198 protein-coding genes, 3 pseudogenes and 1 other annotated feature (2 of these 202 only partly in view) are annotated in these 230,686 nt (G+C 59.9%); of the genes and pseudogenes, 98 read left to right on the plus strand and 103 right to left on the minus strand.

From position 1 onward, the window contains the following. The 14 genes from rfbD to FZ934_RS25885 form a co-directional block, all read right to left on the minus strand. On the minus strand, positions 1–273 hold the 5' end (the start) of the coding sequence (gene rfbD / locus FZ934_RS25820; protein ID WP_153273634.1) for a dTDP-4-dehydrorhamnose reductase. The gene continues 627 nt to the left of window position 1, outside the view; 273 of the gene's 900 nt are visible here — the first part of the coding sequence; its start codon is at positions 271–273; its stop codon lies beyond the left edge, outside the window. Further along, on the minus strand, positions 270–1,316 hold the full coding sequence (gene rfbB, locus FZ934_RS25825) for a dTDP-glucose 4,6-dehydratase (protein ID WP_153273635.1): 1,047 nt from the start codon (positions 1,314–1,316) through the stop codon (positions 270–272). Before rfbB ends, rfbD begins: the two co-directional genes overlap by 4 nt. Positions 1,317–1,366: 50 nt before the next feature. After that, entirely contained in the window at positions 1,367–2,809 is a 1,443-nt protein-coding gene (locus tag FZ934_RS25830) for an exopolysaccharide biosynthesis polyprenyl glycosylphosphotransferase (RefSeq protein WP_153273636.1), read from the minus strand. Positions 2,810–3,032: 223 nt separating this feature from the next. Continuing rightward, positions 3,033–3,395 (minus strand): hypothetical protein, encoded by a 363-nt coding sequence (locus tag FZ934_RS25835; protein ID WP_153273637.1) that lies wholly within the window; start codon positions 3,393–3,395, stop codon positions 3,033–3,035. 116 nt (positions 3,396–3,511) lie between these two features. Next, entirely contained in the window at positions 3,512–4,792 is a 1,281-nt protein-coding gene (locus tag FZ934_RS25840; RefSeq protein ID WP_246737948.1) for a tetratricopeptide repeat protein, read from the minus strand. A 20-nt stretch (positions 4,793–4,812) separates the two neighbouring features. Then, complete coding sequence (locus FZ934_RS25845; protein ID WP_194273834.1) at positions 4,813–7,689, minus strand: tetratricopeptide repeat protein; 2,877 nt, start codon at positions 7,687–7,689, stop codon at positions 4,813–4,815. Between the two features lie 10 nt (positions 7,690–7,699). Next, positions 7,700–7,936, minus strand: coding sequence for a hypothetical protein (locus tag FZ934_RS25850; protein WP_153273639.1), 237 nt, complete (start codon positions 7,934–7,936; stop codon positions 7,700–7,702). A 4-nt stretch (positions 7,937–7,940) separates the two neighbouring features. Next, on the minus strand, positions 7,941–10,901 hold the full coding sequence (locus tag FZ934_RS25855) for an SEL1-like repeat protein (RefSeq protein WP_153273640.1): 2,961 nt from the start codon (positions 10,899–10,901) through the stop codon (positions 7,941–7,943). Further along, complete coding sequence (locus FZ934_RS25860; protein ID WP_153273641.1) at positions 10,898–12,031, minus strand: alginate lyase family protein; 1,134 nt, start codon at positions 12,029–12,031, stop codon at positions 10,898–10,900. Before FZ934_RS25860 ends, FZ934_RS25855 begins: the two co-directional genes overlap by 4 nt. Continuing rightward, entirely contained in the window at positions 12,031–15,732 is a 3,702-nt protein-coding gene (locus FZ934_RS25865; protein WP_153273642.1) for a right-handed parallel beta-helix repeat-containing protein, read from the minus strand. The genes FZ934_RS25860 and FZ934_RS25865 overlap by 1 nt, the downstream gene beginning before the upstream one ends. 109 nt (positions 15,733–15,841) lie before the next feature. Then, a complete protein-coding gene (locus tag FZ934_RS25870; protein WP_246737949.1) occupies positions 15,842–16,978 on the minus strand; it encodes an alginate biosynthesis protein Alg44 in 1,137 nt (378 codons plus the stop codon). A gap of 9 nt (positions 16,979–16,987) precedes the next feature. After that, a complete protein-coding gene (locus tag FZ934_RS25875; protein ID WP_153273643.1) occupies positions 16,988–18,646 on the minus strand; it encodes a glycosyltransferase in 1,659 nt (552 codons plus the stop codon). Between the two features lie 103 nt (positions 18,647–18,749). Further along, positions 18,750–19,997: a nucleotide sugar dehydrogenase gene (locus FZ934_RS25880; protein WP_432443640.1), complete on the minus strand. Its 1,248-nt coding sequence runs from the start codon at positions 19,995–19,997 to the stop codon at positions 18,750–18,752. A 715-nt stretch (positions 19,998–20,712) separates the two neighbouring features. After that, positions 20,713–21,771 carry a glycosyltransferase gene (locus FZ934_RS25885; RefSeq protein WP_348649123.1) on the minus strand — a complete coding sequence of 353 codons (1,059 nt, stop codon included), beginning with the start codon at positions 21,769–21,771 and terminating at the stop codon, positions 20,713–20,715. Between the two features lie 245 nt (positions 21,772–22,016). Here FZ934_RS25885 and FZ934_RS25890 point away from each other — a divergent pair, with 245 nt between their 5' ends. Then, on the plus strand, positions 22,017–23,273 hold the full coding sequence (locus tag FZ934_RS25890; RefSeq protein WP_153273645.1) for a glycosyltransferase family 4 protein: 1,257 nt from the start codon (positions 22,017–22,019) through the stop codon (positions 23,271–23,273). A 7-nt stretch (positions 23,274–23,280) separates the two neighbouring features. Here FZ934_RS25890 and FZ934_RS25895 read toward each other — a convergent pair whose 3' ends face one another. The 5 genes from FZ934_RS25895 to FZ934_RS25915 form a co-directional block, all read right to left on the minus strand. Beyond that, positions 23,281–24,255: a glycosyltransferase family 2 protein gene (locus FZ934_RS25895; RefSeq protein WP_153273646.1), complete on the minus strand. Its 975-nt coding sequence runs from the start codon at positions 24,253–24,255 to the stop codon at positions 23,281–23,283. A gap of 11 nt (positions 24,256–24,266) precedes the next feature. Then, on the minus strand, positions 24,267–25,130 hold the full coding sequence (locus FZ934_RS25900; RefSeq protein WP_153273647.1) for an ExeA family protein: 864 nt from the start codon (positions 25,128–25,130) through the stop codon (positions 24,267–24,269). A gap of 77 nt (positions 25,131–25,207) precedes the next feature. Beyond that, a complete protein-coding gene (locus FZ934_RS25905) occupies positions 25,208–25,981 on the minus strand; it encodes a hypothetical protein (RefSeq protein ID WP_153273648.1) in 774 nt (257 codons plus the stop codon). A 30-nt stretch (positions 25,982–26,011) separates the two neighbouring features. Further along, complete coding sequence (locus FZ934_RS25910; protein WP_153273649.1) at positions 26,012–27,517, minus strand: GumC family protein; 1,506 nt, start codon at positions 27,515–27,517, stop codon at positions 26,012–26,014. Between the two features lie 58 nt (positions 27,518–27,575). Then, a complete protein-coding gene (locus tag FZ934_RS25915) occupies positions 27,576–28,838 on the minus strand; it encodes a polysaccharide biosynthesis/export family protein (protein ID WP_153273650.1) in 1,263 nt (420 codons plus the stop codon). Positions 28,839–29,697: 859 nt separating this feature from the next. On the opposite strand from FZ934_RS25915, the gene FZ934_RS25920 reads away from it, so the two are divergent. Next, entirely contained in the window at positions 29,698–30,705 is a 1,008-nt protein-coding gene (locus FZ934_RS25920) for a sterol desaturase family protein (RefSeq protein WP_153273651.1), read from the plus strand. Position 30,706: 1 nt separating this feature from the next. On the opposite strand, the gene FZ934_RS25925 is transcribed toward FZ934_RS25920, so the two are convergent. From FZ934_RS25925 to cbiE, 3 genes are all read right to left on the minus strand, one after another. Then, a complete protein-coding gene (locus FZ934_RS25925) occupies positions 30,707–31,426 on the minus strand; it encodes a LuxR C-terminal-related transcriptional regulator (RefSeq protein WP_432443673.1) in 720 nt (239 codons plus the stop codon). 528 nt (positions 31,427–31,954) lie between these two features. Beyond that, complete coding sequence (gene cobM / locus FZ934_RS25930; protein ID WP_153273652.1) at positions 31,955–32,713, minus strand: precorrin-4 C(11)-methyltransferase; 759 nt, start codon at positions 32,711–32,713, stop codon at positions 31,955–31,957. Positions 32,714–32,722: 9 nt separating this feature from the next. Continuing rightward, positions 32,723–33,952 carry a precorrin-6y C5,15-methyltransferase (decarboxylating) subunit CbiE gene (gene cbiE / locus FZ934_RS25935; RefSeq protein WP_153273653.1) on the minus strand — a complete coding sequence of 410 codons (1,230 nt, stop codon included), beginning with the start codon at positions 33,950–33,952 and terminating at the stop codon, positions 32,723–32,725. Here cbiE and FZ934_RS25940 point away from each other — a divergent pair. Next, a complete protein-coding gene (locus FZ934_RS25940) occupies positions 33,951–34,706 on the plus strand; it encodes a cobalt-precorrin-6A reductase (RefSeq protein ID WP_153273654.1) in 756 nt (251 codons plus the stop codon). The two genes, cbiE and FZ934_RS25940, sit on opposite strands and share 2 nt — an antisense overlap. Here FZ934_RS25940 and FZ934_RS25945 read toward each other — a convergent pair. The 5 genes from FZ934_RS25945 to cobF form a co-directional block, all read right to left on the minus strand. Further along, positions 34,693–35,448, minus strand: coding sequence for a precorrin-3B C(17)-methyltransferase (locus tag FZ934_RS25945; RefSeq protein ID WP_153273655.1), 756 nt, complete (start codon positions 35,446–35,448; stop codon positions 34,693–34,695). The two genes, FZ934_RS25940 and FZ934_RS25945, sit on opposite strands and share 14 nt — an antisense overlap. Further along, positions 35,445–36,176: a precorrin-2 C(20)-methyltransferase gene (locus tag FZ934_RS25950; RefSeq protein WP_153273656.1), complete on the minus strand. Its 732-nt coding sequence runs from the start codon at positions 36,174–36,176 to the stop codon at positions 35,445–35,447. The genes FZ934_RS25945 and FZ934_RS25950 overlap by 4 nt, the downstream gene beginning before the upstream one ends. Continuing rightward, entirely contained in the window at positions 36,173–36,805 is a 633-nt protein-coding gene (locus FZ934_RS25955) for a precorrin-8X methylmutase (RefSeq protein WP_153273657.1), read from the minus strand. The genes FZ934_RS25950 and FZ934_RS25955 overlap by 4 nt, the downstream gene beginning before the upstream one ends. Before the next feature lie 2 nt (positions 36,806–36,807). Then, positions 36,808–38,073 (minus strand): precorrin-3B synthase, encoded by a 1,266-nt coding sequence (locus tag FZ934_RS25960; protein WP_246737951.1) that lies wholly within the window; start codon positions 38,071–38,073, stop codon positions 36,808–36,810. A 116-nt stretch (positions 38,074–38,189) separates the two neighbouring features. Further along, the gene (cobF, locus tag FZ934_RS25965; protein WP_153273659.1) at positions 38,190–38,957 is read right to left on the minus strand and encodes a precorrin-6A synthase (deacetylating); all 768 of its coding nucleotides are present in this window, start codon (positions 38,955–38,957) and stop codon (positions 38,190–38,192) included. Between the two features lie 193 nt (positions 38,958–39,150). On the opposite strand from cobF, the gene FZ934_RS25970 reads away from it, so the two are divergent. From FZ934_RS25970 to FZ934_RS25995, 6 genes are read left to right on the plus strand one after another with little or no spacing between them, the layout of a single operon-like run. After that, positions 39,151–40,035 carry a dihydrodipicolinate synthase family protein gene (locus tag FZ934_RS25970; protein WP_153273660.1) on the plus strand — a complete coding sequence of 295 codons (885 nt, stop codon included), beginning with the start codon at positions 39,151–39,153 and terminating at the stop codon, positions 40,033–40,035. A 5-nt stretch (positions 40,036–40,040) separates the two neighbouring features. Next, positions 40,041–40,718 carry a GntR family transcriptional regulator gene (locus FZ934_RS25975; protein WP_246737952.1) on the plus strand — a complete coding sequence of 226 codons (678 nt, stop codon included), beginning with the start codon at positions 40,041–40,043 and terminating at the stop codon, positions 40,716–40,718. 52 nt (positions 40,719–40,770) lie between these two features. Then, positions 40,771–42,102 carry an ABC transporter substrate-binding protein gene (locus tag FZ934_RS25980; RefSeq protein ID WP_153273661.1) on the plus strand — a complete coding sequence of 444 codons (1,332 nt, stop codon included), beginning with the start codon at positions 40,771–40,773 and terminating at the stop codon, positions 42,100–42,102. Further along, a complete protein-coding gene (locus FZ934_RS25985; protein ID WP_153273662.1) occupies positions 42,102–43,043 on the plus strand; it encodes a carbohydrate ABC transporter permease in 942 nt (313 codons plus the stop codon). Before FZ934_RS25980 ends, FZ934_RS25985 begins: the two co-directional genes overlap by 1 nt. Further along, on the plus strand, positions 43,043–43,858 hold the full coding sequence (locus FZ934_RS25990) for a carbohydrate ABC transporter permease (protein WP_153273663.1): 816 nt from the start codon (positions 43,043–43,045) through the stop codon (positions 43,856–43,858). Before FZ934_RS25985 ends, FZ934_RS25990 begins: the two co-directional genes overlap by 1 nt. Beyond that, entirely contained in the window at positions 43,855–44,850 is a 996-nt protein-coding gene (locus tag FZ934_RS25995; RefSeq protein WP_153273664.1) for a sugar kinase, read from the plus strand. Before FZ934_RS25990 ends, FZ934_RS25995 begins: the two co-directional genes overlap by 4 nt. 61 nt (positions 44,851–44,911) lie before the next feature. Here FZ934_RS25995 and FZ934_RS26000 read toward each other — a convergent pair whose 3' ends face one another. Then, on the minus strand, positions 44,912–46,399 hold the full coding sequence (locus FZ934_RS26000) for a DegQ family serine endoprotease (protein WP_153273665.1): 1,488 nt from the start codon (positions 46,397–46,399) through the stop codon (positions 44,912–44,914). Between the two features lie 367 nt (positions 46,400–46,766). Between FZ934_RS26000 and FZ934_RS26005 the strand changes: the two genes are divergently transcribed. Then, complete coding sequence (locus FZ934_RS26005) at positions 46,767–46,973, plus strand: CsbD family protein (protein WP_153273666.1); 207 nt, start codon at positions 46,767–46,769, stop codon at positions 46,971–46,973. A 54-nt stretch (positions 46,974–47,027) separates the two neighbouring features. On the opposite strand, the gene FZ934_RS26010 is transcribed toward FZ934_RS26005, so the two are convergent. Then, a complete protein-coding gene (locus FZ934_RS26010) occupies positions 47,028–48,491 on the minus strand; it encodes a SulP family inorganic anion transporter (RefSeq protein WP_153273667.1) in 1,464 nt (487 codons plus the stop codon). A gap of 66 nt (positions 48,492–48,557) precedes the next feature. Beyond that, positions 48,558–48,613: a sequence feature (sul1 is cis-regulatory element that is thought to sense ions involved in sulfur or methionine metabolism; They are found in Alphaproteobacteria), on the minus strand. 235 nt (positions 48,614–48,848) lie between these two features. Between FZ934_RS26010 and ppk2 the strand changes: the two genes are divergently transcribed. After that, the gene (gene ppk2, locus FZ934_RS26015; RefSeq protein ID WP_432443641.1) at positions 48,849–49,748 is read left to right on the plus strand and encodes a polyphosphate kinase 2; all 900 of its coding nucleotides are present in this window, start codon (positions 48,849–48,851) and stop codon (positions 49,746–49,748) included. Between the two features lie 90 nt (positions 49,749–49,838). Here the strand turns inward: ppk2 and FZ934_RS26020 are convergent, their stop codons facing one another. The 14 genes from FZ934_RS26020 to FZ934_RS26085 all read right to left on the minus strand — a co-directional run bounded on the left by FZ934_RS26020 (position 49,839) and on the right by FZ934_RS26085 (position 67,069). Beyond that, positions 49,839–50,912 (minus strand): ABC transporter ATP-binding protein, encoded by a 1,074-nt coding sequence (locus tag FZ934_RS26020; RefSeq protein WP_153273668.1) that lies wholly within the window; start codon positions 50,910–50,912, stop codon positions 49,839–49,841. Positions 50,913–50,931: 19 nt separating this feature from the next. Continuing rightward, positions 50,932–52,854, minus strand: coding sequence for a glycoside hydrolase family 127 protein (locus tag FZ934_RS26025; RefSeq protein ID WP_153273669.1), 1,923 nt, complete (start codon positions 52,852–52,854; stop codon positions 50,932–50,934). Positions 52,855–52,879: 25 nt separating this feature from the next. After that, on the minus strand, positions 52,880–53,743 hold the full coding sequence (locus tag FZ934_RS26030) for a carbohydrate ABC transporter permease (RefSeq protein WP_153273670.1): 864 nt from the start codon (positions 53,741–53,743) through the stop codon (positions 52,880–52,882). Next, the gene (locus FZ934_RS26035) at positions 53,740–54,654 is read right to left on the minus strand and encodes a carbohydrate ABC transporter permease (protein WP_153273671.1); all 915 of its coding nucleotides are present in this window, start codon (positions 54,652–54,654) and stop codon (positions 53,740–53,742) included. Before FZ934_RS26035 ends, FZ934_RS26030 begins: the two co-directional genes overlap by 4 nt. 68 nt (positions 54,655–54,722) lie before the next feature. Then, complete coding sequence (locus tag FZ934_RS26040; protein WP_113362127.1) at positions 54,723–55,958, minus strand: ABC transporter substrate-binding protein; 1,236 nt, start codon at positions 55,956–55,958, stop codon at positions 54,723–54,725. Between the two features lie 54 nt (positions 55,959–56,012). Beyond that, positions 56,013–56,966 carry a LacI family DNA-binding transcriptional regulator gene (locus tag FZ934_RS26045; protein ID WP_432443674.1) on the minus strand — a complete coding sequence of 318 codons (954 nt, stop codon included), beginning with the start codon at positions 56,964–56,966 and terminating at the stop codon, positions 56,013–56,015. 923 nt (positions 56,967–57,889) lie between these two features. Further along, entirely contained in the window at positions 57,890–58,213 is a 324-nt protein-coding gene (locus FZ934_RS26050; RefSeq protein WP_194273835.1) for a hypothetical protein, read from the minus strand. A gap of 359 nt (positions 58,214–58,572) precedes the next feature. Continuing rightward, entirely contained in the window at positions 58,573–60,633 is a 2,061-nt protein-coding gene (locus FZ934_RS26055) for an SUMF1/EgtB/PvdO family nonheme iron enzyme (RefSeq protein WP_153273673.1), read from the minus strand. Continuing rightward, entirely contained in the window at positions 60,633–61,013 is a 381-nt protein-coding gene (locus tag FZ934_RS26060; RefSeq protein ID WP_153273674.1) for a VOC family protein, read from the minus strand. Before FZ934_RS26060 ends, FZ934_RS26055 begins: the two co-directional genes overlap by 1 nt. Before the next feature lie 14 nt (positions 61,014–61,027). After that, the gene (locus tag FZ934_RS26065; RefSeq protein WP_246737954.1) at positions 61,028–62,413 is read right to left on the minus strand and encodes an ABC transporter substrate-binding protein; all 1,386 of its coding nucleotides are present in this window, start codon (positions 62,411–62,413) and stop codon (positions 61,028–61,030) included. Positions 62,414–62,420: 7 nt separating this feature from the next. After that, positions 62,421–63,260 (minus strand): ABC transporter permease, encoded by an 840-nt coding sequence (locus FZ934_RS26070; protein ID WP_153273676.1) that lies wholly within the window; start codon positions 63,258–63,260, stop codon positions 62,421–62,423. A 5-nt stretch (positions 63,261–63,265) separates the two neighbouring features. Next, on the minus strand, positions 63,266–64,276 hold the full coding sequence (locus FZ934_RS26075; RefSeq protein WP_153273677.1) for an ABC transporter permease: 1,011 nt from the start codon (positions 64,274–64,276) through the stop codon (positions 63,266–63,268). A 122-nt stretch (positions 64,277–64,398) separates the two neighbouring features. Beyond that, on the minus strand, positions 64,399–65,961 hold the full coding sequence (locus FZ934_RS26080) for an ABC transporter substrate-binding protein (RefSeq protein WP_153273678.1): 1,563 nt from the start codon (positions 65,959–65,961) through the stop codon (positions 64,399–64,401). A gap of 250 nt (positions 65,962–66,211) precedes the next feature. After that, entirely contained in the window at positions 66,212–67,069 is an 858-nt protein-coding gene (locus FZ934_RS26085) for a sulfurtransferase (RefSeq protein WP_153273679.1), read from the minus strand. Between the two features lie 108 nt (positions 67,070–67,177). Between FZ934_RS26085 and FZ934_RS26090 the strand changes: the two genes are divergently transcribed. Beyond that, positions 67,178–69,010 (plus strand): ABC transporter ATP-binding protein, encoded by a 1,833-nt coding sequence (locus tag FZ934_RS26090; RefSeq protein WP_153273680.1) that lies wholly within the window; start codon positions 67,178–67,180, stop codon positions 69,008–69,010. A 15-nt stretch (positions 69,011–69,025) separates the two neighbouring features. On the opposite strand, the gene FZ934_RS26095 is transcribed toward FZ934_RS26090, so the two are convergent. Then, on the minus strand, positions 69,026–69,727 hold the full coding sequence (locus FZ934_RS26095; RefSeq protein ID WP_153273681.1) for a GntR family transcriptional regulator: 702 nt from the start codon (positions 69,725–69,727) through the stop codon (positions 69,026–69,028). 197 nt (positions 69,728–69,924) lie between these two features. Here FZ934_RS26095 and FZ934_RS26100 point away from each other — a divergent pair, with 197 nt between their 5' ends. Genes FZ934_RS26100 through FZ934_RS26120 form a run of 5 tightly spaced genes read left to right on the plus strand, consistent with a single transcriptional unit; the run spans position 69,925 to position 74,793 of the window. After that, positions 69,925–70,587, plus strand: coding sequence for an aspartate/glutamate racemase family protein (locus FZ934_RS26100; protein ID WP_153273682.1), 663 nt, complete (start codon positions 69,925–69,927; stop codon positions 70,585–70,587). Continuing rightward, positions 70,584–71,948 carry a dihydroorotase gene (locus FZ934_RS26105; protein ID WP_153273683.1) on the plus strand — a complete coding sequence of 455 codons (1,365 nt, stop codon included), beginning with the start codon at positions 70,584–70,586 and terminating at the stop codon, positions 71,946–71,948. The genes FZ934_RS26100 and FZ934_RS26105 overlap by 4 nt, the downstream gene beginning before the upstream one ends. A gap of 15 nt (positions 71,949–71,963) precedes the next feature. Further along, complete coding sequence (locus tag FZ934_RS26110) at positions 71,964–72,890, plus strand: dihydrodipicolinate synthase family protein (RefSeq protein ID WP_153273684.1); 927 nt, start codon at positions 71,964–71,966, stop codon at positions 72,888–72,890. Beyond that, on the plus strand, positions 72,890–73,648 hold the full coding sequence (locus FZ934_RS26115) for an SDR family oxidoreductase (protein WP_153273685.1): 759 nt from the start codon (positions 72,890–72,892) through the stop codon (positions 73,646–73,648). Before FZ934_RS26110 ends, FZ934_RS26115 begins: the two co-directional genes overlap by 1 nt. A 5-nt stretch (positions 73,649–73,653) precedes the next feature. Next, the gene (locus FZ934_RS26120; protein ID WP_153273686.1) at positions 73,654–74,793 is read left to right on the plus strand and encodes a MalY/PatB family protein; all 1,140 of its coding nucleotides are present in this window, start codon (positions 73,654–73,656) and stop codon (positions 74,791–74,793) included. A 54-nt stretch (positions 74,794–74,847) separates the two neighbouring features. Here FZ934_RS26120 and FZ934_RS26125 read toward each other — a convergent pair whose 3' ends face one another. Next, entirely contained in the window at positions 74,848–75,576 is a 729-nt protein-coding gene (locus FZ934_RS26125; protein WP_153273687.1) for a L,D-transpeptidase, read from the minus strand. Positions 75,577–75,915: 339 nt separating this feature from the next. Here FZ934_RS26125 and FZ934_RS26130 point away from each other — a divergent pair, with 339 nt between their 5' ends. The 6 genes from FZ934_RS26130 to FZ934_RS26155 all read left to right on the plus strand — a co-directional run bounded on the left by FZ934_RS26130 (position 75,916) and on the right by FZ934_RS26155 (position 82,761). Further along, positions 75,916–76,806, plus strand: a complete 891-nt coding sequence (locus FZ934_RS26130) for a substrate-binding domain-containing protein (RefSeq protein ID WP_113362217.1) — start codon at positions 75,916–75,918, stop codon at positions 76,804–76,806. 105 nt (positions 76,807–76,911) lie between these two features. Then, positions 76,912–78,426 carry a sugar ABC transporter ATP-binding protein gene (locus FZ934_RS26135; RefSeq protein ID WP_153273688.1) on the plus strand — a complete coding sequence of 505 codons (1,515 nt, stop codon included), beginning with the start codon at positions 76,912–76,914 and terminating at the stop codon, positions 78,424–78,426. After that, complete coding sequence (locus FZ934_RS26140; protein WP_153273689.1) at positions 78,423–79,385, plus strand: ABC transporter permease; 963 nt, start codon at positions 78,423–78,425, stop codon at positions 79,383–79,385. Before FZ934_RS26135 ends, FZ934_RS26140 begins: the two co-directional genes overlap by 4 nt. A 10-nt stretch (positions 79,386–79,395) precedes the next feature. Continuing rightward, entirely contained in the window at positions 79,396–80,328 is a 933-nt protein-coding gene (locus FZ934_RS26145) for a tagatose kinase (protein ID WP_153273690.1), read from the plus strand. Positions 80,329–80,340: 12 nt separating this feature from the next. After that, positions 80,341–81,624, plus strand: coding sequence for a D-tagatose-bisphosphate aldolase, class II, non-catalytic subunit (locus FZ934_RS26150; protein WP_153273691.1), 1,284 nt, complete (start codon positions 80,341–80,343; stop codon positions 81,622–81,624). A 120-nt stretch (positions 81,625–81,744) separates the two neighbouring features. After that, positions 81,745–82,761: a LacI family DNA-binding transcriptional regulator gene (locus FZ934_RS26155; RefSeq protein WP_153274051.1), complete on the plus strand. Its 1,017-nt coding sequence runs from the start codon at positions 81,745–81,747 to the stop codon at positions 82,759–82,761. A gap of 48 nt (positions 82,762–82,809) precedes the next feature. On the opposite strand, the gene FZ934_RS26160 is transcribed toward FZ934_RS26155, so the two are convergent. From FZ934_RS26160 to FZ934_RS26170, 3 genes are read right to left on the minus strand one after another with little or no spacing between them, the layout of a single operon-like run. Continuing rightward, on the minus strand, positions 82,810–83,565 hold the full coding sequence (locus FZ934_RS26160) for an ABC transporter ATP-binding protein (protein ID WP_153273692.1): 756 nt from the start codon (positions 83,563–83,565) through the stop codon (positions 82,810–82,812). Then, on the minus strand, positions 83,559–84,623 hold the full coding sequence (locus tag FZ934_RS26165) for a FecCD family ABC transporter permease (RefSeq protein WP_153273693.1): 1,065 nt from the start codon (positions 84,621–84,623) through the stop codon (positions 83,559–83,561). The genes FZ934_RS26160 and FZ934_RS26165 overlap by 7 nt, the downstream gene beginning before the upstream one ends. A gap of 2 nt (positions 84,624–84,625) precedes the next feature. Next, a complete protein-coding gene (locus tag FZ934_RS26170; RefSeq protein ID WP_153273694.1) occupies positions 84,626–85,756 on the minus strand; it encodes an ABC transporter substrate-binding protein in 1,131 nt (376 codons plus the stop codon). Positions 85,757–85,867: 111 nt separating this feature from the next. On the opposite strand from FZ934_RS26170, the gene FZ934_RS26175 reads away from it, so the two are divergent. Continuing rightward, a complete protein-coding gene (locus FZ934_RS26175; protein ID WP_153273695.1) occupies positions 85,868–86,662 on the plus strand; it encodes a class I SAM-dependent methyltransferase in 795 nt (264 codons plus the stop codon). Between the two features lie 27 nt (positions 86,663–86,689). Here the strand turns inward: FZ934_RS26175 and FZ934_RS26180 are convergent, their stop codons facing one another. From FZ934_RS26180 to FZ934_RS26190, 3 genes are read right to left on the minus strand one after another with little or no spacing between them, the layout of a single operon-like run. Next, positions 86,690–87,634, minus strand: coding sequence for an alpha/beta hydrolase (locus tag FZ934_RS26180; RefSeq protein WP_153273696.1), 945 nt, complete (start codon positions 87,632–87,634; stop codon positions 86,690–86,692). A gap of 9 nt (positions 87,635–87,643) precedes the next feature. After that, positions 87,644–88,765: an ABC transporter substrate-binding protein gene (locus tag FZ934_RS26185; protein WP_246737955.1), complete on the minus strand. Its 1,122-nt coding sequence runs from the start codon at positions 88,763–88,765 to the stop codon at positions 87,644–87,646. Positions 88,766–88,770: 5 nt separating this feature from the next. Next, complete coding sequence (locus FZ934_RS26190; protein WP_153273698.1) at positions 88,771–90,996, minus strand: TonB-dependent siderophore receptor; 2,226 nt, start codon at positions 90,994–90,996, stop codon at positions 88,771–88,773. A gap of 192 nt (positions 90,997–91,188) precedes the next feature. Here FZ934_RS26190 and FZ934_RS26195 point away from each other — a divergent pair, with 192 nt between their 5' ends. From FZ934_RS26195 to FZ934_RS26210, 4 genes are all read left to right on the plus strand, one after another. Next, the gene (locus FZ934_RS26195) at positions 91,189–92,175 is read left to right on the plus strand and encodes a helix-turn-helix transcriptional regulator (RefSeq protein ID WP_153273699.1); all 987 of its coding nucleotides are present in this window, start codon (positions 91,189–91,191) and stop codon (positions 92,173–92,175) included. A 123-nt stretch (positions 92,176–92,298) separates the two neighbouring features. Continuing rightward, positions 92,299–93,078 (plus strand): ABC transporter ATP-binding protein, encoded by a 780-nt coding sequence (locus FZ934_RS26200; RefSeq protein WP_153273700.1) that lies wholly within the window; start codon positions 92,299–92,301, stop codon positions 93,076–93,078. A gap of 339 nt (positions 93,079–93,417) precedes the next feature. Then, positions 93,418–94,398, plus strand: a complete 981-nt coding sequence (locus FZ934_RS26205) for a sugar-binding transcriptional regulator (protein WP_153273701.1) — start codon at positions 93,418–93,420, stop codon at positions 94,396–94,398. A 50-nt stretch (positions 94,399–94,448) separates the two neighbouring features. Next, on the plus strand, positions 94,449–96,503 hold the full coding sequence (locus FZ934_RS26210) for a bifunctional aldolase/short-chain dehydrogenase (protein ID WP_153273702.1): 2,055 nt from the start codon (positions 94,449–94,451) through the stop codon (positions 96,501–96,503). Between the two features lie 115 nt (positions 96,504–96,618). Here the strand turns inward: FZ934_RS26210 and FZ934_RS26215 are convergent, their stop codons facing one another. Genes FZ934_RS26215 through FZ934_RS26225 form a run of 3 tightly spaced genes read right to left on the minus strand, consistent with a single transcriptional unit; the run spans position 96,619 to position 100,278 of the window. Beyond that, positions 96,619–97,662 (minus strand): substrate-binding domain-containing protein, encoded by a 1,044-nt coding sequence (locus FZ934_RS26215; RefSeq protein ID WP_153273703.1) that lies wholly within the window; start codon positions 97,660–97,662, stop codon positions 96,619–96,621. 52 nt (positions 97,663–97,714) lie between these two features. After that, positions 97,715–98,764: an ABC transporter permease gene (locus FZ934_RS26220; protein WP_246737956.1), complete on the minus strand. Its 1,050-nt coding sequence runs from the start codon at positions 98,762–98,764 to the stop codon at positions 97,715–97,717. Beyond that, positions 98,761–100,278: a sugar ABC transporter ATP-binding protein gene (locus tag FZ934_RS26225; protein ID WP_153273704.1), complete on the minus strand. Its 1,518-nt coding sequence runs from the start codon at positions 100,276–100,278 to the stop codon at positions 98,761–98,763. The genes FZ934_RS26220 and FZ934_RS26225 overlap by 4 nt, the downstream gene beginning before the upstream one ends. Positions 100,279–100,422: 144 nt before the next feature. Here FZ934_RS26225 and mtnK point away from each other — a divergent pair, with 144 nt between their 5' ends. Genes mtnK through FZ934_RS26250 form a run of 5 tightly spaced genes read left to right on the plus strand, consistent with a single transcriptional unit; the run spans position 100,423 to position 105,845 of the window. Then, positions 100,423–101,694: an S-methyl-5-thioribose kinase gene (gene mtnK, locus FZ934_RS26230; RefSeq protein ID WP_153273705.1), complete on the plus strand. Its 1,272-nt coding sequence runs from the start codon at positions 100,423–100,425 to the stop codon at positions 101,692–101,694. Next, complete coding sequence (gene mtnA, locus FZ934_RS26235) at positions 101,691–102,785, plus strand: S-methyl-5-thioribose-1-phosphate isomerase (RefSeq protein WP_153273706.1); 1,095 nt, start codon at positions 101,691–101,693, stop codon at positions 102,783–102,785. The genes mtnK and mtnA overlap by 4 nt, the downstream gene beginning before the upstream one ends. A gap of 2 nt (positions 102,786–102,787) precedes the next feature. Beyond that, a complete protein-coding gene (locus tag FZ934_RS26240; RefSeq protein WP_153273707.1) occupies positions 102,788–103,723 on the plus strand; it encodes a transketolase in 936 nt (311 codons plus the stop codon). A 2-nt stretch (positions 103,724–103,725) separates the two neighbouring features. Beyond that, entirely contained in the window at positions 103,726–104,727 is a 1,002-nt protein-coding gene (locus FZ934_RS26245; protein ID WP_153273708.1) for a transketolase family protein, read from the plus strand. Then, positions 104,727–105,845 (plus strand): RuBisCO large subunit C-terminal-like domain-containing protein, encoded by a 1,119-nt coding sequence (locus tag FZ934_RS26250; protein ID WP_153273709.1) that lies wholly within the window; start codon positions 104,727–104,729, stop codon positions 105,843–105,845. The genes FZ934_RS26245 and FZ934_RS26250 overlap by 1 nt, the downstream gene beginning before the upstream one ends. Before the next feature lie 39 nt (positions 105,846–105,884). Here the strand turns inward: FZ934_RS26250 and FZ934_RS26255 are convergent, their stop codons facing one another. Beyond that, on the minus strand, positions 105,885–106,904 hold the full coding sequence (locus FZ934_RS26255; protein WP_153273710.1) for a LacI family DNA-binding transcriptional regulator: 1,020 nt from the start codon (positions 106,902–106,904) through the stop codon (positions 105,885–105,887). 143 nt (positions 106,905–107,047) lie between these two features. Between FZ934_RS26255 and FZ934_RS26260 the strand changes: the two genes are divergently transcribed. From FZ934_RS26260 to FZ934_RS26280, 5 genes are all read left to right on the plus strand, one after another. Beyond that, the gene (locus FZ934_RS26260; protein ID WP_153273711.1) at positions 107,048–109,381 is read left to right on the plus strand and encodes an alpha-L-rhamnosidase; all 2,334 of its coding nucleotides are present in this window, start codon (positions 107,048–107,050) and stop codon (positions 109,379–109,381) included. Between the two features lie 70 nt (positions 109,382–109,451). Continuing rightward, positions 109,452–110,726 carry an ABC transporter substrate-binding protein gene (locus tag FZ934_RS26265; protein WP_153273712.1) on the plus strand — a complete coding sequence of 425 codons (1,275 nt, stop codon included), beginning with the start codon at positions 109,452–109,454 and terminating at the stop codon, positions 110,724–110,726. A gap of 59 nt (positions 110,727–110,785) precedes the next feature. Continuing rightward, positions 110,786–111,646 carry a carbohydrate ABC transporter permease gene (locus tag FZ934_RS26270; protein ID WP_153273713.1) on the plus strand — a complete coding sequence of 287 codons (861 nt, stop codon included), beginning with the start codon at positions 110,786–110,788 and terminating at the stop codon, positions 111,644–111,646. Then, on the plus strand, positions 111,643–112,467 hold the full coding sequence (locus FZ934_RS26275; RefSeq protein WP_153273714.1) for a carbohydrate ABC transporter permease: 825 nt from the start codon (positions 111,643–111,645) through the stop codon (positions 112,465–112,467). Before FZ934_RS26270 ends, FZ934_RS26275 begins: the two co-directional genes overlap by 4 nt. Positions 112,468–112,470: 3 nt before the next feature. After that, positions 112,471–113,451, plus strand: coding sequence for an ABC transporter ATP-binding protein (locus FZ934_RS26280; RefSeq protein ID WP_153273715.1), 981 nt, complete (start codon positions 112,471–112,473; stop codon positions 113,449–113,451). A 669-nt stretch (positions 113,452–114,120) separates the two neighbouring features. On the opposite strand, the gene FZ934_RS26285 is transcribed toward FZ934_RS26280, so the two are convergent. Together FZ934_RS26285 and FZ934_RS26290 are read right to left on the minus strand one after the other, a co-directional pair. Beyond that, a complete protein-coding gene (locus FZ934_RS26285) occupies positions 114,121–114,345 on the minus strand; it encodes a hypothetical protein (protein ID WP_153273716.1) in 225 nt (74 codons plus the stop codon). Between the two features lie 4 nt (positions 114,346–114,349). Continuing rightward, positions 114,350–114,643, minus strand: coding sequence for a hypothetical protein (locus tag FZ934_RS26290; RefSeq protein ID WP_153273717.1), 294 nt, complete (start codon positions 114,641–114,643; stop codon positions 114,350–114,352). A 736-nt stretch (positions 114,644–115,379) separates the two neighbouring features. Between FZ934_RS26290 and FZ934_RS26295 the strand changes: the two genes are divergently transcribed. From FZ934_RS26295 to FZ934_RS26305, 3 genes are read left to right on the plus strand one after another with little or no spacing between them, the layout of a single operon-like run. After that, a complete protein-coding gene (locus FZ934_RS26295) occupies positions 115,380–117,086 on the plus strand; it encodes a type I secretion system permease/ATPase (RefSeq protein ID WP_153274053.1) in 1,707 nt (568 codons plus the stop codon). Beyond that, positions 117,086–118,384 (plus strand): HlyD family type I secretion periplasmic adaptor subunit, encoded by a 1,299-nt coding sequence (locus FZ934_RS26300; protein WP_153273718.1) that lies wholly within the window; start codon positions 117,086–117,088, stop codon positions 118,382–118,384. The genes FZ934_RS26295 and FZ934_RS26300 overlap by 1 nt, the downstream gene beginning before the upstream one ends. A 57-nt stretch (positions 118,385–118,441) precedes the next feature. Continuing rightward, complete coding sequence (locus tag FZ934_RS26305) at positions 118,442–119,875, plus strand: family 16 glycosylhydrolase (RefSeq protein ID WP_153273719.1); 1,434 nt, start codon at positions 118,442–118,444, stop codon at positions 119,873–119,875. A gap of 60 nt (positions 119,876–119,935) precedes the next feature. On the opposite strand, the gene FZ934_RS26310 is transcribed toward FZ934_RS26305, so the two are convergent. The 8 genes from FZ934_RS26310 to FZ934_RS26345 form a co-directional block, all read right to left on the minus strand. After that, positions 119,936–121,063 carry an S-(hydroxymethyl)glutathione dehydrogenase/class III alcohol dehydrogenase gene (locus FZ934_RS26310; protein ID WP_153273720.1) on the minus strand — a complete coding sequence of 376 codons (1,128 nt, stop codon included), beginning with the start codon at positions 121,061–121,063 and terminating at the stop codon, positions 119,936–119,938. A 27-nt stretch (positions 121,064–121,090) separates the two neighbouring features. Further along, positions 121,091–121,930, minus strand: a complete 840-nt coding sequence (locus tag FZ934_RS26315; RefSeq protein ID WP_153273721.1) for a sugar phosphate isomerase/epimerase family protein — start codon at positions 121,928–121,930, stop codon at positions 121,091–121,093. Between the two features lie 155 nt (positions 121,931–122,085). Beyond that, positions 122,086–123,300, minus strand: coding sequence for an NAD(P)/FAD-dependent oxidoreductase (locus tag FZ934_RS26320; protein WP_153273722.1), 1,215 nt, complete (start codon positions 123,298–123,300; stop codon positions 122,086–122,088). A gap of 57 nt (positions 123,301–123,357) precedes the next feature. After that, a complete protein-coding gene (locus FZ934_RS26325; RefSeq protein WP_153273723.1) occupies positions 123,358–124,302 on the minus strand; it encodes a substrate-binding domain-containing protein in 945 nt (314 codons plus the stop codon). A gap of 94 nt (positions 124,303–124,396) precedes the next feature. Continuing rightward, positions 124,397–124,708: a MocE family 2Fe-2S type ferredoxin gene (locus FZ934_RS26330; RefSeq protein WP_153273724.1), complete on the minus strand. Its 312-nt coding sequence runs from the start codon at positions 124,706–124,708 to the stop codon at positions 124,397–124,399. Then, complete coding sequence (locus FZ934_RS26335) at positions 124,705–125,739, minus strand: sterol desaturase family protein (RefSeq protein WP_153273725.1); 1,035 nt, start codon at positions 125,737–125,739, stop codon at positions 124,705–124,707. Before FZ934_RS26335 ends, FZ934_RS26330 begins: the two co-directional genes overlap by 4 nt. Before the next feature lie 183 nt (positions 125,740–125,922). Further along, positions 125,923–126,924 (minus strand): LacI family DNA-binding transcriptional regulator, encoded by a 1,002-nt coding sequence (locus tag FZ934_RS26340; protein WP_153273726.1) that lies wholly within the window; start codon positions 126,922–126,924, stop codon positions 125,923–125,925. A gap of 100 nt (positions 126,925–127,024) precedes the next feature. After that, on the minus strand, positions 127,025–128,095 hold the full coding sequence (locus FZ934_RS26345) for a LacI family DNA-binding transcriptional regulator (RefSeq protein WP_153273727.1): 1,071 nt from the start codon (positions 128,093–128,095) through the stop codon (positions 127,025–127,027). Between the two features lie 224 nt (positions 128,096–128,319). Here FZ934_RS26345 and FZ934_RS26350 point away from each other — a divergent pair, with 224 nt between their 5' ends. From FZ934_RS26350 to FZ934_RS26375, 6 genes are all read left to right on the plus strand, one after another. Then, the gene (locus FZ934_RS26350; RefSeq protein ID WP_153273728.1) at positions 128,320–129,270 is read left to right on the plus strand and encodes a sugar phosphate isomerase/epimerase family protein; all 951 of its coding nucleotides are present in this window, start codon (positions 128,320–128,322) and stop codon (positions 129,268–129,270) included. Between the two features lie 58 nt (positions 129,271–129,328). Then, positions 129,329–130,561: an ABC transporter substrate-binding protein gene (locus FZ934_RS26355; RefSeq protein ID WP_153273729.1), complete on the plus strand. Its 1,233-nt coding sequence runs from the start codon at positions 129,329–129,331 to the stop codon at positions 130,559–130,561. A 99-nt stretch (positions 130,562–130,660) separates the two neighbouring features. Next, positions 130,661–131,548, plus strand: a complete 888-nt coding sequence (locus tag FZ934_RS26360) for a carbohydrate ABC transporter permease (protein WP_153273730.1) — start codon at positions 130,661–130,663, stop codon at positions 131,546–131,548. Then, the gene (locus tag FZ934_RS26365; protein WP_153273731.1) at positions 131,548–132,432 is read left to right on the plus strand and encodes a carbohydrate ABC transporter permease; all 885 of its coding nucleotides are present in this window, start codon (positions 131,548–131,550) and stop codon (positions 132,430–132,432) included. The genes FZ934_RS26360 and FZ934_RS26365 overlap by 1 nt, the downstream gene beginning before the upstream one ends. A gap of 8 nt (positions 132,433–132,440) precedes the next feature. Continuing rightward, the gene (locus tag FZ934_RS26370) at positions 132,441–133,526 is read left to right on the plus strand and encodes an ABC transporter ATP-binding protein (RefSeq protein WP_153273732.1); all 1,086 of its coding nucleotides are present in this window, start codon (positions 132,441–132,443) and stop codon (positions 133,524–133,526) included. 70 nt (positions 133,527–133,596) lie between these two features. Beyond that, positions 133,597–135,255, plus strand: a complete 1,659-nt coding sequence (locus tag FZ934_RS26375) for a GMC oxidoreductase (RefSeq protein ID WP_153273733.1) — start codon at positions 133,597–133,599, stop codon at positions 135,253–135,255. 119 nt (positions 135,256–135,374) lie between these two features. Here FZ934_RS26375 and FZ934_RS26380 read toward each other — a convergent pair. The 4 genes and pseudogenes from FZ934_RS26380 to FZ934_RS26395 form a co-directional block, all read right to left on the minus strand. Continuing rightward, positions 135,375–136,288: pseudogene (locus FZ934_RS26380) on the minus strand (TIM barrel protein). A 61-nt stretch (positions 136,289–136,349) separates the two neighbouring features. Further along, positions 136,350–136,523 (minus strand): annotated as a pseudogene (locus FZ934_RS26385) (ABC transporter permease); the annotation flags it as partial. 82 nt (positions 136,524–136,605) lie between these two features. Continuing rightward, the gene (locus tag FZ934_RS26390; protein WP_194273836.1) at positions 136,606–137,463 is read right to left on the minus strand and encodes an HAD-IA family hydrolase; all 858 of its coding nucleotides are present in this window, start codon (positions 137,461–137,463) and stop codon (positions 136,606–136,608) included. A gap of 263 nt (positions 137,464–137,726) precedes the next feature. Continuing rightward, complete coding sequence (locus FZ934_RS26395) at positions 137,727–138,851, minus strand: histidinol-phosphate transaminase (RefSeq protein WP_153273735.1); 1,125 nt, start codon at positions 138,849–138,851, stop codon at positions 137,727–137,729. Between the two features lie 118 nt (positions 138,852–138,969). Here FZ934_RS26395 and FZ934_RS26400 point away from each other — a divergent pair, with 118 nt between their 5' ends. From FZ934_RS26400 to FZ934_RS26435, 8 genes are all read left to right on the plus strand, one after another. Then, positions 138,970–139,740, plus strand: coding sequence for an SDR family NAD(P)-dependent oxidoreductase (locus FZ934_RS26400; RefSeq protein WP_153273736.1), 771 nt, complete (start codon positions 138,970–138,972; stop codon positions 139,738–139,740). A gap of 291 nt (positions 139,741–140,031) precedes the next feature. Continuing rightward, a complete protein-coding gene (gene hisD, locus FZ934_RS26405) occupies positions 140,032–141,363 on the plus strand; it encodes a histidinol dehydrogenase (protein ID WP_153273737.1) in 1,332 nt (443 codons plus the stop codon). Between the two features lie 3 nt (positions 141,364–141,366). Further along, the gene (locus tag FZ934_RS26410) at positions 141,367–142,380 is read left to right on the plus strand and encodes a zinc-dependent alcohol dehydrogenase (RefSeq protein WP_153273738.1); all 1,014 of its coding nucleotides are present in this window, start codon (positions 141,367–141,369) and stop codon (positions 142,378–142,380) included. A gap of 34 nt (positions 142,381–142,414) precedes the next feature. Beyond that, positions 142,415–143,146, plus strand: coding sequence for a histidine utilization repressor (hutC, locus tag FZ934_RS26415; protein ID WP_153273739.1), 732 nt, complete (start codon positions 142,415–142,417; stop codon positions 143,144–143,146). Between the two features lie 40 nt (positions 143,147–143,186). Continuing rightward, positions 143,187–144,512 carry a hypothetical protein gene (locus FZ934_RS26420; protein WP_153273740.1) on the plus strand — a complete coding sequence of 442 codons (1,326 nt, stop codon included), beginning with the start codon at positions 143,187–143,189 and terminating at the stop codon, positions 144,510–144,512. A gap of 176 nt (positions 144,513–144,688) precedes the next feature. Next, a complete protein-coding gene (locus tag FZ934_RS26425; protein ID WP_153273741.1) occupies positions 144,689–145,702 on the plus strand; it encodes an ABC transporter substrate-binding protein in 1,014 nt (337 codons plus the stop codon). Between the two features lie 25 nt (positions 145,703–145,727). Further along, positions 145,728–146,588 carry an ABC transporter permease gene (locus tag FZ934_RS26430; protein ID WP_153273742.1) on the plus strand — a complete coding sequence of 287 codons (861 nt, stop codon included), beginning with the start codon at positions 145,728–145,730 and terminating at the stop codon, positions 146,586–146,588. Position 146,589: 1 nt separating this feature from the next. Continuing rightward, entirely contained in the window at positions 146,590–147,372 is a 783-nt protein-coding gene (locus FZ934_RS26435) for an ABC transporter ATP-binding protein (RefSeq protein WP_153273743.1), read from the plus strand. 49 nt (positions 147,373–147,421) lie between these two features. On the opposite strand, the gene FZ934_RS28335 is transcribed toward FZ934_RS26435, so the two are convergent. The 7 genes from FZ934_RS28335 to FZ934_RS26465 form a co-directional block, all read right to left on the minus strand. Then, positions 147,422–147,874 (minus strand): N,N-dimethylformamidase beta subunit family domain-containing protein, encoded by a 453-nt coding sequence (locus FZ934_RS28335; protein WP_246737957.1) that lies wholly within the window; start codon positions 147,872–147,874, stop codon positions 147,422–147,424. A gap of 17 nt (positions 147,875–147,891) precedes the next feature. After that, on the minus strand, positions 147,892–149,418 hold the full coding sequence (locus FZ934_RS26440) for a N,N-dimethylformamidase beta subunit family domain-containing protein (RefSeq protein ID WP_246737958.1): 1,527 nt from the start codon (positions 149,416–149,418) through the stop codon (positions 147,892–147,894). Positions 149,419–149,535: 117 nt separating this feature from the next. After that, positions 149,536–150,606, minus strand: coding sequence for a DUF2218 domain-containing protein (locus tag FZ934_RS26445; protein ID WP_153273744.1), 1,071 nt, complete (start codon positions 150,604–150,606; stop codon positions 149,536–149,538). After that, entirely contained in the window at positions 150,603–151,445 is an 843-nt protein-coding gene (locus FZ934_RS26450) for an ABC transporter ATP-binding protein (RefSeq protein WP_153273745.1), read from the minus strand. The genes FZ934_RS26445 and FZ934_RS26450 overlap by 4 nt, the downstream gene beginning before the upstream one ends. Further along, on the minus strand, positions 151,442–152,476 hold the full coding sequence (locus tag FZ934_RS26455) for a FecCD family ABC transporter permease (RefSeq protein ID WP_153273746.1): 1,035 nt from the start codon (positions 152,474–152,476) through the stop codon (positions 151,442–151,444). Before FZ934_RS26455 ends, FZ934_RS26450 begins: the two co-directional genes overlap by 4 nt. Then, a complete protein-coding gene (locus FZ934_RS26460) occupies positions 152,473–153,516 on the minus strand; it encodes a FecCD family ABC transporter permease (protein WP_194273837.1) in 1,044 nt (347 codons plus the stop codon). The genes FZ934_RS26455 and FZ934_RS26460 overlap by 4 nt, the downstream gene beginning before the upstream one ends. After that, complete coding sequence (locus FZ934_RS26465) at positions 153,513–154,520, minus strand: iron-siderophore ABC transporter substrate-binding protein (protein ID WP_153273748.1); 1,008 nt, start codon at positions 154,518–154,520, stop codon at positions 153,513–153,515. Before FZ934_RS26465 ends, FZ934_RS26460 begins: the two co-directional genes overlap by 4 nt. 318 nt (positions 154,521–154,838) lie before the next feature. Between FZ934_RS26465 and FZ934_RS26470 the strand changes: the two genes are divergently transcribed. Beyond that, positions 154,839–156,974: a TonB-dependent siderophore receptor gene (locus FZ934_RS26470; RefSeq protein WP_153273749.1), complete on the plus strand. Its 2,136-nt coding sequence runs from the start codon at positions 154,839–154,841 to the stop codon at positions 156,972–156,974. 48 nt (positions 156,975–157,022) lie between these two features. Here FZ934_RS26470 and FZ934_RS26475 read toward each other — a convergent pair whose 3' ends face one another. The 7 genes from FZ934_RS26475 to FZ934_RS26505 all read right to left on the minus strand — a co-directional run bounded on the left by FZ934_RS26475 (position 157,023) and on the right by FZ934_RS26505 (position 163,448). After that, positions 157,023–157,916, minus strand: a complete 894-nt coding sequence (locus FZ934_RS26475) for a helix-turn-helix domain-containing protein (protein ID WP_153273750.1) — start codon at positions 157,914–157,916, stop codon at positions 157,023–157,025. 206 nt (positions 157,917–158,122) lie between these two features. Next, positions 158,123–158,959 carry a TIM barrel protein gene (locus tag FZ934_RS26480; RefSeq protein ID WP_246737959.1) on the minus strand — a complete coding sequence of 279 codons (837 nt, stop codon included), beginning with the start codon at positions 158,957–158,959 and terminating at the stop codon, positions 158,123–158,125. 73 nt (positions 158,960–159,032) lie between these two features. After that, a complete protein-coding gene (purU, locus tag FZ934_RS26485) occupies positions 159,033–159,917 on the minus strand; it encodes a formyltetrahydrofolate deformylase (RefSeq protein WP_153273751.1) in 885 nt (294 codons plus the stop codon). Positions 159,918–159,942: 25 nt separating this feature from the next. Next, positions 159,943–160,761, minus strand: coding sequence for a 3-methyl-2-oxobutanoate hydroxymethyltransferase (locus tag FZ934_RS26490; protein ID WP_153273752.1), 819 nt, complete (start codon positions 160,759–160,761; stop codon positions 159,943–159,945). 26 nt (positions 160,762–160,787) lie between these two features. Then, on the minus strand, positions 160,788–162,014 hold the full coding sequence (locus tag FZ934_RS26495) for an NAD(P)/FAD-dependent oxidoreductase (protein WP_153273753.1): 1,227 nt from the start codon (positions 162,012–162,014) through the stop codon (positions 160,788–160,790). Positions 162,015–162,023: 9 nt separating this feature from the next. Next, positions 162,024–162,338, minus strand: a complete 315-nt coding sequence (locus FZ934_RS26500; RefSeq protein WP_153273754.1) for a MocE family 2Fe-2S type ferredoxin — start codon at positions 162,336–162,338, stop codon at positions 162,024–162,026. A 24-nt stretch (positions 162,339–162,362) separates the two neighbouring features. After that, positions 162,363–163,448: a fatty acid desaturase family protein gene (locus tag FZ934_RS26505; RefSeq protein WP_432443647.1), complete on the minus strand. Its 1,086-nt coding sequence runs from the start codon at positions 163,446–163,448 to the stop codon at positions 162,363–162,365. 142 nt (positions 163,449–163,590) lie between these two features. Between FZ934_RS26505 and FZ934_RS26510 the strand changes: the two are divergent. Further along, positions 163,591–164,624: pseudogene (locus FZ934_RS26510) on the plus strand (LacI family DNA-binding transcriptional regulator). Between the two features lie 252 nt (positions 164,625–164,876). Here the strand turns inward: FZ934_RS26510 and FZ934_RS26515 are convergent. After that, positions 164,877–166,655 carry an adenylate/guanylate cyclase domain-containing protein gene (locus FZ934_RS26515; protein WP_348649104.1) on the minus strand — a complete coding sequence of 593 codons (1,779 nt, stop codon included), beginning with the start codon at positions 166,653–166,655 and terminating at the stop codon, positions 164,877–164,879. A gap of 258 nt (positions 166,656–166,913) precedes the next feature. Between FZ934_RS26515 and FZ934_RS26520 the strand changes: the two genes are divergently transcribed. The 5 genes from FZ934_RS26520 (at position 166,914) to FZ934_RS28475 (ending at position 171,373) form a co-directional block, all read left to right on the plus strand. Further along, the gene (locus tag FZ934_RS26520; protein ID WP_153273757.1) at positions 166,914–167,057 is read left to right on the plus strand and encodes a DUF1127 domain-containing protein; all 144 of its coding nucleotides are present in this window, start codon (positions 166,914–166,916) and stop codon (positions 167,055–167,057) included. Positions 167,058–167,433: 376 nt separating this feature from the next. After that, positions 167,434–168,162, plus strand: coding sequence for a hypothetical protein (locus FZ934_RS26525; RefSeq protein ID WP_246737960.1), 729 nt, complete (start codon positions 167,434–167,436; stop codon positions 168,160–168,162). Positions 168,163–168,473: 311 nt separating this feature from the next. Next, positions 168,474–168,992 carry an RNA polymerase sigma factor gene (locus FZ934_RS26530; protein ID WP_153273758.1) on the plus strand — a complete coding sequence of 173 codons (519 nt, stop codon included), beginning with the start codon at positions 168,474–168,476 and terminating at the stop codon, positions 168,990–168,992. 2 nt (positions 168,993–168,994) lie between these two features. After that, complete coding sequence (locus tag FZ934_RS26535; RefSeq protein ID WP_432443648.1) at positions 168,995–171,013, plus strand: vWA domain-containing protein; 2,019 nt, start codon at positions 168,995–168,997, stop codon at positions 171,011–171,013. Positions 171,014–171,247: 234 nt separating this feature from the next. Further along, a complete protein-coding gene (locus FZ934_RS28475) occupies positions 171,248–171,373 on the plus strand; it encodes a hypothetical protein (RefSeq protein WP_281409935.1) in 126 nt (41 codons plus the stop codon). Between the two features lie 108 nt (positions 171,374–171,481). On the opposite strand, the gene FZ934_RS26540 is transcribed toward FZ934_RS28475, so the two are convergent. Beyond that, positions 171,482–172,381, minus strand: a complete 900-nt coding sequence (locus tag FZ934_RS26540; RefSeq protein WP_153273759.1) for an SDR family oxidoreductase — start codon at positions 172,379–172,381, stop codon at positions 171,482–171,484. A 98-nt stretch (positions 172,382–172,479) separates the two neighbouring features. Between FZ934_RS26540 and FZ934_RS26545 the strand changes: the two genes are divergently transcribed. Next, complete coding sequence (locus FZ934_RS26545) at positions 172,480–173,316, plus strand: helix-turn-helix transcriptional regulator (protein WP_153273760.1); 837 nt, start codon at positions 172,480–172,482, stop codon at positions 173,314–173,316. 228 nt (positions 173,317–173,544) lie between these two features. Beyond that, entirely contained in the window at positions 173,545–175,086 is a 1,542-nt protein-coding gene (locus FZ934_RS26550; protein WP_153273761.1) for a mechanosensitive ion channel family protein, read from the plus strand. A 55-nt stretch (positions 175,087–175,141) separates the two neighbouring features. On the opposite strand, the gene FZ934_RS26555 is transcribed toward FZ934_RS26550, so the two are convergent. The 3 genes from FZ934_RS26555 to FZ934_RS26565 all read right to left on the minus strand — a co-directional run bounded on the left by FZ934_RS26555 (position 175,142) and on the right by FZ934_RS26565 (position 177,760). Further along, positions 175,142–176,602 carry an FAD-dependent monooxygenase gene (locus FZ934_RS26555; protein WP_153273762.1) on the minus strand — a complete coding sequence of 487 codons (1,461 nt, stop codon included), beginning with the start codon at positions 176,600–176,602 and terminating at the stop codon, positions 175,142–175,144. A gap of 116 nt (positions 176,603–176,718) precedes the next feature. Continuing rightward, on the minus strand, positions 176,719–176,958 hold the full coding sequence (locus FZ934_RS28755) for a GCG_CRPN prefix-to-repeats domain-containing protein (protein WP_432443675.1): 240 nt from the start codon (positions 176,956–176,958) through the stop codon (positions 176,719–176,721). Positions 176,959–177,484: 526 nt separating this feature from the next. After that, positions 177,485–177,760, minus strand: coding sequence for a hypothetical protein (locus FZ934_RS26565; RefSeq protein ID WP_153273763.1), 276 nt, complete (start codon positions 177,758–177,760; stop codon positions 177,485–177,487). Between the two features lie 326 nt (positions 177,761–178,086). Between FZ934_RS26565 and FZ934_RS26570 the strand changes: the two genes are divergently transcribed. Next, positions 178,087–178,560, plus strand: coding sequence for an MliC family protein (locus tag FZ934_RS26570; RefSeq protein ID WP_194273838.1), 474 nt, complete (start codon positions 178,087–178,089; stop codon positions 178,558–178,560). A 23-nt stretch (positions 178,561–178,583) separates the two neighbouring features. Here the strand turns inward: FZ934_RS26570 and FZ934_RS26575 are convergent, their stop codons facing one another. Next, positions 178,584–178,805: a hypothetical protein gene (locus FZ934_RS26575; RefSeq protein WP_153273765.1), complete on the minus strand. Its 222-nt coding sequence runs from the start codon at positions 178,803–178,805 to the stop codon at positions 178,584–178,586. Between the two features lie 259 nt (positions 178,806–179,064). Between FZ934_RS26575 and FZ934_RS26580 the strand changes: the two genes are divergently transcribed. Then, on the plus strand, positions 179,065–180,255 hold the full coding sequence (locus FZ934_RS26580) for an adenylate/guanylate cyclase domain-containing protein (protein WP_153273766.1): 1,191 nt from the start codon (positions 179,065–179,067) through the stop codon (positions 180,253–180,255). Positions 180,256–180,668: 413 nt separating this feature from the next. On the opposite strand, the gene FZ934_RS26585 is transcribed toward FZ934_RS26580, so the two are convergent. Next, entirely contained in the window at positions 180,669–181,154 is a 486-nt protein-coding gene (locus FZ934_RS26585) for an Lrp/AsnC family transcriptional regulator (RefSeq protein ID WP_153273767.1), read from the minus strand. Between the two features lie 170 nt (positions 181,155–181,324). Between FZ934_RS26585 and FZ934_RS26590 the strand changes: the two genes are divergently transcribed. The 13 genes from FZ934_RS26590 (at position 181,325) to FZ934_RS26650 (ending at position 193,610) form a co-directional block, all read left to right on the plus strand. Then, positions 181,325–182,104 carry an ABC transporter ATP-binding protein gene (locus FZ934_RS26590; protein ID WP_153273768.1) on the plus strand — a complete coding sequence of 260 codons (780 nt, stop codon included), beginning with the start codon at positions 181,325–181,327 and terminating at the stop codon, positions 182,102–182,104. 43 nt (positions 182,105–182,147) lie between these two features. Further along, positions 182,148–182,921 (plus strand): transporter substrate-binding domain-containing protein, encoded by a 774-nt coding sequence (locus FZ934_RS26595; RefSeq protein WP_153273769.1) that lies wholly within the window; start codon positions 182,148–182,150, stop codon positions 182,919–182,921. 12 nt (positions 182,922–182,933) lie between these two features. Then, complete coding sequence (locus tag FZ934_RS26600) at positions 182,934–183,659, plus strand: ABC transporter permease (RefSeq protein WP_153273770.1); 726 nt, start codon at positions 182,934–182,936, stop codon at positions 183,657–183,659. Positions 183,660–183,668: 9 nt separating this feature from the next. After that, positions 183,669–184,358: an ABC transporter permease gene (locus FZ934_RS26605; protein ID WP_153273771.1), complete on the plus strand. Its 690-nt coding sequence runs from the start codon at positions 183,669–183,671 to the stop codon at positions 184,356–184,358. Between the two features lie 60 nt (positions 184,359–184,418). Continuing rightward, a complete protein-coding gene (locus FZ934_RS26610) occupies positions 184,419–185,339 on the plus strand; it encodes a homocysteine S-methyltransferase family protein (protein ID WP_153273772.1) in 921 nt (306 codons plus the stop codon). Positions 185,340–185,601: 262 nt separating this feature from the next. Further along, positions 185,602–186,276, plus strand: coding sequence for a L,D-transpeptidase (locus tag FZ934_RS26615; RefSeq protein ID WP_153273773.1), 675 nt, complete (start codon positions 185,602–185,604; stop codon positions 186,274–186,276). 14 nt (positions 186,277–186,290) lie between these two features. After that, positions 186,291–186,827 carry an OmpA family protein gene (locus FZ934_RS26620; RefSeq protein WP_153274057.1) on the plus strand — a complete coding sequence of 179 codons (537 nt, stop codon included), beginning with the start codon at positions 186,291–186,293 and terminating at the stop codon, positions 186,825–186,827. A 248-nt stretch (positions 186,828–187,075) separates the two neighbouring features. Beyond that, positions 187,076–188,263 carry a DUF3422 domain-containing protein gene (locus FZ934_RS26625; protein WP_153273774.1) on the plus strand — a complete coding sequence of 396 codons (1,188 nt, stop codon included), beginning with the start codon at positions 187,076–187,078 and terminating at the stop codon, positions 188,261–188,263. A 327-nt stretch (positions 188,264–188,590) separates the two neighbouring features. Continuing rightward, entirely contained in the window at positions 188,591–189,580 is a 990-nt protein-coding gene (gene bioB, locus FZ934_RS26630) for a biotin synthase BioB (protein ID WP_153274058.1), read from the plus strand. Beyond that, on the plus strand, positions 189,580–190,725 hold the full coding sequence (locus FZ934_RS26635) for an 8-amino-7-oxononanoate synthase (protein ID WP_153273775.1): 1,146 nt from the start codon (positions 189,580–189,582) through the stop codon (positions 190,723–190,725). The genes bioB and FZ934_RS26635 overlap by 1 nt, the downstream gene beginning before the upstream one ends. After that, positions 190,722–191,360 (plus strand): dethiobiotin synthase, encoded by a 639-nt coding sequence (bioD, locus tag FZ934_RS26640; RefSeq protein WP_153273776.1) that lies wholly within the window; start codon positions 190,722–190,724, stop codon positions 191,358–191,360. Before FZ934_RS26635 ends, bioD begins: the two co-directional genes overlap by 4 nt. A 49-nt stretch (positions 191,361–191,409) precedes the next feature. Continuing rightward, entirely contained in the window at positions 191,410–192,627 is a 1,218-nt protein-coding gene (locus FZ934_RS26645) for an adenosylmethionine--8-amino-7-oxononanoate transaminase (RefSeq protein ID WP_246737961.1), read from the plus strand. Continuing rightward, on the plus strand, positions 192,624–193,610 hold the full coding sequence (locus tag FZ934_RS26650; protein ID WP_153273777.1) for a beta-ketoacyl-ACP synthase III: 987 nt from the start codon (positions 192,624–192,626) through the stop codon (positions 193,608–193,610). Before FZ934_RS26645 ends, FZ934_RS26650 begins: the two co-directional genes overlap by 4 nt. Positions 193,611–194,766: 1,156 nt before the next feature. Here the strand turns inward: FZ934_RS26650 and FZ934_RS26655 are convergent. Continuing rightward, entirely contained in the window at positions 194,767–195,351 is a 585-nt protein-coding gene (locus FZ934_RS26655) for a DedA family protein (RefSeq protein WP_153273778.1), read from the minus strand. 590 nt (positions 195,352–195,941) lie between these two features. Between FZ934_RS26655 and repA the strand changes: the two genes are divergently transcribed. From repA to repC, 3 genes are all read left to right on the plus strand, one after another. Beyond that, on the plus strand, positions 195,942–197,138 hold the full coding sequence (gene repA / locus FZ934_RS26660; RefSeq protein WP_153273779.1) for a plasmid partitioning protein RepA: 1,197 nt from the start codon (positions 195,942–195,944) through the stop codon (positions 197,136–197,138). 75 nt (positions 197,139–197,213) lie between these two features. Continuing rightward, the gene (repB, locus tag FZ934_RS26665) at positions 197,214–198,191 is read left to right on the plus strand and encodes a plasmid partitioning protein RepB (protein WP_153273780.1); all 978 of its coding nucleotides are present in this window, start codon (positions 197,214–197,216) and stop codon (positions 198,189–198,191) included. 157 nt (positions 198,192–198,348) lie between these two features. Continuing rightward, complete coding sequence (gene repC, locus FZ934_RS26670) at positions 198,349–199,647, plus strand: plasmid replication protein RepC (RefSeq protein ID WP_153273781.1); 1,299 nt, start codon at positions 198,349–198,351, stop codon at positions 199,645–199,647. 333 nt (positions 199,648–199,980) lie between these two features. On the opposite strand, the gene FZ934_RS26675 is transcribed toward repC, so the two are convergent. From FZ934_RS26675 to FZ934_RS28350, 6 genes are all read right to left on the minus strand, one after another. After that, positions 199,981–200,310 carry a hypothetical protein gene (locus FZ934_RS26675; RefSeq protein WP_153273782.1) on the minus strand — a complete coding sequence of 110 codons (330 nt, stop codon included), beginning with the start codon at positions 200,308–200,310 and terminating at the stop codon, positions 199,981–199,983. A gap of 111 nt (positions 200,311–200,421) precedes the next feature. Then, on the minus strand, positions 200,422–200,607 hold the full coding sequence (locus FZ934_RS26680) for a hypothetical protein (RefSeq protein ID WP_153273783.1): 186 nt from the start codon (positions 200,605–200,607) through the stop codon (positions 200,422–200,424). A 199-nt stretch (positions 200,608–200,806) separates the two neighbouring features. Then, the gene (locus FZ934_RS26685; RefSeq protein ID WP_153273784.1) at positions 200,807–202,750 is read right to left on the minus strand and encodes a MacB family efflux pump subunit; all 1,944 of its coding nucleotides are present in this window, start codon (positions 202,748–202,750) and stop codon (positions 200,807–200,809) included. Positions 202,751–202,753: 3 nt separating this feature from the next. Then, positions 202,754–203,971: an efflux RND transporter periplasmic adaptor subunit gene (locus FZ934_RS26690; protein ID WP_153273785.1), complete on the minus strand. Its 1,218-nt coding sequence runs from the start codon at positions 203,969–203,971 to the stop codon at positions 202,754–202,756. A gap of 18 nt (positions 203,972–203,989) precedes the next feature. Next, positions 203,990–204,637 carry a TolC family protein gene (locus tag FZ934_RS28345; protein WP_348649125.1) on the minus strand — a complete coding sequence of 216 codons (648 nt, stop codon included), beginning with the start codon at positions 204,635–204,637 and terminating at the stop codon, positions 203,990–203,992. Next, positions 204,520–205,497 carry a TolC family protein gene (locus tag FZ934_RS28350; RefSeq protein ID WP_246737962.1) on the minus strand — a complete coding sequence of 326 codons (978 nt, stop codon included), beginning with the start codon at positions 205,495–205,497 and terminating at the stop codon, positions 204,520–204,522. Before FZ934_RS28350 ends, FZ934_RS28345 begins: the two co-directional genes overlap by 118 nt. A 297-nt stretch (positions 205,498–205,794) precedes the next feature. On the opposite strand from FZ934_RS28350, the gene FZ934_RS26700 reads away from it, so the two are divergent. The 3 genes from FZ934_RS26700 (at position 205,795) to FZ934_RS26710 (ending at position 211,557) form a co-directional block, all read left to right on the plus strand. Beyond that, complete coding sequence (locus FZ934_RS26700) at positions 205,795–206,520, plus strand: response regulator (RefSeq protein WP_153273786.1); 726 nt, start codon at positions 205,795–205,797, stop codon at positions 206,518–206,520. Beyond that, positions 206,517–207,773 (plus strand): ATP-binding protein, encoded by a 1,257-nt coding sequence (locus FZ934_RS26705; RefSeq protein ID WP_153273787.1) that lies wholly within the window; start codon positions 206,517–206,519, stop codon positions 207,771–207,773. The genes FZ934_RS26700 and FZ934_RS26705 overlap by 4 nt, the downstream gene beginning before the upstream one ends. A 307-nt stretch (positions 207,774–208,080) precedes the next feature. Further along, a complete protein-coding gene (locus FZ934_RS26710) occupies positions 208,081–211,557 on the plus strand; it encodes an autotransporter domain-containing protein (protein ID WP_194273840.1) in 3,477 nt (1,158 codons plus the stop codon). Positions 211,558–211,594: 37 nt separating this feature from the next. Here FZ934_RS26710 and FZ934_RS26715 read toward each other — a convergent pair whose 3' ends face one another. Next, entirely contained in the window at positions 211,595–211,816 is a 222-nt protein-coding gene (locus FZ934_RS26715) for a hypothetical protein (RefSeq protein ID WP_153273789.1), read from the minus strand. 533 nt (positions 211,817–212,349) lie between these two features. Here FZ934_RS26715 and FZ934_RS26720 point away from each other — a divergent pair. Beyond that, a complete protein-coding gene (locus FZ934_RS26720; RefSeq protein WP_194273841.1) occupies positions 212,350–214,776 on the plus strand; it encodes a glucose/quinate/shikimate family membrane-bound PQQ-dependent dehydrogenase in 2,427 nt (808 codons plus the stop codon). Between the two features lie 432 nt (positions 214,777–215,208). Here the strand turns inward: FZ934_RS26720 and FZ934_RS26725 are convergent, their stop codons facing one another. From FZ934_RS26725 to minC, 4 genes are all read right to left on the minus strand, one after another. Beyond that, positions 215,209–215,448: a hypothetical protein gene (locus FZ934_RS26725; RefSeq protein WP_153273790.1), complete on the minus strand. Its 240-nt coding sequence runs from the start codon at positions 215,446–215,448 to the stop codon at positions 215,209–215,211. Positions 215,449–215,766: 318 nt separating this feature from the next. After that, positions 215,767–216,027, minus strand: a complete 261-nt coding sequence (gene minE, locus FZ934_RS26730; protein WP_153273791.1) for a cell division topological specificity factor MinE — start codon at positions 216,025–216,027, stop codon at positions 215,767–215,769. Continuing rightward, positions 216,024–216,842 (minus strand): septum site-determining protein MinD, encoded by an 819-nt coding sequence (gene minD / locus FZ934_RS26735; RefSeq protein WP_113362436.1) that lies wholly within the window; start codon positions 216,840–216,842, stop codon positions 216,024–216,026. The genes minE and minD overlap by 4 nt, the downstream gene beginning before the upstream one ends. A gap of 32 nt (positions 216,843–216,874) precedes the next feature. Beyond that, positions 216,875–217,600, minus strand: a complete 726-nt coding sequence (gene minC, locus FZ934_RS26740; RefSeq protein ID WP_153273792.1) for a septum site-determining protein MinC — start codon at positions 217,598–217,600, stop codon at positions 216,875–216,877. A 186-nt stretch (positions 217,601–217,786) separates the two neighbouring features. Here minC and FZ934_RS26745 point away from each other — a divergent pair, with 186 nt between their 5' ends. Continuing rightward, the gene (locus tag FZ934_RS26745) at positions 217,787–218,107 is read left to right on the plus strand and encodes a hypothetical protein (protein WP_153273793.1); all 321 of its coding nucleotides are present in this window, start codon (positions 217,787–217,789) and stop codon (positions 218,105–218,107) included. 71 nt (positions 218,108–218,178) lie between these two features. Here FZ934_RS26745 and FZ934_RS26750 read toward each other — a convergent pair whose 3' ends face one another. Continuing rightward, positions 218,179–219,210 (minus strand): LacI family DNA-binding transcriptional regulator, encoded by a 1,032-nt coding sequence (locus tag FZ934_RS26750; protein ID WP_246737963.1) that lies wholly within the window; start codon positions 219,208–219,210, stop codon positions 218,179–218,181. 265 nt (positions 219,211–219,475) lie between these two features. Here FZ934_RS26750 and FZ934_RS26755 point away from each other — a divergent pair, with 265 nt between their 5' ends. The 11 genes from FZ934_RS26755 to FZ934_RS28355 all read left to right on the plus strand — a co-directional run. Continuing rightward, positions 219,476–220,552 carry an ABC transporter ATP-binding protein gene (locus tag FZ934_RS26755; RefSeq protein ID WP_153273794.1) on the plus strand — a complete coding sequence of 359 codons (1,077 nt, stop codon included), beginning with the start codon at positions 219,476–219,478 and terminating at the stop codon, positions 220,550–220,552. A 52-nt stretch (positions 220,553–220,604) separates the two neighbouring features. Beyond that, positions 220,605–221,840, plus strand: a complete 1,236-nt coding sequence (locus tag FZ934_RS26760; protein ID WP_153273795.1) for an ABC transporter substrate-binding protein — start codon at positions 220,605–220,607, stop codon at positions 221,838–221,840. A gap of 63 nt (positions 221,841–221,903) precedes the next feature. Further along, positions 221,904–222,839, plus strand: a complete 936-nt coding sequence (locus FZ934_RS26765) for a carbohydrate ABC transporter permease (protein WP_246737964.1) — start codon at positions 221,904–221,906, stop codon at positions 222,837–222,839. A 4-nt stretch (positions 222,840–222,843) separates the two neighbouring features. After that, positions 222,844–223,698 (plus strand): carbohydrate ABC transporter permease, encoded by an 855-nt coding sequence (locus FZ934_RS26770; RefSeq protein ID WP_153273796.1) that lies wholly within the window; start codon positions 222,844–222,846, stop codon positions 223,696–223,698. After that, a complete protein-coding gene (gene araD, locus FZ934_RS26775; protein ID WP_153273797.1) occupies positions 223,695–225,440 on the plus strand; it encodes an L-arabinonate dehydratase in 1,746 nt (581 codons plus the stop codon). The genes FZ934_RS26770 and araD overlap by 4 nt, the downstream gene beginning before the upstream one ends. A 10-nt stretch (positions 225,441–225,450) precedes the next feature. Further along, positions 225,451–226,251: an HpcH/HpaI aldolase family protein gene (locus FZ934_RS26780; RefSeq protein WP_153273798.1), complete on the plus strand. Its 801-nt coding sequence runs from the start codon at positions 225,451–225,453 to the stop codon at positions 226,249–226,251. Positions 226,252–226,261: 10 nt separating this feature from the next. Continuing rightward, the gene (locus FZ934_RS26785; RefSeq protein WP_153273799.1) at positions 226,262–227,146 is read left to right on the plus strand and encodes an SMP-30/gluconolactonase/LRE family protein; all 885 of its coding nucleotides are present in this window, start codon (positions 226,262–226,264) and stop codon (positions 227,144–227,146) included. A gap of 9 nt (positions 227,147–227,155) precedes the next feature. Then, complete coding sequence (locus tag FZ934_RS26790) at positions 227,156–227,920, plus strand: SDR family NAD(P)-dependent oxidoreductase (RefSeq protein ID WP_153273800.1); 765 nt, start codon at positions 227,156–227,158, stop codon at positions 227,918–227,920. An 11-nt stretch (positions 227,921–227,931) separates the two neighbouring features. Next, on the plus strand, positions 227,932–229,923 hold the full coding sequence (locus FZ934_RS26795; protein ID WP_153273801.1) for an alpha-glucosidase: 1,992 nt from the start codon (positions 227,932–227,934) through the stop codon (positions 229,921–229,923). A 2-nt stretch (positions 229,924–229,925) separates the two neighbouring features. Beyond that, on the plus strand, positions 229,926–230,462 hold the full coding sequence (locus FZ934_RS26800) for a TSUP family transporter (protein WP_246737965.1): 537 nt from the start codon (positions 229,926–229,928) through the stop codon (positions 230,460–230,462). After that, positions 230,459–230,686: the 5' portion of a hypothetical protein gene (locus FZ934_RS28355; RefSeq protein ID WP_246737966.1), read on the plus strand. The gene runs 9 nt beyond the window's last position; 228 of the gene's 237 nt are visible here — the first part of the coding sequence; it begins with the start codon at positions 230,459–230,461; the stop codon falls past the right edge of the window. Before FZ934_RS26800 ends, FZ934_RS28355 begins: the two co-directional genes overlap by 4 nt.

A 230,686-nucleotide genomic window follows, 5' to 3' on the forward strand; every position in this document is an offset into this window, starting at 1 on the left:
CTCGAGCGCCTGCCGCGCGAGGATGCCGACGGCGTCCTGGTTGACCGCGAAGGCAGCAGCAGAATTTGTTTCCGCCTGATCAACCTGCGTAAAGGCGGTGGCGTTTGCAATCATTATCGCATCGCCCGCGTCTCGCAGAACGCCTGGAATCGTCTCGGGTTTCTCAAGGTCGATACGATCCCGTCCGAAAACATCAAGGGAGCCGAAGGGCAACAGGGTGCGCTGCAGTTCGCGGGCAACCTGGCCATTTTTGCCGAGCAGCATCACGGTCATGCGTATTGCTTCTCAAGCCAGTTGCGATAGCTGCCGGATGTGACGTTGCGCACCCATTCGGCATTTTCGAGATACCAGCCGACGGTTTTTCGTATGCCGCTTTCGAATGTCTCGCTTGGGCGCCAACCAAGCTCACTCTCGATCCTGCGCGCGTCAATCGCATAGCGGCGATCGTGCCCCGGACGATCCGTAACGAACGTGATCTGCCGTCGATACGACTGACCATCATCTCTCGGTTTCAGTTCGTCGAGAAGATCGCAGATCGATTGCACGACAGCGAGATTGGTGCGTTCGTTCCAGCCGCCGACATTGTAGGTTCGCCCGGGCACACCTGATTGCAATACACGGCGCAGCGCGCTGCAATGGTCCTTGACGTAGAGCCAATCCCGGATCTGCTGGCCATCGCCGTAAAGCGGCAAAGGTCGCCCGAACAACGCATTGTTGATCACCAGCGGGATGAGCTTCTCCGGAAAGTGGAATGGCCCGTAGTTGTTCGAGCAATTGGTCGTGAGAACCGGGAGCCCATAGGTGTGGTGATATGCCCTTACGAGGTGATCACTGGCCGCCTTGCTTGCGGAATAGGGGCTGTTCGGTTGGTATTGCGTCTCCTCATGGAACGCTTCATCGTCAGCGCCGAGTGCGCCAAAGACTTCATCCGTCGAGATATGCAGGAAGCGAAACGAGTCGTCCTTGGAGCTGCTCCAGTATGCGCGCGCCGCCTCCAGCAGGCGGAAGGTACCGACGATATTCGTGTCGATGAAGTCGGCGGGGCCATGAATGGACCTGTCGACATGGCTTTCAGCCGCGAAATTGAGGATGGCCCTCGGCCGATAGTCTGCCAGCAGTCGCTCGACAAGCGGGCCGTCACCAATGCTGCCGTGGACGAAAACATGCCGCTTGTCGCCTTCGAGACTGCGAAGATTGCCGAGGTTTCCGGCGTAGGTCAGCGCGTCCAAATTAAGCACCGGCTCGTCGCTTTGCGACAGCCAGTCGAGGACGAAATTTGAGCCGATGAATCCGGCGCCACCCGTTACGAACAACACGTCTACGCACCCCTTTTTACAACGCAAACACCAAGGTGAGGGATCACCCGCTAATAGACATTCTTGCGGTCCTTGATCCCGAGCATCGTCTGCAAAACGATCCGTAGATCGAGCCAAAGAGACCAGTTATTGATGTACCAGATGTCATGGCGGACGCGCTCCGCCATGCGGTCGACCGTCGGGGTCTCGCCCCTGTAGCCGTTGATCTGCGCCCAACCGGTCAAGCCCGGCTTGACGTGGCGGCGCGAGGCATATTGTGCAATCAGCGTGCCGTAAAAGTCATCATGAGCCAGCGCATGTGGACGGGGACCGACCACGGACATCTCACCACGCAGTACGTTCCAGAACTGCGGCAACTCATCGAGGCTAGACGAACGAATGAACGCGCCTACCCGTGTTACACGCGGATCGTTCCGGGTAGCCTGACGAACATCGCTACCGTCCTCCATCACCGACATGCTACGGAACTTCAGAATGCGGAAGGATTTCCCGCTGTAGCCTTTGCGCGACTGCCAGAAGAATATCGGGCCGCGGCTGTCGAGCTTGATGGCAATCGCGATGACGATGCACATCGGCAGGGTGACGAGAAGCGCACCGATCGAAAAGGCGATATCGAAGGTCCGCTTGACGGCGCGTTCGAACAGATCGAGCGGCGGCCGATGCGTCTGGAATGCGCAGTTTTCCCCAAGGCCGTGTGCGAAGCCTTGCACGATCTCACCCACCAGGCCGGTGAACATGACACTGACCGGAAGGCAGAACTGGCGAAGCGTGACGAGGCACTCGTCGAGAACCTTGAGATTCCCGTAATCGCCCCAGACGATCAGCACTTCATCCACGTCGTCGATGCCGTGTTTGCTGCAAGCCTCAAGGAGGCTCGGTCCAGCGGCACTGCCGTCGCGTCCGATGCGCATCGTTTGCGTTATCACCAATCCGCTGCGGGTCGCTCGCTCTGAAAGAGGTTCGACCGCGGTTGCTTCCGGGCAAATCAACAGTACACGATGGGTTGGGAAGGCAGCGTGCGCTGCCGCGCGTTTCAGATAAGAACGCCACAACACCCGCAATCCCAGAAGTCCGGCAAGAGACAAAACCGTCGTCGAGGCGATCGCCCCGCGTGAGATGGCGGACCCCACTTTCATGAAGAAGGCAATTGTCAGCAGGAACACCACGACGGCAGGGAGAATGGTGCAGATCGCGGTGAGCTGACGACGAAACGAGACGAGCTCCGCCGCTCTGTAAGTATGCGCGCCGGCCATCGCCAGAACAAACATTGTCGCGACCAGAAGACCGATACCGATGTAGACCGACGGGTCGTCACTGAACCCGAACGTTATGTCCTGGTAGGCGATGTGGCCGGCGGCGCTGGCGAACAGCAACAGTGCGAAATCAGCCATTGCCGCCGCATAGGTCACGGCAACGCTGTTGAATCCCAACCACTTCCGATCGCTACGGACCGAAAAGCGCGCATTCCAATTCTGCTCTACTGGCATGGTCATAAGAGTTCACCTCAACCCACCAGCTTAGTTAACATGAGATAAATGCGCGCAACAATTGCCCCGAAATACTCCTTATTCAGTAAAACTGAAGTATGCGTCAAAGCCGCACCCAATACTGAGATAAGTATAAAGCAAGCGATGGAGTAGAGGAGGAGAGGCGAGGGGTGCTGCGGAAAGGTAGGCCGGCAGCACCCCGTCTGGGTGTTTCAAACGGCTTTACAGCTCAATCAAGCTTGAAACTCGAGAATTCATAGCGATTGCCGCTGCCCGTGCGGCTCACGACGTATTTCCGGGTTTTGGTTATGATGCGGGCGAAATTGCCATCGGTCGTGATGGTACGGGCTGTCGATATCTTGGCGTAGTCATTCCCAGGAAAACTTGGAGGGCAGGCCTTCCCGCCGATCGCATAGATCCGGGCGCCGCCCTTGTCGAACCGGCGTTGAATCGGCTGTCCGTGCGGATCGGCCAGGACCTTGCATTCAGGCGCATTCGGAACCGGCAACAACTGGTACCAGGGGCTATCCGCATGGGCAGAGATCGCCGACAGCGATAAGGACAACGAAAAGGCAAAAGCTGACTTCCACATGATACCAAGCCTCCCTAGCATTCACTTCTTCAGGTTACACCTTGCATGCCTGCTGTTTACTTACGAGTTCGGGCCATTTTTTCGGTCACACCATTCCAATTCTACGTCGCATAATACTAATTCGAGTTCATCTTCATGATTGCGGCTCGAGCCAATGTATATCCGCTGGATGCAGACCTTTCCAACCATTGCCGGCCGATCCCCGCCTCATCCGCGGTACCTGCATCCAAGATCATCATGCCGAGAAGGTATTGCGCCTCAGCGTCGTTCCGTTTGGCCGCCTGTTCGCGAAAGGCTCGGGCCTTGACCGCCGATTGCTGAACACCGGTGCCATAGTAGTAGGCATTGCCAAGTGCTCTCGCAGCGGAAGGCTGTCCCGCATCAGCCGCTTTCCTCAGAGTGTCGACGATGCGGTCCTTTTCCTGTTGAGCAACGTCCGACCGCCCCAGCGCCTGAGCGAGGTAGTCCGCAGCCGCGGCATCGCCGTTCGAGACAAGCTCTTCGAAAATCGGAATGGCTTCACCTGTAGAGCCCGCATTCCACAAACTCTGCGCAATCGTGAGAAGCGCGACAGGATCCGCCTTGTCGCCGGCGGCACGCAACGCTGAAATCGCCTTGCTTCGAACATCGGCAGGATATCCGGACGCCAAAAGCTGCTTGATCGGTCGACGTGCATCGGCGGGATTGAGCTTTATCGAGCGCACCAGCAGGTCGGCGCTTGTGGCAAGGTCCTCTGGAGTTCCGCTGCCCGCAACGCTCTTTGCAAGCTCCACGTAAAGCTTGGCGCGACGTGGTGCGTCCAGTCGGTCGGCCCAGTTCATCGCTTCCTTGAAATCTTTAGGTGTGCCTCGGCCTTCGGTAAGGGCGATCGCTGTTGCCTCGATACCCTTGCTGTTGCCGACGATCGCCGCCCAGCGGTACCATTTGAAAGCGACTTCGTCATTCTGCGGGATGCCGTCGCCGGAATACTGGATCTCGGCATAAGCGGCGACACAGCTCTTGCAGCCGCGCATGCTCTCAGCCGCGAGAAGACTGAGGACGGAGGGTGCCTTCGGACCGAACGTGTATTCGTTCATGAGGATCGCTTTGGCAAGCAGACGCGTCGTATCCTTGGAAGGCGTGCCGTTCAGTAGAAGCGCGAAGCCATAGTCAAGGTTGCGAACGTTGCGGTTGCGCGATGTCAGCGCCGCGGACGCGATCTCAAGCCTCTTCTGTGGCGGCAGTTTGGCGGCCACCTCGACGCTGGGCCAGCCCTTGGCTGTGCGCATCTCCTCCCAGCTTGAGAACGTCTCGATGACCGGTCTCGGCGTGGGCTTGGCAGGTTGCGAGGCGTTCCCGTCGGCGGCCATCGCGAGGAACGCCAGAACGGTGAAAGTGATTGATCGATGGCGCGTCATTTATTTCATCCTCCCGTCCGTCAGTTCGACAGCTTGGCCGACTTCTCCAGCCACTCCTGGGCGCGCGCTTCGTCGGGCGGCGTCCCAAAGCCGATCTGCAGCGCGATGGCGTATTTCTCGAAGGCTTTTCGGAATCCCGCGTCGGCGGCCTTGGCAACCCACTCGGTGCTTTTCTCGCTCGACTGTTCGAAGCCGTGCGTCCCCGTTGCATAGAAATCGGAGGCCATCAGCATGGCCTGACCGTTTCCGAGCGTCGCGGCTTTCAAAACCCACGTCTTGCCAAGATCCTTGAACGCCGGACTACTATCGGAAAGGCGCAGATAAAGCCTGGCCAGAAGCATGGCGACCTGCGGTGAATTCTCTGCAGTGAGCTTGTTGAGAACGCCTTCGATCTCCTGATCCCCAAGCGTTGGATGGTCGAGTGTTGTCTGCTGCGCCAAGATCATCTTGACGAGACTCTCCAGGGCACCGCCGTCGCCGAGGCGCGCGGCCTTGAAGAGCCACCCGTAGGCTTCTGCCTTGCTGAGGCCGACATCGGTGCCGGCCACATAGAGGCGCCCAAGCTCCCGCATCGCCTCACGCTTGCCGCCTTCGGCAGCCCGCTTCATGTATCCTACGGCTGCCGTCTGTTCGCTCGGCCGTTCATCGCGCAGAAACGCGGCTATCTGGTACTCGATCGCCGGATCGTCGGTGTTTTCGGCAATCAGCGCGTCGAATATCGCCAGGTATTTGTCACGAAACTGCGGAACGTCCTGCAGGGCGAGTGCAAGCTGCACCTTGTCCTTGTCCAGACAGGATGGGCGGTCAAGCACCCCGGAGAGGATGGTCGCCTTGCGGGAGTTATCGGCCTCCACCTCTGCTTGCTTCAACACAACGCGCAGATCGTCCGAGCGAGCCGCGCGATCGAGCCATTGCTGCCAATCCGTGCCGCCACCCTCTGCTGCGGTAACCTTGAGATCGACCAACCGAAGCATCGCGGAGATGCTACCCTTCTGTGCTGCCCGCACGAAAAGGCTCTTGGCCCGGATCGGGTCCGGATCGAGCGCCGGATCATTGTCGACGTAGAGCCGACCGAGCTCATAAAGCACGTCGGCATTCTCAGTCGAAAGCGATGCCTCCAGAAGCGCGCGTGCTGCCGGCGCGTCACGCTCGTCTGACCCGATCGGCACGAGAAGCGCTCTTGCTTCGACCAGTTTTGCGACTGTCGCATCTGCCGCGATTGCCCGCGCACGCCAGGATTGGCTGGCGGCATCGTCGCGGGGCGTCCCGGTTCCGCTGGCGTAGGCGAGACTGAGGCGCATCATGGCTTCAACGTCGCCCTGCTCGGCTGCCTTTTGCAGGTAGGCGACGCCATCGGTCTTGCTCTCGGAGGAGGCTGAAGCAAAGGCCTTGTCGGCAAGTTCCAGAAGGCTCTCGCTGTCACCCGCAGCAGCCGCCTTTTCCAGCCATTCGGCCGCTTTGGCACGGTCCTTTTCAACGCCCTGCCCGCAGGCATAGAGCGCCGACAGTTCTCGCATCGCGCCGGCGAAGCCGGCGTCCGACGATTGCTTGAGATAGTCGATCGGTCCACGGTCGAGTTGGACACCTTCAGGACCGGAGCCAAGCTTGTAGAGGTCAAACGCAGCCTGGGCCGAGCCCATCTCGAACGCGCGCATCTGCACTTTAACGGCACGCGCGCTGTCGGGCGCGCCGCCTAGACCTCGGGCATAAACGACACCCAGTCGCTCCAGCACCTCGGCGGAAACATCGGGCATTGAAGCCGCTTTTTCCAAAGCTTGTCGTTCCAGCGCTGGATCCGGATCTCCACCATAGCTTCCACGATAATAGGCAGCCCGCATCGCGAATGCAGCCACGTTGCCGCGGGAAACCTCTTGCCCGACCAAGGCAAGCCCTTCCTCACGCGCATGTGCGTCGGAAGGAGTGGACAGAAGCATGTCGGCGAGCGCCAGGCTGCTCGCCGCGTGGCCGAGACGCGATGCCGTTCGCAGTAGTTCTGCGGCCTTTTGTCGATCAGCATCGATCCCGTCGCCGCCATCTCGCAGACGCTTGGCGAGGAGCGAGATCGCCCGGACGTCGCCGAGCTTTGCAGCCGCCGCCAGCCATTGTACAGACGCCTTCACATCGCCCTCGCCAATATCAGGGTCGGCAAGAATCTCGGCAAAGCTGGTCAGCGCGCTGCAGTCACCCTTTCCAAGATTTTCGGAAAGCTTGCCGATGATCCGCTGTAACAGCATCCGACCGGCGTCCGGCGTGTCAGCTAGATCAGGGCTCGCGGCATAGAGACGACCAAGCTCAAGTGCCGCGCCGATATCACCGGCATCAGCGGCATTGCGAAGATAGGTCTTGGCGAGAGGGAGGTCTGGAGAAACGAGATCGCCTCTCCTGTAGATCTTTCCGAGAAATGTCCCAGCTTCGATGACGCCGCGCTCATAGGCGGTCTTCTCGGCCTTCACGATCTCCTCAGCATGTCCGGCAGCCACGTCGCTGTCGGCCAGAATACGGCCGTAGAGATAGAGGGCGCGACCGGCACTTGGAAACGATTGCTGACTGAGATAGCGCACGATGCGTTCGGCTGTGGCGGGGCTTCTCGGGTACCGGCTGTAAGGATTGTAGAGCGCCTGAGCATCCTTCAGCATCGCATCCGGGGAGACCTTGGGCGCACCTTTGCCATCCCAGCCGGACCAGTTGCGAGGAGGCGCCGGCACGGCAGGAGCCACGCATATCTGCGAATAGTCGAATTCGGGGCTGACAGGAATCGGGATGGCTTGATCCGCAAGCGCGCTTGCCGCGACAAGAGTTGAGGCGATCGTCGCCGTCACGACAAAGCAGAGTGGTATTCCGCCACGCCGGAATGCGGCCAATCGCTTCAGTGCTCGTTGCTCGTCGATCCTACCCATCTCGAACGCCTCACTCGTCTGAACTATCATCCCTGTTACGCATTGCCCGGGTCTGCGCCCGTACCATTTCGTCCAGCTTCATCAGCAGCAACCAGTTCTGAATGCTCTCCAGGTCCGTCTTTCGCCCCAGAGGCATGATGATTGCCATGCAGGCGAGGACGCGGGCATTCATGTCTCCGTCCCCCGGCAAGCGCCACCCGACCTGCGTTGGTCGCGGTTTGCGCTTGCGGAACGTGATGCTACGCATCCGTTCACTCTTCCACGCCATCATCCTCGACCTTCTCGTGAGACGCCGAGGACGGTAAGTCGGCGCCAAGTCCCATTTTTCCAAGCAGTTTTCTGGACTGAACGTGCCGCTGTGCGCTCGCGCTGCGCAGCCATTCGACAGCGGCTGCGTGACCTTCAGGCGTCGCCTCCGCCTGACGATCCAACGCCATATGAAACATCGCGCTTCCGCTGCCGGTCTGGGCCGCCTTCAATTGCCAGGCTTGCGCCTTCGCGATGTCCTTCGGCACGCCTGCGCCGTATCGATAGGTATCAGCAAGGCGCATCATCGCCACCGGCGCTTCCGGCCCCGTGGTGCCTGCGGCCCTCTCGAGCCACAGGATGCCGGCCGCGGCATCCCGAACGGTGCCGTATCCCGATAGCAAGGCGGTCCCGGTCGAGATCATCGCGGACACGTCGCCGCTGCGGGCTCCGCGCATGGCAAAACGGAAGCTCTTCGCGCTGTCGACATCAGGGCCGATTGCGGAGCTGTAAGCCTGAGACAGATCCTGCCAGGCGAAGACAAAACCACGTTCGCCAGCAGCACTCAGAAGCCGGATCGCACGATCATCGTCGCGCACAACACCACTGCCCTCGAGATAGGCAAGCCCCAGGTCCCGCGTCGCCATGCGGCTGCCGGCCTCGGCGGAGATGGTGAGATAGGCGGCTGACTTTGCAAGATCGCGATCGACACCCCTGCCCGTCCGGTACGCATCGGCCAACCGGACATTGGCTGCCCTGTTGTCCGGATCATCTGCGAGGGCCTGCCGATAATAGCTGACCGCCTTTTCCTGATCCTTCTCGACGAACTTGCCTTCCATGTAGACATCGCCCAGCTTCAGGCTGGCGTCGATATCGCCGCGCGCAGCTGCCTGCCGCAAGACTTCCACACCTGTCGCTACATCCGTGAGAGAGCCCTTGCCTTCGATGTAGGCGACCGACAAAGCGACGCTGGCGCCCGGAACGTCGATGTCGGCAAGCTCGCGCAGGATCGAGACGCCTCGAAGGTTGAGCTTCAGATCCGCGGTTTCCAGCATGGCGCTGGCGAGGTTTATCTTGTCCTGCGGGCGCTGCCCTGAATGGCTCAAAGTCTGCTCCAGCCACTCCTTGCCGACATTCGTGTCGCGCGCACGCTCGGCGAGAAACCGATAGAGTTCCACGGCTGCCTGACTATCATCCTTGCGGGCGGCCACGGTGAGGCAATCGATCGCCTCGTCCATCTTGCCGTTCGCCTTCAGGAAACGCGCCATTGCGAGAACGGCTTCCTTGTTGCCGGCAGCGACCGTATCGGCAAAGAGCTTGCGAGCATTGGCGAGACCGTTCTTCGGATCCTGCGAGACATAGAGGTTGGCCAGTTCCACCAGAGCGTCCGTCGCTCCGGCGGCCAGAGCCTGCCGATAGAGCGGGATTGCCTTCTGGACGTTAACCGCGACGAGATCGCCGTCTGCATAGGCCCGTGCCAATCGTAGCAGGGCATTCTTCGAACCAACCTCGGACGCGCGAAGGAGATAGGGAAAAGCCTGCTTCCTGCGATCAGTATCGGGAGATACGAGATAGAGACCTGCGATGCGCTCCAGCACTTCGGCGGACTGGTTTACAGACAGGGCATGCTTGTAGTAGCTCTCGGCCTTCTCTTCGTCGACAGCTCCGCCGACGCCTTTGGCGGCCAGATCACCGAGCAGCAAGTCGGCGGTAGCGCTTTGGTTTTGCGCCACAAGGCTAAGCTTTTCGGACGCAAGGGCATAGTTGTCTGGCGTACGGAGCGACGGCGAACTTATGAGTGCTTTCACAAAGCGCGTCAGCGCCGCGTTGGAGCCGCGCTCTATGCCCAGCCGGAAGATATCAAGCGCACGCCGGCGGTCGGTGAGAACACCACTGCCATCCTGAAAACTGTCACCGACCCTGATAAGATCATCGACGTCGACGATCGCGCCGCCGATTGCTGCTGCGTAGAGATCATCGGACGCCCGTTTCCTCTGTTCGAAACTCTCTCCGGCTCCCTCCAACCTGTAGAGAACAGCCGTTGCGTCCTTCGCCTCGAGGAGCCTGGCGATCCACTGCTCATAGATCGACGCCGGCACATCGAGAGATCCGGCGTCCGTATAATCGCGCACCATCTCCTGAGCTGCTTCCAGACTTCCGGCGTTCGCCGCGGCCGCGTACTGAACAAGTGCCGCTTGCCGGTCGAATGTGCTGCTTTGTGGCGCGGCCAAAAGTCTCGCAACCCAAACAGGCGCTCTGTCACTGCCGAGTTCCGCTGCTTTCCGGTACCAGTCCAAGGCGCTCTTCTGATCTTCAGGCCGCGGTGGCAGGCCGCGATAATACGCGCCCAACTCAAAGGCTGCATCCGCATCACCCTGAGCAGCGCGCTGAAGGAGGACGTTCAATCCGAACGTATTCATTGCCCGCGCCTGATCGGCGCCGGTGTCAGGCAACTTCGCAAGCGCGAAGGCAGCGGATGCATCCCCGAGGCGAAACGCAAGGTTCAGAGCCTCACGAGCCTCCTGCGCCTTTCCCGCGACCGCGGCCAGCTGCTGTCCCTTGAGATATGCCGCCGACGCATCCCCGACCTTCGTCGCCTCGTCGAGGAGAACGAGCGCTCGGCCGGTATCAATCGGCCCGCCCTCACCGACCAGCAGCATCTTGGCAAGCATCACCTTCGCTTCGACCGGAGTAGCGCCAGCCAGCGAAACGGCGCTCTCGAGAACCTGGCGCGCCGCGATGTAGTCCGGGATCCTCAATGGGTTTGCGACAGATACCGCCGAGCCCGACCGCAACTTCTTCGCCAGCTTGACGAGGCCTATTCCATCCCGGTCCTGAACAAGCTCGTTGATCTGCACCCCGATCGGCTGATCGCTCGGGGCGGCAATTCCGTTTGACCGGGAGGTCAGCAGAAGCGCCGTTGCCAACAGCAACGCCATCGGGAGATGTCGCCGCAGCCCTCTCATGATCGGCTCCAGAAACATGTGGCGTTGCCACCGATGAATTCGTCGATCAACGGCCGCTCGTCGCTTCCCTCACGCGCCAGCAAGGCAGCGGACCGGCGGAGCGCATAGCTGTCCGGCTGGCGGACGGCCAAGGCCTCGAGGAAGGCCAGATAGTGACGCCCATTGCCCCGGTTCTGCAGGAACCCGAAATCCGTCTTCATGAAGTCTTCCTCAGGTCCCGGAATGTAGTTTTCCGCTGCATAAGCGTTAACCATGATCGGGTTCGTCAGACCATTCATCCAAAAGGACAAGATCGTGGTAAAGGATCGCCGGTCGCCTGTGTCGCCGACGGTTTCGCGCAGCAGGTCGTCGCCGTGCCCAGCCGCGACTTCCCCCATGACAGTCATGCTACTCAGCGATTGACGCATGTACCAAAGGGACCGCGAGCCGCGCCGTGTCTCAAGCGGCAGACTTCCGTCGCCCCTGGAGTCGCTGAGGATTGTATGGAAGCGGTCCATCCCCTTCCGATACAGAGCCTCGTCGCCGATCATGCTGCCCCAGGTCATCAGAACGCTGTCGGCAAGATAGCGGTGGTTGTTGAGATCGACATCGCCGTCGAATGTCTGGTCGATGCGGCGCACCAGCGGATCGATCCACGCTTCTACGCGCTTGCTCTCGTCAGCTGTCAGGTCGTCGCGGATGATCGAAAAGGCGACGACAGTCGGCAGCAGCAAACGTTTGAGCGCATAGTAGGCGTCGTGCACCTGTTCGGTCTGCGCGAAGGCGCCGGCGTCGGCCCACTTCAGGAGGAGGGCTTTCAATGATGACTCGGCGTTCCGATCGCCGGCAAGGGCACGGCCCGACAACACCATCGTCGCCCAGGCATAGGCCGCGCCCGAGCGATCCGTGCCGTATCCCTGCGTGCTCGAAAGTCCCTTGATCACCTCGAGGTGCCCCCACGCGGGATCGGCTTCTATTGCGAGGCACGCCTTACGCGCATCCGAGGCGGAATCCTGCGCGAGAAAGGCCTTGCGCGCGGCCACATCGAACAGGCCGCGATAAGACTGGGGGGCCTGCGCCGCAGCCGACACGGCGCCGGCAAGCAAAAGGGAGAACCCTCCAACGACGGCAATCAGTTGATTCCGGGCCATCACGTATCGTCCTTCTTGCCGTGGAACGCACCGAACTGGACGGATCCCCGTTGTTCCGTGCATGTCCCAGGACCCTTGCTGTCGAAGAACAGCGGATCGTCGCGGCCGATCAGGCCGGCATCACGGAATGTGCAGATGTCGGCTGGCGGCCGCTGCGGGCGGCATGTGGACGAGATCGCAACGTCGGTTTGTCCGGCAAGCCGCAGCATGTGCCCTTCGAAGGGTCGAGCATCTCCGCCCAGAAGCCTGCCTTGCTGGTTGACGAACTGATTGCCCGCAAGGGTGATCCCCGATACGCCGGCGACCTTGATCCCGTTGCCGTTTGCAGAAATCACGTTATCGACCGCAGCAAATGTGGTCAGCGGCACATAGGGGTCGATCGCGAGATCGCGTTTGTGGTCCGTCTGCACAAGCGTGACATTGCTGATGTAGCCGCCGATCGCCTCCAGCTTGTTGTTGGTTATCCGGTTGTCATGGATGGCGACGTCCCAGCTGTTGCGGACGCGAATGCCGGATCGGCCATTGTCGAAGAAGGCGTTGTTGAAGGCCAGATTGCATGCGCTTTCGAAGAAGGTGAGACCGTCCTGTTTGTTCTCGAAGGCGGTGTTGCCATAGATCAGATTGCCGACGCTGGAGCGGTCGAGCATGAGGCCGGAGCCGTTGTTGTGAAATGCGACGTTGCCGACTTTCCAGCTGTCGTCGACGTTTCGCGAGATGATGATGCCGTGCTTTATGATCGTGTCATGCGCCGTATTCAGCGCGATCAGCAGGCGGCGGGATCGGTCGTGCGGGTCGATGGCATAGAGAACGTTGTCGTCATATTCGTTACCGACAAGCGAAATGTCATCGGCTTCGTAGGAGTAGAAGCCGTATTCGAAATTATGAAAATAGTTGTCGACCACGATGCCCGTCGGCCGGCGGGTGTCTTCCTTTGTCTCGCTTGCCCATTTCGGCCCGGCCGAAAACGACAACCCGAACGACTTCGGAGCCGCGTATCCAAGAGAGTCCAGGATCGAACCACCGATGTAGGTTTCGGAATTGCTCCAAGCGACGATGAAGGGGCGAAAAATGGTTCGCTTGTCCTTGTCGGAATGGCGAGGCTGCTGCAGTTGCTCGTCCCATGACGTGACTGTCGTGTCCTGAATGTATAGCTTCCCAGCAACGATCACGAACGCGCCTGCCGTGGCGGAGAGGCGATATGTCGAAGCTTCCTCGCCCGATAGGATGAGCGACGCGCCTTCACCTACAAGTATGGGTGCCCGAAGGGTGATGATGTCGCCTTGCCTTTCGACGAGGCGCATGCCGCTGACACTGTCCAGTTGATCGGCGAGACTGCCGAGCGTGTAGGTGCCGCTCTGAACCACGATGATGCGCGGGAAGAGCATGCCCTGCGCACGGGCGGCATATGAGAGGCTCGTCGAACCGTCCTGAATATCCTCGACGAATTTTCCAAGATATGGGCTCAGATTCCCGAGAGTCAGGGCGACATGCCCTGGCACCGGCAAGGGAAGCATCGCCCGAATTGTGTCCGCACCTTTGGACAGGTCGGGATAGCCGTATGTCGCAAAGTCACCTGCGCCGGGCGATCCCTTCCGAAGCTGCATCCGCCCGTCTGAAAGCAGGGCTGCGGAGGTTGCAGCGGGAGATCCTGAAGCAGCGGCGGACGCCTTTTGAACCCAGTGCTTGAAATCGGACGGCTGGCCCTTGCCGGAACCAAATCCAAGACGATCGAGCTGGCGCAACTGCGCTTCCGCAATCGCGCGGAAGGTGCGCACCCGCAGCATGGTGTCTTGTATTTTTGCCGCGCCGAGAACCGCCTGCTTCACATAATTCGGATCTGCCGAGGCCGCGATCATGACGTCAGCCGCCAGCCCTTCGTCCGTGGCCGCCTTGCTTGCTTGGAAATAGGCGACCGCACTTGAAGCGTCGCCTGAAAGCGCCGCCCGGCTGGCAATTCGCCCGACGGCCTTGGCCTTCAGTTTCTCGTCGGAAATCTTCTCCGCCATCTGCTTGGCGCGATCGATTTGTCCGGCCTTGGAGAAGTAATCAACGATATCAAGGAGCCGCTGATCCCGCTCATGGGAATCGTCTATCTTGCCGACATAGGCAACGACCTGATCGACAACTTTTCCTTCTCCACCAGCCTTGCCGGAGATTTCCTTCGCGACGCGCAACAGAGCCTCAACCTTGTATTGCGGTTCCGCGATTGACGACGCCAGGCCGAGCGCATCATCGACCTGCCCGTTGCGCGCCCAAGCCCGAGCGATCTCGGACTGGACACGCCCCTTGTCCTCGGCATCACCTATGCGCTCCGCGATCTTGACCGCATCGTCGACATCGCCGGATTTCGCCTTCGCCCGTCCGATCCCCGATAGCGCCTGCTCCTGATCCTTAACCAGAGCGATCCTCGGCAGGAGCGCCTCGGCTTCCTTGACATCCCCGGCATCCGCGAAGGCCTTTGCGAGATTACCCAATGCGTTGGAGGCATCGCGCTCACCGCCGAGTTCGTCGGCAAGGCCTTTCGCTTCGTCGAGCAGCTTGAGATCGGTCGAGCTACGCAAGGCCGAGACCAATGCGGCCTGCTTTTCATCACCATTCAAGCTCTTGGTCATCGCAAGCGCGCGCTGGTACTGCTCTTTCGCCATGGCCGACAGGCCGCGATCGTTCAGCTCCGACGCCAGGGTAAAATCGATCTCGACGAGCCCCGGTCCCGCTTCCATGTTCGCGGTCATCGCCGTGGCATCGACCAAGCGGTTGGCGTCGATACGGTCCTTCACGATCCGAATGATCAGGTCTTCCTGATCGCTGCGATCGGCAAGGCTGGTCGCGAAGATCGGCAGCAGATTGACTGCATTGGCTTTCAACGCCGCAGTCAGGACGTCATTGACCGCATCCGCCCGCTTTTCGGCCGCCTCCGGGTCGATCGCCAGCGCCCAGAGCAACGCGGCCTCCAGCTTGCCAGCCTTCAACGACGACTTGGCGGCCGCAAGGATGGCGCCAGCGTCGGCTTCCTTGACCTTCTTGCCTCCGATCGTCTCCTTGTCCAGAAGGCGCAGAGCGACATCGTAGCGAGCGTAGCCCCGCATCCGCGCCGGCCACATGCCAGCGATCGTCCGGTTGACGATCGTGGAGCCGATCTCCGGTTCCACGGATGCGGCGACTTGCGCAATGTTGTTGAGCGCAGCGTTCTTCTCGTCGAGATCCGAAATCTGCGTGCTTGCATCGATGGCCCGCTGGAGGAGACCCGCAGCGGCATCATGGTCACCGGCGAGCTGGCGTGCATAGCTGGACAGGGCGGAAACCTTGAGACTGGGAGTCGTCAGGCTTTCGGTCAGTTCCTCCACGCTCGTGCGCAATGCAACGCGCGCATCGGGATCGTCCATCTTGCTCTCGAGCTGCGACAGCGACGCGCTCAAGGCGCCAATCGTCAGAATATCGCCGTTGATTCCGTCATCCTGCAGCTCAGACAGCGCGGCCTTCGCTTCGGGTAAACCATCAGCTGCGAGCGCGGACAGAGACATCCAATGTTCGTGCCCGTCATTGTAAGCGGCCAGTCGCTCATCCATCGTCTTTGACCGGTCGGCCTGGAGAACTGACTGCCTGATGTCGTCCACCAGGGCCGGCACATCGGCCCCAGCGGCGAATGCCGACCTCTCCAGTGGGCTCATCGACAACAGCACCCCGGCCGCCCAAATGAGCATGGTTCTGCCAAGGCCCCATTGTTTGCAGATCTGACGCATTTACCTGCCCTCGCTATTCCCTGGATATCGGCCTCACTCCCAGTCCGCCCCGACAACGGGGCATTGCTTGCTATCCCTCCGAGCCAGGTCGCGACCGGTTCTCTGCCGGTACGGATGTCACGATACGCTTAGGATCGACCGATGGGCTCGCGCCGGTCCATGGTGCCTGAACGAACCGGACGGTTACCGGTGCTCCCACGATCGCGTTGAGATCCGCGCCATCGACGTCGATGTTGACCGGAAACTTTCGGCCGGACGCCAGGTCTGCACCGGAGATCTTCGGCAACTCTCTGATTTGTGCATCCGAGAGCCGGCCGCCTTGCGGCAGGTCGACGACCACGTCAGCACCTTTGTAAAGCCGCAGTGCCTGGCCGTAATCCACCATCGCCACCACATGAGGCTTGGCATCGTGCATGCTGAGAGACAACAACGGCTGACCGGCGCGAACCTGCGTATCGACATCGGCTTGCGCTTCCTGAACCACGCAGTCGCAACGCGAGAATACGGTTACGCTTCGGCCGTTCGCACTTGGCAGGATCGTCGCGACGGGATCGCCCGCTTTGACGGCACCGCTCTTGACGATGTTCGTCAGCATACCGTCCGTAGGTGCGACCACCGCCGACGCATCAATCGCAACCAGCGACTCCTCCGCGCGGAAAGTCCAGAGCTTCTGGTAAAGCGACGCGCCCAGGAACACGAGAAGTGCCACCCCTGCAGCTGCCGTCGCCACGATGCGCAGCGACTGGACGACTGTTGCTTTAACTTTTTCGGCGGGTGCTTTTGCCGGCGGCGCCGCGTCCTTCTTGCGCGCCTTGGTGTCGATCATGCGGCTGGAAAAATCGAGGACTTCGTTGGCGGCGACAAGGTCGCCCGTCAGATAGCAATCTCTGACGTATCGAAAGAAGCGAAGGTTGCTCTCGGTCGGAGAAACATATTGGAGACCCGTGCGCCCCTTGTTTGCATCGCTGTAGCGGATCTGCGCGTTGACCTTCATGGAAATGACAATGTCGCCGAACGGAAACTCCAGCTCGATCGGGAATGTCTCGAACTGAGGAAAAACAGTGCGCCCGGTGGCCACGCCAACGCCACCGACAGACCAATCGAGGCAGCTGTAGCGATAGCCATCAATGATGCATTTCAGCGGCAGCTTGTAGCGCTGATGCTGACGTTGGGTGTCCGCTTCGAAACTGACAACATTGATACTCATGGGAACCCCTCACTTTAACATGTTCGACTCGTAGACCAGGGAAAAAGTCCTTGCCTCCGGAATGGGCAGTTGGCCCAGGAGCAAGGCAACAAACGTGATGAAGCAGAGAAGCGAGCCGACATGCAGCGCGCTTGATGCAAACTCTCGCGAAAACATCTGAAGGCGGCTTCTGTTGTCTGCCAATGTCGTCTTCTGACGAGTCCATCTCTGCTTGTTGAGATGGAAGAAGATGTAGGTCTTCACCAGAGAGCCGTAGACCTGATTGAAATAGATGAAGAACGGATAGAAGGCCGAGACGCGCGGTCGAGAATTCAGGAGCAGAAGCGTCTGCAGATAGCGCGTGACCAAGATCCAAAGCAGGTAGACGAGGAACGCCGTCGGCGTTTCGAAGATGCCGATCAAGAGCACCATCGCGACGCCCGCCAGCGAGGTCCACATCGATATCCTCTGATCGAGAATCGTCCACCATGTAAACCAGCCGATCCTTGTAGGACCGAGTGCCAAGGCACGGCGGTTGGTACGCAACATGTTTCCGAACCAACGGACCATCAATTGCGTCGCGGCCGGCAGAAACCGGGTCGACGGTGGTTCCTCGACGGTCGCAACGACGACATCGGGAACGTAGAGCATGCGGTAGCCGTTGCGGAGCAGCCAGAACCAACTGGACTTGTCGTCGCCCGTCAGGAATTTCAGCCTGCCGAAACGCCAGTGATCGAGGTAGTCGGCTTCGACCTGCCGTACGAAATCCGGATCGCAGATGATCGAGGCGCGGAACATCGACATCCGTCCGGTCAACGTCAGCACCTTGCGAGACAGGCCATTCGACGACATCAGGATGTGGCGCTGCGCGAAGCGAAGGCTGTACCAGACGTGAAATTTCGCATCACCATGGACAAGCGACCGCTCATCGGTCGTCAACGCTCCGACTTTGGCATCAGTGCGAAAGAAGCCTGCGCACTTGCTGACGAGATCGACCGGAATGATGGAGTCGCCGTCGATGACCGCGACCATATCGTCGGGCTTCGGGTCCTGGTGCGAGATCGCACGGAATCCATAGGCGAGCGCATCGCGCTTGCCGCTGCCTTCGATACGCGTGATAACCAGACGAACACCCGATGCCTGGCCGCAAATCAATCGGTGCAATTGTCGGATCAATCGCTGGTCGGCCATTTCCACGATCGAGGCGACAACAGTCGCTCCACCTGAAGCCTGCTTCGCCGCCTCGAAGACCGCCCGATAGACCTGGGCTGTCGTGTCTCCATCGATACGAAAACTCGTCACCAGAAAGTAGACATGCGGGTCGCCGCCTATGCTACGGCGGGCACGAAGCGCCGCATCAGCGTTGGCCCGCATCCGCGGGAACACAATGAAGCGGTAAATATTGGAGCGGAGGAAATGGAGGAGGCCCCAGCCGTAGCGCCACACCGCGAGAAATCCGAGGCCGACAAGGGCGCCGGAGTGGCTCCTCCAGAGATCCTCTGCCGGGACGATCCACGCCACGAACACGACGAGTGCACCGTAGAGCAGATGAGCCTCAAGCGTCTCGCTCCAGGAAACGAGCGACGCGCCGGCAACCGAACGCCGATCACTGCCGTCGGTCGCGTCCTGGGCGACCGGGGTAGCTATAACGCCACCTCCTCCATCATCGTATTTCGCATGCTCAAGCATCTGCCCCTGCCATCACACATCACGGGTTCTGTGGGCCGCCGCAGCCCACTTTTTATGCTGTAAACCAGAGCTTACGGCCTCGTGCCGATGGCCCGGACCTGCGCTACCAGCACAGGCCGTGGTAGATTATGTTCCTGTTCTGCGGTGTTTCGATGCGCGTCAGATCGATGACCACCAGCGGTTTCTTTGCCGCCTCGATCGCCTCCTTGAGGCCCGGATACTTGTTGCCGATAACCACGACCGAAGACGCCGCCAGAACGTCCTCTATGCTGCCACGCAGCAAAGGCGCGACGTGCTTGAGGAAATTGCGGCCCTCGCTCGGAGTCCTTGCGACATTCGGGTCGTAGACCGCGATCTCCTTGCCCTTGCCGAGGAAGCTTTCGACCAGTTCCAGCAAGGGGCTTTCCCTGAGATCGTCGGTGTCGGACTTGAACGTGATGCCGACGAAACCGATCCTTTCCTGGTGGGCGGTATCGATGAGCGAACGCGCATGTTCGATCTGTCCGGCATTGGCGATGCGGGCCGCATCCAGCACCGGCGTCGGCACGTTCAATATCCGGCCGAGCGCCGTCAACGCACGAAGATCTTTGGGAAGGCAGGAACCACCATAGGCAAAACCCGGCTTCATGTAGGCGCGGGATATGTTGAGGCGGGTGTCTGAACAAAGCACATCCATGACGACATGGCTGTCGATGTTTTTTGCCTTGCAAAGGTTGCCGATCTCGTTCGAGAAGCTGATCTTCACGGCATGCCAGCAGTTGTTGGCATATTTCACGATTTCCGCGCAGCGCATTGCCACGACATGCGGTGTCACAGGAATGTGGCTGACTAGTGCTTTCAGCGCTTCGATCGACCGGCTGTCGCCATCATACTGCCCGAACACGATCGCACCGGGACGATAGTAATCCGCGATCGCCGTGCCTTCGCGAAGGAATTCGGGATAGTATGCGACACCGAAGTCGCGGCCTGCGGTCTTCCCCGACACGCGTTCCAGGGTCGGCACAACCAGCTCTTCCATGGTCCCCGGCAGGATCGTGGATCTCATCACCACGACATGAAACGCCGACTTGTGTTTCAGCGCCTTGCCGATGTCCTCGCAGACCTGACGCACATAGTCGGTATTCAACGTTCCGTCAGGAAGACTTGGCGTTCCAACACAGCATAGGGAGATGTCCGTATTGCTGATGGCGTCTGCCACCGACTGCGTCGCGGAAAGCAGATCGCTGTGATGACCGTGATCCAGAAGCTCTGCAAGGCCTGGTTCCACGATGGGCGCCTGGCCCTTGGCCAGACGTTCGACTTTAAACTGATCGGGATCGACTGCAACGACTTGGAATCCGTCATTGCTCAAGCAAGCAGCCGAAACACACCCCACATAACCGGCACCAAAAATGCTGATACGCGAATTGCTAACGTCAGGCGCTACTGCGGGATAAAAATTGTCCAGTACCGCAGCCTTCGAATTCTGCGAAAGACTGGCGGGATTCAACTCAATTTCCATAATAGACCTCGTCTGCGCACAGATTAACACTCCGGCGCACTACACGCGCCAGTTCAACTGCCTGCGGTCTAAGGAGTCCCCACTAGGTGATATTTTCGGACGTCTTTTTTGTTATGAATTGATGCTAAGCGCAAAAATTTATGTATGCAATAGTCAAAAATTAACCAATACTAATATGGACGGGCGGCGTTGCAATAGAGCGACAACTCTACGGAAAATCAAATACTTAAGACCATATTTCGGGGCGCCAGACGACTTTTGCACCGGGTTTCCTGCAATTAGACTCGCTCTGTTCATGCCACCAGTTGGCAGCTTTTGCCTGCCCTACGCTACGTTAGTCGCCGACTGATCGCCATATCCTTCACCAGCATGTACCTGAAATATAATCGCTTTTCGTTCCAACTCCGGGCCGCTTACTGACAGTGCCGGTCGCTCTTGACAACTGCTTTCAGGAGCTTTCGGGGCTAGCCCGCCCTTTGGAAGTAAAGGTGTTCATTAAAATGTATTAGAAGGGCGCCAGTACATCCTTCAATTTGCGGTAGAACGTTTTTTAGCGCGACTTTACTTACTTGTACTCAATGATGGTCTGCAACCTGCCAGCAAGGAGGTTAGCGTAGAACTTGAACACCCCTTGCATCTCGGCAAACTTTATAAGGCTGTCGAACAGCGCGTTGCGCCAGCTTTCCCGCCGGAACAGACCTTCCCGCCACGCTTGTCTGATGATCTGAAGCGGGTACAGGATCAACAGTGATGGATCCATCGTCGCCAACGCGGTCAGCGGGAGGCAGCAGGCCCAGAAGACGATCCGCACGACATCCTTTTTCCAGATGGCGCAGGCGGATTTGCGATGCAGATAGGAGACCTGCGCAAAGGCATGACCGCCACGAACCGACCGGCGCCACCATTGCTTGAAGCTGTGCATGTCGACGTCATGCCGCGACATCTCTCCATCCAGCCGCCATATACGCCAGCCCTTCTCCCGAAGCCGCACGCACATCTCGGATTCTTCGCCGGCGATCAGCCAGTCCCTGTATCCTCCGACGTCGCGAAGTGCTGATATGCGCATCATCACATCGCCGCCGCAGCCGTAGATCTCACCGGGACGTCCCTTCCAGTCGCGATCGACAAGCGCGTTGTAGAGCGTTCTTTCCGGAAATTTCTCGCGGCGGTTGCCATAGGCGGCGACAGCCGTGGAATTCGCAACGAGGAACGATCGCGCGCGCTCCAGCCATCCCTCCTGCAGTTGGCAATCGCCGTCGATGAACTGCACGAACTTGAGATCAGGCCATTGCTCGATCAGCGTTTCCAAACCCTTGTTGCGCCCGCGCGCGGCCGTGAAAGGAAGGCTGTCATCCAAGGCAACTGCAATTGCGCCAAGGTCGCGGGCGCGCTCGACGCTGCCATCCTTGGAGCCCGAGTCCACGTAGACGATACGCGACACCCGGCTTTTCAGCGAAACCAGACAATCGACCAGGCGCTGCCCTTCGTTTCGTCCGATTGCGACGATCCCGACATCGGAAAGCTCTCCGTCGCCATCCCTGATTTCTAAGGAGCTTTTTCCCTCTTCAAGGGAAGCGACCGGCGAACTGTCGTGCAGATCAAATTTGGCAATGCTCGTCATCATACTCAACGAAGCGCTCTACGCGAAGCCAACCCGGCAGCTGGGATGTCGCCTGAAAAGTTCACGCCTGTCATAACTCTGACTGCTAACGTAGCGACCATGAATTGACTATAGAGAGCGAAGGCCAACAGTGGGATACCGCCTTTCGGCTGGAACCGCGGCCCGATTTTCTCCTTTTGGATAAATTAAGCGACGAGCGTGATGTTGCTATAGATGATCCAGCAGTAACGAGTGTCGGCGGGTTGTCCATGAGGATCGCGTATCTAACGAACCAGTACCCCGCCCCGAGCCATACGTTTATCCGCCGCGAAATTGTCGCCTTGGAAAAGCGGGGACACTCTGTTTTCCGCTACGCGATACGCCCGTTTTCCGGCGTGCTGAGCGACCTTGAAGACATTGCGGAGCAAGGACGAACTTCCTACCTGCTCAAGCAAGGTACGGGCAAATCCTTTGCGGCTTTCGTGTCGACGCTTCTTTGTCATCCTGCAGGCATGGGCAGAGCGGCCAGGTTGGCTTTTCGTCTTGGTGCTCTGCCGGGCGGCAGTTTTCCGCGCCACATTATCTATCTTGCGGAAGCAATGATCCTTTCGAAGTGGTGCCAAGAGCAGGGCATAGATCATCTGCATGTCCACTTCGGCACAAACCCGGCAGCAGTCGCCGCATTGGCAAACGCAATTTCCGGCGTGCCATTCAGCTTTACCGTTCATGGCCCCGAGGAGTTCGATCGACCACGAACGATCGGGCTCGGCCTTAAGGCTCGCTCCGCGTCCTTCGTGATCGGTGTCAGCTCCTTCGGGCGCAGCCAACTGATGCGGTGGACCGGAACCGATGACTGGCACAAGTTGCATGTCGTTCGCTGCGGACTGGATGAGCGCTATCGTCAGGAGCCAACAGTTCCTGTCCCGGAAGAGCGCCGCCTCGTCTGCGTTGCACGTCTGGGCGAACAAAAGGGACACCTTGTCTTGTTGCAGGCTGCAGCACACGTCAGGCGCGACGGTATATCCTTCAAGCTTGTTCTTGCCGGAAACGGGCCTCTGCGCAGCGAAATCGAACGAGAGGTCAAAAGGCTGTTGCTGGAAGATGTGGTCGATCTGATTGGCACGGTCGACCAGGATCGGGTGCAGGCCGAGATCGCCGCATCAAGAGCGATGGTGCTCGCAAGCTTCGCCGAGGGGCTGCCGGTCGTGCTGATGGAGAGCATGGCGCTTGGGCGGCCGGTTATCTCGACCTATGTCGCCGGAATACCCGAACTGGTCCAGTCTGAGAATGGCTGGCTTGTCCCGGCCGGGGACGTCGACGCACTCGCTGACGCCATGAAAGCGGCACTTACGGCGGAGACCGCTACGCTTGCCACGATGGGTACGCTTGCCCGCAAGCATGTTCTTGCCCGGCACGATATCTCGCAGTCGGCCGCGCAGATCGAAGAGCTGATCGTCCGCGCAGCAGAGGCTCGCGCTTCTGGGCTGGTCGCAGCCGCCTCGCTGCAGCTTCAGACCGACAGCTAACTTACCTTCAGGATTGCTTCGCTTTTGAAGTCGCGTGATGGACGAAATCGCGCAACAGATGCGGAGGATGAGGGTAATGCTCGCGCTTGACGACCGATTTCACGCGACCGAGCAGATTTCCGGCAAGCCAGCAGGAATCGGCGATCGCTGTGTAGGTTCTGCCGTGGTTCTTGGTGAAGTAGCGCCGCCGAGACTCGAACCAATAGGCCGGCAGCCGTCTTGGCGCTACGTCGCGCTCCGTTACACCGGTCGATTGCCCCACCAGATGGATCACGCGGCTCTGCGGTACGTGCCAGCATTCCCAGCCTTCGCGGGCAGCGCGGAGGCAGAAGTCGACCTCTTCGTGGTAGAGAAAGTACTCTTCGTCGAGCTGACCGATCTTCTCGAGCAGGGTGCTTCGGATCAGGAAGCTCGCACCGGAGACCCAATCGACGCGGACGGCCTCCGTTGGGGTATCCAGAACTACGCGCCAGCGATCCAGCAATTTGCTCACGAGACCGAACCGAAACTCGCCCTCGAACTGGGCCACAGCCGTGGGAAATCGAAATGCGCACGCCTGCGGCGTGCCATCCGGATCCTCAAGCCGACTGCCCGCAATGCCGGCCGAGGGATGCTCATCCATAAACGCGACAAGCGTGCCGATGCTACCGGCGCGCGCCACGGTGTCCGGATTCAGCAGGTGCACGTATTCAGCGCTTCCGTATCGTTCTTTCAGGTGATCGATCCCTCGGTTATTGCCGTAGGAGAAGCCACCGTTCGTCTCCAGCGGCAGAAGATCGATCCTGTCCTGCCACTTGTTTTCGACGATTGCCGTCTCGAGTTTCTGCGCAGATCCATCGCCGGACGCGCCGTCGACGACAACGATGCGCGTTCGCTCCGGCACGCCTTCCGGCTGCATCAGCGAGTGCATGCAGTCGATGACGAGATCCGCGGTCCGATAGTTGACGATGACGACGAAAAGCTTGTGATCGTACTCAACCATGACAAATGCCTTCAAAACGCGCGTTGCACGGCCAGTTCGGGGCGCAGAGCTGATGCCTCGTCAGACGCAAAGATGCCATAACGGCTGCGGTCCTCAAGGACGCGGCGAACGGTGCTGGCGCTAACCTGCGTCCGCATCTTCGCATAGGCATAGACCAGGCAGCGGTCTGCAAGGACATTGATCTGGCGCGGAATACCCTTCGAAGCTTCGAAGAGAAGCGTCTTGGCGGACGAGGAGAACAGATGTTCGGGACCACCGGCAACACGAATGCGGTGATCGATGTATGCCCTAGCTTCAACCCTCCCCAGTTCCGGCAGCTGGAAGTCCGATGAAACGCGCTGGGCAAACTGCCGCAATTCGGGAAGCTGGAGTGTCGCGCGCAGTTCGGATTGCCCGACAAGGATGAGCTGCATCATCATCGACTTGGTGTTGATGTTGGAGAGCATCCGCAGCTCTTCGAGCCGATCCGGCTCGAGATTCTGGGCTTCGTCGATAATCAGAACCACGCGCCCGCGGCGTTTCACCTCGCCCTCCACGAACTCGCAAAACCGCTTGTAGAGACGTGGGTAAGAGGCATCTTCAAACCCCTGCCCGAAGGCCATGAGTATCCATTCCAGCAAGTTGCCGCCGGCCCTGGTTGTATGGGTGATCATGCCGATCCTGGTCGACTGATGCATATTGCTCAGGAAATGCTGGATCAGCGTTGTCTTGCCAGAACCGACGGTTCCGGTGATGACCGTAAAACCAGCTTGGTTGACCAGGCCGTATTCCAACATCGACAACGCCATGGAATGCGAGGAGCCGAAATATAGAAACTTCGGATCTGGCAGAATGGAGAAGGGCTTTTCCAACAGTCCGTAATGTTTTTCGTACATTCACTACTCCACTCAAACCTGCCCTACCGGGTAGAACTCTCCGCGCCTGGGCTATCGGCAGCAAGAGATGCCCTTTGCTACAAACCGTGCTTTCGGCACTTGTTCAGGACGACCTGCACGTTGCTCTTCGTCCCGAGATAAGTGCGGCAAGCCTCAAGCTCGGCGAGCCGAGTTTGGCCGACGGCAAGAAGCAGAACCACCGCCTGAGCCTCGGACGCAAGCGCAGCCGACTCGTCCGTGGTCAGCATCGGCGGCAGATCGAGTATGGTGATCGTTGGATTGAGCGCACGGCGGAGCGCATCAATGCGACGCATCAGCTGCATCGCGTCACTCTTGCCGGACGCTTTCTCATAGCTGTTGCCCGGGCAGAAGACATGCACCTGCATGCCGCCGATATCCGCCAGGATAAGCTCCGGTCGCTCCATCTTTCCGGGCGGCCCCTTCAGCGGAAACCCCATCATGGCCATAATGGACGAGGCCCCGGCGTTGGCATCGACCAACAGGACGTTGGCGGAAGGAGTACGGGCAAAGCTGAACGCGAGATTCGCTGCAACGGTTGTCGTTCCGCACCCCATTGTAGGCGCAGTCACGGCAATCAGGCCGCTCCGGTCATCCTGGATCAGCGATTGCAGCTGGTTGCGCAGAACATCATAGGGACGTGTTGCCATATGGTTTGTGTCGTAGGCCACGATGCGCGCGGCCATCATGGTCGAGGGAGACAACCTGACCGCGGCGTTCTCCTGTTCATCGCCCACCAATGCCACGCGCTCGGGCTGTACAGGCAAGCCACCGATCGCATTCATCTGCGGTGTGCTTCTGGCACGCTGTAAAGCTCTGGCGATGATTTCCATGACGTCACTTCCCGTTCGAAGTCGTGGTGTTCAGGTCCGCGATGCGCTCTGCACAGTCGGCGTGGAGAAAAACTTTCGGATGGAGCCCAGCCATCCTCGTCGCACGGACCCCGATGGGTCCGGCGGCGTCCACTCCGGCAACACGACCAGCGTTTGCCCGCCAAGCGCCTCAGCAAGATCGAACGTGCCGCGTATTGTCGGCGTCAGAAGGTCGGCAAGAAGGACCGTGCCCATTCCTGCAGCAAGCGACAGTACCAGGACAACAATCATGAACTTCATCCGCGACTGCGTCGGATAGAGAGGAACATCCGGCGTCTCGATGACTTCGATCTGCATCGCGGATTCACCGCTTTCCAGGCGTTCCCCGGTCCGGGCCGTTTCAAGCTTGCTCTTCATGTCATCGAGGCTGCGCTGCAGGCCGGTACGCTCCGTGTCGATCGCATTCATCTGCGCTTCGATATCGGGCGCACGGCTGATATCCATCTTGATGGCGGAGATCTTCGCCCGCACCTGATCTCGCTGCTGCAGCAACGCCGCCTGCCGCGCCTTGGCGATCGGAACACGTTGCGACACCAGTGCCAACTCCGGTGGCAGGTCGACCGGATCGGCATTGGCAGTTTCCGCGCCGGCTTCCGGTGGCGCCGCGGCTTGGCTCTTCAACAGGTCAATCTTCTGCTTCAATGCGCGGATCTGCGGGTGGGACTCAGAGTAGATCAGGAGCTTCTCGTTGATCTGGGTCTGCAATTGCGCCAACTGTGCCCGCCGACGCGTCGTATCGGCGGAATTTTCAATTCCGAGGCGCAACTGCGCTTGCAACAGGCTCACCTCCTCATTCTGCGAGGTAATCGCCGTCTCCAAGCCCGACAGATCGCGTTCTCTTTCCTGCAGTTCGATCAGAAGCTGAGGAACGCGGTTCGGCATCACGTCCTTGTTTTCCTCGACAAACTTGTCGCGATAGGCTTCCTTCTGCTTCAGCTTCGTTTCCAGATCTTCTGTTTCTCGCGTCAGGAATTGAGCCGTCTCCGTTGCGCGCGAGACGCGAATTCGCTTCGTCTCGTTCATCAACATATCGATCAGGTCGTTCGTTACCGCTGCAGCAACCTTCGGATCGCCATACTTGAAGCCAACATGGACGACGGAGCTGGCCGATGTCGGATCGGCGCCTTCCGGCGTCTCGCTCGTGATTGTGACGGCCAAACGAATAAGATCAGCGAACTTGCTTTTGGAAAGCGTCTGCGCCAGCGCAGGGAACAGATTCTGACGTTGGGCGAGATCAAGGAGACTGTCTCGAGCTAGTACGCGTTGCTCGATCAGCTGGAGACGCTCGTTCGTCACCGTAGCCGGCACCAGCGTGGAAGGTATCTGCTGCCCTTCAACGATCAGGACTGCCTGGGAATAGTAACTGCGCGGCAGTTGCAAGACGACCGCCATACCACACAGGAGAATTATCAAGAAAGGGATCAGGAAATAGGTCTTCTTCGCCAACAACAGGTCGAAGTAGTATTGGGCGTTTCGGATCAGGAAATCTTTGTTCATCGCGTCACTCGTCGGCCTGGCGCCTGCTCGGATTCTGGCGGGATGCTGTTGCGAATTGTCATTGAACTGCAGCCCCCTCGGCGGCGGCAGCCTTGCTTTCGAGCCGCGGCGGCACAGGGGCAGTTGGCAAGATCCCGCTCGTCAGGCTATCGAGGGTGCCATAAAGAACGCGCACGAGATCGCCTGGCAGAAGCGGTGTCATCTCATCGGCATCGAACTCCTGTGGTGAGCCTCCGACCGCCCGTACAATGCGATAGCGAACCGTCCGGACGTTACTTCCAGGATTGTCACTTGCACTGCGTTCATAAACATCGAGCACTTTTCGAGCATCGGTGAGACTGTTCTTTGCCTCCTCCTCCTGACGCTCGACATCAACGATTTCCGACAATGTTCTTTCTCTCTGCTGGCGCAGGGCCGTGTCGATTTGCGTCAGCTCCTGCTGAACCGCGCGCTGAGCGGTGGTGAAGTCCGCGACGAGCCGGCCTTTGGCAATTTCGAGATCGGCGATTTCGTTCTCACGATCAAATTTCTGGGTGGCTTGCAGAGCACCCCTCTCGACCAATGCAACGACAGAGTCGCGGCGTTGCTTTGCGACTTCGATCCGGCGATCAAGCGTTTCCGACTGCTCGTTGATGGCCGCGATATTTCGCGCGCCGAGCGTCTCTGTATCCTTGCGGGCCTTTGCCTGGGCCTCTATCCCCTGGCGATAGGCGTCGAGGAGCGTCTGCTCCTGCTCTACGATCGCCCTGCTTTCGGCATCCTGACTGTCCACTTCGAGAATGGTCTTGTCTTCCAGCTCCGCCTGCAGACGGCCATGGCGGGCCGTCAATTGCTTCAAGCGCGTTTCAGTCTCGGCAATTGTCCGCCGCACAACGATGGTGCGGTCTTCATCGCTGGGCAGCAGCGGGCTGCGACGCAGCCCTCCCGCAACGCTGACACCATGCAGAACGGTCATACCCTTGCGAAAGGGATAGGATCCCGGCGTCGTGACTTCGCCGCCAAGAAATATGCTCGGCTGATGCAAAGGGTCGGGACGCAGCATGATCGTCAGGTTCGGGTTCTCCTTGAAGAATGGCCGAAGCTTCTCGTTGAAGGCTGCCTCGACCTCCGTGACTGTCATGCCGGCGGCCTTCAGATGTCCGGCCAGAGGGAAAGACACCCAGCCATCGGGCTCGACAACCACATTGCGACGAAGGTCTTCCTCCTGCGCAACCCAAACCTCGAGAGTATCGCCGGGCTGGAGAAGATATTTTTCCTGCCCTTGGGCCGTACCCAACAGCGCCAAGTAAAGCAGACCCGCACAGGCATATTTCATACGCATACTTTGCCTCAACAGGAGTATTATTTCCCAAATCTTGGCCCGACTTGGACCGTCACTGGCTGCATAGTAATGGCTTCGCCTGTGGGTGAGAACAACGCACAATGGAGTACATTCCAGAGCGCCAGGGCCCCATGAAGACTACGGCGTTCGAAACGTGATTCCCCATTTTAGGAACGGAGCTGTGAGCAAGGGTCGATGAACATGTTGCGGTGCCGTCCTCCCGAGTGAAACGACATACCGTAATCGACCGTATATTTTCGGCACAGCTGAATTTATACTCAGTAAATGAAGCGTCACACCTAATATATTGATCGATTTATATTATAGCCCAAAGAGGTCGCGTCCGTTTCTCTCTATACTGCGTATAAATTCAACTTGCTCACTATCGGGAAAGTATTAAATTCGATTAAAATCGAAACTACCGCGAACAAACATCCGATCGCCTGTCGGGAGCGACGCGCTATGCAAGCGAAAGTCAATATCCGCCGGAAGAGATAGGCCATCATCCATTTGGATGGTGTAGCTCACAGCCGATGACCAGATGAAATTGCCCGGCGTTTCGGAGAAAGGCGCATGCTTCGGCAGGGCGCGCAACGTCCTTCAGCCCAGTGCACAACCATAAATTGACTGCGCCCTATCGCGGATGCGCCAGAAGCAGCAACCACGCCACGGCGTCCTGGATGAGCCGTTTTGGACTCACTTTATATAAAGAGCGACAGTCTTGAGCGCGCGCTTACGATCCGCGGGCGAATTGCCTTAGCGCGGCAATGAGGCGCCGCTCTGCGGCGGATGTTCGTCTTGCGTCTCAACACAAGTCGCTGTCTATTACGCGTCACTCAGACAGCAGCGAGAATGGCGCGTGCAAACCAAAGCAAAATCTCAGTTCTATCGTCTGGCCTCATGGCTTCTTTGGCCGGGGCTATTTGCGGCTGGCCTCGTCGGGGCGGGCTTCGCCTTCCATACGGCAATGCCGCTATTGTGGTTCAATGTTGTCTATCTCTCGATCGTCGCTGCTATTGCCATATGCGAGCGGCTGATGCCTTACGAACAGCAATGGCTGCAGCGGGACGGGGAAACGTTCAACGATGTCGCTCACACCCTGTTGAGCAAGGGCGGCGTTCAACTGGCAGCCGCGCTCGGCGCGTCCGCGCCTATTGCAGTTGCGACGATCGCTCAGCCGGCCATTAATGCGCCGGCCTGGCTGTGGCCGGTGGGATGGCCGCTTGCGGCGCAGGTCGTGATTGGACTGATCATTGCCGAACTTGGGCTCTACATCGCCCATCGCGCCGCTCATGAGAAGCTGGCTCTCTGGCGGTTTCACGCGCTCCATCACAGCGTAGAACGGCTGTGGGTGGTGAACACGGGCCGCTTCCACCTCGTCGATTCACTTTTCAAGATCGCGCTCAGCCAGATTCCGCTCTATCTGCTCGGGGCGCCGCTCGAAGTCTTCCTATGGGTCGGCGCGGTAACGGCCTTCATCGGCCTGCTCACCCACTGCAACATCGATGTTCGCACAGGGGCCCTGGATTTCGTTTTCAGCACCCCGCAGCTTCATCGCTGGCATCATTCGCGGGTTCTGGCTGAAGGCAACACCAACTACGGAGAGAACCTGGTCCTATGGGACCAGGTATTTGGGACATACTTCAACCCTGACCGCCGCCCGCCGGTTGACATCGGCATAAGCGGACGCGTTGCCGACAGTTTTGTCGGCCAGTTCCTGCAGCCCTTTTCGAAGCGCGGGTTCCGGCAGATTCTAGGACGAAAGGCCGGCCATCCCAACCTGGGGATCGCCGGCCTCGAAGGATCTGAATCTAGGTCTGACGATCACACATCAGGATCAATCGTCGAAATGCAAAACATCCAATAGGCTATTCTGCAGATGCGCTCCAGCGGGACTCGCCCTGGAACATGTCGTTGAGCTTGTAGGCGACTTCGGTGCGATTGGTCGCTTTCAGCTTCTTCATGATGTTGCGGATATGAACCTTGACGGTGCTTTCGCGCAGGTTGAGTTCATACGCAATAATCTTGTTTGCCTTGCCCTTTCGAAGAGCTTGGACCACTTCCGCCTGTCGCAGGGTGAACATGCGGCTGAGTTCTTTCTGCCGGGGCGCGTTGTCGACAACGGTCGACGAGGAGAACGTGTTTCCGGCAATGATGAAGGTGCCACCCGCAACGGCGAGCGCAATCGCTTCCACACATACCTCGACCCCAACGGAGGTCGGAATAAAACCACGTGCACCGCGCTCCAATACTTTGAGCGTCTGGTTCAGATCGTCGCCGTCGGCAAGAATAACGACAGGCGCCGGCGCAAGCTCGGCAGCGATACTTGCAATTTCATCGCAAAGATTGCCATCGCTTGCCTTGCGACCAGCAATGTTAAACAAAACTGCTGTCAGATTCTGGAACGAATCCTTCTTGCGGCGCCATTCGGATACCGATCCGACGGCGAGCGCCTTCATCCCCAATCCGTTTCTTGTCAGGGTCGTCGCCAGGCATTCGCGCTCAAGCGTCCTGGAATCGATGATCAGAAGGCAGCGATCATCATCGACGCCGGCGAGATCGTTAAGTGCTCGCGCCGACGTTGTCATCGTCTGTATTTTGCCGATAGGTGTGCGTCCACTTTCAAATTCCGAAGGTACGTAATTCATACTTGCCTCATACTCAATAGTTATCGAGGTGACCATTCGTAACGAAATGCAATACTCTGGGACTTCTTCCTGCTTTATTGTATTCAAGTAGTTTCCGGCGCTGACTTCGGTGAAGAGAGAAGGTTTCTACTTTGTTAAGAACCTACATACAGGACCCCTAATAATCAACCTCAAATATTTATCGGCCAAAGCATAACTAGAGCGCAGTATATAAAATTCTACCTCCATTGGCCCAAAGTAGGAATTTAATTTTCCCAGTATGATCGAAAGGCGATCTTGCGACACCCTTCCTTTACTGATTGGAAATAACGTTTCTTAATAATAATAGAAAAATATAGTTCTTGCCGCCATTGCTCGGCCGAACATTGCATATGTCGATAAAGTTTCGTTTAAGTTGTATTAAAATCTACATCTTCGCAAGTTAAGAAAAGCATTGAGGAATATCGGGAAGTAACTAAATGGCGACTTTCATCGCCGGTCACGGAACCGCCTTTGATAGGCTGGATCGTAAAGCGAACTTTCCCGGAAATCGTCCGCCGCAAGCGATGGTCCGACAAATATGATCGCCGTTCGCTCGATCGGGTTCTGTGCCAGTTTTGCCTCGATGTCGCCAAGTGTGCCACGAATGATCCGCTCATCCGACCAGCTGGCCTTCGCCACGATCGCGACCGGGCAATCCACACCATAAAGCGGCGTCAGTTCCTCAACGACTTGCGCCAGGGCATGGATCGCGAGATGAATGGCGAGCGTGGAACCGGTCGCCCCGAACTTCGACAGTGTCTCGTCGTTGGGCATCGGCGAGGCACGCCCCGAGACGCGCGTCAGGACGAGGCTTTGCGCAACCGCCGGGATCGTGAGTTCCCGCCCAAGTGCCGCAGCCGCAGCAGCGAATGAAGGCACCCCAGGCGTCAGCGTATAATCTATGCCAAGCCTCTCCAGTCGACGGATCTGTTCCGCGACGGCGCTCCAGACGGAAAGGTCGCCGGAATGAAGGCGCGCAACATCGTGGCCGGCGTCGGCTGCTTTCACATACTCCGCTTCAATCTCATCGAGCGACAATGGCGCTGTATCGATGATCAGTGCATTCGGCGGGCAATACTGCAGCAGTTCAGGCGACACGATGGATCCGGCGTAAAGGCATACAGGGCATCTGCCGATCAGATCGCGACCGCGCACGGTAATAAGGTCTGCGGCGCCTGGTCCGGCTCCAATGAAATGCACGGTCATGTCTCGTCTCTACTCCTTGGTCCAGCACCACTGCGTCACGGGCATGGCCGGCCGCCAGCCCGTCATTTGACCAATGGCCGTCACGCGGCTGATTTCAATCCGCGTCATCGAGCCACCCACGGCCGCATGCAGCGCCATTATCTTTGCTTCCATCTCAAGCGTCACGCCATTGGCGACGATGCGGCCGCCGGGCTTGAGCGCGGCAAGTGCCGCGTCTATGACGCCGTCTTCGCTTCCCCCGCCGCCGACGAAGATGACGTCGGGGCACGGCAGGCCCTCCAGAGCCTCGGGCGCCCTGCCCTCGACCACTGCAAGAGTTGGCACTCCGAGATTGGTCGCATTGCGCGCAATACGCTGCGCGCGTTCTACCGATTGCTCGATGGCGATAGCTTTGAGAGAGTGGTGCTGCAGCATCCACTCTATCGCGATGGAGCCGGACCCGGAACCGATGTCCCACAACAGCTCGCCATAACGCGGCGAAAGCGCCGAAAGCGTGATAGCCCGATGCTCCCGCTTGGTAAGCTGGCCGTCGTGGTCGAAGAAGCGATCGTCGAGGCCACTTGCGAAGCCGATTACTCTGGCATCGGCGGCGCCCGCGATTTCAAGCGCGCAAACATTCAGCGGGTCGATATCGTCAAGATTGAAGTATTCGGCTTGCTGCTGCCGGATACGCTCACCCGACCCTCCGAGCGCCTCCAGGACATGAATCTTCGACTCTGCGAAGCCTTGCTTGCAAAGCAGCGCCACGAGTTGTGCGGGCGTCGCGGCATCGGAGGTCAGAGCGATTATCCGCCGACCCGGATGCAGATGCGGATATAGTAGCTCGATCGGCCGGCCATGAAGCGATATCGATGCCACATCCTGCAGCGCCCAGCCAAGCCGCGAGGCGGCAAGACTGAAGGATGACGGCGCCGGAATGGTGAGGATTTCATCCGCCGAAACGTGCCGCGAGAGAGTGGCGCCCACGCCGTAGAGAAATGGATCGCCGGAGGCCAGCACCACGACGGGCGTTCCCCTTCGCGCAACGATCTCTTCCACCGAGCGCTCGAACGGGCTCGCCCAATCCAGCTGTTGACCTTTAACCAGCGGGGCCATTAACGCGTGATGTCGCGCGCCGCCATAGACCACAGGAGCCGCTGAAATCAGGTGTTTCGCCTGCTCTCCAAGGCCCGCTAGACCGTCTTCACCAATCCCGATAATAGTCAGCCAGCGGCCAGGAGCGATCGAGGTTTCAGACATGGACAAAATCCGCATCCTGATGCTTGGAGGGACGAGTGAGGCGAGCGCGCTCGCCGGGGCGCTCGCGGGCAATCCGCGCTTCGACGTGCTTCTTTCGCTCGCCGGGCGCACGATAAAGCCGTCCGCGCAACCCGTGCCGGTCCGTGTTGGCGGCTTCGGCGGTGCGCAGGGACTGGCGACCTTCCTGCAGGACGGCTGTTTCGACCTGCTGATCGACGCGACGCACCCCTACGCGGTCAATATTTCCAACAATGCGGCCGAGGCGGTCCTGCGATCGAATACGCGTGCCTTCGCACTGCGCCGCGAGCCCTGGACGCCGGAAGCGGCTGACGACTGGCAAACCGTTGCCGATGTGCCGCACGCGATTGCCGCGCTCGGAGCTGCGGCCCGACGCGTCTTTCTGGCCATCGGCCGGCAGGAGGCCCACTATGCGGAAGCGGCACCGCAGCATTTCTACCTTGTGCGCAGCGTCGATCCAATCGATCCGCCGCTGGGATTGCCTTTTGTCGAGACTATTCTGGACCGCGGCCCCTTCGAGGTCGAACGCGAGATCGAGCTTTTGAGTGCGCGGCGCATCGACGCAATCATTGCCAAGAACAGCGGCGGCAGTGCCACCTATGCGAAGATCGAAGCGGCTCGCCGTCTGGCTCTGCCTGTCATCATGATTGAACGCGCGTCCGCCTCCGCGCTGCCGACGGTCAGCAATGTCAATGAGGCGTTGGCAGCGATCGACCACCTTTTTACCCTGCGATGAAGCGCGGCGTATAAACGATATCCTGCATCCCGGGCCGCGCGACGATCTTTGTCGCCGGCGAGCCAATGATGACACAGGTCGCCATGTCGGCAAGGCCGGCATCGGCATTCTGCAGCTCCTGCACAACAATGCGCTCGTCTGGCCGACCCGCGGCCCGGCCGAATATAACGGGTGTTGTCGCAGGCAGGTGTGTCTGCAGGAGTTCGAAGGCCTTGGCGAGCTGCCACGGCCGCGCCTTGCTGGTGGGATTATAAAGAGCGATGACGAAGCCGCCACGGGCAGCAGCTTCCAGCCGGCGCTCGACGATCTCCCAGGGCTTCAAATTGTCCGACAGCGATATGGTGCAGAAATCATGGCCGAGCGGAGCACCGACGCGGGCTGCAACCGCAAGCATCGCCGTGATGCCCGGAAGAATGACCAGCTCGACTTCGCGCCATTGCACCGGTCCTGTGTCGATCGCCTCGCAAACCGCGGCTGCCATTGCAAACACACCGGGGTCGCCGCCTGATACGACGCAGACCACCGCGCCCGCCGAGGCGGCCTGCAGGGCCGCGGCGGCGCGGCTCAATTCCTCGCGATTGTCGGAGGCGTGGCAATGTTGATCCGGCCGGAGTTCAAGCCGGTCGACATAGGGACCATACCCGAAGAATTCGGTCGCATCGGAGACTGCCCGGCACGTTTCCGGCGTCATTTGTTCCGGGTTGCCCGGCCCGGTGCCGATGACGTAAAGCCGACCGCTCATCGCTTGGCCTCCCAGCCAGGAACGAGCACCAGCGAAAAATACGGAGCTTCGTCTTCAGCCCGATCGACAAGCCGCTGCATCGCGCCATTGACCATCGTCCCACGCTCGACGTAGACGGCCTCGTCAAGACGGCCCGAGCGCTGAAGCGCCCGCCGGATCTTCGGCAGATTGCGCCCGACCTTCATGATGACCGCCGCCTGGGTATCGATAAGCCTGCGCTCCAGCTCGTCTTCCGCCATCGTGCCCGGGAGGACGCAGAGGACGTCATCACCCTGCACGATCGGTATGCCGGCCAGCGACCAGCATCCCGACATTGCGCTGATCCCCGGCACCACCTGCGTTGGGTAGCGGTTCGCCAGTCGCACGTGCAGATGCATGTAGGAGCCGTAAAAAAGCGGATCGCCTTCGCTCAGGATGACGACCGTCTTGCCGTCGTCGAGATGACCGGCAATCGTTTCTGCCGATTGCTCATAAAATGCGGTGATCTGATCGACATAAGCCGTCTCTGACTTATCGATCTCGGTCGTGACCGGATAATAGAGTGGAACAAGCGTCGTGTCGGCTCGCAGCAGATGCTCGACCACGGCCCTCCCGTTGCCCGACCTGCCCTGCTTGGCAAAGTAAGCAACGACATCGGCACTCTCAATCGCCTTGACGGCCTTGACCGTCAACAGCTCCGGATCGCCGGGGCCGGTGCCGACGCCGATGAGACAACCCTGACCGGTCATAGTCCGGGCCTCGCCAGAGCGTTAAGCGCTGCGGCCGTCATGGCGCTCCCGCCCAGCCGCCCTCGGACGATGGCAAAGGGCACACCGTAGGAATTCTCGGCAAGAGCATCTTTCGATTCTGCGGCACCGACGAAGCCGACCGGCATCCCGATGATTGCAGCTGGCTTGGGTGCTCCGTCGCGAAGAAGCTCCAGCAAATGGAAGAGGGCCGTCGGCGCATTGCCGATCGCAACCACGCTTCCGGCGAGCCTGTCCAGCCAAAGATGAATGGCCGCGGCCGACCGCGTGTTTCCCGTCAGCTTTGCCAACTCGGCCGTGCGCGGGTCGTGCAGCGTGCACACGACGTCATTGTTAGCGGGCAAGCGAGCGCGCGTCACGCCATGAGCGACCATCTCGGCGTCGCAAAGGATCGGCGCACCGGCCTTCAAGGCATTGCGCGCATCGCCGACAAAGGTCGGAGAGAACAGGAAACGCTCGCTGGCTTCGACGAGGCCGCAGGCATGGATCATGCGGACGGCAACATCTGCTTCCTGCTCCGAAAACCGGGCAAGATCCGCCTCTGCTCTGATGATCGCAAAAGATCGCTCGTATATTGCGTCGCCGCTATGGATATAATCGTACTCTGGCATTCCTATTCCTGTCGCAGCGCGCCCACGATGCGCTTCTTGCCGAGGCGCGCGAGGCACGAGGCGGTCGTTTCGCCGCCCTGTTTCTCCGCCTCTATGAGGCGCGCCAGCCTCTCTATAGCGGATTCGACGTCACCGCCAGCGATCAGTGCATCGGGCGGATCGGAAGCGCGACCGGAAAGCACGACATGATAGCCGCCGTCAACACCGGCAAACGTCAGCGCGGCACGACGCTCGGCGCAGCCCTTGACGCATCCGGACATGTGAACCGCGAGCGAGCCATCGAGAATGCCCGGCCAGCGGTCGATCATGGCTTCGCCCAGCACACGCGTGTGATAATAGCCGGATGCACACGCTCCGGCTCCGGCGCAAGCCGCCATTTTGATCGACGGGTCATTCGCGTCAGTCGACAGACCATGACGCCGTGCTGCGTCTGCGACGGTATCGATATCGGACTTCGCCAGACCAGCAAGGAACAGGCACCGACCGGGTCCCGGACGCAGGCTCTGAATGTTGAGGTGGCTGATATCGTCAACGAAGCCAATCAGATCGGCTGCCCGCATCTGGCCAAACCGGGCTCGCAGACCATAGGCAATTGCGGCGCTATCGATCTGCACGGGGCCGAGCGGAGCGTCCGGTGCAGCCAATATAACGGTCTCACTGCTTTCCTGTAACGCCGGGAATGTCGCGTGCAATCGATCAGGCGGAATGTCGCGCCACCGCGCGCCGCCATTCTCGGCGAGGAACCGCAGCAGCTTTTCAAGACAGTCAACCGCCTCTCCGGCGTTTCCGAGGGCAACAGGGAGGGGCTTAGGTCCATCCGTATTGATCAAAACCAACCAGCGTTCCGGCCCAATCGCTTCCAGGCGAATGTCGGCGGGCACGGCGGAGAGTCCGAACGGACCACCGCCATCGATGACGATGGAGAGTTTTGCTGCAAGCTTTTTCGAATCCAGCAGGGCAGTCAGTCGCTGTCTCACCAAGTCTTCGAGCGCGGCGGCGTTGGCGTTTTCATGAAAGAGCCCATGGAGCGGTGGCAGTTCGATCGCCGGTCCTTTCGGAATCTCGATCGCCGCCTCGTGCAGTGCCGCCGCCAGCGGTCCGATCCTCTCAGGGGTCAGGCCGCGAATTTGAATGCTGCCGCGCGCTGTGATTTCAAGAAGCCCGTTGCCGAACCGGAGCGCGGCTTCTCCCAATGCCCGACACTGTTGAAGCGTGAGAACGCCATGCCGAGAGCGCAGACGCACCAGCAGCCCATCACCCGTCTGCATTGGCTCGGCCAAGCTGGGACACGCCCCCCTTCGCGATGCGGCGACAACACCAGCGTCTGTATGATGGCTCTGCGCGCTCGCCATGTCAGCAAGCTCCGGACGGAGGGCAGCGCGGGTCAGAGTTCTTCAAGATCCCGCCCCTTCCGCAGCAGGTAGATATCCATGATCCAGCCGTGGCGCTGTCTGGCCTCGGCGCGCGCCTTCAGGATTTCCTCGGCGACATCACCCAACCGTCCGGAGACGATGATTTCGTCCTCCGTTCCGAGGTAGGCGCCCCAGAAGATCTCCGCATCAGGCTCGTCGATCTTGCGAAAGGACTGGTCGCCATCGAGCATCACGACCGTCGATTCCGATTGCAGGCCAAGCTCCGAAAGACGCCGTCCCGTCGTGATCTCCACAGGCTTGCCGACATGGTTGAGGGGTATGCGATGGCTTGCCGTCAGCGCCTGGACGCTCGTTATGCCGGGAACGACGCTATAGTCGAATTCGATCACCATTCGCTCCCTGGCCCGTTCGATGATGCGGATCGTGCTGTCGTAGAGGCTCGGATCGCCCCAAACCAGAAAGGCGCCGGCACCGTTCGGCGGAAGGCTGAGAATCAGCTCGACATAGCTATCGGCGAGCGAGGCATGCCATTCGGCTACGCCCTGGACGTAGCTTCGCCCTTCCGTCTGACGTTTTGGAACCTCGTAGTCGATGATCGAGCATCGAGGGTTGGAAATGTAGCGCTCGCAGATCTCTCTGCGCACGGACACCAGCCCTTCTTTACCCTCGCCCTTCGTCGGGAGAAACACAGCATCGGCCGCATTCATCGCGTTGATCGCCTGAATGGTAACGTGTTCCGGATTTCCGGTCCCGATGCCGATGATGTGAATATGCCGCAAATGTCCGGTCCTTGGTCGATCTGTCCCCGTATCTGAAACAGCCGAGCCAACTTCGCAAGAGAGGACCCGTGATTTGGCCGGATATTGGGCCCTTCCCGTCGCCTGAACCCGTCCACATCATCGTGGCAGTTTAGATATTTACAACTAACATGTCAGTCTGTTACATCTAACCCGTCAATTGGGAGGAATGAAGTTGACTGAGAAATTCGGGCTGTCCGTTGCGCTTGCCACGCCGTTTGACGCCAATGGTGACATCGACGTCGACGCGATGATCGCACAGGCGAAACGAAGCCTTGCAGCCGGATGTGCAAGCGTCACCCTGTTCGGCACGACGGGCGAGGGCTGCTCCGTCGGCACCCAGGAACGGGAACGCATTCTTGCAGCCCTCATCGGTTCCGGCATCCAGCCTCGAAACATTGTCATGGGCGTGCTGGTCGACGCTGCCGAAGACGCTGCCGCACAAACCGGCCATGCGCTGTCGCAAGGCGTACGCAACATCCTGCTCGCCCCGCCATCCTACTTCAAGAATGTCAGCGATGACGGACTGTTCAATTGGTTCTCCGCGGTGTTCGCGATCCTCGGCGACAAGGCGCGCGACATCATCGTCTACAACATCCCTTCCGTAACCATGGTGCCGTTGACAGTCTCGCTGATTGGCCGCCTTCGCAACGCCTTTCCGGCCGTGGTTACCGGCGTCAAGGATTCGTCAGGCGACTGGCCGTTCACCGAAACGCTTCTCAAGGCGCATGGAGACCTCATCATCCTGATCGGCGATGAGCGGCATCTTGCGAAAGGTGTGAGGCTCGGCGGCCAAGGCGCCATATCCGGGATGGCGAACTTCCTTCCCCACGAAGTCAGGGCGATGGCCGAAGAGGGCACGGACGACGCCCGGATCGAGGACTTCGTTCTGGAGCTTCTGAAATACCCCGTCACGGCAGCGGTCAAGGTCATGGTGGCCCAGCTTACCGGCGATGACGTCTGGCTTACGGTTCGCCCGCCGCTCGTTTCAATATCCGAAGGGGGACAAGAACAGCTTGCTCTTGCCTTCGATTCACTTTTCCGCTCCAAAGCAGCATAGGCGCCATGTACGAGGGTGAGCCGATGGACGGAACGGACGAACAGCCGACACTGCGGGAAAAGGCGTATGAGAGCTTCACACGCCACCTGCTCGCGCGCGACGTCCGTCCCGGTCAGTTCGTCTCCCAGCGCCGGCTTGTCGAGCTGACGGGCCTGACACTTGCGGCGATCCGCGAACTCATTCCCCGTCTCGAGGCGGAAGGGTTGATCAAGACGGTCCCGCAGCGCGGTCTGCAGATTGCCCACATCGACCTGAACCTCATTCGCGAGGCCTTTCAGTTGCGTCTTTTCCTGGAGAAGGAGGCGGTGGCGCTGTTCACACGCTCCGCGTCCGACGAGGCGATCGCGAAGCTCGTGAAGCAGCATCGCGACATCGCTGATGCGATCGCCAATGGCGACGCGTCGCACGAACTGGAAGTCCGCGCCCAGGTCGTCGACTGGGGCATGCACGACGCCTTCATCGACGCACTGGGAAACACGATCATTTCCAATGCCTATCGGGTCAACTCGATCAAGATGCGCCTGATCAGCCAAGAGCGCTTCCGCATCGACGGTCGCGTTGGTCCTGTCATGGGAGAGCACTTGAAGGTTCTGGAAGCAATCGAGCGGCGATCGGCAGAGGACGCCGTCAGCAATCTCGCCGCGCACATCAACCACGCGAGGGATCGCGCACTGAGGATCTAGTTCATAACAAGCCGGAGATGAGGAGATCGACGGCAACAAGAGGAGGAGTTACATGCCATCATCATTTTTGAACCCGACCCGGCGCGGCTTTCTCGCCGGCAGCGCGGCACTCGGCGCCAGCACCCTCGCCGGCCTCCGCCCGGCTGCCGCCGCTGTTGACTGGAAGCGCTTTTCCGGCACGACGCTGGAAGTCAACCTGGTCAAGAGCCCGCGCAGCGAAACGCTGATCAAGTATCTCTCCGAATTCGAAGAACTGACCGGCATCAAGGTCAACGCCGAGGCAACACCCGAGCAGCAGCAGCGCCAGAAGACCACGATTGAATTGAGCTCCGGCAAGCCGAGCTTCGACGTCGTGCATATGAGCTACCACGTCCAGAAGCGCCAATTCGAAAAGGGCGGCTGGCTTGCGGATATCAGCGGTTTCCTGAAGGATCCGTCGCTCACCGATCCGTCTCTCGTCGAAGGCGACTTCGCGGAGGCCGGCATGACCTTCGCAAAGGACAGCGATGGCGTGCTGCGCTCCCTGCCCTTCTCGGTCGACTACTGGATCATCTACTGGAACAAGGCGCTCTTCGAAAAGAAAGGGCTTTCCTATCCGACCACCTTCGATGAACTGGCAAGCGCCGCCGAGGCACTGACCGATCCATCGGCGGGCACCTACGGTTTCGTTGCACGCGGGCTGAAGAACGCCAACACGCCCGTCTGGACGACCCTGCTTCTCGGCCATGGATCGAGCCCGCTCGGGCCGGATGGCAAGCTGCGCACCAACTCCGAAGAGGCGATCGAAGCCGCCAAGCTCTACCAGCGCTTGATGACCAAGGCAGCACCTCCCGGCGTATCAGGCTTCAACTGGGCTGAAGCCCAATCCGCCTTCCTGCAGGGCAAGATCGGCATGTGGCTTGATGGCGTCGGCTTCGCACCGCCGATCGAAAACCCAGAGAAGTCCCGTGTCGTCGGCCAGGTCGGCTACGGCGTCATGCCAAAGGGCCCGAAGGCTCAGGCCGCCGCGACGACAGGAGACGGCCTCGGCGTGGTCGCCGCCAGCCAGAAGAAGGAAGCAGCCTATCTCTTCTGCCAGTGGGCCATTTCCCACGAGATGGGTGCGCGTCTGTTGCAGGCCGGCGCCGGCGTTCCGTTCCGGCAGTCCGTTCTTGATGATGCGAAGGTACGCGAAGGCGTCAAGATGCCGTCGGCCTGGCTCGATGCCGTTGCAGGCTCGGCCAAGGTGTCGCAGCTGGCACTGCCCGTTATCATCCCGGTCACGGAGTTCCGCGACATCTATGGCGTCGGCCTGACCAACATGATCGGCGGCGCCGACCCTGCGGCGGAGCTGAAGAATGCCACGGCTCAGTTCGAGCCAGTTCTGGCACGAAGCGAGGGATAATGGCTTCGGTGAGCATGGAAACCACAGCCGCGGTCAAGGCCGCGGCGAAACAGCGGAGCAAACCGGGCCGGTTTGTTCCCAACTATTGGCCTTTTGTCATTCCCGCTCTGGTCGTTGTGGCGGCTGTGATCGTCTTCCCCTGGGTCTTCACGCTCTGGATGAGTGTCAACAGCTGGACACTGGGCCAGGCTCAGGTCTTCGCCGGGTTGGACAACTATCTCCGCCTGGCGGTTGACCTGCGTTTCTGGGAATCGCTGTGGCATACCGTGCTCTATACGACCCTGTCGGTTGTCGCTCCCCTATTTTTGGGGACACTGGCAGCACTCATCTTCGACGCGCAGTTTCCGTTCCGCGGTCTTCTGCGTGGCGTATTCGTAATGCCGATGATGGCGACTCCGGTCGCTATCGCCCTCGTCTGGACGATGATGTTTCATCCGCAACTCGGCGTCCTGAATTACCTGCTATCCTTCATAGGCATCGGGCCGCAGGAGTGGATCTACAACCAGAAGAGCGTCATTCCCTCGCTGGTGCTGGTTGAGACCTGGCAATGGACGCCGCTTGTGATGCTGATCGTGCTCGGCGGACTCGCTGCCGTGCCGCGCGAGCCCTATGAAAGCGCTGAGATCGACGGCGCAAATGTCTGGCAGAAATTCCGCTACCTGACATTGCCGATGATCGCGCCGTTCCTGATGATCGCGGTCATCATCCGCAGCATCGATGCGGTCAAGAGCTTCGACATCATCTATGCGATGACACAAGGCGGCCCGGGCACTGCCTCGGAGACCATCAATATCTATCTCTACAACACGGCCTTTTCCTACTACGACATCGGATATGGCTCGGCCATGGCCGTCATCTTCTTCGTGCTGATCGTCATGCTCTCCTTCATTCTGCTGAAGGTCAAGCAGCGCGCCAACTGGTCCGACGGGGAGACACGCTAATGAAGCGCAAGGCACTCGATCGGCTTGGACTTTTGTTCGTGGCACTGGTGATGGTCTCGCCGGTGATCCTGTTCTTCCTCTGGATGATCTCGCTGTCTTTGAAGTACGAGATCGACAACGGCGCCTATCCGCCGATCTTCATCCCAGAACGCTTCGCATGGTCGAACTACATCAAGGTGTTCGAGGAGAACAACTTCTTCCTCTATCTCTGGAATTCGGTGCTGGTGACGGGGGCGGCAACACTGCTCGCACTTCTGATCGGCGTTCCGGCCGGCTACGGCATAGCCCGCCTGAAGGCCGAGAAATCGGCGGTCGTCATCATGATCGCCCGCATGACACCCGGCCTCTCTTTCTTGATCCCGCTCTTCCTGCTCTTCCAATGGCTAAACCTGCTTGGCACGCTTTGGCCCCAGATCATTATCCACCTGGTCGTGACCGTCCCGATCGTCGTCTGGATCATGATCGGCTACTTCGAAACGACGCCGATGGAGCTCGAAGAGGCCGCGAGCATCGACGGGGCGACGCCCTGGCAGGTCTTCCGGCTGGTCGCGCTGCCGATCGCGCGGCCGGGCATCGTGGTCGCCTTCATCCTGTCGGTCATTTTTTCCTGGAACAACTTCGTCTTCGGCATCGTGCTTGCGAGCCGGGAAACGCGCACCTTGCCGGTCGCGGTCTACAACATGCTTTCGTTCGAGCAGGTCAGCTGGGGACCGCTGGCCGCAGCGGCCCTTATCGTGACGCTGCCTGTGTTGATCCTGACGGTCTTCGCGCAGCGGCAGATCGTTGCCGGTCTTACCGCAGGTGCCGTGAAGTGACGAACACTGCCGACGATCAGCCGGGGCGGGTACGGCATGTCCTGTGCGTCGGCGCGGCCGTCCTAGACACCCTCTTCAGGGTCCGCACCATGCCCACCGGCCAAGGCAAAGTCCTGCCGTATGAGATGCTGCAGATTGCCGAGGGAATGGCCTCCAGCGCTGCTTTCGCCGTCACAAGGCTTGGCGGCAAGGCCAGCCTTTGGGGTGCGGTCGGAAACGATGATACCGGCGCGCGGATCGTCAGCGATCTGCAGGCCAGCGGTGTTAACACCAACCAGATGCGGCGTGTCGATGGCGCCCGCTCGGCTTTGTCCACAATCCTGATCGATGACGACGGCGAGCGCCTGATCGTGCCCTTCTATGATCGGCGCCTGCATGACGTCGTCCCTTTCGTCAGCGCCGAGGATCTTGCGGATTTCGATGCGGTTCTCGTAGACGTTCGTTGGCCCCAGCTGGCGCAACAGACCTTGCGCGCCGCGCAGCAAGCCGGAATTCCCGCCATTCTCGATGGCGATGTCGCGCCTGACGGCATCATCGAGATGTTGGCGCCCTCGGCAACCCACATCGTCTTTTCCCAGCCCGCCGCCGAGCGAGTTTCGGGATTAAACGATCCGCTGGCGATCGTCATCGCTCTCAAGGAACGGTTCAGCCAGGCCTTCATCAGCGTCACGATGGGCGAGAAGGGCTGCTACTGGTTTGATGGAAAAAGAGGGCTCGTCCGCCACCTGCAGGCGCCACGGATCAAGGCTGTCGATACGCTGGCTGCCGGAGACATTTTTCACGGAACCTTCGCGCTGACCTTGGCGGAACAAATGCCGATGGAAGAGATCATGCGTCTGTCTTCCATGGCGGCGGCCATCAAATGCCAGAGATTTGGAGGTCGGATAGGAGCGCCGACGCGCCCGGAGCTGCACGCCGCGCTCGCGGATTGGCAGCCGGCTGTAGTCGACATGTCCTCGCGAAATTCGCCCGACACCGAGATCAGCTCCTGACGCTCAAAAGCGATCAGGCCGGAGCTGGATGAAACTCCGGCCTGCGATGCGGTCCTGCCTCTCAGGCGGACTTGAAAGGCACAGCCACGAAGGTCTGGGCCCCGCTGCGTTCGATCAGCAGAAGAACCGACTTGCGACCGGCTTTGGCGGCTTCCGCGACCGCATGCTTGACGTCGCTGGCGCCAGCGACCGGCTTGTCGTTGACGGCGACGATAACGTCACCCGCCTGGACACCTGCCGCCGCGGCAGGCTTGTCGGGATTGACGCTCGCGACGAGGGCTCCGGCCGAACCTTTCGGCAGATTAAGTTCCTGCCGGGCGTCCGGTGTCAGGTTCGCAAGACCGATACCGATCGTCGGGCCTGCGTTGGCCTCCGGCTTGGTATCGGCTGCGGCCTGCTGTTCGCCGTCATCGTTGCCGGCAATCGTCACGTTCACATCCGTCGTCTTGCCATCGCGCCAGACGCTCAGTGTTCTTTGGTCACCGGGCGCAAGATCAGCGACCAGACGCGACAGATCCTTCGGCGTCCTGACTTCGCTACGGCCGACGGCGGTGACGATATCGCCCGGCTTTACGCCGGCCTGCGCGGCCGGGGTGTCATCGCTGACGGCAGACACGAGCGCTCCCTGCGCCTTCGACAAGCCGACTGCATCGGCAACGTCCTGGGTGACGGGCTGGATCTGGACACCGAGATAGCCGTGCTCGATGGAGCCACTCGTCTGCAGCTTCGCAACGATCGCCTTGGCCTCGTCGGAAGGAATTGCGAAGCCGACACCGACACTGCCACCGTTCGGCGAATAGATCGCCGTATTGATGCCAACGACATTGCCGGTGCTATCGACGAGCGGCCCGCCCGAGTTGCCGTGATTGATCGGCGCATCGATCTGGATGAAGTCGTCATAGGGTCCACTGTGAAGATCACGCCCGCGGGCCGAGACGATACCGGCCGTTACGGTCGTGCCGATGCCGAACGGATTGCCGATTGCGAGGATCTGATCTCCAAGCTTGAGCTTGTTGGAATCGCCCCAGGCGATCGTGGCAAGCGGCTTCGGTGCATCGATCTTCAGCACGGCCAAGTCAGACTTGGCGTCACTGCCAAGCAGCTTTGCCGGTAACTCCGTGCCATCGTCGAGGGTAACCTTGATGGTCATGGCATGATCGATGACGTGGTTGTTGGTGACGATCACGCCATCAGGGCTGATGATGAAGCCTGAGCCGAGCGCCATGGCATGCTGGCCCTCATTGTGAGGCGCCGGCTTTGGCATCGGAATGCCCTGCTGCCCGAAGAACTGTTGGAACTCGTCGTCGGGTGCGGCCTGCTGCTGGTTATCGCTGACATCGGCTTTCATTGTGGTGGTCACGGTCACGACCGCGGGCTTGTCGGCATCGACCACCGAAGCGAAGGAGCCGCCATTGGCAACAGGGGCGGTGACAGCCGCCGGAGCGGCATTCGCGCTGATATCGAAGGCGTACGGCAAGGCGGCAGCACCGGCTACGATGGCGGCACCGACCAGGGCTGCGGTGCGGTGCTTCAGGAGAATTCTGGGCATGGCAAAGTATCCCTTCAAACGTTGGGTTACGGCGTCTTCTTCCAGCTTCGGAATGGGCGTCGGGGCTCTTGGACGCTAATTTGAACAGAACCGCTTGAGGTAATTCCTGGAATTACTCTTGCCGGCTCAAAGCATCAGCGTTGAAATTTATATGCGCCCGGCAACGTTCGTTTACAAATTAAATGTTGATTACCGTTTCATTGCAAAACCGTAAGTATTACAGGAATTTAATCATTCCTACCCGAGGCCATAGGGCCATACGCCGGACAAGCCGTGGTTACCTCCGCCCGCCCAAATCCGGGCGAAAATGAAACCTTATCCCGCCTGCATCGTTGCCATTTTATCCAAAGCAGAAGGAGGAATATCCATGGATTGGAATCGCGTCGAAGGAAACTGGAAGCAGATGAAGGGCAAGGTCAAGGAACAGTGGGGAAAGCTCACCGACGACGACCTTGATCAGATCGCCGGCAAGCGAGAGCAGCTGGAAGGAAAACTGCAGGAACGCTACGGCCTCGCGAAGGATCGTGCGAAGACCGACATCGACAGCTGGTACGATAACCAGACTTGGCACTAGGGTCCCTGGCCGCCAAACGTTTTAAAGCCCGTCGGGTAGCCGGCGGGCTTCTTTCTATACTTCTCTCAGCGGCGTCGATCCAAGGCTCCCGATCAAGGTCGCACTCGCATCATTCAAGCCGACAACAACGACAGAAGCGTGGTGCTTCCGGAAACGCTCGACGACCTTTTCCAGGGCGGCGACAGCCGTGATATCCCAGAAATGAGCCTCGGATACATCGATTATGACGGCGTCTTCGGCCGCCCCCTGTATGTCGAAGGAATCGACGAACATGTCAGCGGATGCAAAGAACACCTGGCCAGACACGCGATAGGTCAGCTTGCCAGTTGCGGGGTCGGCTTCGGATTTGACCTGAAGCAGCCGCGCAACCTTGAAGGTGAAGAAGACGCCGCTGAGGAGAACGCCCACCGTCACGCCAAGCGCAAGGTTGGCGCTCAATACGGTCACGATGACAGTCGAGAACATCACGATGCTCGATGTCTTCGGATGAACGATCAGCGTCCTCAGGGAGGCCCAGTCGAAGGTGTCGATAGACACCGTCACCATGATTGCCACGAGCGCGGCGACCGGCACCTGGGAAACCCACGGCTTCAACAGGACCATCAGGATCAACAGGAAGGCACCGGCAAAGAGCGTGGATAGCCGCCCGCGACCGCCGTATTTCACATTGCTGACGGTCTGTCCGATCATTCCGCAGCCGGCGATCCCGCCGAAGAGGCTGGCCGCAGCATTTGCCATTCCAAGACCCACGCATTCCCGGTTCTTGGAGCTCGGCGTGCCCGTCAGATCATCGACGACACTCGCCGTCATCAGCGATTCCAGCAGCCCCACCATTGCGATCGCCAGGGCGGGTGGCGCGATGATCGACAACGTTTCCCAGGTCAACGGCACCGTCGGCCATGCGAAGGACGGAAGCGAGTCGGGCAGCTTGCCGAGGTCGGCAACAGTCGGGATCGGCAACTTCAAAGAGACGGATGCCAGCGTCAAAACGAGAATACAGATCAGCGGCGAAGGGATTGCCGTCGAAAGTCGCGGAACCAGGTAGATGATCGCGAGCCCGACCGCCAGCATGGCATAAGCAGTCCAGCCGCCGCCAAGAATATGCGGCAGCTGCGCCGAGAAGATCAGGATCGCCAGCGCGTTTACGAAACCCGTGCGGACCGATTTGGAGACAAACCGCATGAGAGCGCCGAGACGAAGCAGACCGAAGGCGATCTGGAACGCGCCCGCGAGCAGTCCGGCCGCTAGCAGATAGGGCAGCCCATGAGCATGGACGAGCGGAGCGGCCACGAGCGCGACCGATCCTGCGGCAGCCGACACCATGGCCGGCCTGCCGCCGGTGAAGGCGATGACAATGCCGATAACAAAGGAGGCAAAAAGCCCGACCTCCGGATCGACACCGGCGACGAAGGAAAAGGCGATGACCTCGGGGATCAACGCGAAGGTCGCGACCGCCCCGGCTAGAATTTCGCGCGACGGATTGGCGCCCCAATCTCGACGAATGGCTGATAATGGCATGTGAATTGATCTCGCAAAGCTGGCTGATACCGCTATCCAGCGGTTTTGGAAGGCCTGCAGGCTGTGCGTTGTCTGGCGGATCGGCGGCCAGAAGAGCCACCCGGAGTTTCACCGGGTCCAGGGTGAGTTCAAGCGTTATAGTCGAATGCGATTTCGCATGGCAACATCAAAGCCGCGATCACTTCGGAAACGGTCACTCGCAGGCGAAATCGTCGCATGTTGACCTCCTTCGGCGAGATGTCATGCTGCGTTCATGCTTACAAGCTAGATGCCCTTAGGCATCTGGTGTCGAGGCATCGTTAGCCGACAACCGTATCGTGCGGGCACAGCGAGGGGTAAAGGATGAAACCGTCTGACATGAATCAACAGGACTGGCTTGAAGCCGAGTTGGCCGACACGATCGACGAAGACTATGAGCTGGAACTATCCGAGCCGGCCCTGTCCGACGCGATCCGCAAGATCTATCGCGAGGCTCACCCGGCATCGATCCCTCGGCTTGACTATTTCCGTGCGCTCCTTGCGCTTCAGTCCGAGCTGATCAAGCTTCAGGACTGGGTGGTCTACAACAAGGAAAAAGTGGTCGTCATTTTCGAAGGCCGCGACTCTGCAGGAAAAGGCGGTGTCATCAAGCGCATCACCCAGCGCCTCAACCCCCGTGTCGTTCGCGTGGTCGCATTGCCTGCGCCATCAGACCGTGAAAAGACCCAGTGGTATTTCCAGCGCTACGTCCCGCACCTGCCGGCCGGCGGCGAGATCGTCCTCTTTGATCGCTCCTGGTACAATCGCTCCGGCGTCGAACGCGTGATGGGCTTTGCCGACGAGGACCAGGTCGAACAGTTCTTCAATGACGTTCCCGAATTCGAACGCATGCTGGTTCGCTCCGGAATCAGGCTCGTCAAATATTGGTTCTCCATTACCGACGAGGAGCAGCAGATGCGCTTTCTCGTGCGCATCCACGATCCACTGAAGCAGTGGAAATTGTCGCCGATGGATCTGCAGTCCCGCGTTCGCTGGGAATCCTATACCAAGGCGAAGGAAGAGACCTTTGCGCGCACGAATATACCCGAAGCGCCCTGGCATATCGTCGAAGGCAACGACAAGAAGCGCGCGCGCCTGAACTGCATCGACCACCTGCTGCAGCTTATTCCCTACACGGATGTTCCGCACGAGGAAATCACGCTTCCGGACCGCGTCTTCAATCCGGACTACGAACGCAAGGTGCTGCCGCCGGAGCTCTATGTTCCGAGCAAATACTGAGCGAATTTGGACAAACGGATGATATCTGCCTGACATCAGGCGGATATCAGACCCTCGGTGAAGTCTGCGGGCGTCAGCAAAAGACAGAGGTTAGCGCATGCGAATTCCCGCTTCATCGAAGTAACGGCATTTGTCTGATGGCGCCGAAAGCGCAATTTCCTGCCCTTCTTCAATGTCAGGACCATCGCGCTGCTCGACAACCAGGCTTTGTCCATCCGCAAGCGTGCAGTAGACGTAGCGCAGCCCGCCAAGATACTCCGTGAATTCGACCGTCGCGCGGATCGCGCCGCTACCTTCGGTGACCTGAAAGTGCTCAGGTCTGATCCCGAAAATCAGCTTGTCTCCGATATCAGGTTGCTGGCCGCCGAAACCCTCGGCTGGAAGATTTTGTCCGCCGACGGTCAGCTGGCCGTCCCCGCGCCAGACGGCATTGAGCAGGTTCATTCGGGGTGAGCCGATAAAGCCCGCAACAAAGACATTGGCGGGGTTTTCGTAGACCTCCCTCGGCGTGCCGGTCTGCTCGATCCGGCCATCTCTCAGCACGACGATCTTGTCCGCAAGCGTCATCGCTTCCGTCTGGTCATGGGTGACATAAATCATCGTATTCGCAAGCTTGCGATGCAGCTTGGCGATCTCGATGCGCATCGAAACACGCAGTTCGGCGTCCAGATTGGACAGAGGTTCATCGAAAAGGAAGACATCAGGCTCGCGCACGATCGCACGGCCGATCGCCACGCGTTGCCGTTGGCCGCCGGAAAGCTGTCCCGGGCGGCGGTCGAGCAGGTGGTCGATCTTGAGCACACCCGACGCATGTCCGACGCGGCGGGCGATTTCCGCCGCGTCGGTGTTTGCCATCTTCAATCCAAAACCAAGATTATCGCGGACGCTCATATGCGGATAAAGCGCATAGGACTGGAAGACCATGGCGATACCGCGCTCGGATGGATCGAGATCCGTGACGTCACGGCCCTTGATCACGATCTCTCCCGACGTCACGTCCTCAAGACCCGCGATCATTCGCAGGAGAGTCGACTTGCCGCATCCGGAGGGACCGACGAAGACGACAAACTCGCCTTCGTCGATGGCAAGATCGATCCCGTGAACGACTTGCAGGCTGCCGTAGCTCTTGCGGACGTCACGCAATTCGACACTTGTCTGTTTCATGTGTCGTGCCCCTGACCGCCTACTTGTCCGCCTGAACCCAGACGAGCATCTCGCCCGGCTCGCGATTATCCCACAGATGGTAAGGCACGAACCGTGCCTTGGCGGACGCGCGCTTGGCGGGTTCGCTGCGATAAAGCGGCGTCCCCCAATCCGACGCATCCTCGCGCATGACCTCGACGTCGACGGCAACGGCCCCGTTCAGGTCTCCAAGGACGCTTGTCTGCGCGGCTGGCAGCTGTCGCGGCAGCACGATCGCGTTCAGATCCTTGCCGTTGTCGACTTCCTCGGCGCAATAAACGAGCGGTCCGCGCATCAGTGCCACGCGTCCGACGTCCTGTCTCACCTTGGGGTTTGCATATTGCGGGCGAAGCGCCAGCGGCAGATCAAGCGCCAGGCGATCGCCGTCAGTCCACTCCCGTTCGAGGCGGACATATCCGTCGACCAGATGGGAGCCAACGTCGACCTTTTCACCGTTAATGGTGAGCGTTGCCCCGATAGCCCACTCCGGCACGCGGAGCGACAAGGCGAAATTAGAGCGCGCCTTGAGCCCGACCTTGAACTCAACCGAGCCCTCCCACGGGTAGTTGGTGTTCTGCGTCAGCTCAACCTCGCTGCCATTTGCAAGGCTGAAGCTTGCCTTGCTTTCACCGTACAAATGAACCGCGATTTCATCGTCGGCTGCAGCATACATGTACGAACCGATTGACGTCACGAGGCGCGCGATGTTCGGAGGGCAGCAGGGGCAATGGTGCCAGACCCAGCGGTGATGCTTGCCGCTGCTTTCGAGTGGGTTGTCGTAGAAGAACGTCTTGCCGTCGATGGACAGGCCCGGCAGCGCGCCGTTGTAGAGCGCTTGCTCCATGATGTCGCCGTAGCGGCGGTCGGGGCCTCGGCCCAGCATGCGGCTCGCCCAGAATACGAGGCCAACCGATGCGCAGGTCTCGGCGTAAGCCGTGTCGTTCGGAAGGTCGAAGTAGTCTGTGAAGCCTTCGTTGCTGGCCGCAGGACCGATCCCGCCGGTGACGTACATCTGCTTCGTCGTCAGATCGTCCCAGAGCGCTTCCAGTGCCTCGGTCAGGGTATCGTCATTATATTCGGTGGCGATGTCTGCCATGCCGGAATAGAGATACATCGCGCGGACGGCGTGACCCACCACCTTGCGCTGATCGCGCACCGGCTGATGCGCCTGACCGTATTCGTAGGTCTTCTGAATGAAGCTTGCCGGATCGCGGCCATCGCGGATTGCTTCGTCGGTGAAGAAGTGCGGCTCACGACCGCGCTCGTCGACAAAGAATTTTGCGAGGTCCAGGTACTTCTTTTCACCCGTCACGCGGGCAAGCTTGACCAGCGCAAGTTCTACTTCCTCGTGGCCGCAATAACCGGGAAGCTGGCCTTCGCCATGTCCGAACACCTTAATCATGTAGTCCGCAAAACGGATCATCACGTCGAGAAGCTTCCGCTTTCCGGTCGCCTGATAATAGGCAACCGCCGCTTCCATCAGATGGCCGGCACAATAGAGTTCGTGATGATCGCGCAGATTGGTCCAGCGCCGCTCCGGCTGGACACGCTGGAACCACGCATTCACATAGCCATCTTCATCCTGCAGCTTCTCATAAAGGTCGATGATGGCGTCCGCACGGGCTTCGAGCTTGGGATTGGGCTGCCTGTAGAGCGAATAGGCGATCGTCTCGATGGATTTGCCGAGATCGGAGTCCCAGAACATCTGCGTCGTGCCGCCCCACGGCTGGATGGGAATGACGATACCGGGGCTCGGCTGATCGACATCGATGGCGCGCAGCATGCCTGCCTCGACGCACCGGTCGAGCAAGGTTTCGGCTGTGGAATTGCATACCGCATCCTGCCACTTGCCCCAGAAGCCGGACAGTGAAACGTCGGGAACGCCGACGGGGCGAAACTGGCGGTTTGTCTTTGATTTTGTCATCGGATCATCTTCACTTTCGGTTGGATCATTTCACCGCGCCGGCCATCAGCCCGCGCATGTAGTAGCGTTGCAGAAGCAGAAATACGAAGAGGCAGGGCACCACCATGACGGCCACACCGGCCTGGACGGCACCCCAATTGATGGCGCCGAGACGCCCCGCCCGCACAGCCGTCATCAGGACCGGCAGCGTGTAATTGTCGTTGGAAGAGAGAAGGACGAGGGCCGCGAAGAATTCGTTCCAGGCGTTCAGGAACGCGAAGATCGCGACCGTCGCCACCCCCGGCATGACCAGCGGCAGCAGGACCCGGACAAGAAGCTTCAGGTCACGCGCCCCATCGATACGCGCCGCCTCCTCAATCTCCTTCGGCACGGCATCAAAGGCGTTTCGCATCATGAAGACGGAGAACGGCAGCTGAAGCGTCACGTAGACGAGCGTCAGGCCGAACAACGAATTGTTGAGCCCGAGACGCGCCAGGATGATAAAGAGCGGTGTCAGGATGGATTGGAACGGGATCATCAGCGTCGCGATGATCAGAACGAACATCACGTTCTTCAGGGGAAAGCGATACCGCGAGAAGCCGTATCCGGCGAGAAGGCTGACGACAACGGTCAGGAAAACCGTGCCGGTCGAGACGACGAAGGAGTTCAGCATGTGGCGCCAGATACCGGAGCCAAACGTGTCGAGTGCCCGGTAGGCATCAAAGCTTACGCCCGTGGTCGGCCAGGGCGGCAGCGGCGGCAATCCCGCCTCCGCATTCGGCCGGAACGAGGAGAGAAACGTGATGACGAACGGTGCGAGGAAGAAGAACGCAGCCCCCAAACCGATGCCGTGATAGCGCACGGCGGCCCATCGCTGGCGTCGAAGACGCATGTCGGCTTTCGTTGTCATGGCCGCTCGTCCCCTACCCTCAGCAGCCACAGCTGAACGACGCTGATGGCGACAAGAATGGCGAGCAATGCAATCGAGAGGGCTGCGCCGTATCCCAGATTGAACGAGACGAACGACTGGTTGAATATGTAGTAAACCACGGAAATCATGCGATTTTGCGGACCGCCGCTGGTCATGATGTAGAATTGGTCGAATGCCAGGATCGAGCCGGTGACAGACAAGATGAGCGCCAACGCGATCGTTCTGCGCATGAGCGGCAGCGTCAGATACCGGAACCGCTGCCAGCGGCCGGCTCCGTCGATCCGTGCCGCTTCCGTCAACTCTGTCGGGATCGCCTGCAATCCGGTCACCAGAATGATCATCGTGAAGCCGGCGATCTTCCAGACCACCATGGCTATGACAGTCAGGAAGGCGGCATCGAACGTGGCCAGCAGGTTGACCTTGCCTGATGTCAGTCCGAGGCGTTGCAGAAGAGGACCGAACAGACCGCTATCGACATTGGCGAGCCACACCCAGAGCAGGGAGGCCGACGCAAGCCCAACGACGACGGGAAGGAAGATGGCGGTACGATAGAACGAAATGAAAGGACGATGCCGCTCGACGAAGAGAGCCAGCGGAAACGCGACGGCGAAGATCGCGATCGTCACGAAGAACGTATATTTCGCCGTGAAAGTCAGAGCCTGCAGGAACCGGATGTCGGAGAACATGCGTGTATAGTTCTGCAGGCCGCTCCAGGTCGGCTGGCCGAGCAGCGGCCACTTGTGCAGGCTCATCCAGACCGTGAACAGGACTGGCAGCACGAAGAAGACCAGAACGAGGGCCATTGCCGGCGCGATATAAAGCAATCCGCGATAGCCGCTTTTCCTTCGGACCGGGCGGCGATGGGGTCCTGCCGTCTGAGTTGACGTCATCCTGAATTCTTCCGCTATGTGCTTTGAAAAACCGGGAGGGAGATCCCTCCCGGCGCATGAGGACAGGCTCAGTTTGCCGCATCGATGATCGACTGCATCTCCGCTTGCGCGTTGGAGAATGCACCGTCGACATCGCTGCCGTAGATCGAGGCGTTGATGAAGGTCGCCCACGGGCCGTTCGACGAGTTGATCAGGTCATTGAACTGAAGCGTGTAGGGCGTCTTGGCGACTGCGATAGCCTCGATGCCGACCTTGAGGCGCGGATCGAGTCCGTCGAGCACTTCGTTGGCGATATCACCGCGGGTCGGCAGGCTGCCGAACTTCGCCATGATCTTCTGACCTTCGACGGAATAGGTGTATTCCAGGAACTTCTTGACGGCATCGAGCTTCGGCGTTCCCTTCGTCACCACGAAGTTATCACCACCCGCGAAGGATGAAGGCTTGCCATCGACGCCCGGAATCAGCGTCACACCGAAGTTGATCTCCGGGTGCTGCGTGACCAGGGTACCGATCGCAAACGCGCCCAGACTTTGCTGGCCGATCTTGCCGTTGGTGAAGCTCAGGAAGTTCACGCCATTGTCGCTTGCAGAGCCGGCGGGAACCGTATCCTTGGCTACCAGGTTGCGATAGATATCGACAGCCTTTCGCATTTGCGGCGTGTCGAGCGTGGCCTTCTTTCCATCGGCTGACAGAATGTCGGCGCCGGCGCCCCACACCAGCGGTGTGAACGTGAAGATCATGCAGCCGCCGCAGCCACCACCCGAGAAGTAGAAGCCATAGGTGTCGCCGCCGAGAGCACGAATCTTCTCAGCGTTCGCCGTGATCTCCTCCCAGGTCTTCGGCGCCTTCTCCGGATCGAGGCCCGCCTTCTTGTAGAGGTCCTTGTTCCAGGCAAAGATCGAGGTCTCGACCGAAAGCGGCATGCCGTAGATCTTGCCGTCGTAGGTTCCGAGCTTTACGTGCGAAGGCGACAGCGAATTGAAGTAGGGCAGCGCCTTAGCCCAGTCCGACAGATCCTCAAGCTGACCTGCCGCTGCGAAAGCCGGCGTATAAATCAGATCGAGCGACAGGGCATCCGGCGCCTGGCCGCCCGCAACCGCGGTTGCGTATTTCTGGACCAGTTCCGAGAACGGCACTTCGGTCATTTCGACCTTGTCGCCGCCCTTGTCGTTGAAGGCCTTGACGACTTCCTTGAAGGAATCGCCGATCCCTGAGCGTACCCACATCGAGATGGTCTCGGCAGACGCCGTCGAGGCCATGTAAAGAGACATCAGAGCTGCGATTGCAAACTGTCTTTTCAGCATTTCCACTCCTCCCATTGGCGGATCGCTCCCGACGATCCGATTTCAGATCACTCTTTAGTCTTGCGCGCCTCCGCACGATTTCCGGACGACGAGCTTGCAGGGCAGCTTCCTCACCCCACCCTCGACCGTCTTTCCTTCCGAAAGCGCAAGCACCATGAGACCGGCCTGACGGCCGAGCTCCCTCAAGTTCATATCGATCGTCGTCAGCGGCGGCCGCGTTTGGGCCGCGACGATCTCCCAATTGTCAAAGCCGATGACCGAGACCTGTTCGGGCACAGCCACATTGCGTTCGCGCAGCGCATCGACCACGCCGCGGGCGATCTGGTCGTTGCCGCAAACGATTCCGTCCGGCCGTTCCCGACCACTTTGCCAAATGTTTGCGATAGCCCGGTGACCCCAAAGCTCGGACCACTCGCCATGCATGACCACAGCGTCGGGCCCGGCCGCCTCGCGAAACGCATCGGCACGCTCGCATGCGGACTGAAAGCTGTCCGGACCGGTGATATGAACCAGACGCGATCGACCGAGACCGCGCAGCCATTCGGTCGCGAGCTGCGCACCCTGTTCGTCATCGGAGGTCAGCGTCACGCTTCCAGTCGCGCCTTGCGTGAAGGCGTAGACGACCGGCACCGGCAACCCCTCCAGATCGACAGGAAGCGAGCGATCAATCCGCTTGCCTGTCGCGATGATCCCATCGACCTGCTTGTCGAGCATTGCATCGACGTGCACCTTTGCGAGCGTCGGATCATCCTCGATCGCGCAGAGGAAAACCGAGACGCCGTGATCGACAAGAGCCTCGGAAATGCCGGCCATGACAGGCAACGTGAAGCGCCCGTAGGTATCGTTCGTCAGAAGTCCGACGGTAAAGCTGCGGCTCGACAGAAGTCCGCGCGCCAACGCATTGGGGCGAAATCCTGTTTCTCTCGCAAGGCGCTGGATCCGCTCGCGCGTCTCGGCTGCCATCCGGCCATTGCCGTTCAGCGCCTTCGACACCGTCGAGACACTCACACCGGCAGCTTTTGCCAGGTCGTGAATGGTCACACGCGCACTTTTGCTTTGAACCGCAGCCAGAATTGCCTCCTCCCAGAAACACGATGAGAAAACCTTTTCTCATTCGATCCGTCAATAAGAGAAAACGTTTTCTCAGAAATTTCTCATGGAATGGTTCGGAATACCAACCAAGGTTCCAGCTCCGGTTGACCCGGATAGCCGCCATCTCGTTTTGAAGTCGATCTCAATAGAGCGTGGGACGCAGCTCCGCCGGAGCAGGCCTGAGACTTGCACGTCCGGAAGCCCCCTTGCCGAACGGGAAGGTCTACGTTTCGCGCCGCCTTCACGACGAATATTGCAACATGCCGGATGGAAAGCTGACAGGTATTGAGCGATGCTATAGCCGCTTAGTGGTCTTCAATGTCCACAATCACCAGTGGGAAGGTTCCGGCCGCTTCACCGAGCAGGAACAGGCTCCGGATATCAACATCGGACACCTTCTCCATGGATCGACCGCGTCAGGCCTTCGTCGTGGAACCAGTGCTCGCACACTCCCGTCCTTCGCAATCGGCGGGAGGTCGTCGGACGTGTGTTAGAACATCGCCTTCAAGGGAAGGGTGAATACACCCGGTTCACGAGCACGCCGATGCGAACGATATGCCCGGTGGCGGACGCCTGTATGTCGGCTGTCCGTGCCATCCCTATTCGCAGATATCGAAAAGACCGGCGCGACCGCAGCGTCGCGCGAGTTGGTACGCACGCAAATGCTGCGTCCGGCGGCGGCTACCGTGGCGTCCATTCCAAAAGCAACCGCGGCCACCCAGCGAAAAAAGAGCAACAAGCCCAGCACGACTGACAGTCAGCTTCGTCCAACTCCCGTGGATGTTGGGGTGCCTGCGCCGATCTGCGGCTAACGCTCTTTTACCGCCCGGCTTGCACTGTCACTTGTGCTTGAGGAGCCAAAGTTTGCCGGCCATCGTGATTTTCTGCGGAGCCGTCGCACCGGGCGAGCCGTCGACGCTCTCAAGAAGGCCAAGCTCTTGCAGCCGCTCGACGGTAGCGGTGGTTGCTGTTTTCACCTTGATCGGGCGCTCCTTGAATCGGTCCGAGCGTGCATACGTGACCGTCGCATCCAGGTGCGTCCAGGTCTTTGCATTCTGCGGATGGAGATCGCCCAGCTTCGCAAGTTTCAAGGCTGAGGTCTGACCCGGCGTCAAAGCGACTAGGAGCGCCTCCGAGGTGGCAGAGTTGGGAGCTTGGTTCATTTTGTTCTATTCGCTTCTAAGCAGCCCTCACGGGCAGTCAAGGATGTGCATGAAAGTCTCCGCGCCACAAACGCAGAGCGTCTAATGATTTCGAAAGAGGATGTTCGCAGTTACGGCGAATGCGCAGACCAAAGGTCGGCAACTCAAACTATCGATTGTTCCTAGTACGGCAGTCTAGATTTCGCGTCAAGTTGACGGCTGGCCCAGGTGTACTGCGAGCGTCCTACTCTTTCCAACTTTTGTTCGCGGGAGCGACACCGATCGCCTCAAAGGCGGCGCCACCCCTCCCTCTGTGGCTACGCCTCTAGAGCCAAACCATGGAAGCAATTCTTGGCGGATCACTCGCCAAGAGATGCGGATCATGACACGACAACGCGAAACCCGTTGCCGCGCCAGAAGCCATCAGGCTCGAGGCTGCCGCGATAGGTGCAACACGCTTTCATCTTGTTGCTTGAAAAGCAACCGCCGCGCAGGACGCGGCGAACCGCTGGTCCCGCATCATCTGCCTCACGCCCATCGTCGCCATAGGGGTATCGGAAACTTGGCGTCGCCATGTCCTCGCCCCACAGTGTCGTACACCATTCCCACACCTGTCCGGTCATGTCGTAACAGCCAAAGGCGGAACGCCCCTTGGGAAACAGGCCGACGGTACAGGTGTTGTTCAGTCCCGCCTCTTCGGAATTAGCCGCATCCGCGATCCACTGGCGCCCCCAGGGATAGACGATCGTTTCCGCGCCTAAGTCGGGCTGGTCGCCACGCGCTGCCCGCTCCCATTCCGGTTCGGTCGGAAGCCGGACGATGTCGTCGGGGCCGATTTTTCCCTGCGCGCGCCAGCGATCGGTCAGCCAGTCGCAATAGGCTCGCGCATCGCGCCAGGTCAGATCGGTCGCCGGGGCGTTTCGGCGGTCCTCGGCGAGACCATCAGGGCTGCGCCAGAGCCGACCGGTATCGCGCGAGAAGGCGGCGTAGGCGGAATTGGTGACGGGATAGAGGCCGATGCGGAACGCCCCGACCTCGACCGCTTGCGGGGGCGCGGAATTCGGATGCGTATCGGAGCCGAGGACACACACACCCGCTGGCACTTGCGCGAGGGCCTCGAGGTCGCGCGGATCACCCCAGGCCGACAGTATTCGGCCGGCGCTTTCGCGCTCGGGGATCGACAGCGCACCATAGCCGACAATATCCAGAAGATGGACGGCGATACGATCCCTCGATGGTCCCGCCTGTGTTCCGAGGCCCGCCGCGAGCAATGCGCCACGGCGCGCGTCATCACCATCGCCCGCGATGAGCGCTTCGATGAGCGTATCCGCGGCTTCCGAACCCTTAAGGCGCCTGGCGAGACTTTGCAGGACCGGCATCCAAAGGGTGGGTCGCGAGCGGAACGCCTGAACGGCAGTCGCAGCAGGCAACGTGGACAAATGGCGCGCCGCCAACAATTGACGCACACGTGTCACCGGAAATAGCCCCGCTTCATCGAGTGTGCCCGAGAGCGCATCGAAGGCGAGCCCGCAAAGGAAATTGGCGGTTTGCGTGTCCCCGGCAAGCTTGGCCAGCCAACGATCCGTTATGGCCTCCGCGGTGTCACCCTCGTCGTGGCCATGAAGAGCCATCACGAACTGCGCCGGATTTCCGGCCGCCGCGCCAAGCGCTGCTCTCTCCTGTTCCAGATCAAGGCCGGCGAGTCTCTTGCCGGCTTCAAGCCGTTGAACCCGGGACAGCGGTAGCAAATCATAGCGCGCAAGAGCAGGCGGCAACGCCCAACTCTTCACGGCAGCCTGCTCCCCCAGCGCAAGCAGCCGAACGCGTGGGAAACGCGCCTGAAAAGCCAGTGCCTGCTCTAGCAGAACCGGCCCTTGATCACCGGCGGCCTCGATTCCGTCCAGCATCACAAGAAGGGTTGCATCCGACGCCACCCAAGCTTCACTCGACAGCAGGGTATCAAGGCCGGGTAGCACTTCGTCGAGCAATTCCCGGACGTCAACTCCGGGCTTGATTGCCACGTACAGCGGAAGAACGTGGTCGAGATCCCAATGCTCCTCATGCACGGCGCCGAATTCGTTGCGCGCCACTGGCAGCGGCACCAGACGTTCGCCAGCAAGCGCCAACGCCAGGTGCTGCGCGAAGCTGGTTTTGCCACCGCCGGTTTCCGCGGTCAGAACAAGGGACGCATGATCACGCACCATCTCCAGCGCGGAGAAATACACCGCAGGTTCCGGCTCCGACTGGTCTTTGAGCTTTCGCAGGCCCTTGGCAGCCTTGTCCTCGAAGCTGAAGTTGACGAGCAGTGGAATATAGCCGGTCCGCAAGTCCGCAACGGATCCGTCTGGCAAGGTCAGCAGTGCGCGCTGCCCATACGCGCGCGCCCTGGAGAAGAGCGCATCGCGCAGACTGGCGGGGGTGGTCGTCCCAACTGACGTCATCAGAACAGCTTTGCTACATCAGGATTATGAAAGCGCTGGATTTCGATCGCGTAGCCTGCCGGGTCCTCGAAGAAGAAGTGCTCGCAGTAATTGCCCCGCAATATTTCCGACAGGCCGGTCACGCCGGCATCCGACACGCGCTTATGCCAACCTTCCACATCCTGCGCGACGATCGTCAGCAGGACCGCACTCTTTTGCTGATGCTTGAGGTGCCCGCGGTTGCCGTCGACGATACCAAAATAGCACTTTCCAGCTATGCGATAGATGCGCGCGAGCCCCTGATCCAATACCAGCTCGAGACCCAATACATTCTCGTAGAACGGTGCGACGGCGTGGATATCTTCGTAATAGAAGAAGGTGATCGAGTAGTCCTTTTCCATTTTCGCGTCCTGCATTATTCGATGTTTAGAGTGCCCTTGTGGTCGATCGTAAGACCGGCGATACCCTTGCGCATCGCAAAGACGTCGATCGGATGGACCAGATACAGCCACGGCGGGTTCTGGTGGAGACGAGTGAGGCAGCGAGCGTAGGCGAGCTCCCTGGCATCGTCGTCGACGGCACGGTTTGCAGCCGAAATCAGCCCCTCGGTCTCCAGATCGTCGAAACCTTGCCACCAGACCGCCTTTGTCGCGCTGGAGATCTTGTCGTTCAGGATGCGGAATGTGCTATGCGGCGACGAGTCGAAGATCGCCATGTCTCCCATTTCCTTGCGGCCGATCTGCCGGGCGTATTCGGGTCGATCGAGTTCGGTTTCGACCTCGACCTTGAGGCCGACCGCTTCGAGCGCAGCGCCGACGAAACGGCTGACTTCCGGCGCCCTCTCCGGCATGAACGTCGGGGTGCGCAAGGTCAAGGTAGCACCGGCATCGACGCCATCAAGCAGCCGCCGAGCCTTTTCTGGATCATAGGCGATCGGCCGCAGGTCGGCGCGCTTCGCACCAAGGTGGAATGGGCTGACGATTGTGGAGGATGGGACTGCCAGCCCGTGGAAGATCTCGTCGGCGATCAGTGCCGTATCGACCGCATGATTGACCGCCAAGCGCGCTTCGGGTGAGCGGAACATGCCCTGCTGGCAATTCAGGTAGTACATGACCGACAGCGTGTTGACGGCCTTTCCCCAAGCAAAATTCTCATCGAAATCAAAGCGCTTCTCGATCCGTTCCAGGTTGAGCGCTGCGTCGATGTCGCCGCATAGCAGGGAGTCGTAGCGCGCTTCAGCGTGTCGGTCGGCCAACGCGACGATCCGCTGTGGGCCGCTGCCCGAGCCGGCTTTCGCCAGCACCGCGCGCCTGCCCGCCTCGAACTCCTCGACGCGATAGCGGCCGGTGCCGAGGACGGGCAAGCCAACCTCGTCCAACCGGCAGATGTAAAACTCCGAGAAAATGTCGAGAATGTCGGCGATCGGCTCAGGGTTCTCTACCCGAACCACGCCCCCGCTCTCAGCGGTAATCCGGGCGTCGGCGAGATAACGCGCATAGGACCACTTCATCCCGAAGGTATCGACTGCCTGCAGAATACCATCGATAAAGCCGATGATATCCTCGGCCACGCACGGCTTCCCGTCATGGAACGTCGCGCCATCTCGAATGAAGAACCGCCAGATGCGACCGTCATCGGAATGAGACCAACGCGAGAACAGCGCCGGGCGTACAAACCCGTTATCCCATTTCAGAAGCGGTTCGAAAACGAGGTTCTTCAAGGTCAGAACACTGGTGTCGTCGGTGACACGCGTGGGCGGAAGAAAGTCGACTTTCTCGAGGCTGATCGTCAGTGTGTCCAAGATGACCTCAATCGAGTTCGCTGCGGCGACGCGGGTTGAACCAGTCCGCCAGGGAGTCGCCCACCAGGTTGAAGGACAGGACGGCGAAAAGGATCGCCATACCGGGCGCCAGCGCTACCCAGGGAGCGCTGCGCACATATTGAAGGTTCGCCGACACATCCGCACCCCACTCGGCCATCGGCGGCTGGGCGCCAAGACCCAGGAAGCCCAGGCTGGCGGTCTGCAGGATGGCACTGCCCAAAGCCAATGTCGATTGCACCAGAAGCGGCCCAAGGCCATTCACAAAGATGTAGCGAAAGAGGATGCGGCTATTCGGCAGCCCAAGCGAGACGGCGGCTTCGACATAGGGCTTGACCGAAACGCTGAGCGCCTGGCTGCGCGCGACACGCGCAAACTGAGGAGCAAGCGTGATCGCAACGGCAAGCATCGCATTTTGCAGGCTTGGACCGAATGCGGCCGCCAAGGCGATGGCGAGCACCAGTGCCGGAAAAGCCAGAATCGCGTCGACGATGCGCATGATGATGCTGTCCGTCCAGCCCCCCGCGAAACCGGCGATGGTGCCGAAGAACACACCGACGAGAAATGCGATGGCGACGACGCCCACGCCGATCGTCAAGGTAGCCCGCCCGCCATACATGATGCGCGTCAACACATCGCGGCCGAAGGCATCCGTGCCCAGCCAATGACTGACGCTTGGAGCGGCAAGCTTATGGAGGACATCGAGCTTGGTCGGCGAATACACGGTGATCATCGGCCCGATTGTGATGAGCACGATCAGCGCGACGAGAATGCCAAGCCCGACAACTGCGAGCGTATTGCGTCTGAGAAACGTTACGAATTCGCGCATGACGTTCACTTCATCTTCTTGCGGACGCGCGGGTCAAGGACGCCATAGAGCACGTCCACGATGATCGAGGTGATGACGAAAAGCAGCGCGAAGACCAGTGTCGTGCCCTGAATGACAGGATAGTCGCGGTTCTTGATCGCCTCGAACATGTAGCGGCCGATTCCGGGCCACGCGAAGATCGTTTCCGTCAGGATGGCGCCGCCGAGCATCTCGGCGAATTTCAGCCCGATGACCGTTATCGCCGGCAGGAGCGAATTACGCAGGCCGTGATTGAGCACGACATCAGCGCGCCGCAGACCTTTTGCCCTGGCGGTACGAATGAAATCCTCACCCATGACATCGAGCATCGTGTTGCGCACGAAGCGTCCGAGCGTGGCGGCGAGGAAGGCGGCTAACACGGCGGTCGGGAGGATGAGATGCTGCACTGCGCTCCAGGTCGCGGCGAGATCACCGGAGAGCAGGCCATCCAGAATGGCGAAGCCCGTTATGTGTTCCGCCGTGATGAAGGAGCTCATCCGCCCTGAAACCGGCAGCCAGCCGAGATAGGTCCCGAAGACCAGCTGCAGGATAAGTGCAAGCAGGAAGGCAGGCATCGAAACCCCGACCAGGGAAACAACGCGCGTGATATGATCGAACAGCGAATTGGGCCTGATGGCGGAAAGAACGCCGATCGGAATGCCGAAAATCACGGCCACCATGACGGCGAACACCGACAACTCGATCGTCGCCGGCAATCGCAGGACGATCTCCTGGGCAACGGGCAGGCCAGTCTTCAGCGACAATCCGAAATCGCCCTGCAGGAGCCCGCCGACATAGTGGAGGAACTGAAATACGACAGGCTGATCGAGATCGAGCTGAGCGCGCAGCGCATCGATCTGTGCTTGCGTCGCGCCGGGACCGAGCAGCGTGACAGCCGGATCGCCCGGGATCAGCCGAACCAGGGAAAAAACGATGACAAGAACGATGCACATGACGGGTATCAGCGCGATCAGTCGTCGTATGATGAAACTCGCCATGCCTTTCCACTCATCACTGGGAGCCGCCCGCCTCAGCGGGTGGCCACTGTTCGATTGCAGGTGCCGAGGCGCGGTGCCACGAGCGAGACATCAGGGATCGCTCGTGTTCTAGCGCGGCTTCGTCACTTCTTGTAGACGGACCAGTACTCGTTGAGCGGCGGTGCGCTGTTGACGACGAGTCCTTCGACATTGGCGCGCGTGAAGACGATCAGCTTGGGGCTGAAAAGATAGGCGCCCGGCACACGCTTGGCGATTTCTTCCTGAACCTCGAAATAGAGCTTCTTGCGAGCTTCCATATCCGACGTCTGCTGCGCCTTGACGATCAGGTCATCGAGGTCCTTGTCTCCGGGCATGCGGAAGGTCATGGCTGTATCGGCTAGAGACGAGAGGTAGCCGATGGTGATGTGCGCATCCGGATCGTTGTACCAGGGCTGGCGACCATCGAGCGCGACATCGAATTGGCCCGATGTCTGCAACGCCCGCAACGCGGGGAACTCGGTCTGCTCGATCGTGGCGTTGATGCCGATGTCGGCGAGGTTCGCCTGGACGAAGGTGGCAACAGCACCCCAGAGCGGCCCCTGGAAGCTATAGAGTTTCAGGTTGATGCTGGACGGATCGACGCCGGCTTCCACCAGAAGCTTCTTGGCCAGTTCCGGATCATAGGCCGGTGCAAGTTCCTTCATCTTCGGATTGAACGCCCAGCTGTTGCTGGTCAGAGGACCGTAAACCCGCTCGGCAGTGCCACCGAAGACGCCCTGCAAAAGGCCGTCATAGTCGATCGCATGCGCGATCGCTTCGCGTGCCTTGACGTTGGCGAAAGGCCCATCCTTCTTGTTGTTGTTGAACTCGAGCTGGCGGATGATCTGGCTCGATGTTTCGAGTACCTTCACATCCTTGTTGCCCTTCAGCGCTTCGATATCTTCGGCGGCGATCGCCGACAGCTGGCCCTGCTGCTGAACGATGTCCACACCGCCGCTCTCAAGCTCGAGCCGGCGCGTCGAGGCGTCTGGAATGACGCGGTAGATGATCTTGGAAAGCTTGGGCGCACCTCGGAAATAATCCGGGTTGGCCTCGAGAACGACGTTCGTGTCGGCCTGGGCGCTCTTGAACACAAAAGGACCAGTACCGACGGGATTGGCGGCAAACTTGTCGCCATACTTTTCGACCGCGGTCGGGCTGACGATTGCCGACTGTGGCTGCGCCAGGATCGACAGGAATGCCGGATAGGCCGCCGTGAGGGTGATTTTCACCTCGCTCGGCGACACCACGGAGATATCCTTGATGAGGTCGAAGGTCGCCTTGACGTAGGAATTCGTTGCCTTGGTGCGTTCGAGCGAGAACTTCACGGCAGCCGCATCAAAAGGCGTACCGTCCTGGAATTTCACGCCATCACGGAGCTTGAAGTCGAACTGCTTGCCATCCGCGGAAACAGTCCAGCCCGTAGCAAGGCGCCCCTCAAGATCCTTGAAGTCAGGCGCCGTCCACGCAACCAGCGTGTCAAAGACGTTCAGAATGATCTCGCTGCCGACAGGCTCGGCCTTGTTGGTGCCGGGCTCGAGGCTGACGGGATCCGAGGGAACGGCAACGACCAGCGTCTTCAACTGTTCCGCACTCTGCGCCATCGCGTTACCCGCAACGAGCGGCAAGGCCACCATCGCTGCCAAAAATCCCTTCCAGACTTTCATTCTACGCCCCTTTCGTAGTCGTGGCTCTCGCTCAAAAGCCGGTTTCATCAATACCGGCACTTCTTAGCCAATCCGTGATATACTACGAAATATATCATCAGGAATGAGACTGTAAAGCATGCTTGGCGACTGTTTAGACAATCGCCAAAATCGCACATTCTTTATGCAATATAAGAAAAAATATGCCGATTATTCGCGCATTATGAGAACAGAAACAGAGGATCGTGTGCGGAACGGGCCAAGCGCCGATTCAAAGCGGATCCGCGCCTGTTATCACCGGACGTGTCGGATCGCTGATCCAGGCAGACCAGGAACCGGGGTACATGGCTGCCTCGACGCCGATCGAGGCAAGCGCCAGAACAGTATGTGCGGCCGACATGCCGGCCCCGCAATAAACACCGACCGGGCACGATCCATCCGCGCCGAGCGCACGATACATTTCCGCCAGCGTGGCTGCATCTGTGAAATTGCCATAGTCGGTGAGGTTGTCAGGCGCCGGCGCGCTGATTGCATAAGGAATATGCCCTCGTGCCGGCTGCCCTGGCGCGACCGCGCCGCCGATGTAATTGGGCCTGATGCGTGCATCGAGCAACACCGCTTCCTTGCCGAGGCGCAAGGCAGTATCCGCATCGAGCTCTGGCATATTGCCGATGGATAGTGTGATTTCGCTTCGCTGCGGCGTCGCAACCTTGTCCGTCACAGGAAGTCCGGCAGCCCGCCACGCCGGCATGCCACCGTCAAGCACACGAACATCCGGCAGACCTGCCCATCGCAGCACCCACCACGCCCGCGCCGCCGTCATGCTTCGATCACCGTCATAAACGACGACGGTGCTCTCCTTGCGCAGCCCCCAGCGGCGAGTTTTCTCCTGCAGAACAAGAATATCGGGCAAGGGTCGCTGCCCACCCTCGAAGGAGGCAGGCGCCTGAAAGTCAGTATAGGCTTCCGTGTCAATTGCCCCATCGATACGCGACCCGTTAAAGGACGGGGCACCCGTATAGGGATTGATCGAATGAACAGCGAGCAAGGTGATATCCGCACCGGATCTGCGGAGCTCATCCAATTCGACGGGTGTCAGAAGAACTTTTTTTCGGACGTCGTCGACCATGGCGCCAACTTCTTTACAAGCTGAGGAATTTGACCATCCTCCTTCATCCAATGCAGCTTGGCAAGCTGAAATATCTTACGTAGTATATCACGACCTTTCATATCCTGTATGAACGTCGACAGCCCTACCGCCACAGGAGCGTCCCGCGTGACCATCTTATCCGTCGAGCATCTGACAACCTCCTTTCGTCGAGGCGGAGAATGGACGCCCGTCGTCAACGATGTCAGCCTGACGGTGGCAGCCGGCGAGACGGTGGCGATCGTTGGCGAGTCCGGCTCCGGAAAGAGCGTGACGGCAATGTCGATCATGCGCCTGCTGCCGGAAAAGACCTCTCGGATCGAAGGTAGCGTCAAGCTCGGCGGCAGGGAGCTTTTGACGGTACCCGAGCGCGAGATGCAGGACATCCGGGGCAACGAGGTCGCGATGATCTTTCAGGAGCCGATGACCTCCCTCAATCCGGTCCTCACTGTCGGTCGTCAGATCGCGGAGGCAATCCGGCGCCATCGCGGGGTTAGCGCCGGTGAAGCCCGCGCGCAGACAATCGCCTTGCTGGACCGCGTACGCATTCCGGCGGCTACAAAGCGTTTCGATGAATATCCACACGAGCTTTCCGGCGGCACGCTGCAACGTGTGATGATCGCCATGGCGCTGGCCTGCAGACCTAAGCTTCTGATCGCCGACGAACCGACCACCGCGCTTGACGTAACCGTTCAGGCCGAAATCCTTGGGCTCATCAAGAGTCTCCAGGATGAAGAACAGATGGGCGTGCTCTTCATTACCCACGACATGGGCGTTGTCGCCGAGATCGCCGACCGGACTGTGGTGATGTTCCGCTCGCGCGCGCTGGAAAGCGGTCCCACAGATTCGATCTTTGCCGAGCCCGAGAACGCCTATACGAAGGCCCTGCTCTCAGCCGTACCGAAACTCGGCACGATGACTGGCCGCACGAATCCCGCGACCTTTCCGCTGGTCGACGTCCAAAGCGGCCTTGCGCTTGGAGAGCGCGAAGTCGCTCGGGCCGGCGAGCGCAACGTTCTTGAGGTCAGCAACCTCGTCGCACGGTTCGACATCAAGAGCGGCGTACTCGGTCGCGTAACCGGTCGCGTGCACGCGGTTGAGGACGTCTCGTTCGACCTGAAGGAGGGCGAAACCCTTTCGCTGGTCGGAGAATCCGGTTGCGGCAAGTCAACGACCGGCCGCGCGGTGCTCCGGCTCATCGAACCCGTCAGCGGCAGGATCCACATCAATGGCGAGGACATCGGCGCGATGACGCCGGCAATGCTGACGCGCCAGCGCCGCCAGATGCAGATGATCTTTCAGGATCCCTATTCCAGCCTCAACCCACGCATGCGCGTCGGCGATGCCATTGCGGAGCCCTTGATCGCTCATGGATTGGCCTCAAAGATGGAAGCCAGAGCAAAAGCCGTGGACCTCCTCGAGCGGGTTGGCCTAAAGGCAGATATGGCGCGACGCTTTCCGCATGAATTCTCCGGCGGCCAGCGCCAGCGCATCAGCATCGCGCGCGCCTTGACCCTGAACCCGAACCTGATTGTCGCTGACGAGGCCGTCTCCGCGCTTGACGTATCGATCAAGGCTCAGGTGGTGAACCTGATGTTGGAACTCCAGGAAAGCCTGAAGATCGCCTATCTCTTCATCAGCCACGACATGGCTGTCGTCGAGCGCGTGAGCCACCGCGTCGCGGTCATGTATCTCGGCGAGATCGTAGAAATCGGGTCGCGCGAGCAGATTTTCGCGAGCCCGCAGCATGCCTACACGAAGCGACTACTGGATGCCGTTCCGATTGCTGACCCGAGCCGCCGACACGTCCGCACGCGCCAGCCCGGCATCGAACTCGGAAGCGCCATAAGGCCGGCGAACTACGCCCCGCTGAAGGCGACCTATCGCGAGGCGGCACCGGGCCACCTCGTTAAGCAAGGCTAGCGAACCAGTTTCTCGTCAAAGAGTGAAACCGCCCTGCGCGTTTGAAATCAGCGCGTTGAGCAAACCCTTACGTGTATTTTCATTGTGATCGACCATTGCCGCGCGCGCCTTGTCACTGTCGCGCTGGCGCAGGACGGTGACGATCCGATGATGGTCGTTGGCCGTCTCGGGATTAATGTCCCGAATTCTCGTCCCCATGTAGAAGAGGCGTGCGCACTCCTCGAGATGGCTCATCACCAGGGAGTGCAGGCGCGGGTTACGCGATCCGCGCGCGATCGCCGAGTGAAATTCCTCATTGGAATCGACGAAGGTCTTCGTGCTGACATTCTCGCCCACGACATAGCTGGCGTTGGCCAGTTGATCGAGCGCATCCAGTTCTGCCTCGGTCAGGTTCCTCGCGGCAAGTGCGGCAGCCGTTCCCTCGAGCATGCCGCGAACCGCAAAGAGGTCGTTCATATCGTTGACGGTAACCGGCTTGACGCGATAGCCGCGCCGCGGGAACGCTTCCATGAACCCTTCGACACACAGACGCGCCAGCGCCTCGCGAACAGGGGTCTTGCTCATTTCAAGCTTCTCGGCGAGTTCGGGTTCGGAGACCGCCATGCCCGGCGCCAACTGGCCGACGATGATCCGCTCCCGCAAGATTACATAGGCTTGCTCCGTCAGCGATTTCGCCCGTCTTTCCGACGTCGGCCCCGACCTGTCAGTCCTGTTCAAAACCCGTCTCCCATCCGACCACAACAGGGCCACGCTGCTTTCTCGCCATACATCGCCGGCAAGTCAAAGGCTTTTGATATTACGAACATTCGCGTCCCTGGCAAACTGGACTTTGACACCATCTTAGCGGTAATATATTACGTGGTATATCTTGATTGCGCAATCACTATGGCTGCGCACGAACCCAAGGGTGCGTCGTGTCCGACATTCTTGTCATCAACCCCAACAGCTCTACTTCGGTCACCCTTTCCATGGAGGCATGTCTGAGCCCCATCCGGGCCGTGACAGCGCATAGGATCCAATGTGTCGAGCTTGCGAAATCGCCCCCTGGGATCGAGACGGACGCACACGTCAACGAGGTCATCCCAAACATCGTCGAAGCAATTTCGGCGTCATCGGCCGATGCCTTCGTACTTGCCTGTTTCTCTGACCCCGGCATAAAGCATGTGCGGAAGCTGTCGGACCGTCCGGTTCTCGGTATTGCCGAATCCGCCTACCTAGCCGCCATCGGCCTTGGAGCACGATTTGGGATCATCTCGCTCGGCCCCTCCTCGATCGCCCGCCACCTGCGTTACCTCAAGGAACTGCAACTCGAGCGCCGCCTCGCCGGCGATCGCTCGATCGACATGACGGTCGTTGAGCTGATGTCGGGCAACGTCGTCGAGACAGTATCGCGGACCGGCCGCCTTTTGCGCGACGAGGATGGCGCCGATGTTGTCATTCTCGGGTGCGCCGGCCTCGGCGCTTATAGAACTGCCCTGCAGGACAGCCTGGGCATTCCCGTCGTCGATCCGGTTCAGGCCGGCGTCGCGCTTGCCTGCACCAATCTGGACCTCGCTTACGGAAAGACGAAGCAATGACGTTTGATCTTGTAGTACGCGGCACCGTTGTCCTTCCGGACGGGCCGGCTGAAGATAGCTGGGTCGCCGTCAGCGACGGCAAGATCGCAGCCATCGGAACCAGAAACGCACCCGCGGCGAGGGAAATCTTCGACGCCGGCGACGATCTGATCATACCCGGCGTCGTCGATGGCCAGACGCATGCCTGCAGCTATGGCGGCCTTCCCGGCATCCGGTCAACGACGCGCTCGGCGATCGCCGGCGGCGTGACGACGATCGTCGACATGCCCTATGACAACCCGGCTCCACTGAACACGCTGGAGCGCCTTGTCGACAAGATCGCCGCCATCAACGAGCACGCCCATGCCGACGTCGCGCTCTACGGCACAATAATGCCCGGCCAGACGACTGACGACATCGAACCGCTGATCGAAGGCGGTGTGGTTGCGTTCAAGATTTCCACCTTCGAAAGCAGCCCGACGCGCTTTCCCCGCATTGCCTCCGACCAGGTCCTCGCAACGTTTCTCGCACTTCGCGACACGAGCGTTCCGCTCGGCGTGCATAATGAAGACCAGGAGATCGTCAGGGCTTATATCGCCGCTGCGAAAGCCTCAAACCGCAATGGCATCGAGGCGCACTCCGGGAGCCGACCGCCGGCGGCCGAACTGGCCGCAACAGCCCAGTTCCTTGAGCTTGGGGCGGCTTCTGGCGCCCATGCGCATATCGTCCACCTGACGACGCCGCGCGGCTTTCAACTCGTCGACAATTACCTTGCCGACGGTTTCAGGGCCACCGGCGAACTCTGCGTTCATTACCTCTGGTTCGACCCGGATCGTGACGGCGCCGAGCTCGGCGCCCGCATGAAGGTCAACCCGCCGATCCGCCCCGGCCAGATCGACGCCCTGTGGGATGAGATTCTCTCTGGCCGTGTCGCCTTTGTCAGCTCCGACCATTCGAGTTGGCCCGTCGATAACAAGTTCACGCCGTCGATCTTCGACGCGGGTGCCGGCGTGCCGGGGCTGGAAACACTGCTTCCCGCTTTCTACACGGCGGCAGACAACCGCGGCCTCGATGCGGCAGCGATCACCGTCGAGCAGCTTTGCGAGCGCCCCGCGAAATTCTTTGGCCTCTGGCCGAAAAAGGGTGCGATCCGGCTGGGCGCGGATGCCGACCTGGCAGTTCTCTCACGCAGGCCGCAGGTATGGGATTCGTCCCGGGCCCATGACGAGCTCTGCTGGAGCCCCTTTGATGGCCGCGCATTCTGCGTGACCGTCACCCGCACCTATCTTGGTGGGCAACTCGCCTGGGACGGCGTCGCCGTCGTCAACAACCCCGGAGCCGGGCGCTTTGTTCGCCGTGGCAGCTCTCACTGGTTTGAATAGGATCGGATAGCCATCATGCCGCTCATCACATCAGACAGCCAAGGCGTCTTCGTCATTGCCGTCACGCCGTTCAATGAAAACGGATCGCTCGACACCAACAGCATCGATCGCATGGTCGATTTCTACTACGAGAAAGGCGCCGATGGCCTGACCATTCTCGGCATGATGGGCGAGGCGCCAAAGCTTACGCAGGCGGAGTCCATCGAGGTCGCGCGCCAGACGCTGAAGCGCTCGGGCAGCCGTCCCGTTGTCGTCGGCGTTTCCGCGCCGGGACTTGCCGCGATCGGAGAACTAACCAAAGCCGTGATGGATATCGGAGCGGCCGGCGTCATGGTGGCTCCTCCCTCGTTGCTGCGCACCGACGACCAGATCATCGGCTATTATCGCAATGTTGTCGAAACCGTCGGCAGTGATGTCCCTGTCGTGCTGCAGGACTTCCCGCTTTCGACCGGAGTCCAGATTAGCTCGAAGACGCTCGGAGCGATCATCGAAGCGCACCCGAGTATCGTCATGGTGAAGCACGAGGACTGGCCGGGCCTTCAGAAGATAACAGATCTGCGCGAAGCCGAAGCCAAGGGCCGTCGGCGCGTTTCGATCCTGTGCGGCAATGCTGGCATCTTTCTGCCGGAAGAAATGCAACGCGGTGCCGATGGCGCAATGACGGGCTTCCCCTACCCGGAGATGATGGTGGACGTTTGCCGTCTCAGCCGCGACGGCAGGTATGAAGAGGCACAGGATGTCTTCGACGCCTACCTGCCGCTAATGCGATACGAACAGCAGCCGGGTCTTGGCCTCGCGGTGCGCAAATATGTGCTTGCCAAGCGAGGCGCGATCGCGAGCGCAGCGCAGCGGCGTCCGGGAATGGCGCTGAGCGCCCAGGCGGTTGCGGAAGTCGAAAAACTCATCGAACGACAGGAACGCAAGTTGGAGGCGTTGACATAATGGATCTGCAGATTTCAGGAAAGAAGGCGCTCGTTCTCGGCGCAAGTCGTGGCCTCGGCGCAGCAATTGCGAAGGGTCTGGCCGATGAGGGCGTGCAGGTATTCGCGGCCGCCCGCAGCGCCGGCAAGATCCCGCCTCACGCCAACGTCACGCCCGTCGCCGTTGATCTCGCCGACCAGGCTTCCGTCGCCGCTCTCATCGCAACGCTTTCTGAGCAGGGCGGCGTCGACATTCTCGTCAACAACTCCGGTGGTCCCAAGGCAGGCCCGGCGCTCGGCCAGGCGCGCGACAGCTGGCGCTCGACGTTCGACGCGATGGCTACATCGATCTTCGATATCTCCAACGCGATGCTTCCAGGCATGATCGAGCGCAAGTGGGGCCGCATCATTACGATCGGCAGCTCCGGCATTGAACAGCCGATCCCAAATCTTGCCCTGTCCAACGGCGTACGCGCCGCGATCGCCGGCTGGTCGAAGACCTTGGCGAGCGAGGTCGCGCAGCATGGCGTCACCGTCAACATGATCTTGCCCGGACGGATCGACACGGACCGCGTGCGCGAGCTCGACGGCATCAAGGCCCAGCACACCGGCGCAAGCGTCGAAGCCGTGCAGGAAGCATCGCGCAATGACATTCCCGCGCGCCGCTATGGCAAGCCCGAGGAATTTGCTGCCGTTGCCGTCTTTTTGGCGAGCGCCCAGGCAAGTTATGTGACAGGCTCTGCCATCCGCGTCGACGGCGGTATGATCAAGGGGTTATGACAGGAATGACCGATTTCGATATCGTTCACGAGCGCCGCGGCACCGGCAGCTCCAAATGGAGCAAATACCCCGGTGACGTTCTGCCCATGTGGGTTGCCGACATGGATTTCCCGGCGGCTCCGGAGATCGTGGACGCGATCCGAAATCGCCTTGAGCATCCGCTTCTCGGCTACGGCGTGGCGCGGGATGAGCTGCGCGCGCAAATCGTCGCTGACATGCAAAGCAAATACGGCTGGACAGTTTCACCTGATGAGATTGTCTTCTTGCCGGGCGTTGAGCCTGGCTTCAACATGGCGCTGAAGGCGATGCTTCGTCCCGGCGACGGCGTGCTGGTCCAGCCACCCGTCTACCGCCCGATCCTCAACGCGCCCGCCCATTGGGGCCTGCAGCGCATCGATGCGCCCCTGATCGCGACCGAGGGCGGGTATGCGATGGACATTGAGGCCTTCGCCGGCAGGATCGCTGAAGCACAGGCGTTCCTGTTCTGCAATCCCCAGAACCCGACCGGCAAGGTGTTCACGCGCGAAGAGCTCGAGAGCATTGCTGCGCTTTGCCGCAAGAACGATACGCTCATCATATCCGACGAGATCCACTGTGATCTTCTCTTCGATGGCCGCCGCCACATTCCGATCGCCAGCCTCTCGGAAGATGCCGCCGAGCGGACAATCACGCTGATGGCGGCCAGCAAGACCTACAACATCGCCGGCCTGAAGACCGCATTCGCAATTATCCGCAACAAGGCCACGCGCGACGCTTTCATGCAGTCGCGGCTTGGAATGGTCGACAGCGTCAACATCCTCGGCCTGGAAGCAACGCTTGCGGCGTTCTCGAAAGCCGATCGCTGGAAGTCGGATATGCTCGCATATCTCGCAGGCAACCGTGATTATCTCAGTGCCGAGGTCGCCAGGCGTTTTCCCGCGATCCGCCTGATCCCCGCCGAGGCTACCTTCCTTGCTTGGCTGGACTGCTCGGCAATGAAGCTTCGTCCGGACCCGCAAACGCACTTCCTGCAGCATGGAAAAGTCGGCTTCAGTGCCGGGTCGGAATTTGGCCAGGACTACGGCCAGTTCATCCGCTTCAACTTCGGATGCCCTCGCGTTCTTTTGGACGACGCGCTCGACCGCATGGAGCGATCGCTGGCGTGAACTTAAATGGGCCGCCCGAGGCGGCCCGTTTCGCGCAAACCGGTCAGAGCCCGCTTATTGGACGATAAGCTGCGACTTCCCGCGGACGCGATCATAGAGATCGATGACATCCTGATTGAACATCCGCACACAGCCGGACGATGCATTCTTTCCGATCGACTGCCATTCGGGCGAGCCGTGGATGCGGTAAAGCGTATCCACACCATCCTGGTAGATATAGAGCGCGCGGGCACCAAGCGGGTTCGTCAGGCCCGGCGGCATGCCCTGTTTCCAGGTTTCAAGCTTCGGATTGCGCGCGATCATGGCCGGCGTCGGTGTCCAGGATGGCCATTTCCTCTTCCACTGGATCACAGCTCGCCCTTTCCAGCCGCGCCCCTGAGCCCCGAGGCTGACGCCGTAGCGCATCGCGCGACCGTCGCCGAGCACGAAGTAGAGGAACTTATGGCTGGTATCGACGATGATCGTACCCGCCGGCTCGTCGGTCGCGTAGTCCACTTCCTGGCGCAGATAGGTTGGATCAACTCGAGCATGGTCGATTCCGGGCAGGCGATACTCGCCGTCCTCAAGCGCACCATAGGTCTGCGCATAGTCTGGCCTCTTCGGTTCTCGCTCCGGCGCTTGCGCAAGTTCGGCTCGCACGACCTCAGACGAGGTTGGTGGCTTCGCCGTTGGACGCGGGATGGCGTTTGCGTCGATGGGTATCGATCCGGATTGGGTACAGGCGGCAAGAAGAGCCGTCACGACCGCTACTGCGAACGCGCGGATCAAGGTGGTGGGATGCAATTTCAGATTTTCCGATTCGGTTGGGCGGGATTGATACCTGCCAGCCCCTAGTCCGATCCGTGGCCGAATTGTGATGAATACGCCTGAAGCGCGCCAGACGTATGCAGCATCCGTGGCTCGTGTTGGGCAAATGCAACAGGCTGCCACCTATGGCTACACATTTCGAATGGAAACAACGATACGTTATGTGCGCACAGATTTTTCTTTCATTGCGTTTCTTTATAATTTGACATGCGTAAATTTTAGTGATGTATGAAGCGGCGATCGGGTTTCGGGAGGGCCTACTCGATCGCGCTAAGACAGATGAAGGCCCAAGCCGAGTCCTACTCGGGAGGAAACATGACAATCAAAACATTCATGGCGTCGCTCGCACTGGGCACTGCACTCACCCTGTCGGCAGTCGCTGCACATGCGGATGGCATTGGTGCGTCGCTGCTTACGCAGCAGCACCCTTTCTACATCGAGCTCGCTAACGCGATGACGACGGAAGCCAAGGCAAAGAACGTGCCTTTGGAAATCTCCATCGCAAACCAGGACCTGAACAAGCAGCTCGCCGATGTTGAAGACTTCATCGTCAAGGGCGTAAGCGTCATCGTCATCTCGCCGGTCGACAGCCAGGGCGTCGTCGCTGCGATCGCCAAGGCAGAGAAGGCCGGAATCAAGGTCATCACGGTTGACGTCCCCGCAGCGGGCGCGAAGGTCACCTCCCACATCGGAACCGACAACTTCACCGGTGGCGTCAAGGCTGGCGATCTCATGGCAAAGGAAATCGGCGACAAGGGCAACGTTGCCATCATCGACTACCCGACGGTCCAGTCGGTTGTGAACCGTATCGACGGTTTCAAGAAGTCGATCTCCGGTCACCCGGATATCAAGATCGTTGCACAGCAGACCGGCATCACCCGTGCCGAAGCTCTTGCCGCTGCACAGAACATGCTGCAGGCAAATCCAGACATCACCGGCATCTTCGGCTTCGGCGACGACGCCGCTCTCGCTGCAGCCGTGGCTGTGAAGGCTGCAGGCCTGGAAAATCAGGTCAAGGTTATCGGCTTTGACGGCATGGAAGAAGCACGCAAGGCAGTCGACACCAACCCTGTCATGGTCGGCGTGATCCAGCAGTTCCCTGATCAGATGGGCAAGACCGCCGTCGACACGGCCGTGAAGGTCATCGCCGGCGAAGAAGTCCCGGCCGAGCAGCCGATCGTGCCCGGCGTCTACGTCAAGAAGTGATCTGCTCCAGGACGGTCCTTCTCCCAGGACGGGGCCGCTCCGTGCCAGATGGCTCCGCGCAAACACAGCGCGGAGCCGTCTGCAAAGATTGACAAGGAGGCCGCCATGAATGCGCCCACCGCAGATACCATTCTCAAAATCAATAACATCTCCAAGACGTTCGGGCCCGTTGCAGCGCTGAAGTCGATGCAGCTGGACGTCAGACGTGGTCGCGTCCACACGCTTCTCGGCGAAAACGGCGCCGGCAAGTCGACGCTGATGAAGATCCTCGCCGGCGTCTACCAGCCGTCATCGGGCGACATTACGCTGGATGGGCAGCCTTATCACCCGACGGATCCGCAGCAGGCAGCCGCACTTGGCCTGACGATCGTGTTTCAGGAGCTCAGCCTCTGCAACAACATGACGGTCGCCGAGAATATCCTTGCGACACGCGAGCCAGCGACTGCCGGCTTCATCAACGATCGCAAGCTCGCCAGGGATGCCGCGCGGATTGTCGCAGAATTGGGCTTGCCGATCGCCGTTGACGAAAAGGTCGGCAATCTGTCGATCGCCCAGCGTCAGTTGGTCGAGATCGCCAAAGGGCTCAGCATCGACGCGAAGGTCGTCATTCTCGACGAACCGACGTCATCACTCAGCGACAGCGAAGCCGAGATCCTGTTCCAGATTATCGAACGTCTCAAGGCGCGCGGCGCAGCCGTGATCTACATCTCGCATCGCATGGAAGAAATCATGCGGCTCAGCGATGATATCACTGTCATCCGCGACGGCGAGTACATCACCACGCGTCAGCGCGAGACCGTGACCATTGAAGAGCTGATCGCGCTCATGGTCGGGCGACGCATGGAAGAGATCTATCCGCCGCGCGAAGAGGCGGCCCCAGAGCTCTCCGTACCACCCGTGCTGGCCGTCGAAAGCCTCACCCGCGAGGGTGAATTCGACAACGTCTCATTTGCAGTTCGCCCGGGCGAGATCCTCGGTTTCTTCGGACTGATCGGCTCCGGTCGCTCGGAAATCATGAACGCCTTGTTCGGCATGAAACGCGCGGGCGGCACCGTGCGTCTCAACGGCGCGGTCATCGATCTCGATTCTCCTGTCCGCGCGATCGAGAACGGACTCGGTTTCGTCACCGAGAACCGGAAGGAGGAAGGTCTCGTTCTCAGCCAGAGCGTCGAGACGAATATTTCGATGGTGGCGCTGAAGCACTTCGCCAACAAGCTCGGTTTCCTGCGTCGTCGTTCGGAGCGAGACTCTGCCGTCGCCCAGGTTTCCCGCCTGTCGATCAAGACGGGATCGTTGGACACGCCGGCCGGCGCGTTGTCGGGCGGCAACCAACAGAAGATCGTGCTCGCCAAGTGGCTTCTGATGAAGCCCAAGGTTCTGATCCTCGACGAGCCCACGCGCGGCGTCGACGTCGGTGCGAAGTTCGAGATCTACAAGATCATACGCCAGCTTGCTGCTGATGGAACGGCGATCCTGCTTATTTCGTCGGAGCTACCCGAAGTGCTCGGCATGAGCGACCGGGTAGCGGTCATGCACGAAGGCAAGCTCAGCGGCATCGCCACCGACGGCGATCTGACACCCGAAAAGATTATGGCTTTTGCGACAGGGATGACATCATGAGCCAGACCCAGACCTCCAATGCAGCGCTCTTGAAGATCTTCAAGCAGTACGGCGGCATTTTCCTCTCTCTCATCATTCTCTGCGCCATCTTTTCGGTCATGAACCCGCGGTTCATGTCGGTGGCCAACTTCATGAACGTGCTTCAGCAGGTCGCCGTTATCGCCATCGCTGCCTTCGGCATGACGTGGGTCATTCTCCTCGGCGAAATCGACCTGTCGATCGGTTCGATCATCGCCGTGGCCGGCATGGTCGGCGCGCAGTGTTTTGCCTACGGCATGGGGTTTGCCCCGGCGCTGGTCCTGACATTGCTTGCAGGCGCCTTGATGGGCCTCATCAACGGTGTGCTGACAGCCAAGCTGCTGCTGCCGTCTTTCATCGTAACCGTCGCGACGATGGGCATCTATCGCGGCCTTGTCAGCCTGCCGACCAATGGCGCGCCGGCTATGATCATGAACGAGACGTGGACGGCGATCGGGACGGAAAGCTTCCTCGGCCTGCCGATCATCATCTGGATCGTCCTCGTGCTGTTCGTCTTCAACCAGGTTCTGCTTGGAAAGACGACCTTTGGCCGCCGCGCCTATCTGACCGGCGGCAACCGTGAAGCGGCACTGTACTCCGGTATCAAGGTCGATCGCCTGAAGATCATCATCTTCGTCATCTCAGGCGTGATGGCGGCAATCAGCGGCATTCTCCTCTCTTCGCGCCTGTTCTCTGCCCAGACGAATGCCGGCGTGAGCTACGAACTCGATGCCATTGCGGCGGCTGTCTTGGGAGGCACGAGCCTCGCAGGCGGTGTCGGCACCATGGTCGGTACGTTGATCGGTGCACTGATCATCGGCGTCATGAACAACGGCATGAACATGCTGTCGGTCCCGTACTTCTACCAGCTGATCGTGAAGGGCCTCGTCATTCTCATCGCAGTCTGGCTCGACGTTCGCGCGAAACGCGCCAAGCAATAGGCAGAACACCATGAAAAAAATTCTGACGATCGGTGAAGTTCTCGTCGAGATCATCGCAACTGACCGGGGCAATGGATTTCGCTCCGCCGTGCCATTGGTCGGCCCATTCCCCTCAGGCGCGCCCGCGATTTTCATCGATCAGGTGGGAAAGCTCGGCCATCCCTGCGCCATCATCTCCGCGGTCGGCGATGATGATTTCGGATGGGTCAACACCGAACGCTTGAAGACCGACGGCGTCGACATTTCCGGCATCAACGTTATTGCCGGCGGAACGACCGGAAGCGCATTCGTTCGCTATCGTGAAGACGGAAGCAGAGCGTTTGTCTTCAACATTCGCCACAGCGCCTGCGGCACGATCGAGCTCACCGACGCTGCCAAGCAGCTCGTTGCCGAAGCATCGCATCTTCATGTGATGGGAACATCGCTCTACGCGCCGAGCGTGATCGAGACCGTCCTTTCGTCAATGCACGCAATCAAGGCAAGAGGCGGCACGGTGTCGTTCGACCCGAACCTTCGACCCGAGATCCTCAACAGTCCCGGCATGCGCGAAGCCCTGCAGTCGGTCATCGCGGAAACGGACCTCTTTCTTCCGAGCGGCGACGAGCTCTACCTCTTCGCGTCGGCCCGGACCGAGGAAGCCGCCGTCCAGGAACTGCTCGCAAAGGGCGTCAAGGCAATCGTGCTCAAGCAAGGTGCCGCCGGCGCGACCTATTACGATGCCAAAGGGAGCCTCACTCGGCCGAGCATGAAGGTCGAGGAAGTTGATCCGACCGGTGCGGGCGACTGCTTCGGCGCGACCTTCGTAACCTTGTGGCTTGAGGGCGAAACTCCGCAGACCGCGCTTCGATATGCCAACGCAGCAGGTGCCCTCGCCGTCACCAAGACCGGCCCCATGGAAGGCGCCTCCAGCCGCACTGAAATCGACACCTTTCTTGCCGCATAGAAAGACAATCGCATGACGCAGAACTACCTTCTCGATATCGCAACCTGGCACGAGCGCACGACCGGCTTCACGGGCATTCCATCGGTCTGCTCGGCGCATCCCTTCGTGATCGAAGCCGCGATGTTACATGCGTTGCGGGCGCAGTCACCGCTTCTTATCGAAGCGACCTGCAACCAGGTCAACCAGGACGGCGGCTACACCGGAATGACGCCCGCGAACTTCCGCGCTTTCGTCGAACAGATCGCCGCCAAGACCGGCTTCCCGATGGCTGACGTCATCCTCGGCGGCGACCATCTGGGGCCGAATCCTTGGAAGGCAATGAGCGCCGAAGCGGCAATGGATAAGGCCGAGACCATGATCCGCGCCTATGCAAAGGCCGGTTTCACCAAGCTGCATCTCGATACCAGCATGGGCTGCGCCGGCGAGCCGGTGGCCCTCAGTGACGAAGTAACGGCAGCGCGGGCAGCGCGGCTTGCCAGAGCGGCCGAAGAGGCAATTGCCGGCACCGCCGGCCCGCTACCGGTCTACATCATCGGAACCGAAGTCCCGATCCCGGGCGGCGCGATGGAGGAGATCGAAGGACTGGAGCCGACGAAGCCCGAGGCAGCGGCGGAAACCGTTCGGATCCACGCACGCGCCTTCGAAGAGGCTGGCGCGAAGGATGCTTTCCGGAGAGCCGTCGGTGTCGTTGTTCAACCGGGTGTCGAATTCGGCAATCACAACGTCATTGCTTACGACCGGCAGAAGGCGAAAGCGCTGAGCGAAAGCCTGGCGGGCCTTCCGGGGCTTGTTTTCGAAGCACATTCGACCGACTACCAGACGCGCGCCGCGCTGCGCGAGCTGGTCGCTGACGGCTTTGCGATCCTGAAGGTCGGCCCGGGCCTGACCTTCGCTTTGCGGGAGGCGCTCTACGGTCTTGACCAGATTGCAGCGTTCCTCTTCTCCGGCAGTCGAACGGCAACGCTTATGCAAGTGGCCGAGGACGTCATGGTTTCTGATCCTGACAACTGGAACAAGTACTATCACGGCTCCGGCGAGGAGCAGCATCTCCAGCGCCATTTCTCCTACAGCGATCGTATCCGCTATTATTGGCCACAGCCGAAGATCGCGGCAGCCGTGTCGAGCCTGCTGGAGCTTTTCGGCGACACCACCATTCCCGAGACGATGATCAGCCAGTACCTGCAGCGGCTCTACCCGCTGGTACGCGACGGCAAGGTCGCGCCGACAGCCACGGGGCTGATCATCGGAGCGATCGATCTGGTGCTCGAAGACTACTTCGAAGCCTGCAAGGCATAACCGTATCGACTTCCTCGCCGTTGGGGATGGCGTCGCCTTTTCGGTTGACAGGCGACGCTCTTTCCAACGGATATGACGATCGAGCTGCGGGAGAGAAAATTGGATAAACCAATCAAGACGATGGAAGACTTCGCGGAATTCGTTGGCCTGTCCAGGCCGACGGTCTCGAAGTATTTCAACGATCCCAAGTCGGTTCGCGGCAAGACACGTGATCTGATTGAAATCGCCATCAAACAATCAGGCTTCAGACCGAATATCTTCGCCGTGAATCTCAACCGGCGCCGCACGAACATCCTCGGGGTCATCATCCCGAATTCCACCGATCCCTTCTATATGGCTCTGACGCGGCGGATCGAACTGATCGCCAACGAGGCTGGATTTCTTGCCTTCGTTCTGTCCTCCGACGGAAACCCCGAAATGGAAGATCGCGCCATCGAGACGTTCAAGTCGATGAACGTGGCCGGCGCCATCATCGCGCCGCTTGGCGTCGACTCCCATCATGACACGCTCGCAGCCCTTGGCGACAGCATACCACTCGTCTACGTGGATTCTCCGCTCGACGAGAGCTCGTCCTTCGTTGGCACCGATAACGAGCAGAGCTTCCAGCTGATCGTCGACTATCTGTCGCGCTCAGGCGAGCAGCCCTGCTACTTTCCGATGCCTTCGGTTAACAACAATGCCCGAACGCGTGAGCATGCCTTCCGTCGCTCCATGGCGCTCCTGAAGCTCGAGCCTATCGTCCTTGAACTCGAACCTCAGCGCTCCTGGGACTTCGAACGCTTCGGCTTCGAACAGACGCAGCGGATCCTTCGCGAAGGCGGCTTTCCGACGCGGACGGTGTTGTGCGCAAACGACCGAATGGCATTCGGCGTTATTTCCGCCGCCTATCAGGCAGGCCTGAAGGTCGGGCACGCACCCGGCTGCGATCTCAGGGTCGCCGGCCACGACGACCATCCGCTTTCCCGTTACGCCTGTCCGCCGATCACGACGGTTGCGCAGAATTATAACGATATCGGTCGATTGGCGATCGAGCTGCTGCTGCACAAGCTCGGAGAGCCGACAGGACCGCGAAGCGACTTCCCATCGGATGGCCGCATTCTTCTCAAGGCCGAGCTTCAACTGAGAGAATCTGCGTAAGCGCAGGGACGCGACGTCGTCGCATCCCCGCTGTATTCCAAGGCAGCTCTACGGTGCAATACCGTCGACGAGAAGGAATTTCTGGCCCTGCGAGCAGGTCTCGATCCGTGCCTGAACCTTGTAGATCTCTCGCAGCATATCCGAGTTGATGACCTCTTCCGTCTCGCCGCTTACCACCATGTTGCCTCCAGCAATCACAATGGTCTGCTCGCAATAGCGCAGCGCGTGGTTCAGATCGTGCAGGGCGACGAGGACGATCATGCCGGTCTTGCCGGCCAGGTCACGCACGAAGCCCAGGACCTCGATCTGGCGGTGCAGGTCGAGCGCCGAGGTCGGCTCGTCCATCAGCAGGACTTCGGGCTTCCGCACTAGCGCCTGCGCAAGCGATACGAGCTGACGCTGCCCGCCGGAGAGTTCACCGAGTCCGCGGAAAGCCAGATCCTCGATCCGCAATGCCCGCAGAATGGCGTCGATCTCGAAAAGCTCGCCGTCGTGGACCCGCCAGCTCCCCCCCTGCTTCGCTGCCAGAAGAACCGACTCGTAGACAGTCAGCACCGCGTTCGCCCCGGTATCCTGCGGCATGTAGCAGATGGCGCGGTCGTTGTTCGCCGAGCCCGACAGTTCGACCAGCCCCGGACCGGAGATGAGGCCGGCGATCCGCTTGAACAACGTTGATTTGCCGGCCGCATTCGGCCCGACAACGGCCGTCAGGCTTCCCGCTTTCAGCGTCTCGATGCCGACGTTCGAAAGGACCGTCACACGGCCATACGAGGCGCCGACCTGCTTCAGGCCAAGAGCTACCAAGCCCGCCTCCTGTTGCTGAAAATGAGAACGAAGAAGAATGGAACGCCAACCACCGCCGTTATGACGCCGATCGGCAGGATCGCACCGGGAATGAGGATCTTGCTGACAACCGAGGTCACCGACAGTAGCAATGCGCCTGCAATGACCGCTCCGGGAAGGAAGAACCGCTGATCCTCTCCGACGAGCATGCGCGCGATATGAGGACCAACCAGGCCGACGAAGCCGATCGTTCCAACGAAGGAAACCGGGATGGCCGCCAGCAGGCTAACTGTCAGCATGGTCCGCAGCCGAAGCCCGCGAACGTTCACGCCCATGCTTGCGGCCTTGTCATCGCCCAACCGAAGTGCCGTGAGCGCCCAGGCGTTGCGTATGAAGAGCGGCAGCGTCACCACCAGCACCGCGGCCGTGACATAGACCTTGCTCCACGTCGCCTTCGTCAGGCTGCCCATGGTCCAGAAGACGACAGCGGCCAGCGCCTGCTCGGACGCCAGATATTCCAGCAGGGAAAGTGCCGCATTGAAGGTGAAGACGAGGGCGATGCCGAGAAGGACGATCGTTTCGACGGTCACACCGCGCATCGTGGAAGCGAAATGGATGAAAAGTGCTGCGACCATCGCCATCAGGAAGGCATTGATCGGCACCATGTATTCGACCGCGCCGGGGAAGATCGCCACGCCGGCCACCAGTGCAAGTGCCGCGCCGAAACCGGCTGCTGCCGAGATGCCCAATGTGAACGGGCTCGCCAGCGGATTGGAGAGGATCGTCTGCATCTGAGCACCCGCGACGGACAGCGAGGCCCCGACCGTGACCGCCATCAAGGCGATGGGCATGCGAATGTCCCAGATGACGACGCGCAGCTGGTCGCCGGCGGTCGCCGGATCGAATAGCGCTGCAAGTACCTCCTTGAGGCTGTAGTTCGCAGGACCGAGCGCCATGTCCGCGGCGATGCTGAATGCAAGTGCAGCTGTCAGGAGACAGAGGATCACAATACGCCGCAAGGCGAGAGCGCGATAGCGCTCCCGCCCCGTTGAGATCGGCTGAAGCGCCGCGTTCGCCATTGTCAGTTATCCTTCAGCGAAACGAAGTAGCCAGGCTTGTAGTCCAGGGGCAGGAAGCGGGCATGCAGCTCCTTGAACGTCGCTTCCGGGTCGAGATCCTGGAAGAGGTCCGGGTGCAGCCACTTGGCGATCTCCTGGATGGCCACGAACTGATAGGGATTGTTGTAGAACTGGTGCCAAATGGCGTGGACGTTGCCATCCTTCACCGCCTTGACACCGGTGAAGGCCGGGCGCTCGGTCAGGCCTTCCAGCTTGCGCCGTGCCTCTTTCAGATCGGCGCCATAGCCAACGCCGACCCACTTTCCGCCCGGAACATATGCATCCCACATGCCGCCGGTCACGATGATCTGGTCCGGGTTCGATGCGATGATCTGTTCCGGGTTCACCGTTCCGAACGTGCCGGGGATGATGCCCTTGGCCATGTTATTGCCGCCGGCGATCTCGACCATTTTGCCGAAATTCTCGTTGCCGAAGGACATGCAGCAATCATCGGAATAGCCGCCGGCCCGTTCCACGAAAACAACAGGCTTCGGCGGATTGTCTTTCGCCAAGACGTCGGTGACGCGCTTGATGCTGTCAGCCCGGAAGCTGATGAAGTCCTCGGCTACCTGCTCCTTGGCCATCAACTTGCCCATGACCCGCATGCTGGGCTCGGTGTTCTCCATCGGCTTCTCGCGGAAGTCGACATACACAAGCGGAATCCCGACCTTGCCGAGCTTTTCGATGTAACCCGCCTCTTCGGTCGCCGTCTTGGCGTCGACGTTCATGAGGATGACATCCGGCTTCAGCGCGACGGCCTGTTCGATATCGAAGGTCCCGTCCTTCATGCCGCCAAATGTCGGAAGCTTGGCGATTTCGGGATACTTTGCGAGATAGGCGCCGTAGGTTTCGGGATCTGCCTTCGGCAGGTCGTCACGCCAGCCGACCACGTGCTCGAAGGGATTTGTCTTGTCGAGCGCGGCGAGGAAGTAGATCTGCCGGCCCTCTCCGAGAATGATGTGCTTGACAGGAACATCTACCTTGACGTCGCGGCCGGTGACGTCTTTCAACGTGATCGTATCGGCAAGCGCCGGCCAAGCGGCGGACATCAGCATGCCGACGGAAACGGCTGCGATTCTGAGGGTCATTCGCATCGAGAGAACTCCGGTGGAAATTGCGCCCTGTATTTATTTTATGATTGGAAGCGTCAAGTTTTATCTTTTAGAAGAGTTCGAAACGGCGCCGGCTTGAAAGGGACGCAGGAAATGCAAGGGCACAATCATGGATTGCGTGACGAGATCAAGGACTATTGGTCACGACGTGCCGAGACCTTTGACCAATCTCCCGGCCATGAAATCTTCTCTGAGGATGAGCGGCAGGCCTGGCATGCGTTGTTACTCAAGCATCTCGGCCATGGTGACGAGCGCAGAGCGCTGGATCTCGCCAGCGGCACCGGCGTTATCTCTCATCTGATGGACGATCTCGGCTACCGGGTAACGGGGATCGACTGGTCCGAAGCGATGCTCGAGCGGGCGCGCGCCAAGGCGAAGGCTCGCGGGCGCGCCATCAGCTTCTTTGTCGGCGATGCCGAGCGCACGATGGAAGCATCAGACACATACGACGTCGTCGTCAATCGACACCTTGTCTGGACGCTTGTGGATCCGGAGGCCTGCTTTCGCGAATGGTTTCGGGTCTTGAAGCCAGGTGGCCGGCTGCTTGTCGTGGATGGTGACTTCGTCAACGTCGGGCGCGCCGAGCGCGCGGCCAGGCAGTTGGCGACATGGCTGGAACGCGCCGGCATTCTGAAGACCGATCCCATGCATGCGCCGCCAGAACTCGCGCAACAGCACAAAAGCATCCTCGCACGTGTCCATTTTTCCAAAGGTGCGCGAGCCGACGCGGTCGCGGATCTCCTCAAGAAGGCAGGGTTTGATCCCGTAGCCATCGATAGCAATCTCCGCGGGATTCACAGAAGCCAGGCGAAAAACTGGAACTACTTCAAGGCGCTGGCGCGCGGACTGCAGCACCGATACGCGATCGTGGCGGTGAAGCCGGAGTAGAGCGGAAGCGTACTGCTACCCCCAAACTCAGTCCGACCAGCCCGTCGCAACGAACCGTAGCGCGCGGGTCAGCAAGGTCGTCATGATAGTGGCGTGGTCTTCGTCCTCGCCGATCTCAAAACGGACATTTGCGTTTGCGCCGAACGACGCCTCGACCTTCTGCGCGAAGTCGCGGGCGTTGTCGACCATACGACGCTGCTTGCGCAGAGCATGATATGACGCGCTGAGCGTTGTCTGGCTTTGCCATGGCGCAAGTTCCTGTTCCCAGCGTCCGGACGCGACATAGAGCCGAAGATTATCCGTAGTCTTGCTGTCGCTGAGGCTGTCCACCAAGCGCTGCTGGTCCCACCAGATGGAGGGGCTGAAGGCGACATAGCCATCGAAGAGCGACGGCTGTTGTGCCAGAACCTCCAAAACAAAATGACCGGCGAGCGAGTGGCCAAGCAAAGCACGGCGCGTCTGGTGGACCGGGAATCGCGCGGCAATCATCGGCATCAGCTGCCGGCTTATGAACCTGACGTAGGCAGCCTGACCACCAAACCCGTCTGCGGGAACATCTGTCGAGGCGTTCGCTGCCGGTCCTCGCGTGAAATCGAAGTAGCGACGGTCGGCTGCATAGCTTGTCGTGTTGGGATAACCGATGCCGACCACGATCGCGGGACAGATTCCGGTCGCGGACGATCGTCGCGAAACGCGACGGATAGTTTCGGCGACCGTGACGAAGTCCGCGTTGGCGTCAAGCACGTAGAAGACCGGAAAGCCGGCGGGTGGCGCCGGCAGGTCAGGTACATAGATGAATATCTCGTACTCAAGGCCGGTCTCATCGGCACGGATAGCAAAGCGGCGACAATCCGGAAGGAGCAACGGCAGAGCCTCCAGCGACGGCTCGCTTTTGGCATCCGCTCGATCACAAGCGCCATCGCTATGCCGGCCATTCCAGGTTCCGTCTGCAGCGGATTTATGTCTGCGCATCGTCGGCACCTATTCCGTCCAGTAGAGGCCGCTGAGTGGCACAGCCGACAGAGCATTCAATGATCGTCTGGTCGCCTCGGTATCGAGGTCGGCGAGGCGCTTCGGATGCGACCACTTGGCAATGAGTTCGAGGGCAAGGATATCGAGCGGCGAATTGAACAGCTGTTGAGAAAAGCCATGAACGGCATGATGCTGTGCTGCCGGGAGAGCGGAGAAACCGGGACGCTCCAACAGTTGCTGCAAGGATAGGTTCGTCGTTTGGGCGTCAAAGCGCGGACCGACCAGAAGCCCGCCACGGCTCTTCATATATTCGCCGCCGGTCGCGATGTAGACGTCCGGTTTCGATGCCAGAATGTATTCCGTGCCGAGCTGACCAGACGGCTTTCCTTTCAGGATGTCGCCGATATTGCGCGCTCCGGCAAAATCGATGAAGGTTCCAATGCCCGCACCACCTGGAGAATTGCAGCACGCCTCCTGTGTCGACGCGTGTGGTTCCAGGAACACGGAGGGCTTGTCTGAAACCGCGACATCCTGCACACGCTGCGCGATCAGCGCTCTGTGTTGCTGACGTAGCGCGACGACGCGTTGCGCCTGCTGTTCGCGGCCGGTAATCGCCCCCAAAATCTGAAGACTGATATCCGTGTTCTTCAGCGGGCTGGTTACGAAATCCACGAAGATAACCGGAATGCCAGCCTTCTCCAGCTGCTTGAGTTGTTCCTCTGCCGGATGCGAGAAGACCGACAGCACCACGGCATCGGGGTGACCGGCCAGAACCTGCTCGACGGCCATGTCCTGCGCATTGCTAGTCGATTTCGGCAAGGTGTCGATCTGCGGAAACCGCTTCTGATAGTCGGCGTAAAGCTCGCGCCCGAAGCGATCGATATCATGGGGCCAGGCGGCAATCATCGAAACCGGATCGTCCGTCAGAAACCCCAGTGCGATAATCATCCGACCGTCGTCGATGACAAGGCGTTGAGCCGGCTTTGGCAGGGAAACCTGCCGGCCCTTCATATCCGTGACGGTGATCGCCGCCGAAGCACCGGAGGCGAAGGTCAACAGAAGCAGCGCAGACGCAACGAGAGCGAAAAGCCTTCCGGACTGATGATACTTGCGGACGAAAATCGATCTCATGCTCATTACCATTTGTAGGTGGCGGTGGCCATGACGACCCGGCCGGTACCATAGAAGCACTGATACATCGATGCACAGGATGCGACATACTCTTTGTTGAAGAGGTTGGTCGCGTTGACCGCCAGCTGGAAGCCCTTCATCTTCGGGTCGTAGTTGCCGAAGTCATAGCTGACCGCCGCATCGAACAGGGTGTAGGCGGGAACCTTCATGGCAGCGGTATTCGCAGCGTCGCCGTTTGTCGACCCCATGTAGCGAACGCCCGCGCCGAAGTTCAGGCCTTCCAGTGCGCCTTGGCCGATGGTGTAGTCCGCCCAAAGGCTTGCCATATGTGCCGGAGCACCAACCGGGGTCTTGCCCAGCGTCGATGCGACGTTGCTCTTGGTGACTTCAACATCGGCGTAAGTGTAGGCGGCACTGAGGTTCAGCCCGTCCATGATCGCAAACTTCGCGCCCAGTTCGACCCCGCGCGAGCGCACCTCACCCGTCTGCGTCTGGCAGGTCGTGGAACTGCAGCCGGTAATCGTCGTGTTGGTACTCGTATGCACCGTGTCCGTCGTCAGGACGTTCTGTTGTGTGAGGTCATAAAGTGCGACGGTGAAGAGGCCGTCGAAATTGGTTGGCTGGTACTTTACCCCGACTTCATATTGCTGCCCGGTCGTCGGCTTGAAAGGCGTGCCGCCGTAGCCGGTGCCCATCGTCGGATCGAACGAAGTGGCATAGCTCGCGTAAGGCGCGATTCCATTGTCGAACTCGTATAGGAGGCCAGCTTTCCAGGTAAACGCGCTGTCGGTCGTATCGACCTCTTTCACCGCACCGCTTGAGAGCGTCGTGGTCGCGCTGTTGATGGACGACCAGTCGTTGCGGCCGGCGAGCACGAACGCCCAGTTGTCGACTTTTACCTGATCCTGGATGTAGATGCCGGTCTGGCGACGGGTCTGGTCCTGCTGACCCGTGAAAGCCACGTTCGGCGCGGCCTCGTAAACAGGATTGAGGTAATTGATGTAAGTCGTGGCGCCGTTTCCATAGGTCGAGCGGGCGTCGACGAGCTGATAATCGAGGCCAAAGAGAACCTTGTGCTCGAGCGCTCCGGTGTCGAAATCGGCCTCAAGCTGATTGTCGATCGCAAGCGCATTGAACTGTTCGACGTAGTGCGTCGATTGCCGCCCGATGCAAAGATAGGCGACGCCGCCGCAACTGGCGGCCGCGGCCCAGGCATTCGCGTTCGGAACGACGGAATAGGCCTTGAACTCGCTTTCGCTGTGCATCATTCGCAAGTTCTGCCTGGCCGTCCAGACGTCGTTGAAATGATGCTCCAGTTCGTAGCCGATGGTCGCCTGGGTCCGCTCGAACGAATTGTAGTTGGGGTTGCCGCTGAAGAAGTCGTACGGAATCTGGCCGTTCGGATTGGTCTGCAGGGTTCCGAGAGCCGGCATCCAGTTTGTCAGGGCCGCATTCGGGTCACGGGTATAGCTCGCCTTGATCGTCAAGGTCGTGTCTGCGTCCGGCGACCATGTCACCGATGGCGCGATGGCGATCCGCTTGCTGTCGGAATAATCGAAGCCGAGATCATAAAGGCGCCCGACACCGGTTAGCCGATACAGCAGGTCGCCGCTTTCATCGACCGGCCCGGTAAAGTCGAAGCCAGCCTCAGCACGACCATCGTTGCCGAAGCGCGTGAACACCTCGTTGGCACTTGCCGATTGAGGCTCCTTGCTGACGAGATTGACGATGCCGCCGGGATTTCCCGAGCCGTAGAGCACGGATGCCGGCCCGCGCGTGATTTCGATGCCATCGAGCAGATAGGGGTCGATCGACGGCACATCGTAGTTGATGCCCGTCGGCAGTCGCAATCCATCCCAATAATGAACGTAGTTGGCGTTGCCGCCGAAGCCACCGAAGCCGCGAATAAAGACGCTGTCGAAACGATCGCCGGGACGTGAACCCGTGGTCACGCCGGGTTCGTATCGAAGCGCCGACGATACACTGGTCGCGCCCTGCTTCTTGAACTGCTCGCTTGTAACGACCGATATCGACTGCGGAGTCTCGATGATGGCGGTGTCCGTCTTCGTGCCGGCGCGCGAACGCTTGGCGACAGGGTCCTTACCTTTCTCTGCCGCGATCGTGATCTTCTGCAGGTCCGTTGCAGATTGATCCTCCGCCATGGCTGTCGTCACCGCAAAGAGGCTCGCCGATCCGGCCAGCAGCCCTGCAACGATCTGTCGGTAAGTCATCTATCCCTCGCGAATACATCTCTAGCGGTTCGCATCCATCACGATTAAAAAGATGATGGAAGTTGTCATGTTTTGGCGTTATAGCCGTTTGCGACGGCATGGCCATGATGAAGTTGTTTGAGAAAACGACAGTTTTGTTTGAGTTCGAAAGGTTGGGAACCGCCCGGTTCCGAAAATGGATAAAGTTGCCCGATGAGCTCTCTTCTAAAAGCGCATGAATTCTTTGGGCAGATGCAGGCGGGAAACCGTTCCTTCCGGCTGCTGAACTCCAATATCGAGTCCGACAAGGCTCTTCTGAAGGGCAGCTTCAGCAAGACCGCGATCCGGTCCGGCCTCAGCGTGCATTATTCCGACGTCACGAACCTTTGCGATCTGCACACCGAAACGGAGGCGCCGGCTCACCTCGGCATCAAGCTGTTTTTCCGGGGCGGTGTTTCGGCGAGCATCGGAAACCAGGACATTCCGATGCCCCGCAGGCACGATCGCGATCGCTGGACGCCCTCGGCCACGCTCTTTCATCAGAAAGGCCCAGAGGTTTTTCGGCGTCGGGCGGCGATCGGTGACCGGGTGCGCAAACTGACGATCAAGATATTTCCGGAATGGCTGGAGTCCGGAGACATGTTCTCTGATGCAAGCGCCAACGGGATCAGGCGCTTTACGGCTCAAACGCTGGCGGCGCGCTCGTGGACACCGAGTGCTGCCCTGCTGGCGCTGGCCGAACAGGTGATCCGCCCTCCGGCGATAGAATCTTGCCTCAGCCGCCTTTATATCGAGAGCCGGGTGCTCGGCATCATCGGAGAGGCTTTCGGAATGCTCTCCGAGCATCATCAGCCGTCCGATGGGCGAGGCGACCTCACGGTCGCCGAAAGACGCCGCCTCATACTGGCCGAAGAGCTGATTGCCAGCACGACCGATCCGCTTTCGCTTGAGGAAATCGCGGCAACCGCTGGGGTCGGCGTCAACACGCTGCAGCGTCTTTTCCATGCCGCCCATGACACGACCGTCTTTCATTACGTCCGCGCCAGAAGACTTGAGCAGGCTCGGCTCGCGCTCGAGAACGAGGAACTGTCGATCGCACAGGCGGCATACATGGCCGGCTATACCAGCGCCGCGAACTTCTCCACCGCCTTCAAGCGTCGCTTTGGTTTTACGCCCAAGGACGCGCGGCGCCCCAAATAGACGCCACAAACGCTCGGATTCCAAGGAAGCACATTGCCGCGCTTCTAAGTTGACATATGCAGTAAGGTTTTGCAGAAGCATTGACGCATTGAAAGTGCTTTTGCCGAATTCGGAGATGCTCGTATGGCAACCACGTTCCTGTCCATGTCTCAGGTGCACTACGAAGCCGAGAAGAAACAAATCCTCTCCGGTATCGATCTTTCGCTCGAGAAAGGTCGCGTCTACGGTCTGGTCGGCCAGAACGGCAGCGGCAAGAGCACCCTTCTGAAAATCATGGCACGGCAGATCTCTCCCACCTCTGGCGATGTCCACCTGCTGGGCGAGACCGCAGCGAACTGGAAGGCCCGGGCCTTCGCTCGCGAAGTCGCCTACATGCCGCAATTCACGCCGGCAACCGATGGCATGACGGTGCGCGAACTCGTCGCTCTTGGTCGCTTCCCTTGGCATGGAACGCTTGGCCGCTTTACGAAGAGCGACCAGCAGCTTGTCGATGATGCCATCGAGAGAACCGATCTCGAGCGCTTTCGGGATAGTCTGGTTGCGAACATGTCGGGCGGCGAACGCCAACGTGCCTGGATCGCAATGATGCTTGCGCAGAACGCCAGCTGCCTGCTTCTCGACGAACCCACTTCAGCGCTCGACCTGCTGCATCAGGATGGTGTCCTCGCTCTTTTGCGCGAACTCAGCCACGAACGTGGCCTGACCATCGTCGTGGTTCTCCACGACATCAACCTCGCGGCACGCTACTGCGACGAGATCGTTGCGCTGAACAACGGCCGGATTTCCGCGCAGGGACGCCCTGGCGAGATCGTTCAGTCCGACGTGCTGAAATCGGTCTTTGGTGTCGAGATGGGCGTGTTCCCGCACCCCGTCAGCCACGCTCCGATCAGCTATATCCTCTAAGGCACACTAAAACTAAAGTCGGCAGCGCGCTCGCATCTGCGATTGCAGGAGCGTGTCGGCGCAGGCTTGCTCGGTTATCGCGACGTCCGCTGTTTCACGCTGATATACCTCCCAGCCCGATCCATCCCGGCACCATACTCGCCTTGAAATCGCTTCTATTCTGCAGGAGCGACGAGCGTTGTCGACGACGCACGGCCTTTGTGTTGACGCGCTGAGTTCTCGACGAATGACAGGTGTCGGACCGTGATCGCGAGACGCGGTCGCTACGGCCTCACTTCATGTTATTGACTTTTGTCAGCATCAGTGAATTATGTCAGAACAGATTCTTGAAAGGCCCCCATGCCGATACGCGCCACCGACCAGATCATCCACAAGGCCGCCTGGCTCTATTATAATCACGGCCTTCGCCAGGACGAAGTTGCACAGAAACTGGAGATCTCCCGCGCTTCGATCGCGGCATATCTGCGCCGCGCACGTGAAATGGGCATCGTCACGATCACCACCTCTTCCGAGCTGTTTTCAGACGACGTTCTAGCCCGCGAGCTTGAGGATGCAACGGGTCTGACGACAGCCTGGATTGTCCCCGAGGACCGGCAGGCTATGGATCCTGCTGCGGAAATGCCCGTCGTGGCAGCCTCTGTTTTCCTCGAACTGATCGAGAAAGGCGACCGGATCGGCGTGGCGTGGGGCCGTACGGTCTATCATATCGCCGACGTGATGCCGTTCGCGGATCTGCGAGGGGTGACCGTCGTGCAGCTTTGCGGAAACCTAGGCGCGCCTTACTCCTACCGTCCGGATCAGTGCACGACAGAAATTGCCCGCCGCCTGAATGCCGAAGGCATCAATTTCTACGCACCGCTCGTGCTTTCAACCGAGCGTCTGGCCGAGGAACTGCGCGGCGAGCCTGTCATCAAGGAGCAGCTTGCGACGATCTCCGATTGCCAGCTGGCTCTCTATTCGGTCGGCGGCATCGAGGATGACAGTCACCTCGTCAAATGTGGCGCGCTATCCGCTGAAGATATGCATGCGCTTGGAAAGAACGGGGCCGCCGGCGTCATCGCAGGACAGCTGATCGATCGTGATGGACAATGGATGGATTGTGCCCATAACCGGCGCTGCATATCCGCCGATCTGAGTTCGATTCGCGCCATCAAGAAGCGCATGCTTGTCGTGCAGGAAGACAACAAGTTCGAGCCGCTGATGGCTGCCCTCAGGGGCGGCTTCGCGTCGCATCTCATCGTCACCACCTCGATGGCGCGCAGGGTCATGGAGCGCTGGAACCGGGAAGGACTTGGCAAAGGCGCTCCAGGCGCCGCCTAGGTTTCATCAGGCAGCCCTTAGTGCAGCCGATTTATCGGGAGGAACATATAATGGAAAGTCTGTGGCGCGACGACACGGCGGAGAAGGTCGTCGCCGATTACGCAGCGAAGGGGATCGGTCGTGACCTTGCGCTGCGAACCTATACGACCCGGCTTCTGGGAGGTGAACCTCGTCTCGTCCTCCATGGCGGCGGAAACACGTCCGTCAAGACTGAAGCCACCGATATGGTCGGCGATACGCACATGGTGTTGTGCGTAAAGGGAAGCGGATGGGACATGGGCACGATCGAGCCCCCTGGCCTGCCTGCCGTGAAGATGGGTCCACTTCTGAAAAGCCGCAAGTTTGAGAAATTATCGGATGAGGACATGGTCACGCTGTTGCGTGCCAATCTCATGGATCCGGCTGCTCCAAATCCGTCGGTTGAGGCGCTGCTGCACGCCTTCCTGCCGCACAAGTTCGTCGATCATACCCATTCTACGGCGATCCTTGCGATCGCCGACCAGGCGGAAAGCCGGGCCATGTCGCTTGCGCTGTTCGGCAGGAAGATGGGCTTCGTGCCTTACATCATGCCCGGCTTTGCCTTGGCCAAGGCCGCCGCAGAGGTCTTCGAGCAGGACCCGACGGTCGAAGGGCTGATCCTCGACAAGCACGGAATATTCACATTCGGCGAAACGGCGAAGGAAGCCTATGACCGAATGATCCACTACGTCACGCTTGCCGAGGACCACGTGAAGCGAAACGGGCGCAATCCCTTTACGCCCGCCCGCCTCCCGGCCGCGATTGCGGACGCGAACGATATTGCGCCAATGCTGCGTGGCGCGGTCGCCGTGAACAAGGGTAACGGCCGCTTCGACCGCATGGTGAGCGTCTTCCGGAGTTCCCCTGCTATCCTCGATTTCGTCAACGCGGCGGAGGTCGAGGATATGGCTGCGCGCGGCGTCTCGACCCCCGACCTCTCGATCCGCATCAAGACGGGCCCGGTCGTACTGCCGGCGCCGGCGCGAGAAGCGCTGGCCGGCTATCGCGCCGTCATCGATGAGTGCGTTGCATCCTTTGTCGCCGACTACACCGAGTATTTCCGCAGCAATGACGCCCGAGACGAAGTGAAGCGCGTCATGCTCGATCCGAAGCCGCGGCTGACCCTGGTGCCCGGCGTCGGCATGTTTGGCCATGGACGCACCTACAAGGATGCCGCGATCGCCTCCGATGTCGGCGAAATGTGGATCGAGGCGGCACGCGATGCTGAATCGGTGGGACGTTTCGAACCGGTAAGCCGTTCGGATCTCTTCGATCTCGAATATTGGTCGCTGGAGCAGGCAAAACTCAGCGGCGCCAAGCCGAAGCCGTTTACGGGCCAGGTTGTTCTTGTGACGGGTGGTGCCGGCGCCATCGGCGCTGCGATCGTGAGAGCCTTTGCCGCCGAGGGTGCCCATGCTTTCATTGTCGACCTGGATGGCGAAAAGGCAGCCGCGATCGCGAAGGCCGTTGGCAACAGCGCAATCGGCGTAGGATGCGACATAACGGATCCCGCATCTGTCCGTGCCGCTTTTGATGCGGCCGTGTCGAGGTTCGGCGGGGTCGATATCGTCGTGTCCAACGCCGGCGCTGCTTGGGAAAGCCCGATCGCAACGATGGACGACGCACTTCTGCGAAAGAGCTTCGAGCTCAACTTCTTCGCTCACCAGAGCGTGGCACAGAATGCCGTGCGCATCATGAAGGCCCAGGCAACCGGCGGCGTCCTGCTGTTCAACGCGTCGAAGCAGGCGGTCAATCCGGGCGCGAAATTCGGCGCCTATGGTTTGCCGAAGGCGGCAACACTCTTCTTGTCCCGTCAGTACGCGCTCGAGCACGGCGCGGACAACATCCGCGTCAACGCCGTGAACGCCGACCGGATCCGCTCCGGTCTGCTGAACGACGAGATGATTGCGAACCGATCGGCCGCACGCGGTGTGTCAACGGACGAGTATATGGCTGGAAACCTTCTCGGCCTCGAGGTGACGGCGGATGACGTGGCGAGAGCCTTCGTCCATCACGCGCTGGCGGAACGCACGACAGCAGACGTTACGACAGTCGACGGCGGAAACATCGCAGCGGCAATGCGTTAGGCAAGGCATGGCCTCTGTGGGGAGGAGGCCAGCTTCCACCTGCAGCAGCTGGAACAAAGAATAAAAAAGGGACGACCGACCGGTCGTCCCTTTCTCTTTTGTCAATGCGATCTGCTTAGGGCTTCGGCATCCAAGCGGGCATGGCAACGTCGGCGTGCGCGAATTGCGGCAGCTTCACGCCGAGTTCTTCCATGTTCTTGATATCCTGATCATTCAGATCTTTTTGAGTGATCAGCGTTGGCGGCACGATGACCTGGTGGCCCGGGTCTTCGCCGGCAAGAAGCATTGCCAGCGAACGCACCGAAACCTGGCCAACGACGGCCGGATTCGTTGCAGCCGTCGCAGCCCAGGCAGAGCCAGATTCACGCATCGCCGCGATGTCAGGCGTGGAAATGTCGGCGGAGTAGATCTTCACGTTCGACGACAGACCGGCCTCATCAACGGCAATCTTCACGCCCTTGGCAAATTCGTCGTAGGGCGCAAACATCACGGTGATATCGGGGTTGGCAGTGATTACCGAGCGGGCCTGGTTCGCGACGGAGTTGGCAATCGGATTGTCCATCGTGCCGAACTGGGCGGCTTCATTGATGCCGTTGTACTTTGCCTTGAACTGCTTCCAGGTCTCGTCACGACGATCGAGCGGCGCAATCCCCGCTACGTACACGTAGCCAGCCTTGAAGCTTTCGCCGTTGTCCTTCACCGCCTGCTCCAGAGCCAGGCGAGCAAGGTCGCGGTCCGACTGCTCGACTTGCGGAATCTTGTCGTTCTCGACATTGACGTCAAAGGCGACAACCTTGATGCCGGCATCGATCGCGCGCTGCGCGGCTTCCTTCATCGATTCCGTCAGGCCGTGCTGGATGATGATGCCCTGGACCTTGAGCGCGATCGCCTGATCGACCATGTCAGCCTGGAGCGCCGCATCCTGTCGGCTGTCGAAAACCTGCAGCTGTACGCCGAGCGCCTTTGCCTGTGCCTCCACACCGGCAAGGTACGACTGGAAGAAGTCGCCGGTCGACAGATAGCGCACAAGCGCGATCTTCACGTCGCCCGGTTTGTCGAATGGCTTTGGCATGTCTGCTGCTGCCAATGGGCCGACAAATGCCGTTGCGCCCATCAGCCCGAGCGTTAACTTGCCCAGGGTTCTGCGTGTTATGTTCATTTCAGTCTCCTCCACTGGTGAACCTTGTCTATCCGCCTGCGGGCTGCGCCCGTCAGGGTTTGCCTCTTTTCGAGAGGGCAAAGGTGAAGATCAGGGCGATCACGAGGACTGCGCCCTTCACGAAATCCTGGGTGTAATAGGGCGCGTTCATCATCGTCAGACCCTGAAGAAGAATGCCGACGAAGAGTGCGCCAACCGCGGTGCCGAATGCATTGGGCTTGGCGGCTCCCATGACCGCAAAGCCAATGAGCGCCGCAGCAACGGCATCGAGCAGAAGATTGTTGCCCGACGCAATATCCCCGCGGCCGAGACGCGCCGCGAGAAGGATCCCGCCGATCGACGCGAAGACACCGGATATGATGTAAGCCGAGATCTTGTAGGCATTGACCGGAGCGCCTGCGAGGCTTGCGGCGCGCTCGTTGGAGCCAACCGCATACATCATGCGACCGAAGCGGGTATATTCGAGGAAGAACCAGATCACGATCGCCAGCACGATCAGCACTACGACCGATACAGGCACGAGATTCGGCAGAATGAGATCGAAGCGGTGGCGCCCAAGCGCAAGGAATGCCGGGCTGAAGGTGCCGCTTACCACGGATCCGTCCGGCAGGGTCATCCCGGTCGCGATCGATCGCCCCTCCGTCGGGATGCGCTGCAGGCCGAGCAGTAGGAACATCATCCCCAGCGTCGCAAGAAGATCCGGCACCCGCATGTAGACGATGATGACACCGTTGATCAGGCCGACAAGCACACCGATCGCCAGACATACGAGCGTTGCGGTCACGGCATCACCACCCATGACCACCATCACATAGGACGAAGCCATCATCGCCGTCGTCGCGACCGAGCCGATCGAGAGATCGAACCCGCCAACGACCAGCGTCGCGGTCACGCCGAGCGCGAGGATGCCTGTTATCGATACGGACTGGAAGATGAAGACGGCGCTCTGCGGTGAGGCAAAACCACCGGTGACGAGCGAGAAGTAGACGACCATACCGGCAAGAAGCACGAGAAACCCGTACTTGATCACGATCTCCCGTAAGCCCGGTGCGGTCGGGACGACGGACGTCATAGGTGTGGCATTGCTCTGTTCACTGCTCATATTGCGTTGACCTGCTGATAGAATTGACCCGCTATCTCCGACAGCAGGCGCTCGACGTCGATGTCGGCGTTGCGATGCTCGCCAACGATAGTGTGCTCCGACATGACAAGAATGCGGTCGGCGACCTCCAGGGCTTCGTCGAGCTCCGTGAGGAAAACGATGGTGGCGCGACCGGCGGCGGTAGCGCGAAGCTTCGCGCCAATGTCACGCCGCGCGGCGATGTCCACACCCTGAAATGGCTCATCGAGGATGAGAAGACGTGATGGCTCCGAAAGCCACCGCCCGACCATGACCTTCTGCTGATTGCCGCCCGACAATGTCTGCATGTCGTTGCGTTCGCTGCGGCACACGATGCTGAGCGACGTGATCTGTCCCCGCGCCTTGGATCGCTCTGCGCGACGGTTCGAAATGCCGAGGCGCGACAGACGGCGTAGGAACGGAAGGCTCATGTTTTCGTAGATATTGAAGTCAGGAACAATTCCACTCTCGGAACGATCCTTGGCCACGAGAAACACGCCGCTTGCTATGGCTTGCGCGGTGTTTCTCGGCGCATATCGCTCGCCATGAAGCATCATCTCGCCGGCGATTGGCGCCCTGGCGCCGAAGAGTGTTTCAGCAAGCGCGGTCTTGCCGACACCCACGAGACCGGTGACCGCAACGACCTCGCCTTCCCCTAGCTCGATGTCGATCGGACGCGAGCGCTCCGTAAGCTTGAGATTACGAACTTTTAGAATAGGGGCACTGGCATCCCGCAACGCGATGGCGCCGGCAGCGATTGTCCGACCCAGCATCGCATTGACCGCACCTTCATAATCGATATCCGGTCCTTCGAAGCGACCGGTAATGCGCCCGTCGCGGAGCGAGACAATGCTGTCAGCCAGTCGGCGGATGTCCGACATGCGGTGCGAGATATAGAGGATCGCCACACCCCGCGCCTTCAGACGGTCGACAAGCTCGAACAGGCGTTCGGCTTCCGCGCTTGAAAGCGAGGACGTCGGCTCGTCGAGAACCAGGACCTTGGGTTCATGCGCCATGGCACGGGCAATCGCCACCATCTGACGGTCGGCAAGGGTAAGGTCGCTGACATCAGCGGCGAGATCGATATCCAGCCCCATGCGGGCAGCAACGGCCGCGGCCTCGCGACGCACACGACGCGGGTTGAAAAATGTACGCGCGCCACGCCCGTTCAGACGGTCCAGCGTCAGGTTGGTCGCAACATCGAGGTCGGCAACCACGCCGTCATTGATATTCTGGTGAACCGTCACAACGCCCGAACGGATGGCCTGCGCAGGCGTTGATGGCTCGAAAGCCTCGCCGGCAAGTTTCATCGAACCGGTGTCAAGCGAGTAGACGCCGCTCAGGATACGCACGAGCGTCGACTTTCCCGCACCATTCGCGCCCATCAGAACCGTAACAGCTCCGGCATTGAGATCGAGATCGACCCCCTGGAGCACCTGCACGGCTCCAAAGGATTTGCGCACGCCCTCGATGCGAAACACAGCTCGTTCGCTCATGATCTCCTCCCAATTTCGTCAGGTTAAGATAGGCAATCATCAAATGTCAAGGCCATTGACATTTGACAGAATGACGCCTTAGCTAGCGTCAGGGACATGGCGATGTGCGGTTGGAGGCCGCGCCATGTGCAGGAGGAGAACTACATGGACAAGCAAGTCTTCGAGGCGCTGAGCGCCGAGACCTTGCCGAGCCGGCTTGGCAGCAATGATGTGCTCAAGGACAAGATCGGTGCGGATCACACCCACTGGAATGTTCGGGAAGTTGGCGACGGCAATCTCAACCTCGTCTTTATCGTCACCGGCGACAAGGGCGCCGCCATTGTGAAGCAGGCGCTGCCTTATGTCAGACTGGTTGGCGAAAGCTGGCCTCTGCCGCTGAAGCGCTCCTTTTTCGAGTATCACGCACTCGTGCGCCAATCGGCGCGTGATCCCGGCATGATCCCGGAAATCTACGTCTTCGACATGGCCCAGGCGATCATCGTGATGGAATACCTGACGCCGCATGTGATCCTGCGCCGGGCACTCATTGAGGGCCGCCAGCTTTCGCGGATCGGCAGGGATCTTGGCCTGTTCGTTGCCCGCACTCTGTTCCGCGGCTCCGATCTCTCCTTGCCAACCCAGGAGAAGAAGGCCGACATGGCCCTCTTCGCCGACAATGTGGAGCTCTGCGACATCACCGAAAACCTGGTGTTCTCGGATCCATACTTCGAAGCTGCGATGAACCGCCACACGTCGCCCCAGCTTGATCCGCTGGTCGCGGAGCTTCGAGCCGATCGGGACCTCAAGGTCGAGGCGCAGAGGTTGAAGCATCTCTTCTCCGCGAAGGCCGAGACCCTTTGCCACGGCGACCTGCACACCGGTTCGGTGATGGTGACGGACATCGAAACCAAGGTGATCGACCCCGAGTTTGCCTTCTACGGGCCGATCAGCTTCGATATCGGCATGCTGCTCGCCAATTTCTGGATGAGCTACTTTTCCCAGAGCGGTCACGAAACGACGTCCGGCGAACGCGATGAGATGCGCGACTATCTGCTGGAGACCGTCGACACGATCTGGCACACCTTCCGCGCCGAATTCGCCACGCTTTGGCGCACAGAGCGCAAGGGCATCCTTTATCAGGCACGCCTGTTTGAGGAACGCGGCGACCCACTTGCCGCCGAACAGGCCCTAAACATCGTTCTCGACGAAATCTATCGGGAGATGCTGGGCTTCGCGGGCATCGAGATTCATCGCCGTATCCTCGGTCTTGCCCACAACGCCGATTTCGAAACGATCGCCGACCCCGACCGTCGTGCTTCCTGTGAGGCAAAGGCGCTGAAGCTCGGGCGTCATCTCGCCGTCAACCGACACCGTATCCACTGCCTGAGCGACATTCGCGAAACAGTGGAACGGCTGCAGAAGGAGACACTCGCGTGAAAGTCGGAGAACGACACTACCACACGATCTGGCTTAACGAAGATGGTCGCTCCGTCGACATCATCGACCAGCGCTGGCTCCCGCATGAATTTCGTGTCGTGACACTGAAGACAGTCGCGGACATCGCAGTCGCAATTCGCGATATGTGGGTGCGCGGTGCACCGCTGATTGGCGTCACGGCGGCGTACGGCATCGCGATCGCCATGGCGAACGATCCATCCGATGCGCATTTGAATGCCGTGTGGGACGAGCTGAACGAAACGCGGCCGACGGCGATCAATCTGCGTTGGGCGTTGAACGCGATGCGCGATCATCTGCTGCCGCTCTCGCCCGAGGCCCGCGCAGAGGCTGCGTACAGACGGGCAGCGGAAATCGCGGACGAGGACGTCCAGCTCAACCGCGCGATCGGAGCCAACGGTCTCGAAATCATCCGTGGCATCGCTGCGAAGAAGAAGCCCGGCGAGCCGGTTCGTATTCTCACCCATTGCAATGCCGGCTGGCTGGCAACGGTCGACTACGGCACGGCGACGGCACCGATCTACATGGCGGTCGAAGAGGGTATTCCGGTTCACGTTTATGTCGACGAAACGCGTCCACGCAATCAGGGGGCCTACCTCACTGCTTGGGAGATGAACGGCCACGGCGTGTCGCATACGCTGATTGTCGACAATGCCGGCGGCCACCTGATGCAGCATGGCGACGTCGACATGGTGATCGTCGGCACCGATCGCACGACTGCCAATGGCGACGTCTGCAACAAGATCGGGACATATCTCAAGGCGCTGGCTGCGCGTGACAATGGCGTTCCCTTCTACGTCGCCCTTCCGTCACCAACGATCGACTGGACGGTTCACGACGGCATCGCGGAGATCCCGATCGAGGAGCGGGCAAGCGAGGAAGTAAGCTTCGTGCAGGGGCGCGCACCGGATGGGTCGATTTCGACAGTGCGCATCTCTCCCGAAGGCAGCCCCGCAGCCAATCCGGCCTTCGATGTAACGCCGGCAAGGCTGATCACCGGCCTCATTACCGAACGCGGCGTTGCGACACCGTCGCCCGAAGGCCTCAAGGCACTCTTCCCCGAACGGAGCTGACAATGGCCCTGACCAACCAGAAGACCACCGAGGAATTCGCGCTCGGCATCCGCCGGCGCGTCTTCTTCCATACGATGAAGAACAACGGCGGTTATCTCAGCCAGGCCTGTTCGGCGGCGGAGAGCCTGGCGATCCTCTACAACGAGCTTCTCCAGCTTGGCGAGCCGACACTGCCGAAGGTTCCGCTGCCGTTCGGCGGCGTTCCCTCGGCCCATAACACGGATGCCTTTACGGGCGCGGGCTACAATGGACCTGTCGGGCCAAGCTTCGACCGTTTCTTCATCTCGCCCGCCCACTACGCTCTCGTCGTCTACTCGGCCCTGATTGAAGCCGGACGTATGGACGAGCACGCGCTTGACCATTTCAACAAGGATGGCAGCTCCGTCGAGATGATCGGTGCCGAGCACAGCCCCGGCATGGAAGTGACGACCGGCTCTCTGGCGCAGGGCCTGTCGATGGCCTCGGGCGTTGCCTGGGCCCGTCAACGAAAAGGCGAACCCGGCAAGGTCTGGGTGTACATGTCGGACGGGGAATTCCAGGAAGGACAAACCTGGGAATGCCTGGCCGCCATGGCTCATCATCGCATCGACAACATCAGGGTCATCGTCGACGTAAACAGCCAGCAATGCGACGGCGCGATGTCGTCCGTGCTCGACCTTGGCGACCTCGCCTCGCGCGTAGCCGCGTTCGGCGTCACCTGTCGCTCGGTCGACGGGCACAGTCTGGATGCGCTGCGCACGGCCGCCGAAAGTGCGGAGCCCGGAAAACCCCTGGTGATCCTCGCCCAGACCTCGCCGTTCCAGGGCATGACCTATCTGAAAAAGCGCTTTCCGCGCCTTCATTACGTGCGCTTCAAGAGCGCCGAAGAGCGGTTGGAAATGCAGGCGGCGCTCGCCGACGAACTTGGAATTGATACGCGCGCGATGGAAGGTGCCTGACCATGGTCGAAATCGTCAATCGTCCCTATGCCCGCGCCTTCGAGGCCTTCGCCAGCGCGCGCGCCGATGTACTCTGCTTGTCGGCCGACCTTACCTCGTCCTGCGAGGTCGACGGTTTCAGGGACCGCTACCCGGACCAGTTTCTTTCGCTCGGCATGGCCGAACAGAATATGCTTTCCTTCGCGGGCGGTCTGGCCATGCAGGGTTATCGGCCGTTCATTCATACGTTCTCGGTCTTTCTCTATCGCCGCCCCTATGACCAGCTGATCAACTCCATCGCCTATTCGAACCGGAGAGTGCGTTTGATGGGCTTTCTGCCCGGGATAACGACTCCAGGCGGCATCACCCACCAGGCGATCGAGGATATCGCGGTCATGCGGGCGATTCCCAACATGACGATCCTTGAAACCGGCGACGCGACGGAAGTCGAAACGGTGCTCGAAGTCGCCGACAGGATCGACGGCCCGGTCTATGTACGCGTCCTTCGTGGTGAAGTGCCGCGCCTCTTTTCAACACCGTTCGAATTCAACCGGCTTCGCACCCTGTCAAGCGGAGACGATATTCTTGTTGTCAGTTCGGGCGTGTGCACAGAGGAGGCGCTTCGCGCCAGCCGACCATTGAGCGCTCGTGGCATTGGCGTCCATCACCTGCATGCCTCCACGCTCAAACCCTTCGATCGCGAGACACTTCTTGACGCAGCGCGCGGCAAGAAAGGCATCGTTACGCTCGAAAACCACACGGTCGTCGGTGGTCTGGGCTCCCTGGTCGCAGAGCTGCTGGCAGAGGAAGGAATGGGCATACGCCTCAAGCGCCTCGGACTGAATGATACCTTCGCGCACGGGGCTTCAAAGCCGTATCTCATGAAGAAGTATGGTCTCGACGCCGGCGCCCTTGTAGCCGCGATCGAGCAGCTGCTTGGCACATCGCTCGACATCGGGGAGGAGGAACTGGCCGAGGTGCGGCTTGACCACGTCCATTCCGCGCAGAAGGCCGAGGCGCTCTGATGGCCGCCCGCTTCACGGTGACGTATTTCGTCGCGGCTGATGACGCAGCCGAAGCGAAGATGCGTGCCCTCGACATCGCCCTAGAGCAGACGGTGGAGATTCCGCGAAACGCCGTTCCGACCGGGTATGTCGAAGACGAAATCCTCGGCAGGCTGGAGGCGCTTGAGGAGGATCCCGCGGGGCGGCGTGGTCATCTCGCGACCATTTCCTATTCGGAGGATGACGTCGGCGGCGATTTTCCGCAGTTCCTCAACATCGTGTTCGGCAACAGCTCGATTAAACCGGGCCTGCGCGTGGAAGCGATCTCGCCCTCGTCTGGAATTATCGAGATGTGCCCGGGGCCGCGCCACGGGATTGCCGGACTGCGGGCACGAGCTGGAATCGATGCCGGTCCGCTGGTGATGTCCGCCATCAAGCCGGCCGGCCTGTCGACCGCAGCCCTTGCACGCCTCGCACATGACTTTGCCCTTGGCGGCATGCACTACGTCAAGGACGACCACGGCCTCGTCAATCAGCGGACCGCGCCTTTCGATGAGAGATTGAAAGCCTGCATCGAAGCGGTCGGCGAGGCCAGTGCAAAGAGCGGGCGGAACACCAGCTTCGTGCCGAATGTCACGGGGCCGGCTACCGCTGTGATCGAACGCGCAAAACAGGCCGAAGAGGCCGGCGCGGGCGCGGTGATGATCGCCCCCGCTTTGACTGGCTATGATGCCGTACGAACGCTCGCGGCCGATCGAAGCTTTACTCTCCCCATTGTCTCGCACCCCGCATTCAGCGGCGCGAATGTCATCTCGTCAGGGGCAGGCTTTGCGCACGGGGTGTTCTTCGGAACGCTGCATCGGCTGATGGGCGCCGACGCGGTCATTTATCCGAACTTCGGCGGTCGTTTTGGCTTCACGCGGGATGAATGCCTCTCGATCGCCAATGCGTGTAGCGTTGAACTCTCGGGACTGAAAGCGATCGCCGTCGCCCCGGGCGGCGGGATGACGTTGAACCGCGTACCGGAGATGCGTGAGGTTTACGGCAATGACGTCATGTATCTTGTCGGCGGCGCGCTGCTTCAGGAGCCGAATCTTGTTGACGCCTGCCAGAGGCTCGTCGCTTCGATCCACGAGTGATATCGGCGAGTGAAAGCCATCAGCAGATATACCGACCCTTCAGGTGCTGCCGCGAAGTTCGACGTGCGGCTCGATCAGCAGATGCCGCGCCTCCTGGCGTCCGTCGATGCGACCCATTAGAACTTCGGATGCCGTTCGGCCAAGCTGAACCGCATTCTGATCCACGCTGGTGAGGCCCACGAGCGGAATGGCAGCCATCGGCGAGTTGTCGTAACCGATGATCGCGAGGTCCTCCGGAACCCGAATCCCGCTGGTTCTGGCAGCGTTGATCAATGGCACGGCGTCGAGGTCCGACCAGACGAAAACCGCTCTCGGGCGATCCGTCGTCACAAGAAAATCCCTGATCGCTGCCTCGCGGTTTTCGGCAACGGGCGGCAATCGGATGATACGGCTTTCCAGCCCCGCCTGTTTCATAGCCGCGACGTATCCCATCTCGCGTTGAAGCGCGACGACCGTCGACGGGGAATCGAGAAAGTCGTAACCGAGCATCGCTATGTCCCGGTAGCCTTGCTTCACTGCGACCTCGACCGCGAGAGCGGCCCCCTTGCGATCGTCGGAATTCACGGTGTCGTAGGTTTGGGCGTGTGGTTCGTGATGGGCGATGACGGCGATTGGAATTTGGCGGGCATAGCGCTCCAATACCTTGCCGGAGATGCGTGGCGCGATGATCAACACGCCATCCATCCGGTTGTCGATCATCGACTCGATCATCGATGCCTCGATCGGGCTTGCCGAACGACCGATACCGATCAGCGACTTGTATCCATTGTCAGACAGCATGGTATTGGCACTCTCGATTACACCCGCAAGGAACGGGTTCGATAGCTCGATGACGAGAATGCCAACCGTGTAGGTGCGCCCGCGCATACCGCGCGCGGCGACCGAAGGCCGGTAGTTCAGCTTTTCGATCGAGGCTTCCACCTTGCTCCGAAGAACCTCGCTGACACCGTAGGCGTTACGGAGAACTTTGGACACTGCCGCGACGGAAACACCGGCGTCCTGTGCCACATGGCGGATCGTGATCCGCTCCTGTGTCGCGGTAACAATTTGATTTTTCATTCTTAAATGTCTCTATCCCCGGCTCCGAAAAATTATACGCACAAAATGCTTGCGCGGCAATCTGGAATGTAGAATGATATACATAGAACGATACACAAAAGGATAGATCTGCTGGTTGACCGGCGATCGAGGGAGGTTTCGTGATGAAGATCGTGACTGGCCACAGCGATGCTGCGGACAACGGCGCTGGCGGCTCGCTATTTCAGTTTTCGGCATCGATGATTGCGCCGCAGTGCGATGCGGGCCAAGGCACCGCCGGCACCTTCGTTGCCCGCGAATTCGAACTCGATGCCGTGCCGTCCTCGGCGACCCTGCGCATTTCCGCACTTGGCCTCTACCGTGCCTACATCAACGGACAGCGCATCGGAGATGATCTGCTGACCCCCGGCTGGACCTGCTACGACGACCGGATCGCCTACCAGACTTATGACATTGCCAACGCGCTGCGCCCCGGCGGCAACCGGATCGAAATCTGGCTCGGTGACGGGTGGTATCGCAGCCAGCTGATGTGGGCATTGAACCCCGTATTCAACTGCTGGGGCGACCGCACGGCGGCGATCGCGGAAATCAGCGCCGATGGGAAGGCACTGCTCAAGACCGACGAACGCTGGACCAGCGGATTTACGCCGGTCACCCGAAACGGCATTTATTTTGGAGAAGACTTCGATGCCCGGATTCGCCCGCAGGATACGAGCGGCGTTGAGATCCTCGCCTTTGACAAGCAGTTGCTCGTTCCCCACGAGACGAAAGCCGTCAAGGAACTTACCGAACGCGCGCCTGTTGATCAGTGGGTCGAGGCCGATGGCCGGACCGTGTACGACTTCGGGCAGAATGCCGGGGCTTACGTTCGGCTCCGCCTGAAGGGCGAGGCCGGTGCCACCGTTCGGGTCGAGCATTCCGAGGTACTTGGGCCCGATCGCTTCTTCGACAACCGCAACTATCGCAGTGCCCGCGCCGAACTCAGCTACACGCTGGCCGGCGAAGGCGAGGAAGTCTACGCTCCGATCTTCACCTTCATGGGCTTCCGCTACGCACGCCTGACCATCACGGGACAGGCCGAGTTGGTCGGCATCGCCATGGTGCCGATCTCCTCCGTGCCGGTGGCCGCAGGCGGGTTCACGTCGGGGGTCGACGCCGTTAACAAGCTCGTCGAGAACACCATCTGGTCGCAACGCTCGAACTTCATCGAAATCCCGACGGACTGCCCGCAACGCGACGAGCGGCTCGGCTGGACGGGCGACGCGCAGGTCTTCGCCGGAACGGCTTGCTGGCTGGCCGACAGCGGTTCGTTCCTGAAGAAATTCCTTCGTGACGTGATGCACGACCAGCGCCCGGACGGTGCGGTCCCGCATTTCTCGCCTGACCCGACCCGGCTTCATCCGATCGATGGACGGGGCGACTGGGCAGGTTCAACAGGCTGGGGCGACGCGATCGTCATCATCCCGTGGCAGCTCTACCTGCACTACGGCGACGTGTCTGTTTTGGAAGAATGCTTCCCGGCCATGCTGCGGTGGCTGGATTATCTTTGGGGCATCTCCGACGGTCCGATCATCCGCCCGCCTGCGGTATGGGGCGATCACGGCTTTACCTTTGGTGACTGGCTGCAGCCCGTTGGCGACAACCGCAAGCCGCGCCCGACCGTTGCCGACGATTGCGCCGCAACGCTCTATCACTTCATTTCTACCGAACTGACGGCGAAGATTGCCGGCATTCTCGGCAAGAAATCCGACGCCTCTCGTCTCGACGGTCGCGCCCAGGAAATCAGGTCGGCGTTCAAGAACGAGTTCTTCTCGCCGTCGGGCCGTATCGCCCACAACGACCAGACCTCGTGGGCTCTCGCGTTCCTCTACGGTCTGGTTCCGGCTGAATACGAAGAGGCAGGACGTGCCTATTTCCGTAGAGTCTCCGAGGAGACCGACGGCGTCATCGGGACGGGCTTCATCGGCACTCCTGCCCTGCTCCCGGCCCTGACCCGGCTTGGCATGCTGGACCTGGCGGAGAAGATGTTCCTCAACCGCAAGGTTCCGGGCTGGCTCTATCAGGTCGAGCGCGGCGCGACCTCCATCTGGGAACGATGGGACGCGCTTGCCGAGGACGGCACGATCTACGATCCCGACATGAACAGCTACAACCACTATGCCTACGGCGCAGTCTGCCAGTGGCTGTTCGAGGATGTCGCTGGCATCAAGCCGCTGGAAGACAAGCCGGGCTTCGAAGAAATCGCCTTCGATCCGGCAATCCTGCCGACGCTCTCGCCGGTCTCGGCATGGCACGATACGCGCTTCGGGCGCATCGAGGCGGGATGGTCGTTGGAAGGCAGCAACGTCACCTGCCGCCTTTCCTTGCCCGAAGGCGTCACCGCGCGCTTGAAGGGCAGCGATGACCGCAAGCAGTTGACAGCAGACGGTAAGGTGGTCGAACCAGCACAAGAGCTTAAGCTCGGCCAGGGAGAGCATACGATCACGTTCACCATTTGACAGGTAGCCTGCGGACACGTCCGCAGTCGCGCAGCCCAATCATTCCGGTCTTCAAGAGGAGGAAACGACTATGAGAATGACGAAGTGCAGCATCCTTGCCGCAACCATGATGTCGCTTGCAGCCAGCGTCGCTCATGCCGACGTGACGCTCAGCGTCCTGATTGACACCAATCCCGAGACGATCGCCTCGTTCGACGCCGTCTCGAAGGCCTACATGGAAAAGCATCCCGACGTAAGTTTCGATGTGGAACAAAGAGCAGGCGGTTCGGAAGGCGACAACATCATCAAGACCCGACTCGCCACGGGCGAAATGGCCGATGTCTTCCTTTACAATGGCGGGTCACTGTTCCAGGCACTGAAGCCGCAGGAAACGATCGCCGACCTCTCCGATCTCCCGTCCGAAGCGGGAATTCTGGATAGCTTCAAGAAGGTTGTCACCAGTCCCGATGGTCATGTGCGAGGGATGCCGTTCGGCCCTGCGATGGGGGGCGGCATCTTTTACAACCGCAAGATCTACGCGGATCTCGGCCTCACGCCGCCGAAGACCTGGGCCGAATTCATGGCCAACAACGAGAAGGTAAAGGCAGCCGGCAAGGTTGCCGTGGCACAGACCTACGGCGACACCTGGACATCGCAGATCTTCGTTTTGGCGGACTACTACAATGTCCAGGCAGAAGTTCCGAGTTTCGCCGACGACTATACCGCCAACAAGGTGAAGTACGCCACCACGCCGGCCGCAATGCGCGGCTTTGAGCACCTTGAGGAGGTCGCGAAGGCCGGTTTCCTCAACGCCGACTTCGGCGCCGCCAAATTCGACGACGGCATGCGAATGGTGGCCACGGGTGAAGCAGCACACTATCCGAATCTGACCTTCGGCATCGGAAACGTCCAACAGAATGTTCCGGACAGCTTGAAGGACCTGGGCTTCTTCGCTCAGCCCGGCACGGATGCATCAAAGAACGGCCTGACAGTCTGGATGCCATCCGCGCTCTACGCGTCGGCCAAGTCCGAGAATGTTGCCGAAGCCAAGAAATTCCTCGACTTTGTCGGTAGCAAGGAAGCATGCGACCTGATGGCCAAGGCGGTTCCTTCCGGCCCTTATCTGGTCAAGGGCTGTGAGCTTCCGAAGGATATCCCCGCGGTAGTTTCCGACATGCTGCCTTACTTCGAAACCGAAGGGCGCACGGCGCCGGCGTTGGAGTTCGTGTCACCCGTAAAAGGCCCCGCGCTTGAACAGATCACCGTAGAAGTCGGAACGGGCATTCGCTCGGCGAAAGACGCCGCCGCCCTTTACGACCAGGATGTTGAGAAGCAGGCCAAGCAGCTCGGCCTGCCGAACTGGTAACCTCCCAGCCGGTCCCCCGCCTGGCCTCGGCCGGGTGGGGGAAGCTTCAAGGTATCCCCATGACATGTAAATCGCCTTATCCCTACTGGTTCGTGCTGCCGGCCGCGGTCGTGTTCACGGTCCTGTTTCTCGCCCCGACGATCGCCTCGTTCTGGTTCAGCCTGACACGCTGGGACCTTTTCAGCACGCAGTTCATCGGGTTTGAGAACTACCGACAGTTCTTTCGCGAACCCTTCCTGATCCAGGGCCTGATAAACACGGTGATCTACGCGATCCTGACCTCGGGCACGAAGACGGTGCTCGGCCTGCTCCTGGCCGTGCTGCTGACATCAGGCATATGGGCGCAAGGTCTGCTTCGAACGGTGATCTTCTTCCCCGTTCTCGTCTCGACCATCGGCGTCGGGATCACCTTTTCCGTGCTCATGCATCCGACCCGCGGGATCATCAACGTCGCGCTGGCCGCGATCGGGATCCATGGTCCGGGCTGGCTCACCGATCCAGCGCTTGCGCTCTACTCGATCGTATTCGTCGACCTCTGGAAAGGGATCGGACTGGCCACGGTCATCTTTATCGCCGGACTTGCCTCGATCAGCCCCGATTACTACGAGGCCGCAAGGATCGACGGCGCGACCCGCCGGCAGATGTTCTTCCGGGTTACCGTGCCGCTTGTAAAGCCGGCCACCGTGACCGTCGTCACATTGTCGCTTATCGGCGGCCTGCGCAGCTTCGATTTGATATGGGCTATGACCCGCGGCGGTCCGGGCTTTTCATCGGACGTGCTGGCGAGCGTTATCTACAAGCAATACCAGGCTGGCTTCTACGGCCTTTCGACCGCCGGCAACGTCATCCTGTTTCTCCTGATTGCCTTGATCGTGCTGCCGATGACGGCATGGTTCAATCGCAAGGAGGTAGACCTATGAACCGCCGTCAGTTTTACACCGGCATCACGGCGCTGCTGGCCTCCGGCGTGATCTTCGTGCTGCCGTTCCTCTTCATCTTCATCACGGCCGCCAAGACAAAACAGGATGCCGCGACGCTGACCTTCAGCCTGCCCCGCGAATGGCATCTCTGGCAGAACTTCATGGAGGTTGTGCAAACCCGCAACTACATGCTTCTGCTCGCCTACTTCAATTCAACAGTCATCACGGTGGTTGCGGTTACGCTGCTGGTGCTGTTCGGCGCCATGGTTGGCTACGTCCTGCAGCGCCGTCCTTCGCGCTGGAATACCGTGATCTATGGGGCCGTTCTTGCTGGCCTCATGATCCCTCCGGCCGTTGTCCCGACCATCTGGGTGCTGCAATCGCTCGGACTGTTCAAGACGATCTCGGGGATGATCCTCATTCAGGTCGCCTATGGCCTTGCTTTTACCGTGCTGCTGTTCCGCAGCTTCATCGCCACCATTCCGCGCGATCTCGACGAAGCCGCGATCATCGACGGCGCAAAGCCCCTGCAGATCTTCTTCCGTGTCGTCCTGCCGTTGCTCAAGCCCGTCACGGTAACCGTCATCGTCGTGCAGTCCATCGCGATCTTCAACGACTTCACGAACCCGCTCTACTACCTGCCGGGTCGCGAGAACGTGACGGTGCAGTTGACCCTCTATAACTTCCAGGGGCAGTTTCAGACCCAGTTCAATCTCCTCTTCATGAACATTCTGCTGGTCACCATTCCGCCCCTCATCGTTTTCATATTTTTCAACCGGCAGATCGTGGCAGGCATGACTGCCGGCGCCGTGAAGGGATAAGTCATGACATCAGTCGTTCTTGAAGATGTCCGCAAAAGCTTTGGCAGCCTCGATGTAATAAAGGGCGTCGATCTGACGATCGAGGCTGGCGAATTCTGCGTGTTTGTCGGCCCTTCCGGCTGCGGAAAATCAACGCTGTTGCGCATCATCTCCGGCCTCGAAACGTCCACCTCGGGCAAGATCCTGATTGGTGGCAAGGATGTCACGGAAGCCGAGCCTTCCCAGCGCGGCATCGCCATGGTCTTTCAGTCCTATGCACTCTATCCGCATCTGACCGTTGCCGAGAATATCGGTTTCGGCCTGTCGCTCGCACGCCGCCCGAAGGCCGAAATCTCAGAGAAGGTCAAACAGACGGCCGACGTTCTCCAGCTCTCGCATCTGCTCGATCGCAAGCCGAAGGCTCTCTCCGGCGGCCAGCGCCAGCGCGTGGCGATCGGCCGTGCCATCATCCGCAATCCGCAGGTGTTCCTGTTCGATGAACCTCTCTCGAACCTGGACGCCTCGCTGCGTTCGCAGATGCGCCTCGAACTCACGGAACTGCACGCGAAACTCGGCGCGACGATGATCTACGTCACGCACGACCAGGTCGAGGCGATGACGATGGCTGACAAGATCGTTGTCCTGAACGGCGGCAAGATCGAGCAGGTCGGCAGCCCGATGACGCTTTACAACAACCCGGCAACACCCTTCGTCGCCGGCTTCATCGGCTCACCGAAGATGAACCTCTTCGACGGGGACATCGCGGAGAAGGAAGGCTGCAAAACCTATGGCATAAGGCCTGAGCACCTTACGCTTTCGGAAAACGAGGGCAAATGGCGCGGAAAGGTCAGGCATATCGAAAGGCTCGGCGCCGACACAGTGGTTTTTCTTGACTCCGATCAGCTGCCGTCTCTCGTTGCTAGGACCGACGGCGATCGACCGCTGTCGATTGGCCAGACGCTCTTTGCCTCGCCGGTTCAAGGAAAAGAACACAGGTTCTCTTGATAGCACCCACTCCTCGCGCCAAGGACCATCATAAAAGGCTCCCAAACCTTGTTTGGGAGTTTTGATACGGCCCGCATTGAAGGTCGTCAGATAACGGCAGTTCCCAGAATCTCGAGCCGGATGCCGGACGGGTGAATCGGTAACTGAACCTTACGCGGAACACCGCGACAGCGTCGTGAACGCGCTCAGAACCTCATCATTTCCAGTGGTTGACGCCTATGGATTTTCGCGAAGACGAGGTGAGCATGAAACCGTGACCTTGTGGACGATCGCTCGGGCCTAAGAAAGCAATCTAGCGCTCCTCACATCCTCCCCGGAGCAAGAGATTCTATTCCTGGCACGAATATTGGGATGGCACGCGTTGTTTAGTCTATTATTTTTATAGACTACTGAGCCAAAGCTAAGCTTGAGGTTCAGATGAGAATTTTCCGCACCACCACATTCCGTCTTGTCGCGGCAAGCGCAATCCCTCTCGTCGCTGGTGCGGCGATGTGCGTCTGCCCGCTCCAGACTCCCAACTGGATCTGGGCGTCGCCGATCGCGCTTGGTGTGGTTCTTCTGATATTTGCGCTCGGCCGCGTTGAACGACACTCGTCGCATTGGGGAAGAGCACCGTGGAATCCAAACTCCAAGTGAATGCCGGCCCGAGCTTTCTATCGGCCTCGGCGATCAACGCTCCATCGCTGTCCGTGCCCTTGCCACGATCGCATCGATGGTCACGCGCGGACGCGGCAGAACGATCGGGCTGGATTTCCAGATGACGTGAACCGGCAAATGGACTGCGATCGCATCATCCGGCACCGTAACGATGCGCCCTTCGTCGATCTCCCGCTGAACGGCCCAGCGACGGCGGTCACGGGAACCGCCGTGAATTGGCGGCCCCTGCAATCTCATCAGGTCAATCACAAACGCGCACGCTTTCGACATGCCATCCGCCGTCATAGGCGTCACGCACCTGACGGTCCTCGTACCAGCAGCGCGGGCGTGGTGCCGAGTAGTAGTACCTGGGCTCGCTATTGTTGGCGATAGCACCGCCGACCAGACCGCCGATCACGCCCGCAGCCAGTCCGCCGGCGACAGCGGCGCCGTCATTATGGTGATGGTGAGACCGCGCAAACGCCGCGTCCACCTGACCTAACCCAGCGCTCGCAGCGACTGTGGCGATGACTGCTGACAGAACAATGTTTTTCATTGTTTCTCTCCATGCCTGAGGCTGTCTTCCCACATCGGGAATCGACCGCCTGTTGAACTTTGCCCATGGCTCCCCCACACCGGGCGGGGTGCCAAATCACTGAGCGTTGCTAATGACAAACGCCGCGAGCCCCCCAAATTGTTCCATGCAGGATCTCGGCGAGGGTTTTGAACACGGAAGGAACAAATGAATGGTCGAGGCGCGAGCTTCTACTTTCACCCCACGGTTGGCATCTTCAGAACTCACGTTTAACGCGAGTAATTTGACAGTGACTTGGATCTCGCTTCTTCCACTTTGCGTCTTGGCTACTCCGACTTGGAGTTGTCCAAAACCCTTTGGTCGAGGCTGATCTCGCATGTAACTCTTGCCGAAACTAACGGCGAGATGAAGCTGCAGGTAAAGCGTGTGCCAATCGCCGCCGTGCGATCTGATCAACTCGGTCCGCTCTGAAAATGCGCTGCATATCGATAAGCACCTTCGAACTTGCTTGATAGGCATTGGCGCCGCTCGATCGCGCACAGTGTTCGAGGCTTCGACGCAGCGCTTCACCATCGGTTTAACGCGTGGTTTGGCAACCTATTTCGAAGCCGGTTGCAGCCTGCGCTTTGCGGTCGTCAGGGCGATCATTTTCGCTCACTCTTGGAACTGTTGGTTGCGTCGATCGCAACTCTAGCAACAAGCGGAGAACACATTGCTGAGAACGAGCCTTCGCTCGCCCACGCGACCATTCCACGGCATGTTCAATCTATTGGAAGCAGGTTTTCTTGGCATCGGGGTGACTAGCTGCATCCTCAATGTGCTGGCGCTCACCGGCTCTTTCTTCATGCTGCAGGTGTATGACCGCGTCATCCCAAGCCACAGCCTTCCGACGCTGGTAGGGCTGGCCGTCATCGTCGTCGTGCTCTTCGCCTTCTATTGGCTTCTCGATCTCATTCGGTCCTTGCTGCTGGCTGAGATCGGGCGGACGGCGGATGAGCGCTATAGCGCTTCTGCCTTAGCCTCGCTTTCCCAGACAGCATGCCGCAAACCATCGGCGGGAGATGGCGTACAGTCCATCCGTGATATCGATACACTGCGCGGATTTCTGTCTGGCCCCGGCCCCGGCGCATTGTTCGACATGCCGTGGATGCCGTTCTATCTCGGGCTCTGCTTTCTGTTTCATCCCTGGATTGGGGTAACGGCGGCGATCGGCGCCGCGATCATTGTCGGCCTTGCCTTTCTGGCAGAGATCAAGTCGCGCCAACCGACAAGGGAATCCGTCGAACTGCTCGCCCAGAGGATGGCATTCGCCCAGGCGACGCGGCGCAATTCCGAAGTGATTTCCGCAATGGGCTTCGCACCGGAACTGTCCGCGCGATGGGCTGAGATCAGCCGGCGCTATCTCGACAGCCATTCTCGCGCGGGAACGGTGTCTGCCGCGCTCTCGACGTTGTCGCGGTCCGCGCGAATGCTTCTCCAGTCCGGTGTGCTCGCAGTTGGCGCCATGCTCGTCGTCCGCCAGGAAGCCACCGGCGGCATCATGATTGCAAGCTCGATCCTGGTCAGCCGTTCGCTTGCTCCTGTAGAGCTTGCCATCGCGCACTGGAAAGGATTTGCAGCTGCCCGCCTCGCCTATCTCAGGCTGGAGCAAGAGGCGCATTCCAATGAGGAGGCGATACACGCCGTTGCACTGCCGGCGCCCGAACAGCTTTTGGAAGTCAACAACCTCCATCTCGGAGCTCCGGGTTCGGCCTCACCGATCATTCGAGGGCTATCCTTCGAAGCCAAAGCCGGCGAGGTGATCGGTGTCGTTGGTGCAAGCGCTTCGGGCAAGACGTCACTGGCGCGGGCAATGGTCGGCCTGTGGCCCGTATTCGCGGGCGATATCAGACTGGACGGCGCCTCGCTCAAGCAATGGTCGCGTCAAGCCCTCGGCCGCCATGTCGGCTACCTCCCTCAGGATGCCTCACTATTCGATGGAACAATCGCCGAAAACATTTCCCGGTTCGACCCGGAGGCGCCGCCGGAACGTGTCATCACAGCTGTCAAGGCGGCCGGCGTCTACGAGATGATTACCCGGTTCGCCGATGGGTTCGACACCCGGATTGGCGAGCAAGGAATGATGCTGTCAGCAGGCCAGAGACAGCGCATTGGGCTTGCGAGGGCGCTCTATGGCAATCCCTTCCTCGTGGTGCTCGACGAGCCGAACTCCAATCTGGACCGTGAAGGCGAGCAAGCCTTGAGGCAGGCGATCGAACATATCCGAACGCGCCGAGGCATCGTACTTGTCATGACCCACCGCACCAGCGTCCTCTCCGTCTGCGACAAGGTCTTGCTTCTCGAGGCCGGTCGCGCCAAGGCCTTCGGCCCCACCGCGCAGGTTCTCGGAACAGGAGCGAAGCGTACCGCCGCGACCGGATCGTTCGTTCAGCTAATGCGGGCAGGCGGGAGGACATCGCGTTGATGCAACTGGCCACAACGGAAAAGAAGATCCGGCACCTCACGACGCTCGCACTTGCCGTCGTGTTCGTGTTCGTTTTCGTCCTTGGAGGGCTGGCAGCAACGGTCCGCATCAACAGCGCGGTGATCGCGCAGGGGGCACTGGTTGTCGACAGTTACGTCAAGCCCGTGCAACATCAGAAGGGCGGCATAGTCGCGCGGATATCGGTTCGCAACGGCGATCGGGTCAGCGCCGGTCAAGTCCTCGTCCACCTCGACGACACCCAGACAAAGATCAATCTCGCGATTGTATCGCGGCGTTTGGAAGAACTGGCAGCCCGATCAGCACGCCTCATGGCCGAACGCGATGGTGGCCAAACGATCTCGTTTCGATCTTCTCCCGGCAGGCTCGACGTCAATGAAACCAGATCCATAGAAAACGGCGAACAGAGATTATTCGATGATCGTCGCGCGTCCATGCAGGGGAAAATCGCGCAGTTGCGAGAACGGATCCATCAGCTCGACCAGCAGGCGACGGGCCTGATGGCGGAGCAGGATGGAAAGCGACGGGCGATCGCCGTGATCGGGAAGGAACTCACCAGTCTTGAACCGCTCCTGTCGCAGGGCGTCATCCCGGCGACCCGCGTCTACGCGCTTCAACGCGACCAGGCCGACCTCAACGGAGAGCTCGGCAGCCTTCTCGCCTCCGTTGCAGAGGTCAAAGGCAAGATCGCGGAAACGGAACTTCAGATCATCCAGCTCGGTGACGATCAACGTAGCGACGTGTCCGAGCAGCTCAAGCAGGCAGAGAGCGAAAGCGGCCAGTATCTCGAGCGGCGTGCCGCCATCGAGGACGATCTTCGACATGCCGACATAACGGCGCCGCAAGACGGCATCGTCCATCAGCTTGCCGTGCACGCGCCGGGGACTGTCATTCCGGCCGGTGACGCGATCATGCAGATCGTGCCTGACCACGATGCCCTCGTACCGGAGTTGAAGCTGTCGCCGCGGGACGTCGACCAGGTGGCGGTCGGGAAAGCCGTCGAACTGCGCTTCCCCGCCTTCAACTATCGCACGACGCTTGAGATCACGGGAAATGTCGCATCGCTCTCCGCCGAACTGACGACCGACAAGGCTTCGGGCCAGTCCTATTACACGGTCCGGGTCGCGGTATCGGCAACGGAGTGGCAGCGGCTTGGCGCCCTCACGCCGATTGCCGGCATGCCTGTCGAGGCGTTTATCGCGACTGGCGAGCAAACCGGGCTCAGCTATGTCGCCAAGCCATTCACAGACCAGCTTGCACGTGCGTTTCGGGAGGACTGACGCAGCCCTGGGAGGAACAACCCATCCTCAACGGATCCGAAATCGAAGGAGTTGAAAATGGCAAAATCAATCGAGAATGCCGTCGGCCAGGCGCTCTACTACAGCGGCGGGTCGACAGCCTGGTTTTCCGCGAGTGGCGGAGGTGCGGTTCTGAACGGCACGGCCGGCAACGACTCGATCTGGGGTGACAGTTCGGTCAACGTGACCATGCACGGAGGAACCGGAGATGACATCTACTACCTTTATTCCGGCATAAACCGCGCGGTGGAGGAGCCGGGCGGGGGAATAGACACCATCAATACCTGGATGAATTTCTCGCTTCCCGACAACTTCGAAAACCTGACGGTAACCGGCAACGGACGCTACGCCTTTGGCAATTCCCTGGACAACATCATCTCCGGGGCATCGGGCAGCCAGACGATCGACGGCGGCGCAGGGAACGATGTCCTGATCGGTGGCGGCGGGGCTGACACCTTCATCGTCACCCACGGCAATGGCAGCGATCTCATCGTCGATTTCTCAAGCGACGATACCTTGCGACTGAACGGCTATGGCCTGTCGTCCTTCGAGCAGCTGCTTGCTCATTCCACGCAGGAGGGAGCCAACCTGCGGTTCGATCTGGGTGGCGGCGAAAGCCTTGTCATGGCGAACACTCAGGCTTCGAGCCTGCAGGCGAGCCAGTTCCAATTACCGCTTGATCGTTCGCATCTGAGCCTCACCTTCGACGACGAATTCAACAGCCTGTCGCTGCGGCACGGAGACCAGGGGACGTGGGACGCGAAGTTCTGGTGGGCGCCGGAAAAGGGGAGCACGCTGACAGGGAACGGCGAGCTGCAGTGGTACATAAACCCGGACCATGCTCCGACCGCAGCCGCGAATCCGTTTTCGGTCAGCAATGGCGTCCTAACCATCTCGGCGGATCCAGCCTCGGAAGCGATCCAGTCGCAGATCAATGGTTACGACTACACCTCGGGCCTGCTGAACACACACTCGTCCTTCGCTCAGACCTACGGCTACTTCGAGATAAGAGCGGATATGCCGACGGATCAGGGTGTGTGGCCGGCATTCTGGTTGCTTCCCGAAGATGGCTCGTGGCCGCCAGAGCTCGACGTGGTTGAAATGCGCGGGCAGGATCCGAACACGGTCAACGTGACCGCGCACACGAATGAGAACGGCACGCACACGATGGAGTCAATTCCGGTCAAGGTGCCGAGCACGGATGGTTTCCACAACTACGGCGTTCTCTGGGATGAGGACCACATCACCTGGTATTTCGATGATGTCGCGATCGCGCAGACCGACACGCCTGCCGATATGCATGACCCAATGTACATGCTGGTCAACCTGGCGGTTGGCGGCTCTGCGGGAGCGCCTTCGAACGGTCTGGCCAATGGCTCGGAGATGCACATCGACTATATCAGAGCCTATTCGCTCACCGACAGCCCTGTGGTCGCATCGGAAACCAGCCACACGACCGACTGGCATATCTAGCCGCAGCGACAAGCGAAGCGAAAAAGGGCGACGGCATTCCGTCGCCCGAAGAAAGTGACCTCAATAGACCACCACGCCGCGAATGCTCTCACCCTTGTGCATGAGGTCGAAGCCCTTGTTGATGTCTTCGAGCGGCATGGTGTGGGTGATCATCGGATCGATCTGGATCTTGCCTTCCATGTACCAGTCGACGATCTTCGGCACGTCGGTACGGCCACGCGCGCCACCGAAGGCGGTGCCCAGCCAGTTGCGGCCGGTGACCAGCTGGAACGGACGCGTCGAGATTTCCTGGCCAGCGCCGGCAACGCCGATGATGACGGATTTGCCCCAGCCGCGATGCGAGGATTCCAGCGCCTGGCGCATCACCTTGGTATTGCCGGTGCAGTCGAAGGTGTAGTCTGCGCCGCCGATCAGGTCGCCATGGCGCTTGGTCATGTTGACGAGATAAGGCACGATGTCGTCGCCGACTTCCTTGGGGTTGACGAAGTGGGTCATGCCGAACTTCTCGCCCCAGGCCTTGCGGTCAGGGTTGATGTCGACGCCAATGATCATGTCTGCGCCGGCAAGGCGCAGGCCCTGCAGGACGTTCAAGCCGATGCCGCCGAGGCCGAAGACGATGGCCGTCGAGCCGATCTCGACCTTGGCGGTGTTGATGACCGCACCGATGCCGGTCGTCACGCCGCAGCCGATGTAGCAGACCTTGTCGAAGGGAGCGTCGGGGTTGATCTTGGCAAGCGCGATCTCCGGCAGGACGGTGAAGTTCGCGAAGGTCGAGCAGCCCATGTAGTGGTGGATCTTGTCCTTGCCGATCGAGAAGCGCGAGGTACCGTCCGGCATGACGCCTTGGCCCTGCGTCGAGCGGATCGAGGTGCAGAGGTTGGTCTTGCGCGAAGTGCAGGAGTAGCATTCGCGGCATTCCGGCGTGTAGAGCGGAATGACGTGATCGCCCTTTTTCAGCGAGGTCACACCTGGACCGACGTCAACGACGATACCCGCACCTTCATGGCCGAGGATCGCCGGAAACAGGCCTTCCGGGTCGGCGCCCGACAGCGTGAAGTCGTCGGTGTGGCAGATGCCGGTCGCCTTCACCTCGATCAGCACCTCGCCGGCCTTGGGGCCGTCGAGCTGTACGGTCATGACCTCGAGCGGTTTTCCTGCCTGAACGGCAACGGCGGCGCGAACGTCCATCTTCGAATTCTCCTCAATCGATTGGTTTTACTCTTCGGCAGCAATTCGTTTCCAGAGTGCTCGTACTTCGTCTTTCAAGCGAAGTGCCTCCTGCCAGCGATTCGTCGTGTCTTCTCCATCCGGCCCCGTGATGGCATAGGGTTTCGGTCCGAGCTCGCAGACGAACGCGACAGTATCGTCCGTTCCGGCGCGGCGGCACCAGCTTCTCAGCCCGTATTCCCACCACCCCATGAAGAGGTCCAGCCACGGCTTGTGGTGTGCAAAGGCGATTTCGATCTGCACCTGCTCTCGAGAGGCCACGCGGCCGTGGAACGCCCAGGCGCTATCGAGGATGCGATGTATCGAGGCATGGTTCTCGTCCGAGACAGGGACCGCGAATTCCCGTCCGACAAGGAAATGCGAGAGGTCGGCCAGCAGCTTGAGGTCCGGCATCCGATCCATTAGGTCGAGTGTAAAGAAGAGGTCGGTGGTCATGCGATCGCGATGCGTCTCGATATAGACGGGCACCTTCGCCTCCTCGCCTAGGCGCTGCCATCCTTCCAGTAGCGGAAGACAGTCCTCGACGCGGCGGAGCCGCACATCCGGTTGCAGACAAAGATGCGAGACGCCGAATTCGACGGCGTTTTCGAGGGCCGGCTTCAGATCATCGACAGTTTTTGGAAAGCATTGCCCCTCGGCCTTCAAGCCGTGTTCGGCAAGAAGGACGCTTAGCCGCCTGACATAGGCGCGGTCGTACCAATGGGCACTGACGCCATCGAAGCCCGCCGCCGCGATGCGTCCAATATTTTCCTCGAGCGCTGGCTCGGGTCGAACCGCGCTTCGCAACTCCATTGCCCACAGCGACTGGAGAACGTTCAAGCTTTGCATTCGAGCCTCGGGAAGGTGATTGGAGTGCAGGACGTTTTATACATTACAGAACGCTCGTCGGGCCAGAAATTGGGGAGGGAGGAGCCGTAAAGCTGCCTCCCTCCCGGACAGGCAACTTGAGGATGAGCTGCCGTCCATATGACATTGTGCGGCAGTCAAGCCGCCGCTTCGGCGCGGGCGCTCTTGAGAACAGCCTTGAGATTTACGCCTGGATCAGCCAGCGCTTCGGGATCGGGAACCAATTCAGCGGCAACCAGCATCTCGGCGAGCTTGATGTCCTTGGCGAGACTGTTGCCGCGTCCAAGCCCCGCCGCCGCAACGAGACGCCCTCCATCAAGATAAAACTCCAACTCTCCATCAGGCAAGCCACGGACAATCGCCTGATGCTCGGGCCGTGGTAAGCCGACGACCTGCAAGCTGAGGTCATACTGATCGGACCAGAACCACGGGATGGCATCGAAAGGCCTGGCCTCCCCGAGCATGTTTCTCGCCGCCGTCTCGCCCTGCGTCCGCGCGTTCCGCCAGCTTTCAAACCTGATGTGGCCACCGCCCGGCTGTGCCACGGCGGCACAGTCGCCGGCTGCAAAAATATCGTGATCGCTGGTACGCAAGAAAGTATCGGTATGGATGCCGTTGCCCGTTGCAAGCCCTGCTGCTTCCGCAAGCGCACAATCCGCCGTCACGCCGATGGCTGAAACGACAACATCGGCAGGCACCTCCGTTCCATCAGCCAGCAGAACGGCGCTGGGGGTGATCTCGGCAACACCGACGCCAAGGCGGAACTCCACGCCTTCGGCGATGTGCCTTGCATGCAGGCTCTGCGCAAACCGCGTCGGCACTGCTCTTCCAAGCGGCTTTGCAGCGGCCTCGATGATGGTGACGTTTACGCCCTTGGCCCGAAGAACCGCCGCAAGCTCCATGCCGATAAGGCCGCCGCCAATGATCGCGACGCTCTTCGCGGAGGCCGCGCGAAAGAAAATCTCGCTCGCATCACCACAGGTCCTGAAATCAAGCGCATGTTCGGCGCCCACGCATGTCAGCCGCCTGGGGCGTGCGCCGGTCGCAAGGAGAAGCTTTTGATAGCGAAGCGTACGACCGTCGTTGAGCGAGACGGTTCGCAAGGATGGGTCGAGGCTAGTAGCCGCAGCCCCCTGCAGATAATCTATCGCGGCGCTCGCAATCGTGTCAGATCCGCAAATTGCCTTCATCTGCACGGCACCGTCCATCGGCTTGGACAAGGGCGGTCGTTCGTAAGGCAGATGAGACTCGGCCCCGACCAGAGTGATGGCTCCGGTATAGCCGGTCTCGCGCAATGCGAAAGCCGCCCGCGTACCGCACTCGCCTGCCCCGACAATAACGATATCGTCCATCTTCGTTCCACCCGAGAGTTGGGCCGGCGCATCACCTTGCGATGCGCCAGCGAGCCATCAGTTTCGGCTTGCGTACTGGGTCATGTTCTTCGGCGTAACGAGCTCGAAGGGCACCATGACCTGTTTCTCGACCTTTTGCCCCCGGGCAAGCGCCACGGCGGCATCGAGTGCACTTGCGGACTGAGCCTTGGCGTTCTGGAACACCGTCGCGTCAAGATCACCAGCCGCCATCGCGGCCAAGGCGTCCTGCGTCGCGTCGATGCCGACGACGATGACGTCGTCCATCGACGTTCCGGCAGCTTTCATTGCCTGGATTGCGCCGAGCGCCATCTCGTCATTGTTGGCGAAGACGACATCGATCGGCCGACCGCTCGTGATCCAGTTCGTCGTCAGATCCATGGCGTTGGTTCGCTGCCATGCCGCGGACTGCTCGTCGGCAATCACCGCGCCCTTGCAGGCACCGCCGGCCAGCGTTTCCTTGAACGACGAGGTCCGATCCCGTGATGCCTGATGAGCGAGGTCTCCCATCAGGATATAGACCTGGGCGTTCCCTTCCTTCTTCTTCGCCGTCAAGAGATCGCAGGTTGCCTCGGCTGCGAGCTTGCCGGAATCGGTCTCTTTCGATCCGACATAGGCTTGCTTCTCGGGAAGCTGCGCGAAATTGCCGGGTTCGAGGTTGAGGTAGATCAAGGGAATGTTTGCCTTCTGGGCCGCAGCACTGATACCCGGAGCTGCGGAAGCGTCGGCCAATGTCACGACGATCGCATCGACGCCGGCGGCGATGAAGTTGTTCACCTGGTTGATCTGCTTGGAGATATCGGTCTGGGCGTCCTCGACCTGTATCTTGACGCCGTCCACCTCGGCGGCTCTGGACTGCAGCCCTTCGCGCAGCAATGTCTGGAAATTGTTGTCGAAGCTCTGCATCGAGACACCGATCGTCTCAGCCGATGCCGTGCCAGCCATCAGAAGCGCCGCCAAAGCGCCTAGGTAAACCGATTTCATGTCATCCTCCCAATGAGCGCCGGACCGCCCACGTTGCATCCGGAGGCCCCGGCAGGGGCCCGGTTCATATCAATCGCAGTGTCTTTCGGTGGGTTTAGGCGAGGGCCACGCGGACTTCTCCGTCGATCACTTCGACCGGATAAGTCTTCAGGTTTTCGCAAGCAGGAAGTCTGAGCGCCTCACCCGTTCGGTAGTCGAACGCGCCGGAATGCTTGGGACATTCGACCTCGAAATCCATCACGAGGCCATCCGCCAGGTGGATCGCTTCGTGGGTGCAGAGACCCGCCGTGCAATAGACACTGTCATCTGACGCGCGGTAGATCGCGTAGGTGCGGCCACCGTGGTCGAAGCGGATTGCACCTTCCTGTTCGATGTCGTCGAGGCTGCAGGCTGGAATCCAGTTCATCGTGCTGCCTCCTGTGTTTCGGAGCTGGCTTTCTTGGCAGCAAGCTTTTCCTTCCGCCTCTTGTAGCGTTCCTGCATCCGGGCATCGCCTTCGGGGGAACCGTCGTGCCATGTACCGAACCAGCGATCGAGAGGGATCAGGGCATCGCCGTAGTTCACTTCGAAATACTTGTGATGCAGGTAGTGAGCGTAGGCGTGGCTATCGACCAGCTTGTCGTCGCCAACCTCGACCTTGTCGAAGCCAACGTGGCCGGGGATCGCACCAAATCCCGCATAGTGGAGCTGGTAGAGCATGATGATCGGGTTGGACGGCAGGACCAGATGGTAGAAGACCGTGCCGAAGTACAGCAGGTGCTCGACGGGATGCATCGACAGCGACGACCACGGCGAAGGGTTGACCGAATTGTGGTGAACCGAGTGGACCCATTTATAAAGAAACGGCGTATGGATGAGCCGGTGAACGCAGAAGAAATGGAACTCGTGGATGACAGGCACGACGAGGGCGACAAGAGCGAGCGTCCACGGGTTTTCGGCGAAACTCAGCCAGGGCGCATAACCGTTGGCGTAAGCCCACAGCATCCCAACCTCGAGCGCGGTCCAGATCGTCACGCCTGAGAGGAACGTCCTGAGGATATTGTCGAGGTTCTGGCTTTCGAACCAGAATGCCTTGCTTTTCTGATCAGCCGGAAATTTGCCATTGTATTTGAAGCGGTTTTCCTGGCGCTTCAAAACGTAAAGATGGAGCTCGAACGCTCCGTAGAACAAAAAGACGCAGACCGCATTCACGCCATACAGCCATGCGACCCAGCCGACACTGATCGTCTGCATCGTCTCGACCGACGGAATGACCCATGCCCAATAGGCAACAGCGGAAATCGCGAAGATCACGTTCCATGGGAGGAAGTAGTGCGGCAGCCACTTCAGGATCGCCATGAAACGGGTCGGAAACTGAAAAAGCGGCGCATATTCGACCGGCTTGTTCGGTGTCCAATCTCCGCGCTTGTTGCGCACTCCAAATTTCAGATCGTCCATTGCGCTCTCCTCCGGGCGCGCTTCGTCAGCCTGCGCCCACACAAGGTTTTCGACGTGGAGGAGAGAGCGCGTAGCGCGCTGGGTTCCGGCCCGGTCCCATCGGCACCTGCCGGCATCTCCTCCCTGCATTCAAAGTAGCAGGAGGATGGCCAAAACACCGAAGCCTTACTTGATCAAATTAGATCAAAGCCCTTCTGCGGTGATCGTGATGAACCGGATGTGGCCGGGATCGGGCTTTATCTTCGTGAGACCGATGCGATGCAGGATCAGATCGAGCGCGCGCTGGGCCTGCGCTTCCGGTGCCTGGTCGAGCACGACATCCATGATGCCGTCCTGCAAAGCGGAGCGCGTGTAGTCGGTCAACTCGTGGCCGATATACAAGAGATCGCGAAATCCAGACTGGCGACGAAGCACATTGATCAGCGCCGAATTCCCGCCGCCAGCGTTGTAGAGGCCAACGAGATCCGGATATTTAGTGAGTGCCTCTGACAGAGACTCCGCGCTGTAGTGCTCCTCGTCGCGCGTGAAGGCCAGCCATTGGAACTGCACCTCGCCCGGATGCTCCAGAAAATAATCGGAGAAGCCGCGCACACGGTCGCGATGGACCTGGTAGATCGGATGGCAGAGCGCCACGACGGGGCCGCTTCGGCGGGCCATGCGCGCAATGAAATGGGCGGCTGTCCGACCTGCAGCGTAATTGTCGATACCGACAAAATCCCCTGTCGTCTCCGATGCGCGCGTGACCACATGAACCACCGGAAGGCCCTGCTTAGCGACGGCCTCCACAGCCGCATTGATCGCGGGGCTATTGGGAACCGCGAGTATCAGGGCTGAGCGGGACGATCTCGACTTGAGGATGCGCTCGGCGATCTCAGCCGCATTCCGCTCATCGGCAAAACTGCGGTGAACGATCACCAACGGGTCGAGCGTCGCAGAGATTGCCTCGAAGGCGTTGGCAAGCCGCCGGTAAAAAGTCGTCTCCGGCCGCACCATCAGGACTTCGATCCGAACAAGACCTCGATGCGTTTCGGGCAGGACGCGAGGATAGTTCAGCACGCGCGCGGCAACGGCGACTTTCTCGATCAGTTCGGCTCGAACCCCGCCGCGCCCGTTCAATACACGCTCGACCGTCGCAGTGCCGACACCCGCGAGTCGGGCGATATCCTGGTAGCTTGGTTTCGTCATCGTTCGAACCATCGTGGGACTCACGACTATCTTTGCCACGACTTCGGCAGCGATTTCTACTCGCTGCTCGTCGCCACCTGCTTCAACGACGATCGTCAGGTCAGGCCTTCGGCGTGGCCATGCTTGCACGCACGATCAGCCGGCTACGGATCACGTTTCGAAGCTGCCGGGGTTTGTCACTGCGATCGATCGCCGACAGCAGCAGCGCAACGGCAGTCTGCCCCATCTCTTCCATTGGCTGTTCGATCGTGGAGAGTGGCGGCGAGCAGAAGGCGCAGACTGGAGAACCGTCAAAGGACACGATCGAGAGATCTTCAGGAATTTTCAGTCCCATGGACTGAATGCGGCTCATGAAGGAAATGGCCATGTCGTCGCTGGTTGCGATGACGGCGGTGGGCTTATCGCCAAGCGCCCCGAAATCATCCGCTGCCTCCAGGCCGATGTTGAAACCTTGCTGATAGTCCAGCCGGCCACCGGATCGAACCACCGCACTTTCAGGCAGGCCGGCACCTCGAAGTGCCTCGATGACGCCTGCGAAACGCTCGACGTCGTGGTAGTTCTCCTGTGGTCCGGCGAGGTAGAGAAACCGGCGATGACCAAGGCCGAGCAGATCGTTCGTTGCCTCCCGGATCGCTTCGCGATCATTCGTCACAACGCTCGGCAAGCCGACCTCGCTCATGTCGAGAAGCATGGAAACGATCGGCAGACCGGCAGAGGCAAGCGACCTTCCATCGACCTCCGGCAGTTTCGACGACAGGATGATCGCGCCGCGCACCGTCCCACCGAACGCAAGGTCGAGAATGTGCCGCTCCGACGCCTCGTCACGGTCGAGGTTGGCGATCATCAGGTTGTAGCCGCCCTGTATCAGCGACTTGTTGATGCTCTGCAGAACCTGCGGGATCACTTGCGAGGCACCATAATAGAGCGAGCCCGGCAGAACGATCATGATGATGTTCGATTTGCCGACCCGCAAACCGCGGGCCATAGCGTTCGGCGTGTAGCCCAGTTGCTTCGCGGCGGCGTCAATCTTTTGACGCGTCTTTTCATTCACACGACCGGGATTTGCCAGCGCGCGGCTGACTGTGGAAATCGCAACGCCCGCAAGTCTTGCCACATCGGCCATGAGGGGCCCCGACTGCTCCTCGCCGAGCACATCCTTGTTTTTGCTCACGTCTCTTCATTCCCTCCCCGGCGTCATTTGCCTGCAACTCTAGGGCAAGCCGCGATTCATAGCAAACGTTTGCCAAAAACCGCTTGCGTAAAAAAACAGCTTGGCTATTATCTAGTCATGGCAAACGTTTGCCACAACGTAACGCATTGAAAAAGTATGACTTATTTATTGCGGAACAATCCGTCCGCAAGACGATAAGTCATGCCCGGAGGATTGGATTGGCTATGACGAATGAAAGGCTCCGCTTCGGCGTCGACCTCGTGACTTTCTTTCACCCCGGTTTCTGGGGCGTCGATAGCCATGACGCCATCATCGAGCACGCCAAGACCCAGCCTCGCGCATTCTGGGACAAGATCCTCGACAGCGTCCAAGCGTCAGGCGTCACGGGCGTCGAGCTGACCTTCTCCCCTTTCAACTGGCAGGACGCGATCAAGACCTACGGTTCCGTCGAGGCCTTTGCCGGCGAGTTGTCGAAGCGCGGCCTCACGCTCTGCAGCGGCTTTTTCGCCGAGCTTGAAGCTGCCGGCGATTTCACCCAGCGCGAAGCTCAGGACGCACTTATCTCCAAGGCAGAGAAATATGCCGACTTCCTGAAGGCCTGCGGCAGCGACATCATGGTGATCGGCGCGCCGCTTCGCCAGACGCTCGGCGCTCAGCCCGTACAGTTCTTCGACTTCGATCGGGCAAAAGTGATCGCAGACTTCCTGAACCGGCTCGGCGCCATTCTTTATGCGCGCGGCGTGCGGCTTGCCCTGCACACGGAAGCGCATTCGATCTTTGCCGCCGCGCGCGACGTCGATCTGATGATGATGCTCACGGATCCGCCTTATGTGCACATGTGCCCGGATACAGCCCATATCATCGTAGCCGGATCGGATCCGGTTCAGCTGGTTGATCGGCATCATGAGCGCGTCATCATCGCCCACTGGAAGGATGCGCTCGGCCCGATGCCGGTCGACACGCCGATCGACGAGCATATCCATGACAGCCACCGGCCGTACTTCTGCGGCTTCGGCCTGGGGCGGGTCGATTGGCCGGCCTGGGCAAGACTGCTTCGCGACCGCGGCTATCAGGGCTGGGCAATTCTCGAGCTCGACGCTGCAGCCGATCCGGTTGGCGACATCGCCAATGGCCTGACGCTCGTGCGGCAGTCACTCCTGCCGATCTATCGCTGACAACTACTCCCAAGACGACCAGCGCCCCGCCAAGAGGGCATATTCAAGAGGTGGAACCATGAAGACAATGATGAAACTCCTTCTGGCCGGCGTGGCACTCGCCGGTTTCTCGATCCAGGCGCATGCCGAAGACAAGCCGACGATCGAAATTCTTTCATCCTGGACCTCTGGTGGCGAGGCGGCAGCGCTCAACGTCATCAAGACCGAGTTTGAAAAGCGCGGCGGTGTCTGGAAGGACTCCTCGATTGCAGGCTTCGGCGCCGCCGATGCCGCGTTCCAGAACCGCGTCGTGGCCGGGGACCCTCCGGGCGCCAAGCAGGGTGTCATCGGTCTCGCCGCCGCCGATTTCGTCAGCCAGGGACTGTTCAATCCGATCGACGACGTGGCTGCGACCGGAAAATGGGCCGACGTCCTGCCGAAATCGATCCAGGATCTCATTTCATACGACGGCAAGGCCTATCTCGTGCCGACCGGCGCACACGGCGAAAGCTGGGTCTTCTACTCCAAGGATGCCTTCGCAAAGGCAGGCATTACCGAAGAGCCGAAGACCTGGGATGCCTTCTTTGCCGATCTCGACAAGCTGAAGGCGGCAGGCATCGTGCCCGTCGCCTGGGGCGGCCAGCCGTGGCAGCAATCCAAGGTCTTCAACATGGTCCTTCTTTCCCAGGTCGGGATCGACGGTTTCCAGAAGATCTATGTCGAAAAAGACAAGAGCGAGGCCTCGGTCGCAGGGGTCAAGAAGACCCTTGAGATCCTTGCCAAGCTGCACACCTATATCGATGACGGCGCCGCCGGCCGAAACTGGAACGACGCAACCGCCATGCTGATTACGGCCAAGGCCGGCGTACAGTTCATGGGCGACTGGGCCAAGGGCGAGTTCACCGTTGCCGGCAAGGAACCAGGCAAGGACTACGGCTGCATGATCGTCCCGGAATCGCCGGGCATGGTTTACATCGCGGACTCCTTCTACTTCCCCAAGACCGGCAAGGCTGAAACCGACAAGGCACAGAAACTCCTTGCCGAAGTCGTGATGGATCCGGCTGTTCAGGTCGAGTTTTCGCTGAAGAAGGGGTCTGTCCCCGCCCGTTCGGACGTCGACAAAACGAAGCTCGATGTCTGCGCACAGAAGGGCCTCGAACTGATGAGCGCAGGCTCTATCGTACCCGACCAGGCCATCGTGCTGACGCCACAGCAGGTTGGCCAGCTTGACGACTTTGTCGATGAATATTGGAGCGGCGGCACCTATGACGCGGCCGCGGCTGCCGAAAACTTCTTCGCCATCTTCGAGTAAGATCCCAGCAGATGGCGCCGGACGTGACCCGGCGCCATTGCCGTCGCCGGAGCTTGTCGGCGACGCGACGCTCGTTTTTCTTTCCGTCAAGAACGCACGATGCCTATGAAACGTAAGTCCAATCTCTCTGCGACCCTTGCGCTCCTGCCGACATGGCTGGTCGCGGTGGTGGTCTTTATTGGCACCATGGCCTGGTCGATACGACTGTCGTTCACCAATTCGACGATCTTTCCGTCATCGACCTATGTCGGCCTTGCCCAGTATGCGAAGCTGTTTGCCTCCGCCAAATGGCTCGCTTCGCTGCATAACGTCCTGATCTTCGGCATCCTTTACGTCGGCGGCTGCCTGTTCCTGGGTTTCCTGCTCGCGGCAGCACTTGACCGAAAGATCCGCTTCGAAAGCGCTCTCCGCACCATCTTCCTTTATCCCTACGCCATGTCCTTTGTCGTAACCGGGCTGATCTGGCAGTGGATGCTCAATCCGACACTCGGCATTCAGGCTAGCGTGCGTGCGCTCGGATGGGAAAGCTTCGTGCTCGACTGGGTGGTCAACCGGGACATGGCGATCTACGCCTTGGTGCTGGCAGGCGTCTGGCAGGGGGCGGGCCTCGTGATGGTCATCGCTCTGGCCGGCATGCGCGGCATCGAGGCCGAGCAATGGAAGGCCGCGCGGATCGACGGCATCCCCGTCTGGCGTATCTACGTTTCGATCATCCTGCCGCAGCTCGGGCCGGCGCTCGCCGCCGCCGGCATGCTTCTCGCAATGGGCGTCATCAAGACCTACGACATCGTCGTCGCCATGACGAATGGCGGGCCGGGCAGCGCAACGGAAGTTCCGGCCAAGTTCATCATGGACAATCTTTTCGGCCGTCAGAACCTCGGTCTCGCCACGGCGGGCGCAACGGTCCTCGTCCTCGGCGTGATCATGGCGGTCGCTCCGTTCCGCTACGCAATGTATGTGCGCAGCAAGGCAAAGGGAGCATCCTGATGGCACGTGCTCATCCAAACGGCCCGAAGCCGACCCAGATCACCGCCGGTCGCATCGGACTCTACTCTTTCCTTTTCGTCGCGGCGCTCTTCTTCATGCTGCCGCTCTACACCATGATCGTCACCTCGCTGAAGACCATGGATGAAATCCGGCTCGGGCAGATATTCGCCTTGCCTGCAAAGCTCGATTTCTCTGCCTGGGTGACCGCCTGGTCCGGCGCCTGCATGGGATCGGTCTGCGTCGGCATCCGCAGCGGCTTCTGGAACTCGGTCGCGATAACCGTTCCATCGGTCGCTCTCTCGGTCCTGATCGGCGCCATCAACGGCTATGCGCTGTCGCTCTGGCGCCCCCGCGGCGCCAACGTTCTGTTTGCTCTGCTGATGGCCGGCGGCCTCATTCCCTATCAGATTTTTCTCTATCCGATGGTTCGCACGATGGCGACGGTCGGGCTCTACAACTCGCTGGCCGGCATCATCATTGTCCACGTCATCTTCGGCCTGCCTTTGGTGACGCTGCTGTTCCGCAATTACTTCGTCAGCGTTCCCGAGGAGCTCTGCAAGGCGGCGCGTGTCGATGGAGCCGGCTTCTGGCGGATCTTCTTCGAGATCATGCTGCCGCTCGCCGTGCCGATGGTGGTGGTCGTTTCCATGCTGCAGTTTACCGGGATCTGGAACGACTTCCTTCTCGGGCTGGTCTTTGCCGGCCGCGACAACCTGCCGATGACCGTCCAGCTCAACAACATCGTCAACACGACGATGGGCGAGCGCAACTACAATGTGAACATGGCAGCGACCATTCTCACCGCAGTGGTTCCGCTCGCGATCTATTTCCTGTCCGGCCGCTGGTTTGTCCGCGGTATCGCCGCCGGCGCAGTCAAGGGATGACGTCTTCTATGCAATCAACCGTTTCCATCAAGGACCTGCAGATCGCTTACGGCGACCATACCGTGATCGAGAAGATGTCGATCGACATCGCGCCGCAGGAATTTCTGGTCCTGCTCGGCCCTTCGGGCTGCGGTAAGTCCACTCTCCTCAACGCGATCGCCGGCCTCCAGGACATCACCTCCGGCGAGATCTGGATCTCCGGCAAGAACGTGACCTGGGACGAACCGAAGGATCGCGGCATCGGGATGGTGTTCCAGTCCTACGCGCTATATCCGCGCATGTCGGTGCGCAAGAACCTTTCCTTCGGCCTGCGCGTCGCCGGATTGCCGAAGGCCGAAGTCGAGGCGCGCGTTGCCCGCACGGCGGCGCTGCTTCATCTCGACAAGCTGCTGGACCGCCGTCCGGCGGAGCTTTCCGGCGGCCAGCGGCAGCGTGTTGCGATCGGTCGCGCACTCGTGCGTGAGGTCGATGTCTTCCTCTTCGATGAGCCGCTCTCCAATCTCGACGCCAAGCTGCGCAACGAACTGCGCGTCGAGATCAAGAAGCTGCATCAAAGCCTGGGCAATACGATGATCTACGTGACGCATGACCAGGTCGAGGCGCTGACCCTTGCCGACCGGATTGCCATCATGCGCGATGGCGTGATTCAGCAACTGGCTTCGCCGGCCGAGATCTACCATCGACCCGCAAATCTCTTCGTCGCGGGCTTCATCGGCGCTCCGGCGATGAACTTCATCGAAGGGAAGATCGGCACGATCAATGGCGAGGCCCGGTTCGTCAGCAACGGGCTATCCATCAGTCTAGCGGGCTATAACTTCCAGTCCACCGCTCCGGCCGCGGGCCCGGCGACGCTCGGCTTCCGACCCGAACATCTGGTGCTGGACGGCGCGGCAAGCGGTTTGCCCACCATTCCCGGCGAGGTCTCGGTCGTCGAGCCCATGGGCTCCGACGCCGTCATCTGGTTCGACTGGAACAACCAGAGCCTTTCGCTTCGTTTGATGGGCGACGTTTCGCTTCAACCAGGTGATGCGATGGCGCCCGGCCTTGATGTCACCAAGGCGTCGTTCTTCGGCGCCGACGGTTCGCGCCTCTAGGCGCCCGTTTTGTTCATGATCCCCGGCGCTGGAGCGCCGAGGAATTGCTTCAAGCAGGATTTGATAAGACATGTCTCAGACAGTTTATGATGCGCTGGTGATCGGCTCCGGCGCGGCGGGATCGTTCGCAGTCAAGGAACTCACCGCGCAAGGCCTCTCCGTGCTGCTCCTCGAGGCGGGACCTGCGGTTGGACCCAAGGATTTCGATCCTTCGCGCAAGAAGCCGCCGGCGAGCGCCATCAACATCTGGGAGCGGGCACGCGCAACCATCAAGGGTCAACCGATCCAGGCACGCGCCGCGTTCTTCACCGAGCGCTTCAGCCACTTCTTCGTCAACGACCGCAAGAATCCTTACACGACCCCGAAGAACGAGCCCTTCCTCTGGATCCGTGGCCGCCAGGGCGGCGGCCGCCTTCATAGCTTCGGGCGTGTGCTGCTGCGCTGGACGGATGAAGACTTCAAGATCCGCTCGCGCACCGGCAAGGGTGTCGACTGGCCGATCTCGTACGAGGAAATGACGCCGTTCTATGATGAGGTAGAGACCTATCTCGGCCTTTATGGGAACAAGGACAACGCCCCAACGCTGCCCGACGGCGTCTATGCCAAGCCCGCCAGTCTGACGCCTGCCGAGGAGACCTTCAAGGGTGCGGTCGAGAGCCGCTGGCCCGAACGGCGCGTCGTTTCATGGCGCTATATCGCTCCTGATGCCGAACGCGTCCCACGGCCGTTGAGAGAAGCCCTTGCGAGCAGGCACCTGACCGTTCAATACGATGCTGTCGTCCGTCGTATCGTTACCGACGAAAAGACCGGTCATGCCACCGGCGCCGAGTACATCGACCGCAACACGGGCGAAGTATCAACCGTGCGCGCAGCGACCGTCGTGGTCGCTGCCTCTCCCATTGAAAGCGTGCGGCTTCTTCTCAACTCCGCTTCTGCCAAGCATCCGAACGGCCTCGGAAACAGCGCTGATATGCTCGGGCGGTACTTCATGGACCAACTTCCATGCTTGGCCTTCGGCTCCTTCGCCGGCGCGAAAGGCTGGGCTATGGACGAATCCGCACCGACCGACCCATTCTACAATCCATCCGGCGGGATCTTCATTCCGCGCTTCGGTGAAGGTGATCGCGGCCGCGGAGATTTCGACTATCAGGGCAGTGTCGGGCGCGCCCCCACTCCGAGCGACGAAGATTCCCGCCTTGCCTTCTTCGGCTTCGGGCGGATGCTGCCTTATGCTGACAATCGCATTACCCTCGACCGGCGCCGAAAGGATGCATGGAACATTCCCGTTCCGCATATCCGCTGCCTAATGCAGGCGGACGAACATGCACTCCTGCGGCAACAGGAGGAAACTCTGATCACGATGATCAAGGAAGTCGGTGGCGATCTCGAGTTTATCGGTTCCCCCACCGGTTTGAAGGAGATGGGCCGCGGTGCATTTCCGGACGCGTCGCGATTCAGCCGTTTCATGTTCCGCAAGTGGTTCCGCAAAACGATGTGCATGGGCGCGGCCATCCACGAAACCGGCGGCGCTCGTATGGGCAAGGTCCGCGGCGATTCGGTTCTCAACCCGTACAACCAGGTGTGGGATGCGCCGAATGTCATCGTTACCGACGCCAGCTCCTTCCCGGGAAGCGGTGTCGCCGGCACGACGCTGACGGTCATGGGCCTGACGTTGCGCGCATGCAGGAATTTGGTCGCGCAGTACAAGGCCGGCCACTTCGAGGCCTAAGCTTCGCTGATCAACGTCAGCCTCGGGGCTGACAAGAAGCCATCGCAGGCAAGGTCCAGCCTTGCGATGGCACCATTCAAGGCAGTGACGCGAAAGGCGAGCCGAATATCCGGCTCGCCTTACTCGGCAGCCACGGCAGCGCGCTTGCCGTTCAGCGCGATCAGCCGCTTCGCACGCTCGAGCGACGCGCTCTGCTCGTTGCGATAGCGGGCACCGATTTCCATCATCAGCACGGTGCCCGGCAGGAACTCGAGTTCGCTGAAGATATCTTCCCAGTCGATATCGCCCCAGCCAAGCGGCATGTGCAGGTCGCCGATGCCGAGCGCCGTCGATTCCTGCAGGTGATACGGCTTGTAGAAAGCCTGCGGACGGCCGAAGGAGTCGTGCACATGCAGGTGGCCGGCGACCGGCGCCATGGCGCGGATCTGCTCACGAAAATTCAGGCCGCGGTAGGTGGACTCGATGTAGGCGTGGCTGAAGTCGATGAGTGCCACGAGATTCGGGTGACCGACCGCCTTGACGGTCTCCGCGACCTCGGCCGGTGTCTGGCGATACTGCCCGCGCTCCGTCGTGAAGATGTTCTCGAACGCGATGCGCACGTCATAGCGCTTGGCGAACTCGGCCAGCTCGAAGAGCGCTTCGCGTTCGCGCTGGTCGGCGCCGGCACGTTCGAAGAGCTGGTCCGCACGAGGGTTTCCGCCGTGCTGAACGATCACACGGGCGCCGATCTTGTCACAGACCTCCACCAGCGCTTTTGCGGCATCGATCTGATAGCGTGCGGTCGCCGGATCCATGAAGTTCGACGAGACGAGCCCGTGAACCGTGTAGCGGAACGGAAGTTGACCCTGATCGCCGCGAGCCGCTCGGCGCGCTCCTTGACGACGCGACCGCCCGCGATCAGGTCTACGCTGGTCAGGCCAAGCTCCACGGTCTCGACGCCAAGCTCGGCCAAGCGGCGCAGATCGGCCTCGAGGCTGTCGAGTTCACCATCGGTGGAACCGGAATTGAAGCCGGTCGATATGATATTGCTCATGGTTATGTTCCTTTTATGAGAAGGGCCGGGCGAGCGCACGGATTTGGGAAAGCGAAATTCTTCAGCTGACGGTCGGGTCCAGCTTGTCCCGCAGCCAGTCGCCTGCGAGCGAGATGGAGAGCGTTGTCAGCATGATCCACGGAGGCCGCGCCAGTTACTCACGCCCGAAGCCGACCATGTTGCCGAGGCTCGTTTCCGGCGGCTGAACGCCAAGGCCGAGAAACGACAGACCTGAAGATGACGCCCGGAGGGCCTTCTCGACAACATTCGCAGAGCCCGTCGCTCGGCCGACGTCCAAAAAGAGGTGCCGACCGTTCTCAAGCCTCGACCTCCATTGGTCGCTCCGCCCGCGCCTGGTAAGCGCCGAGCCGTTGAAGGATCAGCCTCAGCTCATCAGCGCCGAACGCGACGTCTTCAGCGCCCGCCGCCAGCAGGACCTCCCGCCGCCCCGAGCGCGGATCGTTCGGATCCACGAAACCGATTGCCCTCACGCCGGCCGCAACAGCGGCCTCTATCCCCGCCGCGCTGTCATCGATCATGACGCTGCGCTCGCGGCTCGCATTCATTTTCGACAAGCAGAACTCGACAAGATCCGGCGACGGCTTGGGCGCCGCCACCATCTCGGCACTGAATACGTTCGGAGCGAAATCCGACCAGAGCGGGAGAAGGCCGAGGCTGTTACCGAGGCGCTCGACAGTGCTGTTGGAAGCCACGCATTTTGCAACGTCGAGCTCGGCAACGATGTCGCCGATGCCCTCCATCGGTCGAAGCTCGCGGCCGAAGGCCGCATATATGTCCTTATGCCATGCAGTAAGAACTGCATCGACATCGGCTAAACCGCGCTCGATCAGCGCTTGCCGCAATTCGCCTTCCGACTTGCCGGTAAATTCGATCAGTATCTGGCGTGGCGTCATGTCCACGCCTGCCTGGGTTACGGCGTGCGCAAGTGTACGAGCGGAAATTGACTCGCTATCGATCAGCACGCCATCGCAATCAAAAATCAGCAGATCCAAATCGAGCGTGGCATCATGAATGACGACCAGTTCGCCCGCATCTGTCAGATGCACGTCGAATTCGATGGCATCGACCGCAAGCTCGAGCGCTTCTCTGAAACCCTCAAGCGAGTTCTCCGGCCACAGGTTCGGCGCACCGCGATGCCCGACAATCTTCGCCATGGGAAATACCTTCATCAAAAAACAACCGATCAGATCGATCGCCGCGCCATCTCGGCGAGCATCGATCGTCGGCTTCATCACACGGGCCCGGGGATGACGCTGGCAGGGTGGTATAAGGACCGCAGATAACCGTTGCGTGACATCTGCCTCCACGAGCGGGCAAATGCTCATGGGCTGTGGAACAGCATGCGCTGGGCGCGTGGACGCACTTCGGTAAAGGCAAAGGAAGGGATCGAATGGGCTCGCACCGAGCCCATTCAGTTTTATCGAGCGGCTGAAAGTCTATCCAGCGAGTGCTTCATCGCGCGCAGAAAATGGTCGTTCTCATCAACGCTGCCGATACTGACGCGAATGAACGTTTCATAGCCTGGTTGTTTCCACGGCTTGACGATGACGCCTTCTTTCAAGAGCTCTTCAGCAAGCAGCGCGGCATTACCGCCGCAGTCGAAGAAGACGAAATTGCCCTTGGAGGGAGCGGGCCTCATACCAAGCTGCTTGAGACCATCGGCGATGCGCGCCCGTTCTGTCAGGGCCAGTTCGATTGTCCGACGCAGATGCGCTTCATCCCCAAGGGCAGCCATCGCCGCATATTGCGCAAAGGCGTTTGTGTTGAATGGCGTGCGCACGCGATTGAAGAAATCGCAAAGCTGCGGGCTGGAGGTGACGCCGAAGCCAATCCGCAATCCCGCGAGACCGTAGGCTTTCGAGAAGGTTCGCAGCACGACCCAGCTGCGGTCACAGTCCTTCAACAGGTCGATCGTCGACGGATAGTCGTCGCCAGCAGCATACTCCGCATAGGCCTCATCGATGACAAGCAGCGTATCCTTGTCGACGGCTCGCAGAAACGCGGCAAAATCATCGCTTCCGATCCAGGAGCCCACCGGGTTCATCGGGTTGGCAAAGAGTATCATTCGCGGTCGGCGTTTCGCCGCCTCGATCAGCGCCGGCACATCGATCGTGAGATCCGCTCTGACCTCGATGCGCTCGACGCGGCCACCCATCAGGACGGCGTAGTCTTCATGAAGCGGAAAGGACGGATAGAGCGTGGTGACGATATCATCAGGCCTGACGACCGCGCGGCAGATGATCGCGATCAGATCCTCGGAGCCGTTCCCCAGGATGACCTGATCGGTATCGACATCGAGTTTTCCGGCAATTGCTGCACAGAGTTCATGGCCTCTCGGATCGGGATACAGACGAACCAGTTCCGCTGCCCTGTTCTGGAAATCGAAGGCGCTGGCGGACGCCCCGAAGGGGCTCTCGTTCGAACCGAGTTTCGAAATGACCGGAGGATTATAGCGCTCGCGAACCTCCTCCAAAGTCAGCCCGGAATTGTAGCGAGGAATACCGATCACTTCATCGCGGATATGTCTAGTCGTGTCTGACATCTGTACCTCACTGTCTGTAAACCGAAGGAAGCATAAGAAGGCATCCGCGAGTTGTCGATATATGTATAGACATTATTTGCGATCGGTGCTTGGATTGGGAAAACGAGAGGAATAGACGATGGCAGACACGCTTTTCAGCCTCGAAGGAAAGGTGGCCGTGGTCACCGGCGCCAGCCGCGGCATCGGGCAATGGATCGCAATCGCGATTGCCCGGGCAGGAGCCGATCTCTGTGTGACGGCACGCAGTGAAGTGTCGCTGGCGGAGACCCGCGCGGAAATCGAAAAGCTCGGCAGACGGTGCGTCACCGGTGCTCAAGACGTGACGGACATCAAGTCGATCGATGAGACTCTGGAGCGTTTCAAAGCTTCGTTCGGCGCGATCGACATTCTCGTCAACAATGCCGGCTACGAACAGGTCTCGCCTTCGCTGGAAGTCGATGAAGAGATCTGGGATGCAATCATCGGCACCAATCTCAAAGGTGCGTTCTTCTGGTCGCAAGCAGCGGCGCGCCAGATGGCCAAGCAGCCGGAAGGCGGCAGCATCGTCAATCTTTGCTCGCTCACATCTTACGTCGGCATTCCAACCGCAGTACCATACGGATCGTCGAAGTCGGGATTGCTCGGCATGACGCGGGCATTGTCCGCCGAATGGGCTCCTCTTGGAATCCGTGTCAACGCCGTGGCGCCCGGCTACTTCAGAACCGCGATGACAGAGGGCTTTTATCAGGACGAAGGCTGGGCCTCGCGGATGCTGGACAAGATTCCGCAGAAGCGCTTCGGCGACGCGGCTGATATCGGCGGCGTTGTTGTTTTTCTGGCCGGCAAAGCCTCGGCCTATGTGACCGGCCAGTGCATTCCGGTCGACGGCGGCTTCCTCGCCTCCATTTGATTGCGGGGATCAAATCGGCTGCTTGACAGGCTTTCGAGGTTGATGTCTAAGGATGTATAGACATATAAAGACAATTATAAAAGTGGAACACTGAGGTCTCAGACCTCAACAACGCTGCCGGTCCGCGAAGGTCGGTGCCTTGCTAATTTGATATTGGCGGTTGCTGCCATGCAATCCGGCGGATATGCCGTGCTTGCAATAGGCGAACTGCGCGAATTTTGATGTCCGGCACAGCTGCGCTGGCTGGATTTCGGCTGCCCGTCGTTCGCGGCGTTAACAAGGATCTTACGCATGGTTGAAGTCTCATTCCACGAATACTCGAAGCTCAGCGCCACCGAGAAAGCTCAGCTTCTGCGACGATCCGAAACGGACATTTCGAGCTTCATCGAAAAAGTGCAGCCGATCCTCGAGGCTGTCCGGACCGAGGGCGACCGCGCTGTTGCACGCTTTGGCCGCGAACTCGACAAGGCCGACGTTTCAGAGGCAACGATCAAGGTGACGGATGCCGAGTTCGACGCCGCATTCAAGGGCGTTGCCGAAGACGTAATCGAAGCCATCAAGTTCGGCATCGAGAATATCCGGCACTTCCATGAAGAGCAGAAGCCCGAGGCAATGTGGCTGAAGGAAATTCGGCCGGGCGCCTTCGCCGGCGACCGCTTCACGCCGATCCAGTCTGTTGCTCTCTACGTACCGCGCGGCAAGGGGTCGTTCCCGTCGGTCACGATGATGACCTCGGTTCCCGCCGCCGTTGCCGGCGTTCCCAATCTCGCGATCGTCACACCCCCTGCACCTGACGGAAGCGTCGATGCCGCGACGCTTGTTGCTGCGCGCCTCGCTGGTGTCGACACGGTCTACAAGGTCGGCGGTGCGCAGGCCGTTGCGGCGATTGCCTACGGCACGGAAACGATCAAGCCGGCACTGAAGATTGTCGGACCCGGCAGCCCGTGGGTCGTCGCCGCAAAGCGGTGCCTGGCTGGCGTCATCGATACGGGACTGCCCGCCGGTCCTTCCGAGGCGATGATTTTCGCCGACGATACCGTCCATGGCGGCCTCGCCGCGCTCGATCTGTTGATCGAGGCCGAACACGGACCCGATTCCTCGGCCTATCTTGTCACGCACAGCCGCCGCGTAGCGGAAGAAGCCTTGGCTGCGCTGCCCGAGCATTTGGCGCGGATGACGGAGCAGAGAGTACAGTTCTCCAGCACCGTTCTTTCCGGCAAGTGCGGCGGCATCGTCCTGACCTCGTCAGTCGAGGAGAGCTATGAGTTCGTCAACGCCTATGCGCCCGAACATCTGGAAATTCTGTCGCAGGATCCGTTCGCACATCTCAGCCACATCACCGAAGCGGCCGAGGTCCTGATGGGTCCTTACACACCTGTCAGCATCGGAAACTTCTGCCTTGGCCCGAATGCGGTGCTGCCGACCAGTCGCTGGGCCCGCACATACGGTCCGTTGTCAGTGACTGACTTCGTCAAGCGCAGCTCGATCGGCTACGTCACCGCGCCGGCATATCCAGAGTTCGCAAAGCGCGCCCACAAGCTTGCCGAGTACGAAGGGTTTTCCTCTCACGCTCACGCCGTTTCCTCGGTTCGCGACGCCTATCTCAACAAGGCAAAGGGTTGATCGATGAAAGCCGTGCGCCTCTATGACGCCGGGGACCTCAGGGTGGAGGAGGTCGAGGCACTTCCGCACCCGCCGGCAGGCTATGTCACCATCGATGTGCGCGCGGCGGGAATTTGCGGATCTGACCTTCACAATTTCCGGACAGGCCAATGGATCAGCCGGCGGCCTTCCGTCGCCGGCCATGAATTCTGCGGGCGCGTCTCGGCGGTCGGAGACGAGGTTGCCGGCCTGACGGTCGGCGATCTTGTTGCGGTCGATTCCCGTTTCTATTGTGGCCGATGTGAAGCCTGCAGATCGGGCCATAGCAATATCTGCGAAAACCTGGGCTTCGTCGGTGAGATATGCGACGGCGGCTTTGCCGAGCAAGCGCAACTGCCCGCACGGCTGGTTCTGAAGCACGAGCCATCACTCAACCCGACCGTCGCCGCGATGGCCGAGCCGCTCGCCGTTGCACTGCATGCGGTCAGGCGTCTGAACGTACCGAAGGGCGACGCTGTGATCCTGATTGGATGCGGCACGATCGGCGGTCTCTGCGGCTTGCTGCTGTCACACCTTCATGACGGCAAGTTGCTGTTTGCAGACCGAAACGCGAACCGCGCCGAACTGGTCGCACGTATCTGCGGAGGCTCGAGGGTCACGTTGGACAAAACCGCGGTACGGGATGCGTTGAGCGGGACCCGACTTCGCTACGCTGTGGATGCAACGGGCAACACTACTGCGATCGAGCAGGGCCTGGATCTGCTTGACGGCGGTGGTGCACTGGCGCTCGTCGGAATCAGTCACGGCCGGCTGAACCTGGACCCCAATATTCTGGTCGAGCGCGAGATCGCTCTTATCGGTTGCCATGCCTACGAAGCCGAGCTTCCCGACGCCATCGACCTGCTGCCCCGGCTACAGCTTGCCCTTCTCGAGTTCGGTGAGGTTTTGGCCTCTCTGGACGAGATACCCGACGCCTACCGACGGCTGATCGAAGGGCGAAGCGACAAGCTGAAGACCGTCATTCGTATCGCTGATTGAAACCACGCATGCTGCAACAGAGATGGAGACACGTTTGACTGGCCTCTCAAACACGGCATCACCGCTATACGAGAAGGTGAAGGATTTCGTGCTCGATAATATCGGGAACGGTAACTGGCCGCAGGATGCCAAGCTGCCGTCCGAGCACGATCTGGTATCCTCGCTTGGCGTCTCGCGAATGACGGTTCATCGCGCGCTTCGCGAGTTGACCGCGCAGGGGCTGCTTCGCCGCGTGCAAGGCGTCGGTACCTTCGTTGCGCCTCCCAAGGCGCAATCGACCTTGATCGAGATCAGCAACATCATCAGCGAGATCAAGGCGCGCGGAAGCCGGCATCGGGCGGAGGTTGTGTTGCTCGAGCGTATCGAGCATCCGGACCCGACGCTGCTGCGCGCCTTCGAATTCAAGACGCGTCAGCCAGTCGATCATTCGCTGGTCGTGCATTTCGAGAACAATGTGCCGGTGCAATTGGAGGAGCGCTACGTAAATCCCGAGCTGGTGAAGAGCTATCTCGACCAGGATTTCACGTCGATTGCCACCTACGACTATCTCCAACACAGCACGCCGCTCACCGAAGTCGAGCATCTGATCAGCGCCATCCCGGCGAGCGAGACGCACGCAAAGCTTCTTCACATCCGCGAAAACGACAGCTGCCTGGTCCTCTACCGAAAGACCTGGACAGGCCAGACCGTCGCCACCGTCAACACATTCACCTATGTCGGAAGCCGCTACGCGCTTGGCAGCAGATATCTGCCGCCCGCCAGATAACCGTTTTTGACGCCTAGAATACCGAGAACACGAGAGCATCATGAGCCAGAGTTCCAGCCGAACCGCCGTCATTCGAGATCATGCAAAACAGCGCGACGGCATCGCGGAAACGCTTTTGGTCGAGTTGCTCCATGACCTGTTTCAGATCGACGTCCGCAATCTCGTGATCAATCACGATCAGTACAGCCTGAATTCGCTGAACGGCTTCTTCGAAGTCGGTGACGCGCCCTACTTCTTCAAGTTCCATCAGGAAGAGAATGAGGAAGAAATGAGCGGCGAGTATTATCGCGCCGATATCCTGGCTCGGGCCGGTCTCCCGGTGGACCAGCCTGCCATGATGTCGACCCTCCCGGGTGAACAGATCCTTGTCTACAAGCGCCGGACGAACCCGCGTTTCTCAGACGTGTTACGAACGATCGACGACCGGCACGACGATGACGAGGCAAAGCGGGCCGTGGATGCCGAGCGCAAGCTGAATGAAGAGGTCCTTGCCGTCTATCTCAAGACACTGCATCCGGTAACGACTGATCAGGTCGTGAAGGAGCCGATCAACCGGCTCTTCTATGATCGGCTGGTGACAGGTCCGGCCGAGACCTATCCCGGCGGCCGCTTAGCGAGTTTTTATGTTGGTAAGGAGTTTTCGTTTCCTGGCGTCACGCTCTCCTGGGAGGAGTTCTCAAAGGCGCGCTTTGTCGTCAACGGAATGGAATACAGAAATACGATCGCCGAGCTTTTTGACCTTGCCCACGAAAGGGTCGATCCGGCCCGCCTGGCGGATGCCGGTGGTGTGACGGCGCACGGCGACGCCCACAACGCAAATGTCTGGTACGAGCGCGACGGAACGGACGCCACACTCTCCTTTTTCGATCCGGCGTTTGCGGGTGAACATATTCCCACACTGCTGGCCGAGGTGAAGGCCACGTTTCACAATATTCTCGCGCATCCCTACTGGCTCTATGAGCCGGCTGTCCTGCAGGAAAAGGCAAGCGCCAGCGCCCGCTATGAGAACGGAACGCTGTTCGCCGACTTCGACTGGCGCCTGAGCCCGGTGCGTCAATCGCTTCTTCAAGCGAAGGCGGAGACAATGTGGAAGCCGTTGCTGGCAGCGCTGAAACAGCGTGGTCTGCTTCCGGCCGATTGGAGGCAGGTGATCCGGCTCGGACTATTCCTGTGCCCGACGCTCGTGATGAACTTGCGCGCGGGCGCCGCAACCCATAACCCGACCTCATCGCTGATCGGCTTCTCGGTTGCGGTCATGACCGGCTCGGATCCAATTAAGGGCGAGGACGCCATAACGCATTTCCTCGCGAGCATTGATCCGAAAGCTAAGAGATCATTTTCTTCCGCGCGGCATCTGCAGCCGTGAATGTACGAAAGGCGATGAAAGGAACGGCCGAGCAAAGTTTTCCAGACCGAGGAACGCATGACATGCACAAACGTCCCGGTTATCGACCTTGATGTTTGTGCAAGGAAAAAGAATAGATGCCAACGAACACGGCGCAAGCCGTACAACCAAATGACGTTGTCGAAAGAGGGGTTCCAATGAAGTACACATCTATCAGCAAGCAGCTTTCCCGCGCAGCGATCGCCTTCGCGGTCGTCGGCGTTCTCGCAGGCACCGCGGCGAAAGCCGCAGAGATTCCGGCCAAGCCGGAGCCGGGCACGTTCAAGATCGGGATCGAACCCTGGCTCGGTTACGGCCAGTGGCACGTTGCCGCCAGCAAGGACCTTTTCAAGAAGGCCAATCTTGATGATGTCGAGATTGTGAACTTTGCCGAAGACAAGGATATCAACGCAGCTCTTGCCAGCGGCCAGCTTGATGGCGCCAACATCGCGACGCACACCGCAATGGCCATGGTTGCCGCGGGCCTCCCGGTCAAGATTGTCTCCCTGCTGGACTTCAGTCTGAAGGCCGATGCAATCCTCGCCGGCAGCGACATCAAGAGCATTGCCGACCTGAAGGGCAAGAACGTCGCCTTCGAGGAAGGCACGACAAGCGATATCCTGCTCAACTACGCACTCTCGAGCAACGGCATGACGATCGACGACATCGTTCGCGTTCCGATGCCGGCAGCTGATGCGGGAACGGCACTGATCGCCGGACGCGTTCCTGTTGCCGTAACCTACGAGCCTTACATTTCGACCGCGCAGGCGCAGGACAAGACCATCCAGCTTCTCTTCGAAGCAGGAAAGGATCCGGGTCTCGTTTCGGATGTATTCGTCGTTCGCGAGGAAGTCCTGAAGTCGAAGCCGGGCCAGGTTGTCGCGATGATCAAGGCATGGGACGCGGCACTGGCTGATTACAAGGCGAACACCAAGGAAGACCGCGAGATCATTTCCAAGGCTGTCGGCGCCTCGCCGGCCGATCTGGAAACCGCCTTCGACGGCGTCCAATACTACACCTCCGCAGAAGCCGCGAAGGCATTCGCCGGCGACTTCAAGACAAAGACTTTCGCCGACGTGCTGAAGGCCGCAAAGCAGGCCGGCCTGGTCACTGTCGACGTTTCCGCAGACGCCATAATCGATGCATCGTTCGTCGATGCGGCAAACAAGTAGTCCCGGCGAGATCAACGGAAGCGCAATGTCCAGCTCTTCACCATCCTCGTCAACGCGTGAACGACCCCGCGCGCCGGAGCGCGCGGGAGTCGGCAGGCCTCCGAGCGCCTTTCGCATCGGCGATCCCATCGGTGGTCGCTCGTTCCTGCTGATCTCGATAGCCGTCTTCGCGCTATTGTTCGCCATCTGGTGGGCGGCGACCGTGACCGGCTGGGTAAAGCCTATCTTTCTCCCAAGCCCCGGAGCGGTCTGGAGCAAGATGGTCGAGCTCGCGCTTGATGGAACGCTCTGGAACGACGCCGGCATAAGCATTTACCGCATGCTCGTCGGATTTCTGCTTGCATCCGCCATGGCGATCCCGATCGGCATCATGATCGGCTGCTTCAAGACTTGGGAAGCGGCTGTCGAGCCCCTCGTCGATTTCGTTCGCTACATGCCGGTCGTGGCCTTTGTGCCTCTCAGCATTCTGTGGGCCGGAACAAGCGACCTGCAAAAATTCGTCATCATCTGGATCGGAACATTCTTCCAGCAGGTGCTGATGGTCATGGACAGCGTCAAGCGCGTCCCGACCGACTTCGTGGGGCTCGGGCGAACGCTCGGCATGTCCGAAACCAAGATCCTCCGTCGTATCGTCCTGCCGTCCGCATTGCCCGGAATATGGGATACGCTGCGGATCAGCCTGGGTTGGGCATGGACCTGGCTGGTTCTCGCCGAACTCGTCGCCGCCACGTCTGGCCTCGGATACCGTATCGTCGTCTCCCAGCGATACTTCCAGACGCAGACGATCATCGGTTACATCCTGCTCCTCGGACTACTCGGCCTGATTACCGACCAGACCATGAAGGCCCTCGAGCGTGTTTTCTTCCGTTATGCTTCGAGACATTGAGATGAGCCAACCCAAGCTGAAGATCGAGTCGCTCAACAAGTGGTACGGCTCCAGGAAAGGCCCGGTCCATGCGCTGAGTGACGTCAGCCTTGAACTTGCCGACAACGAGTTCGTTTCTCTCGTCGGGGCCTCGGGCTGCGGAAAGAGCACACTCCTGTCGATCGTCGCAGGCCTGCAGGGGTTCGACAACGGGGTCTTGCTGACCGACGGCGCACCGATCGTCGGCCCCGGGCTCGACCGCGGCGTGGTCTTCCAGTCCTACACCCTTCTTCCGTGGCTGACGGCGCAGCAGAACGTCGAGTTCGCCCTGCAGGCGGCCGGGTTGTCCGCTGCGGAATGTAGGGACGTCGCCCGTCACCATATCAATCTGGTCAAGCTCGATCGCTTTGCCGACAGCTTCCCGTCGCAGCTTTCGGGCGGCATGAAGCAGCGCGTCGCGATCGCCCGCGCCTTGTCGTATCGGCCTAAGATGCTGCTCATGGATGAACCGTTCGGCGCGCTCGACGCCTTGACGCGACACCAGATGCAGGAACTGCTGACGCAAATCTGGGAAGAGCATCGACTGACGGTTCTCTTCGTGACGCACGACGTCGAGGAGGCCGTTTATCTCTCGGATCGTATCATCGCGATGAGCATCAATCCCGGCCGCATCAATTCGACATTCCATGTCGGGCTCGCACGACCGCGCAATCAGGACATGATCTCGACGCCGGAATTCCTGGCGTTGCAGAAAGAGGTGCTGAACGCCATCAGGGCGGGCTCGCAGGGAGAGAACGAGCATTGAGTTTGCCATCGGCGCCACTGGCGCCGATGGCTATTGAGTTTCCGTGCAGTCACGACCGGCTCTGAAATCGTCCTATGAGATTGCGCATGATGCGTCCGACATCATTGTCATGTCCGGCGCCCGGCAGCGCGCCGATCCATGCAACCGAACTCATCGACACGACAATGCCGCCGCCTTCGTGGCGATAGGCTGTCATGTCAGCCCTGCGCAGCGCCGCTCTCTCGCTATCGCCTTCGACGATCCACAAATCTGGCCTCACCTGGAAGCCATCGTCAAAGCCGTTGGCCACCGCAAGTCGGACCAGGTTTTTCGGCGTAATCTGCGACTTGATGACGGCGTCGATTTCATATCCCGCAGCACCACCGAGCACCGTGCCCTCGCCGCCGAACTGATCCGATGTCACACCATCGAACAGCCAGGCATACTCTCCGCCGTAGCTGCCGCTCAGCCGTCGATAGGGTCGAGACTGGCCGAAACCCATGATGACATAGGTGACACCCACCAGGGCTTGCGGGTGATTTAGGCCGCGATCTTCCCAGTTCCCGCCGGCTCGCCCGTCATCGCCAGATGAGTTTCGCCCGGCCGACCTGTCCAGATGTCGTTCTTGCCGCGGCGCAACTCCATCCTGTGCCCCTGGATCGCGACGACCCAGTAGAAGCCGTTGCCGCCGAGGTAGGAGAAATTCCCGCCGCCGCGAAGGTAATCCTTCAAACCGGCCATCATCGGGGCCGACCAGTATTCGGGATGGCTGCCCGTCAGGATCAGATCATAGGATGCAAGACTGGCGGCACCCTCCTCGTGCAGATCATGGTCCGTCAGCACGCCAACGGCAATTTCGTGCCTGTGGCAGAACTTCAGAAACTGTAGATCCACCGAGAGAAGGTGTGGCGAGTTCGACAACGGGTAATGATAATCGTCCCGGAGCGTGGTGCGCGGGCGACGGCTGCTTGTCAGGCTGACACCGCTCAGGTCGGCATGGACGTCGTAGAGGCTCAGGAAGTTGTTATCAGTCGCGAACCGGTGCGACCGGTCAGTGCCGTGCCAGGGATACTTCTCTGGAGGCAACTGCTCGTCTGCGTAGGCGAGATAGGTGGCGGTCGGCAGCAGGAAGGCGACGGAAGAGGCAGGCCGGCTGGAGCGCACGAAGAAGGGAAGCTTCTCGACGCCGTCGATCGTCTCGATCACAAGCGCATATACTCCTGACCTCGCATCCTCGGGTACCGAGATCGCCAGATCCGCTTCCCAATCGAACCCGCCAAAGTCGTCATCATGGAGATGAATTGCATCGAAGTGATCCGGTGCCAATCTTGGGTCGTGGACCTCGCCGGTGAACCGTGGCGATGCCACTGCGAATGTCGGAGCGTTTCGAATTGTAAGCCGGTCGTCGCCGCCGTCGATTGGCATCAATCTTTCAGATGGGGCATGCGCCTGAAACCGCCACTCGGATTTCCGGGTATCCCTATCGAGCACGATTCTGCCGATCCGGGCATTGAGGGTCTGATCCCGCTGGCTGGGCTCGGCACCAAGATAGATCGTCTCGGACGGCCCGCCCGCCGGGATCACGGTCTCAGCGACTGGAATTCCGTCGCAGCGCGTAAGGCGGCATAAGACGCGGCTGGCCCGAGCGGCGAGGTGCAGCCGGTACCAACACTCGTTATCGGCCTGAGCCAGCAATTCGCCGTTGGCCCGCAAGTCTCCGCTAGCGTCGAGCGTAAGCGCGAAACCGTTCCAGCAAACAACCGGCTTGGTCACGCTGTTCAGCGTAAAGAGAATTTCGACGTCGAGACGGATTTCAACCGCCGCTTCGGAAACAGGAATCTCGACCCATGATCCGATATCGAAATCTCTCACGCCGAAGCGGTCGTTCGCTCTCGAAACGGACCATTCGGCGATCTCGGCGTCATCGAGGTCAAGCGTTTGAATGGAGACACGCGCCTCGGGATCGGAGCACGAAACGAAAGCGCGGGTGGCCTCGCCGGCGCGGACGCTCCAGGGCTCGATAAAGCCCACCGCCGGCATCGCCGTATGGTTCAATGTCCGACGCACTCAGTCTCTCCCGCGCTCGATCGCCTCGCTTGTTCCAGGTTAGCGTGCCTGCTGCCGAATGACAACGGAAGCGCAATTCGATTGGCGGAAAGACGGACCCGTTTCCGAAAAGCGCCGTCACGCCTGGCTGGCGCCACGCTCCCAATACCACGCTACGTACATGTTTTTCCTGTCATGGCCGCGTCCCTTCAGGAAGGCTCGGGTCGCTCGGACGTCGTCCTTCTCCGCGGCAAACCAGACAAAGGTGCCATCTTCAATCGATGCGATCGCTTCCTTGGTCGTCTCGAGGAGCGTTGACCTTGCGCTGTCGGAATAGTCGCAGCGGTGCAGCCAATGGACGTCGAGCGAAGCAGCAGAGACAAGCGGCTGCTCTTCCGCTGCATCGGAGACTTCGATAATCGCCTGCAGCCTTGTGCCCGCTGGCGCTTCCTCCGCAATTCGCGCGATGGCCGGGAGCGCGCTTTCGTCGCCGGCAAGCAGGATGGACCGTGCCACGGGGAATCCGCCGCCGCCCGGTCCAAGCAGGGCAACTTTTTGCCCCACCCGCGCGTCGCGCGCGAAGTCCGCTCCGGGTGTCTTCACGCCCGCGAGCGGGTGCTGCAGGAAATCGATCCAGAGCTCCCGCTTCTCGGCGTCAACGGCACGGATTGTGTAGACGCGTACCAGAAGCTCGTCGTCGCCCTGCGGCCACGCCACACGACCGTCGGCGCGAAGTCCGGGCCAGATGGGTTGCCTGCCGTTCGGCGGCACGAGCACGCGCACATGCATGTCGCCGCCGAGAAACGGGCGGATGTCGCTGCAGGCGAATTTCACACGACGCATGTGCAGCGTCACGTCTTCCGCGCCGACGACCACTGCCTCGTGAAGGTTCGGCAACACTTTCAAGGCTGCGGACTTCGCCCAGCTGAGCTCGAGAGGCTCTTCGCCCGCAAAGTAGAAGAGATGCTCCGCGAGCATGGTCTGGCTCATCTGCAGCGCCTGTTCCGTGGGGCAACTGAGATCGATCAGCAGCTTGCCATCATCAACGCGGATCGTGGCGTTGCCGATCTTGCTCTTCAGGAAGGCCAGGTGTTCGCTTCGCTCTACCTCGGCATGCTCCACGAAGTGCTCGCAGATCTCGTCAAGCAGACTATGCGGGTCCACGGGAACTGCTACGCCGGACAGATTGTAGTCATGAGCAGTGGTCACGGGTTTTCCTCCTGGGTGGCGAGCTGCAAGTCAGTCTTAGGTTCCACCATCCGGTGACGGCCGATCGGAAGCATGATCGGTCTGCCCGAGGTCGGATCGATGATGATGCGGCTCTCAAGGCCGAAAACGTCGCGTACGTTCTCGACTGTCAGAACCTGTTGCGGAGCGCCGGATACATGCACGCGACCTCCCGCCATCGCCACAAGGTGATCGCAGTAGCGCGCCGCAAGATTGAGGTCGTGCAGCACCATGACGATGGTTGTGCCGCGCGAATGATTGAGATCGGTCAGCAGATCCAGCACTTCGACCTGATGGCTGATATCGAGGAAGGTCGTTGGCTCATCCAGCAGCAGAAGCTCCGTCTGCTGCGCAAGGGCCATGGCGATCCACACGCGCTGGCGTTGCCCGCCGGAGAGCTCGTCGACAGGCCTCTCCGCCAACTCGGACGTCTTGGTCGCCGTCAGCGCTGCATCGACGGCTTCGTCGTCCTTTCGCGTCCAGCGCGAGAAGAGCCCCTGATGCGGGTGTCTTCCCCGGCCGACGAGATCGGCGACGGTGATCCCCTCGGGCGCGATGGGCGACTGCGGCAGAAGGCCCAATATACGTGCAAGCTCCCGCGACGGCGTGCGATGGATCGACTTGCCGTCAAGCAGGACCTGCCCCTGGCGCGGCGCGAGCAGCCTCGACATGGTCCGCAGCAATGTGGATTTGCCGCAGGCATTGGCGCCGACGATCGCCGTCACCTTTCCGGGCGGAACGGCGAAATCGAGCATCTGCAGGATCTCGGTCTCGCCATAACCTGCCGACAGGCCGGTGGCGACGAGGGAATGAACTGTCATAGCGAGCCTCCGCTCCTGTTGACGCGGACGATCAGGAAAATCAGGTAAGGAGCGCCGAGAGCGCCCGTCACGACGCCGACGGGATAACGGCTCGGCAGGAGGAACTGCCCGACATAGTCGCCACCGAGCGCGAGAACCGCGCCGACGAGTGCAGCGGGAACCAGCAGCGAGCCGCTGTTCTTGATGAGGCGCGCCGCTATCGGGCCAGAGAGAAAGGCCACAAAGGCAATCGGACCTGTGACCGCCGTCGCCGACGCAATCATCCCGACCGCGGAGACGATGATGAGGATCCGTGTGCGCGAAACTCCCACCCCAAGCGCCGCCGCCGTATCGTCTCCAAGACGCAGCGCTTCCAGATCGCGCGCGCGGCTCAGCAGGAACCCGCCGAAGACGAACAGCGACAGGACCAGCGGTGCAGCTTGGGAAAGTTGAGCGCCGTTCACGCTGCCGGTCAACCAGCGCATCGCCTCCTGCAAGGTCCATGCCGGTGCCTGCGAAAGAATGTAGGCGATGACGCTTTCCAGCATCGCCGAAACGCCGATGCCGACGAGAATAAGACGGGTGCCGGCGACACCGTTTCGAAACGACAAACCATAGACGAGGAGGGCAACGCCAAGCCCGGCAGCCACCGCGATGACGGAGACCGCCGGTCCCTTCAGCGACAGGACGACGATCGCAAACACGGCTGCGGCACTCGCACCCGAGCTGATGCCGACGATATCGGGGCTGGCGAGCGGGTTGCGCAGCATGATCTGGAACGCCACGCCCCCGAGCCCGAAGCTCGCGCCGGCAAGCACGGAAAGGACCGCGCGCGGCAATCGAAGCTGGCCGACGGTAAAGGATGCACCGGCCACGTTTTCACCGAGCAGCACCCGGATGACATCTTGTAGCGGCGTAAAGGATTGTCCGAGCGACAAAGTCAGCGCGAAAACCGCAACGACGAGCGATGCCAGCACGACGACAACGGCGGAGTGCCTGCGCCTGCGGATGCGGCGGTTCTCGACGATGCGCTCGAGAGATGAGACCATCATAGCTCGCGCACCCTCTGTCGCCTGACGATGGCAATGAAGACAGGAGCGCCGAGAAGGGCCGTCACGATGCCGACGTCGAGTTCGGCAGGCCTCGCAACGATCCGCCCGACGATATCGGCGGCAAGCAACAGACCGGCGCCCCCGATCGCCGAGAACGGCAGGAGCCAGCGGTGGTCGACACCGACAAGCAACCGGCATAGATGCGGCACCACAAGACCGAGAAAGGCGATCGGGCCACAGACGGCGGTGGTCGCGCCGCAGAGAAGAATGGCGCCGAGCGATGCGACCGCCCGCGCTAGCGCCACGTTTTCACCGAGCCCCGCGGCCAGCTCATCGCCTAGGGCCAGCGAATTCAACTTCCGGGCCGACAGGAGGCTGATGGCGAAGCCCACGGCGAGAAACGGAAGGACAGGCATGATCCGCTCGAAGGTCGCCCCGCCCACGCCTCCGATCTGCCAGGAGCGGATACCGCCGGCAATATCGTTGCGTGGCAGCACGACAGCGATAACCATCGACGCGAAGGCCACGGATGTCGCCGTTCCCGAGAGCGCAAGCTTCAACGGCGTCGCGCCGCCACGTCCCAAGGATCCGATCGTGTAAACGAAGACGGCGGCGCAGCCGGCGCCTAGAATCGCCGACCAGATATAGGCTTCGGCAGAGGTTATACCGAACCAGGCGACGCCAACGACCACGGCGAGCGACGCGCCCATGTTGACGCCCAGAATTCCGGGATCGGCAAGCGGATTGCGGGTCACGCCCTGCATGATCGCTCCCGCGAGCCCCAGCGCCGCACCTGCAAGAATGGCAAGCAGCGTCCGTGGAATTCGCACCGCAACCGCGGCCTGGCCAATGTTGTCGACATGACCGCTCAGTGCCGAGCCGATATCAGGCCAGCTCACGTCGCGTGTACCGACAGTGACTGAAACTGCGCACAGGCAAGCAAGCAACGCGATCAAGCCTAGCAGCCAGAAGCCGCGAGCCGGGTTGCTCCGCCCGACAAGGCCCGCCTTGCGGGACGTCTTTCTGTCACGACTGATCATTGAGATTTGCTTGGAGACTTTCTTGCCGCATCCGCAAGCAAGGCCACGTAGTCCTTCAGGACCCAGGAGATCGACAGCGGCGTCGGGTTGGCGGCCGTGCCGACAGGATTGGGACCAAGCGTGACAAGCGCACCCTTGCCGATAGCCGGCATCCTGGCCATCAGCGGATTTTTCTCGAGCGCCTCGAGCAGCTGTTCATTTCCATAGGTCACGACGATATCGACATCATCGAAGGTATCGATGCGCTCCGCGCTGATAGAACCTGCGAACTTCCCGGGTGCCGACGCAGCAACAATGCTCTTCGGAGAGGTAAGTCCGAGATCGGCGAAGAATTTCACGCGCGTGTCATTCGTCGTATAGAAATTGACGGTGCTCAGATCGCTGGCGTTGAGATGTGTCAGGAACATCGCGGACTTGCCGTGCAATTCCGGATAGCTCGCCACTGTCTGGGCAATCTCGCCCTCGATCTTCTTGATGAGCGCTTCTCCCTCGGCGGCCATGCCCATTCCGGCGCTGTCGAGGCGGATCATCTCGCGCCAATCGGTGGACCATGGCGCTTCAGGATAGGCAACAACCGGAGCGATCTGGCTCAGCGTGTCGTAGTCCGACTGGCTGAGACCGGAATAGGCGGCCAGAATGACATCGGGGTGAGTGGCTGCCACCGCCTCGAAGTCGATCCCGTCCCCTTCGTCGAAAAGCACGGGCTTGTCGGCGTGGAGCTCTTTCAGGCGATCCGCGACCCATGGCAGGAGACCATCGCCGTCGTCGTCGCCGAAATTCGCTGAAGCAAAGCCCACAGGCACGATCCCGAGCGCCAGCGGCACTTCATGGTTGGCCCAGGCCACCGTCGCGACTCGCTCGGGTTTCTTGGCGATGACGGTCGTTCCGAACGCGTGCTTGATAACGACAGGATAGGACGTCGCACCGTCCGCCCACGCGTAAACAGGGGCGAGTAGCCAGGTGCATATCGCGACCAATCGCGCGAGATGGTTCAACCGATGCATTGCGTCAACTCCGCCTGCCATTTAAGTGGACTTCCAGTCTCAGGTTCAGGCGATCGCGTCAACAGCCTGCCCAGCGCTTGTTGAAAAGCGAGGTCAGTTTCCCGTCGGTTCCTACAAAAATGGAGAAAGTTACAATACTGGACAATCATTCTCCAGTTAATGGCCATTCGGGCTCGTAAGAGGACGAACGCGCGACGAATACGGAACGAGCAATCAAGCTCGGGTTTTCGGCGCAGCGCCTCCTCGTTGTCCGATCCCAAGACGCTGACGCGCGGTTGCCAAGGCTAGTTGTGACCATAGGATTTTTGGAACTTGAATATGCACATTGAAAGAAAAGCCGGTCGCCTGACGGCAAGCCCTCGCCGCTCTCGCAAGATGGTCCTTCTTGGTTGCACGGCACTCATCGCTTCCATGCCGACGTTCTCGTATGGCGAGGACACCGACACCTCGGGTTCCGATACGGCGCTCTCGCCTATTGTCCTTCAAGGTGTTGGTATTGGTCTCGACCTGGAAAACGATTCAAAATCGATCGTCGCCAAGAAGACGACCGCCGGCGGCGCGATGGCCACCGACATTCTTGATATCCCCGCTTCCGTCTCCGTCATCACCTCCAAGGAAATCGAGGAGCGCGGCGCGCAGAACGTAGAGCAGGTCCTGCAGTACACCTCTGGCGTCACGACCGATTTTTATGGGTCGGACGACCGCTTCGACTATTTCAAGATCCGCGGCTTCGACGCCAACATGTACCGTGATGGTCTGCTCATCGGCAGCCCGTTCGGCGGCCTGCGCGAGGAGCCATACGCCTACGAGCGTGTCGAGGTCCTCAAGGGTGCAAACTCGGCAGGCTTTGGCGCTTCAGATCCGGGCGGATCGGTGAACTACGTGACCAAGCGTCCTAAGAGCGAACGCTTCGGCGAGGTCTATGCGACGGGCGGTTCTTATAGCCACGGCGAGACCGGCTTTGACTTCGGCGACAACGTCACCGCCGACGACACGCTGTCCTATCGCATCACCGGTAAGTTCCAGAGATCCGACGACGAGTACGATTACTCCCAGAACGATGAGAATTTCATCATGGGAGGCGTGACCTGGCGTCCGAGCGGCGACACCAATCTGTCTGTCATCTTCGACCATCTCGATCGCGACGGCGTGCCCGGTAGCGGCGGCCAGCCTGTCGGGTCGAATTTCTCCAGAAGCCGGTTCTTCGGCGAACCCGACTTCAACTACCGCGACATAAACCGCAATGCCATCAATATCCTGTTCGACCGTGATTTCGGCGAAGGTCTGACCTTCAATGCGAACGCACGCTACAGCAAGTCGCGGTCGAACTTCGGTTACGCCTATATCTCGGCGACGCCAACGAACGGATCGACGATCGCGGATCGCGCCTACTTCGCCAACGACAGTTCGGACGAGCAGTTCATCGTCGATGCACACCTGCAGTATGATGCGAGTTTCGAGGACATCGACAACCGCACACTGCTCGGCCTTGAGTACAACGACTATACCAAGGACAGCGCCAGCTATTGGGGCGGCGCGCCGGGAATCGATTGGACGAACCCGGTCTATACGGGCGCTCCGACGTCCGTACCGATCTATGCCAATACGCGAAACGATCAGAAGACGAAGGCGATCTATCTGCAGGAAGAGCTGACGTTCTTCGACAAGCTGATCGCGACTGTCGGCCTGCGAAACGATTGGCTGGATCTCGACGAGGCAAACAAGCTCAACAACACCTCGAAGTCCGGCGATTTCAGCGAGTTCACCAAGCGCTTCGGCCTCACCTACAAGCTCACCGACGAGTTTTCCGCCTATGCGAGCTACGCGGAGTCCGCAGCCCCACCGCAGATCGGCACAGCACCCGAGACAGGCAAGCAATACGAAATCGGCGTCAAGTATGCGCCTACGGACTTCCCGGCAATCTTCAGCGCCGCCGTCTACGACCTGACGAAGGAGAACATCACCGTCACGGATTCCACGACGCTGCTGCAGTCAACCGTTGGAAAGGTCCGCAATCGCGGTATCGACCTTGAAGCCAAGGCGGAGGTCACGAACAACGTCAACGTCATTGCTGCTTATTCCTATATCGACTCGAAGATCGTCGAGAATGGAACAGGCGGCAACGAGGGCAATCGACTCGCTCTGGTGCCGACCCACTTTGCATCTGCCTGGGTCACCTACACGTTGGAAGGCAACGGACCGCGGGGAGACATGACCTTCGGGCTCGGCAGCCGCTATACCGGCTCGTATTACATGAGCGACGCCAACACCTCGAAGTCGAAAGGCAACGTCGTGTTCGACGCATCCTTCAACTACAAGATCCAGGAAAACACCACATTCCAGCTGAATGTCAGCAATCTGTTCGACGAGAAGCACGTGGCATACGGCGGCTTCGGAGCGGATTTCTACAATCCCGGCCGGGCAATCTACGCAACGCTTCGCCAGACTTGGTAAACGGACGACCCGCCCACTCTCTGTTCCGGGTGGGCGGACGGCCAGCGGTTAGCGCGTCTGCTGCAGACGCCGCCAGGCGGCTGGCGTGTCGCCGGCGATCTGGCGGAAGACCTTGGTAAGATGCGCCTGATCGGAGAAGCCCAGCTGCGCGGCGACGTCTGCCACGGACAATTCGCTTTCGAGCAGCAGCGTCTTGGCGTGCTCGATGCGTTTCCCCAACTGCCATTGCAGCGGCGTCTTGCCGGTCGTCTGCCTGAAGACATTGGAGAACCAGCTTTCGGAAAGTCCAACCGTCTCGGCCATCTCGGCGACGGTGAAGCGGCGATCGGTCAACCCATCGAAACGAGCCGTCAGCTTGTTCATCTGCGCCTGAGTGAGCCTTCCGTTCGCCTGCTCGGAGCCCGTCTCGGAAAGATCCAGCAGGCCCGCAACGATGCTGCCGACAAGGCTCTCACCGTAGATCTCGTGCTTCGAAGGCTTCGAGACCTCATCGACAACGAGGCGAGCCAGTGTCTCGATAGCGCCTGTATCCTGAATTTCGACGGATCGGCGCAGCGCCGTCAACGCCGCGGAGGCGCCCACGGCCGGGGCGAGATATTTGAGCAGCTTGTCCTTATGCAGATGCAGATTGAGATGCGAGAAGCGGTGTGTCGCGCTGCTTGTCGTCCACATGGGGACACCCGGCGGAACATAAACCGCCCGCATCATCGGGCGATGGTGCTGGAGAAAATCACCGTTGCGGTTGGATATTCGAACCTGCGACGAGACATCGCTGAAGAACACCATGATACGCGGATCATCCGCCAGGTAGTAGCCCGTAGCACCGGCCTGGCTCTCCGCTTCCCAATAGGCGCTGACGAGACCATCGAACTGGCGCCACTTGACAGGCGCCACCACCCGGATGCCTTCGGTGCGCCACTTCATGGAATGCCAAAACTTCACTCTACCGATCCATCCTTGCCAACTCGCGCATGCGAGCAAATCGGCAGTGGAGAGCAACGATCACGGTCGTTCTCTGTCGAGATTTCGTTCGAGCGGAAGCATCGAACATAACATGACTTCAAATATCATGTTTTTCGACATTGGCAAGTCGGTCCCGGATGCGTCCGCCTGGGGCCGGTCAGAGGAAAGCGCATCTGCGCGTGGTCTCAGTTCCTGAGCGCGGCTTTGATGACATCCATGCTTGTGCGGAGGCCGATCTCGATATTCGGATCGGCGTGGACCAAGGGAGAGAACAGTTCAAAGGAGTAGGCGCCCTGATAGCCGACGGTATTCAGGTGCTTGATCTGCTCAACATTTCCCAGCCGGTCGGCCTCGGTCACCAGAATGCGGTGCTTGTCCTGCATGTCTTCCGGTCTCAGGCTGGCGTCGACGACACCCGAGATATGAACGATGCCGGTCCACTGGGGGAAAAACTCCGTCTCATCGGCGAGATGGTGATGAAAGGTATCGTGGACGAGACGAAAGCGGTCTTTGCCCCCGACTGCCTCGAACGCATCGACCGCCTCTCGCTTCAGCCGGAGCGATGAGGTGGTGAAGCCCAGAGGCTCCACGAGCCCCACCAGGTCTTGCTCTTCCAACATTGGCAGGATCGCTGCAAGAGCGTTGCGAAGGCCGGCGAGGCGCTGTTCTGTCGGTTCATCTACGCCATCATTGCTCGGAATGAGGCTGATGGTTTCCGCCCCACTTTCCTTTGCCTGCGAGATCAGCAGTTCGACTTTCTCCCGCATGGCTTCAGACCAACGATTGAAGCCATAAACTTCGGATAATCCAAGCAACCGAATACCCTTTTCGCGCGCGTACTTGCCTACGTCGGCCGGCCGGGCTCCGTCAAAGAACGCACGGCTGGTCAGTTCCTTGTCAGCAAGGTCGTTTCGAAGTTCGACACCCATGCATCCGAGCCTCGCCGCAAGGTCCACGAACTGCCGGCTGTCGAGGGCCGGAGCGGTGATGTGGTTGAGCGCGAATTTGATCTGTTCACTCACGTCTGGTTCTCCAATCATATGGAAGGCTGTTATCGCAATTGTCTGTTCCGGGGACGGCGGCCGAAGCCACTGATCACCCCATGCGCTCGGATGCATAGCTTCCCGGGCTTGCCGGGAAGACGACGGTGCGGTTGCCGTTCAGGAAGGAGCGGCGGTGGATATGGGCATGGATGGCGCGTGCCAGTACCTGGCTTTCGACATCGCGGCCGATCGAGACATAGTCGTCGGCGCTCTGCGCATGCGTGATGCGGGCCGTGTCCTGTTCGATGATCGGGCCCTCGTCGAGGTCGGCGGTGACATAGTGGGCCGTCGCGCCAATCAGCTTCACGCCGCGCTCGTAGGCCTGCTTGTAGGGGTTGGCGCCCTTGAAGCTCGGCAGGAAGGAGTGGTGGATGTTGATGATCCGGCCGGACATCTTGCGGCACATCGCATCCGACAGAACCTGCATGTAGCGGGCAAGAACCACCAGTTCCGTTCCCGTCTGCTCGACGAGATCGAGCAGCTGCGCTTCCGCCTGCGGCTTGTTTTCCTTCGTCACCTTGATGTGGTGGAAGGGAATGTCGTGATTGACGACCACCTTCTGGTAATCGAAGTGATTGGAGACGACGCCGACGATCTCGATCGGCAGCGCGCCGATCTTCCAGCGATAGAGCAGGTCATTCAGGCAGTGGCCGAAGCGCGAGACCATCAGCAGCACCTTCATGCGCTGGTCGCCGTCGTAGATCTCCGCATCCATGCCGAACTTTTCCGCCACAGGCACGAAGCCTTCCTTCAGTGCCGGCAGCGCCACGCCTTCTTCGGAGATGAAGCTGACGCGGGTGAAGAACCTGCCGGTGCTCAGATCGTCGAACTGCGAGGAATCGGTGATGTTGCAGCCCTGGTCGGACAGATAGTTCGAAATCGCCGCAACAATCCCGCGCGTCGATGGGCAGGTAACGGTTAGAACGTATTTATTCATGGTGTGGGGCTCCCTCCCCGCAGTCTCACGCTAGATTCCGCTGTCTGTCGAGACCATCGAGGAATTTTGCGAATTCCTGTTCGTCGATCGCGACGGTGTGGCGGGCTTCCGGATAGGCTCCGCTCCTGACGTCATCAGCAAACTCCGCGAAGGCGGCCGTCCGCTCGCGCTGAATGCGATCGAACTCGGCGGCGAGATTGCGATAGACCTTCGCGTGCCGTGGATAATGGCCGCGGTTCATACCAAGCACGTCATCGGCAAAAAGATACTGCGCATCGCAACCGGCGCCTGCCCCCATCGACAGCAGCAGCATGGAAGTCCGTTCGGAAATTGCGGTCGCCACTTCCGCGGGGACTACTTCGATCTCAGCGCTGAAAGCTCCGGCAGCCTCGAGGTCCTTGACCTGCCGCAGAACATATTCGGCCATCTCAGCCGTCTTTCCGACGGCCTTGAAACCGCCGGTCCAGGTTGCATGCGATGGGATGAGCCCAGTATGTCCGCAGACCGGAATATACTCCTCCCGCAAACGCCTGATCGTCGGCAACCCGGCAGCGCAGTAGATAGCGTCGGCGGAGGCTGCACGCAGCTTCACGGCCGAACGTAAAATCTCGTCGGTCGTCGCGCCGATCTGTCCGTATTCGCCGCCCGGGATCGTGAAGCGACCGGGCGCGGCGTCGCGGAACTGAGGGTCATAGATCAGTTCGAACGGCACCGAGATGAGATCGATCCCGGCCGCCTCGGCGGCTTCGGCTTCTTCAAGGGTCGTCACACGCAGCATGCTGAGCTGACGTTTCGCCTTCATGGCAAGGAGATCGGCCACGGTGGGCCGGTTCGGCTTCTTCATATTCGAATCCTCAGAGTGGGCAACAGCTAGGCCGCCAGGAGAGACTTGAGCTTGACATCAGGCGCAACCAGCGCAGCGGGATCCGGGCAGGCCCGGGCGGCGATCAACATCTCGGCGAGCCTGATGTCGCGAGCGACGGAATTGCCAGGGCCAACACCGCTTGCGGCAAGCAATCTGCCGTCTGCGTCGAGGTGAAATACCATGAACGAGCCCTCGCCGATCTCCCGACGCAAATGCGTTACCGCGCCCTCGGCCAGACCCGCGATCTGAAGCGTCAGATCGTATTGATCCGACCAGAACCACGGCACGGACGAGATCGGCTCGCCGATACCCATCATGTTTGCTGCCGCGAGGGTGCCTTGCTCCTGGGCGTTGCGCCAGGATTCCAGCCGTATCCTGCGGCCATCGTAGAGCGCCAGCGGAAACGAGCAGCAGTCCCCCGCCGCATAGACATCGACCGCCGATGTCTGCAGGAACTGATCGACAGCGATGCCATTTTCGATGGCGAGGCCCGAGCGTTCCGCGAGGTCGGTATTAGGCGACGCACCGATGCCAACCAAGACCAGGTCGGCATCCAGGATCTCGCCGGTTGCCAGTTCGACAGTGACGCCCGTGTCGCTCTCCTCGACCCTGGCGATAGCAACGCCGCATCTAAGATCAACGCCTTCCAACGCATGACGCGCAGAAATAACTTCCGCAATCTCGTGCGGCACGCCCCGCTTCAGTACCCGCTCGAGCCCCTCGATGAGGGTCGCCTGAGCTCCGAGCGATCTGGCCGTTGCCGCGACCTCCAGGCCGATAAACCCACCGCCGATGATGAGGACGTGCTTGCCTGGCTCGAGGTAACGACGGATGGCGAGTGCATCATGGTGCGTCCGGAGGGACATGATATGACGGCTTTGAACAGGCATCCCGGGCAAGCGGCGGGCGCTGGCACCCGTCGCGATCAGAAGTTTGTCGTATGCAATCTCCTGCCCCCTCGAGAGGGAGACCGACTTCCTTTCAAGATCGATGGCGACCGCATCCATGCCGGTCAGCAGATCGATGCCTGATTGCTCGTATTTTTCCTTCGCAGCAACGAACTTCGGCTCCAGCAATTCCGACAGGCTGGACTTCGAGAGCGGCGGACGTTCGTATGGCGCGAAGGGCTCCGCGCCGACAAGCGTCACCTTGCCCTTGAAGCCCTTTTCCCGAAGCGCGAAGGCAGCGCGCGCGCCGCATTCGCCGGCTCCGATAATGACGAAGTGAGACATGGCGTCCTCCTACACCGCGATGAAAACGGCGCCGCCTTCGACTTTGACAGGATATGTTTTCAGATCGACGCAAACAGGCGCGCCCTTCGCCTCGCCGGTCTTGTAGCTGAAACGCCCATTGTGCTTCGGACATTCGATGATATCGTCCATGACAAGGCCGTCGGCCAGATGGATGCGCTCGTGCGTGCACAGACCATCGGTGGCGAAGAATTGGTTGTCCGGGCTGCGATAGACCGCGAAGGTCTTGCCACCGTGATCAAACCGAATGACGTCCTCCTCGTCGATATCATCGGTTGCACAGACTTCGATCCAGTTTCCGCTCATGTTTTCCTCCCGAGCTAGATCTGATTATTGTGCTGCAGGCGCCAGTTCGGCGTGAAGCTCTTCGCGATAGGGTCTTGCCGTTGCCGGCAGTTCGCGCTTGAGAAAATAGTCCTCGTAGCGAAGCTGGCGCAGGAAGGCGGGTATCATTTCCCGGTATCCCGACCACATGGAAGGATTGGGCGCCGGCAGATCATGCTTGATCATGGCGTGCAACCTCGGCAGAGCGTGATACGGCACCATCGGGAACATGTGATGCTCCACATGATAGTTCATGTTCCAATAGATGAAGCGGCTGACGGGGTTCATGTAGACCGTGCGGCTGTTCAGCCGGTGATCGATCACGTTGTCAGCAAGCCCACCATGCTGCAGCAGGCCGGTGAGAACATGGTGCCAGGCACCGTAGATTCTCGGCAAGCCAATCAGCATGAACGGCAAGAAAGAGCCGAGAGCATAGGCAAGCACGGCCGTTGCAACGTAGATGGCAAGCCATATGCGGGCGACGACAATGACCTTCCCCTGCTCCATTTCAGGCACGAATGTCTTTTCGGCAGCGCTGAGCACGCCGAAGGCGTTGCGGAGCATATCGATCAGCGCGTGATAGACATCGAGAAAACCGACGAAATTCAGGACGAGGCGCAAAAGGTCCGGCGGCCGCATGACCGCGATCTCCGGGTCACGACCGACAATGACGGTGTCCGTGTGGTGACGCGTGTGGCTCCAGCGCCAGGTGACCGGATTGCGCATGATCATGAAACAAGCGATCTGGTAAACCGCATCGTTCATCCAGCGGGTCTTGAAAGCTGTTCCATGGCCGCACTCATGCCAACGGCTGTCCGAGGCTGAGCCGTAGAGCACGCCATATGCAAGGAAGAAGGGCACACAGATCCAGGAGCCCCAGAAGTAGGCGCCTAGGCCGCCGAAGACGACCATGCTACCCAGCCAGATGATGGTGTCCCTGATCGCAGGCGCATCCGAGCGCTGCATCAAGGCCTTCATCTCCTTGCGCGAGACATCGGTGTGATACCAATCCGCGGCCGCGAGACCCGTCTCCACGGCTCTGCGACCACTCTCGCCAAGCAGGCTGTAGTCACGCTTTGCTGTGCTAGCCACCACCATTATCTCCTCCCGACCTACTGGTCATGCGAGGAGATTAAGTTGACTTTGCTAGAGCCACAATGCAGCCTTGATGGATTGTATCAAATCCTATCATCCGGCGAGTGCCGCGATGATGTAATTCTTGCAAAGGCGACCCATGGCACGGCGACCAACAATTCGCGATCTGGCGGACGTTTCGGGAGTGAGTGTGGCGACCGTCGATCGCGTGCTGAATGGCCGCCATGCGGTGAGGGAGGAGACGGCTCGGCGCGTCTACGAGGCCGCCGAATCGCTTGGATACCATGCGGTTTCATTGCTCAAGCAGCGCGTGTTTCAGGATCGCCCAAACTGCCGCCTTGGGTTTCTGTTGCAGCGCCCCAACCAATCTTTTTATCAGTCGCTCTCCAAGGAGATCGAGGCCGCCTCTGCAGGCAATGCCGACGCGAAGATCATCCCGCAGATCGAATTCGCGGCATCTGCGACGCCGGCGGCGATTGTGGAGAAGTTGCACGTTCTCGCAAATCGCAACCAGGCAATCGCGATGGTTGGCCCCGACTACCCCGTCGTCGCCGCGGCCGTGGCAGAACTTCGCGAGCGAGGGATTCCGGTATTTTCGCTATTGTCGGATCTCGCTGGGGCGTTCGGCGCGGGTACATCGGCCTGAACAACAGCAAGGTCGGCCGGACAGCGGCCTGGTTCATCTCGCGAACCGCCAACCGCAGCGGCGGCAAGGTCGCCTGCTTCGTTGGCAGCCATCGGTATCATGGCCACGAGCTTCGCGAGATCGGCTTCCGGTCCTTTTTTCGCGAGAATGCCCCGCAGTTCGAGCTCGTAGAGACCGTCATCAATCTGGAGACGGTCGAGATCACCCACGAGGCGACGATCAATCTGCTGAAGCAACATCCCGATCTGGTGGGTTTCTACGTCTCGGGTGGCGGCATGGAGGGAGCCATCACCGCCCTTCGCGAAGAGGGCATGGCTGGAAAGCTGGCGATCGTCGTCAACGAACTGACACCGGAGTCTCGCACGGCCCTTACGGACGATATCGTGACCATGGTCGTGGGGACACCGGTCGGACCGCTCTGCACCGAATTGGTCGAGCTGATGGTCACTTCGGTTCTCGAGCCTACGGAGCAGATTTCCGGCGAGACGTTACTGCCGTTCAACATTCATGTCTCGGAAAGCGTCTGAGATCCGGTGAAAAGCCTCTTCCATCGGAGGCCGCGACAATAATGACGGCAACCGTACCAGAACGACGATTTCTGGCCTGTTCGCGACATCGCAGCTGCCGTAAAAGACGCGCACCCCATCACATTTCCCCGGTGGGGCCAAACTCGAGCCTCGGACATGCCGAGGCTTTTTTCTTTTCAGGGCCTGGAAAGCGAGAACTAAAGTCGGTGAAGAGAAACGCCTCTCTACGACACTACCGGTCGCGTTGCCGATTCAGGCGGGCAAGCCCGCAAGCTTCAGACCGGCGCGTAAGCGCTCCACATCGCGCTCCTCCCTGAGATATGAAACGTCAACAAGCCAGTTCACGTAGTCGGCAGGACCTGCTTCGGGGTCTCCGCACCACCGCCGACCGACCGCCTCGAGGAAGACTTTCCCGCATTTCATGGCATCGTCGATCCGACCCAGATGCGCATAGGCGGCCGCCCGCCACGCCATGTCCCGCGGCTCTCGCTCGGGCGTGTCGAAGGTCCTTTGCTCAAGAAGGATCGCGGCTTCCTGGTACCGTTCCACTTGGAAGAGCAGCCGTGATTTGTAGTAGTTGTACCAACCGGGATACAGCGGGTTGAGCCGGTAGGCGATCTCGGCGCCAATCAGCCCCTGTTCGGGCCGGCCCAACGCTCCTTGCGTCCATGCCCACAAGATCAGGATCGTCGCGTCGTTGGGATTCATCGATCTTGCCAGATGCAGGTGATGCTCTGCTCGTTTGAAGTCCCGCCAGGTTAAGCAAATATATCCCAAGGTGCACTGTACCCGCGGATCGCTCGGATCGAGCGCAAACGCTCTCTCGGCGGACCGGAGCGCCTTGATCCGGTTCTCATCGCGTTCTCTCGGAATACCGATGCCGCCGTCCGATGCACGGTTGAGATAGATATAGGCAAGGCCCGTGTGGGCCCGCGCAAAAGTGGGGTCGGTCCTGGCCGCCCGCTCAAACAGCGCTTCGGCACGCTCCTGGGCTCCGGGCTTAAAATCGTCGGAGAGGCGATTTCCCTGCAGGAAGAGGTCATAGGCGCGCATGTCTTCGGGGCGGCGTCTCCGTGACGTCAGCTCGTTATTGTCGATCACGCGCTGCGCAACCATGGCCACGATGGTCTGCGCAATCTCTTCCTGTGTCGTGAAGATGTCCTCGATAGATCGGTCGTAACGTTCCGCCCAGAGATGCGTCCCGCCCGCTGTCTCGACGAGCTGCACCGTGATGCGAACACGATTGCCGGCACGCCTGACACTTCCCTCGACAACATAGCCGGCGCCGAGGATTCGCCCGACTTCCCGCAGATCGATGGCACGGCCGCGCAGCGCAAATGAGGAATTTCTTGCAATGACCATGAGCTCGGTGAACCGGGACAGCTCAGTGATGATGTCCTCAGTGATACCGTCACTGAAATATGCCTGCTCAGGGTCGGCACCCATGTTGTCGAACGGGAGGACCGCGATGGCAGGACCAGCCATATCGGGAACGCGCGGCAGCACATGCGCCGAGCCATTCAGCGGAACATGATAGGCCTTGATCGGCCGCGCAATATTCTTGAGGTGCTGCTCGCCCGCGTATTCGAAAGTCGCATCGATTTTCCCGGCCAGATGTTCATAGGCCGTCCCGGAAATCAGAACATCGCCCGGCGGGCACAGCTGTTCCAGCCTCGCGGCCACGTTTACACCATCTCCGAGCAGATCATCGCCGTCGACCACCACATCTCCGAGATTGAGGCCGATGCGCAGGACAATCCTGTCCGCCGAACCGGCAGCGCCCGGCTGGCCCGCCAGAGCATTCTGGATGGCGATTGCGCAAGATACGGCTTGAACGACAGAGGCGAACTCGGCGATCAGCCCGTCGCCCATCAACTTGACCAGACGCCCAGCATGATCAGCGATCAAAGGCCGAAACACCGACGCCTGCAGGGAGATCAAAGTCGCAAGCGTCTTGCTCTCGTCCGCCTCGACAAGCCGAGAATAACCGACGACATCAGCAACCAGGATGGCCGCAAGCCTTCGCTGCAACGGTAGCCTCCAATTCGACGATGGAACTCTCCGAACCACGTCACGCATGCAGCATAGCACATCTGACCGATGTGCCAGCCGCAGTGGACGGGAAGCTGGAGCCCGCAGTCGGGAGACGGTATGCGCCGGAGGCATAGCTGGGATCGCGTCTTGGCGCTACAAACTCCTGAGGCCTAAGCTTATATCAGCGTCATCGAAAGGAATGAAGCGCCAAGGACTGGCAGCTGGCTTTCGAAAACCCAAGGAAAGGGGATTATCATGAACGCAGCACGCTCGTTCAACAATTGGCGCAAGTACCGTCAGACGGTCTCTGAGCTTGGCCGCATGAGCAACCGCGAACTCAACGACCTCGGTATTGCCCGTGGCGATATCGAATATATCGCAAGAGCCGCAGCTCGCTAATCTTGCTGCCTTAATCAGGATTTTCAGCGCTCGTCATCCATGGCGGGCGCTTTGTTTTTCTATGTTGGCTTTCGATCCATAGGTCGGTGGTCACAGTTATCAGCACCAGGAACAGGTGATAGTTGTCGTGAGGCTATGGCCTAGCCGTTGCCGCGCAGAATTCAATCATAGCGGATCGTTTTGGTGCGAAATTGCCGAAAATTATTAACCTATACGCGTATTTCGCGGGAACATTAGATCTTGCCGATGTGTTCCTTGCGCAGTTGGTCGGCAGTCGGCAAATCGACTCTCGGTAGCGCCTGGCGATCAAAGGAGTGCGCGCCCTCCGTCGTTACTCCGGAGCATTGGGTTCCGGCGACAAGCTATGGAGGATCAAATGAGATACGAAACGGCAGCCGCTGCGGTAGCGCTTGGTTGCATGGCACTGATACTGCCTGCACCGGCAAGTGCACTCGATATCGGCGGACAGAATGGCATCAGCATCGGAAGCAATAGTAGCGGCGGCCTTGGTGTGTCCGTTGGCGGAGCCAGCGGCGTGAACGCCAACGTCGGCGGGACGTCAAACGGCGGCCTCGGCGTCAATGCTTCTGTCGGCGGCTCCAGCGGTATCAACAGCAACACGACAGTCGGCGGCAGCAGTAGCTCCGGCGGTCTAAACGTCAACACCACCGCGAGCGTCGGCGGCTCCAACGGCATCAATGCCGACGTGGGTGCGAACGTCGGAGGCAGCAGCCTTGCAACCGCAAACGCAAACGCGACGATCGGCGGATCGAATGGCGTGAACGCTGACGTCGATGCCGATGTCGGCGGTTCGGGACTGGCCACGGCGGGGGTCAACGTCGGAACCGGTGGGAACACCCTGCTCAATCTGATGCTCGGCATCCCCGCCACTACGACCACGACTGGTACCGGTCCGGGCTCCGGCAGTTCCGGCGGATCGGATACAAGCTCCACGATCGGCAACCCGCGAACAATCGCTGCCATCAATGACATGACCGACGAGGACCGCGCGAAGGCAAAGGTGAAGTGCAAGGACGTCTTGCGCTCCGGCGGCTATGAAGCGAGCTTGACCAAGCTCTGCAAGATGGTCGTTGCCTCGCGCTAGCCGCGAGCATGACAAATGCATGGGGCTGGCAATTGCAGCCCTATGCGACCGCCCTCTTGGCGTAGTCCCGGCTGCAAGCTGACCGCATCCCATTCAAGCATTTCCCATTTTCGATCGACATCTCAACGTTGCTATCGCCGAGCGATGTGCAGCCTTTCCTGATTTTTAGATCCCCCAACTCCCTATAATCGCAGCATTGAAAGCCTCACTGGACATCCCGTTGCAAGCCGGCGAAAAAATGCGCAGCCCAACCCAAGGATTTCGAAACGGGAGACGTCTCACCAAGGAAGCGGCTAAAAGCGGGTAGGGAATTGGACGCGCAACTGATCGAGCAGGCCAGAGCCGGGGACAGAAATGCCTTCGCACGGCTCATCGAGGCCAATTATGATTTCATCCACGCCGTCGCCTGGCGTTGGTGCGGGAACGCGGCGGATGCGGAAGATATTTCCCAGGACGTCTGCATCAAGCTCGGGGCCGCGATCCGCGGGTTTAACGGCGCGAGCCGGTTTCGAACCTGGCTTTACACGCTGACACTCAACGCAGCGCGCGATCATCGCCGCAAGGTATTCAGGGAAGCAAGCCGGATTACGGCCTTCGCATCCGAGCCGATAGCAGCCGGCGCATCGGACGATGCTCTCTCCGCGGAAGTCTGGGTCGCCGTTCGCGCCCTACCCGACAAGCAATGTGACGCGGTGCTGCTCATCTACGGCGAGGGTCTCACCCATTCGCAAGCGGCCGACATCATGGGATGCTCGGAATCCACAGTCTCCTGGCACGTCCACGAGGCCCGCAAGCGGTTGCGATCAGTTTTCGGCAGGCAGGAGGTATAGAAATGGACAAGCAACTCGAAACCCTCTCGCACCTGAAGGCGCCGGCGCCGACCGAAGATGCGCGTGCTCGCGCTATTAGCGCAGCACTGCAGTCGTTTGACGCCGCGGAAAAAACAACCACGCTCGCCCAAGGAATAGAAGAACGCCCACGTCCAAGCTCCATCCTCAACCGTGTTTGGAGCACCGCCATGAACAGGAAATTTCTCACCAGCTCAGCCATCGCCACCCTGCTGCTGGTGCCGGCCGCCGGTTTCGTCGCGATCGAGCTGAACCGCAACAATCTTTCTGGTGTCGCCACTGGCGAAACACCTGCGGGTGCGGTTCAGGATCTCACCGCGAAACCCTTGCCGAAGCCGGCCCCGATACAACCGAAGGCCGAAATTGAAGCTCCTGCTCAATATGCCGAGCCAGCGGCACCACTGGCCCCGCAAAGCATAACCTCCGATTTCAATGCCGATCAGATTTCCGGGCTGCTCAAGAAGGGCGCCCCGGAAGCACTGGGCGCGAAAGGGAGCGAATCCCAGGCCGCACCCAAAGCCCGCAGCCTGGTGGAGATGAATCACGAAGGTATCACAACCCCGGATTCCGAAGATGACGAGCGATTTCCCGAGAGCCAGGTCAGTGGTGTGAAATCGGTCGCTACAGAACCTGTTTCCACCTTCTCGGCAGACGTGGATACCGCGTCCTATTCCTTCGTTCGCCGTGCGCTGATGGCGGGCGAGTTACCTCCACCCGCGTCTGTGCGGACGGAAGAGATGATCAATTATTTCCCTTATGACTGGGCTGGGGCCGACACCGCCGATCAGCCTTTCAAGGCAACGGTGACCGTAGTGCCGACGCCCTGGAACAAGGGAACCGAGCTGCTTCATGTCGCAATCAAGGGATACGATCTTGCTCCTGCAAAAGCGCCGCCGGCCAATCTTGTTTTCCTAATCGACGTTTCCGGATCGATGGATGAGGCAGACAAACTACCGCTTCTGAAGAGCGCTTTCCGGTTGCTCGTCGACACGTTGCGACCGGAAGACAAGGTATCGATCGTCACTTATGCCGGCAACGCCGGAACCGTGCTCGAGCCAACCAGCGCTTCGGACAAGGAAAAGATTCTGGCGGCGATCAACGGCCTGCAACCTGGTGGATCGACAGCGGGAGCGGCTGGCATTGAAGCAGCGTATGACCTGGCGAAGTCGGCCTTTGTCAAAGACGGTATCAATCGCGTGATGCTCGCAACGGACGGCGACTTCAACGTCGGCCCGTCGAGCGACGATCAGTTGAAGGCCTTGATCGAAAACCAGCGCAAGACGGGTATTTTCCTGTCGGTACTGGGTTTCGGTCGCGGCAATCTGAATGATGGCCTGATGCAGGCGCTTGCGCAAAATGGCAACGGCACCGCGGCCTATATCGACACGCTTGCCGAGGCGGAAAAGACGCTGGTGCAGGAGGCAAGTGCTGCACTCTTTCCAATCGCCAAAGACGTGAAGTTCCAGATGGAATTCAATCCGGCCCGGATCGCTGAATATCGACTTGTCGGCTACGAGACGCGGGCGTTGAAACGAGAGGATTTCAACAATGACCGGGTCGATGCCGGCGATATCGGTTCTGGCCACAGCGTCACCGCTATTTACGAAATCACGCCGAAAGGTAGTCCCGTGGTGCTTACTGACGACCTCCGCTACGCGGACAAGAAGAACGCACCGCTCGCACAAGCGCCTGATAGTGTCGGCGAACTGGCATTCCTCAAGATCCGCTACAAGAAGCCCGACGAGGACAAGAGCGCATTGATCAGCCTGGCGATAACCGATGCCAACAACGTGGGATCAATCGACAAGGCGCCCGTCGATGTCCGCTTCTCGACCGCGGTTGCTGCGTTCGGACAGAAATTGCGAGGCGACCCGGCCCTCACAGATTTTTCCTACGAAGCAGTCACGACTCTCGCCGAAGCGGCACGCGGCCCCGACGCCTTCGGCTATCGTGCCGAATTCCTGCGCCTCGTGAGACTGGCGAGCGGATTATCACCGCACTAAGCGATCAACCGAGTATCGTGCAATGCAAAATAGACGCCGTCGCCCATGATCGGGGCGGCGGCGTTTGCGACCTCAACAAATGCCATCCATGCAGGTTCTGCTGGAAGAGACCAGAGATGTGTTTCTGGCGTTGGAAACCGTCATTTGCGATGGCCGGGTTTAGGCTTCCTTCACCATTTTTTGGCATCAAATCCCAGCGCGGATTGATATTGCGTTCCGTGCTCAGGGGCATCTATGAGAGTGTCTTTGGTCCGACTCTGGTCCGCCGCGTTCATTCTGGCGGTGCTGGTCGCAATCAATCCATTCGGCAATCACGCGGCCGAGCCGATGACGACCGGATCCATCCCGATCAAGAATTGATAAAGCGGTCGGCCGGCAATGTGAACCGCTGCCGGGAGACGCAGAGCGACAAGATCAACCCAATCGACAACGGTCGACCGGCAGGAGCTTGTCGCATCACATTGATGTCTAGGCCGCCAGACTATCGTAGTTCATGGCCTCGAGATCTGCGATCAAGCCCGGTCCCGATGGCTTCCATCCGAGGACGCGGCGCGTGATGGCGCTGGATGCCGGGAAATCCAATCCCATGAACATCGCCATCCAGCCAAAATGCTCCGCAGCTTTCTCCGGTGCGATCGAGACCGCCGGCAACTTGAGCCCCCGACCGAGCGCCTCGGCGATGACACGGGATGAAATCCCCTCCTCTGCGACTGCATTATAGCGAGCGCCGGGTTCTGCCCTTTCAATCGCCAGCCGATAGAGGAGCGCCACATCGCTCAGATGGCCTGCCGGGAAGCGGTTGTATCCTTCGCCCACATAGGCCGACACGCCCTTGTCTCGGGCAATGGCAATCAACGGAGAGATCAACCCCTGCTTTATCGTGTTATGCACCTGCGGAAGGCGAACCACACCAACGTTCACGCCGGCCTCGAGGAGCGCATTGCCCGCCAGTTCGGATGCGACACGCGGATTGGGATGCTCGAAATTGCAAACATCCTCTCTTGCCGGTTCTCCCAGAACCGCATTGCCGAGGCCCGTACCTGACGTGATGAGCAACGGGCGGCTCGATCCCTTCAATGCCTCGCCAAGTGCCGCGATCGCGCGGCCGTCCTTCTGGCAATTCTCGACGAAGCGGGAGAAATCGTGGTCAAAAGCCGTGTGGATCACGGCATCGGCCTTCTCGGCGCCGCGGCTGAGGCTGTCCGGTTCTTCCAGCGTGCCGCGATGAGCTTCGACGCCGGCTGCTTCGAGTGCTTTCGCTCCGCTGTCCGAGCGGGTCATACCGATGACGTGATGACCGGCCTTCAGCAACTCAGGCACGATGGCTGATCCGATGAAGCCTGTCGCTCCAGTCAGGAAGATGCGCATAAGGATGTCTCCTTGTTGATAGGGACCCGACTATTGCGCTATTGTCTATGGTGTTAAAGTAGTTAACTTATCCTATTATAATTGCCAACAGGTAAGCCATGACAAGCGAACGCAATCCCCTCGGCGCATTCCTGCGAGACCGTCGCACACGTTTGGATCCGGCAACCTTCGGATTGTCGGGACGCCGCAGGACTCCGGGACTCCGACGGGAGGAAGTGGCGCAACGTGCCAATATCAGCCCTACCTGGTACACCTGGTTGGAACAGGGCCGCGGCGGAGCGCCTTCCGCCGACGTCCTGAACCGGATCGCAAACGGCCTGATGCTGACCGAACCTGAGCGCGAGCATCTTTTCATGCTCGGCCTCGGTCGTCCGCCGGAGGTTCGCTATCGTTCCGTCGAGGGTATCAGTCCGCGCCTGCAACGGCTGATCGATACACTTGACGCAAGCCCGGCTCTGGTACGAACCGCTGCCTGGGATATCGTCGCCTGGAATAAGGCTGCGACCGTCGTCATGACCGATTACAACCAGCTTGCGCCGGGCGATCGAAACATTCTGCGCCTCTTGTTCTGCAATCCAACCATACGCAACGTTCAGCATGACTGGGAGGCCATGGCCCGGTTCGTCGTTGGCTCGTTCCGAGCCGACGCGGCCCGAGCCGGCGCCACCTCCGAAATCGCGGAACTGGTCGAGGATCTCTGCCGGGCCAGCCCGGAGTTCGCCGCCCTTTGGCAGGAGAACGAAATAGTGTCCCATGGAGAAGGGACCAAGCGCCTCAAGCACCCGATATTGGGTGACATCGAGCTCGAGTATTCAGGATTCGCGGTCGATGGCAGGCCGGATCTCAACCTGGTCGTCTACAACCCTGTTGATCCGGTCGTGACTAGGCGTATTCGGACCTTGGTCAGAGAAGGCGATCGCGACAGCGGCCGGTAAATTTCGGTGGTTTAAGCGCGGCTCGCCAGCAGTAATCGCTATCTCATTCACCGTTGATCCTCGCCGTCGCGGTCAGAAAATCGAACGCGCTCGTGGTGCCTGTTGCGAAGCAACTCTGATGGCGGGCGCAACCGCTGGCAACGTGCGATGGCATTTAGGAAGCGAGCCATTCCATGATCCCTCCCGACCGGTTATAAAACTGGACCTCGCCGCGCTATGGGATGGACAATGTCCTCGGAAATTCTTGGCAACCCCATCTTTCAGTTCGTCTCGCTCGTTGTTCTCAGCGCAGTAGCCAGATTGATTTTCGGCAGGAATCCGACCCTGCGGCTGATCGCAAACATGGCGTTCTTCGCCCTTTTGACCATCGTTCTTCTCTCGCATGGGATTGAGCCGTACGCTCCAGATACAACGGCGGAAGACCTTTCCCGGCGCATCTTTGTCGGTCTTGCCAAATCCGTCTGGTGGATCGGCGGCGCCATGGTACTCGTCAGCTCAGTACGACTTTTTCTTATTCTCGAACGAAAACCGCGCGAGGGCCGCCTGATCCAGGATCTTGTCGTCGGGGTCATCTATCTCGGTGCCGGACTTTCCGTCATCGCCTACGTTTTCAGCGTGCCTGTGGGCACACTGATCGCCACCTCGGGCGTCTTCGCGATCGTCCTCGGCCTTGCTCTTCAGAGTACGCTGAACGATGTTTTCTCTGGCGTCGCATTGAATCTCGGCAGACCGTATACACTGGGCGACTGGATCGTTCTCGATGACGGCGTGCAGGGCCGGGTCGTTGAGACCAACTGGCGCTCCACGCATCTTCTGAACAACATGAACGACGTCATTATCGTTCCGAACAGCACCCTCGCCAAGCGACGTCTCACAAATCTCACCAGCCCCGACAAGGCTCACGGCGTTGAGATCAGGGTCCGCGTCCTGCCCACGAGACCTCCGTCGGCGATCGAGGAAACGATGCGAGAAGTGCTGCTGAGCAGCAACCTGATCCTCAAGGAGCCAGCCCCTTCCGCGACCATCGTTGCCTTGGATGGCAATGGCATCGAGGCTGAACTGTCGTTTCGAGTGAGCGACATCGGGCGAATATCCCAGGTGAAGAACGAGATTTACGATCTCGTGTTCAGACATCTGAAAGCGAGCGGTCTTCAGCTGTCACCACCGGCTGGCGACGCACCAATCGACCTAAGCGCCGGTCAGGACGGACTGCTTCTGAAGCATCCGGGCTCCGCGTGGCGGCTGGTCAACACCGTTCCGCTGTTTGCGACACTGACCGAAGAGGAAAAGGAAACACTGGCCGCGAGCATGAAGCGGCAGACCTTCCGAAAGGGGGCTGTGATCGCCGCCCAAGACACGTCATTGTTGTCGCTCATGGTCGTTCGCAGCGGCGTCGCGGTCGTGGAGCGGGAAGCGAATGGCGAGCATATAGAGCTGACAAGGCTCGCTCCGGGCGACCTCTTCGGAGAGCGTGGCGTCCTCATGGGCGCGCTCGAACCTGGAAATGTCAAAGCGCTCACCTTCGTCGTGGCCTATGAGATCGCGAAGGAACAATTGGCAGCCGTCATGCGCCAGCGGCCTTCGCTCGCCGACGAGTTGGGCGTACTGCTGTCCCGGCGAATTGACTCGGAAAAACATCTGTTTGGCGAAGAGATGCTGTCGGAAAACAGCCATCCCTCGACACTCACGGCAAAGATCAGGCATCTCTTCGAAATCCAGCACGTGATACGATATCGCCCGGAAGCGACGATGCAGGATCGCGTCTCCTAGGCGTGGTCTACTCTGCTCGATGTGAAGTCTGGCAGCCAAGAAAATGGCGGTCAGGTCATGCGCCTGAAACGCGACCGAGAAATGCTGTCAGGTCCTCCCAACCGTCGCGATGCGTCGTCACGGCCACATAGCCATCTGGCCTTACGAGACACATTCCGTCCACATCGGATGGGCTGCGAATATCCCCATCGATCAGGTTCATGTAGTCTTTCAGACGAACGGCCGCTTCTGCCGGATCTGCGGCAACGAGCGAAAAGTGGGCGCCTTTGCTTCCGAAGGTGCCGAAACCCGCCATCCGGTGGCCGGGTCTTGGGAAGCCAAGGCCTTTCATCTCCGGCCCGTTCAGAGGACTCTCGTCATAAGCAACGGCCAGCTCGGACAGACGGTCCGCGGCTATGTGGTTGACGAAGGAGAGGCCAAACAGCTTTCCGATCAGAAAATCCCTCACCGCTTGACCGGCAACATTCTGCATCATGCCGACGCGCAGCATTCGCCCGGAATCCTTCAGGACCTGCGTCGCGTTCGCACTGCGCTCTATGCTGTAACTGTTGAGAAGAAGCTCGGGATCGCCTCGATCCTCGATGACCAGGGCCAGTTTCCAGGCCAGATTGATCGCATCCTGGATGCCTGTATTCATGCCTTGCCCGCCTGCCGGACTGTGGATGTGAGCAGCATCGCCAGCGAGGAACACCCTGCCCGCCCGGAAGTCTTTCACCTTGCGTTCGTTGATGGTGAATGGCGCAAGCCAGACGCAATCACTTACGACCAGGCCACCCGGTCCGCGTTGATCGACGATCGTCTGGACATCGTCGAGCGTCAGGTCGCGCTGCGGTTCCGCGCCCATATCGGCGATCACACGGTAGCGACCGGTCGCGATGGGAAAGAAAGCGACGATGCCGCTCCTGTGCCAAAAAATCGGAAACTCGTCTTCCGCCATGTCCAAGCCGGACACATGGACGTCGGCCAGCAGGAAGGTTCCCGGAACCGTATCGCCTTCGAAGGGCATGCCCAGCTGATGCCGGATCGGCGAGTGCGCTCCGTCGCATCCGGCCAGCCAATCTGTAACGATCAGTTCCTTGCGGCCATCCGGGTGAACAACGGTGCTCGTCACCGTCTTGCCGTCATCAACGAAATCGACAAACTCGACGTTGCGCTCGACCTTACCTCCGAGAGCTTCGAGTTTTTCCTCGAGCACCCGCTCCGTCTCCGATTGCGGAATCATCAAGACGAACGGGAATGGCGAAGCGAGTCCATCAAAGTTCACCCGCGCTATGGTCTTCTTGCCGGACATGATCTTGACGACGTGCATCTTGCGCCCAGTCTCGATCAATGCGGGCGCGGCTCCAGATCTGTCCAGCAATTCTAGGGTCCGGCTCCAGACCGCCAGGGCCTTTGACTTGTCCGTGCGCGAGGGAGACTTGTCGATAATTCTGCAGGGCACACCGAAGCGGATAAGTTCGAGTGCCAGCGTCAGACCAACCGGGCCCGCGCCGGAAATGAGGACGGAAGTCGGCATGTAATTTGCTCCTTGTCTCCTGCTGGCCAGCAATCTGCCGACGGCACTTTAATTTACGATCCGCTTCATTTGATCAAGGCGAGTGGGACGGAATCTCCTCCACCCCACATTCGATCTTACTGCCATTGACCGTCGGGAAGACGGCCGTGGTATGGCGTATCCCGGCAATGGCCCCATGGTCCGAGCCAATAGCCTGGAGGGCAAGGGTTGGAAGCGACCGGCGGATAGTACGGTGGCGGATAATAGGGTGCCGCGTAGCGCGGGCCTGCAAATTCCGCTCCAAGAGCTGCACCAGAGGCAGCACCGAGCGCGTACCATCCGGCATTGTTCCAGCCGCGCCAGTGATCGATGAACAGGGCGGCCGGCCCGTTGGCGCCCGTAAGGCTCCCTTCCAGCACCGTCACGTCGAATGTGAGCGTCGTGCCGTCGAGCTTCGGTGACTTGAGGGTCACAACGGCGTCGCTAACATCCGAACCGCCACCCAGGACCGAAACAGTTGCGTTCGGAGGATCCTTGTCGAAACTATCCGGACCTTCCGCCCATTGCTTGACGATCTCCGCCGTGGTGACGTGACCCGCCGCGCGGACGGGCCGATCGGCGAAGACGATTGCGTTGGTCGAAGCGCCACTTAGGACAAGCTTGTCCCCTTCGAGCTTGGCACCATCGGCATTGATGACGAGGAGCGAAGCAACTGGTGTCTGCTGACTGACCTGACCGACCGTCTTTTGGAGCGGCACGTGCGGCGGGGCCTTGGCCGTGCCCTGCGCAAGGACCGCTCCCGCAAGAAGCGTCACCGAACCGGCAATGAGGAAGCCGAGCGTATTCATGCATGTCATTGTCGAAATCCTTACAGATGGGGGTTGGTGTGAAGGCGATCGGCGATCAGCCGCCGCCGTGCGCGGCGGCGTAGTCGATGCCGGCCTGCACTTCGGCCATCGCCTGTTCCACGAGCTCGGCTGCGCGCTCCTTGTGGCCACCCTTGTTCGGCGTCGCGCGATGCAGGGAGTTAAGTGCGTTTTGAAGCTGACGGAGGGCTGCCTCCATGTTGCCTTGCTCGGCAAAGGCGGGCGAGGACGCCATGCCGGCGACCGACCCGGCTGCAAGCGCAAGCCCCGCACCTGCGAGGACATTTCGGCGAGAAACTATGAACTCGGACATTTCATCTTTCCTTTTGAGCATGAGGGACTACTGGTGGGCTGAGGCTGACGGCTTATTTCCAGCTGCCGTTCGGCAGGCGGCCAGCCATTCCGACGATGAATGCAACTTTCGTTTCATCTTCATTCCTTATGGTTTTCATCAAGCACTGAGAGACGCTCCAGACCTTGGCGCCGGGATCGAGATCAGAGGTCACCGGACCGCCGAGATCGTTTGATGTGATTCTGGTCGACGAGCGTGTGGCGCCGCCATGTGCCTATCGCCTACAGGAGTGAGCCGGGCTAACCTCGGCCCCGTTTCCTCCGCGATCGATGGCGTGGGGATACCCGATGTCGATCGGGTTACGCATCACCACTTCTGGGTATGCCGGAGAGACAAGAGCGGATTATTTCGTTTCTCCCGACGGAACGACGTCTGATCATTGGAGGATGAAGAATGAAATGCATCGCCACTGCAATTTCCCTGACCGTCTGGTCGCTGGTCCCCTGCCGGCACTAGCCGAGAACGGCACCGTTCAGCTTCAAAGCAAAGACAAGATCGAGCGCAAGCAGGTCAGTTACGACTGCGGGCCCGCCGGTCGTCTGGCCGTCGTCTATGTCAATGCCGACCCCAACTTCCTTGCAATCGTTCCTTTGCCGAGCCAGCCGCAGCCGACGATCTTCGTCTCGGTGCTCTCGGGTTCAGGCGCACGCTATGCTGCGGGAAAATATGTCTGGTGGGCCAAAGGCCCCTCGGCAAACCTGTACGACAGTACGGCGGGCGATAGTGCAGCACCGGCATTGACCTGTATCGAGGTCAAATAGACAGAATACACAAGGCGCAATCGTCAAAGGACTTTGGCGACTGCCCGCACCATTGTTGCGACACCAAGCGCGATGATGAGCGCGGGTAATATCACGCCGGTGTTCAGCCGCAGCGACATGAGAACCCCGATAAGCGCGAAGACCACGCCGGCGATCAGGCGGGCGGGCGTCTGGATGTTCAGCCATCCGACGATCCTCGCCAACCGAGCGCTGTCCAGGATCGCGTTCTGGTGCGTCGAACTCAATCCTCATCGCTCCGCCGCTTCCGCCTTGCGCGGCGTTTTGAACGATCTGCCGAAAACGCGATCCCTCGCCTCTTTCGACGACCAGACGCGTGCCGGCTCCAGATGACATTCGTGACATTGATATCGGCAGGCCGCGATCGGAAATCCGGACTCCGGATGGTGGAACGTTGCCGAGTGGGCTTGCGGCCAGTTCGGCCGGGAATATGCTTGCTACCGCGTTCTCAGCTGACCAGAGAATGATCGTCGTAAGGAGTGAAGGATGGCAGGCGCGGAGTGCGGCGAAACCGACGGTTTGATCGATTGGCTGATCGCCGAAGGACTATCCGTCAATGGCATTGACGCTATTCTTGAAAGGCTCGTCGAAAAGCTTCTCGCGCTTGGCTATCCGCTCGTGCGCGTGTCCATCGCCATGCCATCGATCGACCCGATGCAGCGGGGCTTTGCGGTCGTTTGGTTGCGGGACACAGACCTATCGACCGAGGTACAGGGGCACGGCGAAGCAGGACAAGACATGTTCGAGCGATCACCGATATTCTATCTCCTGTCCAATAGCTTGCTGCATGGTCGCTGGCGGCTGCCCGAGCCCACGGGCACACCATCCTTTCCGCTATTCGATGAACTGGCGAGCCTCGGTGCAACCGATTACCTCATGAAGCTTGTTCCCTTTCCGGGGGAAACGGCGCTTCAGGGTGTCGGCATTTCATTTGCAGTCGATGGCGCGCATGGCTTTACGGCCGAGCAGCTTACGGCGATCGACAGGATCACCCCAGCGTTAGGGCTCGTCTGTTGCCGGATCGCTGCCATGCGTGTCGCGATCGACACGCTCGCCGTCTACACTGGCACACGAACGAGCGGACGCATCTTGAGCGGCGAGACGCGACGCGGCGGCGGCGATGCGATCTACGCGGCCATCCTGTTTGCGGATCTGAAGAACTTCACCTCGCTCAATGAGGCATGGGCGCCGGGGACGATTGTTTCCTGGCTCAACGAGAGCTTCGAGGCCATCGTCAATCCAGTGGAAGCGCATGGCGGAGAGGTCTTGAAGTTCATGGGCGATAGCGTCCTGGCGATCTTCCCAGTCGATACCGCCGACGTGACGGACGCCTGCGGACGCACGTTCTCCGCTGCAAAGAGTGCCATGCGGGCGACCGAAGAGCTCAACCGCGACCGTGTCGAACGCGGAGACCCTGCGATAAAGATCGACATCGCCCTGCATGTGGGCGAGGTCTTTTATGGCAATGTCGGCGCCTCCAGGCGCCTCGATTTTACGGCGATCGGCAGTGCGGTCAACGAAGCAGCCCGGATCGAGACCCTCGCCGATACGGTCGGGCACAGCCTTCTGGCCTCCGCCGTCTTCGCCGCCCAGGCACCAGATGGCTTCCAGCCAGTGGGCACGTTTTCGCTCAAGGGCGTCGGAAGACCGACCGATGTCTTCGCCTGGATTCGTTGATCGCGGGTACCAAACGTTATCGCTTCGGTATCCGATCACTACGCTCAAAGTCCGAGTTGCTGGAAGAAATCGCAGCGGCGTGATCAGTAGTAGGCGCCATCCTCCAATCAAATTCGGCGTTTAACCCGTCGTTTATCGTCTTTCTTGTTTTGAGACATCCGGGACGCTGTTTTTAACAACCTGGAAAACGCTCGTGTGTTTTTTGGACAGCGTCGGATTTTCGATAGGAGATGAGCATGATGCTCGATAATATTTCGCCACTGTTCTGGATTGCCGTGAGTGCGTTTGTATTCTTTCGCTGGGTGGTAAGTGACATGAACCGTCGCGGCTAGGCGAAAGCGGCGTCTTCGGCCACGGTTGGCACAACCTTCGGGCAGACGGCTCATTCGGAAGCGTCACGCAGCTTCGATCCCCTACCGATCCGTATTGCCGCCATCGGCCAATGGAACGAAAAGCCCGAGCTTCACGTCACGCAGCACCACGTTGGTGTGCATCCGTCGAATTTGAGGGTTCTCCGCCATGATCATCGCGGCGATATCGTCATAGTGCTCGACATCCCGCGCGGTCACGATGGCGATAAGATCGACGGCGCCGGTGACATAGTAGACCTGCTGGATGTGCTCCTGCTTTTCGGCCCAAACACGAAATTTGGCGAGCGCGTCGTAGTTGTCGCGCTCGATCTCCATGCCAACGATGAACACCATCGGTGTTCCCGTTGCTTTCCGATCCACGACGGCGATTTCCGCCTTGATAACCCCGTCTTCGCGCAAGCGTTTCAGACGCCGCTGCACGGCAGACGTGGACAACCCAACTTCTTCGGCGATCGCCTCGGCGGTAAGCTGGCAATTGCGCTGCACGATGTCGAGAATATCGCGATCAAAGCGATCCAGGCTTTCCATTCCGTCTCTCTCCATAACGACCGGCATCAGCCGGCGACATCTTCGTTCTCACACAAAACATGCATGCAGAACACATTTTTGCATTTTATAGGCAAATTGGCCGAAAAGTGCGCGCAAAATCCGCTCAAGCACGCGATATTCTCCGCGAATTATTTCTAACGGAACTACGTATGGCAGAGCTGTCCTCCCAAGCACTTCGCGTGGAAGAACTCCACAAGAGCTTCGGGTCACACCAGGTCCTCAAGGGCGTTTCAACCACGGCCAACCAAGGGGACGTGATTTCCATCATCGGCTCGTCTGGCTCGGGCAAGAGCACGTTTCTGCGATGCATAAACCTGCTTGAAATGCCTGATCGCGGCCGCGTCATCGTGAATGGTGAGGAAGTCGCGCTGAGGCGGTCGCGCCAGGGCCAGATGCAGCCCAAGAGCTGGCGGCAGGTCGAGCGGATTCGGAGCGGCCTGGGGATGGTGTTCCAGAGCTTCAATCTCTGGGCTCATATGACGGTTCTCGAAAACGTCATCGAGGCGCCAGTGCATGTTCTCGGCATCTCCCGCCGCGAGGCGACAGAGAAAGCGGATGCGCTGCTCGCCAAGGTCGGCCTTTACGACAAACGCGATGCTTATCCGGCATTTCTTTCCGGTGGCCAACAGCAGAGAACCGCGATCGCCCGCGCGCTCTGCATCGACCCGGCAGTCATGCTCTTCGACGAGCCGACGTCAGCACTCGATCCGGAACTCGTAGGGGAAGTGCTCAAGGTTATCCGTGACCTTGCTGACGAGGGTAGGACCATGCTGCTGGTCACGCACGAAATGCGCTTTGCTCGCGACGTCTCAAACCACGTCCTCTTCCTGCATGAGGGACGTGTCGAGGAGGAAGGTCCTCCGCAACAGATCTTTGACGCTCCTCTCAGCTCACGCTGTCGGGAGTTCACGCGAACGGTACATTCCTGACCATCATTCATTCACACACAACTTTGCCAGGAGAATTCTTTCCATGAGACTATTTTCGATTTTGCTTGCAGGGCTTGGACTGACCCTCTCTTCCTTGACGGCACAAGCCGAGGTTCGTTTTGGCATCATGAACGAGTCCTATCCGCCATTTTTCGCCAAGGATGCTTCCGGCAAATGGCAGGGCTGGGAAATCGACATGATGAACGCCGTTTGTGAGCAGATGAAAGAGGAATGCTCGGTCGTCGAACTCTCCTGGGACGGCCTCATTCCGGCACTTCAGAGCAAGAAGTTCGATGTGATCTGGTCTTCGATGGCCAACACCTCGGAGCGCTCGAAGGTTATCGATTTTACCGACAAGTACTACAACACTCCAAGCACGCTGATCGGCCCCAAGGACCAGAAGACCGGCGCCACGGCTGACGACGTGAAGGGCAAGACCATCGGCATCCAGGTATCGACAGTCCAATCGGAATACTACAAGAAGTACTTCGCCAACGTAGCCGACGAAAAGACCTATCAAACGCTCGACGAGGCCTTTCAGGATCTCCTGGCCGGTCGTATCGACTATGTCTTTGGAGATTCACTGGCGCTCGACTCTTTCCTGAAGAGCGATGCCGGTTTGGACTGCTGCGCAAAGATGGGTGATGTGGCCGACGACAAGGACGTTCTCGGTGCCGGTGTTGCGGGCGGCTTGCGCAAGGAAGACACCGACCTCAAGACAAAGCTCAACACCGCGATCGCAGCTGTTCGCGCAAACGGCAAATACGACGAAATCACCAAGAAGTACTTCGATTTCGACATCTACGGCGCCAACTAAGCGATCGGATCGATGGCGGCTTCCCAACAAGGCATTCTGGACCTGCTCTCCCCCTATCCGCCTGGATGGGGCGGGGTGCTGTTAAGTGGAGCCGCCTCGACGCTCGCCATATCCGGAGGGGCCTTCCTGATCGGGCTTGCCCTCGGTACCGGCGGAGCGCTTGGGAAGCTGTCCGGCATCAGGCCGCTTCGTCTTTTGCTGGAGCTTTATACCACAACCATCCGTGCGGTTCCGGAGCTAATCCTGATCGTCGGGCTTTACTACGCAGGAATGGACGGTCTCAACCGCATCTTCGCGATGCTCAACCTGCCCGCTTTCGAGCTGAACGGCTTTGCCGTTGCCATCGCCGTTCTTGGCTTTGTGCAAGGCGCTTACATGACAGAGGTTTTGCGCGGGGCAATCCTCGCCATTCCGGTTGGCCAGATCGAGGCCGCGAAAGCGTTTGGAATGGGTCCGCGTTTGCGCTTTCGCCGAATCATCCTTCCAGCCCTGCTGCCGAATGCGCTGCCGGGCCTTGCCAATCTGTGGATGTCCATCACGAAGGACAGCGCTCTGGTGGCCGTCGTCGGCTATCAGGAGCTCGCTCTCGCCACACGGCTCGCGGGCGCGAGCACCAAGCACTACTTCGTTTTTTTCCTCGCATCCGCCCTGCTCTATCTCGCGATCACGCTTGTTTCGAATGCCATCTTCAAGGCGATCGAGCATCGCGTGCGCCGCGGCCAACCGAAGCTTGCCTGAGGAGATGTTATGACTTTCTCATGGGTAAGCTCATATTGGCCGCTCCTGCTGACAGGCGCATGGCAGACACTGGCTTTGCTGGTGATATCCGTCACCTTCGGCTTCGTTATCGCAATCGGCCTTGCCTTCGCACAGGTCAGCGGCGGGCCGATCCTGCGATCCCTCGCCCGCGGCTACTGCACCTTCTTTCGCGGCACGCCGCTGCTGATTCAGCTATGGTTGCTCTATTACGGCGTCGGCTCTCTTCTGCCGATGATCCCCGGCATCCGGCAGAGCCTGCTATGGCCTATCTTGCGCGAAGGTTTTTTCTTCGCGGCCCTCAGCTTCACCCTGAACTACGCGGCTTACGAAGCGGAAGTACTCCGCGGCGCCTTGCTCGCCGTCCCCAAGGGCGAACTGGAGGCAGGCCGGGCATTCGGCATGCGGCCATTTACCCTGACGCGGCGAATTTGGTTGCCACGCGCCATTCGTATCGCGTTGCCGACGATCGGCGGCGAAATCGTCATGCAGTTGAAGGCAACACCCCTGGCCTTCACCGTCACGGTCATGGATCTCTACGCCGTCGCCACCAAGGTTCGCCAGGATACGCTGCTCGTCTACGAGCCGCTGATCGTCGTGACCGCCTTCTATCTCATCATCACCGCCATTATCGCACGCGCCTTTCGCTTCCTGGAGGCGCAGGTGCCCGTACGACGCTGATCCCGCGTCAAGGAGAGGCCGCAACTCTCCGACGACCAAACTATTCTGGAGATCCTTTTCATGAGCAAACTCTATATTCTCGATGGCGGAATGAGCCGCGAACTTCTGCGCCTCGGAGCAGAGCTGAAGCAGCCGGAATGGTCGGCGTTGGCGCTCATCAATTCGCCGGAGATCGTCCGCCAAGTACATGACGAGTTCATCGCCGCCGGTTCCGACGTCATCACTACGAACAGCTACGCCCTCGTCCCATTTCATATTGGCGAGGAGCGGTTCCGCACCGAGGGTGCCGAGCTGATCGCACGTTCCGGCCAACTTGCTCGCGAGGCGGCTGACGCGTGCAAGGACCGCAAGATATTGGTCGCTGGTTCGTTGCCGCCGATCTTCGGCTCCTATGAACCGCAGAATTTCGACCCTGAGCGGGTACAGGACTATCTCAAGGTCCTGGTGGAGAACCTCGATCCCTACGTCGACGTCTGGCTCGGTGAGACGCTCAGCCTGATTGATGAAGGCCAAGCTGTTCGGACAGCGGTCGCCGGGACGGGCAAGCCTTTCTGGATTTCCTTCACGCTTGCCGATGATGCCGTGCAAACCGATGGTGCGTCTCCGAAGCTTCGGTCCGGCGAACCGGTCGAGGATGCGGCCCGGTGGGCCATCTCATCAGGGGCGGAAGCCCTGCTGTTCAATTGCAGCAAGCCCGAAGTCATGCGCGCGGCAGTGGATACGTCGGTTCAACTTGCCAAGGGCGATAAGGCCGACCTCCGGATCGGCGTCTACGCCAACGCCTTCGAGGGAGAGCAGGGAGGCTCTGCCGCGAACGAAAGCCTTCATACGACGAGACAGGATCTGAACGACGATGTCTATTCGCGTTTCGCTTGCTCTTGGGTCGATGCCGGTGCCACGATGGTCGGCGGATGCTGCGGGATTGGCGCCGGACACATTCATCGGCTGAAGCAGGCTCTTGTTCATCGCGAGGGCTTTTAAACCAACCTCGGCGATGGAGGATTGGAACGGCAGCTGCCGCCCGGCGGCGGCCGTCGTACAACCACTCTGGCCTCGGCTGCAGCCCGCACGCCGTATTCCGAGTAAAGCGACGGCGGTTGAAAGTAACCGCCAAGGAAATCCTTTTCGATTTCCCGCACACCGTTTTGCTCGCTCGGTGTGGATAAGAATTACCTGTTGTACACGATAAAAAATCTGATTTACTGGCGCCGTGTTGCTTTCTTGGCTTAGGGGGATATGGCCGATGGTATGGACACGCAGGAGTTTTTTGCATGGCGGGCTGGCGGCGCTTGGCGCCGCTGCGATAGCAAAGCCCGATCTAGCCTCGGCAGCATCCTATTTTGATGGCACATCCGTCGACAACGGCGTGACTTTTCGAAGGACGAATTTCGCCGTCATCGACAAGCAATGGCACCGTCAGGTCGTCAAGTATTTCAGTACCGAGCCGATCGGAACAGTGGTTGTCGATACAAGGCATCACTTCCTTTATCTGATCATGGAGAACAAGACGGCGATCCGCTACGGCGTTGGCGTCGGCCGTGAGGGCTTCAAATGGTTCGGTCGCGCGACGATCGACCGCAAATCGCTTTGGCCACGGTGGACACCACCACCGGAGATGCGAAAGCGCCATCCGGAGCTTCCCGAGTCCGTCGATGGCGGCTCGCCCAAGAACCCACTCGGCCCGCGTGCCATGTACCTGCACCGTGATGGCGTCGACACCGGCTATCGCTTCCACGGCACGCTGGAACCGCAGAGCATCGGCAAGGATGCCTCGAGCGGCTGTATCCGCATGTTCAATGAAGATGCGATCGACCTTTATCAACGTTGCCCCATCGGCACGGCGGTTCAGGTTCTGCCACATATTGCAGATCAGGCTGACAAGACCACTCAGGTTAGCGAAGGAACTTCGGTCGAATGAGCAATACACTGCAGATGCCCATCCGGACCCCTTTCGCTAAATTGCTGTTATCGTTGGCCTTAGTCGGTGCGCTTTCCGCCTGCACCACGAAGGAGATCGCCTCGGTCGAGGAGCCGGTGGCGACGCCGATGACGGGGCAGACCAACGATCCGGCGCCCGGTTTCGAGAAGGTCGCAGCCGGCAGCGAGGAGGACTTTATTCTCAACGTCGGACGACGGATCTATTTCTCGCAGGACTCCGCCACGCTGGATTCCGTCGCGATGGCAACGCTGGACAGCCAAGCAGCCTGGCTCACCAGGAACCCGACCTGGCTGATCAAACTGCAGGGCTTTGCTGACGATTCCGGCTCAGCGTCGAAGATGGAAACCCTATCCCAGAAGCGCGCCGACGCCGTCATGACTTACCTTGCCTCCAAGGGCGTCGATACCAGCCGCATGTGGGCCAAGGGATACGGCAAGGACCGAGACGTGCGGGACTGCGCCGAACGTTCCTGCAAGGTGCAGAACCGGCGCGTTGTTGCCAATCTCCGCACGGAGCGCGATGCGATCTGACGTTGCTCGTCTTTGAGATGCCTCGGGCGCGAAGCCGAGAGTTGCCAAGTCGGCCAACTCTCGGCGCTCTTACAGTGCAACAAGCCCTGAACTGCCGGCAACGCTCCCGCGTTTGCAATGGGAATTGCGCCCAAGGGCGGGACAAAGCGACCAAAGGTCGCCCTTCCACCAGCATTAATTCGATGGCAACACCGGAGTACCGTTGCTATGTGGGCTAACTCGATATCAGCAGAATCGTGGAAGATCGAATGTCCCAGGACTTCAACGCAGAGCTTCACGCCCGACCGTCAATCTACTTCGCCGGCCCGGCATTCGTCGAACATCTCGCGTTCATGTCCAGGGGCCAGAATGATCCCGTCATCGACAGACTGAAGACCGACGCGGACGCTCTCCACATCCGCACGCAAGTCGAACGACACACCGAATTTGTCACGATCACGCGTGTCGTCCAGCTTGACGCCGACGCACACGAATGGCCGGTGTCGGCGACATCCTCTCTCGGGACTGACGGAATCTCCGAGGCCGATCTTATCTGCCGAATTGGACTGCTGGTAAACGGAGCCGCGCCGGCGGAACTCGGCCCCAGCCTCAAGCAATTGGGTTTTCAGGAAACCGCCGCGTCGTCGATCGGTGGCGGAGCAGCAGTGGTTTGCTCGGATTTTCGCGTTCGACCGGGAGAAGGAAGCAGGATCGCCCTCTTCAACAACGACCTCAATGCCTACAGGCTCGGACGAATGGTGCGACGGATCCTGGAGATCGAAACCTATCGCTCCATCGCCCTGATGGGGCTGCCGGAGGCACGCCGGCTGGCGCCGCTCCTCAGCGAGTTTGACGCCAGATTGATCGAGCTTAGCGATCGCAACCTGACGATTCCGACCTCGGAGCATAAGCCGCTTCTCGACGAAATATCGGCGCTTTCGGCCCGGGTGATCTCGGCAACAGCCGAGACGCGCAACCGCTTTGGCGCGACCGCCGCATATGCGCAAATCGTCGAAGAACGGATAACGGAACTACGGGAAACGCACGTACCGGGATTTCAGCGTTTCGGCGTTTTCGTTGCGCGCCGCTTCAAGCCTGCTGTTCGCACCTGCGCTGCGACCGCACTGCGACTCGACCAGCTATCGCGCGCCGCGACACATCTGGTCGATCTCCTTCAGACCCGTATCCAGATGGAAATCGAGCTGCAGAACACGATCCAGATCCAGGCCATGGCCGATCGCGCGGCTACACAGGTGAAGATCCAGCGGGCCGTCGAAGGTTTCTCGGTCATCGCGATCAGCTATTATCTGCTGAGTTTGCTGAAGGTCGTGTTCGAGACGATAGACCATGCCGGCTACCACATCAGTCCGCTGGTTATGCTGGTTTCCATTCCGATTGTGATCGCAACGGTCGCCCTGACCGTTTTGCGGGTCAAGCATGCGCTTGAACACGGCTAGGGCCGGACAAAGGCCAAGGCCTAATTCGAGATAGGGGCGCCCAAGCTGGTCGATAAGTGACCCATCGCAGGCCGATGGGCGCGTTTGATCCCGTCGCACGTTGCCTGCCGCAGGGTGCAATCCTGGTGACCCGACTAACAGTTGGCAATCACGTCGTTTTCGTCAGCCTACCCGGCTCCGCCTGTGCAATTGCCTTAGCAATTTGGACAGCTCCGATCTCGCTGCCATAGCCTGAAGGTCAGCCTCGCTTTTTCTCCCTTGCGATTTTATCAACGATATGCATTTTTATCTATAATTTTGAATCTGACACCTCGCCATCAATGGGCGATCAACGGAGAGGCGCCTATTTTGCTCAATTACCAAAGCTCAACACCCCGCCTTTCGTTATCAGAAGCGAAAATTATCTATAATACTCCATTCAACGATCTCCTCTTCCGCGCGCAGAGCACTCACCGCCAGCATTTTGACCCGAATGCGGTACAGATGAGCCGATTGTTGTCGATCAAGACCGGAGGATGCGCTGAGGACTGTGGCTACTGTAGCCAGTCGTCTCACTATCCGACCGGGCTCAAGGCCTCGAAGCTGCTAGAGGTTTCGGCCGTTATCGAGGAAGCACAGAACGCAAAGGATGCCGGCGCGACCCGATACTGCATGGGCGCGGCGTGGCGGAGTCCGAAGGACCGCGACATGGACGCGCTCGTCGCGATGGTCGAAGGCGTCAAGGCACTCGGCATGGAAAGCTGCATGACTCTCGGCATGCTGAGCGAGATCCAGGCCAGTAAGCTCGCGCAGGCGGGGCTCGACTACTACAATCACAACATCGACAGCTCTGAGCGCTTCTATCCTGAAATCATCACGACGCGCAGCTTCGAAGATCGGCTCGACACGATCGAAACGGTCCGGGCGGCCGGCATCAAGGTCTGCGCTGGCGGAATTCTTGGCATGGGCGAAACCGTTGAGGATCGCATTTCCATGCTGCTGACATTGGCAAATCTGCCGGTCCCGCCGGAGAGCGTGCCGATCAACCAGCTGATCGCCATACCGGGTTCCAAACTCGCGAACGCGGCACCCGTTGATCCGATCGATTTCGTACGGACCATCGCGCTCGCCCGCATCCTGATGCCGACGTCGCACCTGCGGCTTTCGGCCGGACGCACCGAGATGAGCGATGAAATGCAGGCGCTCTGTTTCTTCGCTGGCGCCAATTCCATTTTCGTCGGCGACACATTGCTGACCGCCGATAATCCCGGAGACGACCACGACGTCTCTCTCTTCCATCGACTGGGCCTTTCTCCGATGCCGCTGGGGCAAGCCTGATGGTATCATCAGTTCTATCGAGCTACGCGGCTACACTCGGCCGACTGCAACGCAAGGCGCGTTTACGCACCCTCTCCCCGCGCCAGGGCCTGGACTTCACCTCCAACGACTTCCTTGCTCTCGCCAACGCACCTCGTCTGAAGGATGCGGTCCAGTCTGCAATGAAAAGAGGGGTGCCCGTCGGGGCTGCCGGATCGCGTCTTCTGCGCGGCAATCATCCGGAGCACGAAACCCTCGAGGAGGAAGCCGCCGAGTTCTTCGGGTCGGAACGGGTGCTCTATTTCGGCAGCGGCTATGCCGCCAATTCCGCCCTGTTTTCGACGTTGCCGCAGCGGAACGACCTGATTGTTCACGACGCGCTGATCCACGCCAGCGTTCACGAGGGCATCACCGGCAGCAAAGCGGTCGCCGTCGGCGCCGGGCATAACGACGCCGGTTCATTCGATGATGCAATTCAGCGCTGGAGGAGGAAAGGCGGTCGGGGTCGCCCTTGGCTTGCCGTCGAAAGTCTCTATTCCATGGATGGAGACAGGGCACCATTGACGGCGCTTGCCGATATTGCGGATCGCCATGACGGCTTCCTCGTGATCGATGAAGCGCATGCAACCGGTGTCCTCGGCAACGACGGCAAAGGACTTGCCGCAGACCTTGAAGGCCGAGAGAACGTCATCGCGCTGCACACCTGCGGCAAGGCGCTGGGCGTTTCCGGTGCTTTGCTTGCCGCGCCCGGCGTGCTTGCGGATTATCTGGTCAACCGGGCTCGCGCCTTCATCTATTCCACGGCGCCCTCGCCCCTCATGGCGGCGGGCGTGCGAGAAGCACTGCGCATCGTCAAAGACGAGCCGGAGCGTCGCGCAGCGCTGCAGCGCCTCGTCGCTCTTCTCGGAGCTCGATTGGAAAGTCAGTTCGGCATCGCCCCAAGCCGCTCGCAAATCCAACCGATCCTGATTGGCGACAACGCCCGAGCGGTTCGAATAGCCCAGGCACTTCAGGCTGATGGTTTCGACATCCGGGCGATACGGCCGCCAACAGTTCCTGAAGGTACCGCGCGTTTGCGGCTGTCCGTGACGCTGAATGCCGACTGGTCGGAGATCATGGCAATGCTGGATTGCCTGGCAGTCACCATGACGGAGCACGGCAGATGAGCCTCCGTTTCGTGGTATCCGGAACGGATACCGGCATAGGCAAGACCATTTTCGCGGCCGGTTTGGCCGGCGCGCTCGGCGCCAGATACTGGAAGCCTGTCCAATCAGGTCTCGAAGAGGAGACTGACAGCGAGGTGGTTGCCAGATTGAGCGGATTGCCTGCGGATCATATCCTGCCGGAATCCTATCGCCTCAACACCCCTGCCTCTCCGCATCTTTCCGCGCGGATCGACGGCGTCGCAATCGACACTGCCCTCCTCACACCGCCGAGTGGCGCTGGCCCACTTGTCATCGAGGGCGCTGGCGGGCTGCTTGTTCCGCTCACAGAGAAGAGCGTTTTCGCCGACGTCTTCGCCCGGTGGAAAATCCCGGTCATCCTGTGTGCACGAACGGCGCTCGGCACCATCAATCATACTCTCCTTTCCGTCGAAGCCCTTCGGAGCCGTGCGATCCCGATAGCCGGCGTTGCCTTCATCGGCGCCGAGAACGAGGAAAGCCAGGCGATAATCGCCGCGATCGCGCAAGTGAAGATACTCGGGCGGTTGCCGATCCTTGAGACTTTGACGCGGGACGCTCTGCGCAGCGCCTTTTCCGAAAACTTCGATGTTGCGTCCCTTATGGAGATGAGCTCGTGATCCCTCGCCCGTCTGGCATCCCTTCACCCAACATGCCGTTGAGGCTCCGATGCAGCGGATCATCGCGACGGAGGGCGCTTATCTGTTCGACGAGGACGGCAATCGTTTCTTCGATGCCATCTCGTCGTGGTGGGTAATTACGCATGGTCATCGTCACCCAAGGATCATGGCTGCGATCCAAGAGGCAAGTGAATCCTATGATCAGATCATCTTCGCGGAATTTACGCATGAGCCGGCCGAAACGCTGGCAGCTGGGCTGCTCGATATTGCACCTCCCGGATTGCGGCATGTCTTCTACTCGGACAGCGGATCAACGGCTGTCGAGGTTGCGATCAAGATGGCGCTTGGCACCTTCCACAACACCGGCATCGCACGCGACCGCATCGTCGTAATGGAGCACGGCTACCATGGCGACACGATCGGCACCATGTCCACCGGAGAACGCGGGGTCTTCAACGCGCCGTTCGAGCCGCTGCTCTTTGCCGTCGACCGCCTTCCCTACCCTGAGGCTGGCCGTGAGCAGGACACCCTCGATGCATTCGAAGCCATCTGCCGTCAGGGGAGGGTCGCAGCAATCCTGATTGAACCTCTTGTTCTCGGTGCCGGCGGCATGAAGTTCTACAGCCACGCGACGCTGACGGCGCTGAGGGAGATCGCGAGCCGCTATGAGTGCCTGTTCATCGCCGATGAGGTGATGACCGGTTGGGGGCGGACCGGAACCCGATTTGCGTGTGAACAGGCCGGCGTTAGCCCCGATATTCTCTGCACGTCGAAAGGGCTGACCGGAGGCTCGCTGCCGCTTGCAGCCACACTCTGTTCAAGTGACGTCTTCGCTGCGCACTACTCCAGCGATCGGCGAAGGATGTTCTTCCATTCGAGCTCGTATACGGCAAACCCGATTGCTTGCGCGGCGGCCGTCGCTAACCTTGAAGTCTGGCGCGACGAGCCGGTGATGGCCCGGATTTCCGAGCTTGCCGCACAGCACCAGCAACATTTGCCCCGCTTCTCGGGGGATCCACGCTTTAGCTCGGTCAGGCAATGCGGCACTATAGCCGCGCTCGATCTTGCCGTGCCGGCGGGAGGCTATCTCGCTGAAGTTGGGCCGCGCCTGCGTGCACTCTTCCGCGAGCGCGGATTACTGATCCGCCCGCTCGGCAATGTGATCTATCTGATGCCGCCTTACTGCACGAGCGCCGAACAGCTCGCCGCCGCCTACGACGCGATCGACGAAATCGCTTCGCTCGTGCTCGAGGAGCAGCGGTCGTGACGCCACTTTCCTCGCGCCTTGCCGGCTTCGGCCACGCCGTGCCGTCGCGCATCGTCCCCAACCGGGAGATCGAAGATCGCCTTGGGCTCGAAGAAGGTTGGATCGAGAGGCGCACCGGTATCCGATCCCGCCACTGGGCGATTGAAGGCGACACGCTCACCAGTCTTGCCGCACAGGCCGGCGGCATGGCGCTTGACGATGCCGGAATTGCGCGAAGCGAGATCGCGCTAACGTTGCTCGCCACCTCGACGCCCGATCATCTGCTCCCGCCGTCCGCCCCCCTGTTGGCGCACAAACTCAAACTGGGAAATTCCGGAGCAATCGATCTTGCCGGGGCATGCTCCGGCTTTCTCTATGCGCTGACGCTGGGTGACAGTTTTGTGCGGGCCCATGGCCGACCTGTGCTGGTCGTCGCAGCCAACATCCTGAGCCGTCGCATCAACATCGACGAGCGCGCCAGCGCGGTGCTTTTCGCAGATGGCGCGGGCGCTGTCGTGCTGGCACCCTGCCGTACCGGACGGAGTGGACTGAAGGGCGTTGCCCTTGCCGCGGACGGAAGCGGCTATGATCTGATCACAATCCCGGCCGGCGGCAGCACCTTACCGTTTTCGCCGGACACGCCCGTCGATCAGGTGCTGATGTCGATGCGTGATGGACGCGAGGTTTTCACCCGGGCAGTCGACCTCATGAGCCGTACGTCGCGGCAGGCTATGATCGAGGCAGCAATAACGGCGTCAGACGTGGCATGCTTCGTCCCCCATCAGGCCAACGCCCGTCTCTGCGACGCAGTCCGCCACGAACTCGAGATTAGCGAGGACAGAATGGTCAGTACTATTGGCGACTTCGGCAACTCCTCCGCCGCAACGATCCCGCTTTCGCTGTCGGTTGCCCATCGGCAGACGCCACTGACCTCCGGACAGTTGCTTATGATGACCGCAGCCGGCGCCGGGCTTAGCGGAGGAGCCGTCGCGTTTGCCGTCTAATTGTGGTTGTCCCGATCTTGCGCGGCTCCCCGCTTGTTGTCTCAGTAAATTGGTTAGCGGGTTTCGCAGCCGCCAGTCTTCGTCCATGCCAAAGCCACACAAAGACTCACTGACGAGAGTTTCAAGGCCATACGTAACGAGACTAGACTCTTACAGCATCGCCCGTTCCCGCACGCCTCTCCGCATCCACTAAACAACGCAATAAACATAGCCATTTATTACGTATCCATGTCTGAACAGCCGTAAGCCCCCTATAGCTATCTGCCTGGCAGGCGCAACAATCGAACCTGTGCCAAAGTCGCCAAGTCATTTCAGTTGGCGCAACCTGGTTACAGCGATTCCGCAGATAGCATGGCCTCCGTCGCAGGCCGCACCGGGTACCTGCCTCGTGGCATTTTGCGAGCCAGTATCCACATTCTCACGATCCTTATCCCGACATGCGCATTGACCCCGCTTCGGCCCGAAGCCCGGTTGGCGCGCGGACAACGCTTCCAAGCCGGAAAAGTACAGCAATGAATGGCATGTTGCAGCGCGCCATCAAACTGCCCACGAAAGCTAAGCGGCATGGAAGCCGCGCATAGCTGACCAGATCGCCCTCGGACGCAAACCGTGACTCCTGCGAAAGCTGAGCTTGTTGAGAAACGGCGCGACATTGATCAGGTCTTGGGAGCCGCTTCCGCGTAACTCCATCCGGCTGGAAACCGTTCGATCGACCGCGGCACCTGTGCTGCGATGTCCCAAGAGCTAGAACAACGCGAACACGCTTCTGCCTCACTACTTTACATCCATCGAGGCGAAGCGATGCCGTGTGCGACCCATACTCGACGCTGGGGGTGACACACACCCGTCTGCCACCCCTCCGGCAAAGCTGTTTGGCCGCCGCCCCTCAGCGAAGAGCATCTTAATGCTCTGAACCAAAGAGTTGGCGGCCAAAGATCCACTTGCAAGCCAATCGGCACCGCCCCAGCAGACCAGAACCGGGCACCCGTTTGAGTACCCCAACCGTGACGGGAGAAATGATGCCTGCCGACAAAGCGTGAGCCTCCATCCAAAGTCGAACTGACATGGTATCTCTCCCCGTGCCCCAACGGATGCATTTGGACGAAACTCCATCCCCGCGATCGCGCTCTCACGAACGGCACTGCTAAGAGCCACTTTACTCGCTGCGGGCCGCCCCCCGTCGCCGACCAAACAACCTCGGTCGAATGGCATAGATGCTAGCGGCGAGCACTGCCGCGATGCCAGCCAATGCGATCACCAGATGCGTGTGAAGCAGAAGGCGGCCGAACAGCGCCTCAACCACATTTCCGAAAAGATAGCCGATCGCCGTGATGCCCACGCCCCACACGACGGCCGCAACCGCATTCAGGATGACGAACTTTCTTGCCGAGATTTTGGACAGGCCGATCGCGACGGGACTGACAGTTCGAACGCCGTAGATAAAGCGAAACGCCAGAATGAAACTGGTCGGATAAGCTTCGAGAAGCTGCGTCGCACGCTCCAGAAAGGGCGAACGAATGAGCCTCTGTACGAGAGACCATTGCGACGCGAAACGGCCGGCGAAGAAATAGAACTGGTCGGCGACGAACGACCCCAGACACGCAGCAATCGCAATCTGCCAGTAGGGGAGAAGATGCCGGTGCGCGAGAATGCCTCCGAGGAAGGCTGCCGTCTCTCCCTCTATGCCAGCACCGACAAAGACGGCTGCCACCCCGTAGCGGGCGATATAGTCCTCAAGCAAATTTTCCGACCTCCTCGCACGCGGCTACGTGTTCGCCCCTGCCAGTTACCGTCGGCGCCAACGTTCAGGCTGGACGAGTGGAACTCAGCCTCGTCCGATCACCGCAATTTAGGATGAAACATCGCTCCTCGCCAAGTTGGCAAATGCGGAATCCGCTGCCGGCAAATTGTCGCTCGTCGAGCGCGTCCCTGCGCAAGGAGAGCAATGAACGAATCGTTGACACGGCCGTCGTCCAGAGTCCGATTCGGCTAAGGCTTTGTATTTTCCGGATAAGTGCGATTCTCGACGGCTTCGAGCTCTGGATCGGCGCCAACAGTGGCCAGATGGCATTCCGCCGCCCACGTACCCACTGTTCAGAGGCTAAATGCCGGAGTTTATTGCCGAATTTCGCTCTGTTGACGGCCGTCAACTGAAGTGTGGAAAGACAACGACCGCCATTTCTCGCGTCAGTAGAATCGGCGTTCTATCGGTCTGCCCGTCAGATACCGGCCGCCTTCCCTCCAACGCCCTTGTCAGCCGGAGAGAATCGGCAATAATGACGCCATTTAGCCAATTTCGGCTTTTCTATCGCCATTATGGTCCCGGAGACAATGAACGCGTTTAATCCTCTTCCGTCATTCGAGTTCGATGACAAGATCCTCGCCCAAGGCGCCGAGATCTCGCGCAAGCTCGATCAACTGCGTCTGGAGAACTATCCTCCGAACGCAAAGAAGACCTTGCGTCAATTTTCCGTTGCCGAAGTGGCCCACTATCTGGGGATCACGCCGAGCAACCTCAAGCGCCTTTACCTCGACGGCAAGGGCCCTACCCCGACGACAATGTCCGGCAACCGAAAGTACTACACGGCCGAGCAGATGCTCGAGCTGCGTTTCTTCCTCGACAAGACGGGCAAGAGCGAAGCCAAAAAGTATGTGCCTCACCGGAAGCCCGGCGATAAGCTGCAGGTGATTGCCGTCGTCAACTTCAAGGGCGGTTCCGGCAAGACGACGACCGCCGCACACCTCGCGCAGCATCTGGCACTCACCGGCCATCGCGTGCTTGGCGTCGACCTCGATCCGCAGGCATCCTTTTCGGCGCTTCACGGCTTCCAGCCGGAGCTCGACAAGAACCCGTCTCTTTATGATGCGATCCGCTATGACAACGATCGCGTGCCGTTGGAGAAGGTCATCCTGCCAACCAATTTCCCGGGGCTCGATATCATCCCGGCAAATCTCGAGTTGCAGGAATACGAGTACGACACGCCGCTTGCGATGCAGGCCGGCAATGAAGGCCGACGCTTCTACACGCGGTTCGGCAAGGCTCTCGAGGATGTCGATAGCCGCTACGATGTCGTCATCGTCGACTGCCCTCCGCAGCTCGGCTATCTGACGCTCACCGCCATGACGGCGGCGACTTCGGTTCTGATCACTGTGCATCCGCAGATGCTCGATCTGATGTCGATGTCGCAATTCCTGCTGATGCTTGGAAATATCACCAAGACGATCAAGAAGGCCGGCGCCAACGTGCGCATGGACTGGCTGCGTTATCTCATCACACGTTTCGAACCTTCAGATGTGCCGCAGGTGCAGATGCTCGGATTCATGCAGTCGATGCTGGCCGAAGAGATCCTCAAGAGCCCGATGGTGAAGACGACGGCCATTTCCGATGCCGGCCTCACCAAGCGGACTCTCTACGAATTGGACCGGTCGAATTTCACCCGCGAGACCTACGATCGAGCGATCGATTGCATGGATGCGGTGAATTTCGAGATCCAGGGCCTGATTCACAAGGCATGGGGACGGTCATGATGTTGTTGACTGCCGTCAACAAGACCGAAAAGCGACGGTTGTTCAGTAAGATAGAGGTATCTGGAGGCTTGATTCATGGCTCGTAAGAACCCGTTTGAAAACGTCATGAGCGAGGGACCGGCTGAAAACACCAGAAACGTCCTTGATTACGCCATGAGAGGCGCATCAAAGTCGATCTTGAGCTCGATAGGCGAGATGGCCGATCGAGCCGATCGCCTATTGGAAGGTGAGACAGTTGTCGATCTCGATCCGGACCTGATCGAAGTCTCGTTTATCCGTGACCGCCTGGAAGATGACAACGCTGAGTTCGATGAACTGCTGAACGCGATCCGTGATCGTGGCCAGGACAGTCCGATCTTGGTCCGACCACACCCGAAGACCTCCGGACGGTACATGGTCGTTTTCGGCCATCGTCGTCTCAGGGTCGCCAAGGCGCTTGGCCGCAAGATCCGGGCTGTTGTCAAAGAGGTCAGCGACGTCGATCACGTCGTTGCACAAGGCCAGGAAAACTCCGCGCGCTCGAACCTCTCCTTCCTGGAGAAGGCGATGTTCGCCAATGAGATTGCCCGTCGCCACTTCGACAACGACTATGCCGTGGTCATGTCCGCGCTTTCGCTGGACAAGGCAACGCTCTCCAAGATGCTGTCCGTCGCCAGCCTCCCGCCGGCGATCGTCAATGCCATGGGTGCGGCCAAGGGAATTGGCCGCGATCGCTGGTATGAGCTGAAGACGCTTCTGGAGAAGCCGGCGAAGCTCGATGCCGCAATCGAGTTCGTTCAATCGCAGGCGTTCTTACAGCTTCCCGCAGGCGAGCGGTTCAACGTGCTCGTCGGTAATATCAAGGCTGCGGGACGTCCTGAAAAGCAGAGGTCGCTTCACACCAGCAAATGGTCGTCCGACGACAAGCAAGTCGTTGCCGATGCCAAGAGCGACGGCCGCACATTTACCCTTGCGCTAAAGGCGAAGGATGCCATCGGATTCGGGGAGTTTCTTTCCGAGAGTTTGGCTGATCTCTACAGCGCGTACAGAAACCGAAAGGTCCAAGGAGAATAACCCGCAAAAGAAAAAGGCCCCCTTAACGTTGCCGTCGCGGAAGCCTTCCTCAGATTTCTAGCAAGATCGAGAATCGCATTTCCACGAATCACAGTCAAGCGTCTTTGGCACCGTTTCGGTGAGCAATTTTCTTTTGCCTCTATGTAGGTGAAGAAAAATGGATAGCGCATATGTAACGACGCCTTTCGGGCGGCGACCGATGACGCTTGGCATGTTGGCAAATCAACATCAGGCCGAGACAAGCGTTGCCGGTGTGACCCGTAATAAGTGGAAACTCTTTCGCTCGGTGTGCGAAGCTCGAACGACGCTTGGCGTGACAGATCGCGCCCTGACGGTTCTCGACGCCCTGCTTTCCTTCTACCCCAAGGATGAGCTTTCGTCCGGGGCAGGTCTTGTGGTGTTTCCATCAAACAACCAGCTGTCGCTGCGGGCGAGGGGGATGACACCATCCACCCTGCGGCGCCATCTGGCCATGCTGATCGAAGCGGGTCTGATCTTGCGAAAGGACAGCCCAAACGGAAAGCGCTACGCCCGTCGCGACCGGGAAGGCGAGATCGATCAAGCTTACGGTTTCAGCCTGGCTCCGCTGCTTGCAAAAGCCGAACAGATCGAGGCCACCGCTGCGCATGTTGCACACGAGCGGTACTTGCTGCGTGTGAGCAAGGAGAGGCTCACGGTTTGCCGCCGTGACGTTGCCAAACTGATTACGACTGCTCTTAATGAAAATCTTCCCGGCGACTGGGAGACGCTGCAAACCCGGTTTGACACCATCGTCGGCCAAATCCCGCGTGTCGCCAATGCCAATCGTCTGGACGCCATTCTCGTCGCGATGAACGATCTGCGGAATGCTGTGGTCAACCAATTGGAAACACACGTAAATGCACAAGATATGCGCGCCAATGAGTCTCAAAATGAGCGCCACATACAGGATTCACATCCTGAATCCCATTTTGAACTTGAACGTAACTCGGAAAACATCAGCGAAGTTGGGAATGATGAACGGGGCGGCAGATCATTGGCCGGAGCGCCGCATCAAGCCTCGTTCACCCAATTGCCGGCACAAGCGGGAACCACAGAACTCACACCACCCGTGAAATCGCTAGCCTTAGGCCAAGTTCTGCAGGCTTGCCCTCAAATCGCAGCATACGGACCAAGGGGCATGATCCGGAGCTGGACGGACCTTGTCTCAGCAACCAGCCTTGTTCGTACGATGCTTGGCATCAGTCCCTCCGCCGGAAACGACGCCTGCAATGCCATGGGGCAACAGAACCTTGCTATCGTCGTCGCCTGCCTCCTTGAGAAGGCGGAAACGATCAATTCACCTGGAGGCTATCTCCGCGATCTGACAAAGCGTGCACAGCAAGGAAAATTCTCGGTCGGTCCGATGCTAATGGCTCTCTTGCGCGCACCGGCGATAAACGGGGAAAGGGTAGGCATGTCCCAACGTGTTTCATAGGGGTGGGTGGAGCAATGCGCTTTCGCAAGAAGTAAAGAAACCGTCGGCATGACATGCAGCCTCCTTCGGTGCCATCTGGCGAAAATTAGACCGAAATGCTAAGAGATCACTCAGCTGAAGTCCTCGATACGGGGCTGATTCGCAGCCTCGACGGTCGAGGTAGTCGAATTTCAATTAGTTGAAAATGAACGGTAAATTTTCCATACGGAAACCAAACCGCACATTACTTCCGCAACTTCGGATGAGGTACGGAGCGTACCGTCATCGACGAAGAGTGGTTAGCCTAATTTCGATGGCATTGCTTACAGCAAGGCGAACACAGGACCATTTCGACTAACCAGAGGCGGCAACGTCGACGGCGAACGAGAGTAGGTTCACCTCGTCACTGAAGATATCAAGCATCCGAAGCATATCGCGCCGTGCGTCCTCGATCATCTCGGCATTACGGGGATGACGACCGAAACTGCCGAGCGCGCGCAGGAGATTGTTCATCGCGACGCAGAGCCCCGGAAGACACTCGACGACATACACACATGGCAGACGTGGATCCAACGTCTCGGTGACGAGACCGTACATCGTCCGTGGTAGCGTGCCTGCCGTTTTCACGTCACATGTTTTGATTTGTCCGCGAAGGTCGGACAGCTTGTGAAGCACAGCGTTCATGGTCGTACTCTCGTAGGTGAATGGGGAGAGGGGTACGATTGCCCGGCATCGTTGACGGCAACGCCGGGCAATCACCGTTTCCGCGAGGGGGCACGGAAGCGGTAGCCAGCGTCAGCCACGAAGGACTGGTGGTGAGATAAACGCGTGAAGTGCGGGCAGCTCGAGCGCATTCAGGAACAGCGTTCTGGACGCCGAGCGGTTCTGATCTGGCGAGGCAAGGTTATGGGCCAACCCGGGTGTGGTCGCGAGGCTGAATGATATCGACACGGTCATCGCCAGCATTTTCGTTCTAAGCATCGAAGCTCCTTTCCGGATGGATGGAATCGGTCTAAGCACGAAGCGTGATCATCCCGTGGCCGCTGTGTTTCAAAAGATTTCTATCTCGCAAGAAATTGTAATCGCTGCAGTCCGCCATCGGTATACTCAGTGCCTGCGGCACGGTTTGCCGCAAGCGCTGCCGATAGCGTTAGGTCTCACGACCTGAACGCCGGAATTGTCAGTCGCGTGCCAGTGCCGCGACGGGATCAAGCCGCGAAGCGTTGCGGGCAGGCAGAAAGCCGAATGTCAGACCGATGAGGCATGAGCAGAGCACAGCGAGCGCAATCGTGGTCGTCGAGTAGACGAGCGAAAAGCCAGACGCGAGATTGTTGAAGACCACGCCGAAGCCCAGCGCCGTCAGGACACCTGCTATCCCGCCCAACAGGCAAACGAGAACTGCTTCGATCAGGAACTGGCGCAGAATGTCCTGTCTTCTTGCGCCGACCGCCATGCGGACACCGATCTCCGAGATTCGCTCGGATACCGAGACGAGCATGATGTTCATGACCCCGATCCCTCCGACGACCAGTGAAATCACGGCAATTGCCGAAACGAGCAGCGTCAGTGTTCCCGCCGTGCTCGTGATCGTCTTGCGGATGTCATCGGTGTTGAGGATGAAGAAGTCCTTCTTGCCGTGACGTTGCTGGAGGAAATCGGCCACCGCCGTTTCGGCCACGGCGCTCTCAGCGTTGTCGGCAACTCTAACCGTAATGCTGCGCAACGACATGTCACCGAGAAATCGTGTCTGGACGCTCGTGTAGGGCAAAAAGAACGACAGATTGTCACTTCCGCCAAATCCGCCTTGTTGAGCGCTGATCACACCGATGATGCGGACGGGAACGGCGTTTAACAGAACCACTTTTCCCACCGCCAGCATCGGATCATCGAAAAGAGCGTTTGCCGCGTTTGTGTCGATGACTGCATCCTGGGTCATGCCGCTAACACTCGTCTCATCGAAGAAACGACCGGAAATCAGCTTCGAGCCTTTGGCTGAGAAATACTGCGCACCCACGCCGTTGATCAGTGCATTGGCCTCGGTCGCGCCAAACCGCGCGGTACCTGAAGTCGATACGGTCGGCGTAACCGCAGCGACATAGGACAACTGGGAAAGCGCCTTTGCGTCGGCGACCCGAAGTGTTTTGACGCGGCCGGATCTCGTGTCACCAAAGCCGCTGCCTGGAAACACCTCAAGCGTATTGGTCCCAAGGCTGCTGATATTCTCAAGCACGCGACGCTGCGAGCCCTCTCCGAGGGCAACAACGCAGATCACCGAGGCGATGCCGATGATGATGCCGAGCATCGTCAGGAATGTCCGCAATCGATGGGCTGCGAGCGAACGAAGTGCCATCGTTGTCGCCTCGAGAAGCTGATCGATGACGACGCGCAGCCCGGCCGCGTTCGCCGGCTTCTTCGGCAAGGCTTTTTGTGTCTCTTGATCTCGCGTCCGTCGATCGGCAACGATCCGACCGTCGGCAATCTCGATTATCCTGTCGGCGCGGGACGCGACGGACATGTCGTGCGTGACGATCACAACGGTACGTCCCTCATGGTGGAGCTCCGCGAGGATGCGCAGCACCTCTTCTCCGCTGTCGCGATCAAGTGCGCCCGTCGGCTCGTCGGCGAGGATGATATCTCCGCCGTTGATCAGGGCACGGGCGATCGACACACGTTGCTGCTGGCCGCCGGATAGCTGTCCGGGACGATGGCTGAGGCGGGCACCCATGCCGAGCCGCTGCAAGAGGGATTCTGCTCGATCGCGCCGGACGGCCGGTGAATGGCCAGCGTAAATCGCCGGCATCTCGACGTTGGCAAGAGCAGTCAGATCACTGAGGAGTTGGTAGCGCTGGAAGATGAAGCCGAGATGTTCGCGCCGCAGTCTCGATCGTGCGTCGTTGTCGAGAAGCGTGACGTCTTCCCCGTCAATTGCATAGCTTCCGGTTGTCGACCTGTCGAGAAGGCCGAGAATATTCATCAGCGTTGACTTGCCGGACCCCGAAGGGCCGACGATCGCAACCATCTCGCCGCGTTCGATCGTCAGGTCGATGTCCTTGAGGACGGTGAGGCTTTCTTCTCCGGAGGGATAGATCCGGGTGACGCCGCGAAGTTCGATCAATGGTGCCATCCTTTAAAGCCCCATGGGCGGTGGCGGTCCACCGGCGCTGCTCGATGTCTTCTCGGTGTTGGCCGCCTGGCCGATGACGACGGTGCTGCCTTCCGTGAGACCGGAGAGAACCTCGACGTTGACGTTGTCGCCCAGGCCGACCTGGATGTGGCTTATTGAGACCTTACCGTCAGATGTCACGGTTTCGACGGTGTACCCGCCCTTGCTGTCTGTCTTCAGAGCCGCTGCCGGAATGGTGACGACATCACGCTTCGACGCCAGAACGATGTGGACTTCCGCGGACATGTATGTCCGGAAGTGACCGTCGGCATTGGGAACATCGAAGATCCCGTTGTAGTAGATCGCGGACGAGCTCGACGACGATGACGAGGAACTGCTCGAGCTGGTCGTTGACGAAGAAACGCTGCTGTCGCTGGTGATGCTTTCAGGTGCGGGCTCGATTGCGCGCAGCGTTGCTTCGTTGCGCACTCCCGGCTCGCCCATGATCGAGAAATAGACCTGCTGTCCCGGCGCCACCTTCACAATGTCGGCTTCCGAGATCTCTGCTCGCACCGTCATCGTGGAAAGCTGGCCGAGAACGATGATGGTCGGTGCCGTCTGCGTCGCGTTGACCGTCTGCCCTTCCTGATTGACGATCGCCAGCACCGTCCCGTCCATCGGCGCAGTAATGCGGGTATAGCCGAGATTTGCCTTGGCAGTCTCGACGGCGACTTCGGCTTCGACGATCTGCGCATCGAGCGCGGCGATCTGCGCGCGCGTCTTGTTGACTGACGTCTCGGCGCTGTCGAGGTCGGCTTTCGCGCCTGCCTGGTTGGCATAGATGTTCTTTTGTCGAGCCAGCGTTATTTCCGCATTGGCGAGTTCCGCTTCCGTTTCCTGTCGCTGGGCCTCCACGTTGGCCAGAGACGCTTCGGCTGTCTTCAGCTCGTTTTTCTGTGTCGTCGAATCGATCTCCGCGACCAGCGATCCCTGCGTTATCTCTTCACCAAGCCGGACGGCGAGGTGGGTGATGCGGCCGGAAACCTGTGCGCCAACAGCCACAAGTTTGGACGGCTTGAATGTTCCGGTGGCAAGCACTGTTTGCTCGATGTCTCCGCGAGACGCCACCGCAGTCAGCAGCCCCTGCGTTTGCGCAGGCGCGCGTTGCCAGGCGAAGATTGCTATTGCCAGGGCGGCGCAGCCTGTGAGGATGGCGCCAAACCTCTTTGTCTTCAGTTTCATCGTTCTTTCTCTTGGAAATCAGGCGCCGTTCGGCTTCGTCGTGGCAAGATGTGGTCCTTCGCGGCGATCGATGACCGCCGGCGTGTCGACATCGACAGCAGCATCCCAACCGCCACCCAAGGCCTTGTTAAGTGCGATGTAGTAGGTGGCGACGTCGGATTTGCTTTCGATGAAGTTTTCTTCCGCCGAGTAAAGCGAACGCTCGGCGTCAAGCACGTTGAGGAAATTCGTGGCGCCGGTCTCGTTCAGAGACCTCGATAGCCTCGCTGCCGTTCGATAGCCCTCGACCGAGACCGAGAGCTTTGTCTTCTTCAGGCGCGATTGATTGAGGGCGACGATCGAATTCTCGATATCTTCCATCGCCGAGAGCACGGCGGACTGGTAGGCGACGAAATACTGGTCGCGTTCCGCCTTTGCCGCATCCACCGCAGCTTTCAGCTGGCCGCCCTGGAAGAGGGGAATGTTGACGGTCGGCCCGAATGACCACCCGATCGTCGAGGCCTTTGCCAGGCTCGATAGATCGGTTGCCGAGCTGGAAATGCTGCCCGTCAGGCTAATGGAAGGATATCTATTGGCTTCGCTTTGGCCAATCTTGGCAGTGTACTGGGCAAGCCGGCGTTCAGCCAGACGAACATCCGGCCGGTTGACGAGAATGTCGGCCGGTATTCCGATCGTGGCGGGTCCTCGGGGGAGGGGATCGCGACCTTCTTCGAAAGGCGGGCTTCGATGGCATCGGGCGACTTGCCGAGAAGGACGCCAAGCCGGTGGACCATCTGTGCGTAGGAAATCCGGTATGCCGGCACATCCGCTTCGGTCGACGCCGCCTGCGCATCGGCCTTTGCGGCATCCATCCCCGTCGCCTCTCCCGCCTCGAACTGCCGACGGGTCAGGGCGGCTGTCTGGCGTTGGGATTTGGCCGAGCGCTCCGCAAGATCAATCAGCGACTGATACTCTCTGGCCTGAACATAGTACGACGAGACGTCGCCGATGAGCGTGACGAGCGTGTCGCGCAGATCCTCTCTTGCCGCGTCCTCGCTATAGCGTGCCGCTTCAAGCGCGCGCCGGTTGGCGCCGAACAAATCAAGCTCCCAACTTGCATCGAAGCCGGCCTCATACTGCCAAGAGGTTGTCACGACGTCGTTGGATGTCGAGCGACTGCGGGTCGTTGACGACGAACCGGACGCTGTCGGCAGAAGCGCGCCTGCCTGTTCTCTAGTCTCCGCGCGGGCCTGGCGCAGCTTTGCCTTTGCTGCTGCAACGTCGAGATTGCTTGCGACCGCCTCTTCAACGAGATCGTCCAGCAAGGGATCGTTGAGATTTTTCCACCAACTGATCAGTTCTGGCGGCCGTTTCTCATCGGCTTTCTTTGTCTTGCTGAAGGAAGCGGGAACGACAAGCTGCGGTCCCTGGTAGTCCGGTCCGACCACGCATCCGGTCAGGGCCGTCGTCAACAGGAGTGCGCCGCAGAGTTGGAGCGCCCGGGACCGAGCTGCACCACGCAAAAGATCGTTTCGAAACCTGTGCATTATTGATTCCATATTATCGGTGGGCCGGAGAGCAGCGACGCGACGTTGTGCGTTGCGTAAAATGCTCGCGAGACGAGATCGGCGGGAGCTCAGTAGCGGCCGAGGTGGGCGTGTTCATGAGAACCGCTCTAGCCACAGAGTTTGTCCGGGCTTGCGCCTGAATGTTTCCGAAGAGGTCCGGCTGCGGGAAATTTGTAAACGAATGTTGCTGTCGGCCCGACGGCAATGAAATGTTACAAATCTGTTTGGCACGACGTCGACAGGAGCGTTATTCGCAAGGTCGAAGAGGCTAGCACGATGAATACGACGGAACACATACTGATCGTTGATGACGACCGCGAGATCCGCACCCTGCTCTCCCGTTACCTGGAGGGACAGGGATTGCGCGTCTCCGTTGCCGCCGATCGGCGTGAATGCGAAGCGGTGCTGGCAAGCACCCAGCCGGACCTGATCGTGCTCGATGTCATGCTTCCGGATGGATCGGGTCTCGATATCTGCCGCGACCTCCGCGACAGAAGACCGCCTGTCGCGGTCATTCTTCTCACCGCCCTGAAGGAGGACGTCGATCGCATCATAGGGCTTGAACTTGGCGCTGACGATTATCTCAGCAAGCCGTTCAACCCGCGTGAACTGCTGGCACGTATCAAGGCGGTCTTGAGACGGATGGGATCGACGGAGCCACTCAGTCCGCAAGCGAAAATCTACAACTTTGCGGAATTTGAGGTGGACCCCGATCTTCGTCGCGTTCTTCGGGACGATGGGCAAGAGGTGGAGTTGACGGGCGCGGAGTTCGATTTGCTGAAGGTGTTTCTCGAGCGCCCCGGTCGCCTCCTGTCTCGTGATCAGCTTCTGGACGTCACGCAGGGCCGAAGCAGGGATCCTCTCGACCGATCGATCGATGTGCTGGTCAGCCGGCTTCGGCGAAAGCTGGGTGACAGCATGTCGGGGCCACTATTCAAGACGGTTCGAAACGGCGGATATCAGCTGTCAGTTCCTGTAAGATTGACGACGTCAGACCGATGAACTCACTTCGAAATCGAATTGTTGGTCTCCTTATCCTGGCGATCGTCACCGTTGTGGCGCTTGCGACCTTCGTCGCGAGCCGGGTCCTTCAACCGCCTAGTGCGGAAATGACCGTCGCCGCGACTGTCGCGCAGCTCCGCATTTCCAGAGAACTCGTCAGTCATAGCCGCGACGATGCAGTGCGTGCGGGTGTCGTGTTGAAAAACGCTCCCCCATCGGGGAGGCGGGACGATCGGCTGTCCGAGGCACTGGACCGTGCCCTCAAGAAGGACGGGATCGATGCCGAAGGGTTTGTCACCATGCCCTCCGGAAAAGACGACGGGTCGACGGCGGCCATCAAGCTGGCAGAGGGCGAATGGCTATTCGCGGCCCTTCCAAACCACGGCCCGCCGCCGGATGGCTGGCTTGTTCTTGGCGGCTGGATGACGCTTATCATCCTCGGGAGCACAGCGGTTTCTATCTTCGCGGCTTCGAAGATCATCGGCCCGCTGGAATTGCTGCAAAGTGCGGCCGGGCGGATAGGAACGGACGGCGTGCTGCCCTACATACCCGAGACCGGTGCCGGTGAGGTTCGCGCAACCGCGCAGGCGCTGAACCGCCTGTCGGCGAGGCTACGATCCGCGATGGAAAGCCGGATGCGCCTTGTTGCCGCTGCCGGCCACGACCTGAGAACACCGATGACGCGGATGCGGCTTCGCGCGGAATTTGTCACCGACGATGACGAACGCGAGAAGTGGCTCTCGGATCTCGAAGAGCTCGATGCAATCGCCGACAGTGCGATCCGTCTCGTACGCGAAGAGGTAGCTTCTCCGGGCGTGACCGAGACGGTTCACTTGAATGAGCTAGTCGCGGATATCGTGACGGAGTTACAGCAACTGGGCTTCAAGGCCGAGACGACAGGGCTTGACGAGACGGTTGCGCGCGGGGCGCCTCTTGCCCTCAAGAGGGCCGTCCGAAATCTTGTCATCAACGCAGCGACGCATGGCGGCGGAGCCAGCGTCAGCGTTCGGAACCGAGACGGCAAGGCTGTCATCGTCATCTCGGACAACGGGCCGGGAATTCCGCCCGATCGTCTGGGTCAGATCTTCGAGCCTTTCTTCCGGGTCGACAGTGCCAGACGGAAGACGTTGCCAGGAGCGGGGCTTGGACTCGCAATTGCCAAGGAGATCGTCGAGCGATTTGGCGGTACGATCGAGGTAGCAAACAGCAATCCTTCGGGTCTCGTTCAAACAGTGAAATTAGATCTTCACTAGGGATCGTTGCTGCAGATACGCGCCTATTTAACGTACTGTTAACCATGATATTGTCTATTTCCACCCCGCAATATGATGTTGCGGGGTGATTTGATTTATGAATTCTGTTCGATGCGCGGCTCTGCGCCTCCCTTTACTTTTGATCTCTTCCTTTTATTGCCTCCCCGGAACGGCCTCTGCCGCCTCGCTGTCGTGGACGGGCGCTGTTGACGATGACTGGGCCAATTCTGGAAACTGGTCTCCATCGTCATCGACGCCGGGTGCGTCCGATTCCGTTCTGATCGATCAATCGGTTCTGCAGACCGTGATGGTGAATGCGAGCGCGAGTGCCGACGATTTGACCGTCGGCTCGCAGCAAAGCGGATCGCTCAAGATAGTCCAAAGCTTCGATACGTTCTCGACAATCCTCGGACTGAGTGCGGGTTCCAGCGGAACGGTCGAGATCTCGGGCGCCACGGGGCTCTGGACAAATACCGGATCGCTGACGATCGGCGATGCCGGCACAGGTTACCTGCTGGTGGATGCCGGTGGCCAATATGTCGGAACCGGCGCCGTCTACCTCGGGCTCGATTCACAAGGCATTGGAACCCTTAGCATTACCGGCGGATCGTCATCAGCCTCGATCGCCGACGAGCTTTTCGTCGGTTACGCGGGCGGCGGGGCTCTGGAGGTTACAGCCGCAGCAACGTTGGAGACTGCGGACGCAACGATCGCCTATCGCCTGGGCTCCTCGGGTGAAGTGTCGTTGTCGGGCGCGGGAAGTCTCTGGACTATCAACGGCGACCTAACCGTCGGATCTGCCGGCGACGGTACTCTGACGATCTCGACGGGCGCGGAACTCATCACCGAAAACGCCACGATCGGTGCTGAGGCAAGTTCGGAAAGCTCCGTTGTGATCTCCGGGCTCGGCTCGAGTTGGATCAGTGATGGGCTTCTCACGGTGGGCGCTGATGGCACAGGAAGTTTGTCGATCTACTCCGGTGCGGAAGTATCGAGTGTATCAGCGGCGATCGGCTTAAGCGGGGACGGGAGTGTAACTGTCGGCGGATCCGGATCGCTCTGGGAAGCCGGTGCGCTGCTGCTCGGCGGAGATCGGAACACGACCTCGGGCGGGACGGGAACTCTCGACATCGGCGCCGGCGGGCAGGTCGAGAGCACGTCCGCGTCTGTTGGGGACGGCCTCGGAGGCACCGGCTCGGTTACCGTCGATGGATCGGGATCCCTCTGGGATGTCGACACCACATTGACGATCGGTGGACTGGGGGAGGGTAGCCTCTCGATCAGCAATGCCGCAAATGTCGACGCGCAAAGTCTTGTCCTCGGAGAAGGCGCGGATTCCAGTGGTTCCGTCGTCATCGCGGGTGCGGGAAGCACTCTCCAGGTGAACGGAGATTCCGCAATTGGCGTGTTGGGCAGCGGCGATCTGAAGGTCGTTGCCGGCGGTGTTTTCTCGACCGACAATGCCTACCTCGCAAGCAACTCCGACAGCGAGGGCACGGCGCTCGTCAGTGGCGACGGCTCTTGGTGGGATGTTGGGAACGAATTGGCTCTCGGCGGAGCGACCGGCGCTTCCGCAGCTCTGTCTGTAAGTGCCGGCGGGCTTTTGACGAGTTCGACCGCAATCATCGGTCTGGCGGGCGGCTCTACCGGATCGGTGGTCGTAACCGGGAACCAGTCGAGCTGGTACAATTCAAATGACATCGTTGTAGCGGATGCCGGTAACGGGGAACTCGATGTCATTCTCGGCGGAACGGTCACGTCCCAGAACGGCGTCGTTGGCAATCTCGCCGGCAGTGTGGGTACTGTGTTTGTAAGTGGCGATGGTTCGCTTTTCGCGATCTCGGACGACTTATACGTCGGCAATGGCGGCACTGGGACGGTGACGGTCTCCGGCGGGGCAACCTTGTCGGCAAGCGATCTCTATATCGCCGCGCTGTCCGGCTCTGTCGGCACGGTCAATATCGGCGCCGCGCTTGGCCAGACTGCAGGTGGTTCGGCCAGCCTCGATGTCGATGCGATCCACTTCGGCGATGGCGCCGGATCATTGGTGTTCAATTTCGGAGGGGCAGAAGAAACAATCGATGCCTCGATCGACGGGACAGGTGAGATCTATGTGGCCGCAGGGTCGGTGCGCCTGACCGGTGATGCAAGTGGGTTTGACGGCACGACGACGGTGTCCGGGGGAAGCCTTTATGTGGATAGCATCCTCTCCGGTTCGCTTGTCGTCAACGGCTATGGCACGCTCGCCGGAACCGGCACCGTCGGCACAACGGTTCTGGAGTCCGGTGCCACGATATCGCCCGGGGACGATGGCGTTGGGACACTTAGCGTCGATGGCGACCTGACGTTCGAGAGCGGTTCGACCTATCAGGTCGATGCGGATCAGACCCAGAGTGATAGCATCGAAGTCAGCGGCGCGACTACCATCAATGGCGGCACGCTCTCCCTGATCGGTAGCCATCTCAGTGCGTTCCAGTCCTATACCATCCTCACCGCATCCGGAGGCGTCTCCGGCGCGTTCGATAATATCAGCTCCGATTACGCCTTCGTCGATGCCGTGCTGGACTATACAAGCAGCGATATCTCCCTCAAGCTCGAGCGCAACAATGTCGCCTTCTCCGATGTTGCCACGACGAGAAATCAGGCGGCCGTCGCCGCCAGCTTGGAGAGCCTCGGCGTCTCGAACAATCTCTACGATGCAGTAAGCGTTCTCAGTGCCGGGGAAGCCCGCAGCGCCTTCGGGCAACTTGGTGGCGCCCTTCATGCGAGCCTGACGACGTCGAGCTTCGACAACAGCCGGTTCCTACGAGACGCCGGCTTGGGACGCTTGAGGGCGATGGATAGCGGTGCGCTTGCCAAAGACGCGCAGGACAACCTTGTGTTGGCCTACGACACTGCTGCCTCACAGGATGCGCCAGGCGTGCGCGCAATCAATGATATGGTCGCCAAACAGGATCAAAGTCCGATTTCGGTCTGGTCCCAGGCCTACGGCGGTTGGTCGAGATTGGGTGGCTCCGGAACGGATGATCAGGACATCTCGGCGCGATCGGGCGGTCTTGTCGTCGGTGCGGATACGAGCCTTGCGGATACCGGCGTTACACTTGGAGCTTTGGTCGCTTACGGTCGGAGCGCATTCGATCAGACGTCGGCCTCGGCCAGCAGTGACGACTACAGCGTCGGCGTCTACGCCGGCAGCAAGGTCGGGCATCTGGCGTTTCGCACGGGCGCGCTCTACACGGCGCAAGATCTGGCAACCGAAAGAACGGTCGCGTTCAGCGGTTACTCGAACCAATTGACGTCAAGCTATTGGAGCCAAGCGGCGCAGGTGTTTGGCGAGGTAGGTTACGGCCTGGAAGTCGACTCGCTGAAATTGGAACCGTTTGCCAATCTTGCGTACGTCAACGTACGAACGGACGGATTTTCCGAAACGGGCGGTGACGCTGCGCTCTCAAGCGGAGGATCGCAATCGTCGGTGACATATACGACGCTCGGAATGCACGCGGACACTGCGCTGGCGCTATCAGGCTTCGACGCCGCGCTGTACGGCACGCTCGCCTGGCGCTATGCCAGCGGTGATCTGGACCCGACTGAAACGCTCGCCTTCAGCAGCGGATCGGCATTCACGAGCGCAGGTGTTCCCTTGTCACGCAATACCGCGATCATCGAAGCGGGTGTCAACATCGCGCTTTCGCAGGCTATGTCACTCGACGTAAGCTACACCGGTGCTCTCGGCGGATCAGACAGCAGCCAAATGGTCAGGGGAACGTTGAAGGCGCGCTTCTGATGTACGGTGCGACGAGTGGGCCGCCGTTGCCGGGCGCCTATTCCTCTTCCCCAGGCATCAGGCCATCGAAGACCTCAAGCATGGCCTCGGCAATTGCAACGCCGAGCGCATTTCCCGCGTCGGCAATTGCGCTCTCGTCCATGTCACGGGCGGCGATTGCAAGATTGCCGCCCTGCTCGGCGACGATTGCCTGTGCTCTTTCGATCGCCCACTGGGCGAAGTCGTTGCGGTTCTCGATGGTGACGGTTTCCGTGTCCATATAATTATTTCCTTGTTCACGAATTCTTCAGGAGTCGGCGGCAGTATCATTTTCGCGCGGTAAGTTGTGCGTACGCGCTGCCTCTCCTACCAAAAGTAGTTAACCTGCATAGCAGGGTGCCGACAGGGCACGCGCGCTCCGGCAGCGCCGCGAGCGGACCGGTCTCGAATTTCACAAACATAGTCGCTTCGCAAGCATCAAGTGGAAACGTCGCCACCATTTGAATGCGAAGGCTTACGATTCAGAAAACGCAGTCAGCCGCTTAGGGTAACTGTACACCACCTATTTCTTGGTGCTTGTCAGCATGCTTGCGTGGGTTCTATATGCTGGCATTGCAGCAATGCTGCATTTACCAGCGTAGGGAGGGCGTTGGTTAGATCTCAATCCCCCAGGGTGCCGAGATACGTCGGACCTTCGGCCGACGCGGCGCTCATTCGACCGAGGACCCGCGCCGTGCACATCGCATCGATCTCAAGCGTGTTCAAATTTTCCAGCTGTCTCGGTCAGAAACCAGAACGGAGTTGGAAACATCCATGACCAATCCAAATCAACACCTGTCATTTCTTTCAAAAGCCTGGCTTGGCCTGCTCGGCGTGGTCTTGATCCTCGCGGGTCTTTTCCTGGCCGTCGGCGGCGCCAAGCTCGTTACCTTGGGCGGCAGCCTCTATTTCCTGTTGAGCGGAGCCGCGATCGTTGTCTCGGGACTGCTGATTGTCATGCGCAGGCCCGCAGGCGCGCTTCTTTTTGGCCTCGTGGTGCTGCTGACGGTCGCATGGGCGATTTGGGATGCAGGCCTTGAATTCTGGCCGCTGATCTCGCGTCTGCTTGCGTTCGGTGTCGGTGGCGTGGTCATCGCTATTTCTAACCCGCTTCTTCGCAAGGCGCGCGGTCTTGCTCCGGCTTACCTATCCTCGTTCGCCGTCGCGGCAGTTCTCGCAATTATCTCCGGCATCGCTTTCGTCGGTATGTTTATGCCGCATCCAACGATCGTCCTCTCGGGCGCGCCGTCTCCGTTGGTTCCGGTCGACCCGGCAAAGGAGCAGAAAAACTGGGAAGCCTATGGCAACACGTCAGGCGGTAGCCGGTTCGTCGCCCTCGACCAGATAACCCGTGACAATATCAGTGGCCTGAAGGTTGCCTGGACATATCGAACCGGCGATACGCCGCTTAGCCCTGATGGCAACGGCGCGGAAGATCAGGATACGCCGCTGCAGGTCGGCGATCGCGTCTTCCTTTGCACTCCGCATAACAATGTCATTGCGATTGACGCCGATACCGGCAAGGAAATCTGGAAGAACGAGATCAATGCCAAGTCTTCCGTATGGATGCGGTGCCGCGGTCTTGCCTATTTCGACGCGACACGTGCGCTCGAACAGCCGACCCTTCCGGGCTCGACACCGGTCACATCCGTGGCCGTGGCAGACGGTGCGCTGTGCCAGCGTCGCATTTTGATGAACACGATCACCGCCGAGCTGATCGCGCTCGACGCGGACACGGGGGCATTTTGCCCTGACTTCGGCAACAACGGCCGAGTCAGTCTCAAGATCGGTCTCGGAGATGCACCGGACCCACAATATGTGCTGACCTCGGCGCCGACGCTTGCCGGCACGACGGTGGTCGTTGGTGGTCGCATTGCCGACAACGTTCAGGTCGACATGCCGGGTGGCGTCATGCGCGGTTTCGATGTCATCACCGGCGAATTGCGCTGGGCTTTCGACCCTGGCAATCCCGACATCACGAAATTGCCACCAGAAGGAAAGACCTACACCCGGTCGACGCCGAATGTGTGGGCTTCCATGTCCTATGATCCGGCATCGAACACGGTCTTCATGCCCGTCGGCAGCCCGTCTGTCGACCTCTACGGTGTGACGCGCACGGCGCTCGACCACAAGTACGGCGCCTCCATGCTTGCGCTCGATGCGACCACCGGTCGGGAGAAGTGGGTCTATCAGACCGTCCACAATGATCTTTGGGATTTCGACGTCCCGATGCAGCCGAGCTTCATCGATTTTTCGAATGAAGATGGGACGACGACACCAGCTCTGGTCTTCGGCACAAAGGCCGGACAGCTCTACGTTCTCGACCGCGCCACGGGCAAGCCGCTGACGAAGGTCGGGGACGTCGCCGTGAAGCCGGGCAAGGTTCCAAACGAGCCCTATGCCCCGACGCAACCGAGATCCCTCGGTATGCCGCAGATCGGTGCCGAGACGCTGACTGAATCCGACATGTGGGGCGCAACGCCGTTCGATCAGCTGCTATGCCGTATAGCGTTCAAGGGAATGCGCTATGACGGTCTTTATACGGTACCGGACACCGATCTGTCCCTGAGCTTCCCTGGCTCGCTCGGTGGAATGAACTGGGGCGGCTTGTCTACGGATCCGACGACCGGAACGATCTTCGCCAACGATATGAGGCTCGGCCTCTGGATCCAGATGGTCGAGGCTGCACCGAGCGATGCGGTCAGCAGCGGCGGCGAAGCTGTGAATACCGGTATGGGCGTCGTGCCGATGAAGGGCACGCCGTATGCGGTCAACAAGAACCGCTTCTTGTCGGCCCTCGGAATCCCCTGCCAGAAGCCGCCATTCGGCAGCCTCACGGCAATCGACATGAAGACGCGCCAGATCAAGTGGCAGGTTCCCGTCGGTACGGTGCAGGATACCGGGCCTTTTGGCATCAAGATGGGGCTGCCGATCCCGATCGGCATGCCAACGCTCGGCGGCACGCTGGCAACGCAGGGCGGCCTGATCTTCATCGCCGGCACCCAGGATTACTATCTGCGCGCGTTTGACAGCTCGACCGGTAAGGAAGTCTGGAAGGCAAGGCTGCCGGTCGGTAGCCAGGGTGGCCCGATTTCGTACAAGTCGCCGAAGACAGGCAAGCAGTATATTGTGATATCCGCCGGTGGAGCGCGTCAGTCGCCCGACCGCGGCGATTATGTCATCGCCTACGCGCTGCCTTGAATAGAAATGCCGGTCCCGCAAGGGGCCGGCTACCTTATTGTGCCGGGTGAGGCTGGCCGAGAAGATAGAAGTAAGCCCACGCCGCAACGAAGAAGGCGACGACTGCCAACGCTACCAGGAGCTTGGTGGGGCGAGGCTTACGAGGTGGCTTCTGCTTTCGAAATGGAATGACATTGTCGTTCATGCGCGTCTGCTATGCCCTCGTCACCTGATGATTCTGACTAAAGCTTTGCCACAGACGAAAAAGGCGCTCAACCCTTTCGGGGAGCGCCTTTTCTTTCCCGGACAGCAAACGCCGCAACCTTGAGGGTTGACACTGCAGGCCGTCGATACGGGTGGTGAGCGCTAAATGGCACCGCCCTTTGTTAAAATCAAGTGCTGCCGACAAAAAATTGCTTGGGAACGATCGACACCGTGGAAAGTCGTCTCGGCCTAGTGAGGGCGGTCGCGTCCCAAGTTGCAGATGTCCTCTTCGGTGATCCAGATATCGCCATCGAAGGCGAGTTCACCGCGTTCGAATTTCAGGCTGGCGACCTTCTCGAAAACCGACATCTGAGCTGCCGGAAATGTTGCCGAGCGCTCGTCCATGCCGTCCATTGCGTCTTCAGTTATATGAACAGCCTTGTGAGCGTTGCCGGCGTCCATGACGATAATGGCCTGGCGCCCGATCATTTTGATTTTTCCAGGTATAGCCACGAGTGGCATCTTCGTCTCCTCGGAAACGTCTGCCAATTCATCGTCGCACGACGTGCTGGCAACCTTCTGATTCTACAACGCCGGCGCGGAATTTCGCAGCGGCGCCTCCTTGGGAAAAAGTCTTATCGAGGCTAGGCCGTCATAGTTAACAGAAGGTTAACGCCCTTATCCGAAAGGGTGATTGCTCGACCGAGAGGTGAAGGAATTGAGAGGCGGCTAACCGCCCACGAAAAGGCCGGCCATTTTGGATGGCCGGCCCGAACGGAGCTGTGGTAGCTGGTGAAGTTCGTTCTCTTAGGCGGCTTTTGCGTCGCGGTTGAGAGGAATTTCGACGTCGATCTCGAGGATCGACATATGCTCGTCGCGATCGATCTTGACGTGAACGCGGTCGTTGTCGAGCTCGACGTGTTTGGCGATGACGGCGAGAATTTCCTCGCGCAGCACCGAAACCAGATCGGAGCTGGCCGAGACACGCTCATGAGCCAAGAGGACTTGCAGGCGCTCTCGCGCTGCCGGCGCTGTTCGCTGCTTGTTGAAAAGCTTGAAGATGCTCATGCGGCGGCCCTCCGACCGAAGATCTTGCCGAAGATGCCGCGCTTTTCGCCCGGGATCGTGACGGGGAGGTCTTCGCCTGTCAGCCGGCGCGCTGCCTCGAAATAGGCAAGTGCCGGAGCGCTGCGGCTGTCGGCAAGCGTCACCGGTGCGCCAATGTTGGAAGCGCGCAGCACGTCGGTGCTCTCGGGCACGATGCCGAGCAGCGGGATCGACAGGATCTCGAGCACATCGTCGACCTTGAGCATGTCACCGCGTTCGGCGCGCGTCGTGTCGTATCGCGTGAGAAGCAGGTGCTTTTCCATCCGCTCGCCGCGTTCCGCCTTGACCGTCTTGGAATCGAGCAGGCCGATGATGCGGTCGGAATCGCGCACGGAAGAGACTTCAGGATTGGTAACGACCACGGCGACGTCGGCATGGCGCATGGCAAGCGTGGCGCCCCGTTCGATGCCGGCCGGGCTGTCGCAGATGATCCAGTCGAAGTGGCGCCTCAGATCGTTGATGACCCGCTCGACCCCCTCGGGCGTCAGGTTGTCCTTATCACGCGTCTGCGAGGCGGGCAGCAGGAACAGCGTTTCCAGGCGCTTGTCGCGGATCAGCGCCTGCGACAGCTTGGCGTCGCCCTGGATCACGTTGACAAGGTCGTAGACGACGCGGCGTTCGGCCCCCATGACGAGGTCGAGGTTGCGGAGGCCAACGTCGAAATCGACGACGACGACCTTCTGGTTCCGCTGAGCCAGAGCTGCCCCGAGCGCGGCGGTGGAGGTTGTCTTGCCCACTCCGCCTTTACCCGAGGTGACGACGATGACTTTCCCCATCTTACTCTCCTGTTTTCCGGCCGTGCCTCGGCTCAGATAAGTTTCTCTGCTCTGATCGCATCGCCCTCGAGCCAAAGCTGAACAGAGTGTCCATGCAGCTCGGGAGCCATGTCTTCGGCTGTTTTGTAGATCCCATCGATGGCCACCAGCTCGGCCTCGAGTTTGCGGCAAAAGATACGCGCCGATGCATTTCCAAGCGAACCGGCCATGACGCGGCCACGCAGCGTTCCATAGATATGAACCGAGCCACCGGCGACGATCTCCGAGCCGGACGCGACCGATCCGATGATCGTCACATCCCCTTCCGGGAAGATGACCGACTGGCCGGATCGCACGGGTTCGTGGATCACGATCGACTGTAGGGTCGGCCGGCTTTCAGCCTGGACGGGCGCTGCTTCAGGCGCCGCCGCGGTTGCCTCCTGATTCGGCAGATCGAAGTCGGAAATCGGTTTGCCACCCTTGAGCGCCGGCGGCATACCCGGACCGAGGACCGATGGCCTCCCACCCTCGATTCCCATGATCGAGACGTTGCGGGCCGCCAGTTCGGAAATCAGTTCCTTCAACTGTTTCCGATCGATGGGCAGGTCCGTCACATCGAGAACGACAGGGCGTCCGAGGAAGAAACCCGCGGATCGGGCAGCCAAGTCGTCCAGGCGAACCAACCAATCATCGAAGGGAAGGTCCGGAGACAGCATGACCGCCAGGAAAGAGCGGCCCTTGATACGGATCGAGCGAGCGTCTGTTAGCACTTTGGTCATCTAGGTTAAGAAATCGTTGATCCGATTTAGTGCCGATTTGGTTAACAAAAGGTAAACGCCGGTCCCGCGCGACCTCAGATTTACGAAATTGTTAACCATTCGAGGCTGAGCGGAGAGATCGGGGAACAATGCGCAAAGCCATGGGTTGTCTCAACGTTACCAAAGCAAAATGAGGAGAAAACCGCTATGCGTCGTTACATTCTGTTGGCATCCGCGCTAACCCTTGGTCTTGCCGGTTCGGCCTATGCTCAGTCCAACATGGACGCGGGCCCGACAAACAGCGGCTCGGTGAGCCCCAGCTATTCGTCGGATTATACAAGCGGCGATAACGGCACGCATCCGATCGTTGTTTCGCCAGGTGTGGATCCCACGACCACCCAGAGCATCGTAACCGAGCCTAAGACGCTCGATTGCCCGGGCATGCCGCAGCAGCGCACTGGCGTTGACACACGTGGTGGCGAAAGTGGCGCATCGATCAGTGACGCCTGCCGGGAATACGACAACTGATCTCGTTCAATTGACTGGCACTGCACAGGCGGTGCCAGTCCTCTTCCGCGATGCCCTCCAACATTACTGCCTTAGCTGCTCTGCCTCTGCAGAAGGGTAAATCTCGTATCGATGACCGTTGGGGTAGCCCGCCCGGTTTCGTTTATCCGATCAAGAATCAGGCGAGCGGCTTCCGTGCCGATAAGATCGCCTGGCGGCCTGATCGTCGTCAGGGCGGGATTGCACGCCGCACTGAAGCTGAGATCGCCGAAGCCGATCACCGACAAGCGCTCCGGAATCTGTACGCCGATCCTTTGGCACTCGAAGATGACGCCCAGCGCGATGTGGTCGTTCGAGCAGGCGACGGCATCGATGTCAGGGTATTTTCTGATCGCCTCCGCGAGCAGCATGGCACCGATCGCGGCATTGGCCGGAGCCGGATGCTGGACGATTTCGGCGCTGACACCAGCAGTCTCACGGGCTGTCTTAAGAAAGCCATCAGCACGCAACGTCGCTCTGCGGTCTTCCTGCAGGCGCGCGCCCAGGAACAGCAGACGCTTTCGGCCTCGCTGGACAAGATGCGTTGCGGCGGTACTGCCGACCTGTTCGTGATAGAAGCCCACCGCCATGTCGATCGGCTCGCCTCCCAACTCCCATAGCTCAAGGACCGGCACATTGCCGTCCTTCAAGAGCCGGCGGGTCGTCGCGCTGTGCGATAGGCCGGTCAAGACGACCGCTGCCGGTTTCCAGGACAGCGCCATCTTGACGAGGTTCTCTTCCTCGCGCTCGCTATACTCCGAATGCCCCAGCATGACCTGAAGGCGCTCCTTGCCGAGCTCGGCCTGCATGGTCGCGACCGTTTCAGCGAAGAATGCGTTTCGAACGGACGGCACGATAACGCTAACTGCGCGTGAGGACGCGGCAGCCAGCCCGCCGGCCATGAGATTGGGGACATATTTGAGCGCATCGATTGCCTCCGCGATGGCGCGGCTTGCCGTGGCAGAAACGGCGTCGGGCTTGCGCAGATAGAGCGATACGGTTGACGGCGATACTTGAGCCCGCTCGGCCACGTCCATCATCGTCACGCTCTGCATCTTGCGGCGGTGCCGCTTTGTCGCTTCCATGGCTTGCCTCATTTCGCAGCGCTGCAAAGTTCGGTGATGATAGGCGGTGAACGGCCTGAATGCAAGTCAGGTATTCTTCTGATTTCAACTAAACTATTGAAAACAAGCAATTTGATCCGGGTCTGAACTACGGAAAGTTTGGCAGATATCTCTAGGAAGGCGCGTGAAAACATCGGGTCTTGATCTTCTTAAATCGTAGCGCTATGATGAAGCCACCTTGATACAGCGATGAGCGACAGACTGCATCGCGCTTTGGGAGGAAATCGTGGCCTCGGTAAGTTTGAGAAAGCTCGACAAGAGCTATGGCGCGCTGCGCATCGTTAAGGGTATCGATCTGGAGATTCACGACGGCGAGTTCGTCGTGTTCGTCGGTCCATCCGGCTGTGGAAAGTCCACGACCCTTCGAATGGTCGCAGGCTTGGAATCCATCACCGATGGCGAAGTTCGGATCGGTGATCGGGTCGTCAACAAGCTGGCGCCGCGCGAACGCGACATCGCGATGGTGTTCCAGGACTACGCCCTCTACCCGCACAAGACTGTCCGCGAGAACATGGGCTTCAGCCTCAAGGTCCGTGGCATGAGCAAAGCCGAAACCGACAAGCGTATCGCCCAGGCGGCAGAGATGCTCGGAATTGCCCATCTGCTCGACCGCCGTCCCGGCCAGTTGTCCGGCGGTCAGCGCCAGCGCGTTGCCATGGGGCGCGCGATCGTTAGGCGCCCGCAGGTATTCCTCTTCGATGAGCCGCTCTCCAACCTCGATGCAAAGCTGCGCGGGCAGGTGCGTACGGAAATCAAGCGGTTGCACCAGACTATCGGCACGACGATCATCTACGTGACCCACGATCAGGTCGAGGCCATGACGCTCGCCGATCGTATCGTCATTCTCAAGGGCGGCGATATCGAGCAGGTCGGCACGCCGGATGAGGTCTACAACCGTCCGGCCAGCGTTTTCGTCGGTGGCTTCGTCGGCTCGCCGGCGATGAATTTCACCAGGGCAAAGGCGCAGGGTTCCAACCTGCATTTGCCGAATGGCGATCAGCTGCCGCTCTCGGCGATAGCGGGCAATGGACTGTCTGCCGTCGATGGTCGTGAATTCATCGTTGGTATCCGGCCGGAGCATTTCGTTCCGACCCAGTCTGGTGGTGCAAGCCTGAACTGTCGGGTGCAGGTCGTTGAGCCGCTTGGCTCCGATACTCTCGTTCATTTCGCCATGGGCGATGCCACCTTGACCGCGCGCATGCCGCCCGAGGTTCGCCCAACCGTTGGCGAGACCCTCACGGTCGGCATCGATCCATCGAAGATCCACCTCTTCGATGCCACCACCGAGCGCGCCATTCACTGACGTTCAGGCGTTTGCGCGCCTGACCCTTACGAACTTTCAATGGGAGGAAAGCATGAACCGCAACATTAGAGCCGCCGCGCTCGCCTGTGCCACGATCGTCAGTTTCGCTGCACCGGCGCTCGCCGATACCGAGCTCAAGATCTACATCTCAAGCCAGCACCAGCCGAACATATGGCGCAAGGCGATCGATCAATATGAAGCCAAGACACCAGGCGTCAAGGTAACGATCGAGACCGGCGGCAACACCTCCGAAGCGCAGGCGCAGTACCTGAACACCGTAATGTCCGCCAAGGATCCGTCCTTGGACGTGCTGATCCTTGATGTCATCCGTCCTGCTCAGTTTGCCGCTGCCGGCTGGACCAGCGATGTCGAGGGCAAGGATCTTTCGAGCTACCTGCCGGCATACGCCGAAGCCAACACCGTTGGCGGCAAGACCGTTGCGCTGCCGGCGTTCGCCGACGCTCAATTTCTCTACTACCGCAAGGATCTGCTCGACAAATACGGCATCCAGCCGCCGAAGAGCTGGGACGAGCTGAAGACCGCCGCAAAGACCATCACCGACGGCGAAAAGAATCCCAATCTTCAGGGCTTGTCGTTTCAGGGCAAAGCTATCGAAGGCGCGGTCTGCACCTTCCTGCTGCCATATTGGAGCCAGGGCAAGGCGCTGACGAACAACGGTCGCCTGTCCTTCGATCACGATGCGGCCGTCAAGTCGCTCGCGCTGTGGAAGAGCTTTGCCGATGACGGCACAGCCAAGAAGAACATCGCCGAAGTGGCAACTGACGACACCCGTAAGGAATTCCAGGCCGGCAACGTCGTCTTCGCAGTGAACTGGTCCTATGCCTGGGCACAGTCGCAGGGAGCGGAATCGGCTGTTGCGGGCAAGGTTGGCGTTGCTCGCCTGCCGGCGATGGCGGGCGGTGAATCCGCAACTTGCCTCGGTGGCTGGGAGTGGGGCGTTTCAGCCTTCTCGGCCCATCAGGACGAAGCCAAGAAACTCGTCGCCTATCTTTCAAGCCCCGAGGTTTCGAAGTTCATGGCGATCAACGCATCGCTGCTGCCGACCTATGCCGATCTCTACAAGGATGGCGATGTGACCAAGGCAGCTCCCTGGTTTGCCGATGCGCTGCAGGTTGTCGAGACAGCAAAGCCACGTCCGGTTACCCCTCGTTACAACGAGGTGAGCGAAACGATCCGCACCACCGTGAACGCGGTCCTTGCTGGTGTCTCGACGCCGGAAGAGGGCGCAAGCCAGATCGAGTCTCGGCTGAAGCGCATCCTTCGCTGATCAATCGAAGAGGGCGGCCTCCGGTCGCCCTTCTAAACCACCCGATGGACCGGAACACTTGCCATGGCGACCACAACCTCCCTCAAGATCAGCGCCGATGCCGAGCCGCGCCAGGCTGCATGGGTGCGGTGGCTGGACCTCAGTGACAGATCGCTGGCCATCCTCCTGCTTGCACCGGCAGCACTCCTGCTTGCCCTGATTATCGTCTACCCCGTCTGTAGGCTCGCCTACACGAGCTTCTTCAGCCTGTCGCTGACATCAGGCTTGCCGGCCGAGTTTGTCGGCTTCGAAAACTACCAGCTGATGATTGACGATCCGGTCTTCTGGGAAACTACCTGGAATACCGTGCTCATCACCCTGATTACCGTGCCAGGCGCGCTTATCGTCGGGCTTGGTCTTGCCCTCATGGCAAACCTGCCGTTTCGCACCCAATGGCCTGTTCGCCTGTCGCTGCTGATCCCCTGGGCACTTCCGCTTTCCTTTGCGGGCCTGATTTTCGCATGGTTCTTCCATTCCGAATATGGCGTCGTCAACGACATCCTGAACCGCGTCGGTCTGCCCGGCATCATCTGGTTCAATTCGCCGAACTGGGCATTCGCTGCGATCTGCCTGACGATCATCTGGAAGACCTCGTCCTTCATGGCGCTGATCATCCTGGCCGGCCTGCAGACGATCCCCCGGTCGCTCTATGAAGCAGCCGATGTCGACGGCGCTGGTCGTTTTCGCCAATTCTTCGAGATCACGCTGCCGCTGTTGAAGCCTTCGATCGTCGTTGCCCTGATCTTCCGTACGATCACGTCGCTGCAGACCTTCGATATCCCCTACATGATGACGGGTGGTGGTCCCGGTACATCGACGGCGACACTTGCCATGTACATCCACCAGAACACCGTCTCCTTCCTCGATCTCGGTTACGGCTCTGCGCTTGCCGTCGTGATGTTCGCACTCTCCATGTGCGTCACCGCCGTCTACCTGCGCATGATCCGCACCAAGGAGTAACGCAATGACCACCACCACTGCATCGGGGTCTGGCGGCCTTCTCTCCGGCAAGCCGCTTCGCGCAATCGCCGCCATTATCCTGCTCGTCAACGGCATGTTTCCAGCGCTGTGGATCCTGTTCACCTCGCTGAAAACGGAAGGCGAACTGACCGCCAAGCCGATCACCTGGTTTCCGCATGCGCCGACGCTGCAGAACTATATGCAGGCCTTTTCCGACCAGCCACTGCACCTGTTTCTGTTCAACAGTCTCATGGTGGCGCTCTTGTCCACCATGCTGACGCTATTGGTGTCGGTTCTCGCGGCCTATGCTCTTGCACGCCTGAACCTGAAGCGTCGCGGGCTCATTCTCGCAGCCATCATCGCTGTCTCGACGTTCCCGCTGGTAACCTTGCTCGTCCCGCTCTTCGAAATCATGCGGACGCTGAACCTCCTCAACAGCTGGACGGCATTGGTCTTGCCATACACCGTGCTGAGCCTGCCGGTCTGCACGCTGATGCTCGTGTCGTTCTTTGAGGGAATTCCGCGCGATCTTGAGAACGCCGCGATGATCGACGGCTGCACGCGGCTTGGTGCGCTGTTCAAGGTGGTGGTGCCGCTCTGTGCACCTGGCGTCTTCACTGCGGGCATCCTCGCCTTCGTCAACGCCTGGGACGAATTCCTTCTTGCCCTGTCGTTCAATTCAAATCCGCAGCTCCGCACGCTTCCGGTCGGTATCCAGCTTTACCAAGGCGAGTTTGCCTTCCCGTGGCCGGTGATTTCCGCCGCACTCGTGGTCGGCATCGTGCCGGTCGCCGTCCTGATCGTCATCTTCCAGGAACGCGTCGTGTCCGGTCTGACAGCAGGTGGTATCAAGGGATGACCGGCGTGAAAGCAAAACGTGATCTTGCCGATCTGCGCAGCCAGCGCTGGTTTGCCTCCGACGACATGCGTGGTTTCGCGCATCGCCAGCGTACCCAGCAGATGGGCATGCGCCGCGACGAGTTCCTGGGACGACCGGTCATCGGCATCATCAACACCTGGAGCGAAATGAGTCCATGCCACGCCCACCTGCGCGATCGCGCCGAGGCGGTCAAGCGTGGCGTCTGGCAGGCTGGCGGCTACCCGGTCGAGATGCCGGCCCTTTCGGTTGGTGAAGTCATGGTCAAGCCGACCACCATGCTCTATCGCAACTTCCTGGCGATGGAATGCGAGGAGCTGCTGCGGTCGCATCCGATCGACGGTGCCGTTCTGCTTGGAGGCTGCGATAAGTCCACGCCAGCGCTTCTGATGGGTGCTATCTCGATGGACATTCCAGTCATCTTCTGTCCTGCCGGTCCGATGTCGAACGGACAGTGGCGGGGAACGAAGACCGGCGCGGGCACCCACACCAAGAAGTATTGGGACGAGTTGCGTGCCGGAAATATCACCCAGTCGGACTGGGTCGATCTCGAAAGCCGTATGACCCGCTCGGCGGGCACCTGCAACACCATTGGCACGGCCTCGACAATGACCTCGATCGTCGACGCCATGGGGTTGACGCTGCCTGGCGCCTCTTCGATCCCGGCGGTTGACTCCGGGCATCCGCGTATGGCGTCAGCCTGCGGCGTACGGATCGTCGAGATGGTCTGGGAGGATCTGAAGCCTTCGAATATTCTCAATCGTGCAAGCTTCCTCAATGGACTTGTCGCCTATATGGCGCTCGGCGGCTCGACCAACGCCGCCGTTCACCTGATTGCGATGGCCAAGCGTGCTGGTGTTTCTCTTACGCTCGACGACATGGCGGCGATGGCCGCAAAGGTTCCGGTTGCGGCCAACGTGTTCCCGTCGGGCGAGTTCCTGATGGAGGATTTCTATTTTGCAGGCGGATTGCTGGCACTCCTGAAGAAGTTCTCTCATCGGCTGGAGCTTGGCTGCCTGACCGTGAACGGACGGACGCTCGGTGACAACATCTCCGATGCCGAATGCTGGAATGACGACGTCATCCGTGGCGAAGACAATCCCGTTGTGCCGCTGTCGCGCGGCAAGACGCTCGAGGTGTTGCGAGGCAACCTCGCTCCGAATGGCGCTGTGATGAAGTCGTCGGCGGCCAATCCGAAGTTCCTGAAGCATGTCGGTCCGGCGATTGTCTTCGACAATCCTGCCGTGATGAACAAGACCCTCGATGACCCCGATCTCGACATCACGGAAGACACCGTCATCGTCCTTCGTAATGCCGGACCCGTCGGGGCGCCGGGAATGCCGGAGTGGGGCAATCTGCCGATCCCGAAGAAGCTCCTCAAGCAGGGTGTTCGCGACATGGTGCGGATTTGCGACGGGCGCATGAGCGGCACGCATTACGGCACCTGCATCCTGCACGTCTCGCCAGAGGCAGCGATCGGCGGCCCGCTTGCTCTCCTCAAGACCGGCGACCTCGTGGAACTCGACGTTGCTGCCGGCTCCATCAACATGAAGGTCGATGAGGCGGAACTCGAACGGCGCCGTCGCGAGTGGAAGCCTACGGCACCCGTTTACCAACGCTCGTTTGCCGCTCTCTACCAGCAGCATGTCAGCCAGGCAGATCAGGGTTGCGATTTCGATTTCCTGAGCGGAACGGCCGTCGTGCCGGATCCGGTCATTTTCTAAGGACACGAGCATGAGCCTCACCAACAATTTCAAGAGCTGGATTGAAGCTGGCGAACGCACTCCTCTGGGTACCTGGCTGATGGCCGCAGCGCCATCGACGGCAGAGGCTCTTGGCTACATCGGATTCGATTTCCTCGTGGTCGACATGGAGCATGTGCCGATCGAGGTTTCCGACCTTGCCCAGATCCTGAGGGCCGTCGGCTGCACGCCGGCTGAACCCGTCGTTCGCCTTGCCTGGAATGATCAGGTTCTGGTCAAGCGCGTCCTCGACGCCGGCGCACGCACCGTCATGCTGCCTTTCGTCCAGACCGCTGATGAGGCGAAGGCAGCTGCGTCTTATACGCGCTACCCTCCGCTTGGCGTTCGCGGTGTCGCTGCCGTTCACCGCGGCTCGAAATTCGGCACGATCCCCGACTATCTGAAGCGGGCCAATGATCAGATCTGCACGATCGTGCAGCTTGAAACGCCCGAGGCGATCGAGCGACTGCCGGAGATCGCCGCTGTCGAGGGTATCGACGGCGTATTCGTCGGCCCGGGCGATCTGTCGGCGGCCATGGGGCACATCGGCAATATCGCCCATCCCGAGGTTCAGGCGCTGATCGAGAAGGCCGCGAAGGACGCACGTTCCGCCGGCAAGCCGATCGGCATCGTCGGTCCCAATCCCGAGATGGTTCAGAAGTTCATCGGATACGGCTACAGCTTTGCGGCCATTGCGTCTGATGTTGCGATGATGACCGGCCGCGCCAATGAATGGCTCGGCGTCTTGAACGGCGGCGCAGCCAAGCCGGCATTGCCGGCAGCTGCGTACTGAGGTGACGACGGTGAGCACCGGCTTCACATCCGTTCTTGAGGCGAACACCCTCCTTGGCGAATGCCCGTTGTGGTCCGTCGCCGAACAGGTGCTTTATTTCGTCGATATCAAAGCCTGCCGGATCCACCGCTTCGATCCGCTGTCACAGCAATTGACGGCCATGGAGCTGCCCGAGGAAGTCGGTTGCATCGGCCTCGCCAAGGGCGGCGGGTTCATTGCGGGTCTCCGCTCCGGCCTGTGGCTTCTTGACGAAAAAGGCGCGCTCCTGCGCAAGCTTGCCGACAATCCCGAGGACCAGTCGATCAGTCGTTTCAATGACGGCATGGTCGATCCGGCGGGGCGCTTCGTTGCCGGCACGGTCGACGAGACGCGGGAAAGGGGAATTGCCAGCCTTTACCGGTTCGATCGCGGCGGGCTTGCTCAGCTAGCTTGCGGCCTCCTGACCTCGAACGGCGTTGCGTTCTCGCCGGATGGAAAGCGCCTCTATCACTCCGACACGCTTCGCTACACGCTCTACACCTTCGACTACGACCCGACGCGCGGTACGGCCAGAAATCGGCAGGTCTTCGCCAAGTTCGGGAGCGACACCGACAAAGGCAGACCGGATGGCGGCGCAGTCGATGTCGAGGGCTGCTATTGGACGGCACTCTTCGAAGGCGGACGCGTCCAGCGCTACGATCCTGACGGTAACATGCTGGCGGAGTATGCCGTCCCGGCTCTCTGCCCGACAATGGTGACGTTCGGTGGGGCGGATATGAAGACGCTCTATTGCACCAGCGCGCGCGTCGGTCGCTCCGACGCCGAGCTTGCCAAATTTCCGCTGTCGGGAGCGCTGTTTTCCATGCGCACCGACGTCGCCGGCCTTCCCAAAACCTTGTTCGATCCCGAAGTGTGAGATCCTCTCATGTCGTCGCCTTACGATTCCGTCCGCTATACCTCACTTAATGGCCGCAATGTTCTGATCACCGGCGGTGCGTCGGGTATTGGCGAGGAAATGGTCAAAGCCTTTGCCGGGCAAGGCGCGAGGGTGTCGTTCATCGACATCGATGCCGAGGGCGGCGCGCGCACCGCGGCGACGACGGGGGCCGAGTTCCACGCTTGCGATATTACCGATATCGATCGGTTGCGGAGCATGATCGGCGCCGTCGAAGACAGGCATGGCGCCATCGATGTACTGATCAATAACGCCGGCAAGGACGATCGTCATGCAATAGGCGATGTCGAGCCCGACTACTGGCGCCGCGCGCTCGCGCTCAATCTCGATCATCAGTTCTTTGCGACCCAGGCAGCAAGCCGCCTGATGGCAGAACAGGCTCGTGGCTCGGTCATCATGCTGGGGTCGATTTCCTGGATGCGCGGTCGCCCGGGCATGGTCGGATATACGACGGCGAAGGCGGCCATCAACGGCATGACCAAGACGCTGGCACGTGAGCTTGGACCATCAGGAATTCGCGTCAATTGCATTGTCCCGGGTGCGATCGTCACCGAGCGGCAACTGAAGCTCTGGACCTCGCCTGAACAGAACCAGCAGTTCATCGATCTGCAGGCCCTGAAATTCCGGCTCGACGCAACGCACGTCGCTCGCATGGCGCTCTTCCTTGGTTCCGACGAGAGTGCCGGCTGCACGGGCGCGAACTTCGTCGTCGACGCTGGCCTCACACAAAACTGAGCATGACGGACATGAAACTCGAGACAACACCTACCGGCTTCACCATTTCGCTGAACGGCCACGCCATCCTGCGTCACACCGCGTTGACGCCTGCATTCTATGTCGGTCACGGTGATGAGCGCATGGCCATGTATCGCGGCAACTTCGACATCGAGGACTACGTGATCGAACGCAGCGCACTGCGTTACGCGGTCGTCGATGGTGACACGGTGACACTGTGTGAGCGCGAAGGACAGCCGACCCGTCTGGTCGTGAAGCTCACGGACACGGCACTGGAGTTCTCGGCTGAAGATCCGTCGATCAACCGGTTCTGGATGCGCGTCGTTGCGGACCATGACGAGCATGTGTGGGGCGGCGGCGAGCAGATGTCCTATTTCGACATGCGCGGGCGCCGCTTCCCGCTCTGGACGTCCGAACCCGGCGTTGGCCGCGACAAGACGAGCGAGATCACTTTCAAGTCGAACGTCGAGGGCAAGGCGGGCGGAGACTACTATAACACCAACTACCCGCAGCCGACCTATATCTCGTCCCACCGATACGCCCTGCATGTCGAGACGAGCGCCTATTCGGTGTTCGATTTCCGGCGGAAGACCTTTCATGAGATCGAAGCCTGGGCAGTGCCCGAGCGTATCGAGCTCTACGCAGCAGCGACCTTCGTCGAACTGGTGGAAATTCTCTCCGCACGCTTCGGCCGGCAGCCGCAGCTGCCTGAGTGGATCTACAACGGCGCAATCATCGGTCTTAAGGACGGCACGAACTCGTTCACCCGACTTGAGAAGATGAAGGAAGCCGGGGTCAAGGTTTCCGGTCTCTGGTGCGAGGATTGGGTTGGACTTCGCCACACATCCTTCGGCGCCCGGCTGTTCTGGGATTGGCAGGCGAATGAAGAACGCTATCCGGGTCTGCGCGAACGCATTTCCCAGCTCCACGACGAGGGCGTTCGTTTCCTGGGTTACGTCAACCCTTATCTCTGCGTCGATGGACCGTTGTTCGAGGAAGCCGAGAAAGCAGGCTACTTCGCAAAGGATGAGTTCGGTCGCACCGCCCTCGTGGACTTTGGCGAGTTCGACTGCGGCGTCGTCGACTTCACCAATTCGGCGGCGGCCGATTGGTTTGCCGATTCCGTGATCGGCGGCAAGATGCTGGACTACGGCCTGTCGGGCTGGATGGCCGATTTCGGCGAATACCTGCCGATCGACGTCGAGCTGGCAAATGGCGTCGACGCGAAGCTGATGCACAATCAATGGCCGACACTGTGGGCCGAGGTGAATGCCAAGGCGGTCGCAAGTCGCGGCAAGACCGGCGAGGCGCTCTTCTTCATGCGTGCTGGTTACACTGGGGTGCAGAAGCACTGCCCGCTTCTGTGGGGCGGCGATCAGTCGGTCGACTTCTCCCGCCACGACGGCCTTGTGACCGTCATCTGCGCCGCCCTCTCCGCCGGCCTGCTGGGCAACGCCTATCACCACTCCGATATCGGCGGATATACCAGCCTGTTTGGCAATGTTCGCACCCCCGAGCTTCTGATGCGCTGGGCCGAGATGGCAGCCTTCACACCCGTCATGCGCAGCCATGAAGGCAATCGTCCGCGCGATAACGTGCAGATCGATCAGGACCCGGAAGTGCTTGCACACTTTGCCCGCATGACCGGCATCTACGTTCATATGGCTCCCTATCTGAAAGCGCTCTCGGCCGAAGCCGCGGCCAAGGGGCTGCCGGTGCAGCGACCGCTGTTCCTGCACTATGAACACGACCGCAATACCTACGGGATCCAGGACAGCTACCTGTACGGCTCCGATGTGCTAGTAGCTCCGATCTGGCAGGCTGCCCAAAGCGAGCGCGCCGTCTACTTGCCGGAAGGTTCCAGCTGGACGCACGTGTGGAGCGGCGAGCAATACAGTGGCGGCAACGAGGTGACGGTTGCCTCGCCGCTCGGCGAACCTCCGGTCTTCTATCGGTCGGATTCTCCTTTCGCGGGTCGATTTGCCGAGCTGCGGACGCTCTAGCGATGGATCCGCACGGCCTGGGCATTTTGCTGCTTCTTTCAGCGGTCGCTGCGTACTTGCAGACGCTGACGGGATTTGCATTCGGCCTCATCATGATGGGCGGGGTCGGGCTTACCGGTGTCATAGCCGTGCCCGACGCAGCCGTCCTCGTCAGCTGCCTGACATTCGTCAACGCCGCCCAGGTGCTAGCCAAAGGCTGGCGCGATATTGCCGTGCGCGAGTTCGTGCCGATCATCATTGCAAGCATTCTGATGCTTTTCATCGGCTACTGGCTGCTCGGTCTCATGGCGGCTGCTTCGATCGGCTGGCTGAAGGTCGTGCTTGGGGTGGTGATCGTGATCTCAAGTATCCAGTTGGCGATGAAACCAACGCCACTTGCCAGACTGTCGTCGGCAGGATCGTTTGCATTTTTCGGTGCCGTGGCCGGATTGATGGGGGGCTCTTCTCCACCGCCGGACCGCCGCTCGTCTATCATCTCTATCGCCAGCCATTGCCGCAGCCGACGATCCGCGAAACGCTCGTCGCCGTGTTTGCGATGAACGCCGTCATCCGTCTTGCCGTGGTGGCATTGGCGGGGGACATGCCGCAGGTCGGCTTCTGGTGGGGGCTGCTCGCGATCCCGGTCGTCATCCTGGTTACATTCGCGGCGAAGCGCTGGCCGCCGCCAATTTCGAACCTGTCGCTGCGCCGCGTGGCCTTTGGCCTTCTTCTCCTGTCGGGCCTGTCGCTCGCCTTACCCGCTCTCTTCAAGATCATCGGAGGT

This window comes from Rhizobium grahamii (assembly GCF_009498215.1).
GTDB lineage: Bacteria > Pseudomonadota > Alphaproteobacteria > Rhizobiales > Rhizobiaceae > Rhizobium > Rhizobium grahamii_A.

Bases quoted from the DNA above. Each gene is read 5' to 3' on its own strand.
- FZ934_RS25830 (WP_153273636.1), bottom strand. From the start codon at position 2,809: ATGACCATGCCAGTAGAGCAGAATTGGAATGCGCGCTTTTCGGTCCGT.
- FZ934_RS25835 (WP_153273637.1), bottom strand. From the start codon at position 3,395: ATGTGGAAGTCAGCTTTTGCCTTTTCGTTGTCCTTATCGCTGTCGGCG.
- FZ934_RS25840 (WP_246737948.1), bottom strand. From the start codon at position 4,792: ATGACGCGCCATCGATCAATCACTTTCACCGTTCTGGCGTTCCTCGCG.
- FZ934_RS25845 (WP_194273834.1), bottom strand. From the start codon at position 7,689: ATGGGTAGGATCGACGAGCAACGAGCACTGAAGCGATTGGCCGCATTC.
- FZ934_RS25850 (WP_153273639.1), bottom strand. From the start codon at position 7,936: ATGCGTAGCATCACGTTCCGCAAGCGCAAACCGCGACCAACGCAGGTC.
- FZ934_RS25855 (WP_153273640.1), bottom strand. From the start codon at position 10,901: ATGAGAGGGCTGCGGCGACATCTCCCGATGGCGTTGCTGTTGGCAACG.
- FZ934_RS25860 (WP_153273641.1), bottom strand. From the start codon at position 12,031: ATGGCCCGGAATCAACTGATTGCCGTCGTTGGAGGGTTCTCCCTTTTG.
- FZ934_RS25865 (WP_153273642.1), bottom strand. From the start codon at position 15,732: ATGCTCATTTGGGCGGCCGGGGTGCTGTTGTCGATGAGCCCACTGGAG.
- FZ934_RS25870 (WP_246737949.1), bottom strand. From the start codon at position 16,978: ATGAGTATCAATGTTGTCAGTTTCGAAGCGGACACCCAACGTCAGCAT.
- FZ934_RS25875 (WP_153273643.1), bottom strand. From the start codon at position 18,646: ATGCTTGAGCATGCGAAATACGATGATGGAGGAGGTGGCGTTATAGCT.
- FZ934_RS25885 (WP_348649123.1), bottom strand. From the start codon at position 21,771: ATGATGACGAGCATTGCCAAATTTGATCTGCACGACAGTTCGCCGGTC.
- FZ934_RS25890 (WP_153273645.1), top strand. From the start codon at position 22,017: ATGAGGATCGCGTATCTAACGAACCAGTACCCCGCCCCGAGCCATACG.
- FZ934_RS25895 (WP_153273646.1), bottom strand. From the start codon at position 24,255: ATGGTTGAGTACGATCACAAGCTTTTCGTCGTCATCGTCAACTATCGG.
- FZ934_RS25900 (WP_153273647.1), bottom strand. From the start codon at position 25,130: ATGTACGAAAAACATTACGGACTGTTGGAAAAGCCCTTCTCCATTCTG.
- FZ934_RS25905 (WP_153273648.1), bottom strand. From the start codon at position 25,981: ATGGAAATCATCGCCAGAGCTTTACAGCGTGCCAGAAGCACACCGCAG.
- FZ934_RS25910 (WP_153273649.1), bottom strand. From the start codon at position 27,517: ATGAACAAAGATTTCCTGATCCGAAACGCCCAATACTACTTCGACCTG.
- FZ934_RS25915 (WP_153273650.1), bottom strand. From the start codon at position 28,838: ATGCGTATGAAATATGCCTGTGCGGGTCTGCTTTACTTGGCGCTGTTG.
- FZ934_RS25925 (WP_432443673.1), bottom strand. From the start codon at position 31,426: ATGACAACGTCGGCGCGAGCACTTAACGATCTCGCCGGCGTCGATGAT.
- cobM (WP_153273652.1), bottom strand. From the start codon at position 32,713: ATGACCGTGCATTTCATTGGAGCCGGACCAGGCGCCGCAGACCTTATT.
- FZ934_RS25940 (WP_153273654.1), top strand. From the start codon at position 33,951: ATGGACAAAATCCGCATCCTGATGCTTGGAGGGACGAGTGAGGCGAGC.
- cbiE (WP_153273653.1), bottom strand. From the start codon at position 33,952: ATGTCTGAAACCTCGATCGCTCCTGGCCGCTGGCTGACTATTATCGGG.
- FZ934_RS25945 (WP_153273655.1), bottom strand. From the start codon at position 35,448: ATGAGCGGTCGGCTTTACGTCATCGGCACCGGGCCGGGCAACCCGGAA.
- FZ934_RS25950 (WP_153273656.1), bottom strand. From the start codon at position 36,176: ATGACCGGTCAGGGTTGTCTCATCGGCGTCGGCACCGGCCCCGGCGAT.
- FZ934_RS25955 (WP_153273657.1), bottom strand. From the start codon at position 36,805: ATGCCAGAGTACGATTATATCCATAGCGGCGACGCAATATACGAGCGA.
- FZ934_RS25960 (WP_246737951.1), bottom strand. From the start codon at position 38,073: ATGCAGACGGGTGATGGGCTGCTGGTGCGTCTGCGCTCTCGGCATGGC.
- FZ934_RS25975 (WP_246737952.1), top strand. From the start codon at position 40,041: ATGTACGAGGGTGAGCCGATGGACGGAACGGACGAACAGCCGACACTG.
- FZ934_RS25980 (WP_153273661.1), top strand. From the start codon at position 40,771: ATGCCATCATCATTTTTGAACCCGACCCGGCGCGGCTTTCTCGCCGGC.
- FZ934_RS25985 (WP_153273662.1), top strand. From the start codon at position 42,102: ATGGCTTCGGTGAGCATGGAAACCACAGCCGCGGTCAAGGCCGCGGCG.
- FZ934_RS25990 (WP_153273663.1), top strand. From the start codon at position 43,043: ATGAAGCGCAAGGCACTCGATCGGCTTGGACTTTTGTTCGTGGCACTG.
- FZ934_RS26000 (WP_153273665.1), bottom strand. From the start codon at position 46,399: ATGCCCAGAATTCTCCTGAAGCACCGCACCGCAGCCCTGGTCGGTGCC.
- FZ934_RS26005 (WP_153273666.1), top strand. From the start codon at position 46,767: ATGGATTGGAATCGCGTCGAAGGAAACTGGAAGCAGATGAAGGGCAAG.
- FZ934_RS26010 (WP_153273667.1), bottom strand. From the start codon at position 48,491: ATGCCATTATCAGCCATTCGTCGAGATTGGGGCGCCAATCCGTCGCGC.
- ppk2 (WP_432443641.1), top strand. From the start codon at position 48,849: ATGAATCAACAGGACTGGCTTGAAGCCGAGTTGGCCGACACGATCGAC.
- FZ934_RS26020 (WP_153273668.1), bottom strand. From the start codon at position 50,912: ATGAAACAGACAAGTGTCGAATTGCGTGACGTCCGCAAGAGCTACGGC.
- FZ934_RS26025 (WP_153273669.1), bottom strand. From the start codon at position 52,854: ATGACAAAATCAAAGACAAACCGCCAGTTTCGCCCCGTCGGCGTTCCC.
- FZ934_RS26030 (WP_153273670.1), bottom strand. From the start codon at position 53,743: ATGACAACGAAAGCCGACATGCGTCTTCGACGCCAGCGATGGGCCGCC.
- FZ934_RS26035 (WP_153273671.1), bottom strand. From the start codon at position 54,654: ATGACGTCAACTCAGACGGCAGGACCCCATCGCCGCCCGGTCCGAAGG.
- FZ934_RS26040 (WP_113362127.1), bottom strand. From the start codon at position 55,958: ATGCTGAAAAGACAGTTTGCAATCGCAGCTCTGATGTCTCTTTACATG.
- FZ934_RS26050 (WP_194273835.1), bottom strand. From the start codon at position 58,213: ATGAACCAAGCTCCCAACTCTGCCACCTCGGAGGCGCTCCTAGTCGCT.
- FZ934_RS26055 (WP_153273673.1), bottom strand. From the start codon at position 60,633: ATGACGTCAGTTGGGACGACCACCCCCGCCAGTCTGCGCGATGCGCTC.
- FZ934_RS26060 (WP_153273674.1), bottom strand. From the start codon at position 61,013: ATGGAAAAGGACTACTCGATCACCTTCTTCTATTACGAAGATATCCAC.
- FZ934_RS26070 (WP_153273676.1), bottom strand. From the start codon at position 63,260: ATGCGCGAATTCGTAACGTTTCTCAGACGCAATACGCTCGCAGTTGTC.
- FZ934_RS26075 (WP_153273677.1), bottom strand. From the start codon at position 64,276: ATGGCGAGTTTCATCATACGACGACTGATCGCGCTGATACCCGTCATG.
- FZ934_RS26080 (WP_153273678.1), bottom strand. From the start codon at position 65,961: ATGAAAGTCTGGAAGGGATTTTTGGCAGCGATGGTGGCCTTGCCGCTC.
- FZ934_RS26085 (WP_153273679.1), bottom strand. From the start codon at position 67,069: ATGGTCGACGACGTCCGAAAAAAAGTTCTTCTGACACCCGTCGAATTG.
- FZ934_RS26090 (WP_153273680.1), top strand. From the start codon at position 67,178: ATGAACGTCGACAGCCCTACCGCCACAGGAGCGTCCCGCGTGACCATC.
- FZ934_RS26105 (WP_153273683.1), top strand. From the start codon at position 70,584: ATGACGTTTGATCTTGTAGTACGCGGCACCGTTGTCCTTCCGGACGGG.
- FZ934_RS26110 (WP_153273684.1), top strand. From the start codon at position 71,964: ATGCCGCTCATCACATCAGACAGCCAAGGCGTCTTCGTCATTGCCGTC.
- FZ934_RS26115 (WP_153273685.1), top strand. From the start codon at position 72,890: ATGGATCTGCAGATTTCAGGAAAGAAGGCGCTCGTTCTCGGCGCAAGT.
- FZ934_RS26120 (WP_153273686.1), top strand. From the start codon at position 73,654: ATGACCGATTTCGATATCGTTCACGAGCGCCGCGGCACCGGCAGCTCC.
- FZ934_RS26130 (WP_113362217.1), top strand. From the start codon at position 75,916: ATGACAATCAAAACATTCATGGCGTCGCTCGCACTGGGCACTGCACTC.
- FZ934_RS26135 (WP_153273688.1), top strand. From the start codon at position 76,912: ATGAATGCGCCCACCGCAGATACCATTCTCAAAATCAATAACATCTCC.
- FZ934_RS26140 (WP_153273689.1), top strand. From the start codon at position 78,423: ATGAGCCAGACCCAGACCTCCAATGCAGCGCTCTTGAAGATCTTCAAG.
- FZ934_RS26145 (WP_153273690.1), top strand. From the start codon at position 79,396: ATGAAAAAAATTCTGACGATCGGTGAAGTTCTCGTCGAGATCATCGCA.
- FZ934_RS26150 (WP_153273691.1), top strand. From the start codon at position 80,341: ATGACGCAGAACTACCTTCTCGATATCGCAACCTGGCACGAGCGCACG.
- FZ934_RS26155 (WP_153274051.1), top strand. From the start codon at position 81,745: ATGGAAGACTTCGCGGAATTCGTTGGCCTGTCCAGGCCGACGGTCTCG.
- FZ934_RS26165 (WP_153273693.1), bottom strand. From the start codon at position 84,623: ATGGCGAACGCGGCGCTTCAGCCGATCTCAACGGGGCGGGAGCGCTAT.
- FZ934_RS26170 (WP_153273694.1), bottom strand. From the start codon at position 85,756: ATGCGAATGACCCTCAGAATCGCAGCCGTTTCCGTCGGCATGCTGATG.
- FZ934_RS26175 (WP_153273695.1), top strand. From the start codon at position 85,868: ATGCAAGGGCACAATCATGGATTGCGTGACGAGATCAAGGACTATTGG.
- FZ934_RS26180 (WP_153273696.1), bottom strand. From the start codon at position 87,634: ATGCGCAGACATAAATCCGCTGCAGACGGAACCTGGAATGGCCGGCAT.
- FZ934_RS26185 (WP_246737955.1), bottom strand. From the start codon at position 88,765: ATGAGATCGATTTTCGTCCGCAAGTATCATCAGTCCGGAAGGCTTTTC.
- FZ934_RS26190 (WP_153273698.1), bottom strand. From the start codon at position 90,996: ATGACTTACCGACAGATCGTTGCAGGGCTGCTGGCCGGATCGGCGAGC.
- FZ934_RS26195 (WP_153273699.1), top strand. From the start codon at position 91,189: ATGAGCTCTCTTCTAAAAGCGCATGAATTCTTTGGGCAGATGCAGGCG.
- FZ934_RS26200 (WP_153273700.1), top strand. From the start codon at position 92,299: ATGGCAACCACGTTCCTGTCCATGTCTCAGGTGCACTACGAAGCCGAG.
- FZ934_RS26205 (WP_153273701.1), top strand. From the start codon at position 93,418: ATGCCGATACGCGCCACCGACCAGATCATCCACAAGGCCGCCTGGCTC.
- FZ934_RS26210 (WP_153273702.1), top strand. From the start codon at position 94,449: ATGGAAAGTCTGTGGCGCGACGACACGGCGGAGAAGGTCGTCGCCGAT.
- FZ934_RS26215 (WP_153273703.1), bottom strand. From the start codon at position 97,662: ATGAACATAACACGCAGAACCCTGGGCAAGTTAACGCTCGGGCTGATG.
- FZ934_RS26220 (WP_246737956.1), bottom strand. From the start codon at position 98,764: ATGAGCAGTGAACAGAGCAATGCCACACCTATGACGTCCGTCGTCCCG.
- FZ934_RS26225 (WP_153273704.1), bottom strand. From the start codon at position 100,278: ATGAGCGAACGAGCTGTGTTTCGCATCGAGGGCGTGCGCAAATCCTTT.
- mtnK (WP_153273705.1), top strand. From the start codon at position 100,423: ATGGACAAGCAAGTCTTCGAGGCGCTGAGCGCCGAGACCTTGCCGAGC.
- FZ934_RS26240 (WP_153273707.1), top strand. From the start codon at position 102,788: ATGGCCCTGACCAACCAGAAGACCACCGAGGAATTCGCGCTCGGCATC.
- FZ934_RS26245 (WP_153273708.1), top strand. From the start codon at position 103,726: ATGGTCGAAATCGTCAATCGTCCCTATGCCCGCGCCTTCGAGGCCTTC.
- FZ934_RS26250 (WP_153273709.1), top strand. From the start codon at position 104,727: ATGGCCGCCCGCTTCACGGTGACGTATTTCGTCGCGGCTGATGACGCA.
- FZ934_RS26255 (WP_153273710.1), bottom strand. From the start codon at position 106,904: ATGAAAAATCAAATTGTTACCGCGACACAGGAGCGGATCACGATCCGC.
- FZ934_RS26260 (WP_153273711.1), top strand. From the start codon at position 107,048: ATGAAGATCGTGACTGGCCACAGCGATGCTGCGGACAACGGCGCTGGC.
- FZ934_RS26265 (WP_153273712.1), top strand. From the start codon at position 109,452: ATGAGAATGACGAAGTGCAGCATCCTTGCCGCAACCATGATGTCGCTT.
- FZ934_RS26270 (WP_153273713.1), top strand. From the start codon at position 110,786: ATGACATGTAAATCGCCTTATCCCTACTGGTTCGTGCTGCCGGCCGCG.
- FZ934_RS26275 (WP_153273714.1), top strand. From the start codon at position 111,643: ATGAACCGCCGTCAGTTTTACACCGGCATCACGGCGCTGCTGGCCTCC.
- FZ934_RS26280 (WP_153273715.1), top strand. From the start codon at position 112,471: ATGACATCAGTCGTTCTTGAAGATGTCCGCAAAAGCTTTGGCAGCCTC.
- FZ934_RS26285 (WP_153273716.1), bottom strand. From the start codon at position 114,345: ATGAGATTGCAGGGGCCGCCAATTCACGGCGGTTCCCGTGACCGCCGT.
- FZ934_RS26290 (WP_153273717.1), bottom strand. From the start codon at position 114,643: ATGAAAAACATTGTTCTGTCAGCAGTCATCGCCACAGTCGCTGCGAGC.
- FZ934_RS26295 (WP_153274053.1), top strand. From the start codon at position 115,380: ATGTTCAATCTATTGGAAGCAGGTTTTCTTGGCATCGGGGTGACTAGC.
- FZ934_RS26300 (WP_153273718.1), top strand. From the start codon at position 117,086: ATGCAACTGGCCACAACGGAAAAGAAGATCCGGCACCTCACGACGCTC.
- FZ934_RS26305 (WP_153273719.1), top strand. From the start codon at position 118,442: ATGGCAAAATCAATCGAGAATGCCGTCGGCCAGGCGCTCTACTACAGC.
- FZ934_RS26310 (WP_153273720.1), bottom strand. From the start codon at position 121,063: ATGGACGTTCGCGCCGCCGTTGCCGTTCAGGCAGGAAAACCGCTCGAG.
- FZ934_RS26315 (WP_153273721.1), bottom strand. From the start codon at position 121,930: ATGCAAAGCTTGAACGTTCTCCAGTCGCTGTGGGCAATGGAGTTGCGA.
- FZ934_RS26320 (WP_153273722.1), bottom strand. From the start codon at position 123,300: ATGGACGATATCGTTATTGTCGGGGCAGGCGAGTGCGGTACGCGGGCG.
- FZ934_RS26325 (WP_153273723.1), bottom strand. From the start codon at position 124,302: ATGAAATCGGTTTACCTAGGCGCTTTGGCGGCGCTTCTGATGGCTGGC.
- FZ934_RS26330 (WP_153273724.1), bottom strand. From the start codon at position 124,708: ATGAACTGGATTCCAGCCTGCAGCCTCGACGACATCGAACAGGAAGGT.
- FZ934_RS26335 (WP_153273725.1), bottom strand. From the start codon at position 125,739: ATGGACGATCTGAAATTTGGAGTGCGCAACAAGCGCGGAGATTGGACA.
- FZ934_RS26340 (WP_153273726.1), bottom strand. From the start codon at position 126,924: ATGACGAAACCAAGCTACCAGGATATCGCCCGACTCGCGGGTGTCGGC.
- FZ934_RS26350 (WP_153273728.1), top strand. From the start codon at position 128,320: ATGACGAATGAAAGGCTCCGCTTCGGCGTCGACCTCGTGACTTTCTTT.
- FZ934_RS26355 (WP_153273729.1), top strand. From the start codon at position 129,329: ATGAAGACAATGATGAAACTCCTTCTGGCCGGCGTGGCACTCGCCGGT.
- FZ934_RS26360 (WP_153273730.1), top strand. From the start codon at position 130,661: ATGCCTATGAAACGTAAGTCCAATCTCTCTGCGACCCTTGCGCTCCTG.
- FZ934_RS26365 (WP_153273731.1), top strand. From the start codon at position 131,548: ATGGCACGTGCTCATCCAAACGGCCCGAAGCCGACCCAGATCACCGCC.
- FZ934_RS26370 (WP_153273732.1), top strand. From the start codon at position 132,441: ATGCAATCAACCGTTTCCATCAAGGACCTGCAGATCGCTTACGGCGAC.
- FZ934_RS26375 (WP_153273733.1), top strand. From the start codon at position 133,597: ATGTCTCAGACAGTTTATGATGCGCTGGTGATCGGCTCCGGCGCGGCG.
- FZ934_RS26390 (WP_194273836.1), bottom strand. From the start codon at position 137,463: ATGGCGAAGATTGTCGGGCATCGCGGTGCGCCGAACCTGTGGCCGGAG.
- FZ934_RS26395 (WP_153273735.1), bottom strand. From the start codon at position 138,851: ATGTCAGACACGACTAGACATATCCGCGATGAAGTGATCGGTATTCCT.
- FZ934_RS26400 (WP_153273736.1), top strand. From the start codon at position 138,970: ATGGCAGACACGCTTTTCAGCCTCGAAGGAAAGGTGGCCGTGGTCACC.
- hisD (WP_153273737.1), top strand. From the start codon at position 140,032: ATGGTTGAAGTCTCATTCCACGAATACTCGAAGCTCAGCGCCACCGAG.
- FZ934_RS26410 (WP_153273738.1), top strand. From the start codon at position 141,367: ATGAAAGCCGTGCGCCTCTATGACGCCGGGGACCTCAGGGTGGAGGAG.
- FZ934_RS26420 (WP_153273740.1), top strand. From the start codon at position 143,187: ATGAGCCAGAGTTCCAGCCGAACCGCCGTCATTCGAGATCATGCAAAA.
- FZ934_RS26425 (WP_153273741.1), top strand. From the start codon at position 144,689: ATGAAGTACACATCTATCAGCAAGCAGCTTTCCCGCGCAGCGATCGCC.
- FZ934_RS26430 (WP_153273742.1), top strand. From the start codon at position 145,728: ATGTCCAGCTCTTCACCATCCTCGTCAACGCGTGAACGACCCCGCGCG.
- FZ934_RS26435 (WP_153273743.1), top strand. From the start codon at position 146,590: ATGAGCCAACCCAAGCTGAAGATCGAGTCGCTCAACAAGTGGTACGGC.
- FZ934_RS26450 (WP_153273745.1), bottom strand. From the start codon at position 151,445: ATGACAGTTCATTCCCTCGTCGCCACCGGCCTGTCGGCAGGTTATGGC.
- FZ934_RS26455 (WP_153273746.1), bottom strand. From the start codon at position 152,476: ATGATGGTCTCATCTCTCGAGCGCATCGTCGAGAACCGCCGCATCCGC.
- FZ934_RS26460 (WP_194273837.1), bottom strand. From the start codon at position 153,516: ATGATCAGTCGTGACAGAAAGACGTCCCGCAAGGCGGGCCTTGTCGGG.
- FZ934_RS26465 (WP_153273748.1), bottom strand. From the start codon at position 154,520: ATGCATCGGTTGAACCATCTCGCGCGATTGGTCGCGATATGCACCTGG.
- FZ934_RS26470 (WP_153273749.1), top strand. From the start codon at position 154,839: ATGCACATTGAAAGAAAAGCCGGTCGCCTGACGGCAAGCCCTCGCCGC.
- purU (WP_153273751.1), bottom strand. From the start codon at position 159,917: ATGAATAAATACGTTCTAACCGTTACCTGCCCATCGACGCGCGGGATT.
- FZ934_RS26490 (WP_153273752.1), bottom strand. From the start codon at position 160,761: ATGAAGAAGCCGAACCGGCCCACCGTGGCCGATCTCCTTGCCATGAAG.
- FZ934_RS26495 (WP_153273753.1), bottom strand. From the start codon at position 162,014: ATGTCTCACTTCGTCATTATCGGAGCCGGCGAATGCGGCGCGCGCGCT.
- FZ934_RS26500 (WP_153273754.1), bottom strand. From the start codon at position 162,338: ATGAGCGGAAACTGGATCGAAGTCTGTGCAACCGATGATATCGACGAG.
- FZ934_RS26520 (WP_153273757.1), top strand. From the start codon at position 166,914: ATGAACGCAGCACGCTCGTTCAACAATTGGCGCAAGTACCGTCAGACG.
- FZ934_RS26525 (WP_246737960.1), top strand. From the start codon at position 167,434: ATGAGATACGAAACGGCAGCCGCTGCGGTAGCGCTTGGTTGCATGGCA.
- FZ934_RS26535 (WP_432443648.1), top strand. From the start codon at position 168,995: ATGGACAAGCAACTCGAAACCCTCTCGCACCTGAAGGCGCCGGCGCCG.
- FZ934_RS28475 (WP_281409935.1), top strand. From the start codon at position 171,248: ATGAGAGTGTCTTTGGTCCGACTCTGGTCCGCCGCGTTCATTCTGGCG.
- FZ934_RS26540 (WP_153273759.1), bottom strand. From the start codon at position 172,381: ATGCGCATCTTCCTGACTGGAGCGACAGGCTTCATCGGATCAGCCATC.
- FZ934_RS26545 (WP_153273760.1), top strand. From the start codon at position 172,480: ATGACAAGCGAACGCAATCCCCTCGGCGCATTCCTGCGAGACCGTCGC.
- FZ934_RS26550 (WP_153273761.1), top strand. From the start codon at position 173,545: ATGTCCTCGGAAATTCTTGGCAACCCCATCTTTCAGTTCGTCTCGCTC.
- FZ934_RS26555 (WP_153273762.1), bottom strand. From the start codon at position 176,602: ATGCCGACTTCCGTCCTCATTTCCGGCGCGGGCCCGGTTGGTCTGACG.
- FZ934_RS26565 (WP_153273763.1), bottom strand. From the start codon at position 177,760: ATGTCCGAGTTCATAGTTTCTCGCCGAAATGTCCTCGCAGGTGCGGGG.
- FZ934_RS26570 (WP_194273838.1), top strand. From the start codon at position 178,087: ATGTCGATCGGGTTACGCATCACCACTTCTGGGTATGCCGGAGAGACA.
- FZ934_RS26580 (WP_153273766.1), top strand. From the start codon at position 179,065: ATGGCAGGCGCGGAGTGCGGCGAAACCGACGGTTTGATCGATTGGCTG.
- FZ934_RS26585 (WP_153273767.1), bottom strand. From the start codon at position 181,154: ATGGAAAGCCTGGATCGCTTTGATCGCGATATTCTCGACATCGTGCAG.
- FZ934_RS26590 (WP_153273768.1), top strand. From the start codon at position 181,325: ATGGCAGAGCTGTCCTCCCAAGCACTTCGCGTGGAAGAACTCCACAAG.
- FZ934_RS26595 (WP_153273769.1), top strand. From the start codon at position 182,148: ATGAGACTATTTTCGATTTTGCTTGCAGGGCTTGGACTGACCCTCTCT.
- FZ934_RS26600 (WP_153273770.1), top strand. From the start codon at position 182,934: ATGGCGGCTTCCCAACAAGGCATTCTGGACCTGCTCTCCCCCTATCCG.
- FZ934_RS26605 (WP_153273771.1), top strand. From the start codon at position 183,669: ATGACTTTCTCATGGGTAAGCTCATATTGGCCGCTCCTGCTGACAGGC.
- FZ934_RS26610 (WP_153273772.1), top strand. From the start codon at position 184,419: ATGAGCAAACTCTATATTCTCGATGGCGGAATGAGCCGCGAACTTCTG.
- FZ934_RS26615 (WP_153273773.1), top strand. From the start codon at position 185,602: ATGGTATGGACACGCAGGAGTTTTTTGCATGGCGGGCTGGCGGCGCTT.
- FZ934_RS26620 (WP_153274057.1), top strand. From the start codon at position 186,291: ATGCCCATCCGGACCCCTTTCGCTAAATTGCTGTTATCGTTGGCCTTA.
- FZ934_RS26625 (WP_153273774.1), top strand. From the start codon at position 187,076: ATGTCCCAGGACTTCAACGCAGAGCTTCACGCCCGACCGTCAATCTAC.
- FZ934_RS26635 (WP_153273775.1), top strand. From the start codon at position 189,580: ATGGTATCATCAGTTCTATCGAGCTACGCGGCTACACTCGGCCGACTG.
- bioD (WP_153273776.1), top strand. From the start codon at position 190,722: ATGAGCCTCCGTTTCGTGGTATCCGGAACGGATACCGGCATAGGCAAG.
- FZ934_RS26645 (WP_246737961.1), top strand. From the start codon at position 191,410: ATGCAGCGGATCATCGCGACGGAGGGCGCTTATCTGTTCGACGAGGAC.
- repA (WP_153273779.1), top strand. From the start codon at position 195,942: ATGAACGCGTTTAATCCTCTTCCGTCATTCGAGTTCGATGACAAGATC.
- repB (WP_153273780.1), top strand. From the start codon at position 197,214: ATGGCTCGTAAGAACCCGTTTGAAAACGTCATGAGCGAGGGACCGGCT.
- repC (WP_153273781.1), top strand. From the start codon at position 198,349: ATGGATAGCGCATATGTAACGACGCCTTTCGGGCGGCGACCGATGACG.
- FZ934_RS26675 (WP_153273782.1), bottom strand. From the start codon at position 200,310: ATGAACGCTGTGCTTCACAAGCTGTCCGACCTTCGCGGACAAATCAAA.
- FZ934_RS26680 (WP_153273783.1), bottom strand. From the start codon at position 200,607: ATGCTTAGAACGAAAATGCTGGCGATGACCGTGTCGATATCATTCAGC.
- FZ934_RS26685 (WP_153273784.1), bottom strand. From the start codon at position 202,750: ATGGCACCATTGATCGAACTTCGCGGCGTCACCCGGATCTATCCCTCC.
- FZ934_RS26690 (WP_153273785.1), bottom strand. From the start codon at position 203,971: ATGAAACTGAAGACAAAGAGGTTTGGCGCCATCCTCACAGGCTGCGCC.
- FZ934_RS28350 (WP_246737962.1), bottom strand. From the start codon at position 205,497: ATGCACAGGTTTCGAAACGATCTTTTGCGTGGTGCAGCTCGGTCCCGG.
- FZ934_RS26700 (WP_153273786.1), top strand. From the start codon at position 205,795: ATGAATACGACGGAACACATACTGATCGTTGATGACGACCGCGAGATC.
- FZ934_RS26705 (WP_153273787.1), top strand. From the start codon at position 206,517: ATGAACTCACTTCGAAATCGAATTGTTGGTCTCCTTATCCTGGCGATC.
- FZ934_RS26710 (WP_194273840.1), top strand. From the start codon at position 208,081: ATGGTGAATGCGAGCGCGAGTGCCGACGATTTGACCGTCGGCTCGCAG.
- FZ934_RS26715 (WP_153273789.1), bottom strand. From the start codon at position 211,816: ATGGACACGGAAACCGTCACCATCGAGAACCGCAACGACTTCGCCCAG.
- FZ934_RS26720 (WP_194273841.1), top strand. From the start codon at position 212,350: ATGACCAATCCAAATCAACACCTGTCATTTCTTTCAAAAGCCTGGCTT.
- FZ934_RS26725 (WP_153273790.1), bottom strand. From the start codon at position 215,448: ATGATCGGGCGCCAGGCCATTATCGTCATGGACGCCGGCAACGCTCAC.
- minE (WP_153273791.1), bottom strand. From the start codon at position 216,027: ATGAGCATCTTCAAGCTTTTCAACAAGCAGCGAACAGCGCCGGCAGCG.
- minD (WP_113362436.1), bottom strand. From the start codon at position 216,842: ATGGGGAAAGTCATCGTCGTCACCTCGGGTAAAGGCGGAGTGGGCAAG.
- minC (WP_153273792.1), bottom strand. From the start codon at position 217,600: ATGACCAAAGTGCTAACAGACGCTCGCTCGATCCGTATCAAGGGCCGC.
- FZ934_RS26745 (WP_153273793.1), top strand. From the start codon at position 217,787: ATGCGTCGTTACATTCTGTTGGCATCCGCGCTAACCCTTGGTCTTGCC.
- FZ934_RS26750 (WP_246737963.1), bottom strand. From the start codon at position 219,210: ATGGAAGCGACAAAGCGGCACCGCCGCAAGATGCAGAGCGTGACGATG.
- FZ934_RS26760 (WP_153273795.1), top strand. From the start codon at position 220,605: ATGAACCGCAACATTAGAGCCGCCGCGCTCGCCTGTGCCACGATCGTC.
- FZ934_RS26765 (WP_246737964.1), top strand. From the start codon at position 221,904: ATGGCGACCACAACCTCCCTCAAGATCAGCGCCGATGCCGAGCCGCGC.
- FZ934_RS26770 (WP_153273796.1), top strand. From the start codon at position 222,844: ATGACCACCACCACTGCATCGGGGTCTGGCGGCCTTCTCTCCGGCAAG.
- araD (WP_153273797.1), top strand. From the start codon at position 223,695: ATGACCGGCGTGAAAGCAAAACGTGATCTTGCCGATCTGCGCAGCCAG.
- FZ934_RS26780 (WP_153273798.1), top strand. From the start codon at position 225,451: ATGAGCCTCACCAACAATTTCAAGAGCTGGATTGAAGCTGGCGAACGC.
- FZ934_RS26790 (WP_153273800.1), top strand. From the start codon at position 227,156: ATGTCGTCGCCTTACGATTCCGTCCGCTATACCTCACTTAATGGCCGC.
- FZ934_RS26795 (WP_153273801.1), top strand. From the start codon at position 227,932: ATGAAACTCGAGACAACACCTACCGGCTTCACCATTTCGCTGAACGGC.
- FZ934_RS26800 (WP_246737965.1), top strand. From the start codon at position 229,926: ATGGATCCGCACGGCCTGGGCATTTTGCTGCTTCTTTCAGCGGTCGCT.